Below are 230,686 nucleotides of genomic sequence, written 5' to 3'. Positions count from 1 at the left end.
CTTGCATCGAGTCGCCACTGATGATTTCGAGGTTGAACCGCTTTGCGATTTCAACACCGAGCTTGGATTTCCCGATGGCTGTGGGTCCCACGAGTATAAGCAGTTTCTTCTTTTCAGACATGTCTCATCACCCATTCCAGTAGTCTGTTGTAAACCTGTTCGCGATTCTTTTCAAACAGGACTTCGTGCCGGCTGGTATCATACAGCTGTACGGTCACCGTATCCGCATACTGCCTGTAGCGGCGCGCAAGCTTCCTCACGTCGGCCCCCCTGTTGGAGAACGGGTCTTCCTTGCCGCCGATCAGAAGTATGGGCGCCTGCGGATCCAGCTTCTTCAGGCTCCGGTGCTTCCGGCTGAGCCTGACATGGCGAAGTATTTCGGAAAGTGCCCGGTTGCTCATCAGGAATCCGCAGTATGGATCCTCATTATACTGCCTGACATGCGTCCCGTCCGCTGAAAGCCATCTGTTCTTCTGCATGCCTTCAAAAGATGCATCATATCCGAGGAAAGCCAGCCGGTTGATCGTCTTGGATCGCGCTTTTGGTGTGGCATCAGCCACCTTTCTGAGCAGTTTCGACGCAACCTGGTCGGTGATGGCATCCTTATTGCCGGTGCCGACGATGATGCCGCCATCATATATGCCGTGTTCGAGCAGCCTTCTGGCCACGATGGATCCCATGGAGTGGCCAAGGATGAATTTCGGCAGAGACCGGGGAATCAGCCTGGACACCGCCCGCGCATCATCGATCAGCAGGTTGAAATCGTCAAAATGTCCGGGATCTCCGGTATCCTTCCCATGGCCCCGATGGTCATGCATGACGACCATGCAGTCGTTCATCGCAAGCCATGTCATCATTTCGGTATAGCGCTCCTTGTGTTCGGCCATGCCATGGAGCAGCTGGATGGCGCAGATGGGTCTTTCGGGCGAGAAGATTGTGGTCTGTATTTCCCTGCCCTCGTTGTATACCATGCGTTCGCTGATTTTCATCTTTTGCCTCCCTATTTCATGATGCGGTTGAACATGCGCTCGATTTCGTAAGTGCTCATATGGATGATGACCGGCCGGCCGTGCGGGCAGGTGTAGGGCGACCTGCATGCCCTGAGGGATTCGAGCAGCGCTTCTGTCTGCGGCCTGTCCAGGTAGTGGTTGGCTTTGATTGACTGCTTGCAGCTCATCATGATGGCCATCTCCTCCTTGTACTGGCTGACCGAGAAGTCCTCCTTTGAGGAGACGAAATGGATCAGGTCCTCTATGTCGGCTTCCGGATTCTTCTCATCGATCCAGCTTGGATACCGCGTCACGGCGTACTGTCTGATTCCGGTCTTCTCAATTTCAAAACCGAGGGACTGGAGCCTTTTCAGCCTGTCGTCTATCGCTATTATATCATTCATCGGGAATTCGAATGTATATGGGATGAGCAGCGGGATGCCATCGGTTTCCTCCTGGACGATGTTTTCCGAGTAGTATTCGTACTTGATCCGCTCCTGGGCGGCGTGCTGGTCCATCATATACATGCCGGTGTCGTTCTGCAGGATGATGTAGGTGCCATGCAGCTGGCCGACGATCTCAAGGTAGGGCAGCTTCTCCCGTTCCTCCTCCCCGGAGTGCGTATGTGGGATGTGCGCTGGTGTATCCCGCCGTTTCGGCGGAGTGGACGGTTCCGGTGTCCGTGCCCGCGCCTCCTTCAGCACCGTCCGCTCTGGGGCCACCCTGTAGCCGCCCGGTGTGCTTTCATCATCACGGGCTGCCGGTGTCTTCTGTATGGATGGCTCTGCTTTTGGCGGTACGGACCGCTCTGCAGTGAAATCCAGCGCCTCCTGGGTGGACTTCTCCTGCCGCCGCGGCTTCTCCCGTGATACATCAGGGATGAGCATTTCATTTTTCACATGCGTCCCGATCGCCGATTCAAGCAGCCTGTTCAGCTCGCGCTCCTTTGAGAAGCGGACTTCTATTTTGGACGGATGGACATTGACATCGACCAGTTTCGGATCCATCGTGATGTCGATGACCACGATCGGAGACTTGTCCTTCGGCAGCAGTGTATGGTAGCCGTTCACGATCGACTGCGAAAGCCTGAAGTTCTTGATGAACCTGCGGTTGACGGAGATGTTGAGATAGTTCCTGTTGCTGCGGTTGATCTCCGGGCGGATGGCATAGCCCCGAATTTCAAAGTCCGCATCGTGCGCATCGATTTCGACCGCATGGCGGGCGACGTTCAGACCGTATATGTCGCTGATGACCTCCTTGAGGTTGCCGTTCCCTTTCGTCATGACCTTCTCCTGGCCATCCAGGACGAGGCGGAAGCTGATGTTCGGGTTGGCAAGCGCCATGCGCTGGATGATGTCGATGATCTTGCCGCTTTCCGTCCGCATGGAGCGCATGTACTTCAGCCTGGCCGGGGTGTTGAAGAAGAGGTCGGTGATGGTGATGTCCGTCCCCTGCCGCTCCTTGCCCGGAATCTGCTCGATCAGGCTTCCGCCTTCGAAACGGATGAAGACCGGATTGCCTGCACTGTGCTTCGTCTCCACGGTCACTTTCGCCACGGCACCGATACTTGCCAGCGCCTCCCCGCGGAAACCGAGGGAGCGGATCTGAAAGAGGTCGTAGTCCGTATCGATCTTGCTTGTGGCATGCCGCTGGAAAAGCAGCGGGCCATCCGTATGATGGATGCCGTCCCCGTTGTCGACGATACGGATCTGCTTCATTCCCGATTCCTCGATGAACACTTCGACCTGCGTCGCATGGGCATCGATGGAGTTTTCGACCAGCTCCTTGACCACGGAGCTCGGACGCTCGACCACTTCGCCTGCGGCTATCTTGTTCTGTATCGCACTATCCAATACTTTAATCGGACTCATATCATCACTCGCCTTCAAGCTCGTTTTTTAGTTCCTGCAGCTTCATCATCGCATCAAGCGGCGTCATCCGGTTGAGATCGAGCGATTTCAGCTGATCGATGACGGGATGGACTTCGAATGTCTCCGTATCATCAAGCGGGAGTTCCAGCTGCTGGTTTCCGGTCACCCGTCCGTCCTGTTCGAACGTCTTCAGCAGGTCATTCGCCCGATGGGTGACTTCATCCGGCAGTTCGGCAAGCTTCGCCACATGGATGCCGTAGCTCCGCTCCACCGGCCCCGGCTTCACCTTGTGCAGGAATATCAGTTTGCCGTCGTACTCGGTCGCCTTTACATGGACATTCTTCAGGTGGTCAAGCTCGGTGCTGAGACGCGTCATCTCATGGTAGTGGGTCGAGAACAGCGTCTTCGCCCCGATGTGGTGGTGGATGTATTCAAGCATCGCCTGAGCAAGGGACATGCCGTCATAGGTTGAGGTGCCCCGCCCGATTTCATCGAAGATGAGGAGGCTGTTTTCCGTCGCATTCTGAAGTGCGTCATTCGCCTCCATCATTTCGATCATGAAGGTGGATTTCCCGCTGGCCAGGTCGTCGCTCGCCCCGATGCGTGTGAATATCTGGTCGAAGATCGGCAGGACCGCGGCCTCCGCCGGGACATACATCCCCATCTGGGCCATGATGCTGATGATTGCAACCTGGCGCATATAGGTGCTCTTGCCTGACATGTTCGGCCCTGTGATCAGATAGATGAATGTATCCCGGTCCATGTCGAGGGAGTTCGGCACATAGGTGTTCTCGCCAATCACCTTCTCCACAACAGGGTGGCGCCCTTCCGTAATCGACAGTTCATCCCCGCTGAACTCGGGGCGTACAAGCCGGTAGTCATTTGCCACCGTCGCAAACGATACAAGGCAGTCCAGCGTGCTGATGATATCCGCTGTCGTCTGCAGCCTCGGTATGAACTGCTCCATATGTTCCCTGAGTGCGACGAACAGCTCGTACTCGAGTATGATACTTTCATCCTGCGCACTGAGCAGTTTCGATTCCATCTCCTTGAGTTCCGGTGTGATGAAGCGTTCTGCATTCGTCAGCGTCTGCTTGCGCTGGTAGTCGAACTTTTCGGCATCGAAGTTCACCGCGTTGCCTTTGGAGATTTCGATATAGTAGCCGAACACCTTGTTGAAGCCGACCTTCAAGTTTTTGATGCCGGTCCGCTCCCTTTCCCGCTCGATGTAGTCATTGAGCCACACTCTGCCGTTGTTTGAGATATACCGGTATTCATCGAGCCTGTTGCTGTAGCCCTCCCTGAAGATGCCGCCCTCGCGGATGGTCTTCGGAGGTGAATCATCGAGGCTGTCCGCCAGCAGTTCGTGGACATCATCGAGAATGTCGAAGGACCGGAAGAGCGGCGTGCCGAGCAGCCCGATCCGTTCGAGCATTTCAGCGACGGCAGGAAGCCCCTGGAGGGAATCCCGCATCTGCACGAGGTCCTTTGCATCGATATTGCCGAAGCTCAGCCGGCCGACAAGCCGCTCGATGTCATATACATTGTTGAGTAGGCTGCGCATATCCTCGCGTTCGATGAAGTGGTCGAGGAGGACCGCGACCGCCTCATGGCGCTCTTCGATCGCCGTCTGGCGGAGAAGCGGACGCTCGATCCATTTCCTCAGCTTGCGCTTGCCCATCGGGGTTTCCGTCCGATTCAGATACCAGAACAGGGAGCCCTTCGTCTTTTTCGTCTGCAGGCTCTCAAGCAGCTCCAGATTGGAGAGTGCCGCATAGTTCAGCTGCATCGTCTCCTTGATGCGGTGCTTTTCCACGGTCCTGAAATGTTTCAGGTCCTTCATGTTGTGGGCGCGGATGTAGGCCACGAGCAGATTGAGCGTCTCCCGTTCCCCTTCCGTGATATCTGCCCCGTATTCGAGCGGAAAATGCGTTTGGTTAGAAAACGGTGTATTCACCGGCGGGTCGGAATAGAGTTCGGACAGCAGGCCTTCGATGCCCTCCTCGACCACAATCTCCCTTGGCCGGATGCGGTCTATTTCACTCTTCAATACACCGAGGTCCTCTGTCGAAAATGCAAATATCTCCCCGGTCGAAATATCCGAATAGGCGGCGGTGAAACGGCCGGATTTTTCATCCAATGCAAGGATATAGTTGCTCCTGCCATCGTCCATGCCAAAGTCATCAATCAGTGTCCCCGGCGTGATGATACGCACCACTTCCCGCTTCACCATGCCTTTCGTCTGCTTCGGGTCCTCCATCTGTTCGCAAATGGCAACCTTGTACCCCTGGTCGATCAGCCGTTCGATATAGCCCTTTGCAGAATGATAGGGGACGCCGCACATCGGGATGGGATCCTTCTTCTTGTCCCGTGATGTCAGGGTGATTTCAAGAACCTTGCTCGCTGTAATCGCATCATCGTAGAACAGCTCGTAGAAATCACCCAGTCTATAGAAGAGCAGCACTCCCGGGTGCGCCTCCTTGATATTCAGATATTGTTGCATCATTGGTGTTACAGTAGCCATCTAAACACTTCCATTACTAAAATATAACTGCATTATATCATGCAGCCCTTCAAATGTTGAACTGCTTTAGGATCCCTTTTTCATCCAGCTGCCTGAGCAGAAGCCATGAGACCACCGAACCGATCATCGTGCTGACGAGAAATGCCGGCGCCAGCACCCAGAAGAAATCCCTCTCCAGACCGAGTATCATGATCAGCGGCAGAGTGGCGAGCGAACCGATTACGCCCGTACCCAGTACCTCTCCGATGGCGGAGACGCCGAGCTTTTTGAATTTCCTGTACAGTATGAACGCGACGAGCGCCCCGAGCATGCTGCCTGGATAGGCGAACGGGGACCCCGTCCCCATCATGATCCGTATCGTGGATGACAGGAATGCCTGGACGATGGCCCATGGCCCTGTAAATACGACGGAGAGGACATTGATGAGGTGCTGTACAGGTGCAGCCCTGATCGGTCCTACGGGTATGATGATGAACATGCTGAGTACGACGTTGAGTGCGGTGAGCACACTCGTAATGGTCATTTTTCTGGTCATTCCATCACTCTCCTTTGAAAAAAGGGCCACGCATCCCTATACGGATGCGTAGCCCTTATGAATTTAATGTTTTTTATTTATTTTCCTGGTTCGGCATATTCCTCATTGCCGCTCCGGTCTCGCCCTGGAGCAGATCTCCGCCCGTGGAAGTGATGATGTCATTCGTCACTGTCTGGCTGATGGCATGGGAGACCATCTGAAGCAGTTCGTTGACCTCTCCCTGGGATTCCTTGAACTGGTTGACGATCGGCATTTCGTCGAGTTCCGCCTCGACTTTCTTGATCTTCTCTTCGGTCATCTGATATGCGCGTTCCTTGCCGTAGTTCTGGAAGTTGACCGCCTGCTTCTGCAGACTTTTCAAACTTGCCATCTTTTCCCTGACATCCTTATTTTCATGGATCTTGGCTTCGGCCTTCTTGAAGAAGTCCACCTGTTCCGTCTGGGCGATCATGTTGCCGAGCCCTTTCGCTTCTTTCACAATATCATCTTTCGTATACATTGAACTGCCACCTTTTCCCTATTTTAAAACCATCCATAAGATGATTCATTATACTTTCATCCATTGTCCGCAATCTGATACGGTTGCTGAAATCTCCTATCAGTATATACGTTTTTCTCCCATATTTCAAAACTATTCGACCCCGGAATTCATCTCGCGTCCACAGTGTCAAACGGGCTGAACCATCCCCCGAGGAAAGAGGAGAGGATGACACCGAGAAGGATGAGCAGGATGAAGTGGAAGTCATGGATGGAATAGATGGTGCGGTGGTAATAGGTTCTCGGTCCGTCGTCGAACCCTTTGGATTCCATGGCGACCCCGAGACGCCAGGCCCGCCTGATGCTCTGGCTGAGCAGGGTGACGATCGTCGATATGAACCCCTGCAATCCGCTGATGTACTTGCGGTGGATCAGTGCCCGTCTCACTTTGCGGGCACGCCTCAATGCAAGATATTCACCCGCAATGATCGGCACCATGCGGAGTGCCGCCATGAACGAATAGGCATACTTCGGCTTCAGCCCCCCTTGCTGCATCAGACTGTAGAAGACGTCCGTGATGCGTGTAGTGAAGACGATGAGTGCTCCGAAGAAGGAGAGCGTGATGCCGCGCATCATGATATGCAGGCCGCGTACAGCACTCTCTTCGGTGACATGGATGATTCCAAACTGGAAGACTGTCGTCGTCCCTTCGCCGTAGAGGATCATATACAGGCTTGAAATGAAGCCGAAAAACAGGATGATACCTGTCAGGAGTGCGATATAGACGTACTTCACACCGCTCAATATGAAAAGCAGAATGAACATGATGACCGACAGATGGAAAAGGTGGTTTGGGTCATGGATGAGGATGACGGTCAGAAACAGCCCGACGGCCACAAGGATTTTGACGAGGGGATTGACCCGGTCGGCGAATGTGCTGTAGCGCTTCACCGCTTCAGGCATGTCCATCCCCCCGTTCGACAAGGCGTCCGTCTTCAATCAGCAGGCGTCTCGATGGATAGCGCTTCATGATCTCCGCATCATGGGTGATCATGATGACGCTCGTCCCCCGCTTCACCATGTCGTGAATCATCGTGAGCAGGCCGAAGGCATGACGCTGGTCAAGACCGAATGTCGGTTCATCGAATATGATGACTTCCGGCACCCCGCCTGCCGCCGTCGCGACACTCAGACGCCGCTTCTGCCCGGTGGATATTTCCAGCGGATGCAGATGAGACACATGTCCGAGTCCGAAGCGTTCGAGCAGTGCATCCGTCTCCCGGCGTGCCGTCCTGTCATCATGGTGCATCTCCAGATTGATGAACACTTCGTCGAACACACGGTTCGTAATGAACTGCAGCTCCGGATTCTGGAAGACCGGATAGACTCTGCCCTCGAGATGCCGCGTCCTGCCGACCCGGCTGCCCCCAAAAAATACCTTGCCTCCTGAGGGAATGAGTTTCATCAATGCGAGCAGCAGGCTCGATTTTCCCGTGCCATTGTCCCCTTCGAGTGTAATCCATTCACCCTTTCCGATCCTCAGATCATCTATCGTCAAAAGACGCCTGCCCCCTCTTCTGATGGAGAGGTCCCTTGCTTCCATCAGTGTACCGGACCCCGGTGCAATTTTCGGGAGGACAGGGGCGTCCTGCCACGAACATGGATGCCACACGCCGTATTGGTCGAGCAGCCGGCGATGCTCGTCCAGCATTTTTCCGGGTGTGGCGGAACACACGATTACACCGTCATCATTCATCAGTATCACCCGGTCGACCGTGTGCCATAGTTCTTCGACACGATGTTCGACGATGACGACGGTCAGATCATTCCACATCGCCCTCACGGTATCCCAGAGATGAGCCGCCGATTTGCTGTCCAGCATGCTTGTCGGCTCATCCAAAAACAGCGTGTCTGCCTGCTGGAGCAATGCCGAGGCGATGGCGAGCTTCTGCTTCATGCCTCCTGACAGCGTCTGGATGGCGCTCTCCGGGGCCACATCAAGCCCGACCATGCTGAGCGCTTCCGTGAACAGGGGTTCCATCTCCTCCTCAGCCACCTGCCTGTTCTCGAGGACAAAGGCGAGCTCTTCGGCGACTGTCGGCATCGTGAACTGGGAATCCGGATCCTGGAAGACGTATGCACAGGACGCGGGCATTTTGAGCCGATCCGCCTTCATCGGTATGGTGATCGTATCCGGTATGAGGCCCCCGAGCACATTGAGCAGGGTGCTCTTGCCCGAGCCGCTCGGCCCGACGATGAGCACCTTTTCACCCTCCCCTATTTTCAGGTCGAGATCGGTGAAGAGAGGCGATTCTGATTCCGGGAACCGCAGACGCAATTTTTCCACTTCGATGCACATGATCAAAGCCCTTCTTCAGCAGCATGGCCATTGCCGACGAGTTTCAGCACACCGGTCTCCTTCAGCGCACGGTACAATAGGTGCGCCAGCCAGCCGGCAATGAGTGCACCACTCAGCACCCTGAAACCGAACATCAACAGCAGATTCCATGTCGCCAGCTGGCCGAGGTAGCCGTAGTACCAGTCGAGTGGGAACGTCGCGAGCGCAGCTGAGATGCCGGCGATGACCGCCACCATCAGGGATGTGCTTTTGTACTTCACGATGGCGAATACGATTTCGCATGCAAGCCCCTGGATGAGTCCGTACACGATCAGCATGACATCGAACTGCAGCATGACGATCGTTTCACCGGATGCCGCTGCAAATTCCGCAATCAGTGCCACGCCGGGTTTCCTTATGATGAGATAGGCGACCACCGCTGCGATGAACCACATGCCGTACAGCAGCTGATTGAGGTGCAGTCCGAGCGGTTCGAGCGCCGTATAGACCCCACCCCATATCGAATAGATGAACGAGAATACCAGGGCGACGACGACCGTGATCAACACATCGGTCAGGGTCAGCCCTTTTCTTTTTGCCATGTTACCAACCTCCATAAATTATTTTCCAAATAAAAAAACACACCACTAGCGGAGTGGTGTGCATATTATATGTAAAATATGCCACTTCCCTACGCTAGTATGATCTAGATCAGGTGATAAGGGTAATTCTCAGTCCTTGCGGACACCCCTAGTGGTGGTTATTTATTCGGTTGGTTCCATGATAGTACACTTTCCGAATTTTGTGAAGTCATTTATTGTCGGCGACCATCTGGTAGTAGCGGCCGCGCTGTCTGATGAGCTCCTCTTCAGAACCGCTTTCGACCAGTTCACCGAGCTCCATGACGAAGATCCGGTCCACGGCCTTTATCGTATTCAGCCTGTGGGCGATGATGATGCTCGTCCGATCCTTCATCAGCCGCTCGAGCGCCTCCTGGATTTTGAGCTCCGTCACCGTATCGATGCTGCTCGTCGCTTCGTCCAGGAGCAGTATGGCCGGATCCGTGATCAGGGCCCTGGCAATCGATATCAGCTGCTTCTGTCCCTGGGAGATGAATCCTTCATCTGCTTCCAGCACGGTATCATAGCCCTCCTCGAGTGCAACGATGAATTCGTGTGCGTTGGCAAGTTTCGCCGCCTCCACCACTTCCTCATCCGTCGCATCGAGCTTGCCGTAGCGGATGTTTTCCCTGATCGTCGATTCGAACAGGTAGGGATCCTGCAGCACGAAAGCCGTCTGCGAACGGACTGTCGAACGGCTGTAGTCGAGGATGTTCTGTCCATCAATCCTGACCGCTCCGGAATCCGTTTCATAGAATCTTGCCAGCAGCTGCATGACGGTCGTCTTGCCCGCACCGGTCGCGCCAATCAGGGCAACCGATTCGCCTGCATCTATCCTGAAGCTCAAGTTTCTGATGGTCGGGTTTTTCTGCGTCGGATCGTAGGAGAAGGAGACATCATCAAATTCAATCTCACCCTTTATGGTGCTGTCCACAATCGTCCCCTCGTCCTTTTCGGGCTCCGAATCGATGATGCCGAATACACGCTCTGCACCGGCGATGGCCGAAAGCACCTGATTGAACTGGTTGGAGAGGTCGGCAAGCGGCCGCGTGAACTGCCTGGCGTACTCTGCGAACACGACGATGGTGCCGATGGTGACGAGTCCGTCCGTATAGAAGACGAGCAGGCCGCCAGCGCCGGCCACGATGGTGAAGCTGACGTTGTTCAGCATGTTCATCACCTTCGGGATGAAGCCGGCATACAGGAATGCCCAGAACGTGATGTCCCTGAGATTGCCCGCCTTTTCATTGAAGTTGCGGATCGCCGTCTCCTCCTGGGAGAACACCTTGACGATCTCCTGGCCGGAGACCATCTCCTCGATATAGCCATTCAGCTCCCCGGTCGCCCGCTGCCGCTTCTTGTAGAGCGGTCCGGTACGCCTTGTGATGAAGCCTACAGCAAATATCAGCACCGGAATGATCAGCACGGTGAGGAGGGTGAGCAGCGGACTCAGGTACAACATGACACTGATCGTGCCGATTAGTGTGACGATGCTTGTCGTGAACTGGATGAATGATGTATTGAGCGTCTGTGAAATCGTCTCGATGTCATTGGTCATGCGGCTCATCAGCTCGCCGTGCTGCCGCTTGTCGTAGAAGGAGACCGGCAGCTTCTGCATATGTGAGAACAGCCGGCTTCTCAGCTTGTACACCGTCCGCTGGGACAGGCCCACCATGAAGAAGGCCGCGGTATACTGGGTCGATGACAGCAGGATATAGACGACAAGCAGGAAGAGCAGTATGGTGGACAGTCCGTCCATCTCCCCCGGTATGAAGTAGTTGTCCACGATGTAGCCGACGAGGAAAGGCCCTGTAATGCTCAGCAGGCTGGTCAGGGTCACAAGGAATATGATGCCATACAGGAGGGCCCGCTCTTCTGAGATGAACTGCCACATCCGTTTGAGGGTGCCGCCGATGTCATTGGCCCGCTGGTCCTCCTTATTTTTCCTGCGGCCGATCTCCTTCTTTTTGAGGACCGGTTCATGGCCGAAAGGCCGTCTGATAAAATCAATCATCCAATTGACCCCCTTCCGTTTGCGATTCGACGATGGAACGATAGAGCGCAGACTGCTCCATCAGCTCCTCATGGGAGCCGAGCGCACTGATCTCCCCATTATCAAGGAGCAGGATGCGGTCGGCCATCCTGGCCGTGATGACCTTCTGCGTGACGATGATGCGCGTTGTGTTCTCATCCTTGATGGATTCCCACAATGCCGATTCCGTACGGATGTCGAGCGCGGAGGTGCTGTCATCGAGGATGAGGATACCCGGTTTCCTGACAAGTGCACGTGCAATCGACAGGCGCTGCTTCTGCCCGCCGGAAAGCGTGACGCCCCGCTGTCCGACCCGCGTGTCATAGCGGTGGTCGAACGACTCGATCGAACGGTGGATCTGCGCCTTCTGTGTGGAGGTGAAAATCTCGGACTCTCCGGCTTCCAAATCCCCCCACAGCAGGTTTTCGAAAATGCTGCCTGAGAACAGGACGGCGGATTGCGGTACATAGCCGATGGTCTGCCTCAGATCATCTTCGTTCCAGTCCTTTACATTGGTGCCGTTGACATAGACATCGCCTTCCCTGACATCGTACATCTTCGGTATCAGACTGAGCAGCGTGCTTTTTCCGGACCCCGTACCGCCCATAATTACGAACTTTTCATTTTCCCTGATATCGAAATTGATATCCCGGAGCACATAGCGTGTGGAGCCCGGATATTTGAAGGAGACATTGTCGAACTTCACGGTGCCCGCACGGTCCTCCTTCTTTATTACGTCATTCTCATTCACACTGACCGGTGTCTTCAGGACTTCCTCCATCCGTTCACTGGAAGCCTTCGACCGGCTGAAAGCGATGATGATGAATGCGAACATGGAGAATCCACCCTGCATCCTCAGGGCATAGTTGATGACCGCGACGACTTCCCCGACCTGGACAGTGTTGTTCTGCAGCAGGTCGGAAGCCATCCACAGGACGATGAGCAGGCTCCCGTTGATGACGAGCAGCAGGACGGGCATGATGGATTCCATCAGCCTGAGGGCATAGATTGTATCTTCCCTGAGCCTGCCGGCGACTTTGCTGAACTTGCTGATTTCAAACTGTTCGCGGTCATTCGCCTTGATCAGCCTTACGGCCTCCAGGTTCTGCTGGATGAAGCGGTTGATCTTATCCAGCCGCTTCTGGACGCGCAGGAACACCTGCCCCCCTTTGCGGGCGGTGAAGATGAGGAAAATCAGCAGCAGCGGTGTCAGGAACGACAGATAGAATCCGAGTGTCGGATTGACGACGAACGACATGATGAGCGATCCGACGACGAGCAGCGGCGCCCGGAGGATGATGCGCAGCGACATGTAGAGGAGCATCTCCGTCTGCAGCACATCCTGTGTCATGCGGGTGATCAGGCTGGATGTGGGAAACTTGGACAGGGTGGAAAGTGTGAAGTACTGCACCTTCCTGAACAGGGCCGTCCTTATGTCATAGCTGAAGCTGTTGGCGACATGGCTCGAAAAATAGGAATTGATGATTCCGCTGATGAACGCGGCCATGCTGATGGCGAACATGACGGCCAGGTAGAACCATACGGTATCGATGTCCTGGGCGACGATACCGTCATCAATCACCTTTGAGATGAGGTACGGCTGCAGCAGCTCCACTGCCAGTTCAATAAACATGAAAAACAGTGCCACTGCGATGAACCATTTATATTTGAGCGCGTATTTATAGACTGTTAGCAATTGTTCCCACCCATTTCTTTCGGTTACCGAAGTATTACGTCAATTATGACATAATTCTGTCTTTTTTGACAGACAAAATAAAAAATACACCCGAAGCTTCTGTACTTCAGGTGTACTGCAATGAATCTTATCTGAATTCGGCCATCAGTTCATCGAACGTATCGTTTTCGATCGTCATTTCCTTCTTGACCAGTGGTTGGTCGAGGTAGCCGTCGATGTTCTCCTGGTAGGATTTCGCTTCCTCATCATGGTAGATGATACCCTTCAGCATGCCTTCATGCGCCATGATGTTCTGCATCGCCGACTGGGCATCCGTATGATCATAGTCCGCAATATCCTCGACGGGAATCAGATTTTCCTTGAACCAGTCGTAGGTATTCACCTTGTTGTATGTGACACATGGACTGAATACGTTGATGAAGCTGAAGCCCTTGTGGTCCATCGCCTGCTGGATGATGGCAGTCAGCTGTTTAATGTCGGAACTGACACTCTGGGCGACGAATGTGGCGCCGCTCGCCATCGCCGTCTTGATCGGCTGGATTGGCGTCTCCTTGGAACCGTCAGGCGTCGTCTTCGTAACGAATCCCTTATCGGATGATGGTGATGTCTGGCCTTTTGTCAGGCCGTACACCTGGTTGTCCATGACGATATAGGTGATGTCGATGTTCCTTTTCAGGGCATGGACGGTATGTCCCATGCCGATTGCGAAACCATCGCCATCTCCGCCGGAAGCGATGACCGTCAGGTTGTCATTTGCCATTTTTACCCCTTGTGCGACGGGGAGGCTGCGTCCGTGTGTAGCGTGGAAGCCGTATGACTTGATGTAGCCGCTCAGACGGCCGCTGCAGCCAATGCCGGTGATGACTGCCAGCTCATCCGGTTCGAGTCCATTCGCAGCACAGGCTTTCTGGATGGCTGCCTGGACACTGAAATCTCCACAGCCGGGACACCAGTTCGGTTTGATATTGTTTCTGAAATCTTTGAATGTCGCCATTACATAACTTCCTTTATTTTAAGAATTGAATTGATATGCGCTTCAATTTCATTGGGTTTGAAAGGCGTGCCATCGTATTTGACATGGGAACGGATCCTGTCATGTCCATGGTAGTTCATCTTGAGCACACTCTGCAGCTGGGCGCTGTAGTTCTGCTCGATCACAAGTATTTCCTTTGCACCATCAAGGTATGGTCTCAGTGCATCGATCGGGAACGGATGGATCTGCTTGAGGCTGATCGTCGTGATATCCGCATCGATGCGTTCGGCCGCCTCATTGGCGACGCCGTTGACACTCAGGAAGCTCAGGATGAGCAGTTCGCTTTCCACCCCACCCCTGGCTTTGAATGGCTCTTCCATCGTAAAGTCCTTCAGCTTCCTCATGCGCTTGTCCATCTGGATCTGACGGTTTTCAGGACCTTCATTCGGCGTGCCGGCCGGGCTGTGCTCCACCCCTGTGACGTGGTGGATGCCGCCTTTGATGCCCGGGATCGGACGTGGCGAAATGCCATCTTTTTCATCGCTGTAGCGTTCGAAGTATTCATCGTCCTGCCCTTCGATATCTTCCGTAATCGTCTTGCCACGGTTGATTTCCACCCGGGACATGTCAAACGGCGCGGATGACTGCTTGCCGAGGGACATCTGCAGATCCGACAGCATGATGACCGGCACCTGGTAGTATTCTGCCAGGTTGAATGCCTCTATCGTAGTATAGAAAGCATCCTCGACGTCTGACGGCGCAAGGACGATTTTCGGGATGTCCCCATGCGTACCGTAGATCATTTGCATCAGGTCGGACTGCTCCTGCTTTGTCGGCAGTCCGGTCGACGGGCCGCCCCGCATCGTATCGACGATGACGAGCGGTGTCTCTGTCATCCCTGAAAGTCCAATCGACTCCATCATGAGTGACAGGCCCGGTCCTGCTGAAGAAGTGAAGCTTCTGGCACCGGCATAGTTCGAACCGATCGCCATCGTCACTGCAGCAATCTCATCTTCCGTCTGGATGACCGTACCGCCCACTTTCGGCAGGTGGTTGATCATATATTCCATGATTTCACTTGCCGGTGTTATCGGGTATGCCGCCATGAACCTCACCCCGGCATTCAGTGCGCCGAAACTGATCGCGTCATTGCCGATCAGGAACAGGCGGGGATCACTGTCGGAAGGCAGCATTTCGAAATCGCCCGCAATCGTATCCATTTCATCATCCATCAGCTGATAGCCCTGCAGCAGTGCTTCATGGTTAGAGTCGACGATCTCCTGGCCCTTTTTGATGAACATCGTATAAATCATGTCCTTGAAGGGCTGGAGCTCCAGGTTCATCAGTCTGGCACTTGCTCCGATCGCCACCATGTTCTTCATCAGTTGGCTGCCGAGCTCTTTGGCCGTGGCAGTGAAGGGGATGGATATGAGCTGCACATCCAGGTCCTCATCCTTCTCCGGCTTGAATTTGCTGTCGGCGAGAATGATGCCTCCGGCAACAAGCTCATGGCTGTTGATATCTATCGTCTGCTGGTCGAACGCAACAAGAATATTGATGTTGTCGCTGACCGCCCTGACCTCTTTAGTTGAAATTCTTACATTATTATTAGTATGTCCACCTTTGATACGGCTCGAAAAATGCCGATAGCTGTAAAGGTGGTATCCCATACGGTTCAGTGTTGTTGAAAAGATTTCTCCAGTCGATTCAATGCCTTCACCCTGTTGGCCACCGACTTTCCATGACAATTGTTCATTCATACACATTGCCTCCTTGTCCTTATCTAATATACCAAAATTCGAGGTAATTTTCGATGATCAGTGCACCGATTCACAGAAAATCAGCCTATTGGACGACCGCTATTCCCTGATGCGGATCGTGTCTATTTTATTGGTCTTCGTGTCGATGATTACACCGGAGAGGATGCCCGCCCCCTCCTCCGGCACATTGTGCCTGACAGGCAGCTGGTGGAGGAACCGTTCGATGACCTCCTCTTTCCTGATGCCGAGTATGCCATCCCTGAAGCCGGTCATGCCCACGTCCGTTATATATTTCGTCCCTTCCGGCAGCACCTGTTCATCATTCGTCTGCACATGTGTATGGGTGCCGACGACAGCATCCACCCGGCCATCGAGATAGTGTCCCATCGCCAGGCTCTCGCTTGTCGTCTCACTGTGGAAATCGACAAATATTTCATCGGCGTCGACCGCATCCAGAATCGCGTCAGCCTTCCTGAATGGACAGTCGATCGCATCCATGAAACTGCGTCCCTGCAAGTTCATGATCAGCAGCTTTACGCCGTTCACATTCACTACCCCGTAACCTTTGCCGGGAGCGCCTTCCGGGAAGTTTGCAGGACGGACCATGCGTATGTCCTCATCCAGAAATTCATACACATCGCGCTTTGCAAATGCATGATTGCCGAGCGTGATGAAATCTGCACCTGCAGTCAGCAGCTCCTTGTATATCTTCTCGGTGATGCCTTTGCCATGTGCGGCATTTTCACCATTGACGATCGCCACCTGTGCCCCGTGCTGGCGCTTCAATTCAAGCAGATGCTCCTGCAGCATCCTTCTGCCGATTTTTCCAACGATATCTCCGATAAATAAAATGCGCATTCATTCTCATCCTTTGATTTTCAATTTGATGTTTATTATACATGTTTTGGGGAATCTATATTTTATAAAATATCTAGGAGTGAATAATTTGACACTATCCATCGATCCCAAAGAGTTTGCGAAGCTGACGCTCATGGCCAATCCTTCGACGAGCGAATCCGTTGAGGACAAAGCGAAAGACAGCCTTGAACTCTACCTGAGCGCCTATAAGCTTGCCGAGAAATACGAGAGGTATTCGAACAGCGCCCAGGAGACGAGCGAGGCTTTCAAAAGCATCCGTGACATCGACCTCAACCTCTAGTATATAGGCATGAGAAAAACCAGCAGGATATCCTGCTGGTTTTTCTATTTGGCATATTCCACTGCCCGCATTTCTCGGACGACTGTCACTTTGATATGTCCAGGGTATTGCAGTTCCTCTTCAATCTGTTTCTTGATATCGCGTGCAAGACGGTGGGCCTTCAGATCATCCAGCTCATCCGGCTTGACCATTACGCGTATTTCACGGCCCGCCTGGATGGCGAATGTCTTCTCGACACCATCATATCCTTCGGCGATCGATTCAAGACGTTCAAGACGTTTTACATAGTTCTCAAGCGTCTCCCTGCGTGCGCCCGGTCTTGCTGCACTCAGCGCATCGGCTGCCGCAACGAGTATCGAAATGATACTTGTCGGTTCAACATCACCGTGATGGGAATGGATCGCATTGATCACTGTTCCATGCTCCTTATAGCGCTTTGCGAGTTCGACCCCGATTTCGACATGGCTGCCGTCGACCTCATGGTCGATCGCCTTTCCGATGTCGTGCAGGAGACCTGCCCGCCTTGCCAGCTGGACATCTTCCCCGAGCTCACTTGCAAGCATGCCTGCAAGATAGCCCACTTCAACGGAATGCTTCAGTACATTCTGTCCATAACTGAGTCGATATTTCATTTTACCAAGATGCTTGATGAGTTCAGGGTGCAAGTTGTGGATATCAAGTTCAAATGCCGCTGCTTCCCCTGCATCACGGATGTTCGTTTCCATGTTGCGCTTCGCCTTGTCCACCATTTCCTCTATGCGGCCCGGATGGATTCTTCCATCCTGTACGAGCGCTTCCAGAGCATTTTTGGCGATCGATCGGCGAATCGGATCGAAACCGGAAAGGATGACGGCTTCAGGTGTATCATCGATGATCAGGTCTATGCCCGTCAACGTTTCAAGGGTGCGGATGTTACGGCCTTCCCTGCCGATGATGCGCCCTTTCATCTCATCGTTCGGTAATGTAACGACCGATACTGTCGATTCACTTGTATATTCCGCTGCATAGCGTTGTGCAGTAACAGCAAGCAGTTCTTTCGCTTTCTTGTCCACTTCCAACTTCATCTGATTCTCTTTCTCTTTGACCATTACAGCCATATCGTGTGACAGTTCCCGCTCTACTTCTGCGAAAATTTCCTCCCGCGCCTCTTCGCGCGTAAGTCCGGAGATGCGAGTGAGTTCTTCTTCTTGCCGACTGATAATTTCTTTAATCTTCTGATCCTCGGCATCAACCATTTGCTGTTTTTCTTCAATTTTGGCTTCCTTTTGATCCAGCGCTTCATCTTTCTTGTCGAGAACTTCGCTCTTTCTATCAAGAACTTGTTCCCTGTTCAGCAATCTGGATTCCTGTGCCTTGAGTTCATCTCTTTTCTCATTGGATTCACGTTCGAATGTATCCTTGAGATTTTGATTTTCCTCTTTTGCCTCGAGCAGCTTTTCTTTCTTGAGGCTCTCCGCCTGCTTCTTCGCTTCATTGATAATGTGCTCAGCAGAAGTCCGCGCCTCTTGCTGCCGTTTAGTCAAAGTGTTTCTGACGATAAAATATCCGATAACAACACCTAGAAAAATGCCAAGCAAGATTAAGAAAATGTCTATCATGTCCACAATAAACACCTCCCTAACAGGCTCTAGCTATTGTTTTATATAATATTATTCGAATTCAATATTATATACACCCAATTCTAAAGATAATCATATAAAAACGCAAGCACCAGAACGTCTTAATTGCATTCCGGTGCTTGAAAGGTATGACGCTATTCGGTTAGATTTCGTCCTCGTCAAACAGCTTGTCTCCAGCCGCTTCCTCTTTGGCATCCTCTTCCTTCTTCTCTCCGCCGAAACCGAGGGCGGTACGCAGCTTGCCTTCGATCTCTTCGAGCAGTGCCGGATTATTGGCAAGATGCTCTTTTACGTTCTCCTTGCCCTGTCCAAGCCGTTCGCCTTCATAGGAGTACCAGGCACCGCTCTTTTCAACGATGTCGTACTCTACGCCAAGGTCGACCATCTCTCCTGTCTTGGAGATGCCCTTACCATACATGATGTCGACTTCTGCGACCCGGAATGGCGGTGCGACCTTGTTCTTGACCACTTTGATCTTGGTGCGGTTGCCGACGATCTCCTGTCCGAGTTTCAGCTGTTCGGCACGTCTGACTTCAAGACGTACGGAGCTGTAGAACTTGAGTGCACGGCCGCCGGATGTCGTTTCAGGATTACCGAACATGACACCGACCTTTTCACGGATCTGGTTGATGAACATGGCTGTCGTATTACTTTTGGAAATCGCACCGGAAAGCTTCCTCAATGCCTGGGACATGAGCCTCGCCTGGAGGCCGACGTGGGCGTCGCCCATCTCGCCTTCGATTTCCGCCTTCGGCGTCAGTGCTGCAACCGAGTCGACGACCACGATGTCCACTGCACCACTTCTTACAAATGCCTCGGTGATTTCCAGTGCCTGCTCACCTGTATCCGGTTGGGAAAGATAGAGGTTCTCGATATCTACGCCAAGATTTTTCGCATAGTCGGGATCCAGTGCATGCTCTGCATCGATGAATGCTGCAATGCCGCCATTCCTCTGTGCTTCAGCTATCGCATGCAGTGCCACGGTCGTCTTACCGGAGGATTCCGGGCCGTAGATCTCTATGATCCGTCCTTTCGGATATCCGCCTACACCAAGCGCCTTGTCCAAAGTGATGGAGCCTGAGGATACTGTGGATACTTTGCGCCCAACATCGTCCCCAAGCTTCATGACTGCGCCTTTGCCAAATGACTTCTCCATGTTCTTTATCACTGTATCTATCGCTTTTTGTCTTTCGTCCATAATTACCCTCCATTAATTCGCTTCGTAGTATATTGTAGCATAATCGGCACCAAAAAGCGAATATATGTTCGCTTTTCATGTCTGTTTTCCCACTGCTGTTCGCAGCTATCCGATTGCTGTATGCGCGTGCTGCCAATTACGGAATAAACGCTTGAGACGGAGACAGAAATCATTCCCTGCCCTCCGCCTGGAAGACAGCCCTGCCCTTGTAGAAATACTCTATGCCGGACAGGATCGTAAAGAATACTGCAATGTACATCATGACGATTCCGGGTGAAAAAGGCAGATACTGTGTAAACATGTCACCGAACAGGAGAAGCACCAGTGCAATCATCTGACACACCGTCTTGATTTTTCCGAGCTGTCCTGCAGCACTTACATACCCCTGTTCTATCTGCAATAATCTCAGGCCGGTCACAGCGAATTCGCGGGCGATGATGACGACCGCAATCCATGACGATATCATCTGCAGCTCCACAAGGACGATCAGGCCGGAAGTCACAAGCAGCTTATCTGCCAGCGGATCGAGGAATTTCCCCATATTGGTGATCAGGTTCCATTTCCTTGCCAGGTATCCATCGAGGAAGTCGGTCAATGCTGCCACCACGAAGATGATGGCACCAATCAACTGACTCACGGCAATCGGTTCGCTCCCCAGGAAGGAAGTGGTGCCCCAGCCGAAATCGACAAGTATGAATACGAGGAAGACCGGAATCAGAATCACTCTGAAAACAGTCAGCTGATTTGGTATATTCATGGTCCTACTCCTTTATCAAATTGAATTCGTAATAGACGGTGACGGACTCGCCCTGCCCCGGGTTCTCAAGTGGCTCGCCGTCGATCGACACCTCAAAATCAGTCGCATTGCCCAAGGTCAGATAGACGATATCCGCATCCGGCGAAATTTCATACTCCCCTTCGGTCAGGCTTTCGTATGCGTAGGTATTGTCTGCGTCATCAGTCAGGGCCACCCAGGACGCACTGCTGCCGGCCAACGATATGGTGAGCGGAGCTTCCACGTGGAGGTCATAATAGAATGTGCTGCCATCGGAGCCGCTGAAAGCATAGTCCGTCACCGGCTCTTCCGTCGGCTCCTCTGCCGTCTCCTCCACCGTCGCAGGTTCCTCCGTCTCTTCTTCACTGTCCTCCGGAGGGGAAACCACCTCTTCGTCCACTTCATATATGGGCTTTTCCTCGAAGATGTCCGTCTGGGAACCAATCTGGAGCAGTATCATCCAACCTGCGAAAAGTACGCCCACCAGGACCAGAAAGCTGACCAGCACCCTTTTGAAATACTGGTAGTCCCCATCTTCCGACTGCTGCCTTTTTCTTTCGTTCGGGCTCTCATCAGGTATCTCATCTGAATATCGCTCCGCCAGCCCATCGTAGTCCAGTCCGACCGCCTCTGTATATTGACGCAGCAGGAATGGCGCGTGACGGGGCTCGGGAAGGGCATTCAGATCTCCGTCCTCGATCATCTTGATGATGTCTTTCCGGATACCGGACCTCTCCTGCATTTCCTTAAGCGTAATTCCCGATTGTTCTCTTTTGTTTTTCAAATATGCGCCGAGTTTCATGGGACCTCCCTACATTCCACCGAAGAAATTCATATCTTCGTCTTCGAACCAGTGCTGCTTCCTATGCTTTTCATAAGTGATCTCCTGGTTCTCATCTTCCCTGAGTTCAATGATGTAATCAAAATCTTCAAGTTTGTACTGCATGCCTTCGATGAAAAGATCCGGGTGTTCGATGACCTTGATGGCAGGAAAGCTCATGATTTCACGGATCAGCTGTTTATGCGCCTCATCAGTCGAATTGCTCGTCACCGCACCATCGATGATGAAGACATTATTCTGGTCATACTCCCCTTTAAGCAGGCTGGTACGCTCGGTCTGCTTGATCAGTGTAGAGGACAGGAAGAGCCATTTCTTCTTCGCAGTGACACTGGCGGCGACGATCGATTCCGTCTTTCCTACGCGCGGCATGCCCCGGATGCCTATGAGCTGATGCCCTTTTTCCTGGAATACTTCCGCCAGGAAGTCCACCAGTATGCCGATTTCCTGGCGGGTGAAGCGGAAGAGCTTCTTGTCTTCCTCGTCCCTTTTGATGAACCGGCCATGCCTGACGGCTAGGCGGTCCCGCACCTGGGGCTTACGGATCTTCAGGATATTGATGTCATCGATATACTTGGTCATATACTCGAAACGTTTCAGCTTGTTCAGCTCATCAGTCCTCAGGAGCAGCCCCCGTCTCCTATTCTCTACCCCGTTTATCGTATCGATACTGATGCCGAGGTTGCCGAGAAGTGAGGAAATATCCCCCAGCAGACCGGGACGGTTGTTCAATATTTCATATTCCATATACTGTTCGATGTTCCGCTCGGGATACATCGGCCTTTTATTCTCTGTCGTGCTCATGTATACCATCCCCCATTGATATTCATTATTTCACCTGTAACGGACTGCGCCTCGGGAGCGAGCAGATATTTGACCGCATGCAGAACTTCCTCGGGCCGGATGAATCTCGCCTGGGGCAGCTCTTCGAGCAGGAAAGCCTGCTCCTCCGGAGGAAGCTCCTGTGTCATCTCCCCTTCGACGACGCCCGGGGCAATACCATTGACGGTTACATCGGTGCTTGCAAATTCTTTCGCAAGCGATTTGATGAGTGATTCCTGCGCGCCTTTCATGGATGCATAGACACTTTCATAGCTGGCTCCGTGGCGGCCCCATACGGAAGTGACGATGATGATGCGGCCCTGCCCGCTTCTTTTGAGCTTCGGCAGAAGGACATTGATGAAAGTGATCAGCGAACGTATGGATATGTTATATTGCCGATCAATTCCCTCCATCGGTGTTTCCTGAAGCAGTCCGAAGAGCGTCTCCCCAGGACACCATACCAGTGCATCAGCACTGTCGATGCCACTGAAGAGGCCTGCGACCTGATCCTGGTCCAGAGGCTTAGCCAGATCCAGGAAATGGTGGATGCCATCATGAACCGGAGCCCGGGATCTTGAAAATGAAATGATTTCCGCCCCATCCTTCAGACCCCCATGGATTGCGCTGCCGATATCTCCAGTACTTCCAGCGATGACATACCTAGGCATGGGGTTTCAATATACACTCTACCATGTATCTGCTGTCCATCACATCGATAAAGTGCTTCTCCACATCATTAATTGTGATTTCATCGATCACCTCAGGAAGGCGGTACAGATCATAGCCATCCAGGTAGTATTTGGTATATTGATTGGCGATATATTCCGGCGAATTCAGGCTGGACAGGTAGTCCCCTATGATTTCCCTTTTCTGGACCGTGAGTTTCTCCTGGGTAAAGAAACCACTGTCCTTGACCGCCTCGCTTATGCGCCTGATTTCCTCTGTGAATGCTTCTGTCTCTTCCGTGTTTGCAGCAAACAGTACATGCGAAAATGCGGCCTCTTCGATATGGCTGAAGCTGAACGAATCATCGATCAGTCCTTTTTCCATGAGTTCATAATAGTATTCGGACTGCTCGCCGAACACCATGTCGAGCGCAAACATCATCGACAGGTCCCGTACGAGGCGCGCTGATGCATCCGTCCTATCCTGGTGATGCTTGAATCCGAGCATCACCCGCGTCTCCTCAACATCCATCTCTAGCACGTTGTGGGGTTTTACGATATCCCTTGGTTCCTCGGGCAGGGCCCGCTCTATCTCCGGCCGGGCATCGACATCGCGTCCGCCCTGATGCTGGTCGATATACTGCATCAGGGGCTCGACATCAAAATCCCCGACAAGGATCAGCACCATATTGGATGGGTGGTAGAACGTCCGATGGCACAGGAACAGATGATCGCTTGTAATCTCGCTGATCGAGGATTCCGTACCTGCGATGTCGGTCTTGACGGGCAGGTTGTGGTACATCTGGTTCAGAGTCTCGAAATAGAGCTTGTATCCCGGATTGTCCTGGTACATCTTTATTTCCTCATTAATGATGCCCACTTCCCTGGCCACGGTCTCATCCGTGAAATAGGGCTGCTCCACCATGTTCATCAGTAGGGACAGATTCTTCTCGAAGGATTCCGTCGTGCTGAACAGATAGGATGTCCGGTCGTAGGAGGTGAATGCATTCGCGTTGGCACCATATTTCGAAAACAGGTTGAATACATCCCCATCCTCCTTCTCGAACATCTTATGCTCGAGAAAGTGCGCGATGCCGTCAGGCACATTGAATGCTTCCCCATCAATCCTGAAATGGTCGTCCATCGAACCATATTTCGTCGTGTATGTGACAAACTTCTTGCTGTAGCCGGGTTTTTGGATGACGAAGACATCAAGGCCGTTGTCACACTGGTGCCGATATACGCTTTCGTCTATCTCCGGATAATCAATTCTTTTCATCTTCATCACTCCTTGTAAGGACATATACGGTGTCCAATGCTGTTTTCCGGCTGATCTCCATGATCATTTCCCTGTCCACCGCTTCGAGACGCTCCTCCCAGGAAAGTGGATGCGCCTCCTGAATCATACGGTTGTACTCCAGGGTGATGAGCCCTTTCGGTTTGTCCATCACTTCCTGCCTGTTCACCTTCATCATACGCTTCACTTCTTCGACGAACTCCGTGTCGAATTCCCCTTTTCTCAATACTTCCAGTTCCCCGAGTATTGCATTTTCTGCAGTTTCCACATTGCCGGGATCGACGCCACCCATGACGAACATATAGCCATTCCTCACATCGACCTGGGAATGGATCTGGTATGCCAGGCTCAGCTTCTCCCTGATGTTCATGAAGAGGAGGGATGAGGCGGAGCCGCCATACATCTGGTTCATGACATTGAATGCCATCTGCTCCTGAAGATTCCTGACATCCGTTCGGAATCCCATATTCAGTTTGGCCTGCTCGATCTGCTGCGTATCATTGCTTCTTCTGACATCTTCGACTGCTCTGTATGGATAGGAACGGTGTGCGGCCTCTGTATTTTCATTGCGTGCCGCAATCCTCTTAAGGTCATCCTTGATGCTGTCGTCCACAGCGCCGACGACAAGTATGGCAATGTCGTCATCCGCCATCATCCGCGCATGTTCTTCCTTTATTTCATCAAGCGTGATGTCTTCCACATCTTCCAGCACACCGTGCGGCAGATATTTGTAGTCCTCCCCCTCGAACATCACATCAAGCATCGCCTGGAAACTTGCCTGCGCCCTGTTGTCCTTCATGCTTCTGAGGCGGTTTCTGTAGAGGCGCTTCTCCTTGATGAAGAAATCCTGGTAGGAACTGTCATAATGTGAGGGTGTGTCGAGGACATCATGGAGCAGCCGGCACATTTCACCGATGACATCCAGCGCTTCCCTGATGAAACGGTCATTTACAAATTCCATACTGAAGCTCACGATATGATCCTGCCCCTTGCGGCTGACATTCGATGTCAGATGTGCACCATAATAGTGTGCAAGATATTTGAGAAGATCCGCTTCCTTTGGGAAACCAACCGTCCTTTTGACCATCATTTTCGACAGGATGTTCCGCTTTGTCACACGTTCCCGTTCCATCCTGCTCCTGAATTGGAGCTGGACCGTTATGGTCTTGAATTTGTCTGTCTCTATAATGGCTGTCGGGATATGATTGACTTCACTGTTTTTCACTTTATACATATAGGACTCCTTATTCTTCATTCTGTACAAGTACGTTTCTCGGTTTGCTTCCGCTGCTCGGACCTATGACGCCGTTCGCCTCCAGGTCATCGACCAATCGTGCAGCACGGTTGTATCCGATTCTGAACTGGCGCTGCAGAAGTGAGGCGCTGGCACGCTGCTCTTCGATGACAAACCATTTCGCGTCCGGATAGAGTTCATCTTCCGACTCTTTCTGTTCCTTCTGGACCGGTTTGTTCATGATCGACTTTTCGTAGTTCGCCTTCATCTGACTTGTGATGTGATGAACGACATCACCGACTTCATTATCCGAGAGGAACGCCCCCTGGACACGAATCGGCTTGGATTTGCCGGATGGCAGGAACAGCATGTCCCCCCGGCCCAACAGTTTCTCCGCCCCCTGGCCATCCAGAATGGTTCTGGAGTCCGTCTGGGAACTGACGCTGAATGCGATTCTCGACGGAATGTTCGCCTTGATGATGCCGGTGATGACATCGACGGATGGCCTCTGTGTCGCTATGATCAAGTGTATGCCTGCAGCACGTGCCATCTGGGCGATCCGCGTGATCGATGCCTCGACATCTTTAGACGCCACCATCATCAGGTCGGCGAGCTCATCGATGATCACGACGATATAGGGCAGTTTCTGCACCTTTTCGGGGTCTTCACTTTCACGCTCCAGGTACTGGTTGTATGCCTCTATATTCCGTGTGTTCGAATGGGAGAACAGGTCGTACCTGCGCTCCATCTCACTGACGATCCGGTTCAGTGCATCACTTGCTTTCTGCGGATTGGTGACGACCGGACTCAGAAGGTGCGGAATGCCGTTATAGACATTCAGTTCCACCATCTTCGGATCGATCATCATCAGCTTGACTTCATGAGGCTTTGCCTTCATCAGCAGACTGATGATGATGCCGTTGATGCATACGGACTTTCCGCTTCCTGTGGAACCTGCGACAAGCAGGTGGGGCATCTTGTTGAGCTCTGCCGTGATCGGGCTGCCTGAAATGTCCTTTCCAAGGGCCACTTCGAGCGGATTGTCCGAAGTTTTGCGCTTGAGCACTTCACGCAGGGTCACCATGCTGATCACCGAATTCGGAACTTCGATGCCGACAGCGGATTTGCCCGGTATTGGTGCCTCTATACGTATGTCCTTTGCAGCCAGGCTGAGCGCAATGTCATTCTGCAGGTTGATGATCTTGCTTACTTTCACACCGATGTCCGGCTGGATTTCAAACTGGGTGACGGCAGGACCGATGCGGATTTTTGACACTTTGGCATTCACGCCGAAGTTTTTGAGCGTCTCTTCAAGGATCTTACCCTGTTTAAGCACTTCCTTGTTGCTGACTGATTCGGTCACCTCGGCATCCTTGAGCATCGTGATCGGCGGCAGTTCGTATTGCTTCAGCTGGTCGATCTCTTCATCGTCGAATGTATCCAGTTCGGTCTCTTCATCCGAAGTGCCGACCGGCACATCCGTTTCATTGCCGAATTCATCCGTTTCATATTCTATTTCCTTGACTTCGCCGTTTCCGGTCTCTATTTTGGCTGCGTTGTCCATGCCGCTTTCCTGCTTCGTCACGGTCTCTTTCTCCGTTTCCTTTTCGACCCTGTCATATTCATGCATCGTTTCGATGATGGATTCATCCGCTTCGAAGTCCGCAAGCTGTTTTGGCTTGGGCTGTTCTTCCCCAGTGCTGCTGGCTGGCTTGGCTTGTGCCTTCTTCTCCGGCTTTGCCTTTGCAACTGCTGGCCTGTTGCGGTCCGATACTTTGTTGGACATTAGTGAGGACAGCTTCGCAAGCTGGCTGCCGGTCTCTTTCAAACCCTTCATGAGGGCATTGCCGAGCTGCTTCATCAGTTCCGAAACCTTTATGAGATCATGTGAGATCGACTGCTCGATATCTTTCGATGTAATCAGCAGATAGCTGAAATAAAGGAATATCAGTCCGAGCAGCAGTGTGCCCACCATGGAGATGCCGGTCGAGGAGAAGGAAAACAGGGCCTGGCCGATGATGCCGCCCCCGAAAAATTCCATGATTCCATTCGCCTCTATCGCTTCGACCGTTTCACTGAACGTATAGAAATCCTCGATGCGTCCACGGTTCAATATATAGAGCAGTGTATGGAAGAGGAACAGCATGCCGAACTGCAGCAATATATAGCCGCCCATCCTGCGTGTGAGCGGTATCTTCTGTTCTCCCGCCAGATAGATGCTCATCAGGAACAGCATAAGATATGTAAAGTATCTGCTCGTACCAAAGAGGTAGGCAAAAAATGCATCGATGTACGTTCCGATGACTCCGAGCTGGAAAATGGTGATGAACAGGATGACGATGAGAACGAAGGCGGAAATGGAATAATAGGACCGGTTATCCTTCTTTTTCTTCTTTGTCTTCCTCTGCTTCTTTGCCATCGTATGCTTCCCTCCTATTTACAATGAGACTGCCAGAATTGGCAGTCTCATTGCTGTTTTATATTTCGGATATGATCGGGATAATCATTGGGCGGCGCTTCGTATTATCGTACAGATACTTGCCGAGATCATCACGGATGCTCTGTTTGAGTGTGCTCCACTCGAGCTTTTTCTCATCCATGGATTCAAGCACGATGTTGTACACGCGCTGTTCCGCCTCTTTCAGGAGGTCTTCGCTTTCTTTTACATACACGAAGCCCCTCGACTGGATTTCGGGCCCTGCCATGATCTTGCGTTTTTTCGGATCGATGGTCACCACTGCGATGAAGATTCCATCTTCACTGAGCAGCCTGCGGTCCCTGAGGACGATGTTGCCGACATCTCCGACACCGCTGCCATCTATCAGTACATTGCCGGCAGTCACCTTGTCTGCACTGATCATCTTGTCTCCATCGTAGGAGACGATGTCCCCTTTTTCCAGGAGGAAGATGTTCTCAGGCTCCACACCCGTCTCGGCTGCAAGCTTTGCGTGTGCAATCTGCATCTTGAATTCGCCCTGGACGGGGATGAAGTGCTTCGGCTTCATGACGTTGAGCATCGTCTTGAGCTCTTCGCTCATGCCGTGGCCGGATGCGTGGATATTCTGCTCCGGTGTAGCGACATGTGCCCCTGCTTTGACAAGTTCGTTCATCGTGCTGTAGAGGATGACTTCCATGCTTGAAGATGGTGTCGTCAGTATATAGACGATGTCGCCTTCCTTGATGTTGGTCACCTCATGCTGCCCCCGTGACATCCTGCCGAGTGCTTCGATCGGCTCGCCCTGCGACCCTGTTGCGATGATCACCACTTCGTTATCGGGATAGTCGCCGATTTCGTGGCTCGGCACGAGCAGGCCTTCAGGAATATCAAAATATCCCATGTTGCGGGCCACCTTGAACGAGCTCTCGAGTGTGCGTCCAAGGAACGAAACCTTTCTGCGCGTTTTCGCAGCATTCGTCAGTACTTGCTGGATGCGTACGAAGTTAGATGCATAGCACGATACGATGATTCTGCCGCGTGCCCTGGCAAAGCCGTCCAGGATATGCTCCTCGATGATGTTTTCAGGTGTATTGTAGCCTCTTCTCTCTGCTTCAGTGGAGTCACTGATGAGCGCGAGCACATCCTTCTTGGCAACATCATACATCTTGGCCATGTTGTAGCCGTACTCCCCTGTCAGGCTCTGGTCGAATTTGAACTCACCCGTGTACACGATGGAGCCGTATTTCGTTTCAATGCTGACACCATAGGAATCGGGAATGCTGTGGCTTGTTTCGAAAAATACCATTTCCGCATTTTTGAACTTCATGCGGGACTGGCTGTTGATCGTATAGAACTTTACCTTCTTATTGACGCCTTTCGCCTTGAGGCGGTCTTTGACGAGTGCAAGTGTCAGTTTCGAACCGTAGACCGGTACGTTCAGTGATTCGATGATATAGGGAATCGCACCGATGGAGTCCTCATGCCCATGGGAGAGGAAGATGCCTTTCAGCTTCTGCTTGTTCTCCTGGATATAGGTTATGTCCGGAATGACGATGTCGACACCGAGCATCTCATCTTCCGGGAACATGAGGCCTGCATCAAGGATGAACATCTCATCCTCGACCTCTACAACATACATGTTCTTTGCAATCTCGCCGACGCCACCCAGCGGTATGATTTTTACTTTCGATTCTTTTTTTGCTTCGTTCAAAATATTTCCTCCTAAAGCCTACTTGAAAGTGGCATGGTAGAACTTCCCATCAATCGTGATATGGGATACTTTTACATTCTTCGTATCGTATCTTGTTTCATCGCTGTTCTTGATGACAAGATGTCTGATGGTTTCTTCCTTCGTATTGAGATCCTTGAGGTTGTTTCCAAACATCAGGTCTTCAAAAATGATTTTCACTTCGTCATCTTCCTTGATCCTCAATTGGCCGGTGATGTCATACGTTGTATCATTGAGTTCAACCCTGTTAAAAATCAATTTTATTACTCTCCTTTTTCATCCTCCAGCAACACTTTGCGTGAGGCGTTTACTCTGCCCTGGTTGTCGATGTTCGTCACCTTGACCAGGAATTTGTCCCCGATTTTGACAACGTCTTCAACTTTGCCCACCCTGGATGTGTCCAGCTGGGAGATATGGACGAGGGCGTCCTTGCCAGGGAACAGCTGGACGAATGCACCGAACTTTTCAATGCGTCTGACTTCTGCCATATAGATTTCTCCCACTTCGGCGACGCGTGTCAGATCTTTGATGATCTGCTTCGCCCGCTCTATCATGGATGCGTCACTATGGCCGATGAACACCGTGCCATCCTGCTCGATATCCAGTTTGACACCTGTTTCGTCGATGATCTCATTGATTTTCTTGCCACCGGGGCCGATGACATCGCGGATCTTGTCGGGTTTGATATGCATGACTTCAACCTTCGGTGCATATCTGCTGAGCTCTGCACGGGGTTCGCTGATTGTCGCCAGCATGTTGGCGAGGATTTCCTGACGTCCCTCTTTTGCCTGTCCGAGTGCCTCCCTCAGGATGTCTTCGCTCAGACCCTCGATTTTTATGTCCATCTGTATTGCAGTGATGCCGTTTTCGGTACCGGCAACCTTGAAGTCCATATCACCGAGTGCATCTTCCATACCCTGGATGTCCGAGAGGATCGTGTATTGGTCGCCTTTCATGACGAGACCCATCGCGATTCCAGCCACAGGCGCCTTGATCGGCACTCCTGCGTCCATCAAAGCCAGTGTGGACCCGCAGATTGATGCCTGGGAGCTCGAGCCGTTGGACTCCAGCACTTCCGAGACGAGGCGGATCGTATACGGGAATTCCGTTTCGTTCGGAATGACCTGGTACAGCGCCCGTTCACCGAGTGCACCATGACCGATTTCGCGGCGGCCAGGCCCCCTGATCGGTCCGGTTTCACCCACGGAGAAATTCGGGAAGTTGTAGTGGTGCATGAAGCGTTTGTTCTCATCTACACCCAGGCCATCGATGATCTGGTGTTCACCAAGTGCGCCCAGTGTACAGATCGACAGCGCCTGCGTCTGGCCCCTTGTGAACAGACCGGAACCATGGGCTCTCGGCAGGATGCCCGCCTGCGAGTTCAACGGTCTGATTTCAGCAGGTTCACGCCCGTCGGGACGCACCTTCTCTTCTGTGATGAGACGGCGGACCTCCTCCTTCAGCAGGCCTTCAACGATCGCAGATGCCTCGGAACGGATTTCTTCATGGTTCTCATCCGTCTCGTCAAGCGTCCCAAGGATGCGCTCCTTGGCTTCATTGATTGCATCTTCACGCGACTGCTTGTCCGGATCCTGGATGGCATCGTAAAGACCCATGGACTGCGCCTTCTCCTCCATGTCCTGCTTCAGATCCGCGTCCTTCTCCGGCTGTTCGAAGGGGCGCTTCTCAACGCTCAGTTCGTCGAGGATCTCCTGTTGGAAAGCCACCATTTTCCTGATGCTCTCATGGCCGAACATGATCGCTTTGAGCATCGTCTCCTCCGACACTTCCTTCGCGCCGGCTTCCACCATGTTGACGGCATCCTTTGTACCGGCCACTTGGAGTTCGATTTCGGAGTGGCCGAGTTCATCAGTCGACGGGTTGATGATGAATTCCCCGTCGATGAGTCCCACAGTGACACCTGCAATCGGACCATCGAAAGGAATATCGCTCACGCTGAGTGCCAGGGATGAGCCGAGCATCGCTGCCATCTGCGGTGAAGCGTTCGGATCTACAGAGAGCACGATGGACATGACCTGTACATCATTCCTGTAGCCATCCGGGAACAGGGGGCGGATCGGGCGGTCGATCAGGCGACTTGTAAGTGTTGCTTCCTCACTCGGCCTGCCTTCCCGCTTGTTGAAGCCGCCGGGGATCTTTCCTGCTGCATACAGCTTCTCTTCATAGGCCACTGTAAGTGGGAAGAAAGGCAGATTTCTCGGCTCTTTTGATGCTGTGGCTGTACTCAGCACTACAGTCTCCCCGTAGCGGACGAGTACGGCACCATTCGCCTGTTTCGCCATTTCTCCATATTCGACAGTAAGCTTATGCCTGCCCCATTCTGTTTCGTACACTTTTTTCGCTGATTCTATCATAATTTGTCTACTCTCCTTAGTAAGGCTACTTGATTCAATCATATCACTTTTGTAAAAAAATATACATAAAAAAAGGCATATCCGGAGGATATGCCTTGCCATTTCTTATCGACGGAGACCGAGTCTTTTGATCAGTTCACGGTATCTCTGAATATCTTTGTTACGCAGGTAAGTCAGCAGGTGTTTTCTGCGTCCGACCATTTTGAGAAGACCTCTTCTTGAGTGGTGGTCTTTCTTGTGGATGCGCAGGTGATCGTTGAGTGCTGTGATTTCAGCAGTCAGTACAGCGATCTGCACCTCTGGGGATCCTGTGTCGGATTCATGTGTACGGTATTCCTGAATCAGTTCGTTTTTGCGTTCCTGTGTAATTGCCATGTATAAACGCCTCCTTGTATTATTGTTCACCACTATCCGAGCAGATGTCGGAGATTCGCTCTGCCAAGAGTAGGGCACTTGATTCATTATACTGGATGGATCATATGTTTTCAAGTAGATCGATGGCTTTTTGCTTATCTTTTGCAATCTGCCCGGTCAGTTCCTCGATGCCTGAAAACTTCCGTTCCCTGCGGATGAAATGGTGCCAGTAGACGGTCACATTCTCCCCGTAGATGCTGCGTTCGAAATCGAACAGGTGGACTTCGATCGACACGCGTTCCATATTGTCGTGGAAAGTCGGCTTGACCCCGACATTGCACACACCCTTGTAGAGGGGCTCCTCATTATCGAGGCGCAACGTTACGGCATAGACGCCTTTTCCAGGAAGATGATAGCGGTATTCCGGCTCGATGTTGGCAGTCGGAAAGCCGATCGTACGGCCGCGCTTCTCCCCCTGTACAACGACGCCCTTCACTTCATAGGGGCGCCCAAGGATCAGATTGGCATGCTCCAGATCGTTCTTCGCCAGATCCTCGCGGATGCGCGTCGTCGATATCTTCTCCCCGTCTTCTGTTATCTTGTCGATACCCGTCGTATTGAATGCGTCATACTCCGACAGTGTATGGATGTTCCCCTTCCCATATCTGCCGTATGTAAAGTCGAAACCTGCGACCACTTCCCTGACGTTCATCCGCACGATGTACTGCTGGACGAAAAAGTCGGGCTCAAGGCCCGCCAGGGCGCTTGAAAAATTGATGACGAAGCAGTAGTCAATGCCCTTTTCCTCAAGCATTTCCAGTTTGATGTCAAGCGGCGTCAAATACGTCGTACGCTGCTTCTTTGGACTCAGCACGACCGATGGGTGCGGATCGAAGGTCATCACCGCCTTTTTCAGCCCTTCCGCTTCCGCAATGTCCTCCATCCTGCCGATGACATCCTCGTGTCCCCTGTGAAGGCCATCGAAGAAGCCGACTGCGACTGCAGAAGGTTCCAGATTGAGTTCTTGCTGATCATGTGGGTAGTGAAGTCTGTAAATTTTCATCTCATCGCCTCTTATATATTGAACATTTTGTATGGTTTCATTATACCCGTGTTTTCGGGATGATCATAGTACACGCCGACCGGTGTACCATCCTTTGTGAATGCGACCATATCGGCATCATCTTTCCCTACTTTTTCAATGATATCAGATTTGTCCATCTTCTGCCCATTACGAATTTTGAAAAAGAAGGATTCATCGGTGATTTCGACCATCGGAAGATCCGCGATGAGTTCTGAAATCGGCACGAGGGCATCTTTCGGCTCCCCTGCTTCGAGCGCTTCGATCGTCACTGCCCGGTCAAGCGTCAGGCCGCATGATTCCGTTCTGACAAGTGCGGACATGTGCGCCTCAACGCCCAAATGCTTTCCTATATCCACAGCCAACGTACGGATATAGGTTCCCTTCGAACATACTACATCAAGGCTGAACCGGACGAGGCCCGCTTCCCTCTTGACCTTGCCGGCACGTTCTATCTCATGGATGAAGACTTCCCTCACAGGGCGCTCCACCTCGATGCCCTTTCGGGCATATTCATACAGCTTCCGGCCCTCGACCCTGACTGAGGCATACTTGGGAACCCTCTGGCGATAGCTGCCCCGGAAGGCGTCTATTGCCTGGTCGATCGCCTCATCTGAGATGCCGGCGACACTGTCGCTTCTTCCGGTGACCTCGCCCGTCTGGTCTTCCGTATCCGTCGAAAACCCCAGCGTCACCTCGGCATGATAGCGTTTCTTCTTCGTCTGCAGATATTCGGTCAGTTTCGTCCCCTCCCCGATGCAGATCGGCAGGACACCCGTGACTTCCGGGTCCAGAGTGCCGGTATGGCCCACCTTTTTCATATGTAGTATTCTGCGCATGCGCATGACGACGTCATGGCTTGTCAGCCCTTTTGGTTTATTGACAGGTATTACACCGTGCATATCTGTACGCCTCCATATAAAAATAAAAACCTGGGGGGAGTCCCCTCAGGTTTATTTATCTTTGATTTCATTCAAGAGATTCTCAATCTTATTGCCGTATTCAATAGAAGTATCATACTTGAATTGCAGTTCCGGCGCTTTTCTTATTCTGATTTCCTTTGCCACCTCGGAACGGACCATCCCTTTGGCACGATCCAGCGCCGCTTCCACTTCCTCCCGGTTCTCGTTCAGGGAAGTGAAGTAGATGGTTGCAATCTCCATCTCCTTGGTCAGCTCGACATCCGTCACCGTAATCATCCCGATATCCGGATCCGATACTTTTGTGCGCAGTGTCTCACTCACCACTTTCTTGATTTCTTCGGCAACTCTTTCATGTCTGTTGCTCATAGTCATCACCTTTCAATTTCAACCATGATATAAGGTTCGATCTGGTCTCCCTCTTTAAGGTCGTTGAAGTTCTTGATCGTGAGACCGCATTCGTATCCGGCAGTCACTTCCTTGGCGTCATCTTTGAAACGCTTGAGGGTATCCAGTTCACCTTCATAGATAACTATACCCTCTCTGATGACTCTTACACCTGAATCCCTGGTGATTTTGCCATCCGTCACATAGGCGCCGGCAATCGTGCCGACCTTGGACACTTTGAATGTCTGGCGGACTTCCACGTTACCGATGACCTTCTCTTCGAACTCAGGGTCGAGCATGCCCTTCATCGCAGATTCGATCTCTTCGATGACATTGTAGATGATGCGGTGGAGCCTCATGTCGACCTTCTCACGTTCCGCCGCCTTCTTGGCGTTGACATCCGGACGGACGTTGAAGCCGATGATGATCGCTTCGGAGGCGGAGGCAAGTGTGACATCTGATTCGTTGATGGCGCCGACACCCGTATGGATGATGCGCACGTTGACACCTTCGACATCAATTTTCATGAGGGATGCACTCAGTGCCTCGACGGAACCCTGTACGTCCCCTTTGATGATGATATTGAGGTCTTTCGTTTCGCCCTCCTTCATCTGTTCGAAGAGGTTGTCGAGTGTTACTGCAGATGTCTGCTCACGGTCTTTCATGATCTGTTCTTCACTTCTCGCTTCACCGATGCTGCGTGCTGTCTTGTCGTCCTTGAAGACGACGAAACGGTCGCCTGCATGCGGCACGGCGTTCAGACCGGTTATTTCCACAGGTGTGGATGGCCCCGCCTCCTGAATGCGGCGTCCAAGATCGTCGACCATTGCCCTGACCTTGCCGAAAGTACTTCCGACGACGATGGAATCACCGACCTTCAGTGTACCGTGCTGGACGAGCAGGGATGCTGCCGGACCTCTTGACTTGTCGAGTTCCGCTTCAATGACTGTTCCGACTGCCGGTCTGTCACTCTTCGTCTTAAGTTCTGCAACTTCTCCGACGAGCGTGATCATTTCAAGCAGGTCTTCGATGCCTTCACCGCTCAGTGCCGACAGGGAGACGAAAATCGTATCTCCGCCCCAGTCTTCTGGATAGAGGCCATGTTCGCCAAGTTCCGTCATGACACGCTCGGGGTTCGCCGTCGGCTTGTCCATTTTGTTGACGGCAACGATGATCGGCACTTCCGCAGCTTTTGCGTGGTTGATCGCTTCGATCGTCTGAGGCATTACACCGTCATCAGCAGCGACGACAAGTACTGTAATGTCCGTCACCTGTGCACCGCGTGCACGCATCGTCGTGAATGCGGCGTGCCCCGGTGTGTCGAGGAACGTGATCTTCTTGCCGCCCGACTCGATCTGGTAGGCACCGATATGCTGCGTGATGCCGCCCGCCTCTCCTGCCGTCACTTTCGTGTGGCGGATGGAATCGAGCAATGTCGTCTTGCCATGGTCGACGTGACCCATGATCGTAACGACACTTGGCCTTTCTTCGTTCAGATCATCACCGAGTTCGAAATAATTCTCAAGGTCCGTATCATCAACCACGACTTCGAGTTCGGCAGTGAAACCATGGTCACTGGCAATCAGCTCCACTGAATCATTGTCCAGTGCCTGGTTGATGTTCGCTACGATGCCGACCATGAAGAGATCTTTGATGATTTTTGAGGAATCCACACCGATCTTCTCTGCCAATTCACCGACTGTGATGCCTTCCTGGTAGGTGAAGTTCTTCGGAAGCTCCACCTCTTTTTTGACAGGCTCCGGCTTCTGGTTCTTCTGCTTGTTGCCGGGCTTCTGATTCCGGCTGTTCTTGTTCCTGTTGCCTGCACCGGGCTTGTGGTTCCTGTTGTTCCTCTGCGGACTCTGACCGCCCTTCTGCTGGCCGCCCTTGCCGCCTTTCTGGGTGTTCTGACCGCCCTGACTGCTCTTCTGGGTGTTCTGGCTTTTCGACTGCCTGCTATTACTGGAGCTGCTGTCTGAAGTACCGGATTTCTTGAATTCCTTGTTGAGGAGGTTGACCTCACTGTCTTCGAGTGATTTCATGTGGCTCTTCACTTCGATATCCCTCGCCTGAAGGAACTCGATCACCTTTTTGCTTGGCACTCCGCATTCTTTTGCATATTCGTAGATTCTGATTTTACTCATCGAATCACTTTCCTTTCTCTTTAAGCTGCAGCATCTTCCGGCTGAAACCTGAATCTGTAACTGACAATACAACCCGGTTCGAAGCGCCTGTAGCCGTGCTCAGGGCTTCGTTGGTATAATCATCAATCAATGGTATTTCATAGTAGTTGCATTTATCTCTGACTTTCTTTGCTGTACTGCTGCCTGCATCACTGGCAATGAAGACGATCTTGGCCCTATTGCGCTGGATGGATTCTATCGTCTTCTCTTCCCCGGTCGTCAACATGCCTGCGCGCTTGGCCAGCCCCAAAAGATTCAATATCCTGTCCGTCATCTTTTCGGGATGTCCTCGCGGTAGATCAGACGGATGATCTCATCGTATACCGGGGAGAGCGTATCGCTGTCGAAGCCAAGCCTGCTTTCAAGCTTTCTGCCTTTGCGTGCGGCTTCGACCTTCTCAAGATCTTTGACCACGTAGCTCCCGCGTCCATTCTTCTTGCCCGTCGGATCGACGAAGACCTCTCGCTCTTTCGTCACCACGATACGGAGCAGATCTTTTTTCGGATGCATTTCATTGGTAAGGATACATTTTCTGAGCGGTACTTTCTTCTTCATGCTACATCACCCACAAGTCTTATTCGATGACGCCTTCTTCACGTGCGTCGGATTCGCTTTTGATATCAATCTTCCACCCTGTCAGTTTCGCAGCCAGACGGGCATTCTGCCCTCTTTTGCCGATGGCAAGGGAGAGCTGGTTGTCCGGTACGATCACCATTGTGGACTGGTTGTCCTCGTCCACGATGACATCCACGACCTGGGAAGGGCTGAGGGCATTCTTGACGAATACTCTCGGGTCCTCATTCCACAGGACGATGTCGATCTTCTCGCCTGAAAGCTCATTGACGATCGCCTCTACCCGGGCACCTCTTGCCCCGACGCAGGAACCGACCGCGTCGACATCAGGGTTTTGGGCATGGACGCTGATCTTGGAACGCTCTCCGGCTTCCCTTGCAACGCTCATGACCTCCACAGTCCCATCGAAGATTTCAGGCACTTCCTTTTCGAAAAGGCGCTTCAGCAGATTCGGATGCGTTCTCGACACGAAGATCTGCGGCCCCTTCGTGGTCTGCTCGACCTTGTTGACATAGACCTTGATCCTGTCATTCGGACGGTATACCTCATTCGGCATCCTTTCGGCTTCGCTCAATACGGCGTCCGTCCGTCCCAGCTGGATATGGACGAAACGATGGTCGACACGGTCGATCAGGCCCGTCATGACCTCGTCCTCCTTGTCGATGAACTCATTGTACAGGATGCCCCGCTCTGCATCGCGGAGACGCTGCATCACTGCCTGCTTGGCAGCCTGGGCGCCGACACGGTTGAAGTCCTTCGGTGTGACATCCTCGTCATAAGGATCACCGATTTCATATGCCGGGTTGACCGTACGGGCCGTTTCAAGATCGATTTCCGCAGTAGGGTCCTCGACCTCCTCCACCACATCTTTCCTGGAAACGACACGGTATGAGCCGTTTTCCATATTCAGGTCCACTTTGACATTCTTATGCTGTGAGTAGTTCTTTTTATAGGCTGTAAGAAGTGCCGCCTCTATTGTTTCGACAAGCACCTCGTTGGGAATGCTCTTTTCCTTTTCAAGGTATTCTATTGCATTCAGTAGTTCCTGGTTCACTAATAAGCGCCTCCAATCATAATATTACCGCTTTGCGTATGGTCGCAATCCTATCCCGGCCAATCGTAACCGTCTTTGTGCGTGTTTTTTCCTTGTAGTCGATTGTCACTGTATCAGAGTCATAATCCTGCAGGATGCCTGTCCATTCCTTGTTGCCGTCGATCTGCTGATACGTCTTTACATATATGCCCTGGTTCAATGTCATTTCCAGGTCGTCATCATCTTTGATCGGACGTTCGGCGCCGGGAGAAGAGACATCGAGGAAGTAGCCCCCCCTGATGATATCCCACTCATCGAGTTTTTCACTCAGCACTTCACTTGCCTGAGCACAATCTTCGAGCGTGATACCACCCTTCTTGTCAAGATACAGCCTCAAATAGTAGTCAGGACCCTCTTTCACATATTCCACTTCGATGAGCTTGTACCCCATCTCCTCGATCAGTGGCTGTGCATGGGTCATGACATCCTGTTCTGTACGGTTCACTGTCCATTCCCCTCCTTCAAAACTAAGAGAAGAACGGGCTAGCCCGTTCTTCTCCTTGTGACTGGGTATTTAATATCACAACTATTATATCACAGAGCCATTGTGCCTGCAACTACGCTACATGTCGAAGATCGACAGCTGGGCCTTGTCCGGCAGATGGTTGAGGCTGCCGAGTTCGGTCAGATAGTCCACGATCTTAGGAGAGACGCCGGCACGCTTGTTCAGGTCCTCCTTGGAAATGAAGGGCTCCTCTTCACGCGCCTCGACAATGCGCCTTGCGACACTGGCGCCAAGTCCCGGTACAGCGAGGAATGGCGGGATGAGCGCATCCCCCTCGATCCTGAATTCGGTGCTGTCGGACTTTTCGACATCCACCGGCAGTATCTTGTATCCGCGCTGTGCCATCTCATTCGCAAGCTCCAGTACGACGAGCGTATCCTTCTCCTTTTTGGTCAGCTCCTGGAACCGCTGGTTCATCTCCTTCACCTTGTGTCTGATCGTCGTGCTGTCCTTGACCATCGTCAGAAGGTCGAAGTCGGAGGCACGTACGGTGAAGTAGCTTGCATAGTAGTAGAGCGGGTAATGCACCTTGAAGTATGCAATCCTCACGGCCATCAGTACATAGGCGGCCGCGTGGGCTTTCGGGAACATGTATTTGATCTTCTTGCATGATTCGATGTACCATCCCGGCACACCCTGTTCGCGCATCGCCGATTCATGCTCCTCTGAGAGCCCCTTCCCTTTCCTCACCTTCTCCATGATGTTGAAGGCGAGGGATGGTTCCAGGCCCTGGTACATCAGATAGACCATGATGTCATCACGGCAGCCGATGACGTTCTTGAGGTCGCATGTGCCGCTTCTGATGAGGTCCTGGGCATTGCCGAGCCACACATCCGTCCCGTGGGACAGTCCTGAGATCTGGACGAGCTCACTAAATGTCGACGGCCTTGTATCCTCGAGCATCTGCCGCACAAATCCTGTACCGAATTCAGGTACGCCGAGCGTTCCTGTCCGGCATACGATATCCTCTTCCGTGACCCCGAGCACTTCCGGGGAATTGAAGAGTGACATCGTCTCCTGGTCGTCTACGGGCACGGTCTTCGGATCGATGCCTGAGAGGTCCTGCAGCATGCGGATCATCGTCGGATCATCATGCCCGAGTATGTCCAGCTTGAGCAGATTATCATGGATGGAATGGAAATCGAAGTGCGTCGTCTTCCATTCGGATTCCGTGTCATCCGCCGGATACTGGATCGGGGTGAAATCGAAGATGTCCATATAGTCCGGGACGACGATGATGCCACCCGGGTGCTGTCCGGTCGTCCGCTTGACCCCGCTGCATCCGAGGACGAGGCGGTCGATTTCGGCACCCCGCCTGTGGAGTCCATTGTCATTCAGGAATCCTTTGACATAGCCGAAAGCCGTCTTCTCTGCAACGGTGCCGATCGTACCCGCACGGAAGACCTTATCCTCGCCGAAGAGTTCCTTCGTATAGTTGTGGGCGACCGGCTGATAGTCCCCGCTGAAGTTCAGGTCGATATCCGGCACCTTGTCCCCCTTGAAGCCGAGGAAGGTCTCGAACGGGATGTCCTGACCTTCCTTGATGAGGGCCGAGCCGCATGTGCCGCATTCCTTGTCGGGCAGATCATAGCCCGAGCTGACGCTGCCATCCATGAAGAACTCGCTTGTCCGGCATTCCGGGCATACATAGTGCGGCGGCAGCGGGTTCACTTCGGTGATTTCGGTCATCGTCGCAACGAAGCTGGAACCGACGGAGCCACGCGACCCGACGAGGTACCCGTCTTCGAGGGATTTTTTGACAAGCTTCTGACTGATCAGATAGATGACGGCGAAGCCATTCCCGATGATGCTGTCGAGTTCCTTTTCGAGCCGCTCGACCACGATCTCGGGAAGATCATCCCCGTAAAGTCTGCGGGCATTGCTGTAGCTCATTTCCCGTATCTCATCGTTTGCACCCTCGATGTTCGGCGTATAGAGCTTGTCCTTGATCGGTACGACTTCATCGATGCTATCGGCAATCCGGTTTGGTGCATCGATGACGACTTCTTTTCTGGTCTCTTCATCGAGGAAGGCGAACCCTTCCATCATTTCATCCGTTGTCCTGAAATGTGCATCCGGCAGACGACCCCGGGAAAGCGGGTTCCCCGGATTGCTTTTTACAAGGATGTCCCGGCACAGCTTGTCCGATTCGTCCAGGTAGTGCACATTGCCGGTGGCGACGACCGGCTTGTCCAGTTCCTCGCCGAGTGTGATGATGTTTGTGATGATCTCCTCAAGCGTCCCTTCGTCCCGCACGATTTCGCGGTCGAGCAGACGGCTGTAGAGCGCTTTAGGGAAGATTTCGAGATAGTCATAGAAGCCTGCAACCTTCCTGGCCTGCTCATAGGACTTCTGCATCATGGTCGTAAACACTTCTCCGGAATCGCATGCACTGCCGACCAGAAGGCCTGACCGGTATTTCTCAAGCACCTGCTTCCGTATCCGGGGAGTCTTATAGAAGTGGTCGGTCAGTGATGAGGACACGATTTTGAACAGGTTCTTCAGCCCCTCCTGATTCCTGACGAGCAGCGTGACGTGCGTCGGCATGGCCCGTTTGTAGGAATCGGAATCGGCAAGCTTTTCATTGATATGGCTGTGATTGTCTATGCCGAGCTTCCTGATCTGCGACAGCATTTTGATAAAGATGTAGGCGGTCGCCTCCGCATCATAGATGGCACGGTGGTGCTGGGTCAGTTCCACACTGTATTTCTTAGCCAGTATGTTCAGTCCATGCTTCTTGAAATCCTTGTTGATCGCGCGTGACAGTTCGAGCGTATCGATGACCCCGTTGGTGTAGGAGCCAAGGCCCTCCCTGCTGTAGGCCGCTTCTATGAAGCCCATGTCAAAGCTCGCGTTGTGGGCAACGAATATCGCATCATCCACCCATTCCTTGAAATCTGTGATCACTTCCGAGATCGGCGGTGCATCCACCAGCATGTCATCCGTTATGCCCGTAATCTCCTTGATGGTTTCCGTCAGCGGTTCATTCGGGTTGCTGAAACGTTCGAAGCGGTCGATGATCTCCCCGTCCTTCACCTTGACGCCGGCAAGTTCGATGATCTTGTCGTATTTTGAAGAGAGGCCGGTCGTCTCGACGTCGAACACCACATATTCATGTGTATCAAGAGCGATGTCCTGCGGCCTGTAGGCAATCGGTGCACCATCATCGACCAGCAGCCCTTCCATGCCATAGATCATCTTGATGCCGTTCGACTGGGCGGCATAATAGGCATCCGGATAGGCCTGGGCATTGTTATGATCGGTCACTGCAATTGCCTTGTGGCCGTAGTCCGCCGCCCGTTTGACATATTCCCCGATATTCCTGAGCCCATCCATCTGGCTCATTTCTGAATGCAGGTGCAATTCAACCCGCTTCTCGGGACTCCTGTCCGTCTTCTCGGGCTTGTGGATGACGTTCAGGTTGCGGATCATGAGCACCATGTCCCTTGAGAATTCATCGTATTCCACATTACCTTCGATGATCACCCAGTCGTTCTTCGACAAGGCATCGAAGACTGCATCGTCATTCTTGCCGTGGCGGGAGAACATCTTGGCGGCGATCGAGTCGGTATAGTCGGTGATCTTCAGCTGGAGTATCTTGCGGCCGGTCCGGAGTTCCCTGACTTCGGAATCGAAGATGACCCCTTCCACCTTGACATTGAACTCTTCCTCGACGACCGTTTCAAGCGGCCGGATATCACTCATGTTCATGGACTTGCCGATCTGCTTGACGACCGCTTCCTCCTGCTGCTTCATATCCGCTTCGTTGTCCTTCTGCTGTTCGATGAAGCCCTGGACAAGTTCCGTCTTCTCTTCTTTCAGACGTGCCTCGAGCTTTGTCCGTCGATCTGTATCCAATGCCCTGTCGGCATGGAATTCCACCGCGCTGATCGGCATGCCATACGTGTTGTAGGCAGCAGTCAGATTACCGTTGATGTGCTTGTTGAAATGCGCCACTTCAATTTCATTCTGTACTGAAAACATCAGAATGCCGTCCTTGAACTGCTTGTCACAGTTGAGCAGCTGGAAGCGGATGTTCTCATTGACATTGATGTTGATGAGGGCATACTCCAGATAGTCGATGATATCCTTGTCCGTGTAATGATCTGCAGAAATGATCAATTTCGTATCTGCGATATTCGAAAAGGCATCCTTGACGCTTTTTTCCATCATGCTCCTTAATGAAGCAGGTATCATCTGCTCAAAATGCAGATGGAATTCCCACAGCCTTCTATCGTCATCCGACACGACCCTCTTCAATGTGCCGGTCGACAGATAGTTTTCATTCCCCCTGATACCTGCCTGTTCGAGCAGGATGTTGAACTGATCCTTTCCCTTCACTTGCAACACTCCTATAAAAGCGCGTAAATCCAGGATTTACGCGCCCAACTTCTTTTAATAGTTCACTTCCAGATACTGCATTACGTCATCTATCGGCAGATCCATGGATTCTTCACTGCCTCTTGCCTTCACTTCCACTTTCCCCTCTTTGGCGGCACGGCCGACGACGATTCTGTACGGCAGGCCAATAAGGTCTGAGTCCGCAAATTTTACACCTGCACGCTCTTTCCTATCATCATACAGCACACGATACCTTTTGCCGAGCTCCTCATAGAGGCTCTCCGCAATGCCGGCACCTTCCTCATCCTTCGGATTGGCGGTGATGATATGCACGTCGAAAGGCGTGACGGCCTTCGGCCAGATGATGCCCCGGTCGTCATGGTGGCTTTCAATGATGGCGGACAGTGTCCTCGAAATGCCGACACCGTAGCAGCCCATGAGTACAGGCACGCTCCTGCCGTTCTCATCCAGTACATTCAGATTCATCGCTTCTGAATATTTGGTACCCAGTTTGAATACCTGTCCAACTTCTATGCCCTTCATGAACTTGACCGGTCCGCTGTCATCCTGTGCCATTTCCCCTTCTGTGATGAAGCGGAAATCTCCGAACGCCCTGACCTCGAAGTCGCGTCCATGATTGACATTGATGAAATGATGGCCGCTTTCGTTCGCCCCTGTCGGATAGTCCTGCATATTCCTGACCTGATGGTCCAGATATACCGGCAGACTGGTTCCGACCGGGCCAAGACTGCCTGGTGAAGCATTCAGCAGGTTCTCCATCTCTTCATCCGTCGCGAAGTCGATGTCATCGGTGCCGAAATGGGACTTGACCTTCACGTCGTTCAGCTCGTGGTCTCCCCGAAGCAGGATCATCACGTAGTCGTTGTCGACACGCATGACCATCGTCTTCGTCGTCTCCTCGAGATTGATGTCCAGGAATTCCGCAAGGGAGCTGCATGTGGATACATCCGGTGTTGCCACCTTCTCCATTTCCCTGTCGCTGTGGATCTCCTTCGCTTCCGGTACCGGACAGCCCGCCTTCTCGATGTTCGCTGCATAGTTGCTGCCGTCGGTGTATGCGATCGTATCTTCACCGATATCCGCGAGCGCCATGAATTCATGGGTGTGGCTTCCGCCGATCGCCCCGGAATCCGCTTCGACTGCACGATAGTTCAGTCCGACACGTGAGAAGATGTTCGAATAGGCATTGTACATATCGTGATATGTCTCATCCAGTGAAGCTTCATTGCTATGGAAGGAATAGGCATCCTTCATGATGAACTCGCGGCCGCGCAGCAGCCCAAACCGTGGACGCAGTTCGTCCCGGAATTTCGTCTGGATCTGGAACAGCGTCAACGGGAGCTTCTTGTAGCTCTTCAGCTCGTCGCGCAGCAGGGCCGTCACGATCTCCTCATGTGTCGGTCCGAGGGCGAAATCACGCTCGTGTCGATCCTTCATCCGCATCAGTTCGCTGCCGTACGCCTCCCAGCGACCGGATTCCTGCCAAAGTTCCTTCGGATGCAGAACGGGCATGTGGATTTCCACGCCGTCGATGGCGTTCATCTCTTCCCTGACGATCTGTTCGATGTTGTTCAGCACGAGCTTCGTGATCGGCAGGTAGGTGTAGATGCCGCTCGCCATCTGTTTGATCATGCCCGCCTTCAGCATCAGACGGTGGCTCAGGCTGTCTGCGTCCTGCGGCGTTTCACGCATTGTTGGTATAAACATTCTGGATTGTCTCATTCATTTCACTCCTAAAGGAAAAATGTCTTTATGTCATTCCATGTTACTAGAATCATGACCATCAGCAGGAACAGTACGCCAATCAACTGGATGTTCAGTTCAACCTTCTTGTTCAGCGGTTTTCTGAATATGCCTTCATAGAGGACGAACAGGATGCGTCCCCCGTCCAATGCAGGAATCGGCAGCAGGTTCATGATGCCGAGGTTGACGCTCAGGATGGCCGTAAAATTGACCAGTGTGATCAGCCCCTGTGCCGCCACCTCTTCAGTCACCTTGTATATGCCGACCGGTCCGTTCAGCATGTCGAACGAGAACGTCCCATTGACGATGCTTGCAAACATTTCGACGACAAGACGGAATATCAGCGTGCCCATCTCATATGTCTGTTCAGCGCCCCACAGTATCGGGGTGAATACCCCGCGTTCCATCTCAGCGCCGATGCCGATGATTAGGCGTTCCGCCGTTTCCCCGTCCGGAAGCTCCGTCGTTTCGACAACCGGGGTCATTTCCACCATCCGGGATTCACCATCGTTGGTGACCTCGATATCGAGTGGCTGCTCCCCTTCCTCCTGGATGATGGCCGACATGTCATTCCAGCCATCCACCGTCTCGCCGTTGATGGTCTCGAGCCGGTCCCCTTCCTGGAGCCCCGCTTCCTCTGCCGGTGTATCCTCCGCAACAAAACCGACGACCGCTTCATCTGTCGGTTTTCCATTGACGTAGAACAGCACCGTGAACAGGACGAATGCCAGGACGAAGTTCATCAGCGGTCCGGCAGCAAGCGTCATGAAACGATGTCCAACGGACTTCGATTCGAACCGTGCCTCTTTCGGCGCAATGCGTTCCAGCTGAGAGTTCTCGACAAAATAGGCTTCGTGCGCAAGGTCGTAGGTGACCTCCTCGCCGTCATGGAGACGGCTCGCCCGGATATACATCCCTTTCGTAATATCGGATTCGATGACTTCCACTTCTTCTATCTGTGTAAAGTTGTGCTTGTCATCGAGGATGATATGCGTGATCTCATCCCTATCATCTACCTTGAGCTGCACCCGCATACCAGCATTCAATGGATTGACTTCCATCTCTTCGGAAGCCATACGCACGTAGCCGCCGACGGGCAGCAGCCGTACGGTATAGAGCGTGTCATTATATTTATATGAAAATATCTTCGGTCCCATGCCGATGGCAAACTCGGGACACATGATGCCGGCCCGTTTGGCAAAGATCAGGTGTCCGAGTTCGTGAACCGTCACCAGCACACCGAAAACAACAATAAAAGCTAAAATGCCGGTCATTTCATCACCTCATATCAGACTTGTAGAGCCGGTCGTAGTAGAGGACCGTATCGAGATCCGGGTTCTGGATCGCCTCATGACTGTCCATGCGCGATTCGACGATCTCCTCTATTTCCAGAAAGGAGATTTCCCCCTCGAGGAAGCGGTTCACTGCATATTCATTGGAAGCATTCATGACAGCCGGCATCGTGCCGCCTGTCCGGAGCGCATCATAGGCGAGCGCAAGCATACGGAAACGCTCCATATCCATCGGTTTGAAGTTGAGCTGGCCGAGTGCATCGAAATCCATTGGATTGTTCATCGGCAGCCTTTTTGGATGGCTGAATGCAAACTGGATGGCCGTCTTCATATCCGGTGTCCCCATCTGCGCCATGACGCTGTTGTCGACGAATTCGACCATGGAGTGGATCGTGCTCTCCCGATGCAGTATTGTGGAAATCTGGTCCACCCGGGCATCAAAAAGCCATTTTGCCTCGATGACTTCGAGTCCCTTGTTCATCATCGTTGCGGAGTCGATCGTGATCTTCCGGCCCATCGACCAGTTTGGATGATCGAGCGCACGCTCGAGCGTCACATCCTGGAGTTCATCCCGGGAAAGGTCCCGGAAGGAACCGCCGCTTGCGGTCAGGATGATGCGCCTCATCTCACGCAGGTCCTCACCTCTCAGGCACTGGAATATTGCAGAATGCTCCGAATCGACGGGGATGATGGAGACATCCTTCTCCCTGGCTTTCGCCATTACAATCTCCCCGGCAGCGACAAGCGTCTCCTTGTTGGCAAGCGCAATGTCCTTGCCCGCATCGATTGCAGCCAATGTCGGTTCCAGGCCGACACTGCCCATTATGGCTGTAAGCAGGGTGTCCGAGTCATCCGTCGCAACCGCCATCAGTCCTTCCCGGCCATAAGTGAACTCGATGTCAGGATACCTGTCTTTCAGGCGGAGGCGGTCCGATTCCTTCATGACGCTCACCAGTTTCGGTCTGAATGATTCAAGAATCTTCTCAAGCGCTTTTATATTCGTGCCTATCGAGATGCTGCCGAGTTCGAACTGCTCAGGATTGTTTCCTATGACTGTCAGCGCCTGTGTCCCTATGGAGCCTGTTGCACCTAGTATGGAAATTTTTTTCATATGACTCACCTGTATTCTGGATTAAGTTATTATCGGTAATATGTTCATCAGGGGCAGAACGAAGATGAAGCTGTCGAAACGGTCGAGCACACCGCCGTGTCCCGGCAGCAGCCGCCCTGAATCCTTGACGTCGAAATGGCGTTTCAGTGCGGATTCCACGAGGTCTCCCAGTTGTCCGAACATGCTCAGAATCATTGTCAGGAACAGGAATAGAAGGACATGGACGCCTTCGATCCAGCCCGTCAGATAGAACAGGAGGGCCAGCAGCACGCTGCAGAATATGCCTCCGAGGAAGCCTTCGACGGTCTTGTTCGGACTGATTTGCGGCCACAGTTTCCTGCGGCCCGTTGCACGGCCGAAAAGATAGGCGCCCGTGTCAGTGACCCAGACGATCAGCAAGCCGTACAGTATGTAGATGATGCCCTCTTCCCGCGTTTCGTAGAAATACATGAAGCCGATGCCGACATAGGCCACTGCGAGCACGCAGAATCCCATATCCACAAACGAGAACCTGTTCTTGCTGATGACGGTGAAACTCAGCATGAGCAGTGCCATGACGATGATCAGGTCCACCTGGAACATCGAAATATATGGCATATAGGACTCCTGTGGCATCATGATGATGAAAAGAGCCACCATGGAGAGCATTCCGGGAATGGAGAAGATGTGAATCCGGTTCATCTTGAGTATTTCATAAAGCGCAGTATAGGCCAGAAGGAAGACTGTGATCAGCAGAGGCCATGAACCTAAAACGACAATGGGTACAAAAATTAATAAGGCGATGATTGCAGTTATCGTCCTCGTCTTCATGTCATTCCTCCTCTTTGGTAAGTCCCCCGAACCTTCTCTCACGCTTCCTGTATTGGGAAATCATCTGATCGAGTTCTTCTGTCGAAAATTCAGGCCACAGTGTTTCAGTGAAAAACAGCTCACTGTATGACGACTGCCATAGCAGAAAGTTGCTCAGCCTGTATTCTCCGCTTGTGCGGATGAGCATTTCAGGATCGGGGATTGTACATGTCATGAGATTCTGGTCCACCATTTCAGCCGTGATGTCCTCCGGGTCGAGAGCACCGCTGGAAACTTCATTGGCCATTGTCCGAAATGCCTGGATCAGTTCATCCCGCCCCCCGTAGTTGAGTGCAAAGATAAGATTCAGTCCTGTATTATGGGATGTCTTATCAATCGCCTGCTGTACGGCTTTTTTCGTATGTATCGGCAGGGCGTCAAGGTTTCCGATGGTGCCGACCTTGACATTCTTCTCTATGAGTTCCGGCAGAAACGTTCCGAGGAAATCCCCCGGCAGTTTCATCAGATAGTTTACTTCGCTTTTCGGCCGCGACCAGTTCTCCGTGGAAAAAGCATATAGAGTCAAATACTTGATGCCGAGATCTGAAGCATGCCGTGTAATGCTTTTTACATTCTGCATGCCTTCATAATGACCGTTTACCCGTGGTTTATTTTTCTGTTTGGCATACCTTCCATTTCCATCCATGATGATAGCGATATGTGCAGGCAGCTCTTTTTCGGAATCGGTTCTCTTTTGCTTCTTCCAACCAAACATAACAATCCTCCTGAAGCATTATAATTATTAGTATACATTGATAATATCGTGTCCTCAATCACTTTATTCTACCATATAATATAGAGAACATAAAAAAACAGGCAGGAAAATCCTGCCCTGGAATGATGATTCAGACTTCCATGATGTCGCTTTCTTTGTCGTCGCACACCTTGTCAATCTGATCGATGTAGTCATTCGTCAGCTGCTGTACATCTTCTGTATAGCTTCTGAGATCGTCTTCAGTCAGTTCCCCATCTTTTTGAAGACGTTTCAATTCGTCATTGGCATCACGTCTGATGTTGCGGATTGCTACTTTGGCATTTTCGCCCTCCTTGCGGGCATCCTTGACGAATTCCTTGCGGCGTTCCTCTGTCAGCTGCGGTACGGTGATGCGGATCATCGTGCCGTCACTTGTAGGATTCACGCCAAGATCAGCTTGCTGGATGGCTTTCAGGACATCATCAACCGAACCTTTGTCGTAAGGTGTCACCGTAAGCATCCGCGCTTCAGGCACGGATATGCCTGCGAGCTGGTTGACAGGGGTCGGGGCACCATAGTAGTCCACGGTTACACGATCGAGCATGTTTGAGTTCGCACGGCCTGTGCGGATTGAAGCAAGCTCCCTACTCAAGCTTTCCAGAGACTTCTGCATTTTTGCCTTGGCATCTTTTAAGACTGATTCACTCATGTTCTTTCTCTCCCATTACTTTTTGATTTCTGTACCGATTGTCTCGCCTGATACAGCACGTTTTATATTGCCGTCTTCTGTAATCGAAAATACCACAAGCGGTATATCATTGTCCATACAAAAGGATGAAGCAGTTGCATCCATGACCTGCAGATTCTCCTGCAGCATTTCCATATAGGTGAGTGTATCGTACTTGTGCGCACTGTCATCGAGCTTCGGATCAGCTGAATAGACACCATCCACATTATTCTTGCCCATCAGGATGACATCCGCCTCGACCTCAGCTGCACGAAGTGCCGCGGTCGTATCGGTGGAGAAGTACGGATTGCCTATGCCTGCTGCAAAGATCACAATACGCCCCTTTTCGAGATGCCTGATTGCACGTCTTCTTATATAGGGCTCAGCCACCTGTTTCATTTCTATTGACGTGAGCACACGTGTTTCACAATCGAGCTGTTCCAGGCTGTCCTGAAGTGCAAGTGAATTCATGACGGTGGCGAGCATGCCCATGTAGTCTGCTGTGCCCCTGTCCATGCCGAGGTCACTGCCGACCTTCCCCCGCCATATGTTTCCGCCGCCGACGATGACTGCGATCTCCACACCCAGATCCTTGGCTCCCTTCACCTGCTCGGCGATATTCTTGATTACGACCGGATTGATGCCGAAGCCATCTTCACCAGCCAGGGCCTCACCACTCAATTTCAGTACAATACGTTTGTATTTGGAAGTCTCAGGCATATGTCTCCATCCTTACATAATTTAATATTCTATCCATTCAGTCGGAAATGCTTGTTTGCCACCATGGTGGCATCTGATGACAAGAAGAATAAATTTTTCTTATCTGAAAAAAAGACACCGAAGTGTCTTTTTATTATTTATTCACTTGCCCCATCACTTCATCAGCAAAGTTTTCCTGTCTTTTCTCAAGACCTTCGCCCACTTCGAAGCGGATGAAAGTTTTAAGTGTACCGCCTTTGGATTTCAGGAACTGTTCCACAGTCTGATCGGAATCCTTGACGAACGGCTGGTCGACGATGCAGATCTCTTCGAGATACTTGCGCATTCTGCCTTCCACCATCTTGTCGACGATCTTTTCAGGCTTGCCTTCGTTCAGTGCCTGTTGTTTGAGAACTTCCCTTTCATGCTCGAGCTCTTCCTGGGATACTTCATCTTTGGAGACATATTTAGGGTTCAGTGCCGCTGCGTGCATTGCAACATCTTTCGCTGCAGCGTCGTCAGTGGAACCTTCCACAAGTGTCAGGACACCGATGCGTCCACCCATGTGGAGGTATTCGCCGAATGCATCATTGTCCGTCTTTTCAGCAAGGGCGAACCTTCTCAGAGTGAGTTTCTCACCGATTTTAGCCACTGCTTCATTCATGACGTCTTCGACTTTTTTGCCATTCATTTCGGAAGCATTGAGTGCTTCGATATCAGCAGGTTTAGTGTCAAGGATGTGCTCTGCGACATCTTTGACGAGTTTTTGGAATTCTTCGTTGCGTGCAACGAAGTCGGTTTCGGAATTGATTTCGACAATGACACCATCGTTGCCTTTGGAAGCGACATGCACGATGCCTTCAGCAGCGATGCGGTCCGCTTTCTTGGCAGCTTTGGAGATGCCTTTTTCACGGAGATAGTCTGCCGCTTTGTCGATGTCACCATCAGTTTCCTGGAGTGCTTTCTTGCAGTCCATCATTCCAGCACCAGTTTTTTCACGTAGTTCTTTAACCAATTTTGCAGAAATAGCCATTTTCCATCCTCCTGGAATCATATTTTATAGAGGCTGGGAACATTCCCCAGTCTTTAAAAAAGGTGATAAGAATAAGGAACTTATCACCGTTGTTTAATGCTTTATTTGCTTTCGCCCGCTTCGACAGTCTCCTCTTCGGAGCCTTCTTCCATGTCGATGTTCTGCTCTGCAGCGATTTCCTGATCGGAAACGCCCTGCTGTCCTTCGAGTACCGCATCCGCCATTTTGCTTGTCATCAGTCTGACAGCACGGATTGCGTCGTCGTTCGCAGGGATGACATAGTCGATTTCGTCTGGATCACAGTTTGTATCGACCATCGCAACGATTGGAATGTTGAGTTTCTTGGCTTCCATGATTGCGTTGCGCTCTTTTCTTGGATCGACGATGAAGAGTGCCTTCGGCATTTCCTTCATCTCACGGATACCGCCGAGGAATTTGTTCAGACGGTTATACTCTTTGCGGAGTTCCATGACTTCCTTCTTCGGAAGTACATCGAAGATGCCGTCTGCTTCCATTTTCTCGATTTCAGAGATGCGTCTGATACGCTTTGAAATTGTTTTGTAGTTGGTAAGGATACCACCGAGCCATCTCTGGTTGACGTAAAGTTGACCAGCGCGCTCCGCTTCTTCCTTGATTGCGTCCTGAGCCTGTTTTTTGGTACCGACAAAAAGGACTTTTCCGCCTTCTTCAGAGATGCTTTTTACGAAATCGTATGCCTCTCCTACTTTTTTGACTGTTTTCTGTAGATCGATGATGTAGATGCCGTTTCTTTCCGTGAAGATGTATCTCTTCATTTTCGGGTTCCAACGACGTGTCTGGTGACCGAAGTGTACACCAGCTTCAAGCAGTTGCTTCATTGTAATTACTGCCATGATATTTCCTCCTTTGGTTTTTCCTCCAGTACAGCTGTGGAAACGACCGTGAGGCACCTGTCTCCAATTCACCATACTGTGTGTGATGGGCTGTTTTCAGCCTTGAATAATATACCACATTTCAGCCGTTAAATCAAACCCCTGATTCGGCCTGATCAGCTTTCTTTTCTGAGTTCCGGCAGGAAGTCCTCTTTTTTGACCTTGATGAACGTCCCTTTCATGCCGAGGGAACGCGATTCGATGACGCCGGCACTTTCCAGCTTGCGCAGTGCGTTGACGATGACCGAACGTGTGATGCCCACCCGGTCTGCGACTTTGGAGGCGACGAGAAGTCCTTCGTCCGCATCGAGCTCATCGAAGATATGCTCTATCGCTTCACGTTCGGAATAGGAAAGGGAGCGGATTGCCATGGCGATGCTCGCCTTGTCGCGTGCCTTCTGCTCTATTTCCTCCTGCTTTTCACGGAGAATTTCCATTCCTACAACAGTGCCTGCGTATTCTGCAAGTACCAGGTCATCATCTTCGAACTGTTTGGATACACGGCCGAGCACGAGTGTGCCGAGACGCTCTCCACCGCCGAAGATTGGCAGGATGCAAGTTTCGGAATCCTGGAAGGAATCTTCCGTAGGGAATACAGTCAGTTTGTCTTCGAACGCGATGTTCTCCTGGGTTTCATTGATACTCATGATCTTTTCAACATATTCCTCAGGGAACCTTCTCGCTTCCAGCATTTCAACAATACGTTCGTTCTCAATCTTCTGGTTGATGCCGTATCCCAGCAGCTTCCCTTTGCGGGAAACGATGAATACATTGCACTCCAGTACACCACTCACCTTTTCCGATACTTCCTTGAAGTCCACTTTGACGCCTTGATGACTCTGGATAAGCTTGTTGATCTCTCTTGTTTTCTGTAATAGGTTGCTCATGGTAATTCTCCTTTTAGGTTATAAAATAAATGCACTCAAATTCTTGTCGGACTTGATATTGTTCAGTTTCGATTCCACATATTGCCGGGTTATCTCCACGTGCGCACCCTGCATGCCGCTTGCTTCGAAGAGCAGCTCCTCGAGCAGGGTCTCAAGGATGGTATGGAGACGCCTTGCACCGATATCATCCGTGTCACTGTTCACCTCAAAGGCGATCTTGGCAATCTCCGTGATGGCTTCATCCGTGAAGGAAATGGTCACATCCTCTGTTTTGAGGAGTGCTTCGTACTGCCTGAGCAGCGAACTTTTCGGCTCCTGCAGTATTTTGACGAAGTCCTCCGCCTTGAGCTTGTCGAGTTCGACACGGATCGGGAAGCGCCCCTGGAGTTCCGGAATCAGGTCGCTCGGCTTGGCGACATGGAATGCTCCCGCACCGATGAAGAGAATATGCTCGGTATCTATCGGTCCATACTTCGTCTGGACGGTGCTGCCTTCGACTATCGGCAGGATATCCCTCTGCACACCTTCCCGGGAGACGTCCCCCGTATTCTGGCCGCCCTTGGCGATCTTGTCCATTTCATCAATGAAGATGATGCCCATCGTCTCGGCAAGCGATATCGCCTCGTCATTCACATTGTCGGTATCGACGATCTTCTCAGCCTCTTCACGCTTCAGGTATTCCCTCGCCTTTTTGACCGGCATGGTACGCTTGTGCTTCTTCTTCGGCATGAACTGCTTGAGCATGTCCTGCATGCCGCCCTCATCCATTCCCGGCATCATCATGCCCATCGGATTCTGTTCCTGCTCGACTTCAATGGTGACCTCGTCATCTTCCAGCAGGCCGGAGGCCAACTTCTCCCTCAGATTCATACGCTTCGCCCTGACTTCGGACGTCACTTCCTCATACTCGCCCTCGGATTGCTGGTTCATGAACATTTCGAAAGGATTCGAGTTTGTCTGCCTGCGCTTCTCACCCGGTGCGAGCAGGCCGACAAGACGCTCCTCGGCAAGCTTTCGAGCGTCATCTTCCACCATCTTCATCTTTTCTTCCTTGACCATGCGGACGCTTGCTTCGACCAGGTCGCGGACCATGCTCTCGACGTCCCTGCCGACATATCCAACTTCAGTGAACTTCGTCGCTTCCACTTTTGAAAATGGTGCACCTGTCAGCTTGGCCATTCTTCTGGCGATCTCGGTCTTGCCGACCCCTGTTGGTCCGATCATCAGTATGTTCTTCGGTACGACTTCATCCTTCAATGAAGACTCGAGCTGCATGCGCCGATATCGGTTGCGCATCGCAATCGCCACTTTGCGCTTGGCTTCCTGCTGGCCGATGATATCGTCATCGAGTTTGGCAGTGATCTCCCTCGGAGTAAGATTTTGTCTCAATTCAAACGCTCCTTTTACTCAATCGTTTCTACAATTATATGGTCATTTGTGAAGACGCAGATTTCACTTGCGATGAGCAGGCTGTCCTTCGCTATCGTTTCAGCATCCAGACTGTCGCCATGAAGCTTCATGGCGCGGCCGGCGCTCAGGGCAAAGTTCCCGCCGCTGCCGATGGCAAGGATGCCGTCATCCGGTTCGATGACCTCCCCTGTACCGCTGACCAGCAGCAATGTCTCCTTATCCATGACAATAAGCATGGCTTCAAGCTGCCTGAGGATCTTGTCGCCTCTCCATTCCTTGGCAAGTTCGACAGCCGCCCGCGTCAGGTTGCCATTATAGGCATACAGGTTTGCTTCGAACTTCTCAAACAATGTGAAAGCATCTGCGACGCTGCCGGCAAACCCTGCAACGACCTTATCGTCGAAAAGGCGTCTGACTTTGCGTGCGGAATGCTTCATCACCACCTGGTTGCCAAGCGTCACCTGGCCGTCCCCTGCCATTGCCATCTTGTCTTTATGGCGGATGGCGAATATCGTTGTACCTTTTATTGCCATGATCTCACCTCTTCTGATTAGCTGGATGGTGCTTGAGATAGGTTTTTCTGAGCTGCTCCTTGGACACATGGGTATACTTCTGGGTGGTCGACAGCGATTCATGGCCGAGCAGTTCCTGGACTGCCCTGAGATCAGCACCATTGTTCAGCATATGGGTCGCAAAACTGTGCCTGATCTTGTGCGGATGGAGATGGAAATCACTCGCACTCTTCTTGACCATCATATCGATGACGTACCGGAGCCCCCTGTCCGTCAGAGGGCCGTTCCTCTGATTGATCCATAAAGTTCCATTCGTTTCGATCGCCTGATGGTGCTTGTCGATATAGTCTTTCATGGCTTGGGAAGCGTGGCTGCCGAAAGGCAGCACCCTCTCCTTGTTGCCCTTCCCGCGCACCTTCAGCAGGCCGTGATCGAAATCGATGTGGGACAATGTGAGGCCAAGGAGTTCGGAAGCGCGCATGCCTGTCGCATACAGCAGCTCCAGGATTGCCCTATCCCGTTCATACATTTTCGAATCCTGATCCAGGGAGTCAAAAAGCTTGCGTATTTCGTTCTCGTACAAAAAGCCTGGCAGAGGTTTCTCCTTCTTCGGATTGGGCAGACTCGTAAACGGATTCGAAGTACAGGCCCCCTTGTCGATCAGATAGTTGTAAAAGCTTCTGAGTGCTGATATTTTTCTGGATACTGTAGATTTTTTCAGCTCTTTCTGATAAAGCGTGTTGAGGTAGTTTCTTGCATCCATATACTTGAAAGTTTCAATGTCCAGCCCCTCCTGTCCAAGGAACCGGAGAAACTCATCGATATCCCGCTCATAGTTGCTGACTGTGTGGGATGAAAGGTTGCGTTGATATTTGAGCTGTTCCGTGAAATTTCCAAGGTGATCCATACCACCACCCCCCTTTTATCAGAATCTTATCACAATTCCAAAAAATACATCAACTGATGCCATTGCCATCGGCGTTCCGATATTTTCTTCAGCATCCAATAATATATAATAACCTATTTGGCTGTAATTTACACAGAATAACATGAATATTTATAATATTTTGTTCTCTTCCCAACAAAAATACCCATATCAGGATATGGGTACCTGTACTACTCCGCTTTCTCTTCATAATCGCAATTTGTACATTTCACTTTGGCTTTCTTGCCTTTTTTGGTTTCCACAAGATAGTGTTCACATTTCGGACAGTCCCTGCCGATCGGGCGATCCCAGGAAATGAAGTCACATTCCGGATAGCGGTCGCAGCCGTAGAAGATCCGGTTCTTTTTGGATTTCCTCTCGACGACATCCCCTTCATTGCACTTCGGACATTTTACGCCGATCGTTTTGACGATCGCCTTTGTATTGCGGCAGTCCGGGAAGTTCGAGCAGGCCATGAACTTTCCATAGCGCCCCATCTTGTAGACCATCGGCGAACCGCATTTCTCGCAGTCCTCACCGGCCGGTTCGTCCTTGATTTCGATTTTTTCCATCTCTTCATCGGCACGTTCCACCTGTGGCTCGAAATCCTTGTAGAAATCATCTATGACCGCAACCCATGAAGCTTCGCCCTCGGCGATGTCATCCAGGCTCTTCTCCATCGTCCGTGTGAATTCCACATCTATGATATCCGGGAAGTACTGAGTCACCGACTGGTTGACAATTTCCCCGAGTTCGGTAGGAATGAAACGTTTCTGATCGATTTTGACATAATTTCTTTTCTGGATCGTGTCCAATGTCGGCGCATATGTGGATGGCCGGCCGATCCCCTGCTCTTCCAGGGTCTTTACAAGCCTGGCCTCCGTATATCGCGGCGGCGGCTGGGTGAAGTGCTGTTTCGGATCGATCTTGTCCGACTTGACCGTCTCCCCTTCTGCGATTTCCGGCAGGCGGTTGTTCAGATCTTCCTCTTCGTCGTCCCTGCCTTCGACATAGATCTGCATGAAGCCTTTGAACTTGATCGTCTGTCCATTGCTTCTGAAAATGACACCGTTGTTCGACAGTTCCATCCGGACGGTATCCAGAATGGCCGGTGCCATCATGCTGGCGATGAAACGGTCCCAGATCAGCTTATACAGTCTGTACTGGTCGCGGGAGAGGTACTGCTTCATGTTCGCCGGCGTCCGGTTTGCGCTTGTCGGACGTACTGCCTCGTGCGCATCCTGGCTGCCTTCCGTCTTTTTCCCGGAAGGTTTTGCTCCGACGAAGTTATTGCCGAATTCCTCTTCTATATAGTCGACGGCTTCCTTCTGGGCCACCGGGGAAATCCTCGTGGAATCCGTCCTCATATAGGTGATCAGACCCACTGTGCCGGCCTTCTTGATGTCTATCCCTTCATAAAGCTGCTGGGCGACCATCATCGTCTTGCGCGCCTTGAAGTTCAGCTTCCTTGCAGCTTCCTGCTGGAGGGAGGATGTAGTGAACGGTTTCGATGGATAGCGTTTCTTCTCCTTCTTCTCAACCGAATCCACATTGAACTGGTCGCCTTCAAGCTGTGACAGCACGTGATCGACATCTTCCTTTGCCTTCAGCTTGATCTTTTCCTTGGCGAGCCGGTTGAATTTGCCTTCGAAGCTGCTTTTGCCATATTTGAAAAGGCCTGTAATCGTCCAGTATTCTTCAGGCTTGAACTTTCTGATTTCATTTTCACGGTCGATGACCATCTTCAGTGCTACAGACTGGACACGCCCTGCCGACAGTCCTTTTTTCACTTTTTTCCACAGCACGGGTGAAATGTTGTAGCCAACGAGCCGGTCGAGTATCCGACGCGCCTGCTGGGCATCCACAAGCCTCTGATTGATCGTTCCGGGATGCTTGAAGCTCTCCTTCACTGCATCTTTCGTAATTTCATTGAATACCACCCTGTAGTATTCCTTGTCATCTCCAAGCGCATGGCTCAGGTGCCATGCAATTGCTTCGCCTTCGCGGTCCGGGTCACTTGCCAAGAATATCTTTTTCGCTTTTTTGGCTTCTTTCTTCAAATCCTTGAGAAGAGGCCCCTTTCCACGAATGGTGATGTATTTGGGCTCATAATTGTTGTCGGTGTCTATCCCCGTTTGACTGCGAGGCAAATCGCGTACGTGACCCATCGAAGCAACGACTTTGTATCGTTTGCCGAGGTATTTTTCTATCGTCTTAGCTTTCGCAGGCGATTCTACAATAACCAGATTATCTGCCACAGGCCGATTGCCTCCTTCGTTTGTGTTTTCAAATCCAAATAATACAGTGAAGTAAAATTGTTTGTCAACTATAATATATTTTAAATTTTCTTGTATTCATGAAAATCAGCTTCTGAAATCTTCCATTATATCCGCCCCCGACAGGACCATTTTCGCCCCTTCCCGGAGCCTTTCGTTTGTGCCGGCCGACTGGGGTGCATGGATGTTCCCCGGGATGCAGTACGCATTCCGGTTCTCATTGAGGGCCATATCCAGTGTGATCAGACTGCCGCTCGACGCCTCCGCTTCGGTGACGAGGACGCCGGAAGACAAGCCGGCAATGATTCTGTTGCGTGCGACGAAGCGCCATTTGGCTATCTGTACGTCCGGCGGATACTCACTGATCACGAGTCCTTCCCGTTCCATCCTGTCCCGCGTACCCGCCGTACTCCGCGGATAATGGACGTCATGACCGAAAGCGAGCACCCCCACCGTGCCGAGTCCGTTCGTCATTGCCGCATTGTGTGCCATGTCATCAGCACCGTAGGCAAGCCCCGAGACGACCACCATGCCGCCTAAATCCGGAATGATGTTCTGGAGCACGAGCCGGGTATATCCAGTCGCCTTTCTGCTGCCGACGATGCCGAGCATCGGGTTTTCGAGCAGACTGGTATCTCCGCGATAATATAGAACGAGCGGCGGATCGTAGATCTGTTTCAATAGGGACGGATATGCCGCGTCCTCCATGGTGATATGGCCAATCCCCTTTGCTTTGAGCATTCCTGTTATCCTCTTTCTATCCATTCTTCCGGCCCGGGAAACCTTTTCCCGAATCCTGCGTGTCATCCCCATGTTCCCGTGATGGGCCAGAACCTTGTATTCGTGCGGCGTCACTCCTGCAAAACTCAAACTTAATAGATCCATCCGATCCCTCCTGTTCATTATTATAATTATAGAAGAAATCGGCCACCGCCCTGTTTACCATTCAGTTAAATATAATGGAATAAAATGCAAAAAAACACGGAATCTCATGTGAGATTCCGTGTTTCCCAACCGGTTCCATGAACCATGTAACATTTATTTTACAGTGAGGCATTTCTCGTAGAGACCATCTTCTTTTTTGATGCGGGAAATCAATGTTTCACCGATTTCAGACGGAGTATCTGCAGTTTCAATGCCACATTCGTTCATTGTTTTGATCTTTTCGTCTGCAGTACCCTTGCCGCCGGAGATGATGGCGCCTGCGTGGCCCATGCGTTTTCCAGGAGGGGCCGTCACACCGCCGATGAATCCGACAACAGGTTTGGTCATATTGTCCCTGACCCATTCTGCCGCCTCTTCTTCAGCCGTACCACCAATTTCACCAATCATTACAACCGCTTCGGTTTCAGGGTCTTCATTGAATGCTTTCAGCGCATCGATGAAGTCCGTACCGTTGACAGGGTCGCCGCCGATTCCGACAGCTGTCGTCTGGCCGATGCCGGCTTCAGTCAGCTGATGTACCGCTTCATAGGTCAGTGTGCCTGAACGGCTGACTACACCGACGTGGCCCTTCTTATGAATGTATCCCGGCATGATGCCGATCTTGCATTCGTCTGCAGTGATGACGCCTGGGCAGTTTGGGCCGACAAGGCGTGTCTTCTTGCCTTCCAGATAGCGTTTCACTTTGACCATATCGAGTACAGGGATATGCTCAGTGATGCAGATGGCGAGATCCAGCTCCGCATCTGCACATTCCACGATCGCATCTGCAGCAAATGGTGCAGGGACGTAGATGACGGAGACGGATGCTCCCGTTTTTTCTTTTGCCTCTTCGACCGTATTGAATACAGGCACACCTTCGACGTCCTGGCCGCCTTTGCCTGGTGTGACACCAGCCACGATCTGAGTACCATATTCCAGCATCTGTTTAGTATGGAACAGTGCCGTTGATCCAGTAATACCTTGAACTAGGACTTTCGTATCCTTATCAATAAATACACCCACAGTAGATTCCTCCGTTATTATTTATTTTCGTTGACCGCTTCGATGATCTTCTGGGCACCTTCAGCCATCGTGCTTGCAGGGATGATGTCGAAATCGGATTCAGCAAGGATTTCCTTGCCCCTGTCCACATTCGTACCTTCAAGACGCACAACAAGTGGAATTTCAAGTCCGACATTCCTGACGGCTTCGACTACACCTTCAGCGATGACATCACACTTCATGATACCGCCGAAAATGTTGACGAAGATGCCTTCGACACCCTCATCGCCTAGGATGATCTTGAATGCTTCGGTCACCTTTTCCGTTGTCGCGCCGCCCCCTACGTCGAGGAAGTTCGCCGGTCTGCCGCCGAAGTGGTTGATCGTATCCATCGTTGCCATTGCAAGACCTGCACCGTTTACCATGCAGCCGATGTTTCCGTCCAGTGCAACATATGAAAGATCATATTTGGAGGCCTGGATTTCCTTCGGATCTTCTTCATCCAGGTCACGGAGTTCCACGATATCCTTGTTTCTGAAGAGTGCATTTGCATCGAAGTTGACTTTCGCATCGAGTGCAAGTACACTTCCCTCGCCTGTAGTTACAAGCGGGTTGATTTCCACGATGGAACAATCCTTTTCTGTGAATACATTATAGAGGGAAAGCATGAGTTTGGCTGCTTTGCCCACGGATTCCTTCGGAATGTTGATATTGAACGCCAGTCTTCTCGCCTGGTACGGCATGAGGCCGACTACAGGATCGATGACTTCCTTGAAGATTTTCTCAGGCGTTTCAGCAGCAACTTCCTCGATTTCCGTACCGCCTTCTTCAGAACCCATCAATACCACGCGGTCTGTCGCACGATCGATGACGAAGCCGATGTAGTATTCCTTCTGGATGTCGCAGCCCTCTTCAATCAGGAGACGCTTGACTTCCTTGCCTTCCGGACCAGTCTGGTGTGTGACGAGGACTTTGCCGAGAAGTTCCTTGGCGTATTCCCTCACTTCATCAAGTGATTTGGCGATCTTGACGCCGCCCGCCTTGCCGCGGCCACCGGCGTGGATCTGTGCTTTTACGACATATACATCGGAGTCGAGTGTCTTTGCTGCTTCCACTGCTTCCTCAGGTGTATAGGCCACACTTCCGTTGGGCACAGCTACGCTCATGGAGCGAAAGATTTCTTTCCCTTGATACTCATGGATATTCATGTTCATCCTCCTAAGCTTTTTTAAACCTTACCCTTCAATTATAGAAAAGGTATTCATCAAAGTAAACTGCATTGATTAAATTCATTGCGTGAGGACCATGTTTTTCACCGGTTCGAACGTTTCCCGGTGGATTTCACACGGGCCAAGGGCTTCGAGCGCCTCGAGGTGGTCCTTCGTGCCGTACCCCTTGTGGGCGGCAAACCCATATCCCGGGTACATGGTGTCATATGCCGCCATGCGCCTGTCCCGCTCCGTCTTGGCGATGACGCTCGCCGCTGCGATGGAGACGGAGTGCGCGTCCCCTTTGATGATTGAAGTTTCAGGGATGCCTACATCAATCGTCATCGCATCCACAAGGAGGTGTCCGGGTTTTTCGCCGAGGCTTGCCACCGCGCGTTCCATGGCGAGCCTGCTTGCCTGGTATATATTGAGCGTGTCGATCTCCCCGACACTTGCGATGCCGATGCCATAGTCCGCCTCCTGCATGATGATTTCACGGAACTCAAGCCGTTTTTTGAGGGAAAGCTTCTTGGAATCATCAAGCCCCGGCAGGAGGAAGCCTTCCGGCAGAATGACTGCAGCGGCCACCACTTCCCCGGCGATCGGACCGCGTCCGGCCTCATCCACCCCGGCGACAAAACGGACGGTCTGCTTCACTTCTTTTTCGTACCGGCTCATGGTTTCGAACTTCTCCCTGAGCACCGCCTCCTTCTCAAGGCGCCGCCTGTGCTTGCCGAGCAGTTTCGCCACCCCTTTGCGTCCATCCGCGGCATGCGGGGAGGCGGAGAGCTCATCCAACGCAGTGCAGGCGGAGAGTTCCGCTTCTATTTCCCGCAGCGTCTTCATGACCCTTCCACCACGTCGAATGTGTACCTGCCGATCTTGCCGTTGCGGATGTCATATATCAGACGGTTGGTGACGGCTTCATAGTTGATTTCGTTGCCGCCGGCCTTGAGTCCCCTGGACCTGCCAATGGCATCGAACACCTCCACGATCCCGTCTTCCGGCGACACATCGATGTTGTAGAAGCGGTTGAAACGCTCCAAGTCATTCTCCATCAGAAATTCCATGCCATAGATGGCCACCTCATCCAGAGGGACGACCGTATCCTTGATGGCACCCGTCAGCGACAGCTTCCTGCCCGTCGTTTCATCTTCGAACTTCGGCCATAGGATTCCTGGGGTATCGAGCAGTTCCATGCGCTCCCCGGCCTTGATCCACTGCTGCTGTTTCGTCACACCTGGGGTGTTCCCCGTCTTTGCCCCCTTCTTCCTGGCGATGTTGTTGATTACCGTTGATTTGCCGACATTCGGTATGCCGATGATCATGGCGCGGATGGCCCGCCTGCCGATGCCCTTCTTCTCCATCCGTTCAAAGATGTCTGCAGTGGCCCTGACTGCCAGCGGTTCGATCTTTTTGATGATCTGGTTGTTCCTGCCATCGAGCGCGACGGGATACTTGCCCTCGCTTTTGAACTTTGAGACCCACGCCTCCGTCGCCTTCGGATCGGCCATGTCGACCTTGTTCAGCACGACGACCCTCGGCTTGTGCTGGGTGATTTCATCCATCATCGGGTTGTGGCTCGAGTGCGGTATGCGTGCATCGAGTATCTCGATCACGACGTCCACCTTCTTCAGATTCTCCTCGACTTCCCTTCTTGCTTTTGCCATATGTCCTGGAAACCAGTTGATGCTCATTGTATAGCGCTCCTATTCATTTATAAGTCTTTGCCTGTTTGGGTTCATTATTTTATTTCCATATTATATAATACAATCAATCTTTAATAAAACGACAGGGGGTGGGAAAATGATTTCGATTGTTATTCCTGTATTCAATGAAGCCGGGAACATCGCAGGACTCGTCACTGAAATCGATTCGGTCATGACTGTTCTTGATCGGCAGTATGAAGTCATATTCATCGACGACGGATCGACGGATGGAACGCTCGATGAACTGAAGCGCATTGCCGGAAGCCCCGTCAGATACCTCTCATTCTCCAGAAATTTCGGGAAGGAGGCGGCCATCATCGCCGGCCTTGAAAATGCACAGGGAGAGGCTGTGATCATCATGGATGGTGACATGCAGCACCCCCCATCGCTGATTTCGGAGATGATAGAGCAGTTCGAGGCGGGATTCGACCAGGTGGTCGCAAAAAGGAACCGGGCGGGGGAACCCCTCTCACGCCGCCTGCCATCCAACCTCTTCTACCGGCTGATGAACTTTACGAGCACCGTCCGCCTCGTCGATGGCGAGGGCGACTTCAGGCTGATTTCGAGGAAGGTGGTCGACGCCATACTGCTCCTCAGCGAAAACAACCGGTTTTCAAAAGGGATATTCGAATGGGTCGGCTTCAACAAGACGGTGATTGAATTTGATCACATCAGCCGCGAATCCGGCAGGTCCACATTCAACCCCCTGAAACTTCTGGACTACGCAATCGACGGCATCAGTGCATTCAACCACCGCCCGCTCAGGATCTGCTTCTATCTCGGGTTGGGCGTACTGGTGACATCAATCGCCTATATACTGTACATGTTCGTGAACATCCTCATCAATGGCGTCGAGGTGCCCGGGTATTTCTCCATCATCGCAAGCCTTCTGCTGCTCGGCAGCATCCAGCTGTTCTCACTCGGCATGATCGGCGAATATGTCGGCCGCATCTATGTCGAGACCAAAAACCGGCCCAAGTATATCGTAAGGGAATCATCCGAATCTGAAGCGGAGCAGGGAGGCCAGCATGAGACAAAGCAGTATCACCAGTGAATTCATACGTTTCGTGGCCATCGGCCTATTGAATACGGCAAACTACTACGCAGCCTATACCCTGCTCTTCCTACTCGGCGTCCCCTACATCATCGCGCATCTGGCAGGATTCATCATCGCGTTCGTCATTTCCTACTTCCTGAACTGCTATGTGGTCTACCGGGTCCGGCCGACACTGTCCAAATTCCTGAAATTCCCCCTGACCCAGGTCATCAACATGGGCATGCAGACGCTGCTGCTGTATATTCTGGTGGACCAGTGGGAGTGGAATGAAATACTCGCACCACTGCCCGTACTGGTCATCACCGTACCGATCACATACGGCATCACCAGGTGGGTGCTCAAGGACAAGGAAGGATGATACGATGCAGACATTGAAATCCAGAATATATGCATGCCGCCATCTCATACTCATCGCCTTCCTGTCGATCCTTTCCCACTTTTATGTATTATGGCGCTTCATCATGCCGGAAGACCGGAAGGACAAAGTATTCATGACCGGCGCCAACGACGGTCTGGAGCAGATGCTGCCGATGCAGCTCTACCTGTATGAACAGTTCAGGGAGGGCACATGGTTCTATGATATGGACTTTGGCCTCGGCGGCGATTTCTATACGGATCTCGCCTACTACTATTCGACGAACATCATCTACTATATGAATATCATCTTCGTCAGGACCGGGGAGCTGATCATGGGATTCGACCCGTCCACCATCGATTTCTGGGCGCAGAATGCATTCTTCATATCAATCCTGAAATCATTCCTCATCATCTACTTTACATACCGCTTCCTGGGGAGCATTGGAGTCAGGCCGGTTCCCGCGATACTCGGCGGCTTCATCTTCGCCGCCTCGCCGACCTACTTCAGATTCACGATATTCTGGTCGTTCTTCAGCGATGTATTCATCTGGCTTCCGCTTACACTGTGGGCGCTGGAACTGCTGATTCGAAAAAGAAAGCCCGGCCTCTTCGTATTCGCCGTCGCCGTCACGCTGATCAACAACTTCTATTTTGCCTACTATCAGCTGATCATCGCACTCATCTATCTTGTGGTCCGGCTCATCTTCATCCGCAAAGGCGACCTGCCCCGCACGGAGACGCTGAAGCTCGCCATCCCTTCCGCACTTCTCGGGGCCGGCATTTCAGCCGCTGCATTCTTCCATGCCGTCCGCGGGTTTCTGAACAACGACGACAGGGAGTACGAAGTCGATGTGCCGCTGTTTGAAGATCTCGGCTGGCAGGATAACATCTTCTATGAAAACTATCTCGTCATCATCCTGTTCCTCGCCGTCCAGGCCCTGTTCACGAGACAGCTGTATGACCGCTATTTCTACAGGCTTTTTGCGATACTGACCATCATTTTCATGCTGTTCACACTGTCGCCCTACATCGACATGTTCTTCAACGGCTTCCAGCAGCCGCAGAAACGCTGGCACTACATGCTCGTGTTCTTCCATGCCGTACTCATCGCACAGTACCTGTCGCGCTTCAGGGAAATTGGTGCCAGGCAGTACCTCATGAGCCTGATCCCGGTATATGTCATCATGGCCGTCTCCATCTACCTCAAGGGGGAGATGGTCGTCTGGGTCCCCCTGATCCCCGTAATCCACGTGGTGGGACTCGTGCTGCTGACAGGATCAAAGCGTCAGCTGGCTTCAGGCATATACGCTGCACTGATTGTCATCTTCACTATGATGGTCAGCGCGTCCCATACGAATACTCAGATCTACCATGACGGCATCACCGACCGCAACCACCTGTTCTACATCAACAGCAACCACTACGCGAGCGACCGGCAGGAATACAGCATCGAAGAGATAAAAGGACTCAAGGCACCGGAACAGAAGATCGACTATAAGGTCAGGGAACAGGACAATACACCCATGTACATGGACTTCAGCGGGACGAGCATCTATTCCAGCATCATCGACGGCAACATCATCGACTTCTACTACAATGAGCTGAAGGTGAACATCCGGTACGAGTCAATCAGCCGATATTCGAGCTTCCAGACGAGGAGCAACCTGTTCTCCCTGTTCAATGTGGACTACATGATGCGGCAGGACGAGGCATACGGAATCCCTTCGAAGTTCACTCCAATATTGTCGGACGGCACCTATACGGTATATGAAAATGAAGCGCCGCTCCCCTTCATCAGATATGCTTCCGAGGTGTATGACCCGGATGACCTCGTGCATCCGCTGCACAGGGAGCATGCGATGCTGCAGGGGGCGGTGACGGAGGCGCTCGCACCGACGGCGGCACCCGAACCGCCCGAAAACCGTCTGGATGAAGTGGGTGTCGAAACGGAGAATGCTGCATATACGGACGGCATCCTGGAAGTCGGGGAAGCCGGCGGCGGATTGAACTTCAATTTCGATGCCTTCGCCGGCATGCCTGAAGATACTGATGTCTACATCGAAATGCACGTCGAGCTGATCGAACCCGAAAAGCGGTTCACCATCAATGTCGACGGCTACCCGAATGAAAGGCTGTTCGCCTCGAGCAAATACCGGACATATGCAGATGACCTGCTGTACCGTGTCGAACTGAAGGATAGCGTACCCATCACCTTCCCGGAAGGCAGATATGCAGTCGATATACAGGGCATCTACACCGAGGACTACGAAGTGCTCGAACAGGAAAGCCTGGAGCAGGATCCCGAATATACTGTGGAAGCGCATGCGAATTCATACGAAGTTGAACTTGCCGAACCGCGTGCCGGCATCGCTTCCGTGCCGATCATATATCGCGACGGCATGACGGTCTCGGGGAATGTGTCAGGAGAACTGAAGTCCTTCCGGACGAACTACCTGATGACCGGTTTTGAGACCGTGGAGGAGGACCGCATCATCACGTTCTCCTACTCACCGCCATACTACTGGCTGACACTCGCCATCAGCATCCTCTCCATTCTCGCCAGCCTCATCTACCTGGATGTCTTCAGCCTCAGAAGGCGCCTCGGTCCAAAAAGGAAATAGACAGAAAAAAATCGCCTGACAGTCAAACTGTCAGGCGATTTTCGTGGTTCTATCGGATTTCTCTGATACGTGCAGCTTTACCGCGCAGGTTACGCAGGTAGTAGAGTTTCGCACGACGTACACGACCACGGCGTGTCACTTCGATCTTTTCGATTTTAGGCGTGTGTACCGGGAAGGTACGCTCAACACCTACACCGTAAGAGATCTTACGTACTGTAAACGTTTCGGAAATGCCGCCTCCGCGACGTTTGATTACTACACCTTCGAAGACCTGGATACGCTCGCGTGAGCCCTCGACGATACGTACGTGTACACGTACTGTATCTCCGGCTTTGAAGTCCGGCAGATCAGTTTTAAGCTGTTCTTTTGTCAGCTCATTGATTAATTGCTGTGACATGTTATCTTCTCCTTCTTCCAATTATCTTGCCCATCATAGCAGCGGATGATTGTGTATATGTGTCCTTGACACTCGTATAATATTACCATAATACTCCCGCGCTTTCAACGGGTAAAATGAAACCTGTCTACTCGCCTTCGAGCAGGTCGGGCCTTCTTTCACGGGTCCGCTTCATGCTTTCCTCACGGCGCCACTCTTCAATCAGCTTATGGTTGCCGTTCAGAAGCACTTCAGGCACTTCCATGCCCCGGTATTCCCGGGGCCTCGTATAATGCGGGTGTTCGAGCAGTCCCGTGCTGAAGGAGTCCTCCTGGTGGCTTTCCTCACGGCTGAGCACGCCCGGGATCAGGCGCACGATGGCATCGGTCATCGTCATGCTTGCCAGCTCGCCGCCGGTAAGCACGTAGTCGCCGATCGACACTTCATCCGTCACCAGCGTACGGATGCGTTCATCATATCCCTCGTAGTGGCCGCAGATGAAGACGATGTCCTCCTCTTGGCTCAGCTCCTCGGCCATCTTCTGGTCGAACGGCCGGCCCTGCGGGCACATCAGGATGACCCTGGGATTCTCGAGGTCCATCGCGTCCATCGCATTGAAGACGGGCTCCGGTTTCAGCACCATTCCGGCACCCCCGCCATACGGATAGTCATCCACCTTGTTGTGCTTGTTTCCGGAATAGTCCCGGAAATTCACCGTATGGTAGTCCACGATGCCCTTCTCCTTCGCACGCCCGAGGATGGATGTGCCGAGCACACCTTCATACATTTCAGGGAACAGCGTCAAATAATGAATGTTCACTCCAGCAGCCCCTCCATCGGATGGATGATGACATGACCCTGCTCAAGGTCGACATCCTTCACCACATCTTCTATATATGGGACCATGTACTGCTTTTCGCCTTTGACCACCCAAACATCATTGGCCCCTGTCTCGAATATGTCCTCAATTGTGCCGATCACCTCAAGGCTGTCCTCAAGCTTCACCTCGAGCCCGATGATCTCCCGGTAGTGGTACTCCCCTTCAGCCAGGGGAATCTCCACTGCATCCACTTCCTGGATGATTTCAGCACCCTTCAGGTGCTCCACTTCATTGATGTTTCCAACACCTTCGAACTTCAGCATGTGGAAATTCTTATGGGTGCGATAGCTTTCGATTATATAGTCTGTGCCGTCCACTTCCACAGTGCTGCCGGGTGAGAATCTTGATTCTGCGAAATCGGAGTCACTCATCACTTTGACTTCCCCGCGGACACCATGGAAATTGACAAGACGGCCGATACTGATTTTCATTATATGCCTCCTTACGGTAATGGGATGATACAAAAAAGGCACACCACCCGGTGTGCCTAATCGACATCAACAAACACTTTCTTTGAACTGCCGTGATTCGCATTCGACATGATTGTGCGCACCGCCTTGATCATGCGGCCACGCTTGCCGATCACACGGCCGACATCGTCCTCATGGACCCTGATCTTATAGGAAACGTTGTATTTCGTTTCCTCCACTTCGATCTCAAGCGCCTCGGGATGTTCAAGCATCGGTTCAAGAATTGTTTGAAGCAATTGTTTCATCCGGGATTATTTCCCGTGCTTTGCATTATGATAACGTTCCATAACACCTTTTTGGCTGAGGATGTTACGTACTGTATCACTTGGTTTTGCACCATTCTGCAACCATTCAAGTGCTTTGTCCTCGTCCAGTGTTACGTTGTCATCATTTTTTGTAACCGGGTTGTATGAACCGATCTGTTCGATGATACGACCGTCCCTTGGGCTGCGGGAATCCGCAACGACGATACGGTAGTAAGGTTTCTTATTTGAACCCATGCGTGTCAATCTGAGTTTAACTGCCATGTTATATTAGCTCCTTCCAATTTCTCAATTTCACTTTTACTACTATAACAGATAGAAAAAACTCTGTAAAGACCTTTTCCTTTACAGAGTTTCGATTTTAGAACGGCAAGCCCATGTTTCCGAATGGATTCTTCTTCTTGCCCTTCTGACTGGTCATCTGCTTCATCATCTTCTTCATCTCGTTGAACTGCTTGAGCAGACGGTTGACTTCCTGCAGACTGCGGCCCGAACCTCTCGCTATCCTTTTCTTGCGGCTTGCATTGATGACGGATGGGTTTTCACGCTCCTGCATCGTCATGGAGCGGATGATCGCCTGGACGTGATCGATTTCCTTGCCGCTCATCTGCATCTTGTCGAGCCCCTTGATCTTGTTGGCCCCAGGCATCATCTTCAGCAGTTCATCCAGCGGGCCGAGATCCTTCACCTGGTCCATCTGGGCCAGGAAATCATCCAGTGTGAAGCTCTGGTCCTTGATCTTCTTCTCGAGCTCCTTCTGATCCGTTTCGTCCACATTCGCCTGGGCCTTCTCGATGATGGAGAGCACATCGCCCATGCCGAGTATGCGCTGAGCCATGCGATCCGGGTGGAATGCTTCCAGTCCATCCATCTTCTCCGACATACCGACGAATTTGATCGGCTTCTCAGTGACGGAACGGATGGAGAGCGCTGCCCCACCACGTGTATCCCCGTCGAGTTTCGTCAACGTGACGCCCGTGATGTCGAGCAGTTCATTGAACGATTCTGCAACGTTGACGGCATCCTGCCCGGTCATCGCATCGACGACGAGCATGATTTCATGCGGATCTGCTATCTTCTTGATGTCCTTGAGTTCATTCATGAGGTTCTCATCGATATGCAAACGGCCTGCCGTATCGATGATGACCGTATCCAGATGCTCCGCCTTGGCATGATCCATCGCTTCTGTGACGATCTGCTGCGGCTTGACCTGGTCTCCAAGTGAGAACACCGGTACGTCGATCTGCCTGCCGACAGTCTCCAGCTGATCGATGGCTGCGGGACGATAGATATCGCCGGCCACGAGCATCGGCTTCTTGTTGAAATTCTTGCGCAGATGCAGGGCGAGTTTCCCTGCTGTCGTCGTTTTACCTGCACCCTGCAGGCCCACCATCATGATGACGGTCGGCGGCTTGTTAGCGAGGGTGATCTTCTGGTTCTCTCCACCCATCAGCTCGGTCAGCTCTTCCTTGACGATCTTGATGACCTGCTGGCCGGGAGTCAGCGACTGCATCACGTCCGACCCCAGTGCCCGCTCCTTCACCTGGTTGACGAACTGCTTGACGACCTTGAAGTTGACGTCTGCTTCGAGCAGTGCAAGACGGACTTCACGCATCATCACCTTCACATCGGATTCTGTGACCTTCCCCTTGCTCTTTATGCGGTCCATTGTCGCTTGGAGGCGTTCTCCTAAACCTTCAAAAGCCATAATCTTCTCCTCCTAATCGAGCGCTTCAAGCTCATCTAAAATTATTGCGATTTCTTTATCTCCGTAATGGTCAAGCTTCTCCCTCAGACGTTTCATCAGGGACTGTCTCGACACAAAATTTTTATACATGCCCAGATTCTCCTCATAGTGCTCCAGGAGATCCTTCGACCGCTTTAAATTATCATATACCGCCTGCCTTGTCACTTCAAGTTCTTCGGCGATCTCACTGAAGGCGAAATCCTCCAGATAGTAGAGTTCTATATACTTGCGCTGCTTGTCCGTCAGCAGCGTATGATAGAAGTCATAGAGATAGTTCATGCGCATCGTGCGCTCGAGACCCTCAATCACTCCTGTCACCTTCCTCTTTGGCGTCCGCTTCCTCCGCGGCATTGGAGATCATATCGGCAAACAGTCCGTATACATAGTTCTCGGCACTGAATTCCTGGAGATCATCCAGCTGCTCGCCGAGGCCGACGAACTTCACCGGGATGCCCAGTTCGTTCTTGATCGCAAGGACGATGCCCCCCTTGGCCGTACCGTCGAGCTTGGTCAGGACGATGCCTGAAACGTCCGTGACCTCCTTGAATGCCTTTGCCTGGCTCAGCGCATTCTGCCCGGTCGTCGCATCCAGTACGAGCAGGGATTCATGCGGTGCGCTTGGAACGACTTTCTGGATGACCTTCTTGATTTTTGACAGCTCATTCATCAGGTTGCCCTTATTCTGGAGACGACCGGCGGTATCGCAGATCAGCACATCCGCGTTGCGTTTTTTCGCTGCATTGACGGCATCGAACATCACCGCTGCGGGATCACTGCCCTCCGCTTGGCGGATGACATCGACGCCGACACGGTCACCCCATATCTGCAGCTGGTTGATCGCCCCTGCACGGAATGTGTCCCCGGCGGCCAGCATGACACTTTTGCCTTCCTGCCTGTACTTGTGGGCAAGCTTGCCGATGCTCGTCGTCTTACCGACGCCGTTGACACCGACGACGAGGATGACAGTGAGTTCATCTTCCTGCATATTCACCGTTTCGGGCAGGTCGTCATTGCGCTCATAGATTTCGACCATCTTTTCGACGATCGTCTCCCTGAGATCGGCAGTTTCCGTAATGTTCTTCACCTTCGCCTCGTGACGGAGTTCATCGGTGAGCTCCATCACCGTATTGAAGCCGACGTCGGCCGAAATCAGCACTTCTTCCAAGGCTTCGAAGAAATCTTCATCGACTGTACGGTAGCGCGCCATCAGTTCATTGATTTCATTCTGGAACTTCTCCCGGCTCTTTTCGAGTCCGGCCTTGAATTTATAGCCGATCTGCTCCTGTTCCCATTCCTCGAACTCTTCTATGCTGATCAGCCCGTCATCCAGGGCTTCGCTCTGGGACGCGAGCGATTCCTGTTCTTCAGATTGGGGCTGATCGGTTTTGGGCTGGAATTTATCTTTCAGTCGTTTTAAAAAGCTCACACTGTCTCTTCCTCTCTGATATTATCTTCGTATTCTTTCAGATCCACGCTGATCAGCTGGCTCACGCCGCGTTCCTGCATCGTCACGCCAAACAGCCGGTCGCTCTCCTCCATCGTCCCCTTGCGGTGGGTGATGACGATGAACTGGGTGTCTGAGGCCAGCTGCTTCAGATACCGGGCATAGCGGATGACGTTCGCTTCATCGAGTGCCGCCTCCACTTCATCCAGTATGATGAATGGACTCGCACGCACTTTCAGAAGGCTGAAGAGCAGGCTGATGGCTGTCAATGCACGTTCGCCTCCCGACAGGAGGGAGAGTGTGGACAGCTTCTTGCCCGGTGGCTGTGCATAGATTTCGACCCCCGACTCCAGATAGTTTCCGGGTTCGGTCAACCTGAGTTCCGCCTGACCGCCGCCGAACATTGTGCTGAATACTTCACCGAAATGCTGGTTGATCTGTTCGAATGAGGATTGGAAGCGGATGGCCACGGCCTCGTCCATTTCTTCAATGACTTCGAGCAGTGTGCCCCTGGCCTCGAGCAGATCATTCTCCTGGGATTTCAGGAACTGGTAGCGTTCATTCACCCGGTCGAACTCCTCGATGGCGCCGAGGTTTACAGGCCCAAGCTCTTCGATGCTCTTCCTGTTCAGGGATATCTTCATCCTCTTCTGATCGATATTGGCAAAGTCCCGATATTCCTCTTTGGCCCTATCATACGTCGTTTTGTATGTTTCCGACAGATATTCGATCTTCTGTTCGATCTGCACGTCCAGCTTTTCCTTCCTGCCGGTATGCTGGCGCAGTCCTTCCTGCAGCTCATCCAGCTGTTTCAGATATGCAGCTTTTGTCTCCTGCAGTATATTATACTCCCTTTTCATCTCATGCTGAAGTGTTGCCGCTTCTTCCGTCGCTTCATGGAGGCGCTCGACCCGGACTGAGAGTTCCTCCCTTTCGGCTTCCAGCGCATCCACATCAATGCTGCCGAGATCCTGTTCGACCAGCCGCTGCTGGCTGACGATATCCTCCACCAGCCCGCTTGCCTCCTCGAGTTCCGCGGCCAGCCGCTCCGTTTCGTCTTCGCCATGGGCAAGGCGCTCCCTGACCGTCGCGTATTCCCTTTCCATGGCACGGCTCTCATCCGTCAGCTGACGGAGCGTCTCCTTCTTGTCCTTGTCGGACGCACTCATTCTCCGGATGCGTGCATCGAGCGCTTCAAGGGCTTCATCAGCTCTCCTGATGCGTTCGGCATAATCTTCGTCTCCGCCTGCAGCATCATGGGTCTCGAGCTCCGCTTCGAGCAGCGATATGTTCTCCTGCCTTGCCTCGAGCTGGTATTCGAGACGCCTGCGTTCACTTTCGACTGCATCATTCTGTTCAGACAGTTCCCTGCCCGCAGACTCCAGCCGCTCATATTCCACCATATGGTCAGCCAGCCTTTCGCCAAGGGCCTTGACGGACTTTTCGATTTCAGCCGTACGCTTCCGGTAGGCTTCAAGCTTCTGTTTCGTTTCGAGATGTTCGCGCTGGCTTTCGATGATGGAACTTTTGGAGTTTTTGGAACCGCCCGACATGGCACCGCCGGGCATGATCGTCTCGCCATCCAGTGTGACGATGCGCAGCCTATGGCGGATCTCCCTTGCCAGTACCGCCGCTTCATCCACCGTCGCGGTGACGAGTGTCGTGCCGAGCAGATGGGAGACGATGTTGTCTATATCCGCTTCATATCCGACCACTTCCGACATCACTTCCGCATCGATCGACGAGCGGCTGAGAATCTCCCGGATATCGGAATGGATGTGCTTATGACGGATGATGTCGGCCGGGAGGAAGGTTGCAAAGCCGGCTTTGGCATCCTTCAGGCGCCTTATGGCGCGCTTGGCACTATCCTCATCCTGTGTGACGATGTTCTGGGATTGTGCCCCCAGTGCCGTATCCAGTGCTTTGACATACCGGCTTTCTGCGGAAAGCAGTTCCCCGACGGAGCCGACGATGCCATCCGGATCCTTCCGGTTTTTGAGGATGAAGCGGGCGCCTGGATAGTACCCGCGGTATTCGTTCTGCATGGCGGTCAGCATCTCAAGCTTCGACGACTGCTGTTCTATATACCGTCTGGCCGTATCCAGGTTCTCCTTCTCCCTGTCATACTGTGCCTCGAGCGCCTGCAGGCTTTCCTTCGCTTCCCTGTAGGCTGTCCGTGTGGAAGAGAGTTCCACTTTGAGCTTTTCATGCTTCTCCTGAAGCTGCCTGGAGGTCCTGGTCTCCCCTTCCTGGGACGCCTTCAGCGACCGCAGACGTTCCGACTTCTGGCGGATGCTGTCATCCAGCCGCTCCTTCTCCGTTTCTGCACGTCGATGTTCATTCTCGAGCGTCGTCTTCTCGACCATCAGGTCATAATACTGGTCCTTCAGCTTTTCGATCTCTTCACTCTGGTCCTCGAGCAGCTCCCGGCGTTCATTCTCCGTCTCCTTCAAAGCCTGTCCGAGTCGCTCTGCTGTACGTTTCAGCTGTGTGAGGTTCTCCTCGGCCTCCGCCTGCCGGGCGCGTACGCCATCCCGGCGCTGTTCTGCAGATGCCAGACGCTGGGAGAGGTCTTCGCTCGCCTGCCCCCGGTTGTTCCTGCGTTCATTGTACAGCGCGATGCGGCCATTGGTCTGTTCCAGTTTTTTGGACAGTTCCACAAGTTCACGGTTCAGCTCCCGGTTCCGGCGGTCGTGGGCATCCCTTTTTTCCGCCACTTCGGCCATGCGGCGTTCGGTTTCCGCAAGCTTCCGGCGGTTCTGTTCGATATGCCCCTCCGTTTCCGAAAGCGCCTTCTCCTCCGCTTCAAGCAGACCCATCAGTGCATTCAGGTCATAGACCGTCACTTCGATATCACTATGGCGCATCTCCTCTTTCAGGGCAAGGTATTCCTTGGCATTTGCACTTTCCTTCTCCAGCCTGCCCACCCTCGATTCGAGTTCATGGATGATGTCGTGGACGCGGCTGAGGTTTGCTGCCGTATCTTCAAGCCGTTTCTCGGACTCCTTTTTGCGCAGCTTGTACTTCATCACCCCTGCAGCCTCTTCGATGAGCCCGCGACGCTGGTCGGGCTTCGCCTTCAGCACCTCGTCCACTTCGCCCTGTGAAATGATGTTGTATGCGTTCCTGCCGAGACCGGAATCCAGGAAAAGCTCATTGATCTCCTTGAGGCGGCTCTTCTCATTATTGATGTAGTATTCACTGTCACCATTGCGGTAGAGTTTCCGTGTGATGTGCACTTCTTCCGCATCGAGCTGGAGTGTCTTCGAACGGTTGTCGAGCACCAGCCTGACGAACGCAAAATTCATCGGCTTCCTGCCCGATGTACCGTTGAATATGACATCCTCCATCTTGACGCCGCGGATGGAGCGGGCGGACTGCTCACCCAGCACCCAGCGTATCGCATCGGTGATGTTGCTTTTCCCGCTGCCGTTGGGGCCGACCACTGCAGTGACGCCGGCATCGAATTTGATGTTCACCTTATCCGCAAATGATTTGAAACCGTGTGCTTCTATTGCCTTCAAATATACCATCAGCGCTTCTCCCTATTCTCCATTTCACTCAAGGCATGCTGTGCCGCCTTCTGCTCCGATTCCTTTTTGGACCGGCCGGCGCCTCTGCCGATCATGTCGCCATCCGCAAATACACCTGTGACAAACGTCTTGTCATGGCTCGGCCCGGTGGCTTCAAGCAGCTGATATTCCACACTTTTCCGCTCGGTCTTGTGCATCTTCTCCTGAAGTCCCGTCTTGTAGTCGATGACCGCGTTGTAGTCGCTGTTTTGGACCTCGGGAAAGACATGCCGTTCGAGGAACTGCCGTGCCTCGTCGGTCCCCCGGTCGAGGTAGAGGGCACCGAGGAACGCTTCGAATGTGTCGGAGACGATCGACGGGCGTCCCCTGCCGCCGGTCTTCTCCTCCCCCCTGCCAAGCAGGATCAGCGGCTGCATTTCAAGTTTGGATGCGAATACTACAAGTGAGGGTTCACATACTATATTGGCCCTGAGCTTGGTCAGGTCGCCTTCCGGCAGGCTCTGGAAGCGATTGTATATATAATCTGAAACCATCAATTCTAGTACAGCATCGCCGAGGAATTCCAACCGTTCGTTATTGTATATCTTGTCCATCTGCAGATCATTTATATAGGAACTGTGCATGAACGCCTGGATATACAGCCCCTCGTCATCGATTGTTATGCCGGTCCTTTTGACGAATGACTGGAATGCCCCACGGAATTTTTCAAGTCCGCGCTTTGCATGCCTGTCCTTTCTGATCCGTTGTTCTATTTCATTGAATGTCATCATTTCCGCCTCCCATTCCATTCATTTTATACGATTATCCATGTGAATAAAAGTTTTGACACAAAAATAAAATCCACTCCGAAAAGTGGATTTTATCATTACTTCGCTTCCAGTTTGTCGATGTAATCCAGAGCGTCGCCTACAGTGTTGATCTTTTCAGCTTCCTCATCCGGAATTTCCATTTCGAACTCATCTTCAAGTTCCATGACAAGCTCAGCGATATCTAAAGAGTCCGCACCAAGGTCATCCTTGAAAGATGCTTCTCTCGTCACTTTTTCTTCATCGATTCCAAGTTTGTCCACGATGATGTCTTTTACTTTGTCAAAGTTTTTTGCCATTATTCTTCACCTCCCTCCAATGGTACCATAGGGTCTAGCCCATGTACATACCACCATTTACATGAATCGTCTGGCCGGTGATGTAGCGCGCCGACCCGGATGCAAGGAATGCCACCGTCTCCGCAATATCATCAGTATTGCCGAAATGGTTCAACGGAATCTGTGCAAGCATCTGTGACTTTACATCATCGGACAGGACATCGGTCATGTCGCTTTCGATGAAGCCCGGTGCGACTGAATTCACCGTGATGCCTTTCGGTGCCAGCTCCCTCGCAACGGATTTCGTCATACCGTCGATGCCCGCCTTGGAGGCGACATAGTTCGTCTGTCCCGCATTGCCGAGGGACCCGACGATGCTTGAGATGTTGATGATCCTGCCGCCCTTCTGGCGGATCATCGGACGGGCGACGTTCTGGATGACATTGAATGTCCCCTTGAGGTTGACGTCGACCACCTGGTCCCATTCCGCCTCCTTCATGCGCATCAGCAGGTTGTCCTTCGTGACACCTGCATTATTGACGACAAGATCGATGGAACCGTGCGTATCCGTGATGTGCTTGACCATCGATTTCACTTCATCGAAATTCTGGACCTGGCACTGGAGTGCTTCTGCGCTGCCGCCTGCCGCCTCGATCTCCGACACGACCGCTTCTGCCCTGTCCTTCGAACCGGAATAGTTCACGATGACCGTATATCCCTCTTTGCCAAGCTTCAGTGCGATGCTTCTCCCGATGCCGCGTGAGGCACCTGTAACTAGTGCGATGCTACCCATTTTGAAACTCCTTTACCTGCTCCATCGTATCAATGTTCGTTGTCGTGATGGAGCGGTCTATTTTTCTGACCAAACCGTTCAATACTTTCTTCGGACCCACTTCGACCGCTTCCGTCACACCGGCTTCCGCAGCCGCCTCGATGCATTCGACGAAGCGTACCGGACTGGTCAGCTGCTCGATCAGCTGGCTTTTGATCGTTTCCGGATCCGTTTCTGCCCTGGCTGAAACATTCTGTATGACGGGAATGGCCGGTTCATTGAATGTGATGCCTTCGACGAATTTCCTGAATTCCGCCTTTGCCGGTTCCATCAGATGGGAGTGGAAGGCGCCGGAAACGTTCAGCGGCATGACCCGCCTTGCGCCGTTCTCCTTCGCTTCAGCGGCGAAGGCGTCGACCAGCGTGCGGTCGCCGGATACGACGATCTGATCGGGCGCGTTGATGTTTGCAGGCTGGATCTTCCGCTCCGCATCGGACATCGATTCGCACAGACGGACAAGGGCATCATATTCCATGCCGATGACAGCCGCCATGCCGCCGCCCGTACTCTGGGACATCAGTTCACCGCGCTTTGCAACGATCCTGACGCCATCCTTGACGCTGATGACGCCTGCATGGACCAGTGCCGGCAGCTCGCCGAGGCTGTGGCCAAGGACGATGTCACCCTTCAGGCCCGTGGCGGCGAGTACCGCCAGACTGTGGGCAAACAGTGCCGGCTGTGTATATTCCGTCTGGTTCAGCCGCTCGTCCTCCTCGAACATGATCGACTTGAGGTCGAAGTCCACATTCATGAATACTTCATCGAGGAGCGTCCGCCCTTCCGGTGAGTTTTCATAGATGTCTTTTGCCATCCCACCATATTGGGCACCCTGCCCTGGAAATAGAATCAGTTTCTTCATGCTTCCCCCACTCTTTCTTTTATCTTTGTGATCGCGTCCGATTCCGCCATGCGTTTTGCCTGCCTGATGGCGGAAACGATTGCCACCCTGTCGCTCGACCCATGGGCTTTCAATACATTGCCCTCCAGACCGAGCAGCGGCGCACCGCCATATTGGCGGTAATCCAGAAGATTCCGGATGGACTGCACATCCTTCCTGAGGACCAGGGCCGCCAGCTTGTTCTTCGTATTCTTGAGGAAGGCCTGCTTCACTTCTCCCATCAGTGCCATCGCGGTCCCTTCCAGTGTCTTCAGGATGACGTTTCCTGTGAATCCGTCCGTCACTGCTATGTCCACCTTGCCTGAAAGTATGTCCCGCGTCTCGAAGTTGCCGATGAAGTTCAACCCGCTTTCGTCCAGCAGTTTGAACGTCTCCTTCGTCAGTTCGCTTCCCTTGTTCGCTTCACTGCCGTTGTTTACCAGGCCGATGGTCGGATTGCTCCGTCCCTCATTCTCCCTCATATAGAGGTCGGCCATGACTGCAAACTGGTAGAGATGCTGCGGCTTGTTGTCGGCATTCGCACCCATGTCAAGCAGCATCATGCCCTCTTTGCTTTTGCCTGTAGTCGGCAGCAGTGTGGCGATTGCAGGGCGCTCCACACCTTTGATGCGCCCGACAACGAACAGCCCTGCGCTCATCAGTGCACCGGTGTTGCCGGCGGAAATGCAGGCATCCGCCTCACCGTCCTTCACCGCCCGGCACGCCCGTACGAGTGAGCTGTCCTTCTTCCTTCTCACCGAGCGGACGGGATCGTCCTCCGACTCGATTTTTTCAGTGACTTCTATGAATTCCACTCGCGGATGATCTCCGGAATACGCATCTTTCAGGCCAAATAATAGTACTTCGAGGCTCCCGTCTTCTTCGACTGCCTGGAGTACGCCTTTTTCGATTTCTTCCGGTGCATTGTCCCCACCCATCAGATCGACTGCAATTTTAACCATTCTCTTCACCTTCACCTGTATAATACATTTCAAAACGCCCTTTGAATATGAGGCGCTGTTCTATTTTCGATTCGACCGCAATGACGGCAATCCTGCCGTCCATCTTTTCGACGACCGCCTTTGAAATCACCTTGTCCCCGAGTCTGGCCGGCCTGATGAATTCTATCTGGGCCGACTTCGTCAGTGCCAGCGGCTCATCAATGACCGCAACACACAGGGAGTTGGCCTGGGCGAACAGATAATGCCCCCGGGCGATCCGGTTCTTCTGGAAGACGTGGCCCTCTTCAACAATGAAGAGCGAAAGTGCATGGTGATTGAGCTCCAGATCGATGATTTCCCCGATCACTTCCTGCAGGGAGAGGCTTCTGATCTTATCCGTCTCCTCCCGGGCCACGTGCTTGATGCGCTCCCTCAGCTCGGGGATGTTCAACTCGAGCCGATCCAGCCGAATCGTCTGTATACTGACATCAAACATTTCCGCCAATCGTTCATCAGTCAGGAAAGGGTCTGTCGATACTTTCTCGAGCAGAAGTTCCTGGCGTTCTCTTTTTTTATATTTCGCCATATGTCATCCTCATTTAGTAGTTGGTACTAACATCAGTATATATAACTGCATTGGCGATTTCAAACACTTTATAGCATATCATGGCAAAAAAATGGCGCTGTGCCCAAAGGCCCATGCGCCGGCATGCTATTCAGTTATCGTCGCCTTTACAATCAGACGCTTTTCAAAAAGGAGCGTCTCCGGGTTGTAGTCCTCACATGTGATCAGGGTCAGCTGCTGGGGATGGTCCCTCTTCTGGTCCAGAACATCGACCCGGGAGGGCTCGACTTCGAATATATCCGTAATTTCATAGCTGCGCACTTCATCTGCAGTTTCAAACTCGACGATGTCTCCGATGGCGGCCCGGTCAAGATGGTTGAAGCGGATGCCGGCACCTTCCACACGGTGCCCCGCGATGGGGATGTTCTGCATCCCGGCGTGATCGGTACCGTCGACGAACGACAGCCCGGCCTTCAGCTTTTCTTCGGTCACCGGACCCCGGAAGACGGGCTCCGCTATATCCGCAGATCCGATCCTCAGGACACCGGCGACATCCGCCGTTTCATACGCCGCAGATTCCCCGACCCCCGTGACAAAAGATTCCAGCCTGTTCACCTCGACCGGCCTGCCGTCATCATGGTAGGACTCGATCACCCGCTCATTTACCCTGTCGATGAAGATCTCCCGGATATCCTGCCAGAAGAACAGCAGGAGCCCTGCCACAATCAGCAAGGCTCCGGAGAGTCTCAGGACATGTCTCATCCGTCCGCCTCCATTTTCGCACTGTATTCTATCGCGCTCATCCTGGCATGCTCAAGCACGCGGTAATCCTCGGCCAGGTCCGCCACCTTGAACTGGGGCAGTCCGCTCTGGCGGACGCCGAAATAATCCCCCGGCCCACGCATTTCAAGATCCCGCTCGCTCAGTTCGAAACCATCCGTCGTACTCGTCATGATGTCCATGCGGAGTTTCGCATTCTCGGTCTTCGGATCACTGATCAGCACGCAGTAGCTCTGCTTGTCGCTCCGGCCGACGCGGCCCCTCAGCTGATGGAGCGTGGAAAGGCCGAACCGCTCGGCATTGAATATGACCATGAAGGTGGCATTCGGTACATTGATGCCCACTTCTATGACCGTCGTCGACACGAGCACCGGCTTCTCGTGCGATTCGAAGCGGCGCATGCCGGCATCCTTCTCATCCGGTTTCATCCGCCCGTGCACCAGTTCGACGTTCTCCTCGCCGAAGCGGTCGGTGAACAACTGGAAGATCTCCTGGACATTCTTCAGATCCAGCGTTTCCGACTCCTCTATCAGTGGTGCCACGATATAGGCATTGTGACCTTTCTTTATTTCGGCCGCCAGTGCATTGAGCACTTCATTCGTTTCATCGAAGCGGCGCCAGTATGTCTCTACCGGTTTCCGGCCCTTCGGCATCTCCTTGATGATGGAGATGTCCATATCACCGAATGTGGTGATGGAGAGGGTCCTCGGAATCGGTGTCGCGGTCATGTAGAGCACATTCTTCCGATATGCCCGATCGTTCAGGCGCTTCCTCTGGTTGACGCCGAAACGGTGCTGCTCGTCGGTGATGATGAGGGACAGCCTGTTGAAGACGACGTCCTCTTCTATCAGTGCATGGGTCCCGATGATCAGATCGATTTCGCCCGATTCGAGCGCTGCCAGTATGCCAATCTTTTCTTTCCTCGATGTATTGCCGGTCAGCTTGGCGATATTCAGGAGACCGTCGAAGATTTCAAGGAATGACTGGTAGTGCTGGTTTGCAAGCACTTCAGTCGGCACCATCAGCGCCGTCTGCTCCTGAATCGTCTTCACCGCAAAGCTTGCGATTCCCGCAACAATCGTCTTTCCGCTGCCGACATCCCCCTGCAGCAGGCGGTGCATGGAGACGTTCTGCTTGAGGTCCCGGCATATCTCGTTCACACTTCTCTTCTGGTCGTCCGTCAGTTCAAAAGGCAGTGTGTCGATGAATGTGCGCAGCGCCTCGATATCATAGTCCACAATATACCGTTCATTCCTTACGCGCTCCCGCTTGCGCTTCTCCATCAGCTGGAGCTGGAAGATGAAAAGTTCGTAGAACTTTATCGTCCGGCGCGCCTCATTGATATCATGCGGACTCTGTGGAAAATGAAGTCTCCGGAGCGCCTCCCGGACCGACAGCAGCCGGTATTTCTCCTTCAGGTCCTCGGGCAGGTCATAATTGAAGATGCAGTTTGCGAATACTTCCGCAACAATCTTATGGAACGTCTTCGAGTGCATGACGCCGCCCAGGGAATATTTCACGCGGTAGCCGCCGGAAGTATCGTAGACAAGCCTCTGGGCGTTGATCTCAAGCTTGTGCCGCTGGAACTTTCCTGAAACTTTGACCGTCTCCCCCACCTTCAGTTTGTCCTTCAGGTAGGGCTGGTTGAAGAATACAACCTTGACATACATGCCGTTGATCTCCATGAACACCGTCAGCCGGTTTTTGCCGCCCCTGAAATAGGCAAGCGCCGGTTCCGTCTGGACGGTGCCGGAAACTGTGACCTTGTCATTATGTCCAGCTTCCGTCAGGTCCATGACTGTCAGGTTCTCATGCCCGCTCGGAAGGTTGAATACGACATCATTCACGTCTTTGATATCCAGTTCCAAAAGTTTATCCCGGAGTTTTGGACCGACACCCTTCAGGTCTTCAATCGGTGTCGGGGGTGTGACCACCTGGTACATGACGGGCATTACTGTTCACCGAAAAGCTCGGCCTTGATGCGCTCCCCTGTCGGTGTACCGGCCAATCCGCCGCGGCCGGTCTCCCGGAGCGCAGAAGGCATCGTCAGACCAATCTTGTACATCGCTTCGACCACTTCGTCTGCAGGAATCCTGGATTCGATTCCGGCCAGCGCCATGTCTGCTGCCGTCAATGCATTGCTTGCCCCTGCGGCATTCCTTTTTACACACGGCACTTCCACAAGTCCGGCAACGGGGTCGCAGACCAGTCCGAGCATATTCTTGAGTGCAATCGCAAATCCATGGGCGCTCATCTCCGGCGTCCCCCCGGCCATTTCCACAAGGGCCGCGGCAGCCATCGCACTTGCGCTGCCCACCTCTGCCTGGCATCCGCCGGCCGCACCGGAGATGCTTGCATTATTCGCCACGACAAAGCCGAAGGCACCGGAGGTGAAGAGGAACTTCACCATTTCTTCACGGGAGATATCATGCTTCTCGCGCATCGCGAATAGGACCCCGGGCACGACACCTGCCGATCCGGCGGTCGGTGTGGCACATATCTTGCCCATGGCCGCATTCACTTCGTTCGTGCTGACTGCATGCGCAATCGCATAAAGTGTCAGTTCCCCACTCAGACCTTTGCCGCTGTCGATATACTTCTTCATCTTGACCGCGTCCATGCCGGTCAGGCCGGTGGTGCTCTCCACCCCGCCGATGCCCTCTTCGACAGCAGACTCCATCACTTCGAGGTTCCGCTCCATATCCTTGTAGATATCGAGGTAGGACCTGCCCGTCACTGCCATCTCCTGCTCCATCATCACGTCTGAAATCGCCTTGTTCTCCGATGCTGCCTGATCTATCAATTCCTGAATACTTTTAAACATGATTGACCCCCTAGCTTTCCTTCATTTCGATTACTCTGTCCACACCGGATGCCGCGCGCACCTCTTCTATCACTGCTCCATCGATTGTATCATCGAGCTCGATCGTCATCAGGGCAACATCGCCTTTTTCCTTGCGGGCCACATTCATCTGGCTGACGTTGATCTCGTTGTTTCCCAGTATGGTCGTCACCCGGGCAATCGTTCCGAAAGTGTCCTTATGGAACACCAGCAGTGCCGGATAGTTTCCGGATAGGTTGATCGGATAATCATTGATGCTGACCACTTCGATTTTGCCGCCGCCGATTGAGATGCCTTCGACCGTCAGCTGTTCCTGGCCCTTCACAAGGTGAAGCAGCGCAGTGTTCGGATGGGAACGCTCCTCCTCCATTTCGATGAACTGGTACTGCATGGACGCTTCCTTGGCAAGCGCCTCTGCAGTAATGATCCGGTCATCATCCGTGTCGAATCCGAGCAGTCCCCCGATGAGCGCAACATCTGTACCATGCCCTTTGTATGTATCTTTGAAAGATCCATACAGGTATATGTCTGCATGATCCGGCTGGCCACCGAACAAACTGCGTGCAAGCAGTCCGATCCTTGCTGCGCCCGCCGTATGTGAAGAGGAAGGGCCCACCATTACCGGCCCGATGATATCGAATACACTTTTATACTTCATACAATCGCCTCCAATTTTAAAAAGACCCCACCGGCGCCTTCGACCGATGAGATCCTTATGACTATTCTACAGATAGTAGATAACTATACACCGGCTGCTGTCCGTCATGAACTTCAAATTCAACTTCGTCATGTTCTGGTTCAATCGATGAGATGATGCGCTCCACTTCTTCGGCGTCACCTTCCTCACCAATCAGTACAGTTACAATTTCAGATTCCTCATCAAGCATGGATTCTATCAGTTGCTTCAATGTTGCTTCACGGGAATCGTCCGCTCCAGTTATTTTACCATCTTTAATGCCCATATGCTGGTTTTTCCTTATTTCCATGCCGTCTATCTTCGTATCCCTCACCGCATAGGTGACCTGCCCCGTCTTCACATGCTCGAGGGATGCCTCCATCGCTTCCCTGACCTGCTCAAGATCCTCATCCGGAGAATAGACGAGGAGGCTCGACAGCCCTTCCGGTATGGAACGTGTCGGAATGACCACTGCCGGAATTTCAAGCATATCACGGGCCTGTTCAGCCGCCATGATGATGTTCTTGTTATTCGGCAGGATGATGACCTGCTTCACATCTTCGTCTTCGATGGTCCGGAGAATGTCCTCCGTCGATGGGTTCATCGTCTGGCCGCCATTGATGATGTGCGTTGCACCGATGCTCCTGAAGAGCTCATTGATGCCTTCGCCTGAAGAAACAGTGATGATGGCGGTGTCATAGGCCTGCCCTTCCTGCTTTCTGCCTGCGGATGCATCCTTCTTCTCCTGGATTTCTCTGAACTGTTCACGCATGTTTTCAATCTTCATCTTGATCAGTTCACCATATTTTGCGCCATATGTCATCGCTTCGCCAGGCGTCTCCGTGTGGACATGTACCTTGACGATCTCATCGTCCGAGATGACCAGGAGGGAGTCTCCGAATTCACTCATGTCCTGCCGGAAAGCATCTTCGTCAAACTCCCGCTTGTCCGCTTCGAAGCGGACCATGAATTCCGTACAGAAACCATAATCGATGTCTTCTGCCGACATGAAATCATCGAACTCATGGACATCATTGACGAAAGTATCCTTGCCGGCCGGCTTGCTGCCGGCTTCAACGGCTTCGCCCTTCAGGGCGGAAAGGAATCCTTCATACACATAGACAAGGCCCTGTCCGCCTGAATCGACCACACCGACTTCCTTCAGGACGGGGAGCAGGTCAGGCGTCCTTTTCAGGGAAGCTTCCGCCTCTTCGATGACTGCTTCCATGATGGAGATGATGGAAGATTCTTTCCCGGCGGCCTCTCCGGCCCTGTCTGCGGAATCCTTGGCCACTGTCAGTATCGTCCCTTCAACAGGTTTCATCACTGCTTTGTATGCCGTCTTCACGCCGGCCTCGAAAGCAGCGGAAAATTCTTCCGCACCGATTTCATCCTGATCCTCGATTGCTTTGGAAAAACCTCTGAACAGTTGGGAGAGTATGACGCCAGAATTGCCGCGCGCCCCCATCAGCAGGCCTTTTGAGAAGTGTCTGCCCACCGTACCGATATGTTCATCTTCCCTGTCTTCGATCTCATTTGCACCTGAAGTCATGGAAAGGTTCATATTCGTACCCGTATCACCGTCGGGAACAGGGAAGACGTTCAATGAATCCACATATTCAGCATGCTGCCGAAGATTCTCGGCCCCGCTTAAAATCATATTCCTAAACATTTTTCCATCTATCTTATCCATCGCTTAGTAAATCCTCCCTGATCAGTCCTCGGTATTGATGATTCTGACCCCTTGGACATGTATATTCACAGATTTGATATTGAGTCCAAGTGTCTTTTCAAGTTTGTATTTTACAGTTGATTGCACATTCGTCGCCACTTCTGATATTTTTATTCCATAGCCGACGATGATATACAGGTCGATATCGATATCGCCCTCAGTATTTTCGACGATGACACCCCGCGCATAGTTCTCCTTGCCAAGCAGTTCGGCAAAGCCGTCCCTGACCTGGTGCTTCGAAGCCATGCCGACCACGCCGTAGCTTTCCACTACCGCTCCGCCGGCGATGTTCGCGATGACATCCATGGCGATATCGATGCTTCCCAATTCATTTTTAATTTCAAGAGCCATTATTTTTCCCCCTGACACATCATTTTATTATAAGCAGAAACAACATATAAATACAAGTGAATTCAATTGGGCATAATGCGGCTCCTGCAGAAAATTGCTTGTAAAAATTTTTCTTATCATGTATTATATTATAGTATGCAATTAAACCTACAATCAATGTTTATGGTAATATTTATAAAAGGGAGATGACAACATGGCTAAAGAATGCTTTTTCACTGGTCGCAAGGCGACTTCAGGCAACAATCGTTCACACGCAATGAATGCCAACAAGAGAAAATTCGGTGCGAACCTGCAGAAGGTAAGAGTTATGGTTGACGGCAGACCTAAAAAAGTCTGGGTTTCAGCCCGTGCCCTCAAATCCGGCAAAGTTGAACGCGTCTAACCACCGATAACCGAAAAAAACCATCCGACCCTGTCGGATGGTTTTTTTTTTAGAATATATTGATCAGATAGACCATGATCATTGCTGTGAAGATGGCCGGAATCATATTGCCGACACGCATGTGCGTGACATTCAGCATGTTGAGTCCGATGGCGAGCAGTATGACGCCGCCTGTACTCGTCACCTGTTCAATCATCTCATCCAGTATGAATTCGGGGATCACACGGGCAATCTGCTGGGCAGAGAGAATGATGCCTGATTCATAGAAGAAAGTAGGAATCCCTGAGATGATGACACCGAGACCATATGTAGTGGTCATTACGATTGCAATGAAGAAATCCATGATCGCTTTGGTGAAGAGCACTTCGTTGGACCCTCTGAGTCCGGCATCAAGCCCGCCCACAATCGCCATGGCCCCCACGATGAAAACAAGTGTACCCGAGACGAAACCTTGGGAGAGGTTCCCGGCGTGCTTGTCGCCGAGCTTGAACTCCATCCAGTGGCCGAACCGGTTGAGTGCTTCCTCAAGACGTATGATTTCTCCGATGACCACCCCGACGATCAGGCTGAGCAGGGTGATGATGATGTCCTCCGTCTGCACCACCATCTGGATGCCGAGCGTCACGATGATGAGCCCCTGTATCTTCATGATGGAGTCCTTGATTGCATCCGGTATGAAGGTGAATACCAGCCCGAGCAGGCCGCCGATGATGATGGCCATGCCGTTGACAAATGCACCTGTTAATATCATTCGACCCCCCCTTTTCTATTCATCTCTGGATTGTATCATAATTATCGGTTCATCTGTATGCACAGTGGCCCTTGTGTCAAGAAACTCATTGCTGATCGTAAGTGTTGCACCGAGATTCAGAAGCTGTTTTTCAAGATTGTATTCAAACCCTTCAAGTGTCAGCGAAGTGCCTTCGACAAAGGGGATGAATGATACATATTTGAGCGGTTCGACCTTTTCGACATGGTGTGTGCCGGCATCGAGCCGCCGCATGATGTTCTGGGCGTCGATCAGCGTAATATCGGTATCCCTGAAATCCCCATGCATCAGCAGGAATATGTTGCCGAGGGTGTGGTCCAGCCGGCCTCCGATCGCACCATACACATCTATCGACTGATAGCCCCGCCCTACGAGATCCTTCAGGCACATCTCAAGGTCTGTATCGTCTTTCCTGGAAGGCACGGGCGCCACTTCCATATGTCGCTTTATGAACGCCCACTCCGCTTCGTCCACGGAGTCGAAGTCCCCATATGTAAAATCGGGGACGATGCCTTCCTTGAGCAGGAGGTAGACACCGCGGTCCACCCCTGCCCATCTTTCATTTCTTCTTTCATTTGGGATGCCGGGGCTGTCCTCCCGGATCAGGACATTGATGTGCTTCACTGCTTCATCTCCCTGACCGCTTCCTGCCAATCCTCCGATTTGAACAGATGGGAACCGCTGACGAACAGGTCCGCCCCTGCTTCCCTGCATATTTCTGCAGTCTCCTGGTTGATGCCGCCATCCACTTCAATCTCATATCCATATCCTTTCTCGGCCCTCAGCGCGTCCAGCGTGCGGACCTTGTCCACACAGGTGTCGATGAACTTCTGTCCGCCGAATCCTGGATTGACCGTCATGATCAGTATGAAGTCGATTTCCGCCAGCAGATGCTGGATGTGCGCGACCGGGGTATGCGGGTTCAGTGCAATCCCCGCCTTCATACCGCTCTGCTGGATGCGTTGCATCAGCCTGTGGGGATGGTTGGTCGCTTCAATATGGAAGGACACCATGTCGATGCCGAGTGCAGCGAGGGCATCGATGAACTGCTCCGGATCGAGCGTCATCAGGTGCACATCGAGCGGGATGGAGGCAGTTCGGCTGATGGCTTCGACGACCGGCATGCCATAGGAGATGTTCGGTACGAACTGTCCGTCCATGATATCCAGATGGAAGATGTCCGCGCCTGCCGCCTCCATTTTTTCGATGTCGTGTCCGAGTCTTGTAAAATCACTCGCCAGTAGTGATGGAAGTACTTTTGTCATATCAATACCTCGCCTTTCTGTTTTCGATTTCCTGATAGATGGACAGGTAGCTCTCATGACGGCTGGCCGCAAGCCTGCCATCGGCCACCGCCTGCTTCACGCCGCATTTCGGCTCGTTGATGTGCTGGCACTCCCTGAATTTGCACGCTTCACTGAAATGGTTGAAGTCCGGGAAGCAGAACTTCAGGTTATATTTGTCGAGTTCACTGAATTCTATCGTGCTGAAACCGGGGGTGTCTGCAATCAGACCGCCTGCAATCTCCACAAGCTCGACATGCCGCGTCGTATGCTTGCCCCGGTTCAGTGCATTGGATATTTCGGCAGTATTCAGTTCAAGTTCCGGTACGAGCGTATTCAGCAGCGTGGACTTGCCAACGCCGGACTGCCCTGCCAGGACACTGATCTTGTCCTTGAATATTCCCTGCAGGTCTTCATTGATGTGGTACCGGTCCGTAAAATGGATGTCATATATGGGCCGGTAGACTGCTTCAATCTCTTTCAGAAATGCTTCATCTTCCAGAAGATCCGTCTTCGTGATGACGATGACCGGTTCGATGTCATGTGCTTCGGCATAGGCAAGGAAACGGTCGAGAAGATAGTAGCTGAACTCGGGAGATTTCATGCTCATCGTGATCAGCACCTGATCGATATTGGCGACCGGCGGCCGCATGAGTGCATTTTTACGCTCATGTATCTCCCCGATATATCCCTCATCTTCATTTTCAACCTGGAAAGTGACGATGTCCCCCACCAACGGTGATTCCTTCGTTTTCCTGAACAGCCCGCGGGCTCTTGTTTCATAGAGCGCCCCCTCCGATTCCACATAATAGAAACCGCTGAGCGCTTTTGTAATCCTACCTTTTAGCATATCTCACCCCGAAATAGTTTTTCTCCATTATAACAGTTACCCTCTTTATGATAAAATATGACTAGCACTTTCACTAAGGAGGAATCATTATGGCAGAATCAATTCAGGCAAGCGAAGTACAGAACGTCACGCAGGATGACGGCAATGTACTGATCGATGTAAGGGAGCGCGATGAACTGGAAGAGACGGGATTCGTACCCGGCGCCCAGCACTATCCGATGTCCGCCATCGACAGTGCCTTGCCGAACCTTGACAAGGACAAGAAGTACTATGTCATGTGCCGCTCCGGCAAGAGGAGCGCACAGGTGCAGAACTATCTTCTCGACAACGGCTATGATGCTGTGAATGTCGAAGGCGGCATACTGGACTACGACGGACCGGTCAACCACCTGTAGCATCCGCACCAAAGGCGCCCGCCCGGGCGCCTTTTTTTGTACTTCTATCCCTTCCCGGACTTCATATGCTCCAGGATGATATCCTCCAGTACGGGATCGAAATTGACGGATGGTGCGAAAGTTGTGGAACCCTCCGGCAGAACCGCCAGAATCGCGTCCTTCATCTTTCCGGTCAAAAAACCATCTTCCAGGGCGATTGGAACAATGATGAAATCCTTCTCCTTGTCCAGCCGCTCCGGCAGGCCTTCTGCGGCCAGCTCGCCATAGAGGGTTGCCGGATGAATCGGAATGCCGATATCAAGCTGTGACACAAGCCGCTCCAACTCACGGTCCGCCTGCGGATAGCGGGCGTTACCATGCGCCATCACGATGACTGTGCCACCTTCCACCCCAGTCTCCGCCACCCGCCTTTCCACAAACCGCACCATCAGATGATGGGTGCCCATGGGAGGGGCGACAGTCCAGCGCATATTCCCATATTCCGCTTCCAGATGCTGGAGTGCCTCCGGTATGTCACGGGAATAGTGCGAGGCCGAGAAAAAGAGGACCGGTATGATGTTGAAGTCGCGCTCCCCTTCCCTTGCCAGCCTGCCGACCACCCGGCAGATGCTGCGTTCACCGCTTTCTATGAATGCTACACTGTAATTCCTGCGTGCGCCGAGCAGTGCCTCAAGACGGCCGGCCAGCACCGCGTTGCGCTCCTCTTGCCTTGAACCATGCATGACGATGACATCGTGTGCCATTCCATCCCTCCTCAACTGCATTATAGCAGTTGTCCTTTATTTTTCCATGTGGCAATTCTGTCCTAAAAGGGTATGTGGAGAGGGAGGTGATGCCGAGTGACAATTTCGAATCCCCTGCTCATATTCTTTCTGGGCATGATTGCGTACCTTGGAGCCAAGCTGATCGACTTCTTTATCGCAAAAGTATACGAGTACATGTGGAATGCCCACGTCAAGGACTGGTTCGTCCGGGGACTCAACAGCGGCAGCCGGGTGATCGCCTGGGTCGAGTCGTCCCCGCTCTTCAACTCCATCTTCCGTTCCATATTCATGCAGGACATACAATATGGGGAGTATGAGGGTGAGGAACGCTACTTCAGCATAAGGGACAAGGTGATCACCGAACTGGCGACGATGATGGAGCCGGGACGCTATTACACTTTCAGCGAGCTGTTCGCACTCCTGAAGACGGTCATCCCCGAACTGTTCGATGCATCGGACAAGAAGGACCGGACTGCTGTACTGGAAGGTGCCGTTAAACAGCTGGAACTTGACCCCAAAACGAATTTCAACCAGACCGTCATTGAGAATAAAAGGTATTTCTACATCCCGGGCAGCCAGGAAAGCGGCAATCTGCAGCCGATCGTGGAAAAAGTGAGGCGGAACATTCCGGAAGTGATGGTTCCGGGAGATGAATACACCTTTTCTGCGCTGCTCACTGCACTCGCTGGAGCCGTACCGGAACTGCACGATCCCGATCAGGATCGCTTCCGTGTCGGCGTCCTGCAGAGTGTCATCAACCGGCTGGACCAGACCCCCGTTCCGGGTTTCGAAGTCTCCGTGGCCGCCGACAGCACCAAGCGCTTCAAATATACCCCGCCGGGGGCATGATCTTCATTTCATGCATCAAAAAACCTTCCACAGCCAGGCTGTGGAAGGTTTTCATTCTGATTATGACTATCCGCGGTCGACGTTCTCCTGGACATTCTCGATGACGAATCCGCTCTTGATATATCCCGGGATGCTGTTGAGATCCACTGTAAGATCCTGTTCAGGCACATCATAGGTGATTCTGTCGGCGAAGTATTTCATCGTCTCTTCCATGATGATGATGGTCATCCACTCGCCTGCACAGCGGTGGTTCGTATAATAGTCCCCGCCACCTTGTGGAATGAGGTCGAATGGACTGCCATCCCAGTCGCGGAAGCGTTCCGGATAGAACTCATCTGCATTTTCAAAAACGTCATCCCGGTGCATTGTACCGTAGATGTCCAGAACCAGCATCGTGTCCTTCTCGATTTCATGGCCCTCAAACTGGATATCCGTTTTGGCCTTTCCAGGGAGGAACGGGACGAATGGATAGAAGCGTCTGACTTCCTGGGAGAACATGTAGGCATAGTCCGGTTCATTTTTGATTTTCTCTTTTGAAATTGGATGTTCATGCATGGCAAGCAGACCGAATGACACGAAACGGTTGATTGCGATCAGTGGACGGAATGTATTCATGAGGTCGATTGCACAGAGTCTGGAATCCATCGGATTGCCTTTGTAGTCTTCCCAATGGGCAAACTCGTAGAGTGCAGTCCCTTCCGGAGGGAATATTTTCCCTTTCCGCGTCTGGATGATCTGGTCTTCGAGCCAGTCCTCAACACGGCGGCGTGCAGCTACAGAAGCTTTATAGCCTTTGTAGGCAGTACCCAGTCCTTTGAAGGAGTCGATCATGATGTCCATATCAGTGGCGATTTCTTCGATTTTCTCTTCCGGTGCCTGCACACCTGCCCATTTAGTGCCGACTTTGGTCAATAGGATGATGGATTCCCTGTAGATGTTGATCTGGTCCATCTGTTCCATCCTGTGGGTATTCATATACCAGTGATTGCGCGTCAGTTCCCTGAGATGCTTCAGGTTGCCTTCCGTCATCAGGGACATGAAGAGCGCTTTTCTGTCGACGTGCTTCTTCCCTGTCGTCGTATGGATGGCGCCTTTCCCAAACAGTGTGTTCACCAGACGTTTTGGTAGCGTCCCCGAACGTTCCGTCTTGTCATTGTCATAAAATAATTCGGCAGCTTTTTTGCCGCTGATGATGACAGCGCGTTTTCCGCCAAGCACCCTTGTTTCAAAGATGTTTTCTGATCCAAGGCGCCTTCTTTGGTTCGTTGTATAGAGATAGCCCTCTTTCATGACCTTCAGAGTGTTATCGAGACCCTTGTGCTTCTTGATTGTGCTCATAAATTTTCCTCCAATTTCAGTATTCCTATCTCATTATATATAAATCATTGCATATATGCCAATAATTACTCATATGGAATCTCTTCTTCACGCACGGTTTCCCCGTCGACTTCAATGCGGTAGGAAGCCGTCCCGCCTTCCTGGATGATGAGATTGAGCGTATACTCGGTATCCTCTGTAATCTCCAGAGTATCAAATACCTCATCGATAGAATGGTCCTTGTCATCGACGTAGACTTCCACAGTTTTAGCCTCGGCTTCCTCTTCCTCTTCGCTGCCTTCGTCTTCCGCCCCATCCCCACTTCCTTCCCCGGTCGGCTCCTCTTCGGAATCCGCTTCCGGCTCATAAGGTATGGTGATCTCTTTGGCAAACTGCTTTTCATCCGGTGGCTCTTCACCGAGGGAGACGATCATGCGGATTGTAGACCCCGGTACGAAATTGCCGTAGCTCGGATCCTGGCTGATGACATGGCCGCTCTCCACTTCACTGCTGTAGGACTCCTGTATCACTTCGACATTAAACCCTTGGGCAGTGAGTGCGCTTTCCGCTGTCTCGTAGGGCTGGCCCATGTAGTCCTGTATTTCCACAGTCTCAAGTCCCTGTGAAATCTCGAGCCTCAGGGCTTCCTCCGCCGGATCCACCTCATCTCCAGCCTCGATGGACTGCGATAGGATGGTTCCCGGTTCAGAATCATCATAGATTTCATCAATCTCCACCGAACTGAGCCCGATGGCATCGATCGAGCCCCTCACACTGTTGTACTGTTCACCGGTGAAATCCTCCATCACGTATGGTTCTTCGCCCATGCTGACAACAAAATCCACTGTCGATCCCTTCTCCATCTCGATGCCGGCCTTCGGTGATGTTTCAATGATCCTGTCGGCTTCAAAGGTACTGCTGTATTCCTCGGTGACATCTCCAAGGACCAGTCCGTTCTCCTCGAGCAGCGGCTCCGCCTCCTCCATGGTCATCTCCTGCATGTCCGGCATCATCACCGTATTATTGCCCTGCCACAGCATGAATCCGGCCATCAGAAGGGCAGCCATGATCAGGAACAACGGAACCGTCCACAAAAGTGCACGCCGCTTTTTTCTGCGGGGCTCCGCTTCCACGTCATCGTCCACATCGGAAGCAGCGGGTACGGCCGCGGCGGTCCCGGCCGTCTTCTCCTCATCTTTCCCTTCAGGCACTTTGCCTATAGTCCGCCCCTCCTTGAAATCGTTCAGGTCATGGAGGATCTCATCCACCTGGCGATAGCGGTCATATGGATCCTTCTTTGTACACCTGTAGACGATATGGGCGAGATCCTCGGGAATCTGCCGATGATGCGAGATTTCCGGCAGGGGTTCCGATATGTGCTTCAGGGCGACCGACACAGCCGTCTCTCCATCGAATGGCAGCGTCCCTGTAAGAAGCTCATAGAGGACGATGCCGAATGAGTATATATCCGTCCGCTCGTCCGTCTTCTGTCCCTTGGCCTGTTCCGGGGAGATGTACTGGACGGATCCCATCACCTGGTTGGTTTCCGTCATCTTCGTGTCGCTGAGCGCTTTGGCGATGCCGAAATCGGTGATTTTGATCTGCTGCGCTTCATTCATAAGTATGTTCTGCGGCTTTATGTCCCTGTGGATGATTCCGGCATTGTGTGCATGCCTGATGCCCCTCAGCGTCATTTCACTGATCCTGATGGCTTCCTCGACTGCGACCGGATGATTGTCCCGGATGAACTCCTTGAGCGTCGGTCCATGGACGACTTCCGTCACCAGCAGATGGTATTCCTCGGATTCGTCGACATCCAGTACACTGACGATGTTCGGATGGGCAAGGTGGATGGTGCTTTCCACTTCACGCTGGAAGCGCGCCTTCGACTTTTCACGATTATGATGGTCCACTTTGATCAGCTTTACGACCACTTCCCGATCCAGGATGATGTCCCGGGCCAGATAGACGGAACTCATTCCGCCGCCCAGATACTTCATCACTTCATAGCGATCGGAGACGATCCGGCCGATCAATCCCCTTCACTCACTTTCAGATCGGCCAGAACGAGGCTGATATTGTCGGTGGATCCGCTTTTCAACGCCTGGTCCACCAGCTGCGAAGCCTTCTCTTCAAGTGTCCGCCCGCCCCGGGTGATAATGGCGTGCAGTTCACTGTCCTCGGGGTCGTCCGTCAGCCCATCGGAAGCAAGCAGCAGATAGTCGTACTGCCTGTTCCTCAGCCTGAAGACGTCCGCCTGGATCAGACGGTCGGTGCCCATCGCCTTTGTGATGATATTGCGCTTCGGATGCACCTTGGCCTCGGCTTCGGTGATCTCCCCCGCATCAACCAGCATATTGACGAAGGAGTGGTCCTTCGTCACCTGTTCGATCATGCGGTCATTCATGGCATAGGCCCTTGAATCGCCTACGTTGAGAATGATGATTGTCTCTTCGATCACAGCTGCCAGCACGAGCGTCGTACCCATGCCCTGGTATTCCGGATTTTCCTGTTGGTAGTCGAACATCTTCCTATTGACGTCCATCACCAGATGGCGCAGGAATTCCACACCATCTTCAACATTCAGCAAGTTTTCATTTTTCCATGCCGCCCCTATCTCGTCATGTACAAACCGGCTTGCGACATCCCCGTACCGGTGGCCACCCATGCCATCCGATACGAGCATCAGCGTCTGCCCCGTGCCATTCTGGAAAATACCTGTAACATCTTCGTTGAGATCCCTGTAATCCCCCCGAATACTCTGATCGATGACTTTCAAGACTACTCCCCCGTCTCCTGTTTGGATTCTTTTGCCCTGAGCTGTCCGCAGGCCGCATCGATGTCAGTGCCCTGCTCTCTCCGGAGTGTGGCATTCACACCGCATTCATTCAATGTTTCAAGAAAATCGAATATATCGTCTTTGCTCGTCCGGACATAGTTGCGTTCCGGCACGTGGTTGACCGGAATCAGATTGACATGGCATTTCAGATCGCTGATCAGTTCGCTCAATGCCTTCGCATGTTCCGGCTGGTCGTTGACGCCACCGAACAGGCCGTATTCGAAAGTGACTCTCCGGTTCGTCTGCTGCTGATAGTACTTGAGCGAGTCCATCAGCTTGTCGATGTCATAGGCTTTATTGATCGGCATCAGCCTTGTACGTGTCTCATTGTCCGCTGCATGCAGGCTGACGGCAAAGTTGATCTGGATGTCCTCATCTGCAAAATCGTAGATCCTCGGCACGATGCCGCTTGTGGAGACTGTGATGTGGCGTGCGCCGATGTTCAGCCCCGCGTCGTGGTTGATGATCCTTATGAACTGCATCATCTGGACGTAGTTTTCGAACGGTTCTCCGATGCCCATGATGACAATGCTGCTGACACGTTCGTTCGTTTCGTCCAGTGCCTTCTGTATCTGTACGACCTGCGAGACGATTTCACCCGCCTCCAGGTTACGCTTCAATCCTCCAAGTGTGGAGGCGCAGAAGCTGCAGCCGATCTGGCAGCCGACCTGGGTCGTCACACATACTGAATTGCCGTAGTCATGGCGCATCAGCACCGTTTCAATCGTATAGCCGTCCCGCAGACGGAACAGGAATTTCATTGTGCCGTCCTCGCTCTCCTGTCTGACGACGGTCTCGAGGGGGTCGATGCTGTAGTTTTCAGCCAGTGCCTCCCGCATTGCCTTCGGCAGATTCAACATATCATCGAAATGGTCGGCACGGTGTGTGTAGAGCCATTCGAATATCTGTCCGCCGCGATACTTCTCCTCTCCCCATCCGATGGCGAGATCTTCAAGATCCGAAAGGGATAGCGAGTAGATGGACGGGCGGTCGAAATCGGGCTGTCTGTTGTTCTTTATCGGTTTTTTTGGTGGTCTTTGAATCATTATTTTTCCTTCTTTCTGAACCTGGCTATGAAGAACCCGTCGGTTCCTGCCTCCTGGGGCAGGATCTGCCGGTATGGACCTTCAAAATCAAATGCCTCGAGGGTGAACGGATCAAACTCGATATCTTCATTCTCCTTCATGAATGTGTAGGCGACATTTTCATTTTCCATCTGATGGATGGTGCACGTCGAATAGACGAGTACGCCGCCAGGCTTCAAATAATTTTTTACGTTGGATAGGATTTCCAGCTGGAGGGCGACAAGACTGTCTATATCCTCCGCTTTCCGTTCATATCTTATTTCCGGTTTTCTGCGGATTACACCGAGACCGGAGCACGGCGCATCTACGATGATGCGGTCATATTTTCTTGGGTATGCCTTCTGTGTGGCATCCCCCTGGAATGCTTCATGGTTGGAAAGGCCAAGGCGCCGGGCCTGCTCCTCTATCAATGGGATCTTGTGGTCATGTATATCCGACAGGTCAACATGGCCGGAAGGCGTCTTCTCCAGCGCATGCAGCCCTTTTCCGCCGGGGGCGCTGCATGCATCGAGGATGGTGTCGTCCGCTTGCGGTGCAAGTGCATCATTGACAAGCATGGAACTGACATCCTGGATGCTGAAGAGGCCCTCCTGATAGAACCTCGACTGGATCACCTCGCCACCCACTTCGATGGCATCCGCCTGTATTTCGGAAGGCACCGCGCCGAACCCTTCCTCATGCAGCCTTTCGACGAGTGCCGGCCGGCTGATGCGTGAAGTGTTCGTACGTATATACATCTTCGGCCTGCTGCCGAGCGCCATGGCGATGTCCCGTGCCCCGTCCATGCCGTGATGGGTCTTCCAATGTGAAATGATCCATTCCGGTATGCTCGCTTCAATCGACAGGCGGACGACATCACTCCTGATATCATCGAAGCTCCGGAGCGGTTTCCGCTCAAAATTGCGGAGTATGCCATTGACTGCATTGGCAGCCTGCGGTCCGCCGCGGTTTTTCGCGATTTCCACCGCTTCGTTTATTGCAGCATAGTTCGGCACACGTTCAAGCCACACAATCTGATAGACGGTGATATCCAGCAGATTCTTCTGCCAGCGCTTCAGCTTTGTACGGATGAACGGTCTGATGTAGAAGTGTATGGTCAGCTGCCTGGAAATTGTACCATAGACGACCTCGGTAAGCAGCCCCCGATCGTTGGCCGGCAAGTCTTCCCTGCTGATCATGTCGTTCAGTATGATATTGCTGTAGCTGCCTTCGTCCACCACTCGGCTGTAGGCATCCAGCGCCAGTTCACGTACTGTCATCTACTCCACCTGCCCGAGCACAGTGCCGGCGATGTTCTGCCTGCCTGCTGCGAATTCTGATGCGTCTGTGCGCTTCTTGCCGGCCAGCTGCACTTCTGTAACCTCTATCATGCCACCGTCTCCACATGCGATCTTCATGCCGTCCGGAGTCATCCCGACGATCGTGCCAGGTGCATCTTTTGAGGTACCCTCCGGTGGATTCGCGCCATAGATCTTGAGGCGCTTCCCGTCGATTTCCGTATAGGCGCCCGGCCACGGCGACAGCCCCCGGATATGGTTGAATACAGTGCGGGCGTCCTTCGACCATTCGAGCCGTTCATCTTGTTTTGAAATGTTGGGGCTCACCGTAACGGAAGATTCATCCTGCGGGGTGCGGGCGTTCCTTCCTGCGAGGATGTCCGGCAATGCCTCCATGAGCAGCTCTGCGCCCATCTGAGACAGTCTGTCGTGCAGCATCCCTGTATCATCGGAATCCCTGATCTGTGTAGCCGTGCTGCTGATGATATCTCCGCTGTCCAGGCCTTCGGCCATGTACATGAGGGTCACACCGGTCTCATCGTCCCCTTCCATGATGGCACGATGGATCGGCGCGCCGCCCCTGTGCCTCGGCAGGAGGGAGGCGTGGACATTGACTGCGCCGAGGCGCGGCACCTCGAGCAATGCCTTCGGCAGTATCTGTCCATAGGCCGCCGTAATGATCAGGTCCGGCCCTATGCTTTCAATCTCTCCGATGGCCGCTTCGTCCCGTATGCGGTCCGGCTGGAACAGCGGGATGCCGAGTGCTTTTGCCGCCTTCGCGACAGGCGGGGGCGTCATCACCCGTTTCCTGCCCACCGGCTTGTCCGGCTGGCTGATGACCATTGCGACATTGTACTCGCCGTGGAGCTTTTCCAGTATCGGCACTGAAAAATCCGGTGTCCCCATAAAAATGATTGTATCTGTCATAAATTATTCCTCCTACATGATCACGAGCGGATCTACGTCGATCCGGAGCGAAATGCCTTCGGTCCTGTATGCCTCGTGGTAGTGTTCATCCAGTGAATTGAGCATTTCAAGCAGTTCCGGCTCCCTTTTGTACTTGAGCAGTATCTGGAAGCGGTACTGCCGGTTGATGCGTTCGAGCGGGCTCGGTGATGGACCGACGATGATCGACTGGTCTGAAACTTTCTGGATCAGTGTATCATGGATATGGCTTGTCGCCTTCAGGCACTTTCTGATGTCCTCGCTTGAAACGGTGAACAGGACATGGAAAAAGTATGGTGAATAGCGGGCCAGACGCCTGAATGCCATCTCCTTCTCATAGAAGCGCCGATAGTCGTTTTCCTTCGCCAGCTGTATTGCGTAATGGGTCGGGTTGTATGTCTGGAAAATGACTTCCCCCGTCAGTTCATGACGCCCTGCCCGGCCTGAAACCTGTGTCAGCAGCTGGTATGTCTTCTCATTGGCCCTGAAATCAGGGAGGTTGAGCATCGTATCGGCATTCAGTACGCCGACAAGGGTCACTTTGGGATAATCCAGCCCTTTGGCGATCATCTGTGTACCGAGCAGAATCGGAATCTCCTCCCGTTCAAAATGATCCAGCAGCTTTTCATGCATCCCTTTCCTTCTCGTCGTATCATTATCCATACGGACCACTTCCGCATCGAACATGTCCCGGAGGATCTCCTCGACCTTCTCGGTGCCCGTCCCCCTGAATGTCACATCATCACTCTGACAGTTGTCGCACGTATGGTGGACGGCGCCTTCATATCCACAGTAGTGGCAGAGCAGGCTCCGGTTCGACTTGTGGTAGGTCAGGGAAATGTCGCAGTTTGGGCACATCGGTACGTGTCCGCAGTTCTGACAGATCTGGAAGTTGGAGTAGCCGCGCCTGTTGAGTAGCAGCACCGCCTGCTCCCCTCTTTCGATCCGTATACGGATCGCCGCTTCGAGCGGCTTGGAGATGATTGATGTGTTGCCGGTCCGGTGCTCTTCCGACATGTCCACGACACTGATTTCCGGAAGCACTTTCGTGCCGGCCCGTTCCGTCAGCTCCAGACGTTCATACACACCCTTTTCACTCCGTGCATACGTTTCAAGGCTTGGTGTGGCCGTACCCAGTATCAGTGGACATTTGTGGTATCTGCTTCTGAACTTCGCCACTTCGATTGCATGATACATCGGACGGTCACCCTGTTTGTATGTTGTTTCATGCTCCTCATCGACGATGATGGCACCGACGTTTTCGAACGGGGCAAAAATACTGCTTCTTGCACCGACGGAAACGCGCGCCCGTCCCTCTTTGATCTTGCGCCACTCATCGTATTTTTCACCATGGGAAAGCCCTGAATGCAGCACTGCTACATCATCACCGAACCGCCTCTTGAAGCGGTTGACCATCTGGGGCGTCAGGGCAATTTCGGGCACAAGCATGATTGCCGTACGCCCTTCTTCGAGCACCTTCTGGATGACCTGGAGATAGACTTCCGTCTTGCCGCTTCCCGTAATGCCGTGAAGAAGGAATGTCTTCGCCTGCTGTGCATCCAGCGCCTCCATGATCCTGCCGTAGGCATGCTGCTGCTCGGGGTTCAGCACTTTCGGCGGATCACTTGTGAAGATGCGTCCGCTGTATGGGTCCCGTTCCACTTCCCGTTCAACCTTTTCGATATACCCTTTTTTATGCAGCGCATTGATCAGATGATTGGAGAATCCGTCATTGACGAGATCCCTGACGAAAAGCGGTTCGGACGATCCGTCGATCACATCCAGGAGCTCCTGCTGCTTTTTGGCACGCGACAGGTCGGCGCCCTGCTGCTTCAGTGAATAGACGGCGAGTGCCGTCTTCTTCCGTGTATGCTGCCTGATGACGGTCTCTTCCTGGATATCCCCCGACTTCAGATGGGGGGAGAGCCTCCTCAGCTCCTCAGGGTCCAGCCGTTTCGGCTCGACTTCAGCCCCGCCGGAAATCTCCGCAAGTGCCGCTTCGGCTTCTGTGGTATGGCCTTCCGCGAGCTTGAGCACCTTCCTGTAGTTCGCCTTCAGCGCAGCCGGCAGAATCGTCTCGATCACACTGATGTACTGGTCGACGTAATAGTCCGCCAGATGCTTGGCAATGGTGATCATCTCTTCGGTCAGCACGGGTTCTATATCGAGCGTGCGGGCGATCTCCTTGATTCTTGATGGGTCAAAATCAGTGGTGTCCTGCAATTTCATCACATATCCCTGTATCGTCCGCCGTCCGAAGGGGACGAGCACCCGGTGGCCCACTTTGATCAGATCCTCCATTCCATCCGGAATGCGGTAGTCGAACACCTGATTGACACTTTTGCTGGGTATATCAACAATGACTGAAGCAAACATCATCCGAGCCACCTTTGGACGAGGGTGTCGATGATCTGCTCCGCAAGCGCCCGCTTGTCCATCTTTTCGAATGGCACCGGCTCCCCTTCCCTGAACAGCATGACCACTTCATTGTCGGCGCTGTTCATGCCGATCGATGTGTCCGATACATCGTTCATCACGATGCAGTCGGCGTTCTTGCGCTTCAGCTTGTCCTGTGCATACTGCTCGACATTATCGGTCTCCGCCGCAAATCCGACGACATACATGTTCGTGCTGTTTTCCCCGGCATGCTGGAGGATGTCCGGTGTCTTCTTCAAATCGATGGAGACGGTCTCCTGACCCTTTTCCTTCTTCATTTTGCCTTCCATCCTCGAGATGGGGGTAAAATCGCTGACGGCGGCTGTGAATATGCCGAGGTCCGCATCCATATGCGACTTCACCGCCGTGAACATCTCTTCGGTGGAAACGGCATCGATGACGTCGACCCCCGCCGGCTGTGCCAGATCGACGGGACCGCTGACGAGCACGACTTCCGCACCGCGCTTTTGTGCCGCTTCGGCGATTGCATAGCCCATCCTGCCGCTGGAATGGTTGGTGATGTAGCGGATTGGATCGATCGACTCCTGCGTCGGCCCGGCGGTCACCAGGACCTTCTTCCCTTCCAGGCTGCCACCCTTCAGCAGAAGCTCCTCCACATACTGCTTGATTTCAGGCACGTTGGCCATGCGCCCTTTGGCATTGTATCCGCAGGCAAGAAAGCCCGATTCCGAATCGATGAAATGGTACCCATCATCCATCAGTATCTCCATATTGCGGCGGATGGCCGGCTGGTTGTACATATGCACATTCATCGCAGGCGCCAGGACGACGGGCTTGGTGTTGGCAGCAAGGACATTGAGCAGCATATTGTCATAGATGCCGCATGCCAGCTTGCTGATTGTATTGGCGGTTATGGGTGCAACAACAATGATATCCGCCCATTCCCCGATGCTGATGTGGGAAATTACTGACGGATCCTCTTCCTTGAAAGTGTTCGTATAGACGTGGTTGCGGCTGATGGCCTGGAATGCCAACGGCGTGATGAACTCGAGGGCATTGTCCGTCAGTACCACACGGACTTCGTGTCCCGCCTGGATCAGCTTGCTCGTAAGGTCTACAGCTTTATATGCGGCAATGCCACCGGTGACTCCGATTACAATATTTGCCATGTCTTCACCTCTTAAAAAAAGCTGACAAAAATTTGTCAGCTAGTGTTTTTCTTTAACTTTGTTTTCAGCAATCTCTTCAAGTGCCCGGCTTACCGTCTTCAATGTCTGGTATTCATCCAGCACAAGATCATCCGGGTGGTCCTGCAGATGGCGTGCACGCTTGGCAGCCATTGTGACCACAAGATATTTTGAATCGACGTTCTTTTTCAGTTCATGTATAGGTGGGTATAGCATTATTGATTAACCTCCAACAGCATTTTTCTTAGTTTGGATTCTACACGGGCACGCCTCATATGAGACGCTTCGACGATGCACTGTACCCGTCCGCGTGCCAGATCCACATCATCATTGATTACAACATAGTCATACAGGTTCATCAGTTTCAGCTCGCGTTTCGCCTCATCGATGCGATGTCTGATGATTTCCGGTGAATCCGTGCCACGGTTGACGAGCCGCTCTTCCAGCTGCGTCAGGTTGGGAGGCGCAAGGAAGATGAAAAGCGCCTCGGGGAACTTTTCCCTGACCTGCTTCGCGCCTTCAACTTCAATTTCCAAAAAGACATCATGACCGTCGGCCATCGTCTGCTCCACATAGTCTACCGGCGTACCGTAGTAATTGCCGACATATTGGGCGTACTCGATAAATTTGTCCTGCTCTATCAGCGCCTCGAACTCCTCCTTCGTCTTGAAGAAATAGTCCACGCCATCCACTTCGCCTTCACGCTTTTTCCTCGTCGTCATTGAAATCGAGTATTTGAAATCCGTCTCCGGATGTTCAAAGATCGCCTTTCTGACCGTTCCCTTGCCTACACCGGAAGGGCCGGAGAGGACGATCAGCAGTCCCTTGTCTGAAGTCATAACACGTTACCTTTCTATTTGTAATTATATCTTAATGTACCATATCCGGAAGAAAAATTCATCATTAAATCACTGTCCGTAAACAAACAGGTCGATTTCATGTTAAAATGTTGGGTAGTCTGAAACAGGAGGATGAAACCATGGCATTCGACGGCAACTTTGTCCACGCACTTCTACAGGAACTGGAAGTGCTTAAGCGGGGCAAGATCAATAGAATACAGCAGATAGATGAAACTTCGATGGTTTTCAAGGTGCGTTCCGCCGGCAGCAATCACAATCTGCTGATCAGCGCGCACCCCATGTATGCACGCTTCCATCTGACCGGCCATAAATACGAATTCCCCTTCGAACCTCCGATGTTTCTGCGCGTTGCCAGAAAGCATCTCGAAGGCGGCATCATCCAGGAGATAAGGCAGCTCGGAAACGACCGGAGGGTCGAAATCCATATACAGTCAAGAAATGAAATCGGCGATGAAATCAAGCGCATACTCATCCTTGAGATCATGGGCCGGCATTCGAACATCGTCATCACGGACGCGGACTACAGGATCCTTGACGGCATCAAGCACCTGACACCGAACAACAACAGCCGGACCATCATGCCGGGATTCGACTATACGGCACCGCCGACGGAAAATAAGCTGAATCCGAGGACCGACGCGATTGAAAAACTGCCCGCCATGATCGACTTCAACGCTGGCAAGATCCATAGGCAGATACTGGCCAATGTGGAAGGGTTCAGCCCCTTGTTTGTAAAGGAGGTCGAGCACAACGCCCGCTACTTCACAATAAAGAACATTGTACCCGTAATCCAGGAGACGATGGAGCAGGCTGCGGATGTAAAACCCGTGATGTACACCGGAGGCGACCGGGATATCTTCTATTTCACCCCCCTCTCCCATCTGGGGGAAGATTACGAAACCTTTAGTTCACTCTCCGGACTGATGGACGACTACTACCACGACAGGTACAGGAAGTCGCTCATCAAACAGAAGGCACAGGACTACCTGCACCTGATCGAGCGCGAATATGAAAAGACGGAGAGAAAGGTCGAGAAGCTCAAGGAAGACCTCGCGGAAGCAGCGGAGAAGGACAAATATCAGAAGTACGGGGAACTGCTCACTGCATATATGCATCAGGTGAAGCCCTATGATGAATCGCTCGAAGTGATCGACTACTATACGAACGAGCCGCTCGAGATCCCGCTCGATAAGAACCTCTCCGCCAGCGACAATGCCCAGAAGTACTACAAGCGCTACAACAAGCTCAAGACACGCGAGAACAGCGCCGCTGTGCAGCTCGACCGTGCGGGGGAGGATCTCGAATACTTCTCCAGCCTGCTCCATCAGATGGACAGCATCACGACTGAGGAGGAAGTCGACGAAATACGCGAGGAGCTTGCAGAACAGGGCATCATCAAGAACAACAGGAAACAGTCCAAAAAGAAGAAGAATAAGATCCAGCTCCACGCCTACCGCACCACCAACGGCCTGGATGTCCTAGTCGGAAAGAACAACAAGCAGAATGACTATCTGACAAGCAGGAAGGCACAGAACAATCACCTGTGGTTCCACACGAAGGACATCCCCGGATCCCACGTGGTCATCACGCACCCTGCCTCGGAAATAGAAGATCAGGACATTCTGGAAGCGGCGTTGCTCGCCGCCTACCATTCAAAAGCCCAGGATTCGGAATCGGTCCCCGTCGACTATACGGAGATCAAACATGTGCACAAGGTCAGCGGTGCGAAACCGGGCTTTGTCACCTACACCGACCAGAAGACGGTCCATGTCACTCCCATAAAGTCGAAGGTCGAACAGATGGAAAGCGGCCGGACAAACTAAAAAAGGCACTGCCGAAACCAGCCAGTTGACTGGTTTCGGCAGTGCCTTCTGTTTTCCCTGCTGTCTCAGGCCCCATACAGAGACATATACTGACGGGCTGAATTCGCCCAGCTGTAGTCGGACGCTGTCATATTTTTGCATAGTGCGTCCATATGCGCCTTCTGGTGATAGATGTACAGACTGTATTTCATCGCATTGAGCAGTTCATGGGCATTGTAGTTCTCAAAGGAGAATCCGTTGCCGGAGTGGTCGAATTCATTATATGGAATGACCGTGTCCTTCAATCCGCCCGTCTCCCTGACGATCGGTGCCGTCAGATAGCGGATGGCGATCAGCTGGCCGAGACCGCATGGCTCGAACAGGCTCGGCATGATGAAGAAGTCACTCGCTGCGTATATCTTCCTTGCATAGCCTTCGCTGAATCCGAGCGTCACATGCACCTTGTCCGGGAAGTGGTGCACGAGCGATTTGAAGTAGTCCTCATATAGGGCCTCCCCTGAACCGAGCACCACAAGCTGGACATCCTCTGTGAGGAATTCGTGCATGATGTGTTCGACGAGGTCGAGGCCCTTTTGGGTGACGAGACGGGTGACGATGCCATACATCGGGATGTTCTCATCCACCGTCAGTCCAAGATCCCGCTGCAGGCTGGTCTTGTTCTTCGCCTTCGTCTTGCGTGAAGAACGGTAGCGGTGGTACAGGGCCTCATCCCTGACCGGGTTGTAGTCGTAGGTATCGAGGCCGTTGATGACGCCGTGCAGATCTCCCCGCCTGTACTCCAGTACCGTTTCGAGACCCTCTCCGAAGAACGGAGTCATGATTTCCTCGGCATAGGTTTCGGATACAGTCGTAATCACATCTGCGTGGTGGATGGCCGCCTTCATCATGTTCAGCATGCCCTGCCATTCGAAACCGGCAAAGTGCTCCCGTCCGAGGTTGAACAGCTCACCGAATGCAGACTGTTCGATCCAGCCCTGATACTGGATGTTATGGATCGTATAGACGGTCTTCATGCCGGGGTGCGGCCGCTTGATGCTGCCGATCGCCACTGCAGCGCCCGTCTGCCAGTCATGGCAGTGCAGGATGTCATACGACTCCTCCACCCTGTACATGAATTCGATGATGGCATTCGAGAAATAGACGAAGCGCTCGCCATCATCGATATAGCCATAGAGGCCGTCGCGATTGAAATAGTATTCGTTGTCGACGAAATAGTAGGTTGCGTCCCGGCCGCGATACTTCAGTATGCGCGTATACTGGTTGCGCCATCCGACCGGTGTATTGAAGATCATCACTTCCTCCATGTCCTCGCGGTATTCGGAGTGGATGATCTCCTTGTAGAGGGGCAGGATGACGGAGACCTGTGCCCCTTCCTTGACGAGGGCCTGTGGCAGGCTCCCGATTACATCTGCAAGCCCTCCCGACTTGATGAATGGCGTACATTCACTTGCAGCAAAAAGAACATGTTTCATACTTTCACTTCTTTCCGGTTTCTTATTATATCCGTGAGCGCTTTGGCACTGTATACGGCTTCTCTTCCGACCCTATCAGCTGACGGCCCTCGGTGATGGTCACGTCCTTATCCAGGATGACATTTTCAAGATAGGCACCAGGCTCGATGATGCAGTTTGCGAAAATGATGGAATTTTTAACGGTTGCGCCCTTCCCGACGAACACGTTCCTGGAAACGACCGAGTTCTCCACCGTCCCTTCCACAGTCACCCCATTGGATAGGATGGACCGCTTCACACTGCTCTCCTTCTTGTAGAGGGTCGGCGGGTTCGTGCTGACCTTCGTCTTCACCTTCTTCTGGCCGTAGAAGAAGTCACGGTAGCGGTCCTTGTCGAGCAGCGCCATGCTGTTTTGGAAATAGGACTGGACGGAATAGAAGTAGTGCGTCTTCGCCTTGATATCATAGAATCCGGTATCATATTCCTCAAGCTTCTCCCTGATGCCGTTATGGAACAGGCTGTGCTTATAGTTGTCGATACAGAAACGGACGATGTTCTTCAGGACTTCCTTCTTGATGATGTAGACTCCGGAGTACAGATGCCCGTTATCCTGATCATGCGTGAATCCGGTCACCTGATCCCCTTCGGTCACCATTCTGAGTACGGGACTGTTCGGCGGATTCTGAACCTCTTCACCGACGAACGTTATATCCTTGTCATTCTCCTTGTGGTATCTGACCGCTTCGGTGTAGTCCGTATTCGAAATGAACTGCGTGCCTGAAATGATCACCTGGTCCCCTTTGAATCGCCTGAAGAGGTCGGCATGGTTGTGGAAGTGCTTGAGGTCGCCTTCGGAAATGTCCGACGGATCGTTCCAATCCGGAGGCAGGACGAAGATTTTGGCCTGTCTGCCCTCCAGCCCGAAATCCTCCTTTCGGTTCAGATGGTCGAGCAGGGACCTGAACTTGTGTCCGGCAAATACACCGATGACGCTGACTCCGGAATTCGCCATGTTGGAGATTGTGAAGTCGATCAGTCGATATCGTCCCATGAACGGAACCGATCCGCTGCTTCTGAAATAGGTCAGCTCGTCCAGATAATCCTGCTCCGGCTGTAGGTTGATGAGTCCAAGTACTTCTTTATCCATTTTGACTGCCTCCTTCTGCTATATAATCTTTCAGCGTGTCGGGACTGATGACCACCGGGTCGCCGTTTGAAGCCACAATCTGCGTCCCATCCGGTATCTCCACATCCGACATGAGGATGACGGAGTCAAGCACCACATTTCTGCCGATGACGGCATCAGGCAGGATGATGGAGTCCTTTACACTTGCACCTTCCATCGTTTCCACCCCGACGAACAGTATCGAGTTGTCGATCGTCCCTTCGATGAAGGAGCCCGGAGAAATGAGTGAATTGTTGATTTCTGCAGTCTCCCCGATATATTCCGGCGGCCGATTTTCTTCGTTCGGATAGGTCGGCCATTCCCTTGACATCAGCAAGGTCTGGAAATCCTCCTTCAGAAGGTCCATATTCGCTTCCCAGTAGCTCTTGATTGTTCCGACATCCTTCCAGTAGCCGTCAAAGCGGTAGGCAAACAGCTTCCTGTCGTTCGCCAGCATCTTCGGAATGATGTCCTTCCCGAAGTCATGATCGCTGTCCGAATCCTTTTCATCTTCCAGCAGGTAGGGCTTGATGGTCTTCCAGTTGAAGATATATACACCCATCGATGCCAGGTTGTTTTTCGGATGCTCGGGCTTCTCATCGAACTCATAGATGCTGAAGTCATCATTCGTATTGAGTATGCCGAACCGACTGGCCTCGTCCATCGGCACTTCGATGGCGGAAATCGTCGCATCCGCCCCGTTGCCACGGTGGAATTCGAGCATTTTGGTGTAGTCCATCTGATAGATGTGGTCCCCGCTCAGTACAATCAGTTCATCCGGTTCGTACTGCTCTACAAAATGCAGGTTCTTCACGATGGCGTCTGCAGTACCGCTGAACCACGCACTGCCCTCGCGGCTTGAATAGGGTGACAGCACGCTGACACCGCCATACTGCCTGTCAAGCCCCCAGGGTTTTCCGATACCGATATGCTTGTTCAGCATCAGCGGGGAATACTGTACGAGAAGGCCCACGGTGGAAATGCCCGAATTTGCGAGGTTGCTCATTGTGAAGTCGATGATGCGGTATTTGCCCCCGAAGGGTACCGCCGGCTTGGCAAGGTTCTTGGTCAGTTCGCCAAGACGTGTCCCCTGTCCCCCTGCCAATAGCATTGCTACTGTTTTTGATGTCATGTTACTTCCTCCCTTTTGTCTTATCTTCTAGTTCGAATACTTGGAATGCCAAAGGTGCCACGGTGATCCGGATGAACTGCGATTCCCTGACATAGTGTTCGTCGGCGGTGAAATGACGTCCATCGTTCAGGACACCCGATCCCGAGTAGACGTCCCTGTCACTGTTGAATATCTCCCGGTATACGCCGGGCTCCGGTACAGGAATCTTGAAATCATGATAGACATCCGGACGATAGTTGAATACGCAGACCTTGAAGGAATCCTTGTATTTGCGCACATAGCTCAATATGGAGTGCGTGCTGTCGTCCACAAGCAGCCACCTGAAACCTTCAGGTCTGTAGTCCCATCCATAGAATTCGGGATGTTTCCGATAGAATCGGTTCAGGTCCGATACATAGCGTTTCAGGTCCACATGGAACGGATAGTCCAGCAGATGCCAGTCCACCTGTTCCTTATCCTTCCATTCATGGTACATGCCGAACTCCTGTCCCATGAAGAGCAGCTGCTTGCCCGGTTCAGTGAACTGGTTGCCGTAGAGGAGCCGCGTCTGGGCGAACTGCTGCCACTGGTCTCCCGTCATCTTGTCGACGATGGCCTTCTTGCCGTGCACCACTTCGTCATGGGAGAGCGGGAGCAGATAGTTCTCATTGTACTTGTATGCCATGGAAAAGGTGAGCTTGTTATGGTTGTGGGCCCGGGCATGGAAATCCTGCTCCATGTAATCCAGTCTGTCATGCATCCACCCGAGGTCCCATTTGAAATTGAAACCGAGTCCGCCTGTATGGACGGGATGTGTAATCATCGCCACGTCCGATGAATCTTCAGCCATCATGAGCAGCGTTTCATCATACTCGAAGGCGACGGCATTCAATTTCCTCAACAGTTCAATACCCGCTATGTTCTCTTCCGTACCCTTCTCGTTGTAGATTTTTGAATCCGGTTCGTGATTTTCAAAGTTCAAATCGATCATGCTGTGGACGGCGTCGAGCCGAAGACCGTCGATGTGGAATTCCCTGATCCAGTACATGGCGGACGATATGAGGAAGGACTGCACTTCCGGCCTGCCATAGTCGAATGTCAATGTGCCCCATTCCTTCTTCTCTGCAATCTTAACGTCTGGATGCTCGTATGTGGGCGTACCGTCAAAGAGCCTCAGACCATGGGCATCCTTGCAGAAATGGGCCGGAACGAAATCCATGATGACGCCGATGTCCGCCTCATGGAGCCGGTTGATCAGGTACTTCAGATCCTCCGGCCTCCCGTAGCGGCTTGTTGCAGAAAAGTAGCCGGTCACCTGATAGCCCCATGACAGGTCGAAAGGATGCTCCATCAGGGGAAGGAACTCGACATGTGTGTATCCAAGTTCCTCCAGATAGGGAATCAGATGATCCGCCACTTCCCTGTAGTTGAAATACGATGCATCTGTAATCTCATCAATCGTCCGACCTTCCGTATCCTCGACCGGGTGCTTCATCCATGTCCCGAGATGCAGTTCATAGATGCTGACCGGAGATTCATATACATTGGAGTGGCGACGCTTCGACATCCACTCATCATCCGTGAATTCAAAGCCATCATCATGGACGATGCTCGCGGTTGCCGGGCGCCGTTCATGATAAAAGCCGAACGGATCGGATTTGAGGTGATGGCCGTCTTCGAAATGGATTTTGTACTTGTATGTGTCTCCGACGCCCACATGGGAAGTGGTCAGGATCCACAGTCCCTGGTCGCCAAGCCTCTCGAAATCGAGACCTTCGCCCGAATAGTCATTGTAGTCGCAGGCGAGCTGGACATGCCTGGCGTTCGGTGCCCATGTGATGAATCTGACCCCCTCTTCCGAGACGTGTGCCCCCATGAAATTGTAGGCATTGTAATGGGTACCCTGGTGGAATAGATATTTATCCATTTCCAAGTTTTCTTCACTCAAAATATTTCCCCCTTTGCGTTATACTATAGACATACCCTTATCATCGATTATACAACTAAAAAAAGAAAATGTATAAAATTTTTATAATTATCAGACTATATTCTACAGTATTCATTTTATATACTAACACTATCACATTCAACCGGACGGAGGCTTTTTATGATTGATGCATATCTCGATGCACCAGATCAGATCACGATAGTCAGAAAAAGTGCACAGGGCGAATACGGAAATGACCTGGCGGTCATCCAGGATGACGAAGCACTTTCAATAAGAACAATCGAAAACGCGGGTGCCTACCTCACTGTCTGGCTCACCCAGCCTGTGGACCTCAATCACTTCACACACATCAGATTCGAGGGCAGGATGTTCCCGCTTCTGATGGGACGCTATATACTGTCCATAGAATTCGACATGAAATACTCCACAGACCGGCAGATGGGTGCTACTTATTCAAAGAATCGCACCGTCTTCAGAGTCTTTGCACCGACGGTCGTCCAATGCCGGCTCATACTGGATGGCCAGGCCTACAATATGGACAAGATCGGCGGCTACTTCGAGAAGGTGATCAACCAGGACTGCCATGGTAAATATTACCACTATGAAGCCAGCCATAATCATGTGACGCATAATGTGATCGACCCTTATGTCAAGGCGGTATCGGCAAATGGGAAGGAGGCTATGATCGTCGATTTCGAACGCATCAACCCTGGATTCACCGATCACCATATCCCCGACATCCCGAATGATGCCGCCATCATCTATGAAACACACATAAGGGACCTCACTTCCCATCCCAACAGCGGCGTCAGGGAGGAATGGAAGGGCCGCTATCTCGGCATGACTGAACAGACGACCACCAAGCACCGCCTCTCGAGCGGCCTCAACTACCTGAAGGAGATCGGGGTGACGCACATCCAGCTGATGCCGGTGAACGACTTCATCACTGTGGACGAACTCAACCGGGACAAAAGCTACAATTGGGGGTACGACCCGCACTTCTTCATGGTCCCGGAAGGCAGCTATGCAACGGATCCGAACGACCCGATCAACCGCATCATCGAACTGCAGACGCTGATCCGTACACTGCATGAGAACGGCATGAAGATCATTCTCGATGTCGTGCTCAACCATGTCTACCGGGTGGAGGATTCGAATTTCGACAAACTCGTGCCCGGCTATTATTTCAGGCATAACGAGGATCTGTCTCTGTCCAATGGCACAGGCGTCGGCAATGATTTCGCCTCCGAAAAGATGATGGGAAGGCGTTTCATTGCCGACACGATCCATTTCTGGCTTGAACAGTACCGGATCGATGGCTACCGCTTCGACCTGATGGGCGCACTGGACATAGAAACGATGCAGGGCATCGAGTCCATCGTGCACAGGCAGGACCGTGAAATCTTCCTCCTCGGGGAAGGCTGGGATCTCCCGACTGCCCTCGACCACAGCAAGAAGACGCTTCCCGAACACAGCTATCGTGTGCCCTCGGTCCATTTTTTCAACGACCATTACCGGGATTCGATCAAGGGAAGTAATTTTGAACTCAGTGAAAAAGGGTATGTAAATGGTGATGGACAGGGAATAGATGTCATCCGTGACCTGTTCACCGGCTTCCACAGACCGTTCACCGCCCTGATGAGCGTCAATTATGTAGAGGTTCATGACAACCATACACTGTATGACCGGCTGAGATATTCATCCGGGAAGCGGCAGTATATACTGGAGAGCCAGCACCAGATTGCTACAGCCCTCGTACTCTTGTCCTTCGGTACACCCTTCCTGCATGCGGGGCAGGAATTCTTCAGGACGAAGTATGGCCACGGGAATACCTACAACCTGAGCGACATGCTCAACCGGATGGACTGGAACAGGCGTGCAAAATACCAGGACAACATCGAATTCTTCAAGTCCCTGGTCCAGTTCAGGAAACGGGAGGATATATTCAGGCTGAAAGACAGGGAAAGCATCAGCAGGGCCCTTTCATTCATGTCCTTCAGCAACCTGCCGAACGGCTTCGGAGTGAAGGTCTCGTATCGGAACAGTGAATTCATGATCATCATCAATCCGACTGAAAAATCGATGGAGCTCGGTTTTGATACACAGGACCCCTACGAGATAGAAATCTCCAACCAGCGCCATTACGACAAGGCGGTGTATTCACGCAGCTTCTACATCAAGGGCTACGAGGTGGCGGTCTTAAGGAAAGTGGCGAATATGCATCAACACCAATATACAGACTAATAGGAGTGTGATCTTTGTGGACAGAGCACAATGGGAAGAACATATCGGCAACAGTTTCATTACAGAGGAATCTTATGAGGCGCTTACGGATGAAGAGAAGACGGATGCCTTTTCCGATACGCTTTCATTCGGTACTGCAGGAATCAGGGGGAAGATCGGCCTCGGACCCAACCGTCTGAACCGCTATACAGTTGAAAAGGTGGCCCTCGGCATCGCCCACGAGCTGGAAGGGGCGACGGATCCGCTCGTCGTCATCGGCTATGACACAAGACATTTCTCCCCTGAATTCTCGGAGACGATGACAGGTGTGCTTGTACAGAATGATGTCAACGTCCGACTTTCCGAGAAATACATCTCGACGCCCGAACTCTCTTTCCATGTCAGGGAGCACGGAGCGGACCTCGGCATTATGATCACCGCCAGCCATAATCCGCCGGAATACAACGGCATCAAAGTCTACGGCCCGGACGGTGCGCAGCTGATTGATGCACCTGCGGCCAGCCTGAGCGAAAAGATCAATGCAATAGAGGACATCTTCAATATCGGTAGTGCGTCTTTTGATGAAGCCCTCGAATCAGGGAAGGCACAATATATCTCGGTCGAGATGGAGGATCAGTACAGGGCAAGGATTGCTTCGTTCATTCCTGATATTCCATCCTCCGATTTAAAGGTCGTCTTCTCGAGTCTTCATGGCACGAGTGTACCGGTCGTTCCCGATATCCTCGACTCACTGGATTTTGAAAACTATCAGCTTGTCGAGGACCAATGCCGTCCCAATGGTGACTTCCCTACGGTCAAATCGCCGAATCCGGAAAGCGAGGAAGCATTCGAAGCAGCCCGGGACCTCGGCAATGATACAGGTGCAGACCTGCTGATTGCAACAGACCCGGATGCCGACAGGATCGGTATCGAAATCCTTCACGACGGCCGCTATGTACACTTGAACGGCAACCAGCTCGGCATCCTCCTCCTGAAACATCGCCTGGAGCGCCACGAAGGTTCAAAACCCGTCGTCATCAAGTCGATCGTGACAAGCGATCTTGGCCGCAAGATTACTGAAGACAAGGGCGGAGAAATGATAGAGGTGCTGACAGGATTCAAATATATCGGCGAACAGATCAAGGCAATGGAAGGGGCGTCCGACAGGACGTTCGTCCTCGGCTACGAGGAGAGCTACGGCTATCTTCTGGAGCCTTTCGTCAGGGACAAGGATGCCATCCAGATCGTTCCGTACATCATCGGAATGGCCAGTGAGCTGAAGAACAGCGGACGGACACTCGTTGATGAACTCGAGGCAATCTATGAAGCCTACGGCCGCCGGATGGAAGTCCTGTTCAGCCATACTTTCGAAGGCACGAGCGGCAAGGAGAAGATTAATGAAATCATGAGGCAGTTCCGTACCAACACACCGACTGAACTGGACAGGCGGGAAGTCATCATGACCGAGGATTTCAAGACGCAGAAGCGGACATACCGCAATGGTACGTCAGAAGACATCAAATTGCCCGGGGCCGATGTCATCAAAATCCATTTCGAAGATGGATGGATCGCCCTGAGGCCGTCTGGAACGGAACCGAAGATCAAGCTCTATGTATCCCTCGACAGCGATCACATCGAGCAGGAAGCAAAACTCATCAATGATATGATATTCGGCGTATAGAAAAAAGAGCGAAATGGGTAATTTTCCCATTTCGCTCTTTTTATTTTTCCGACAGCTTCTGGCGGAACTGGAGGATCGTCTCCTTCTGATCTTCATCGATTGCGCCACGGTCCAGGCTGACACCGATCAGTGCATCGAGGGTGCTCAATGTATGATACGGAAGCCCTGTTTCATTGAATGCTTCATCGGCGCGGGGGATGCCGTAAGTGAAAATTGCGATTACCGTAAGCAGGTCCGCCCCGTTCTCCTTCAGCGCTTCTGCAGCTTCGAGGCTCGATCCGCCGGTGGAGATGAGGTCCTCGATGAGCACGACCTTCTTTCCGTCCACTTCGGCACCTTCGATCTGGTTGCCCTTGCCATGCTTCTTTTTGCTTCCGCGCACATAGCACATCGGCAGTCCGAGCCGTTCACTGATGAAGGCGGCATGCGGGATGCCGGCAGTCGATGTGCCCGCGATGACTTCTGCGTCCGGTGCATGCACTTTTATCATTTCCGCAAATGCATCGGCGATTTCACTCCGCGCATCGACATTGCCAATGACCTTCCTGTTATCACAGTAGATCGGGGAGATGATCCCGCTCGACCATGTGAATGGTGCCTCCGGACTGAGTTCCACTGCATTGATGTCCAATAGGATTTCTGCTACACGTGTTTCCAATGCTCTTCCCCGCTTTCCCATTCTTCTTTTATTTGTGTGTATCGTGCTGCCGGATCCGCCGCCTGTGTGATGGGCCGGCCGACGACGATATAGTCGCTGCCCAGGTGATGGGCCTTCGACGGCGTGACGACGCGCGACTGGTCATCCGTTGAATCATCAGCGAGCCGAATGCCCGGTGTCACCGTGAGGAAGTCACTGCCGCACGCTTCATGGATGAGTGCCGACTCGAGCGGAGAGGACACCACCCCGTCAAGCCCCGCCTGCCTGGCCAGCTGTGCATAGTGGATGACGCTTTCATCCAGGGTCAGTGACGATTTCTGTTCGGCCTGCATCATTTCCTCGCTTGTGGAAGTCAGCTGCGTCACTGCGATCAGTATGCCATCGGGGTTATGGTCCCTGAAGGACTCCGCCGCACGCTTCATCATCGGAGTCCCACCCTGGGCATGGACATTGGTCATCTGCACATCGAGCCTCCCGAGTCCTTCCATTGCCTTTCCCACAGTATTCGGAATGTCATGCAGCTTCAGGTCGAGGAATATGTCATGGCCCATGGTCCTGATCTCCCTGATTATGTCCGGGCCATTCTGCAAGTAGAGCTCCATTCCCACCTTAACGAAAAGCGGTTCTTCAAAGTTTTCAAGAAACTGCTGCACTTCTGCCATCGTACCGAAGTCGAGGGCAATGATCGGTCTATTCATAAGTTTCCTCCTCAGCTTATTTGTAGGCGCGTCCTTTCAAGTCATGCAGGTGGCCGACTCCCATTTCCCCTAGCTTCTCATCCAATGCTTCAATCAGTGCCGGGCAGATCATCGGATCGGTGAAGTTCATCGTTCCGATGGCCACCGCATCCGCGCCGACGGAGATATAGTCCAGAATGTCATCGGCTGTGGCGATTCCGCCCATGCCGATGATCGGAATATGCGGCAGATGCTGGCGTACCTGGTATATCATGTTCAGGCTGACCGGTTTGATGGCCGGTCCGCTGAGCCCGCCCGTCACATTGGAGAGGATCGGCTGTCCATTGCCATCCAGCCTCATGCCGACGAGCGTATTGATCATCGTCAGACCATCGGCGATGTCTCCGACGCTTAGGGCCATGTCGACGATGCTGGTCACATTCGGTGAAAGTTTTACATAGACCGGTACATCCGATACTTCCTTGACACGGGATGTCAGGCGGCGTGCCGTCTCGGGGTCGGTTCCGAACTGGATGCCGCCCTCTTTGACATTCGGACAGGAAATGTTGAGCTCGATAGCTTTTACGTTCGGCGCCTTGGAGATCTTGTCCGCAACGATTGTATAGTCGTCGATTTCACTGCCTGCAACATTGGCGATGATCGGCACATCATACTGCTCGAGGAACTTGAGTTCATGGTCCAGGATATGGTCCACACCCGGATTCTGAAGCCCGATGGCATTCAGCATCCCGCTTGAAGTTTCGGCGACACGCGGTGTCCTGTTGCCGATCCTCGGCTCATGCGTCGCTGCCTTGACCATGATGGCACCAAGTTCCGACAGGTCATACAGTTTCGAGAATTCTTCGCCGAAACTGAAGCAGCCGGATGCGGGCATCACGGGGTTCTTCAGCTCAAGGCCGGGGAGGCTGATTTTCAGCGCTTCTCTGTTCATAGTATGATCTCCCCTTTCCTGAAGACGGGACCTTCCGTGCACAGCTTGATCCAGTCCCCTTCGGCCGTCTCGCAGACGCATGCATAGCATACGCCGAAACCGCAGCCCATGCGTTCCTCAAGGGAAATGTAGCCCTCCAGGTCCATCGTTTCACTCAACACCTTCAGCATCATCTTGGGGCCGCATGCGTAGAAGCAGTCGAAATCGGCATCGAGTGTCCGGATCACATCCGTGACATAGCCTTCCATACCATGGGAACCATCTGCAGTGGCGATGTGCGTGTCACCGAGTGCCCCGAACTTGTCCTCATAGAATACATCCTTCTTCGAATTGAAACCGAGCACATGGGTGGTCCTGACGCCCATTATGTTCAGCTGCTTGGACAGTTCATATAATGGCGGTACGCCGATTCCGCCGCCGACGATCAGTACATGTGCATTCTGTTCGAGTGGATAACCCCGGCCGAGGGGGGAGAGGATATCGAGTGTATCCCCGGGGCCGAGCTTCGACAGCTTTTTCGTCCCCTCCCCTTCAGCACGGTACACAATGGTGAACCGGGAGTTCTCCTGATCGATATCCGCGATGGAGATCGGGCGCCTCAGGACATGTTCCGTCGTATCGTTGATGCGGACATGGACGAACTGGCCCGGTGTCTTCATGCTTCCAGTGATTTCACCTTCAAGCACCATTTCGTGGATCTTATCGGCAATGCGGTTCTGGGCGACGACTGTCATGATATTCTTCATATCCTCACCTACATCTTTTCCATATTGAACGTCATGCTTTCTATCACTTCGACAAGCGTACGTGCAGTGTCGAGTGAAGTCAGACAAGGGATACCGTTCTCAACAGACTCCCTCCTGATTCTGAAACCGTCCCTTTCAACCTGCTTTCCTTTAGTCATCGTATTGACGACGAGCTGCACGCTGCCGTTCTGGATCCATTTGAGAAGGCTGTCCTGGCCTTCGCTGACCTTGTTTACAGTGATATAGGGAATCTGGCGTTCTGCCAGCGCCTCGCCGGTCCCTTCCGTCGCCATGATGCGGTAGCCGCACTGGGACAGTCGGCGGGCCAGCTCGACCGCTTCCTCCTTGTCCTTGTCTGCGACGGTCATGAGCACCGTGCCATGATCCTTGACTTCCAGCCCGCTGGCCACAAGTCCCTTGTAGAGTGCCTTGTTGAGGCTCAGGTCCTTGCCCATGACTTCACCGGTCGACTTCATCTCGGGCCCGAGTGTAATATCCACATTTTTGAGCTTGCTGAAGCTGAATACCGGCGCTTTTACATGGTAGCCCTGCTTGAACGGTGCCAGGCCGAGCGGATAGTCCGTCTCTTTGAGGTCTGTACCGAGGATCGCCTTCATTGCGAGATTCGCCATCGGGATTTCAGTGATCTTGCTCATGAACGGCACTGTACGGCTGGCACGTGGATTGACTTCAAGTACAAAGACCTCTCCATCCGACAGGACGAACTGTATGTTGATCAGCCCCACCGTCTTCAGGCCGAGCGCAAGCTTCTCGGTATATTCCTTAAGTGTATTGATTTCATTGTTGGTCAATGTCACCGGCGGATACACGGCAATGGAGTCCCCGGAGTGTACGCCCGCACGTTCTATATGCTCCATGATGCCGGGGATGATGACATTCTCCCCGTCACTGATGGCGTCCACCTCTATCTCTTTTCCGGTCAGGTAGCGGTCGATCAGCACCGGATGCTCCGGTGATGCCTTGACTGCATCCCTCATATAGTTCTTGAGTTCATCTTCGTTGTAGACGATCTCCATCGCACGGCCGCCGAGGACGTAGCTTGGACGGACGAGGACCGGATAGCCGATATGCTCCGCATTGTCCAGCGCCTCACCTTCGTTCGTCGCCGTCTTGCCGAGCGGCTGTGGCACATCGATCTTGCGCAGCAGCGCTTCAAAGCGCTTCCTGTCCTCTGCACGATCCAGATCATCAAGGGACGTGCCGAGTATCTTCACGCCATCACGTTCCAGCCTGTCCGCCAGGTTGATCGCCGTCTGTCCGCCGAATTGGACGACAACCCCTTTCGGCTGCTCCAGTTCGATGATATTCATGACATCTTCGTGCGTCAGCGGTTCAAAATAGAGCTTGTCGGAAATCGAGAAGTCGGTGGAGACGGTTTCCGGGTTGTTGTTGATGATGATCGCCTCATAGCCCGCCTCCTGGATGGCCCACACCGCATGGACGGTCGCATAGTCGAATTCGACCCCCTGGCCGATGCGGATCGGTCCGCTGCCGAGGACGATGATCTTTTCCCTGTCGCTGACGACCGACTCATTTTCGAACTCGTATGTGCCATAGAAGTAAGGCGTCTCGGACTCGAATTCCGCCGCACACGTGTCCACCATCTTGTACACCGGCATGATGCCGTTGGATTTTCGGAGCTGGAACACATCCTCCTCGTCCATGTCCCAGCGATGGCCGATGACCCTGTCGCTGAAGCCGTAGGTCTTCGCCCACTTCAGATGGTCCATGGAACCTTGATTCCCTTTCAGTTCATGTTCGATTTCGATGATGTGCTCGAACTTCCTCAGGAAGAACATGTCGATCTTCGTCCACTCGTGTATGGTTTCCTTGGAAACGCCGCGCCTCAGTGCCTCACCGATGTAGAAGAGCCTTTCATCGCTCTGCTTCTGGATCATCTCATTGATGTAGTCAAGCTCGAAATCATCCCCATTCGGCAGCCCGAGGTGATGGACTCCGTACTCAAGTGAACGGATCGCCTTGAGAAGGGATTCCTCATACGTACGGCCGATCGCCATGACTTCGCCTGTCGCCTTCATCTGCGTCCCCAGCTTGCGTTCCCCCTTTTCGAACTTGTCGAATGGGAATCGTGGAATTTTGGAGACGACATAGTCGAGCGCCGGCTCGAAGGCCGCATAGCTTGTTCCCGTGATCGGATTGATCATTTCATCGAGCGTCATGCCGATGGCGATTTTGGCTGCAAGCTTTGCGATGGGATATCCCGTCGCCTTCGATGCGAGGGCTGAAGAGCGGGATACCCTCGGATTGACTTCGATGATATAGTAGTCGAAGGAATTCGGATCAAGCGCAAGCTGTACGTTGCATCCGCCTTCGATGCCGAGCTCGCGGATGACACCGAGGGAGACATCACGGAGCATCTGGTGTTCCTTGTCTGTCAGTGTCTGTGTGGGTGCAACGACGATGGAGTCCCCTGTATGGATGCCGACGGGATCGATGTTCTCCATGTTGCAGACGACAATCGCATTGTCGTTGGAATCGCGCATCACTTCGTATTCGATCTCCTTGAATCCGGCAATCGACTTTTCGACGAGGCACTGGCTTACAGGTGAATACTTGAGGCCGTTCGCCACAATTTCCGCAAGGTCCGCATCATTGTAGCAGATGCCGCCGCCTGTACCGCCCATGGTGAATGCAGGGCGTACGATGAATGGGTAGCCGACGCGGTCCCTGAATGTATGGGCCTCTTCCATCGTCGTGATGATGTCGGAGTCCGGAACGGGCACTTCCATCTGGTTCATCAGCTGCCTGAAGAGGTCGCGGTCCTCGGCCTGCTTGATGGAGTCGAGCTTCGTACCGAGCAGTTCCACTCCATTCTCTTCGAGGATGCCGAGACGGTCGAGTTCCACTGCCATGTTCAGGCCGACCTGGCCGCCGAGTGTCGGCAGCAGCGCATCCGGGTGTTCCTTGCGGATGATCCTTGCGATGAAGTCCGGCGTCAATGGCTCGATGTAGACGACATCCGCAATCTCCTTGTCCGTCATGATCGTTGCAGGATTGGAATTCACAAGTATGACGCGGTACCCCTCTTCCTTCAATGCGAGGCAGGCCTGCGTCCCTGCATAGTCGAACTCTGCTGCCTGGCCGATGATGATCGGTCCGCTTCCTATGACCAGAATGGTTTTGATGTCTTCACGTTTAGGCATGGTTGGCCTCCTTTTGGTTCATCAGTTCTATGAATTCATTGAAAAGGTATCCGGGATCGTGGGGTCCGGCGCCCGCTTCCGGGTGGTACTGTACTGAAAATGCCGGATATTCAGTGTGGCGCAGCCCTTCCACTGTGCCATCGTTCAATGCGAGGTGCGTCACTTCAAGACCTGTGCCTTCGAGTGTGTCCGGATCGATCGAGAAGCCATGGTTCTGTGAAGTGATCTCTATTTTTCCATTCGAGAGGTTCTTTACCGGGTGGTTGCTGCCGCGGTGGCCGAATTTCATCTTGTATGTCCTTGCGCCGCATGCCAGTCCGAACAGCTGATGGCCCATGCAGATGCCGAACAGCGGTATGCCGAGCAGTGCCTTCACCGTCCTGATCTGATCCGGGATGTTTGCAGGGTCTCCAGGGCCATTCGACAGCATCACACCGTCGGGGCGCATCTGTCTGATCTCTTCTGCAGTCGTATCATGGGGCACCACTGTCACGTCACACCCGTATGAATTCAACTGGCGGACGATGTTCTCCTTCTTGCCGTAGTCGATCAGGACGACGCGAGGCCCCGGTCCTGTCGAAATGTATGGTGTCCTGGTGGATGCACGTTTGACCTGATCCGTGCGGAATGTCGAGTTCTGCAGCAGTTCGAGGAGGTCCTCGTGATATGATTCGTCCGTGATGATCGCCTTCATTACACCGCCGCTCCTAAGCTTTCGTGTAATGCTGCGGGTATCGATGCCGCTGATTCCCGGAATGTCATGGCGTTTCAGGAATGCATCGAGCGTCTCCGTCGTACGGAAGTTCGAAGGGTCCGTACATGCTTCCCTGACGACGACACCGCGCGCCTGTGCATTGAGTGATTCGTTGTCCTCTATGTTCATGCCAGTATTGCCGAGCAGCGGGTAGGTGAACGTGATGATCTGATCCGTATAGGACAGGTCGGTAATGACTTCCTGAGCCCCTGTCATCGATGTGTTGAAGACGAGCTCCCCTTCGGACGCCCTGTTCGCTCCGAACGGATAGCCCTCGTACACGGTGCCATCTTCCAATACCAGATATCTTTTTTCCTTCAGCATTATTCTTCCTCCTTGTAGGCGATTTTCCCGTCCACAATCGTCATGTGGATGTCGGATTCGAGCGCGGTTCCATGAAATGGGGTATTGCGTGCCTTCGAATGGAACTTTTCCTTGTCGAGTACATATTTCTTCTCCAGGTTGATGATGGTGATGTCGGCTGGCCGGTCTTCGGCCAGCACACCCATGCCCATGCCGAATGTTTCGGATGGCCTGACCGTCAGCCAGTCCACGAGCTGCTGCAGTGTGAACACACCATTTTTGACCAGTTTCGTATAAAGCAGCTGGAAGGCATTTTCACTGCCGGTGATGCCGAATGGCGCCGTCTCGATGCCGACCGCCTTGTCGGCTTCTGAATGCGGAGCGTGGTCCGTCGCAATCATGTCGATGGTGCCATCGAGCAGCCCTTCTATCAGTGCCTCACGGTCTTCTGCACCCCTGAGCGGCGGATTCATCTTGAAATTCGGATCCTTTTCCACAATATCATTTTCGTCCAGCACAAGGTGGTGGGGAGTGACTTCTGCAGTCACCCGGATGCCCGCCCGCTTTGCGTCCCGGATGATGCGGACGCTCTCTTTCGTACTTACGTGGCATACGTGGTAGTGGCATCCTGCTGCTTCCGCAAGCAGCACGTCCCGTGCGATATGTACCGATTCAGTCACCGATGGGATGCCCGGTATGCCGAGTTTTTCACTCGTCCTGCCCTCATGGATTGCGCCACCATGGATCAGCGTGTTCTCCTCGGTATGGGCGACGATGGGCATATCCACCCGGCTGGCTTCCTTCATGCCCTGGAGCATCATATCGGCGTTCTGTATACCGACGCCGTCATCGGTGAATGCGAATGCGCCGCCTGACTTGAGTGCTTCGAAATCCACGAGTTCACGTCCCAGCTGGCGTGTAGTGATGGATGCGTATGGAATGACTTTGACATGTGCCGTCTCACGTATCCTTTTTTGGATATCCGCCATCGTTCCGGCATTGTCCGGTACGGGCCTTGTGTTCGGCATCGGGCAGATGGCGGTGAAACCGCCCCGGGCTGCTGCGCGCGTCCCCGTTTCGATCGTTTCCTTGTGTTCGCCGCCCGGCTCCCTCAGATGGACGTGCACGTCCACAAATCCCGGAGTGATGAGCATGCCGGTACAGTCCACCGTTTCATCGGCTTCCGTAGTGATATCATCCGCAATCTCTTCAATCCTGTCACCATCGACAAGGATATCCTTCCTGACCTGCCTGTTGTCTTCAAGTATCGTTCCATTTTTCAAAAGCATTTTCATTATTGTTCACTCCCAAGGATTTCTTGTAGTACACTCATGCGCATGAATACGCCGTTGTTCATCTGTTCAAAGATGACCGAGCGCGGCGCCTCGATCAGCCGGCCGTCTATCTCGACATCGCGGTTGACCGGTGCCGGGTGCATGATGATGGCATCCGCCTTCATGCGCTGATACCGTTTCAGTGTCATGCCATAGCCGTTATGGTATGCCGTTTTCGTAAAGTCCATCTCATTTCCATGCCGTTCATGCTGGACCCTAAGGAGCATGATGACGTCGGCATCTTCAACCACATCGTCGAGGCTGACGTATGGCACTTCAATGCTTTCATCCTGCCATGCCTCCGGTGCACTGAAGCGGACATCGGCACCGAGCTTCGCCAGTGCCTGCTGGTTGCTCCTCGCCACCCGGCTGTGTGAAATGTCCCCGGCGATGACCACCTTCAGCCCTTCGAACCGGCCGAACCGGTCATAGATGGTCATCAGGTCGAGCAGGGACTGTGTAGGATGCGAGCCGCTCCCGTCCCCGCCGTTGATGATCGGTATGCCGAGCCCTTCCATTTCATCATAGTAGGCGGTCACACCATGGCGGATGACGAGTGCATCGCAGCCGATGGCTTCCATCGTGCGGCATGTGTCATAGAGCGACTCGCCTTTGGTGACGGAGCTATGGTCGACGTCGAATGGAAGCGAGGTGATGCCAAGGTGCTTTTCGGCCATTTCGAAACTCGCCTTTGTCCGCGTCGAGGGTTCAAAGAAGAGATTGGCCACATATTTCCTTTCAGCAAGCGGTCTATAGTTTCCCGCCTTCATCTCGAGTGCGCGGCGGATGAGCCGGATGATGTCATCCTTTGACAGGTCGTTCATTGATAGCAGACTATTCATCACGTACAGGTGCCTCCTTCGGAAGAATTGCGTTCAAGAGAATGCCGGCGACTGCCGCGAGTGCCATCCCTTCAAGGTTGAACGGGATGTCGCCGATGGTGAAGTCGAGGTGCGCCTTGCCGATGCCGATGACGAGGATGACCGAGGCGATGACCAGGTTCCTTTTCGAATCCAGGTTCACCTGCTCATCGATGAGCATCCGGAGTCCGCTTGCGGCGATGATTCCGAAAAGGAGGATCGATACGCCGCCCATGACAGGTGTCGGAATGCTCTGCACGACTGCCGTGAACTTGCCGATGAAGCCGAGGATGATGGCGAGTACCCCGGCACCGCCGATTACCCAGACGCTGAAGATGCGTGTGATGGCCAGTACACCGATGTTTTCACCATATGTAGTCGTCGGCGGGCCTCCGATGATGCTCGAGAACATCGTGGATACGCCGTCGCCGATCAGCGAGCGGTGGAGCCCGGGCTTCTTGAAGAAGTTCCGTCCGACGATCTTGTTGATGACCATCTGGTGGCCGATATGCTCACTCACCGTAACGAATACGATCGGCAGCATGACGATCATCAGCCCGACATTCCATGTCGGATCGTAGGAGACGAAGGGCAGGTGGACATCCGGTGTGACGAACCAGCCCGTTTCGATGATGCCTGTGAAGTCTACGATGCCCACCAGTATGGCGGTGATGTATCCGCCGACGATACCGATGAGGACCGGTATGAGCGACAGGACTCCCCGCAGGAAGATGGAGGCGCAGATGGTGATGGTGAGCGTCATTGCAGCGACGAATATGTATAGCATGCTGTAGCCTTCCTGATTGCCCGAATCCGTGTACATCGCCATGTCGACCGCGACCGGGGCAAGCCCAAGCCCGATGACCATGATGACCGGACCGACGACCACCGGCGGCAGCAGGTTCATCAGCCAGTCGGTACCGAACAGCCGGATGATGAGCCCGATGAGGACATAGAGCACACCGCTGAAGAACAGTGCGGTGAGCACCTCCCCCAGACTGTTCGCACCCAGGGCGATGGTGATCGGAAGAATGAACGCGAAGCTCGAACCGAGATATGCAGGAATCTGCCCTTTTGTAATGAGTATATAGAGCAGGGTCCCCACCCCGCTTGCTATGAGGGCGGCTGATATCGGCAGCCCCGTAAGGAAGGGGACGAGCACCGTCGCACCGAACATCGCGAACAGGTGCTGTGAACTGAGCAGCAGCCATTGGGCGGGTTTGGGCTTTTCGTGGACATCCAGTACCGGCTCCACACTTTTTGTAAAAATTTCTTCTGTCGACTCTTTATCCTGCATGTTCCAATTCCTCCTGCTATTTGCTTAGTGTCACTTCATTCGCGTGATCGTGCTCTTCGAGATAAACATTGATCTTCTCACCCCGTGCGGTGGGGATGTTCTTGCCGACGAAATCCGCCCGTATCGGCAGTTCCCGGTGACCCCTGTCGACCAGTACTGCGAGGGTGATCTTCGATGGCCGGACCTGGTTCAATATCGCATCCATCGCTGCACGGACCGTCCGTCCCGTATACAGTACATCGTCCACGACGATGACATGGCGGTCATCGAGCGGGACATCGATTGCGATGGCCTTCTCCGCCTCTCTGCTGTCCATGGGCCGGTCATCCCTGAACGCAGTGATGTCGATTGTGCCGGTAGGAATCCTGACACCGTCGATCTCCTCTATCTTCTTCTGGAGCCTGTGCGCGAGATACTCCCCGCGCGTCCTGACTCCAAGGAAGACGATGCCCTCCGCACCTTTGTTGCGTTCAAGAATTTCATGCGACATCCGTGTCAATGAACGGCTGATCTGTGCTGCATCAAGAATGACTCTTGGTTCCATATGATTGGCTCCTTTTTAAAGATGGTATAAAAAAATACTCATGTCTCTAAAGACATGAGTATACACGTATCCTAATAAATATACATCCCGCCCAATACGGGTGCAACCGTTTATACCATGTCTTTGAAGCCTCACGGGACTTCCCTTAAAGACATTCCATATTCACTTTTCCTTAATATTCTAGACTTAAATATTTTTAAAGTCAAGCATTATTCCGAAAGTGGCGTCAATGTTTCCAGGACATCCTCGAACAGGTCCGGCAGCGGCACTGTAAATTCAAGGTATTCGCCGCTCTTCGGGTGGATGAACCCAAGCGTGCCTGCATGCAGCATCTGCCCTTCTGTTTCAAGCGTCTTCCTCGGCCCGTATTTCGGATCGCCCGCAAGCGGGTATCCGATATATTTCATATGCACACGGATCTGGTGGGTACGTCCTGTATCCAGTATGCATTCCACCAGGGTGAAGTCCTTGTACCTTTCCAGCACATTGAAGTGGGTCACCGCTTCTTTGCCATCATCGACGACAGCCATCTCCTGACGTTCTTTTGGATTTCGGCCGATCGGCGCTTCAATCGTTCCCTTGTCATGCGGTATCGTACCATGCACCAGGGCTGTATATTTTCTCGTCACGCTTTTTTCCACCAGCTGTTCCACGAGGTGCCTGTGTGCAACATCATCCTTGGCCACCATCAGCAGCCCACTCGTATCCTTGTCGATACGGTGCACGATGCCCGGGCGGAGTTCCCCATTGATGCCGGAAAGGTTGTCCAGCTGATGCATCAGCCCATTCACCAGAGTTCCGGATGGATGGCCTGCGGCCGGATGGACCACCATGCCCTTCGGTTTGTTGACCACCGCCACTTCGTCATCCTCATGGACGATATCCAGATCGAGGTCCTCGGGTACGATATCCGCTTCGACAAGTTCCCGGACTTCCACAGTGACCACATCATCCTTCTTGACCTTGTAGTTGGGCTTGACCGTTCCGCCGTTCACTTTCACCAGCCCATCCCTGATGCGTCCCTGCATATCACTGCGGGATGTATCATCAAGCTGTTCTGCAAGCAGTCTGTCGATCCTCTGACCACTGTCCATATCACTTACTGTAATTTCCTGCATCCTTGTCACCTTTTCCTATAAAGAAGAATTCCAAAAGCATTAGTATGACACCAACCGTCAAAGCGCTGTCCGCGACGTTAAAAATCGGAAAATCATAAAACACGATCAGCACGTCGATGAAATCGACGACTTCCTGAAATAAAATTCGATCTATAAAATTGCCGAGCGAACCTGCAATCAGCATGACGATTGCCAGCTGAAGGAGGAAATTGCCTTTCGCTTCCTTGATATACACATAGACCAGTATGGCCAGCACGATCAGCGTCACCACATAGAAGAAGATCATCTGTCCCTGGAACATCCCCCAGGCAGCTCCGCTGTTGCGGTGGGAAGTCAGTTCCAGGTACTCGCCGAGTACCGGAATCGACTCCCCTTCTTCCATGAAGCGGACGACCAGGTACTTCGTGAACTGGTCGAGGCCCAGTATGAACAGGCCGATCAGGGCCATAGGGATGAATCTGTACGATTTCATGGCAGCCTCCTACATCTGGTCGACAACTTCACGACATCTTGGACAGATGTCATCATCGCCACCATGGATGGATTCAGCTGTAGAATAGTTCCAGCAGCGCTCGCAGCGTGTGCCCTCGGCATGTTCAACCTTCACGCTGATGTGATCATACCGCTTCCCGTCCGGCAGTGAATCGACGACTTCAACCTGGGAGACGATGAAGAGCTGTGTCAATGCACCATTGATCTCGCCATAGCCCATACCTTCAGGCTCGGTCACATATACTTTGGCCTCGAGCGACTTGCCGATGACCTTTTCATTCCGCGCTTCTTCAAGCGCCTTCAGTACGTCATCCCGGACAGCCATGAACTGCTTCCATTTTTCCACCAGTGCAGTGTCGACTTCGGCGTCTTCCGGAAGATATTCGAGATGGACGCTTTCCTTTTCCACATAAGGTGTATGCTGGTGGATCTCTTCGGCCGTGTGCACGAGCACAGGTGCCAGAAGGCGGTTGAGCTCGGTCAGGATCCTGTAGAGTACGGTCTGCATGCTGCGTCTGATATGTGCATCCGCGTTCTCGATGTAGAGGATGTCCTTGCCGTAGTCCAGATAGAAGTTGGAAAGGTCCACATTGATGAAGTTCTGGAGCGACTGGTACATGGATACATAATCGTAGCGGTCGTAGCAGTCTCGCATCAGGTTGACCATCTCATTGAAGCGCTGCATCATGAACTGGTCCACTTCCTTCATGTCTTCATATGCCACAGCATCTTCGTCCGGATTGAAATCCGCCACGTTGCCGAGCAGGAAGCGGAATGTGTTCCTGACCTTGCGGTATACTTCTGATACCTGTTTCAGTATATCGTCCGAGATCCTTACATCCTCTTCAAAGTCGGAGGACATGACCCATAGACGGATGATGTCCGCCCCCATCTGCTTCATCACCTTCTCAGGCAGGATGACGTTGCCGAGGGATTTCGACATCTTCTTCCCTTCCCCATCCATGACGAAGCCATGGCTGAGCAGTTCCTTGTAGGGGGCGATGCCTTTTGTCGCCACACTTGTGATGATGGAGGAGTTGAACCACCCGCGATACTGGTCGGAACCTTCGAAATAGAGGTCCGCCGGATATGTCAGGTAGTCCCGTGTCGCCAGCACACCGCGGTGCGTGGAACCGGAGTCGAACCATACGTCCATGATATCCATCTCTTTTGTGAATTCACCGTTCGGCGAGCCGTCATGCACATAGCCTTCAGGCAGCAGATCTTTGGCATCCCATTCGAACCAGATGTTGGAACCGTGCGTCTCGAAAAGCTGTGCCACATGTTCGATGACATCGATATCGACGATCTCCTCGCCATTTTCAGCATAGAAGAATGGCAGTGGCACGCCCCATACACGCTGGCGGGAGATGACCCAGTCGCCACGGTTCTTGATCATGTTGTACATCCGCTTCTGGTTCCACGGCACCTGGAACTTAGTATCCATGACCGCCTGCAGGATGTCTTCCCTGACATTTTTGATTGATGCGAACCACTGTGGTGTCGCACGGAAGATGACCGGTGTCTTGGAGCGCCAGTCATGTGGATATGAGTGTGTATAGAAATTCAGCTTCAGCAGCGTGCCGTTTGCCTCGAGGTCTTCTGTAATGACCTTGTTCGCCTCATCATAGAAGAGGCCGGAGTATTTGCCCGCTTCATCGGTGAAGACACCTTTGTCATCCACCGGGCTCAGCACTTCCAGGTCATACTGCTGGCCGAGGACGAAGTCGTCGTCCCCGTGTCCCGGCGCCGTGTGGACACAGCCGGTACCGGCGTCCGTCGTTACATGGTCGCCGAGCACGACGAGGCTCGTGCGGTCGAACAGCGGATGGCGTGCAGTCACATATTCGAGTGACTCCCCTTTGAATTCGTTCGTACGCGTCACCTTGTCCTTGTCGAAATCGACCTCTTCAAGGAAATGGTCGAGCAGATCTTCTGCCACGATGTATTCTTTTCCTTCGTAGCCGAACTGCACGTAGTTCAGTTCAGGATGGACGGCAACCGCCTGATTGGCAGGGATCGTCCAAGGTGTCGTCGTCCATATTACAAGCTGGACTCCTTTGTCCACGGTACCTTTTCCATCTTCGACTTCAAAACCGACATAGATGGACGGAGAGCGCTTGTCCTTGTATTCGAGTTCCGCCTCGGCCAGTGAGGATTCATTGACCGGAGACCAGTAGATCGGCTTCTTGCCCTTGTAGATCAGTCCTTTTTCCACCATGTCCTTCAGCACGCGCACCTGCGCCGCCTCGAACTCGGGCTTGTATGTGAGGTATGGGTTGTCCCATTCCCCGTCGATCCCCATGCGCTTGAAGCCTTCACGCTGATGGTCAATCTGCGTGTTGGCGAATTCGATGCATTTGTTCCTGAACTCTTCCGTCGTCATGCTCTTGCGGTCAACACCCTTGTTCGTCAGTGCCTGTTCGATCGGCAGGCCGTGCGTATCCCAGCCCGGCACATAAGGTGCATAGTATCCGCGCATCTGCTTGTTGCGGATGATGATGTCCTTGATGATCTTGTTCAGCGCATGCCCCATGTGGAGCGCGCCGTTGGCATATGGCGGTCCATCATGCAGTACATACGGCGTGTTGCCTTCGTTCAGTTTCAATTTTTTTTCATAAAGCTTGTCTTCCTGCCACTTCTTCTGCATTTCCGGCTCCTTGTTGATCAGCCCTCCACGCATTTTGAATTTGGTCTTCGGCATGAGCAGTGTATCTTTGTAATCCATTTTTCCTAGCTCCTTCTCCTATAATTGGTTGTTGGAATAAAAAACTCCGGAGCGTCGTCAACAGGGGCGAAAAAATCCGCGGTACCACCCTAATTGACTCCGGTCCAGAGTCCACTCGATTCAGATATGAAGATAAATCATTAGTGATATCAAGGCCGCCACTGTGTGCCGGAGCTTCCACCCTCCTCCGGTCGCTTGATCTGTAATGACGTCTGCATGTCTAACAATACTATTATTATGCTAAATATCCGCTGATCCGTCAACATGTCATTCGTCCTGTTTCTTCTCCACCGCTTCCAGATCATCCACACGATGTTCCTGATTCGTCTCGAAGTCCAGCAGATAGTCCCAGTCATCCGACTTCAGCAGGTCCAGCTGTGCCTCGACAAGCATCTTGAAGCGTGCGCGGAATATTTTCGACTGCCGTTTCATATCCTCCGTCTGGTTGGCGATATGGCGCGCACGCGCAAGGCCTTCATCCACGACCCGCTCGCGCTCCGCTTCAGCCGCCCGGAGGATCTCCTCGGCCCGCGCCTGGGCGGTGCGTTTCGCTTCGTCCCCCGCACGCTGGGCGGTAAGGATCGCCTCGTTGATGCTAGTTTCGACATTCCTGAAGCTGTTCAGGTTCTCTTCCTTCTCATCAAGCATGCCTTCCAGCTGCCTGATCTTTTCATCCCGCCTGTCGATCTCCGACTGCAGGTTTCTAAGATGTGTCCGGACCTCCTGTTCATCCAGACCCCGGTATACTGTCGGAAACTTGCGGTTCACCGCTTCTTCTCTATCCATAATTTTCACCTCAGTTGTGTATTATCCATCCCTGTAGACTCTAACCTCAAGCCGGTACTTGCCCTTCTTCGTCTCCGCGATCAGCTGCGTGACCTTGAAGCGCCCGAAATGGCGGATGGATACCGTATCACCAGTTTCCATTATAAATGATGGATTCACAACAATCGAATGATTGACTTTGACCTTGCCCTTTTCCACACGTGCCTTCGATTTGGCCCGGCCTTCCCTGACCACTTCCGAAATGATGGCATCCAGCCGGAATGAGGCGACGAGTATCGACAGGGGCCTGCCGTCATCCTCCGGCTCGATGAATGATTCATGCGGCACTTCCGTCAGCACGACAGGCGCATTCCTGATGCGTGTCAATGTCTGGTGGAACAGAGGGGCATATGGCGCTGCTACAGCAAACTGGATACGGTCCGCCACCACGATGTCCCCGATGAGGGAGCGGTCGACACCGACATTCATTACAGCACCCAGTATGTTGCGGTGCGTCAGTTTAACGAACTTTTCAGGGTACTCGAGTTCGAAGACGGTAATCTCAAAATCCGTCTCCGACACCTCCAGCATTTCCGGAATGATCATCGCACGCTGCCTTTCCCGGGCGCCGGGCCCACCGTAGAACTCCACCCTGAGCTCCGGATGGAATCCAGACAGGCTTGTGACGATCATCTGTTCCCTCGGGTCCAGGAAATCGAGGAGGATGGGATAATAGTCCCGCGCCGCAAGTTCAAACTTTCCATTGAGCATGGTTATCTTTTCATGCTCCTCTTTTCTAAAATGCTGATAGACCTCTTTCAAAACCAGACCTCCTGTAGATGGCAATCAGGGCGCCCATCCGAGCAATCGTCGGCAGACAATTGTCCAAAGGAGCGCCCCTGTTCTTCAATATTCAATACAATGCAGTGATGATGGTGTTGAAAATCGCGTTCAGACCGCTCAGGAACAACTGCATGACGATGATCGCAATGATCGGGGAGAGGTCAAGCACGCCACCGAGCGGGGGAATGATTTTCCTGAATGGTTCGAGTATCGGTTCATAGATTTTTCCCAGTATCTGTCCGAATGCCGACTCCCTCAGCCCCGGCAGCCAGGAGCTCAGAATATAGATGATCAGGCCCCAGAAGAATATGGGAAACACGGTATTGATGAAACTTTGGATGAAACGCAGTACTTCTATAATTAATTGAGTGTCCAAAATCATTCTCCTTACATTTCTTCAGTTTGGTTTTTATCTTCGCTGATTTCTCCTTCAACACCCACGCTGTTGGGCGTGCACAGGAAGATATCGGCGCCCACCTTCTGGATATCTCCATCCAGTGCATAGACCGTACCACTCAGAAAGTCGACGATGCGCTTTTTCGGTCCATGGTCGACCTTCGACAGGTTGACCAGGGTCGCCCGTTCATTTTTCAGTTCATCAGCAATATCCTGAGTTTCGGAAAAAACTCTGGGTTCAAACAGACATACTTTCGTATTGCTTGCTTCAGCACTCATCAATGTCGTCTCCTTTTCTTTCTGAATGGCCTTTTTGTCCTTCTCCTGGCGCTGTCTGGTGGACTGCCTGCGCTCCGTCTGCCGGAAGGATGGCGAAACGGAGTCCTTTTTCTGAGGCTTGGGTTGCGGTTTGGATTTGGGCTGTGCTGCTTCCGCAGATGGCCCCTGGCTCCCTGACCGCCCTTTTTTGGACTGCTCCAGACTCGTCACCTTTGCATTGCTGCCGACCGCTTTCGACTCCTTCTGTTCCTTTGCCGGTGCATCCTCTTCATACTCTACGATGAAGATATCTTTGAAAAACTTTTTGATGGCCATGGTTTTCACCTGCTTCCCATTAATTTGCTGCCAATACGGACATATGAGGCACCGTGTCGGATAGCAATGCCATAGTCGTTGCTCATCCCCATGCTCAGCTCTTCCACCTGGATGTTATCATGGTTTTCCGTCCTGAGTGAATCCCTCAGAGCTGCGAGACGTCCGAATACTGCACTGATTTCGGATTCATCTTCCGTATGCGGCGCCATGGTCATCAGTCCGATGACCTGGACTTTACTGTAGGATGCCATAGTCTCCAGAAAGCCGGGGACTTCCTCCGGTGACAGCCCATGCTTCGATGCTTCGCCTGAGACGTTGACCTGTACAAAGCATTTTACAGCATGTTCACTGTATTGTTCAATTTTTTTGGCAACACTTTCACGATCCAGCGAGTGCAGATAGTGCAGGTGATCGGCGATATCCTTCACTTTACGTGACTGCAGGGTACCGATGAAATGGACTTCCGCATCCTCGGGGAGCGCCTTCCGCTTTTCAAGGAAGCCTTCCACACGGTTCTCGCCAAAATGCCGGACTCCCGCATCATATGCTTCACGCGCCTCGTCTACGGAGTGGTATTTCGTCACCGCAATCAATGTCACGGCATCACCGATCTCCTTTTTCAGCTGTTCATAGTTTTCCTTTATCATTATCTTTCTTCCTCCCGATAAATGCAAGTGCACGACCGGTCTCACCCTTCTCCAGACGGTAGGAGAAGAAGCGGTCCAAATCCTCTGTGCCAAGCTCTGAAACGTGGACGTGATTCCCGTCCACACCCGCCTTCAGTGCCTGGTATCGGTTTACGGCCTTCAGGTCGAGGTCGAATCCTGCAGCGTGTGCCCGCACCGCCCCGTCCGGCAGGCCGGCATCCTCGAGCGCCCGGATGACACGCATGTCCACAGTATAGCATGGGCCGTTTATGGCCACTCCGATCACGACCGTGAGATCCGCCGGATCGTGTGCATACTGTTCAATCATCCGGCCGACGATTCCATGGGCGGTGCCCCGCCATCCGGCATGGACAAGCGCAGTGAAATCATTCTTCCTGCTCCATATATGGATTGGTACGCAGTCTGCGTAGTTCATGGCAAGCATGATCCCCGGTTCATATGTATACAGGCCGTCCACATCATAAAGCCGGCTGGACAGCTTTCTGACATTCGTACCTGCATCCGCAAGCGTCACTTCTTCTATGTTGCCCCCATGCTTCTGGATCGGCATCACCCAGCGTTGCGGCTGGAACCCGACCGCCTCGCCCAGACAATCCTGGTGGTGCCGGACATTCGATGCATCATCGCCGATATAGAGGGCCATGTTGAAGCTTCCGGATGGATAGCTGCTCCTTCCACCGGTTCTTTTGGTGTAGCCGAACAGGACATCTTCTGCCTGATTGCCTACATGATGCTTGTGGTCTATAAACTTCATTGGTTACACCTCAAAAAATAAGTCAGAAAGGCGTGCCCTTCTGACTTATATCTTATTTCTATCGTCTGCGTCTTGAACGGTTCCTCAGGAACGTAGGCACTTCATAGTCATCATCCTGTGAACTGCTCTCCCTCGGTTCCGCTTCGCGTTCCGGCGCGCTTTCCCTTGAAGAGGTCGGGTAAGTGAATGATTCTTTCTTCTCTTCCCTTTCAGGTGTACGGTTCACGGATTTCTCATTGAAGCCGGTAGCGATGACTGTAACGACGATTTCATCTTCCAGTTCCGGATTGATGACCGTACCGAAGATCATGTTGACATCTTCATCCGCTGCGTCCTGAACTACATCCGCGGCTTCCTGCGCTTCGAACAGCGACAGTGACTCGCTGCCTGTAATATTCATCAGGACACCTTGGGCGCCCACGATGGACGTTTCGAGGAGCGGACTGGATATTGCCTTTTTGGCTGCTTCGATGGCACGGTTTTCACCACTGGAAACACCGATGCCCATGAGTGCAGATCCCTGATTGGTCATGATCGTCTTGACGTCTGCAAAGTCGAGGTTCACTTCACCGCTGACGGCGATGAGGTCGGAAATGCCCTGGACCCCTTGTCTCAATACGTTGTCCGCTTCCTTGAATGCTTCCATCATCGGCGTGGATTTATCCACGATATCCAGGAGACGGTCATTCGGGATGACGATGAGTGTATCGACCGCGGCTTTCATTGCGTCGACTCCTGCAGAAGCCTGCGTCTGGCGTTTTCTGCCTTCGAAGGAGAATGGACGTGTAACGACACCTACAGTCAGTGCCCCCATCTCTTTGGCAATCTTGGCTACTATCGGTGCTGCGCCTGTACCTGTACCGCCGCCCATTCCTGCAGTGACGAAGACCATGTCTGCGCCCTGGATGGCGTCTTCAATCTGCTCTCTGGATTCTTCGGCGGCCTTTTTACCGATATCCGGATTGGCCCCTGCACCCAGACCGCGTGTCAGTTTCTCACCGACCTGGATTTTGGATTCTGCTTTTGACAGGTTCAAAGCCTGTCCGTCCGTATTGATTGCGATGAACTCGACGTTCTGCATGCCGTCGTCAATCATCCGATTGACTGCGTTGTTGCCGCCGCCACCGACGCCGACAACTTTTAAAGTTGCCATATGGTTAAACCCTTGCTCGAATTCCAACATTTTCATTTCCTCCCAGTCATTCATCTTACTCAAACAAATTTTTAAAGAGCTTCTTCATATATCCACGGTAGTCTTTCTGTTCGCCTTGACGTGTCTCTTCAGAGCGTCGGGTGACTGTTTCATCCGAGCGCTCTTCATCATATGCGTAGTCGGAATACTCTTCTTCACCCGGGTTCCCCTCGCGGGATTCTTCAGGCGGATACTTGTATGTCTCCCCTGATTCCAGCTGGCGGGTATTCTGCTCTTTGCGTTTGTTGAAAAGACCTGTGAAGAAGCTTCCTGAGGCCTCTCCATCGCTTGTATCTACAGTATTTTTCGACTCCGTATCATAATTATCAATTGTAACATACTCAAGGAGTTCATCAAACATAATTCCACTGGATACTGTGGAAATGACACTTGAGAATTCTGGCTTGCGTGCACCCATCTGGTTTGGGATATGCACTCTGATCTTTTCGGAGACGAGATCCTGGAGGAGTTCTTTCACCCCGAGGAGGTTTGCTGTGCCCCCCGTGACGACAAACCCGCCATTGACCTTCGTGATGCGCTGCTCCTGCAACGCCTCGAAGACGGTCATGAACATTTCTTCCAGTCTCATTTCGATGATGTCCGCAAGGTCCTTCGGGGTCACTTCGATATCCGGTTCCCCATCCCGCTGCGGCAGCCTGACGACATCCTCCGATGATGCGAGGTCATAGAAGGCATGGCCGTACTGCTGCTTCGCTTTTTCTGCTGCTTCGAAAGTCGTGTTGAATGCTTCCGACAGGTCATTTGTAATATGGTTGCCGCCGACCGGGATGCTGCTTGCATACTTCAGTGTGCCGCGTTCATAATGGCCGAACTGTGTCAGGTCTGCACCGATGTCGATGACCACGCCGCCAAGCTCTACTTCGGACTCGCTCAGTACATGCTGATAGTTGACCGCGTCGGAATAGACGTCGAGTACGGTCAGGCCTGCATCTTCGACACATTTGACTGCGTTCATCAGTATCGTCCTGTTCATCAGGATGATGCCCGCCCGGACGAACAGCGACTGTGTTGCCATCATTTCCTTCGGATCCATCACTTCATGGAGGTCATCCACCTTGAAGTGGACGGGATAGACTGTGATGACTTCCCTGTCGCTGTGGACTTCCCGCTCTCTGAGCGTTTCAAGAAGGTCTTCGATGTGCGTACCATTGATTTCAGTGGAATTGCCGCCGAAGCGCAGTTCCTCTTCTCCGAACTTGAATTCAGTTTCAGTAATAGGCATTTTTAAAAAGACTTCATCGATGTCCACACCGGATGAGATCTTTGCTTTTTTAACCGTATCTATAATTGCATTTCTCGCCAGATCAAAATCTTTTATCTTCCCTTTGGATATCGCATCCGTGAAGGTCTGGCCCGTGCCAATGATGTTGACACCATCATGGAATTTCTCACCAACGACCGCCTTTACACTCGCGGAACCGATATCCAGGGCGACATAATAATGTTCCTTCAACTCATTTGCCTCCTAGCAAGCCTGTTTCAGCTGTCTCTATCATATAGTTTACATTATACTTTTTATATTGTGAACTATTTACGCTGAATAGTCCAGTATAAAAATAGACGGGGAATCATTCTTCCCCGTCTCCCTCCTCCCCGATATTTGAAAGGTTGTCCTTCACATTGGCAAGTGCCTGATTCACATCTTCGATGTATTGCGCCTGCACGGGGGCCTCATAGATGCCTGCCTTCACTTCTACAGCTTCCTCGCTGCCATAGGGCAGGAAACTGCTGCCGATCTCAAGGTCGATGATGCCGGCGTTCGGATCCCCTATCTCTTCACGCATGCTCAGATAATAATTCATCTTCTCGTTGATGGTCCTGTAGTCGGCTACAATCTCCTGGCCGTCATTCATGAACATATGGATGCGTGTGGATGAATTCTCCGATGGCCGGTAGTAGATTTCTGAAATGCTCTCCCGTATTTCTGCCTCTATCTCGTTCAGGCTTTCCACCATCTGGTCGAATTCCCGGCCTTCAAAATAGTGCAGGATGGGTGCCGAACCGGGTGGAGACGGGTAGCCGCGGAGCACCTGGGCATTTTCCAGCACCGGATAGTAGTCGGTGTCGTTGGCCACATAGCCGACCGCGCGGTATTCGGTCACGGAGACATTGATGGTGTTCCACCATTCACGGTCTATCTCCACGTCTTCGACAGCAGGCAGCAGGGCGATGTTCTCCGTTGCCCGGGACAGGTTTGCACTGAACATTTTATCACCCGTACCGAACTGCAGCCGCTCCTCCAGTTCCTCATCACTGATCAGTTCATTGCCGTTGATGTTTATGTTTTTTACGTCACTGGCACTGCTGAAGACATACCAGATCAGCATTCCGACGGAAAGGAGCAGCATCATCAGCAGCAGCAGGTAGAAGTGTGCCCGGGTGAACTTTGGCCGGGGGCGCTTCTTTTTCTGGTTCCTGGGCTTTTCTTTGTCCCTCTCCTTCGGGGAGAACGTTTCTATCTCCTCTTCATCGATGTCGTGATGCGGAGCGTAAAGGTGCCGGTCTGCATCCGCCTTTTTCTGATGGAAGGTGGAGGCTTCCTCCTCTTCATCCACTGTCCGGCCTTCGCTGGATTCTTCTTCTGTTCCTTCCGGAGGAGAGCTGTCGCCAAGTCGGGTGTCCAACCGCCCATGGGCCGTCTCCTTCGAACGCTTCAGCTTCTGCTTCATCTCTTCTACATCCGGTCGCTCAGTCATCGGCCCATCCCCTTCCTTCATTTTTCGAGTGTACTGAATCCTTCTTTGAAATGGTCGCCCCTGGCTTCATAATCCTTGTACTGGTCCCAGCTGGCACAGGCCGGCGAGAACAGGACCACATCCCCCGGATTCGCGTGCTGTGCGGCCTTGATCACCGCGTCATGGGGATGCTCGGCCAGCACCGCCGCCTTCCCGGTCTTCTCCGCGAGATTCTGGAACTTGTCCTTCGTCTCACCGAACGTGATGATCATGGTGACACTGTCCATGAAAGGGATGAGCCCGTCCAGGGACTGGCCACGGTCCAGGCCGCCTGCAATCCAGATTACAGGAGACTGGAAGCTTTCCAGCGCAAATGTCGTCGCCAGGTTGTTTGTCGCCTTCGAGTCGTTGTAGTATGCTGCGCCTTCATGCTCTCCGAGGTATTCCATGCGGTGGGGGATGCTGCCGAAATGCAGCAGGGTCTCCCTGATGGCTTCATCACTTGCACCATGGTTCTTGGCTGCGAGGATGGCTGCCAGTATATTTTCATGGTTGTGGGCACCCTGCAGCTTCACTTCATCCAGATGGATCAGCGGGGTGCCCTTATGGACGATCATGCCATCCTTGATGCATGCCTCATAATCACCTTCCGCCGCAAAATATTCCACGGAGAGCCCGGAGTAACCTGCCAGCATTTCACGCTGTCTGCCATTGAAGATGACGGTCTGCGATGCGTCCATATTGGATACGAGGTTCATTTTTGCCTGGACATAGGCTTCCCTCGATCCGTGATAGTCGATATGTGCTTCATAGATATTCGTGAACACTGCAGTATCCGGACAGAAATCCTTTACTCCCATCAGCTGGAACGACGAGAGTTCCATGACCAGGATGTCCTGTGCCGTCGCCTCCCTCACCGCCTCCGAAGCAGGGTAGCCGATGTTCCCGCAAAGTATGGGAGAGCGTCCGGAGCGTTCGAGCATTTCGCCGATCAGATGCGTCACCGTCGTTTTTCCATTCGTCCCGGTGATTCCGATGATCGGGGCGGGAGACATATGATACGCAAGCTCCACATCGGTGATGATCGGGATGTCCCGCTCGACTGCTGTTTCAAGGAATGGAATGGTATAGGGGATGCCTGGGTTTTTGACGATCAGCCCGGCATCATTCAGGAGACTCGTCGGATGGTGGCCGTCCACAATTTCGACGCCCCATCCTTTGAGCGTCTGCCTGATTTTTTCATCGGCGATGACTTCATTTGTCGTCAGTGTGATGTTGGCCCCGAGTGATGCAAGGGCCGATACTGCACTCCGTCCGCTCCGGCCATAGCCCAGAACAATCACATTCTTATTTTCAAAGCTGGCTGTTTCCATCTATAACGCCCCCAATAGTACACCGATGGCGCCTGCAATGGCACCCACCGTCCAGAATACGATGACGATTTTCCATTCACTCCAGCCGCTGAGTTCAAAATGGTGGTGGATCGGTGTCATCCTGAATATTCTTTTGCCCGTCAGCTTGTATGAGGCCACCTGTATCATCACAGAAGCCGTCTCTATGACGAAGACGATTCCGATCAGGAGGAGCAGCAGGCTTTCATTGAGCATGATGGAGACGGTTGCGATGATGCCTCCCAGTGCAAGCGAGCCTGTATCGCCCATGAACAGCTTTGCCGGATATTTGTTGTAGACCAGAAATCCTGCCAGCGTACCGATCAGAATCATCAGGAAAAGGACGATCTCCATTTCCCCGCGCATCCATGCGATGATGAGAAAGCTTGAAAATGCAATGATGGATAGACCGGTAGCCAGGCCGTCAAGGCCATCCGTCAGGTTCACCGCATTCGAAAAGCCGACCTGCCAGAAGACGATCCACAGGACAAACAGCACACCGAGCGGAATATCGAAATCCGTTCCGGGTATATGGATGCCCGTTGCGATATCCGGGATCGCCCGGGTCATGATGAAATAGACGATGACCGAAACCACGATCTGGGCCAGGAACTTCTGTTTGGAAGAGAGTCCCTTATTGTCCTTTTTCACAACGATAATATAGTCGTCTATGAAGCCGATCAGTCCAAACCCCAAAGTGACGATCACCATGACCAGCATCTTGTAGGCATCATCGACCAGCGGCAGGGTGATGATCGACAGCACGATCGCCGGGATGAGGTAGGTCAGGCCACCCATCGTCGGTGTACCCGTCTTCACCTGGTGGCTCTGTGGTCCTTCGGCCCTGATGGACTGTCCAAACTTCATCCGCTTCAACAGGGGAATTGTCAACGGCACCAGAATAGCCGTGATGATAAATGCGATAAATAGAAATAAGTAGTTCATTGTGTCCTCCTCTAGTCTGCTGGATCATTGGATGATAGGGTGAATTCGATTGCTTCTTCATCACCCAGTACGGTACCCGGCGCGATGGACTGTGATTTCACATATCCTTCGCCATCTGTGGATACCTCCATATCCATGAATGCTCCAAACATGATTGCCTCCCGCTTGGATAGCCCTGTAAGGTCAGGCATTCTTGCTTCTCCCTCGGTTTTTACGAAGAAGGTTTCATATGGTAATAGTCTATCATTTTTTGGATGGTGGTCGATAATCTCTTCCCCATCTCCAATTACGATGGTCTGTATCGTGTCTGCAGCTGCAGGAGTGGCTTCTGACATCGTTTTTCCGGTGTAGTCACCGACTTCGGTGATTTCAGCCTCCTGCCCCTCATCGGACTCTCCGACAGTCAGATACTTCAGTGTCCGTTCCATCAGCGGATTGAAGCCCGGCATGACTCCGATGTCCCATGTATCCTTCTTGTTCTTCGAAGCGAGCTTCACACCATAGTAGACGATGACCTCGGGGTCATCTTCCGGCGCATAGCCAATGAAGGATGTCAGGAATTCATATGGCCCGTCCATGTAGCCGCCGCCCTCAGGATCGATCACCTGTGCAGTCCCCGATTTCCCGGCAACCTCGTAATCGTCCAGCTGGTATTGCGGGTTCCTTTCCATCGAACCGCCGACGAACGTATTGATCTCCTCCTGTGTCTTCCGGGCGGCTTCTTCCGATATCACCTGGCGCACGACGGATTCCTCGCCCTTATGGAGCACTTCCCCCGTCTCGCTGTCCGTGATGGATTCGACCACATACGGCTTTTTCATCTTTCCGTCATTCAGAATCGCAGTCATGCCCTGGATCATCTGGATCGGGGTCACCGTCGATGTCTGTCCGAACGAAGTCGTCTTGCGCTGCAGCGCGTCATCCCAGGCAATGGTGCCGGACTGCTCATTCGGAAATTCGGAACCGGTCGGTTCCCCGAAACCGAATTTCTGATAGTAGTCGAGCATCGCATCTTCGCCCACTTTATCCTGCAGTATCATCATCAGGGCGTTCGAGGAATACTGCATGCCTTCGTTATAGGTGATCTCCCCCCAGCCTTCCTGTTCCCAGTCATAGATCGTATGCCCATTGACATCGAATGATCCGGATTCATAGGTTGCGTTCGGGTCATAGACACCTGCATCAATCGCTGCGGCCAGACCGAATACCTTGAATGTAGAGCCCGGTTCGAATGAATGCTGGTACAGCATGTTGAGCCAGCTGTTGCCGAATCCTTCCCGTGTCCTCGGATTGAATGAAGGGCGCTGGCCGCTCGCCAGTATCTCACCGGTTTCAGCATCCGCAACGACAGCGAAAAGCTCCTCCGGCTCAAAATGCTCCTGCATCGTATCGAGGGAATCCTCGAGGTAGAGCTGGATATTGGAATCGATGGTCAGCTTCATATCCGCCCCGTCCTTCGGCGGCTCGACGGTGTCAGTACCCGGCACTATGTAGCCCCACAAGTCTTTCGTGTAGTCCGTTGTACCGTCCTCACCCTGCAGCAGATCATCATAAGCCCGCTCAAGGCCAAGCTGGCCACCCAATCCATCCGACTCTTCACCCTTTTCAGCATAACCGATGAGGTGGGAGGCAAAGTCGCCATTCGGATAGAAGCGCTTCGTCTCTGCAACAAAGACGAGGCCTGGAACTTCAGCATCCTCCAAAGTATTCTTCTGGTTGTAGGACAGATCCCGTCCTTCCTTGCCGAGTTCCACCTGGAACCTTTCCTCTTCGATGCCTTCCTCAATCCGCTTCTGGATTTCGGAGGCTTCCATGTCGATGACGGCAGAAAGCGCTTCGGCAGTCTTTTCCGGGTCGGTCACATGGTTCGGATAGTCGGAGTCCGTAATCAGTGCCAACCGGTACGCTTCCATATCGCTCGCCAGAACGTTACCTTTCCTGTCCAGTATCTCCCCCCGTTCACCTTCGTTCACCGCGGTCCGGCTGAACTTGTCATGACCATGGGCCACCAGGTCCTCATCATCCAGCGTCTTGTTTATCATGAGATAGCTGAACTGCCAAAATATGCAAACAAAAAGCACTCCTATACCAAGGTAGATTAGGAGCGCACCAACAGATAGCGTTTTAGTTTTCTCACCAAGCCTGATTCTAATCCTTGCCATACTTCTCAGCAACCTTTACATTTCCATTGTCCAGATCCAGTCCGAGTTCATTGGCTTTTTCGTAGATCCTGTCATAGGAGGCAAGATCGGTCACTTCCGTCTTCAGCTCGCTGATTTCGCCTTCCTTGACCGCTATTTCACTTTCGATCTGCGTCTTCTCCGTCTGCAGGGAATAGGCTTCCATCTTCAGTGACAGCACATAGATCGCCACTGTGGCGATCATTGCAAACAGTATTAAGTATACAACCGTTTCAAATTTCTTGAGTCCAACAACGCGACTGGCCTTCCTGGTCCCCTGGGCCGGGTCCTGTTCTGTCCGTGGACGCGGCAGGGTCTGATGATAGCGTTCTACTGCCATAATAACACTCCCTATTTTTGTTTCTCTGCGATTCTCAATTTTGCACTGCGCGCACGCGGATTGCCTTCTATTGCCGCATCGTCTGCAACGATCGGCTTCTTGTTGACCCGCTTCAGGATGGGCTCGTAGGCTTCGGGAATGATAGGCATATTACGCGGAAGTTCAGGTCCGGATTCATATTCCACAAACATCTGCTTGCAGATCCTGTCTTCCAGGGAATGGAATGTGATTACAGATACTCTGCCCTTCCTGTTCAGAAGGTCGATGGCCTGCTCGAGGGATCGTTCGAACACCCCCAGCTCATCATTCACTGCAATTCTCAGTGCCTGGAAAACACGCTTGGCAGGGTGCCCCCCCGTTCTTCTGAATTTATGCGGAATCTGAGATTTTATGATTTCTGTCAGCTCAGTTGTCGTTTCTATCGGCTTTTCTCTACGGACACGCTCGATTTCCCTTGCGATCTTTTTCGAGAACTTCTCTTCACCATACCTGAAGAAGATGCCCACCAGCTGCTCATAAGTGTATGTATTGACGATCTCATGGGCATCAAGCGACTGGCTCTGATCCATCCGCATATCGAGTCTCGCTTCCTTGGAATGGCTGAATCCCCTTTCGGTCATATCCAGCTGTGGACTGGAGACGCCCAGATCGTATAGTATGCCATCCACTCCCGTGATCCCCCGGCTGGAGAGTTCTTCCTTCAAATGCTCAAAGTTGGAATGTATGAGCGTGAGGGTGTCAATGCCTTCAAATCTTTCCTGTGCGTTCTGAATCGCCCAGCTATCCTGATCAAATGCGTACAGGTGTCCTGTTGTCAGTTGTTCAAGGATATAGGCGCTATGCCCTCCGCCACCGAGTGTGGCATCGACATAGATGCCGTCTGGACGGATATTCAGCCCGTCCACTGTTTCTTCCAATAGAACGGTGTCGTGCCTGAACATATCCTCACATCCTATAAGTCAAAGTCAATTAGTTCTTCTGCTATATCTTCATAATGGGATTCCGATTCTTCATAGAAACTCTCCCACTTTTCTGTACTCCATATTTCAATTCTGTGCGAGACGCCGATGACCGTACATTCCTTCGTCAGGTCGGCGTACTCCCTCAAATTCGTTGGTATATTGATTCTCCCCTGCTTGTCCACTTCAACTTCGGTTGCACCTGAAAAGAACATCCTCATGAACTTTCTGGCATCCTTTTTCGTCAGTGGCAGGGAACTCATCCTATTCTCTATCTGTGCCCATTCTTCCAATGTATAGCCAAACAGGCACTGATCAAGGCCCCGGGTGATGATGAACTGTCCATTCAGGGCATCCCTGAACTTGCTTGGTACGATCAAGCGCCCTTTTGCATCGAGCTGATGCTTGAATTCTCCCATGAACATCCAATCACCTCGCCTATACAAATAATTTACCACATCTCCCCACTCTGTACCACAAATTATATGCTATCCAGTGAATTTAATTATCCAGACCCAAAAAAAAGACAGCTTTCATATTCAATGAAAGCTGTCTTCCGGCTAGACGCCCTTGACGATGGTGAGCTGTGTTGTGTAGGACAGGGTGGAAGACTCGATTCCAGGAAACATCCATGGATGGTAGACGCGCTCCTGGAGGCTGCCGCCCGGCAGGATCCGTTCTGCCACCTCTTCCAGATCATTCAGCTGGTGCCGGAGTGTCCGCCTGACTTCCAGCTGATACCTCCGCTTCAGATAGTCGAACTGCTTCTGATGCGCTTTCAGGTTGGCATCGATCAGGTGCCGGTGGTTCTTGCGGCCGGGCACTTCCGCCACTCCCGCATAGTCGCTTTCAAGCCTTCCTTGTATCTCATCCACTTCCTTCAGGAACGACGCGTCCGTCGCATCATCGACCAGGCTCTTCTTCCTATGCTCCACATCCTCATGAAGCCTTGCAGAGACTTCAAGATCGTATTTGTCCATGAGTTTGCGCAGTCTCATGTCCTCATGGATGATTTCCATCCGCTTCACTATAATCGGCATGGGTACATCCATATCCCGGAAGGCTGCATGGAGTTCCCCCCAATACTTCACTTCTGCACCGCCTCCGGCAAAGATGAGTGTATTGAAGAGCATCTCCTGCATGAGCGGACGTGTAACGACATTATTGCTGAATGTTTCCGGCGTTTCCTCCAGCCGTCCAAGCAGCTCCTTTTTGGAAACAGCCCCCTTGTCAGTGGCGAATCTGCCGTCTTCATGCATCAGCAATGTCCTGTTCTCCTCCGAACCCGTAAACAGATGGACATTCGTATCCGTCTCGATCATCGGTGGGAGATTGCATGCGGTACCGAATGCCTCCTGACCGCTCCTGAACGCCTGGTCGATCTCCTCATGGCGTTCTATCATGGTCTTGAACATCGGCACTTCGAGCGCGCGCACTGCACTGCTGTGGGCATTGAATATGAGCAGTCCCTCTTCCTTGAATACATCATGGACAAGCGCATGGAAGAGTTCGGTCCAGTACTCATGCGTGTCGATCATCTCGACGATGCGTGTCTTCTTGTTGTTCAGGAATCCTGAATCTCCACATTCCTGGATGACCGCATCCAGGGTCGCCTTCATGTCCTCCCGGTCATATTTATAGAACCCCAGGCTCATCGGCACAGTCAGATTCGGCTTGTAGGCAATCTTCCTCCGTCTCCTGTGTGTCTTGTCATAGACATGGGTATGGTTCACTTCGTCGAAATCATGGTCCTCTCCCGCTACCCAGAACACGGGGACCGCCTCATATCCGTGGTTCTCCCTGACTTCTTCTACCAGTACGAGAAGCGTGATGATCTTGTGTACGATGTAGCTTGGGCTCATGAACAGGCCGGCCTGCTGTCCGCCGATGACCACCCGGTTGCCCTGCCTGAACCTTTCAAGATTCTCGCGCTGCTCCCCGCTCAGGCCGTAGCGCGACATTTCATCCTCGATGATATCGGCAAGTTCCTCCGTGTGGGCATGTGCAGGTCTTTCCCATACCTTCTTCAGACTCTCCTCGTCATAGGAGAGATGTTCATAGAATGTAAGCGTCTCCTGGTCTCTATCTGTAAAGCGTTGTGTAAATTCATCCTGTCCGAAATTCAAACATTCAATTTCCATAATTCGTCTCCTTCTTCGGGGGTATTAATCAAATTATAAATATTATAAACATATAAAACAATTGAACGGTTTTGAAGATGTATACTATAATGAAATCAAAGGAGAGAGTAAAATGTCAGAAGTGAAACATTTAGCAATCAATTACAAGACAGCAGAAGATTTCAAGAAGTTCCGTGAATATGGTGCACAGGAACTCCAGATGGTCAAGGAGCTCGAGGGCAACATGATCGACGCCGATATCGACTCCCCCTTCTATGGCATCTATGTCGGGGACACGCTGGCCGCACGCATGTGCCTGTACCGCAAGGAGGATGAGCAGGCGCCGATCTTCGATCCGCCGCATGACTATATGGTCATCTGGAAGCTCGAAGTGCTTGAAAAATATCGGGGCCGCGGATTCGGAAGCAAGATGATCGAATATGCCAAAAGCTATGGCATACCGATCAAGGCAGTCAGTCGTCAGAACTCACGTGGATTTTTCGAGAGGCATGGCTTCGAGCCGCTGAAATATGATATCGAGCGCGATATGTCCGAAGATCCGTTGATCTGGTATCCGGAAGGCTATGTACTCAACTAGGCCCATGCACCATAAAACAAAAAAGTCGCTGGTGGAATGATTCCACCAGCGACTTTTCTTATCGCATCAATTAATTTGCTGCGACATCTTCACCTTTATAGCTGCCGCATTCTTTACATACACGGTGGGAAAGCTTCATTTCTCCACAGTTTGGGCATTCCACCATACCAGGCACTGAAAGCTTCAGATGCGTACGGCGTTTTCTTTTGCGTGTAATTGAGGTTCTTCTTTTTGGTACTGCCATTTCTATTCCTCCTTATTCTCACTGTCGTCTAGCAGCGATTTCAACTTTGCCAGTCTCGGATCCACGTCCTCTTCCTCCTGTGACAACTCCTCTTCGCTGATGACGGACCATTCCTTGCCGCCGGTCAGCACTTCATCACTCTTCGTGATGACGAATGGAATGTTGACAACAATCAGTTCACGGACCACGGGTTCCAGATCCAAAGTGTGGGTCACTGGATGAACATTCTCAGCCAGTTCGTCGTCTTCGCCCGCCTCTTCATCGAATATTTCATTCGATTCGATGTGAAGGGGTACTTCTATGTCTTCGGAAGTACGGCTATCGAGCATATTAACCACTGTATCTATCATAAGATCGACCGAAATCTGGCGATTCCGGACATGGATTTCTCCCTCTACAGAAGTTTCCTCGATGGAGGTTACATCCTTGCGGTCTGTGATCTCTCCGAACTGGACCTTTTCATTTACAGCGATTGATTCCTGATTAAACTTTTTAAGCTGTGTTAATGACCATCTCATATAGTTTCACCTCTTATGAGCACAAAAAACATTGTACCTTCAACAAGGTTTTCTGTCAAGTTTTTTTCTTAACACCATGCATTATTCCGCAGGCGATTTCTGTTACAATATCATTGAAGAGAAAGGAGCCCTTAATGATGATTATCACATCTTTGATTACCGAATACAATCCCTTCCATAACGGGCATATCCATCACATCGAAGCGTCACGACGGCTGACGGGTGCTGATGTCGTCATCGCCATCATGTCCGGCAGCTTCACCCAGCGCGGAGAGATTGCCGTCACCGACAAGTTCACCCGTGCTGAAGCCGCCATCCGCCATGTGGATCTTGTAGTGGAGCTGCCCTTCCTGAACGCCATCAGCTTCGCCGATGATTTCGCAATGGGCGGCGTGTACATTGCCGAACTGCTCGGCAGCGACCACATCGTCTTCGGCAGCGAATCCGGTGACATCGAGGCGCTCAAGGCTGTCCATTCGAAACTGAAGAACAGGGATATCCAATCCCGGATGGAGGAGTACATGAAAAAGGGATACAGCTATCCCCGCGCCATCAATGCATCCATCCGCTCGGACGTCTTCGGTGGAGCGAACAATACGCTCGGCCTCGCCTATATCCGGGCGATCGAGGCACTCGGGTCGGAAATCATCCCGCTGACCATTCCACGGCTCGGAAACCGGTACAGCGAAACGACGCTGTCACAGTCCCGCTTCTCCAGTGCCACCAGTCTGCGTGAAGCTCTGGGCGAAGGCCGGACGGAAGCTGCTGCACAATACATGCCACGGGAACTCGCCGAAGTCATAAACGCAGCGGGCCCCCTTTCCAATGAAGATCTGTTCGCCACGCTGAAGCTCCTGATCCAGCGCAGTTCGGCTGAAGACCTTCGCCGGATCTATATGATGACTGAGGGCATCGAGCACAGGCTGCTGGCAAAGATAAGGGGCCATCATTCCTACAGTGCGTTCATCGGGAGCGTCAAGACCAAGCGATACACCTGGACCCGGCTGAACCGCCTGATGATCTATATACTGCTGAATATCACCAAGTCCCGCATGGACGGCTACGTCATGAAGGATGCTGTCAGGGTGCTGGCGATGAACGCTACGGGACAGTCGTTCCTGAAGACACTGCCGGAAGACCTGCCGGTCATCACCAATGTCAACAGTACGAACCGGCATCACGTTGAGGATGAAGTCATGGCAACGGACATCCATAACATCTTCAGCCGCTCCCAAAGGAATGACTATAACACTCCAGTCATCATTGCAGATTGAACTTCCGCTTCAGCGCATCTTCAACAAGCGGCGGTACAACATCCTCTATTTTGCCGCCGTACTTTGCAACCTCTTTTACAATCGAGGAAGAGATGAATGAATAGTTGTTGTTCGTCATCATATATATCGTCTCTATGGAACTGTTCAGTTTACGGTTCATGGATGTGAGCTGCATTTCATATTCAAAGTCACTTACAGCACGCAGGCCTCTGACAATGGCTTCTGCACCCACCTCTTCACAGAAGTCGATCAGAAGGCCATTGAAGCTCCTCACCTCCACGTTCGGGTAGCGCTCTGTCACCTGCCTGATCAGTTCCACCCTCTCTTCCGGGGTGAAGAGCCCCTCTTTCGAAGAGTTTTTCAGAACAGAGACATAGACTGTTTCGAATATTTTGCTTGTACGTTCAATGATATCAAGATGTCCATATGTGATGGGATCGAAACTTCCCGGACATACTGCAATCCTACCCATTATATCCCTCCTCCTTTCGTCAGTATATTCACACGGATGGTGCCATACGTCACATCTTTTATGCTCACGTGACTATGTATCGGGTACTTCTCATCCTTGTGGGTCTCCACGACAATCCGTCCGCCGTCCTCGAGTATGTCGAGATCTTCGATCATCCCCAGAGCCTTCCCCACCATGCCCTTGTGATAGGGCGGATCCAGAAAGATCAGGCTGAACCTTTTTTCACGTTTTGCCATGGCTTTCAGTGCACGCCGGTAGTCATTGCGGAAGATCTCCACGGGCTCGTCGATACCTTCGGTATTCTCCCTGATTATGGCGATGGCGTCTTTTGCGCCATCTATAAACATAGCATGAGTCGCACCCCGACTCAATGCTTCGATGCCAAGTCCCCCACTTCCTGCAAAAAGGTCGAGGACGCCCCCCTCCACATCGCCCAGAATATTGAATATGTTCTCCCTGACCTTGTCGGTCGTGGGACGGGTGTCGTTCGACTTCAATGCTGCGAGTTTCTTCGATTTGTATTTTCCACTGATTATTCTCATGGCGAGCCCACTTTCTTTCCTTTCGCGGTTAGTTTAAAATGATGGATGGGAGTTGATAAGCATGCAAAAATTCATCACGCTCGGAGAGGGCCACGGCGACCTGTTCGAACTGGAGGCACTGATCGGACACAATGGTGCCAGAATCGACAAGGGGATATTCCTGCATACAGCCGACGGTCCATCCACTTTTCTTCTGATCATGTCGCCTGTACGCGGCAATTTCCAGGCCATATATACTATACACCATGGCATCGCCTACAAGGAAGGTGAGGGTCGGAAATACACTCTGATCCATGAATGGTGCAGGGCCGCTGATCTACCTGTAGTCGAGTTCTCCACGCGCAATCCGGAGGATTTCTATGAACGGGAGCAGTTCTACCAGTACATAACAGGCGTATTGCGCCTGAACAACCTGATACCCCCGATGACCTGAAATCAGATGACGCGGTAGTCCTTCGATTCGAAATTCTCGGTGCCGTATTCCCTCTTGATATTCGGATATTCCGAAACCAGGACATCGCTGACATACTTCAGGCCATTCAGCGCTTCCATGGTTTGAGGGAGGTCCGATTCGTATATATATAGTAATAAGTACTTCTTTTCCTTATTGACGTATATGAGGTGGCCGTAGCGTTTCAATTGTCGTATGAATTTATTTTGTTTAAAATAAATGTATATGCCAATGCGTTTCTCAAGCATATTAACCCACCTTATAAAATTTTATAGAGTTATGATACCATGGAAATGGGAAGTTTTAAATGAAACTATAATTGGAGGCAGACTAACTATGAAAAAGTGTACTAAAAGCCTTTTGACCGCAATTGGTGTCACAGGTGGACTGGTCGGCGGACTATGGATCGGCACGAAAGTCACGTCCGACCCCGCAATCAGGGACATCAAACCGTACTTCAGACACCGCTCCCCCTACATCTTCGCCCATCGCGGAGGACTGGGGCTTGCACCCGAGCATACGGTAGCCGCCTTTGACAAGGCAAGCAAGTTTGATGTGGACGGGTTCGAAATCGATATCCGCATGACAAAGGATGAGGAAATCGTGGTCTTTCATGATGCATATGTCGACCGCACTTCCAACGGCGCCGGCCGCGTCAGCAGCCTGACACTCGCTGAGCTCAGGGAACTCGACTTCGGCTACCATTTCAGGGACGCAGAAGGCAGCCATCCCTACCGGGGTTCTGAAGATGCGAAAATCGTCACGCTCAGGGAACTGATCGAGAAATATCCCGACAAGCTCATCAACATCGATATCAAGGACGACCCGAATTCATATGAGGGCAGCCTCATTCCAAGTCTCCTCTATCGTCTGATTGATGAACTCGGTGTGGAAGACCGTGTTCTTGTGACAAGCTTCTATGATTCACAGATCGACCGTTTCCACCTCTACTCCGGCGACGACATCGCACTTGGGGCGGGCGAAGACCAGGTCAGGAACGCCTACGTTGCATATGCATCCGGCTTCAAGCACCTGTTCAGCCCGAAAGCCGATACTTTCCAGATTCCACCAAGACACAACAATGTCCCACTCGATAAGGAAGGCTTCATCGACTATCTGCAGAGCCTGAATGTCGCAGTCGGATACTGGGTGATCAACGAGATGGATAAGATGGACGAACTGATTCAGAAAGGTGCACACACAATTGTGACCGACTATCCGGACATCAGCCATCACCTGATGAAAGAACGCTATTAGAAGTGCAAAAAGGTTCCCGCTCCAAATCATGATTTGGAGCGGGAACCTTTTTCATTATTCAGCCTGCCGTCTGACAGCCGCAGCTGCCGCCTGTAGCACAGCCGCCGGAATCCGAAGATACCGAGAAGAACGGATTGCTGCTGACCACATTGACATGGCTGCTGACACTGGTACTGACATGGTAGAGCACCTCGTCCAGCATCTCCTGCAGCTGGTATTCGGCCCTCCTGTATTCCATGATGATGGGATGCATGTCCAGCTTCTTCTTGAACTGGTTGATTTCCCGCCGTTTGGTACTGAAGTCGGGATGATATTTCCCAAACCTCTGCACCTCTTCAAAATCCGACTTCAGCCGGGTGAAATGATCTATGAGTCCTGCCACTTCCTCGTCTTTCTCAAGAAGTGTCCGGTATTTGCAATAATGCCTGTAGGCTTCAGTCTGCCTTATCTTTTCATTTAAGGCATCGATCTGATCGAGAATTTCCAATTCTGCTTCTGTAACCATATACAACACCTCTCATCTCATAGTATCACATACATGCCGATTTCATCCACCAGCATTTTCGGTTCTCAAATACTATTTGCAACTGTGCAAGGAATAGATTAAAATTAAAGTAATGGAAAAATGCTTAGGGAGGAAATTTCATGGTTTTCGAAAACTCTACTCTTGAGACGATGCTCGTTTCTCAGGATATACTGCAAGATGTAATGAACAAGAACGGACTGGTCCTTGGTGGTTCATGGGACTATGAACGGATGACCTTCGACTATAAATACGAAGTCCCTGAAGGCATCTACTACCTGCGTGTACCAGGATATGCTGTCGAAGGCGATGTGGGCGCGAAAAATGCCATCATCCAGCTGATGGACCCCTACATGGGCAAGCACTACTATCCGACAGGCATCGAGTATGGAAGCGATGAACACTTCCCTGAACGTATTGTCGATCACGCGGTACAGAAGATCAGGGCGGTTGCCCAGGATCTGAAGGCACTGACCAGCTAATCGACCAATCAAAAAGAGCGGCTCACAAATTGTGAGCCGCTCTTTTTTGTATTTCTATCCCTGCAGAATCGCTTTGATCAATGATGTGGTTTCGCCACCCGGATAAAGGATGTACAGCAGGACATAGACCATCACACCTGTGATCGCCGTACCAAACCATATCGTCGATGCCCAGGGTGCTATCCTTCTGTGTCTGACGAGCTTCTCCTTCTGTCCGAGGTATACCTGGACACCTCCGAGAATGCCACCAGTCGTCGCCAGTATGATATGGAATATCAGGAATACCGTATAGTACGGCACCAGGGCGTCCGGGCCCCCGAAAGCCGTGTTTCCGATGAACACCGTCCTGGATGCATAGATGACGAAGAATATCAGGGCGCTGAGCGCCGCCAGCGTCATCATTTTGCGGTGTGTTTCAACCTGTCCATTCTTCACTTTGGCAATGCCGATTGCCATGAATATTGCACTGATCACGATGAACAATGTACTGAGAGTCGGTAAAATATGCACAGTGGAATTCTCCTAACTTCTTTATCTGTATTGGTTGAAAAGTTCTTTCTGCAGACGTGCTTCCTCAATGGAGCGGCGTGTGACCTCGTCTTCATCCTTCCGCTCATTTCTATACCAGTTGAAGAAGATATAGCCGAGCATGAAGCCAAAGAAGACTTCCTGGAGCACTTTCATGATGATGCCGCCCGTCTGCTGGTCCATGATCGGGGACGTATTCGTAAAGTATTCAGGACCCGAGATGAGGCCCTGTCCCTTCAGTCCATCCAGCACACCGGAAGGCACGCACAGTTCCATGGCTGCAAGCCACGCATCGCCATCCGTATATGTCCGATACAATGGATCTCCTGCAAAGATGATCAGTCCGCATGCCGGTGTCAGCAGTGCACCGATACCGAATATATACAGCAGCTTGAAGAGTCCGCCCATATGGCGCTCTTCCGGCTCCACCCTGTTGAAGATCGGGTAGAACATCAGCAGGGCCAGCGCAAACAGCAGGATGTTGAATGCCGAATGCAGCATACCGCTCTGCTTCAGAAAATCCAGTACGACCGGCAGATGATAGATCGAGAAGATGCCGTTGAACAGAATCAGTGGAATCAGAGGTTTTTTTGCGATTGCAAAAAACTGCTTCACAACAGGCAATCCGACAAAATACTTCCACAGATATTCCGGTATGGCGAAATACATGAGCGGTGCGATCAGCAGAAATACGACAGCCATCTGCAGCATATGGAAGCTGAACAGTATATGGCTCAGAATATCGACTGGAGATCCGTACATTGCATAAAGCAGTACCATGCTCGCCAGGAAGACCATGGCCTCCTTATACCGCAATGGCCGGCCGCCTTCAAAGTCCGCATACCATTTCTTTGTTATAAGGAAATAGGCGACGGTCAGGAAGACGACGAAGGCCAGAAAGAAGGGACTCCAGTTTGCAATGAATCCGAATATCGATATAGATGACAAGTTTTCCATTTAGAATCATCCCTTTATAAAATCACTTACTTCAAGTATAGAATCCGGTGGGACATCAGGCAAGTGCTGACCTTGACAATATGATGACAAAACAAAGACCGGCACAGAATGTGCCGGTCTTCATACTGGCTTAGATCGGAGAGCCGATCCAGACAATATAGATGAATGTTACAACAAACGCCAGGGCGAAGAACATGCCCGTCAGCATGAACAGCTTTGCGAATTCATGTCCCTTATCCTTCATGTGCATGAAGTAGAAGAACTGAAGTATGACCTGGATGAATGCCATTCCGATGACAATCGGAATGACGAACTGTGCATCCAGGTCCATCGCTACCAGTCCGAAAGCAGTGAATGTAAGGAAAATCATGAGCGCAAAAGAGATGACCTGCTGGCGCATTTCCCTCGTACGCTCACGGCGTACATACTCAAGTTTCTTCTTTGATATTGGTTCCTGTTTGATTTCTGCCATATTACAACACTCCCAGCAAGTAAACTATTGTGAAGATGAAGACCCACACAACGTCGATGAAGTGCCAGTACAGAGATGCAGTGTTTACTTTCGCAGCAGTGTACACGGATAGTCCACGCTTGGCATTACGGATGATAAGCAGTGTTATCCATACAAGGCCGATTGCGACGTGGGCACCATGGGTACCAAGCAGGAAGTAGAATGCACTTCCGAATGCGCTCGACCTGAATGTATGTCCAAGGTGGACATACTCGATGAACTCATATATCTCAAGAGCCAGGAAGCCAAGGCCGAGGAGGACTGTAATACCCAGCCAGAGCTGCATTTTTGCAAAGTTGTTGTTCCTCATATGATAGACTGCATAGACGCTTGTAAGGGACGATGTCAAAAGGAACATCGTCATGACGAATGCAAGCGGCAGGGCGAAAAGGTCAGCTGCCAGGAGATGGTCATCTGACGGTACTGAATCCTTCAGAGCAAGATATGTTGCAAAGAGAGAGGCGAAGAGCGCAGTCTCACCTGCAAGGAAGATCCAGAAGCCGACAAACTTGTTTTTTCCTTCCATCGTCGCTGTTTCCGGATGTGTTGGCCATCTTTCACTGGGTACATTATATTCCATGTGAGCCATTATTTCGCCCTCCTTTCTTCTTCTTCTTCAAGGTCTCTTAACACTTCTTCTTTTGTTACATAGTACCCGAGGTCATCTTTGAGGGAACGTGTGATCATTGAACCGAATGTGATTGCCAGTCCAAGGATGAGTACCCATGGCGCCCATGGATGCTGCGGCAGATCGGATACTGCATCGATTGCCCATTCTTTGCCGGATGCGAAGTACAGCGCACCGAAGGCTGCCACGAACAGGCCGAAAGACAGGACGAATGGAATGAACGAGTTGTTCGGCATATGGAAATCTTCCAGGGATTCTGCCGGCATCATTTTTCCATTGTTTGCCTTCTTCTCGATCCAGTATGCATCAAGACCACGCACAAGCGGTGTCTGGGCGAAGTTGTAGTATGGTACCGGAAGTGGCAGAGACCATTCGAGCGTACGTCCGTCGCCCCATGGATCACGGCCCACTCTCTGGTTCTTCGCAAGTGTCATGACGATGTTTACGACAAGGATGATTACGGCAATGGCCATCAGCAGTGCCCCGATGGACGAAACAATGTTTGCGGTGTTATATCCCTGCCCGTCCATATACGTGAATACACGTCTTGGCATTCCCCATAGACCAAGGAAGTGCTGGATCAGGAATGTCGTATGGAAGCCAATGACGAAGATGACGAATGTGATCTTGCCGAGCTTCTCGCTGAGCATGTTACCGAACATCAGCGGCCAGTAGTAGTGCAGTCCTGCCAGAAGGCCGAACACTACCCCACCCACGATGACATAGTGGAAGTGCGCAACGATGAAGTATGAATCATGGAACTGGTAGTCGGCTGGCGCAGCTGCCTGCATAACACCTGTCACCCCACCCATCGTAAACGAAGGGATGAATGCGAGTGCGTAGAGCATCGGCGTCGTGAACTCGATGCTTCCACCCCACACGGTGGCGACCCAGTTGAATATCTTGATACCCGTCGGTACGGCGATTGCCATTGTGGCCACCGCAAAGATTGCGTTCGCCGTCGGTCCAAGACCTACTGTGAACATGTGGTGTGCCCATACCATGAATCCGAAGAATCCAATCAGTACAGTCGCAAACACCATTGCCGAGTAACCGAACAGACGTTTACGGGAGAACGTTGCAAAAATTTCTGAGAAGATACCGAATGCCGGAAGAATCAGAATGTATACTTCCGGATGACCGAAGATCCAGAACAGGTGCTCCCAGATGATCGTGTTCCCTCCAGTTTCTACAAGGAAGAAGCTGGAGCCGAACATGCGGTCGAACATCAGCAGGAAGATGCCGATTGTAAGCGGCGGGAATGCAAATACGATAAGTACTGAAGCCACGAGCGTCGTCCATGTCATCAGCGGCATTCTCATGTATGTCATGCCCGGTGCCCTCATGTTGATGATTGTCGTTACAAAGTTGATACCTGAAATTAATGTACCTGCACCGGTGATCTGAAGACCGAGTGCGTAAAAGTCGATGCCGTGTCCGGCGGATGCGATTGATAATGAAGCATAGCTTGTCCAGCCTGCATCAGGGGCGCCTCCGAGGAACCATGAAAGGTTCAGGAAGATACCACCGAAGATGAACAGCCAGACACCAAGTGCATTCAGGAATGGAAAGGCAACGTCACGCGCCCCGATCTGGAGGGGGACTGTCGCGTTCATGAATGCAAACAGCAGCGGCATGGCTGCCAGGAATATCATCGTCGTACCATGCATCGTGATTACTTCGTTGAACAGTCCTGCAGAGAGGAAGTCATTGTTTGGTACAGCGAGCTGGATTCTGATCAGCATCGCTTCAATACCACCCACTACGAAGAAGAAACCACCAGCAATCAAGTACAGTATTGCTATTTTCTTATGGTCTACTGTAGTCAGGTATTCCCAGATTACAGAACCGACACCTTGCTTTTTAGCTGTGGATGCCATTACTAGTTACCTCCTTCTTCAGATTCTGAGGATTCTTCTTCAGAACCTTCAGCGCCTTCTTCAGCGCTTTCCCTTAACGTTTCTACATCGCCTGCGCCTTCCTCGACCTTAAGTTCCATCAGGTAGGCAGCGACAGCGTCGATTTCCTCGTCTGTCAGGTCGTATTGACCTGTCATGTTGTTATCCGGTTTGTAGGATTCAGGATCCTTGATCCAGTTGACCAGGTTCTCCTCATTATGTTCCATATAGCCCGCAATCAGGTCACGGTCTCCGAAGTTCGTGAGGTTGGGACCTTGTGCACCTGCACCGTTTGGAGTGACTGCGTGACAGCCGATACATGAATTGTTGAAGATTTCCTGACCTTCTGCTGCATCTTCTGCAGATGCCTGTACAGGCTCTTCGATGTTCTTCATGTCTGCAAGCCACTGGTCATATTCCTCTTCAGGCAATGCTTTGACCTTGAAGTCCATCAGTGCGTGTGACGGGCCGCAGAGCTCCGCACATTTACCATAGAACAGACGGTTGGAATCCTGTGCATCTTCGTCATTGAATTCAAGGTAGAAACTGTTGATTCCATCGACGTTGGTATCCAGCTTGCCGCCGGCTGCAGGCACCCAGAATGAGTGTTTCACATCTGCGCCTTTGAGATTGAAGTATACTTTCTTGTCGGTAGGAACGACGAGTTCCTGTGAAGTGACGACTTCTTCATTCGGATATTCGAATTCCCACCAGTATTGGTTGGCCGTCACATTGATGACTGTCTCTTCGTTGTTCACTCCACCTTCTTCATTTTCCATCGCCTGGGTATCCGCCTGTTTGAATGTCAGGTAGATGGTTGGTACGGCGAGGATGATAAGTAAAAGAATCGGAATCGCAGTCCAGATTATTTCTAATGTATGGTTTCCGGCAACGTCCTTGGGCTCAAAATCTTCACCCAAGTTCTTTCTGCGACTTTTGACTACTGCTACAGTAAAGATGATGGAGACAACTATCACCACAAACACCATTATGATAATGGAAAGCAGCATCAGATTGAACTGTTCCTGTCCAACTTCACCAGCTGGCTTCAAAGTGCTGAGATGATTCTTGCCACAGCCTGAAGCAAATACAGCCAGGAGGGTGATGAGTCCAAGCCATTTGGCATTCATCCAACGATTTTTCATTTAAATAGACCTCTCTTTCATTCTTAAGCTTTAGAAATTCCCTAATAGACCAGCAACGATAATCATTACAAAGAATATAATAATGTAATTTAACGAGAAGACGAACACCTTGCCGGCATGACGGTTATCATCTTCGACCGGACGGAACTTGTTGAAAGAAATGACAAGCCATAGTATGTTCAATGCTGTTGCCAGAATCACGAACCATGTTCCAAGTTCCGTCATTATGATCGGGGTAAAGAGAAGCAGTGCCACCCAGAAGACAATTGATATTCTCGTGCGGTGATTCCCTTTCACGGAAGGAAGCATAGGCACTCCTGCCTCGCTGTATTCATCACTCCGCCTGATTGCCAATGCGTAGAAGTGTGGTGGTTGCCACAAGAACATTACGATGAACATCGCCCAGGCGAGAATATGAAGATTCGGGTCAATCACGGCCCAGCCGATAAGCGGCGGCATAGCTCCGGGAATTGCACCGATGATCGTATTCGACAGCAGATGGCGTTTCGCGAATATCGAGTAGACCACTGCATAGCCGAAAGCGGCAATCAGTCCCAATGTGCCGGCTGTCGGGTTGATTGAAAACAGCAGCATCTCTCCGATGATCAGAAAGCTGTAGCCGATCAGCAGGATATCCCGCCCGGAGAAAGTACCATCCACACTCGGCCTCGCCTGTTTCGACGCCATCACGGAATCGATATCGCGATCATAGTAGTTGTTCAGTGCTGCAACGCCGCCTATGACAAGCCCGGTTGCCACAACCATCATCAGCAGAAGTGGAACATTGGAGAAGAAAGATTGGTTGTGGTACATTACAGCAAGAAAACCTGCGGCAAAAGCCGGAATCAGGTTTGACTTGATGATACCATCCTTGACCAGTGTCTTCACTGCCTTGAAGGTGATTCCCTTACTGTCATGATGCACATCATTCCCATATACATCACTTTGCATCCATACGCCTCCTTTCACCACAAACACATTTACAAATAATAATAAATTAAAAATGACACATTTACTATACATTTCTGAAATAAAATCGTTACATTTTATATTGTTCAAAAATTGTTCATTAATGTGCCACAATCTCAATCCCCATGTGATTTATACTGGGAATAGTTGTTTGTTGTACATTTAGATTCTACCATATATTCAGGAATTGTTAAGGGTAATCCAGCATATTGATGATTGCCGGGACCCGTCCTTTCATATATATTGGTATTCTATGACTACATACAGTATAAGAACTATTGAGGTGTTACCATTGTATAAAAATTTAAAGATATTGGCCGTCATCACGACACTCATGATGATTTTCGTACAGATCGGTGGCGCCCTGGTAACCAAGACAGGTTCGGCGGATGGCTGCGGACAATCATGGCCCCTGTGCCATGGACAAGTCATCCCCAGTTCGTGGCCGATAGAAACCATAATCGAACTCGCCCACCGGGGCGTCTCGGGTCTGGCCATCATACTCGTCGGCGTGGTGAGCTGGCTTTCACTGAAGCTGCTCTCCCATAAGAAGGAAACGCGCTTTCTTGTCGCAATGAGCATCGGCTTCATACTCGCACAGGCGCTGATTGGTGCAGGGGCCGTCATGTGGGGACAGAATGATTTCATACTCGCTGCGCATTTCGGCATCTCACTGATCAGTTTTGCTGCTGTCTTCCTGCTTACACTGCTCGTATTCGAAGTCGACCAGAAGTTTGAAGCACAGGAGCTCATCATCAGACCCTATCTGAGGTATCACACGATATTTCTGACCATCTACATCTATCTCGTGGTCTACAGTGGCGCCCTTGTCAGACATACAGACTCCTCACTGGCCTGCCTGGACTGGCCGCATTGCGGCCCGGGCCAGTTGTGGGCAGGGAACTTCTACCAGTGGGTACAGATGAGCCACCGGGTGCTCGCAGGCCTCATCGTAATCTGGATCTTCATCATTCTGATCCATGTCCTTAAAAATTACAGCCAGTACAGGATACTGAGGTATGGCTGGATGATTGCATTCGTGCTCGTACTGCTGCAGGCGCTGACAGGCATGCTGAGTGTTCTTACACTCGTCAACATCTTCATTGCCCTGCTCCATGCACTGTTCATCACCCTGCTGTTCGGGCTGCTGTGCTACTTCATCCTCCTGCTGTCGAGAGCCAAATAAATAAACCCACACCAAGTGTGGGTTTATTTTTTATGCCTTTTCCACGGTCATCATGAGATCCATCGATTGGACCTTGTCGCCGGCATCCACAAATACTTCGGATACCTTTCCATCGAATGGCGCCTTGACCGAGTTCTCCATTTTCATGGCTTCGGTAATGATGATGACTTCGCCCTTCTTGAATGTGTCGCCCGCTTTGTACTTTATAGTACTCACCGTACCCGGCATCTGCGCGCCGATATCGCCGATTGCTGTCGGGTCCGCCTTTCTTAATCTTGCTGTTGCGGATTCGACACTTTCATCATTGATGTAGACTTTCCTAGGGAAGCCGTTCAGTTCGAAGTACATCCAACGGAAACCATCATCATGGACGTGTCCGATGGAAAGCAGATTGACGATCAGGGTCTTGCCCTTGTCAATCTCGATTTCAAGCACTTCGTTCTTTCTCATGCCGAAAAGGAATGTCGGTGTATCCAGCACTTCGACGTTGCCGAATTTGTTGTTCGTAGCGATGAATTCCTTGAACACTTTTGGATAGAGTGCATAGGACAGCACATCCTTGTCAGTGATCTTGTGTTCGCAGAATACCGACATCTCCTCTTTGAGTGCATCGAAATCGATCGGCTCGAGCACTTTTCCAGCACGCTCGGTCAATGGCTCACTGCCCTTCAGAACCACTTTCTGCAATTCTGTATTGAATCCTGTGACCGGTTTGCCGATTTCTCCCTTGAAGAAGCTCACAACGGAATCCGGGAAGTCCAGATGCTCGCCGCGTTCGATGACACTCTCTTCATCGAGGTCATTCTGCACCATGAACAGGGCCATGTCACCGACGACCTTGGAGGAAGGTGTCACTTTGACGATGTCGCCGAACAGCATGTTCACTTTCTGGTACATCTTCTTCACTTCACCATAGCGGTCTCCAAGACCGAGGGACTTCGCCTGGCTGAACAGATTGGAATACTGGCCACCCGGCATTTCATGCTTGTAGATTTCAGTATTCGGACTCTTGATGTCACTTTCGAAGTCCACATAGTACTTTCTGACATCCTCCCAATACTCGCTGAGGCGCTCCAGGCCGTCTATGTCGGCACGCACCTGGCGCTTCTGCCCACTCTGTGCATAGTAGAGGCTGTTGGCACTCGGCTGCGATGTCAGGCCGCTCAGTGCCCCAAGGGCGGTATCCACGACGTCCACCCCTGCTTCGATGGCCTTATGGTACATCAGCACACCATTTCCGCTTGTATCATGCGTATGGAGGTGGATCGGAATGTCCACCGTCGCCTTCAGCTCACCAATCAGTTCATATGCTGCCTGAGGTTTCAGGAGACCGGCCATATCCTTGATCGCCAGGATGTGAACACCTTCCGCCTCGAGTGCTTTCGCCATCTTCTTGTAGTATTCGATCGTATAGACATCGGAACGTTTCGGGTCAAGGATGTCCCCCGTATAGCAGATCGCACCTTCTGCCACCTTGCCCGTCTTCAGCACCGCTTCAATCGGCTGCTTCATCGCTTCCATCCAGTTGAGGGAATCGAATATCCTGAATACGTCGATGCCGGCATCAGCACTCTCCTGGACAAATTTTTCGACGACATTGTCCGGATAGTTCTTATAGCCGACCGCGTTGGATGCCCGAAGCAGCATCTGGAAGAGCACGTTCGGAATCTCCTTGCGGAGCACTTCGAGCCTTCTCCAAGGGTCCTCCTTCAGGAAGTTGTAGGCCACATCGAATGTCGCCCCGCCCCACATCTCAAGCGAGAAGGCATCTTTGAGGTCATGGGCCGTATAAGGTGCAATCTTCTTCATGTCATAGGTACGGATACGTGTAGTCAGAAGGGACTGGTGCGCGTCACGCATCGTCGTATCTGTAATCAGTGCATCATCCTGTGCCTTCAGCCATTTCGACAGGCCTTCCGGACCTTCGCGTTCGAGTATCTGCTTCGTCCCGTCTTCGATGACCGGTTCATAGTCCGGCATTCTTGGCGGATCGAAATGCGGCTTCTGACGCTTCTCGACACCCGGGAAGCCGTTTACTGTAATTGTGGAAATGTATTCCAGCGTCTTCGTTCCCCGGTCCTTCGGCTTCTCGAATTCGAACAGGGAAGGTGTCGTATCGATGAACTTCGTCGAATAGTCGCCTTTTTGGAAATCCTTGTCACTGATGACATTGGTCAGGAACTGGAGGTTTGTCTTGATGCCGCGGATACGCATCTCCTTCAGGCTCCGGATCATCTTTTCATTCGCATCCTTGTATGTCAGGCCATGGGTCGACAGTTTTACAAGCAGGGAATCATAGTACGGGGAGATGACCGCGCCCTGGAAGCCGTCTCCGGCATCCAGGCGGACGCCGAAGCCGCCGCTTGAACGGTAGGCCATGATTTCACCCGTGTCCGGCATGAAGTCGTTCAAAGGATCTTCCGTCGTGATACGGCACTGTACCGCATAGCCCATCAGAGGGACATTCTCCTGCTGCGGCAGATTGATGACTTCACCGAACAGCGTATTGCCGTCGGCAATCTGGATCTGCGTCTTTACAATGTCGATGCCAGTGACCATCTCGGTGATCGTGTGCTCGACCTGTACACGCGGATTGACTTCGATGAAGAAGAATTCATCATTCGCCACCAGGAACTCGACCGTGCCTGCATTGACATATCCGACCTGCTGGGCCATGTCCTTGGCCGCTTCGCAGATTTCCAGGCGCAGTTCATCGGAGAGTCCCACGGAAGGTGCAACCTCAACCACTTTCTGATGACGTCTCTGCACTGAACAGTCACGCTCATAGAGGTGAAGGATGTTCCCTTCGGTATCTCCGAGGATCTGGACTTCTATATGCTTAGGCCTGTCGATGAACTTCTCGAGATACACCTCACTGTTGCCGAATGATTTGGATGCCTCACTTTTCGCACGATCGTAGCTGTCCCTGAGGTCGTCCTCCTCATCGACGATGCGCATGCCCTTGCCGCCACCGCCGGAAATGGCTTTGATGATGATCGGAAATCCATGCTTTTCAATGAATGCCTCCACTTCCTCGAATGACTGGACCGCCCCATCCGTGCCGGGAATGACGGGCAGACCTGTAGAAACTGCCGTCTCACGGGCCTTCACCTTGTCTCCGAACATGTCCAGATGGCGCAGTTCAGGACCGATGAAGATGATGCCCTCCTCTTCGCAGCGTCTTGCGAATTCCATATTTTCACTCAGGAAACCGTAACCTGGATGGATTGCGTCCACTCCTGCGTTCTTCGCGACCTTGATGATCGCTTCTATATTCAAGTAGCTTTCCGTCGGTGAAAGGTCTTCGCCGACAAGGTAAGCTTCATCTGCTTTATATCTATGTAAAGCACCTTTGTCTTCATTACTATAGATCGCCACAGTCGTAATATCGAGCTCTGTACACGCCCGGAAAATGCGGATTGCGATTTCTCCCCTGTTGGCGACGAGCAACTTATTGATCTTATTCATAGTGTTCCTCCTTTGCTATAATTATCAATTATAATAAATATTCAAAAAATATACAATAATATTAATAATTAAAATGCTTATTCATACTTTATGAAGGAATCTGAAAATGATTTCCGTATGTTCTGAGGGATGCAAAATGGAGGGGCTCGGACATTGAAAAAACCGGGTATCAGAGATACCCGGTTCACGTACGGCCCAATGCTTTTGATTTTTTGACATGTTTGGCTGCGATGATCAGCAGACCGACAGCAATCGAGATGCTCAGGAATGACGAGCCGCCATAGCTGAGCAGTGGCAATGGCACCCCTGTAAGCGGAATGAGTTTCGAAATGCCACCCAGGTTTATGAAGAGCTGGAAGGAGATGTATATGGCCACACCGATGCAGATCAGCCGATAGAACATGTCCTGTGAAACTGCTGCATACCTGAGTGCCTTGATGACGATGATGAGGTACAGGCACAGTATGAAGACCACACCGATCAGTCCCAGTTCTTCGGCGATGACGGCAAATATGAAATCGGTGTGCGGCTCCGGCAGATAGCCGAGCTTCATCACCCCGTTGCCAAGGCCGTTACCGAATACGCCGCCATGGGAAATGGAGACCAGCGCATTGGTCAGCTGGTAGCCGGTTCCCGTCGGGTCATTGAAGGGATGCAGGAACGTATCGATACGGGCCTGCTGGTGCGGGGAAAGGATGCTTCCTTTGATCAGGTAGATGATGATCCCCACTGCACCGGCAGCGACTGCCAGAGCGCCCCCGACTTTGGCGAGGAACCGGATCGAAATGCCGGAATAGATGAATATGCCGGCAATGATGCCTGTGATGACAAGACCTGTGCCAAAGTCATTGGAAATGACGATCATTGTACAGAATCCGATGAAGGCAAGGGGTACGAGATGCCCCCCTTCCAGCTGCTTCAGTCGGTCCTTTTTGCGGTCGTATATATAGGACAGGTAAAGGATCGTCACAATCTTGAAGAACTCGGAAGTCTGGAAGTTGAACCCCGCCAGGCGGATCCAGTTCCGCTCACCGTTCACCTCGGTGCCGAAGAATGCCGTGAAGACGAGAAGGATGAAGATCCCTCCCGTCGCGGCAATCTGGAAGTACTTGTTCCTCAGGAATTCACCCGACATGAAGTACGCCATGATGAACACGACGGTGAAGCCGAGGAATATGGAGACCAGCTGCCGTATGTAGAAATGTTCCGGATTTCCTCCGGTGATGCCCGTGCTTCTTGACGCCATCACCATGCTGGCACTGTAGATCATGACAAGTCCGATCAGACTGAGCAGTACATATGTAATCACAATGGTGAAATCGACATATCTCGAATATGTCCTTACGTAATTAAAGAAATCTTTTATAAATGACAAAGAACCGCCTCATTTAAAAAAAGTCTAAAGATCACATTTCTTTAGACTCGAATTTTTCATCTTCCATATATGCATCGTGTACTTTGGATACTTCCTTTTCCAGTTTCTCCAGAAGCGCACGCCCATCTTCCGGGTCGATCAGGCCAAGCCTGGCAGCAAAATGAACTTCTTTAGAAAGCCCAAACATCTGTGTGTCCAATACTTCTTCATAGACTGGGCATTGGGGCATCGTCAAATTGTCCATCTGCACTTTGATCAGCTGGACTATCTTTTCTGCATCTTTCTCCAGCTGCTCATAAGCCTGTTTACTCAATTCATCTAATGTGGACACGAAATAACCCCTTTCTATAAACTCTCTATAAAATTTTATATCACCGACCGTAAAAAAGCAAGCAAAGACAAGCGTATGAAAACAGCAAAGAGGATTTATTTATCATATATAAGTCTGTTATAATTACGGGGTAAGGAGAGAATAAATATGATTATACAGATTATGGGTAACGTGCGTTTTCAAATCACACTCGATCCATCCACCTGGATCTTCGATGACCGTAAAGAGGAACTTGACAAGGTACTGGCCAACGACGGCGATGAAGAACAGATTGAGTTTTCCGACTCCAGGGAGTGGAGCAGGCAGATCATAGAGGGCACGACAAAGCCGCCTACACTGAAGTCGGAAAAGAAATTCAAGAAGCAGGAACTGCTTGATGGCACTTTCGTCATCTGCCTGAAGCCATTCCTTGAATATACGGAGCCCGAGCGTGGCGAAGACGCCATGATCACCTTCACACATGATGGGAACACAACGATCCTTCCATACAACCAGCGGCATAAGTTCTATGCGCATTTCAGCCAGGACGGCAAGCGGCTGTATGATGACGGATTCATTGACGTACTCGTCATCGGCGACGGGGAAATCGAAGAACGGCTCGAACATGTCAGCGGCATCGCATTTGAATAGTCGTCCCGCACAAAAATAAGCTGCTCATCCGGAGGATGAGCAGCTTATTTTCTATTTTTCGGAAGTTTTGATGTTTCCAGCCTTGCGTTCCTGATGGAGTCTGAATCGATACAGCGCCAGAAAGATGGCTGCGACGACCAGGCTTTCCGCCACTGGCAGAAATGCACCGAAGAATGTCAGCATCACACAGCCGAAAAACATGACGATGTAAATGATCACGTTCTGCCACAGCTTGATTTTGCGGGCAAAGCCAAGGTTATAGACGATGATGGAAAGGACGAATATGGTCAGGAACAGATACCACATCCCCGCCTGGGGATTGGTATCCAGACCGAATATCCTGCCAAAGAACGTCAGGCGTTCCGTAACATTTACACTCATCAGATCAGGGAGAAACAATTAGACTCACTCCGCTTCAAGTTTAAACTTTTCTTTCTTCTGTGATTTTTCTCTTTCGCTCTTGCCGAGGATCTTCTTTCTGAGACGGACGGTTTCAGGCGTCACTTCCACCAGCTCATCCTCATTGATGAATTCAAGCGCCTCTTCAAGTGTCAAAGAGCGCGGTTTTTTCATCGTAGTGGTCTGTTCCTTCGTTGCAGAACGGATGTTGTTTGCCGCCTTCACCTTGGTGATGTTGACTGTAAGGTCATTGTCCCTGGAGTTTTCTCCGACGATCATGCCTTCGTAGACTTCTGTCCCCGGTTCCATGAAGTTCGTGCCACGCCCCTCAAGCTGCAGGATCGAATAGGTCGATGCCGCCCCCTTGTCGATGGAGACGAGCACACCATTGCGTCTGCCGCCGATGCGCTCCCGGATGACAGGCCTGTAGTCCTCGAATGTATGGTTCAGTATACCATATCCCCTTGTCATGGACATGAACTCGGTACGGTAACCGATCAGGCCGCGTGCAGGTACATGGAAGATGATGCGTGTCTGGCCATTGCCCGTATTGGACATGTCGACCATTTCACCTTTGCGCTGCCCAAGGGACTCAATGACGCTGCCGGTATTCTCTTCAGGCACATCAATCTGGACACGTTCGAAAGGCTCGCACTTCACACCATCGACTTCCTTGATGATGACCTCAGGCTTGGACACCTGCAGCTCAAATCCTTCACGTCTCAGGTTTTCGATCAGTATGGACAGGTGGAGTTCGCCCCTGCCTGAGACTTTCCATGCATCCGGCTGATCCGTCGGATCCACTTTCAACGAAACGTCCGTTTCAAGCTGCTGTTCGAGTCTCTCTTCAATCTTGCGTGCAGTGACATATTTACCTTCCTTGCCCGCAAACGGTGAATTGTTCACAGAGAAGGTCATCTGCAGCGTCGGTTCATCGATGTGGAGGACCGGCAGGGCTTCCGGCGTATCCACCGGCGTGACCGTCTCTCCCACGTTGATGTCCTCCATGCCGCTCAGTGCGATGAGGTCGCCCGCTTTGGCATAGTCGATGTCGACGCGGTTCAGACCGAAGTAACCGAACATTTTGGTTACCCTGAAATTCTTGACTGTACCGTCGATCTTGATCAGTGAAACCTGATCGCCGACTTTCATCTCACCCCTGAAGACACGGCCGATGCCGATTCTTCCGACATAGTCATTGTAGTCGAGGAGTGCTACCTGGAACTGGAGTGGCTCACTGCTGTTGTCAACAGGTGCCGGGACATGTTCGATGATCATTTCGAAGATCGACTCCATGTTCTCATCCTGCTGATCCATCTCGAGGCTCGCTGTACCATTGATGGCAGAAGCATAGGCAACCGGGAATTCCAGCTGTTCATCATTGGCATCAAGCTCGATGAAGAGCTCCAGCACTTCGTCGATGACCGATTCCGGACGGGCAGTGTCCTTGTCAATCTTATTGACGACAACGAGTGGTTTCAAGTCCTGTTCCAGTGCCTTTTTCAGTACGAAGCGCGTCTGCGGCATCGTCCCTTCATAGGCATCCACGACGAGGATGACACCATCCACCATTTTCATGATACGCTCGACTTCACCACCGAAGTCGGCATGTCCTGGTGTATCCAGGATATTGATTCTTGTATCTTTATAGGCAAGTGCTGTATTTTTTGCGAGGATCGTAATCCCGCGTTCACGTTCAATATCGTTTGAATCCATTGCACGTTCTGCGACATGCTCATTTTCCCTGAACATGCCAGATTGCTTGAGCAGTTCATCCACCAATGTCGTTTTTCCGTGGTCAACGTGCGCAATGATTGCGATATTACGGATATCATTTCTTAAATTCATCAAGACTTTCCCTTCGTTTTTAGAATCGCTATTTCACAACCTGTTTATTATAACATGAAACCCGTGTGTTTTTCCACTATGTATTCCACAGCCCGGGTGTAATATGGCGCCGTTTATGGTATAATGGCGCAAACATGACTTTCGAAAGGATCGTAGCCCATGGAACCAAAAAGATCTAAAGCCATATTTGGTGTACTTGCTGTGCTTGCAGTCCTGATGATGATCGCATTTTCCGTCTTCATCGCTGAAGCGATGCCGCTTATGGCAGTCGTCTCCGTCCTCGTATTCATTGCGATATTTGGCACAGGCTTCACCCTGAAGAAGAAATATCGGGAAAACGGCTGGCTATAGGACTGCAGATTTCAGATAGTTGCGCAATCGAAGCAGGATAAATGGGGAACAATATTCCAATTCTCCGTTTTATCCTGTTTTTTCATGTCATTTTTCCGATTTCGGTACTTTGACCTGCAGCTTCCGATGTTCGACAATGAAGGCATCAAACCAAAGGAGATGCGCCATGAGAGAGAAGCCCGACCGATTGAAAGTCTACGAATTCCTATATAACAGACTGCCGTTTTCGGACGATGAAACAAACGAATATGAAGCGATGCAGAGGACGGAGAAACTGGAAGCGCAGTTCGAACACCACCTGATGAAAATAAAGACGACAAACATGCGTATCCACTGGCACGCCGAGGTGCTCGTCGACAGGAAGGCCGAAATAGTGAACGTCCTGATCGTGACCGACTACTGCTACTATCTGTTCATACTTCATGATCTTGAAGGCGAGCATTACATCAATCCGTTCAACATCCTGTGCAGCAGCAACCACGAAGCAGTCCTCGATCTTAACCGCAGCAGGCAGATATTTGAAATGTTCCGTGACCAGCTGATTGATGCCGGCACATATCAGCGTCCCATCATATTAAAGTATGTCATGATGAACGATGGGTTCCAGTTGAAGGGGAAACGGTCGGACCTTTTTCTTGAAGAACGTAATCTGCCCTACTATCTGAAAGCCATCGAACATTCCGCCGTAATCAGAAAAAAGAACCATCGCCCCGCCTCGACATGATGCTCAAGGTGCGGGTGCCCCTTTCCATCAATGCCGGAAACTTCCGCCGGGGCATAAAATGCAGACGGTGCCATGCCTTCGGTTGGCAGACCATCGGAGGCAGTATAGGAAAATGCGATGTCTGTGGGCAGGTCGAAGCGGTCCAGATCATCGCCAGGGACTATTTCACACAGTTCGACCGACTGTTCCCGGGAGAGAACTACAAGCGCCGGGACATCATCGACCATCTGCGGATTTCCGTTTCGGAGTATACTCTGCAAAAAATAATACGGTCCAACTTCAAGAAGCTGGACCATAAAGAGAGAATCTATTATTTTTCACCATGCGCGCGCCTGTGAGCTGCAATGAACGATTCATCGGAATCGAAATATTCCACAAGCTCTCCATGCAGCGCCCGGTTTCCTGCCAATATGCTATCCTTTTTCAATATATCGATCTCTTCACCCAGCAGATTCGTCGTTCTGCCCCCGACTTCCGAAATGATGATCATTCCCGCAGCATAGTCCCATGGGTGCAGGCGATAGAAGAGTGTCGCACTTACTATCCCTGTTGCGGTGAATGCCAAATCGAGTGCCGCAGATCCGTATGAGCGTGTACTGCGTGCTTCTTTGACTACTTTTGTGAAGGCCGGTCCGATTTCATCCTTGATCACCCAATTTGAATTCAGGCTGACGAGGGAATGGGCAAGGTCGGTATCCTCGAGCGGTGCCAGCCGGATGTCATCCTTGAATGCCCCCTCCCCTGCCTTCGCGTGATAGAGATGGTCATTCATTACATCGAGTATCATTCCGCAATGCGGTCTGCCATCTATATAGACGCCGATTGAAACTGCAAAGTTCTGAAGCTGATGCACAAAATTCAATGTCCCGTCAATCGGATCCACGATCCAGAGAACCCCTTCGGTATCTTCGATATCCGTGCCATGCCCTTCCTCACCGATGATATGGTGATCAGGGTATTTTTCCAGTATACGGTCGTATATATATGTTTCAGTCTCGCGGTCCACGTCCGTCACAAGATCATTCGGATTCAATTTTGCATCTATACGGAAATCCTTTTTCATGCGCAGCCGGACGAAATCTCCAGCCTCCCTTATCAAACGTTGTCCAAACTCGTATATTTCCATTGCATCCACCCCAAATAATTGATTGACATCATTACTTATTCTATCATAGAAGTAGTGATTTGAAAGGAGTAGTAAAATGCCCAAGTACCATTTTACCAAAGACGATTTTAAAGTATTCGATATCGAAGGCCTCGAACCGAGAATGGACGCACTCAAGACAACCATCCGGCCGAAGCTCGAGAACCTCGGGGAATACTTCAGCGAGTACCTGACAGAGATCACCGGCGATGAGCATTTCGCACACGTTGCCAAGCATGCAAGGCGCAAGGTCAATCCACCGGACGATACGTGGGTGAGCTTCAGCACCAATCCGAAAGGATACAAGATGATGCCCCATTTCCAGATCGGCCTTTTTGGCGACCATGCATTCTGCATGTATGGCATCATCTATGAATCTCCCGAGAAGGCCGCAGTCGCGGAAAGATGGCTCGACCAGATCGAAGAGATCCGTTCCATACCCGAGGATTATGTCGTCTCCCTCAACCATATGAGGCCGGAGAAGACACCACTCAGGGAGATGAGCGAGGAAGATCTTGAATCAGCGCTCATAAGATTGCGGGACGTCAAAAAGGGCGAGTTCCTCGTCGGCAAGAAATACCTGCCTTCAAACAGTGTGCTCACCCGTGACGACATTTTCATCAAAGAGCTCGAAACTGTCCTCCAGGAGCTCGTCCGTCTATATTAGAGTGTAGCAGAACAGTATATCGGCATAAAACAACCCGTCATCTCTCCAGATGACGGGTTTAACTCAATCATTCCCAAAAACACTGCAGATTCCAATTACAATACCAGGGTCTTGTTGGACTTTTCGGGTTTCAACTGATTTGCGAGCGACTGGACATGGGCAATCTTGCCGATGTCGAAATTGCCGCCGCTGACGATTACTCCACAATGTCTGGAATCTATCTGATCATTATGTGACAATAATCCCGCCAATGCAGCTGCACCAGCACCTTCGACCAATGTCTTGCCACGTTCGAGCATAGTGACCATGGCGTTTGCAATTTCTGCTTCGCTCACTGTAACCACATCATCGACATAATGCTGGATGATCGGGAGTGTCTTTTCGCCCGGCTGCTTTACGGCTATGCCTTCTGCAATGGTGGAGACCTTGTCCAGCTTTTCCACGACGCCCTGGTGATATGCAGTGTGCATCGCCGCAGCAGATGCTGCCTGTACACCGATCACCTTGATATCCGGATCCAGGGATTTCGCTGCGACTGCGATGCCACTGATGAGTCCGCCGCCGCCGATCGGTACGATGATCGTATCGATCCTGCTTTCCTGCTCCAGCATTTCGAGGGCCATCGTTCCCTGTCCGGCCATGATGTCATAATCGTCGAAAGGATGGACAAAAGTTGCACCGCATTTTTTCTGATGTTCAAGTGATGCTTCGTAGGCCTCCTGGAAACTTTCTCCTGTAAGTACGACATTGGCGCCATACCCTCTCGTTGCCTGGACTTTCGCTTCAGGTGTCGACTCAGCCATGTAGATCGTCGCTTTTACTCCGAGCTTATGGGCTGCCAAAGCCAGTCCCTGTGCATGATTGCCCGCAGAGGCGGTGATTACCCCGCATGCCAGCTGTTCCTGCGTCAGACGCATGAGTTTGTAGCTTGCTCCCCTGAATTTGAAGGCACCGGTCTTCTGCTGGTTCTCCATTTTGAAATAGACATTTTTCTTTGTGCGCTGGTCCAATGTAGCTGACGTACGTAACGGTGTGTGATGGACAATATGATCCAAACGCTTCCAGGCGTCATGGACTAATCCACCAGTTAGGAAATCCCCATGTGGTCACACTCCTTGAATGATTTATTTGGATGTAATCTATGTTTTTGATTAATCCCTGTTCTGATGAGGATTCAGGCTCTCGCAGCCTGCTTCTCCTCGTATTCCCTGATCTTGTCGTCGAGCAGCAGTGTCAGTGCGATGTCGTCCCATCCGTTCAGGAGCTTCTCCTTATGGTAGGACGGAATATCGAATGGGACACGCTTTCCATCATCTGAAATCGTCTGGTTTTCAAGGTCGACATGCAGGTGGAATGTACCATCCTTCGCCTGCTCCATCCATTCTTCAATCTGTCCTTCATCCGCCTTGATCAGGATGATGCCGTTCTTGAATGCATTGTTGTAGAATATATCGGCAAAACTTGGTGCAATAATGACCTTGAAGCCGAAATCGAGCAGCGCCCAGGGTGCATGCTCCCTGGAGGAGCCGCACCCAAAGTTTTCTCCGGCGATAAGAATGGATGCATCATTGTAGCGTGGGCTGTCCAGTTCGAAATCCGGCTTTGGATTTCCATCGTCATCAAAGCGCCAGTTGTGGAAGACGAACTGGCCGAAACCCGTCCGTTCCACACGCTTCAGAAATTGCTTGGGGATGATCTGGTCCGTATCCACATTGCTGCGGTCAAGCGGGAAGACCTTCCCAGTATGTTCTTTGATCGCTTCCATCTGCTCTCCTCCTAACTCGGCACTCCGGCCTGGAATTTTCTGACGTCTGTAAAATTGCCTTCTATTGCAGCCACTGCTGCCATTTCCGGACTGACAAGGTGGGTGCGTGCACCGCTTCCCTGCCGTCCCTCGAAGTTCCGGTTGGAAGTGGAGGCGCAACGTCCTCCGGCCGGCACGACATCATCATTCATCGCAAGGCACATGCTGCATCCGGATTCCCGCCATTCGAAACCGGCATCCTTGAATATTTCATCAATGCCAAGCTCTTCCGCCTGAAGTTTGACGCTGAATGAACCCGGAACGACGATTGCCCGCACGCCATCCTTCACCTTGTGTCCTTTGACGATGTTCGCGGCATTCACCAGATCGGGGAGCCTTGAATTCGTACAGGAACCGATGAATACGTGATCGACTTCGATTGAAGTGATCGGCTGGTTCTCCTCGAGCCCCATGTACTGGAGGGCCCGGCTGACTTCATCCTTGTTGTCGACTGAATCGACAGAAGGTGTCATGCCACTGATCGGGACGACCATGCTCGGGTTCGTTCCCCATGATACCTGCGGTTCAACTTCCTCTGCGTCGATTTCAAGCGTCATATCGTATTCGGCATCTTCGTCCGAAGCCAGTTCGAGCCACTCGGCTGCCTTACGGTCGAAGGCTTCACCTTCCGGTACATATTCCCGGCCGCGTAAAAATTCTACGGTCGTTTCATCGGGGCTGATCAGCCCTGCACGTGCACCGCCTTCGATCGACATGTTGCAGACGGTCATCCGTCCTTCCATCGACAGGTTCCGGATCGCTTCTCCGGTATACTCGATGACATGGCCGGTCCCGAATTTGACGCCGAATTTTGCGATGATGGCAAGGATAAGATCCTTTGCCGTCACTCCGGCAGGCAGATTGCCGTTGACCTTGACGTTCATCGTCTTAGGGCGGCTCTGCATCAATGTCTGTGTCGCCAGTACATGCTCGACTTCACTTGTGCCGATGCCGAAAGCGAGTGCTCCAAAAGCACCATGTGTAGAGGTATGGCTGTCTCCGCACACGATCGTCTTGCCCGGCTGGGTCAGACCGAGCTGAGGCCCGATGACGTGTACGATGCCCTGGTCCGGGTGGTGCATGTCAGCAAGTGTGATGCCGAACTCCTCACAGTTCCTCCTCAATGTCTCCATCTGAGTTTTGGAGATTTCATCCTTGATGACTTCCCTGTTCCTCGTCGGAACATTGTGGTCCATAGTGGCATATGTCAGATCCGGACGCCGCACTTTGCGGTTTTTGAGCCTGAGTCCTTCAAATGCCTGGGGAGAAGTCACTTCGTGCACAAGATGCTGATCGATATAGATCAGGTCCGGCTTCTCTTCCTGGCTATGGACAACGTGAGTTTCCCAGATTTTTTCAATTACTGTTTTTCCTTTTCCCATATCCGACACACCTTTTCCTTACATATAAGAGCTGCAGATTGCATTTGAAATACTTTTCGTGGACAGATTGTCAATGATCCGTTTGACCATCTCATCCGTCCCGACGACCTTGCCGCCTTTTACGTCAAGATCGCGTGTATGATACCCATCTTCGAGACATTCTGTGACGGCCCGTTCAATCTCGGCCGCCTCCTCTTCCATTCCGAATGAATACTTGAGCATCATCGCGGTGGAGAGAATCATGCCGAGCGGATTGACTATGCCTTCCCCGGCAATATCCGGCGCCGATCCATGGACCGGTTCGTAGAGGCCGACACCATCTGTACGCAGGCTTGCTGAGGGCAGCATTCCGAGCGAACCGGTGAGTACGGAGGCCTCATCACTGAGAATGTCGCCAAACAGGTTTTCAGTGACGATGACATCGAACTGCTTCGGGTTTGTGATCAGTTTCATTGCTGCCGAATCGACGAGCTGGTGTTCCACCGTCACATCCGGATAGTCCTTCGCCTTTTCATCGACGACTTCCCTCCACATGCGGCTCGATTCAAGGACATTCGCCTTATCGACGGATGTCAGCTTGCCACTCCTCATCCGGGCAGCTTCGAAACCTTTCTCCACGATCCGTTCGATTTCGCTCCGGGTATAGCGCAGCGTATCGACGACTTCTTCACCATCGGCACTCCGTCCGCTCGGCTTCCCGAAATAAAGGCCTCCGGTCAGTTCACGGACAATGAGGATGTCGCAGCCATCGACAAGCTCGGTTTTGAGTGGAGAGGCATGGACAAGTGGGCCGAACCCCTGCACCGGCCGCAGGTTCGCGAAAAGGCCAAGCGACTTGCGGATGCCGAGCAGCCCTTTTTCAGGCCTTTTGCCAGCAGGCATACCGTCCCATTTCGGACCGCCTACAGCTCCGAGGAGTATCGCATCCGCGTTCTTGCACGCTTTGACCGTATCCTCCGGCAATGGTGTGTCATATCGGTCGATGGCGTCGCCGCCTATCGCATGTTCATGGACGATGAATTCATGATTGTATTCACTTGCTATGGCGTTCAGTACTGCTTTTGCGCCTTCCATGATCTCCCGACCAACCCCGTCACCGGGTAACAGGATCACTTGCTTTCTCATTTTGAACCCCTCCATCTCACTTTATCTATTAACTACCTCTTCTTTTTCTGCCTGGGTTTTCAGGATGTACCTGTTGACCGCATTGATATATGCATTTGCCGAAGCTTCGATGACATCCTGTGCCGTGCCCCGTCCATTGACCGTCTCGCCTTCAACAGAGAGCTGTACATGGGATTCTGCAAGTGCATCCTTTCCGCCGCCGACCGAATTGATCTGATAGTCTAGCAGTTTCTGGTCGTAGTTGATCAGTTCGGAAATGGTACGGTACAGTGCTTCGACACTGCCATTTCCCGTAGCGGCCGTCTGGACAGTCTCACCGTCCGGAGTGTTGAGTGCCACTGTGGCAGTTGTGATATTCTGTGTTCCATAATTGACCTGGAATGTCTCAAGCGTATATTTGTTCATGGCGGACTGATCCGTCTTGACCTCCATGATCAGTGTATAGATGTCGTCATCCGTCACTTCCCGCTTATGGTCGGTGAGCGTCTTGAAATTCTTGAACGCCGACTTGACTTCATCATCCGTCATTTCCACACCGAAGGCCTTGACCTTGTCCTTGAATGCATGACGGCCAGAGTGCTTGCCCATGAACAGTGTGTTGGATGACACGCCCACAAGCTCTGGTGTGATGATTTCATATGTCTCGGCATTCTTCAGCACGCCATCCTGATGGATTCCGGATTCGTGTGCATATGCATTTCGGCCGACAATCGCCTTGTTCGCCTGCACATACATGCCGGTAAGTTTCGCTACGAGGTCACTGGAGCGTTTGATTTCATTGAGCTTCAGGCCTGTTTCGTAATTGTAGCGGTCGCTGCGTATTTTCAGCGCAATCGCAACTTCCTCAAGTGCCACATTCCCTGCACGCTCGCCGATGCCATTGATGGTACCTTCGACCTGGGTCGCGCCATTCTCAATGGCGGCAATCGTATTGGCTGCAGCCATCCCAAGGTCGTTATGGCAGTGGCATGACAGGTCGACGCGATTGATGTTCGGAATGTTTTCCTTCATATACTTGAACATCTTTCCGTATTCATCGGGCGTCGTGTAGCCTACCGTATCCGGAAGGTTGACGACCGTCGCCCCTGCATCGATGACCTGCTCGATCACCTGTGCCAAAAACGGCCACTCCGACCGGGTCGCGTCTTCTGCGGACCATTCCACTTCCTCGAACTTCTCCTTTGCATACTTCACCATGTCCACCGACTGCTGGATCACCTGTTCCGGTGTCATCTTCAGCTTGTATGTCATATGGATCGGGGACGTTGCCAGGAAAATATGGATTCTTGGGTGGGGTGTATTTTTCAAAGCCTCATAGGCACGATCGATATCCTCTACTCTCGTCCGGGCAAGTGCTGTTACTGAAACATTACTGATAGTATCCGCAATCAGCTTGACTGCTTGGAAGTCACCTTCGGAGGCGGCTGGAAAGCCGGCCTCCATGACATCCACGCCAAGGCGCTCAAGCTGCTTTGCGATTTCAAGTTTCTCCATCTTATTCAGATTCACGCCTGGGGATTGCTCCCCATCCCGAAGGGTCGTATCAAATATCCTAATTCGTGACATGGACTTTCCCTTCTTTCTTTTTGTCATTGACAGGCTGCTTGACGAATGGCATCAGATCACGCAGGTCCTGTCCGACTTTTGTAATCGGATGGTTGTATTCGTTATTGTTGATTGCATTGAACTGTGGACGTCCCGCCTGGTTTTCAAGGATCCAGCCTTTGGCGAACTTGCCGTTCTGGATCTCTGTCAGAACGTCTTTCATGCGTGCCTTCGTTTCATCATTCACGACGCGTGGTCCGGATACGAAGTCACCCCACTGTGCAGTGTCGGAGATGGAATATCTCATGTTCTCCATGCCGCCTTCATACATGAGGTCGACGATGAGCTTCATTTCATGCAGACACTCGAAGTACGCCACTTCAGGCTGGTATCCGGCTTCCGTCAATGTTTCGAATCCTGCTTTTACGAGGCTTGTCAGACCACCGCATAATACAGCCTGTTCTCCGAAGAGATCCGTTTCAGTCTCTTCCTGGAATGAAGTCTCAAGCACCCCTGCTCTTGCAGCACCGATGCCCGCAGCGTATGCCATAGCAACATCGGTCGCTTTGCCGGAGACATCCTGGAAGATGCCGTATAGTGCTGGCACGCCGGCTTCCTCTTCATACGTTCTTCTTACGAGGTGGCCAGGTCCTTTTGGAGCGACAAGGAATACGTCGACATCTTCTCTTGGCACCACCTGGTTGAAGTGGATGTTGAACCCATGTGCGAAAGCGAGGGCACTGTTCGGTTTCATGTTGTCCTTGATGCTTTCTTCATATACCTTCGGCTGATTTTCATCCGGCAGCAGCACCATTGTGACATCCGCTTCAGCGACTGCATCAGCAACTGCCTTCACTTCGAAACCATCCTCTTTGGCCTTGTCATGGGATTTCCCTGGTCTGAGTCCGACTACGACCTCGTATCCGCTGTCACGCAAGTTCTGGGCGTGTGCATGTCCTTGGGAGCCGTAGCCGACGATTGCGATTTTCTTTCCTTGGAGCGCCTCTTTGTTGATGTCTTTGTCATAGAATACTTTAGTCATTATAATCTTCCTCTCATTTGTGTGAATTTATTTTTTGTTTTAATGCTATACGCTTAGTGTGAACTCCTGGACCTGCCTGGGCTGCTTTCCTCGAGGGAAAGCCGTCACCCCTGTCCGTGTCATGTCCTTGATGCCGTACGGATGGAGCAGATCGATGAGTGCCTCGATCTTATCCGGTTTGCCTGTCACTTCTATCACCAGGCTGTCCCTCGATACATCCAGGACGCGTGCCCTGAACGGTTCGATGACTCCTTGGATCTCTGCCCGGGAGGCACTTGTACTGCCCACCTTGATCAGTGCAAGTTCCCTTTGGACAATGGCCTTTTCGGTGATGTCATTTACTTTCAATACATCGATCTGCTTATTCAGCTGCTTTGTGAGCTGTTCGATCTTGTTTGCATCCGGTATTTCCACTACGAAGGTCATCTTGGATATTCCTTCTATTTCGGTTGTGCCGACTGTGATGCTTTCTATATTGAAAGCCCGCTTCGACAGCATGCCGGTAATCCTGTTCAGCACGCCACTCGAGTTCTGGACGGTGGCTGTAATTATTCTTCGCATTGTTTCACCCCTATCATTTCATGGTTTCCCTTGCCCGGAGCGACCATCGGGAATACTTTGTCGAGCTTCTGCACTCTGGCATCCACAAGCACCGGGCCGTCATGCTGGAAGACCTCCTTGATGACGGACGGTACATCGGTTTCCTTTGAAACCCGGATGCCCTTGACCCCGAAGCCTTCAGCAAGTTTGATGAAATCCGGATTCTCGGTCATCAGTGAAGCGGAGTAGCGTTCCTCATAAAACTTCTCCTGCCACTGCCTCACCATGCCAAGTGCTTCATTGTTGACGATGATGACCTTGATCGGCAGGTTATGCTGCTTGACGACCGCCATCTCCTGCATGGTCATCTGGAAGCCGCCATCTCCGACAATGGCTACCACCGTCTCTTCCGGGCGGCCAAGCTGTGCGCCGATTGCCGCCGGAAGGCCGAAGCCCATCGTGCCGAGCCCGCCGGACGTCACCCATTTGTGCGGCGAATTGAACTGGTAGAACTGTGCCGCCCACATCTGGTGCTGACCGACATCCGTTGTGACGATCGCATGCCCGTCCGTTTCGCGGTGGACCGATTCGATCAGCCATTGGGGTGAAATCAGATCATCGGACCGTTCGAACCAGAATGGGTACTCCTTCTTATTGTTCATCGTTTCCTCACTCCAGCTGGAATGGTCTGTGCATTCGATATCGATATCGAGCAATGCCGTCAATGCTTCCTTGGCATCACCGACTACCGGGATCTTCGTCTCGATGTTCTTGCCGATTTCAGCAGGATCTATATCGATATGTGCGACTGCCGCTTCCGGTGCAAAGTGCTGTATGGCACCTGTCAGCCGGTCATCAAACCTTGCACCGATGTTGATCAGCAGGTCGGCTTCATAGATGGCCATGTTCGCACTGTAGGAGCCGTGCATTCCGGCCATGCCGAGCGCCTGTTCGTGCCCTCCCGGGAAGCTGCCAAGTCCGAGCAGTGTCGTCGTGACCGGCAGTTCGAACTTTTCGGCGAAAGCCTTGAGTTCCTCAGAAGCATCTGCAAAATGGACACCTGCACCGGCAAGAAGTACCGGTTTCTTCGCTTTCGCAAGCGCTTCGGCGAGTCTTCTGATCTGCAGCGGATTCGGCTTGACCGTCGGCTGGTATCCCGGAAGATGGAATGAAGTATCGAATGTCTTGTCCGTGATCTCCTGGGCGATGTTCTTCGGAATATCGACGACAACCGGTCCCGGCCGGCCTGTCGTAGCGATGTGGAACGCTTCTCTGGTTATCCGCGGCAGGTCCTTGATATCCGTCACCTGATAATTATGCTTCGTTATCGGAGTTGTCAGGCCGATTACATCCGCTTCCTGGAAAGCATCGGAGCCGATGACTGCAGTTGACACCTGTCCGGTGAATACGACGACCGGCAGTGAATCCATCATTGCGTCCGTGATGCCTGTAATCAGGTTGGTTGCCCCCGGTCCTGAAGTGGCAATGACGACACCAGGTTTGCCTGTTACCCTTGCGTAGCCTTCAGCAGCATGGATGAGGCCCTGTTCGTGCCTGCATAGAATATGCTGAAACGGAGCATCCGCCCGATATAGTGCATCATAGATCGGCAGCACTGCCCCACCAGGATAGCCGAATACTGTGTCCACCTTCTCTTCAACAAGTGACTGGACGAAAAGGTCAGCCCCGGTCCTCAGTTTCTGTTCAACTGGTTGTGTGTGCGTTTCAGTTTGTGTTTTCATTACCACTTACCTCCTTGTAAATCTTGAGCAAGATCATCTGTATTTGCTTCTGTTATAAAAAAATAGCCCTTTTCCCCCACGTTCTACTCCCAGTCGGACTGCGAGCATGTCATGGGGCGAAAAGAGCTATTTCACGGTACCACCCAGTTTTGCATGCTTCTTGCGAAGCATGCCTTATGGACTTATAAAAAAGTCCGTTTTGGTAACGGGTGTCATCCACCCGGCCGAGCCTACTCAATCTTTCAGTCCGGCACTCAGGGTCGAGATAGAAGAAAGCGTCAATCCCGGTTTCCAGCATCCCGGGTCTCTGGTAATCGACTTGTCTTTCATCTACGTTCCCCTCGTCGTTTTTCTGTGATTTATATTTATCTGACATTTCTGATATGTGATATTGAAAGTAATCTTATAACGTTTGAAGAAAGAAATCAACCACCTGTTTCTAAATAATTTTAAATTATCTAATATTTCTGAAAATGTAAACGGTTACATTACTGTCATGTCAAGGTTTCTAAAAATAAAATATTTTTTCTGATTTATTTCTAATTGCCCCATATATGCCTCAAAATAAAAAATGCACGGCATGATTATGCCGTGCATGCATGTTCTATTTGGTGAGGTAATCCGTCACTGCACCTTCTGAGGAACAGGTTACATTGTGCGCATATTTGCCGAGCACACCTTTTTTGTAGAGGGGCGGCGCTTCCCACTCGCCACGGCGCCTGTCCATCTCTTCTTCGGATACATCACAGGATATCTCCTTCTTCGTGGAGTCGATCGTCACCATATCCCCTTCCTTGAGGAAAGCGATCGGTCCCCCACTTTGCGCTTCAGGTGAAATGTGGCCGACGACGAGCCCGTGCGTGCCTCCGGAGAAGCGGCCGTCTGTGAGCAGTGCGACCTTCTCGCCGAGACCTTTGCCGACGAGGAGGCTGGAAATGGAGAGCATCTCCGGCATGCCCGGCCCGCCCTTCGGTCCGACATAGCGGATTACGAGGACGTCCCCTTCATTGATTTCATTGGCCAATACGGCATCGGACGCCTCCTTCTCATTGTCGAACACCCTGGCCGGGCCTTCATGACGGGCAACTTTCACACCGGAGACCTTCGCCACTGCACCTGTCGGTGACAGGTTTCCTTTCAGGACGATGAGCGGGCCATCGGCACGTTTGGGATTGTCGAACGGCATGATGACATCCTGACCATCCACAAGATCCTCCACTTCTTCAAGATTTTCAGCCACTGTCTTGCCGGTCACCGTGATGCAGTCCCCATGGAGATAACCTTCCCTATGCAGCATCTTCATGACGCCCTGCACGCCGCCAGCCTTGTAGAGGTCCTGCATGACATAGCGGCCGCTCGGTTTCAGGTCTGCCAGGTGCGGCACCTTCTCCTGGATGCGGTTGAAATCGTCGATTGTCAGATCCACTTCCGCCGCATGCGCGATGGCGAGGAGGTGCAGAATCGCATTCGTCGATCCGCCCAGTGCCATGACGACTGTGATGGCATTCTCAAATGCCTTCTCGGTCATGATGTCCTTCGGATAGATGCCTTCCTCGAGCAGCTTGTAGACCGCTTCACCCGCAGCTTTGACATCTTCAGCTTTCGCCTGTGATTCGGCCGGATTTGATGCACTGCCGGGCAGGCTCAGACCGAGCGCCTCCATTGCCGATGCCATGGTGTTGGCAGTATACATTCCGCCACATGCTCCAGCTCCTGGGCATGCATTGCATTCGATCTGGTTCAGTTCCTTTTCATCGATTTCACCAGCGTTCAGCTTGCCGACGCCTTCAAAAACGCTGACCAGGTCGATGTCGCGGCCTCTATGCTGGCCCGGTGCAATTGTGCCACCATAGACGAATACCGCCGGCACTTCCGCATTGGCGATCGCAATCGCACAGCCCGGGATGTTCTTGTCGCATGCACCGATGGCCACAAGTCCATCCAGATTCTCGGCCCCTACGACCGTTTCGATGGAGTCGGCGATCAGGTCGCGTGATGGCAGGGAATAGCGCATGCCCTGCGTCCCCATGGAAATCCCATCTGACACGGTGATCGTGTTGAACTGGAGCGGCACGCCGCCCGCTTCTGCCGCGCCCGCCTTCGCCTCTTTTGCGAGGTCGTTCAGATGGAGGTTGCATGGTGTCACCTCGGCCCATGTGCTGGCGATGCCGATCTGCGGCTTTGTGAAGCTTTCATCTGTCAGTCCGACAGCACGGAGCATTGCCCTGTTCGGTGCCTTTACGTCACTTTCCGTATACACTTTGCTTTTGATGCGAAGATCCTTTTTAGTCTTTCCTTCTGTTGACATTCAAAAACCACCTTTCATGATTATGACTCATTATACATGTACTTCTTCATTTTTGACTGATTCTGCTCCTGTCTCATCTTCACGATATTTGCTCATCCACGTTGCGACCATGGAGCCGGAAATATTGTGCCATACGCTGAACAATGCAGCCGGCACGGCGGAGAGCGGTGAGAAGTGTGCTGCGGACAATGCCGCTGCGAGCCCTGAATTCTGCATGCCGACTTCAATCGATACCGCCTTCTGGTCGGCAAGATCGAAACGCAGCACTTTGGCCAGGCCGAATCCCACGAGGTAGCCAAGCACATTGTGCAGTATGACCACGCCGAAGATCAGGAGTCCGGACTGCATGATTGCCTCCGTATTGTTCGATACGACCGCTGCGACGACACCGACGATGCCGACCACGGAGATGAGCGGCAGAATGGAAATGCCCTTTTCAACACGATCGCCGAGCAGCATCCTCACCGCCAGGCCGAGTGCAATCGGAACCAGTACAATCTGGATGATCGAGATAAAGAGATCCATGAATGACACCGGAAGCCACGCACTTGCGAGCAGCAGTGTAAGCGCAGGTGTCAGGACCGGTGCAAGGACCGTAGATACCGCAGTTGCTGTCACCGACAGTGCCGTATTCCCTTTTGCCAGGAAAGTCATGACATTCGATGACGTTCCTCCAGGTGTACACCCGACCAGGATGACACCGACCGCAATTTCAGGCGGCAACTGGAAGAGTACGACCAGCCCGAGTGCCAACAGTGGCATGATCGTGTACTGTGACAGTACGACGATGAAGACCAGTTTCGGTGCTTTCAGCACCCTTTTGAAGTCCGTAAGCCTGAGTGTCAGACCCATGCCGAACATGATGATGCCGAGCAGCAGGTTTATGTATGGTGCTATCCATGTAAATCCTCCTGGCAGAACAAATGACAGGATCGCAAAAATGATGACCCAGATGCCAAACGTACTCCCTATGAATTGACTCAGTCTTGCCAAACCATTCATTCACTTTCCCTCCTCATTGGATAATGCTTGAAACTATAGAAAGTATCTTAACAGATAAAGTGGGAATAGCCTAGAGATTTTATTAAAATTTTTAGAATCTTTGAAATTATATTTTTACAATTGCATGGCTGGAGCCATTGGCATATTTGAATGAAACCGGTTACAAATGAAGGGAGTTCAGAATAAAAATTAAAGCCCCGGCTCGTGGAGCCGGGGCTGAAGCCATATCATTCAATTACAGAGTGTCATTGTTGCGGCGGTTGACATTATCCCGTCGCTCTCTCGTTGCACCGTAGTCGTAATCCTCTCCACGGCGATTCACTGATTCATCATCCGATGTGATTTCGCTGCCATCATCCCTTTCAGCACCGATACCACCCCGGCGTGCATACTCTTCTTCTATGACCGGTTCCGTCGTCTCCTGTGAATCGATGTTGCGGTCGACATAGCGGTCTTGGTCTTCACCACGTGAACCATATTCACCTTCCCTGTCCGACTGTGCATCGCGGGCGACGACACCTGAACGGTCGCCTCTGTCACTATCGTCCAGGCTACGGAATGTCCGTGTCTTTTCCAGGTCATCGTCCCTTCCGGTACGCTGCCTCTCATCAATTTCATCCGCATGCCGCTGTTTTTCACGGTCCTCTTCATACCTTCTGACAGGATCGTCTCCACGGCGGTTCACCTGATTGTCTTCCAGGTCCCTTTCCATATCACGGCGACGATCGTATGCTGCATCATCAACTGGTGCGCCACGTCTGTCATTCTGGATGCCATCTCCACGGCGTTCGGTGGCATCTCTTCTGTCGTCAAGCGGCTCCATGTCGTCATCATGGGTGATGACACGATCTTTTCTGACGAACAGAAGAATCGCTGCAATGACGAAGAATAGCGGAATCAGTCCAGTGATGACGAATGCAATCAGTGGTGCAGTCAGAATCCCTGCAATAAGGAGCAGGAATCCGGCAAGTATTCTGCGGCGCATCGTCAATAGTCCGAAAAGCCCGAGAATCAACGGTATCGCAAGATAAAGGGCAATCATCCAGACGTTATTCAGCCAGCCGACTGCCATGTTGGCAATCTCCCCCGGAGCTGCCCCCAGATCCTGACCCTGCTGTGCCAAGTTCTGGAATTCCGTCTCAAGCTGCTGTCTCAGATTATCAACGAATGCAGGATCGTTCATGGTGACCAGTGAAAAGAATAGAAGCAAAGCGGTAATCGCAAGCAGGCCGAGCCAGGCCAGCCACCCAAAAATCTTTTCAGCAATCCGGCTGACAGGTTCTACTGTTTGTGTGTAATTTTTTCTAGCCATGTTAACCTCCCAGATATTATGTCCTCATTTTGAATAATACCCTACCGTCGATATTTTAATCAACTCTGAGCGGTATATGTGGCTGGATTGATTATGCCGACCGAACCATCCCAGGCACACCCGGAACACTCAGTGACATCTGCAATGTCTGATATTTTCATTACTTCAGAAAAAACCTGCCCCCGGCTGGGAACAGGCTTGGTGTACAGGTCTATATTCTGATGACATCGTTATCATCGGCATCCTTGAGCAGTTTGACCGCCGGGTAGGACTCGAGGCCACTGTTTGATTTGAATTCCCTGAAAATGGTCTTCTCCTCGGCCTTTCCGGGAACAACCGTCTTGAAATTGTGGTACTTCCCTTTCAGTTCCGACGCGACGATGCCCTCGTCGTAAGCTTTTTCAATGGCCTCGAAGAATGCGACGACATCGATGATTTCATCTGTTGTCCAGTCGACATCTATCGGATAGCTGTATTCTTCCATACTCAGACTCCTATCTGTCAAAAATAAAGAAAGGGCGCCCATCCGGGCGCCCATGGTCAGTCCTATTACATAGTGTGGATCGGTTTGCCGAGCACAACGTCTGCCGCTTCCATTGGAATCTCTCCAAGTGTCGGGTGGGCATGGATTGTGAGGGCGATGTCCTCCGCCGTCATGCCGGTCTCTACTGCAAGACCGAGTTCAGCGATGATGTCGGAAGCACCTGTACCTGCCACCTGGGCACCAAGAAGCAAGCCGTCTTCTTTGCGTGAAACCAGTTTGACGAAACCGTCGGTTTCATTGAGACCCAGTGCACGGCCGTTCGCCGCGAATGGGAATTTGCCAGTCTTCACTTCGAATCCAGCTTCTTTGGCATCCGCCTCGTTGTAGCCTACAGTTGCAAGTTCAGGCTCGGTGAAGCAGACAGCCGGCATGCCGAGGTAGTCGACTTCGGATTTTTCTCCGGCAATCGCTTCTGCCGCCACTTTGCCTTCGTAGCTTGCTTTGTGGGCAAGTGGAAGACCTGGGACGATGTCGCCGATTGCAAAGATGTTCTTCACGGAAGTCCTGGACTGCTTGTCGACTTCGACAATGCCTTTGTCCGTCATTTTTACGCCGATTTCTTCGAGACCAAGTTCGTCCGTATTCGGGCGGCGGCCGACTGTGACGAGCACATAGTCCGCTTCGATCTCTTTCGTTTCGCCTTTGACTTCATAAGTCACCTTGACGCCGTCTTCCGTCTCTTCGGCTTCTTTGGCCATCGCCTCTGTTTCGATGGTCACGCCTTTTTTCTTGAGTTTCTTTTTGACAAGCTGCGTCATCTGTTTTTCGAATCCGCCAAGAATATCTTTCGCGCCTTCAAGAATCGTTACTTCAGTGCCGAAGTTTGCATAGGCTGTACCCAGCTCGGAACCGATGTAGCCGCCACCGATGACGACGAGTTTTTCCGGCTTTTCTTCAAGTGCAAGTGCACCTGTGGAATCCAGAACACGTTCACCGAATTTGAAGCCAGGAATCTCGATCGGACGGGAACCTGTAGCGATGATTGCATTTTTGAATTCATAAGTCTGGGACTGCTTCTCATCCATGACTTTCATTTTGTTCTCGTCAACGAAGTACGCTTCGCCTTTGACGATTTCAACCTTGTTTCCTTTGAGCAGGCTTTCCACACCGCCAGTGAGCTTTTTGACTACGCTCTCCTTGAAGGATTGCACTTTTGAAAAATCAAGTTTGACACCTTCGGTGATGACCCCCATGTCTTCAGAGTCCTGGGCCTGGTGGAAACGGTGGGAAGAAGAGATCATGGCCTTGGAAGGAATACATCCGACATTCAGACATACACCGCCAAGAACATCCTTCTCTACGATCGTCACTTTCTGGCCGAGCTGTGCTGCACGGATTGCTGCAACATAGCCTCCTGGGCCGGCGCCAACTACAATTGTATCGGTTTCAATAGGAAAATCTCCAACTACCATCTGTAATTATCCCTCCATTAATAGTAATTCTGGATTGTTAAGCAAACGTTTAACATGGTTCAGGGCGTTCTGTGCTGTCATTCCATCAATCTGTCTGTGGTCATAGCTGAGTGACAGGGCAAGCACAGGTGCTGCAACGATTTCCCCATCTCTGACAATGGCCTTCTGTTCGATACGGCCGATGCCGAGAATCGCAACTTCCGGCTGGTTGATGACAGGAGTGAACCATTGTCCACCTGCAGAACCAAGATTTGAAATCGTCATGGATCCGCCTTTCATCTCTTCGCCTGACAGCTTGCCATCACGTGCTTTTACAGCAAGATTGTTGATTTCATCGGAGATTTCAAACATGGATTTCTTGTCGGCATGCTTCACGACAGGCACGACAAGTCCGCGTTCTGTATCCGCAGCAATACCCACATTATAATAATGTTTCTGGATAACTTCAAATGTTTCATTATCGATTGATGTGTTGAACTCAGGATATTTCTTGAGCATTGACACAAGGGCCTTCACAACGTAAGGGAGGAATGTGAGCTTAATGCCCTGCTCTTCTGCAACACCCTTGAATTTCTTCCTGTGGTCCCATAGGGCCTGAACTTCGACTTCATCAAGATGCGTCACGTGAGGGGATGTCTGCTTGGAGTTCACCATTGCCTTCGCAATCGCTTTTCTCATGCCGCTCATCTTTTCGCGTGTTTCAGGGAAGTCGCCTTCAGGTGCAACCTGTTTCTCCTGCTTGCCTTCATCCTGCTCTTCGGATGCTTCCGCTTCCTCTTCAGAATCCGTGGAAGTCTGTTCACCGTTCATGAATGCTTCGATATCTTCTTTAAGCACACGGCCGTTCTTGCCACTGCCGGATACTTCGTTGATGTCGACATCATTATCGCGTGCAAACTTGCGTACAGATGGCATCGCGATGATACGTTCATCTGATTTGCCCTTGCCGGAATCCTTGGAGTCCTCTTCCTCTTCGGAAGCTTCCTCTTTTGGCTTTTCTTCCGTTTCATCTTCTGCTTCTTTTTCTTCCTTCTGCTCGGAAGATTCTTCTTTCTTCTCTTCCTTGTCCTCTTTTGCCGGTTCTTCTTCACCGGAATCTTCGGAGCCATCGTCGATCGTAACGATCGTCTCCCCTACAGTTGTCACTGTACCTTCTTCAACATGCAGTTTCTTGATCGTACCATCCACTGGGGATGGGATTTCAACAACCGCCTTGTCATTCTGCACTTCTGCAAGTACGTCGTCCTCTTTGATTTCATCGCCTTCACCTATGAACCACTTGACGATTTCACCTTCATGGATACCTTCACCGATATCCGGCAGTTTGAATTCAAATGCCACAGTATTTCCTCCTTTGCTGATTAAAAGTCCAATACTTGTTTCGCACGTTCGATGATATCATCCTTGTTCGGAAGCCATATGCCTTCTGCCTGTGTGAACGGATAGACAGTATCCGGCGCCGTCACACGCATGATTGGTGATTCAAGGCTCAGTATCGCACGCTCTGAAAGTTCAGCGGCAACATTCGCGGAAACACCCGCCTGGCGCTGAGCTTCCTGAATCACCACAGCCCGGTTCGTCTTCTCCACGGACTCAACGAGCGTGTCATAATCAATCGGAGACACTGTCCTCAAGTCGATGACTTCTGCAGAGATATCCTCTTCTGCCAATGCATCTGCTGCCTTGATTGCTTCCTGCACCATCGCACCATAGGCGATCAGGGTAATGTCTTCCCCTTCACGTTTGACGTTCGCCTTGCCGATTTCCACAGTGTAATCCTCTTCCGGCACATCTTCACGGAATGAGCGGTAAAGTTTCATATGCTCGAGGAATACGACCGGATCGTTGGAGCGAATCGCTTCGATGAGCAGGCCTTTCGCATCTGTCGGAGTGGAAGGGATGACCACTTTAAGTCCCGGTGTCTGTGCCATGAGGCCTTCAAGGGAGTCTGCGTGGAGTTCCGGCGTGTGTACCCCGCCACCGAATGGCGCACGGATTACGATCGGTGTCTCCTTGCTCGCCCCTGAACGGTGCCTATGGCGTGCTATCTGACCGGCGATGCCATCCATCGCTTCGAATACGAAGCCGAAGAATTGGATTTCGACAACAGGACGGAAGCCTTCAAGTGTGAGGCCAAGCCCCATTGAAGCGAGTCCACTCTCAGCAAGGGGCGTGTCGAAGACGCGCTCTTCGCCAAATTCCTTCTGAAGACCTTCAGTCGCACGGAATACACCGCCGTTTACACCGACGTCTTCACCGAAGACGAGGACATTCTCGTCATTTTTCAATTCCGTGGCCATCGCATCAGTGATTGCCTGGATCATTGTCATCTCTGCCATTGCTTATTTCGACTCCTTTTCTTTGTAGACTTCATACTGCTCTTCAAGGTTGGAAGGCATTTCGTCATACATATTTTCCATCAGCTGGGTAACAGTCTGTTTTTCAGTTGCATCTGCTTCCTTGACAGCTTTCTTGATGTCCTCTTTCGCCTGTTCCATCACTTCATTCTCTCTTTCTTCGCTCCAGAGTTCTTTCGACTCGAGGAAGGCACGGAAACGGACGAGCGGATCTTTCTTCTCCCAATCGGAATCTTCGTCGGAAGTCCTGTAACGTGTCGGGTCGTCCCCTGCCATCGTATGCGGTCCGTAGCGGTAGCACAGCATTTCTATTACAGTCGGACCGTCTCCTGCGACTGCACGGTCACGTGCATCCTTGGTCACCTTATAGACTGCAAGCGGGTCCATGCCATCCACGAGTACACCCGGCACACCTGAGGCCACACCTTTTTGTGCAAGTGTTTTTGCGGCCGTCTGCATCTCCCATGGTGTGGAGATGGCGTAATGGTTATTCTGGATGACGAAGATTGCAGGCGCCTTGTAGGCACTCGCAAAGTTGATGCCTTCGTAGAAGTCGCCCTGTGAAGTACCGCCGTCACCTGTGTATGTGATCGCTACAGCGTCTTTTTCACGCTTTTTGATACCCAATGCAACACCGGCGGTCTGCACATACTGTGCCCCGATGATGATTTGCGGGCTGATTGCATTGACGCCCTCAGGGAACTGGTTCCCTTTGAAGTGTCCTCTTGAGAACAGGAATGCCTGGGTCAGCGGCAGGCCGTGCCAGATCAGCTGGGGTACATCACGGTATCCTGGCAGGATATAGTCTTCTCCTTCAAGTGCATATTGACTCGCAAGCTGGGAAGCTTCCTGGCCGGCTGTCGGTGCATAGAAGCCGAGGCGTCCCTGTCTGCTCAGGGAAATTGAACGCTGGTCGAGCACGCGTGTCCAGACCATGCGCTCCATCAGTTCTACAAGATCATCATCCGACAGGTCCGGCATATAGTCTTCATTCACTACCTTGCCATCCTGGTCCAAAATCTGAAACATTTCAAATTTGCTTTCGATCTCTTCAAGTGTCTTGACCGGATCGAAGCTCTTTTTCTTCGGTGCCATAAACAGTTCACCATACCTTTCAAATTTTCATTTATCATCAGTTATCTTACCATATGCTGTTATAATAGTAAATAAAACCGAACTGTAACAGGGTCTTCAAAACCCTTTAAAATCAACGTTTTCTGTATCAAAACAGTATTATCTGTTATATAATACAGCGCTTCCATCACTTATGATTCAATGAGTGATTCTATCTCCTGTTTGATCTGGTTCACATTCTCGGTCTGCTCGCTGAAAGTCTGTGCGTCCTCCTGCACCTGCTGGTACTCTTCATCCAGATTGTTCAGCCGCTCATCTACCTCGTCCTGGGAGATGTCCTCTTCCCCGAGGTATTCGAAAATGCTCTTTTCACTTTCGAGGACGGTCTTATAGCTGCCGATCATGTCTCCATGTGCAAGATATCTCTCATCCATCGCATCCACCAGTGACTGGGCCTTCTCACGGTTGGATTCATTCGATATTTCGCTGATGTACTGTTTTGACGTTTCCATACGGCTTCTGCTTTCGCCCATGATGGCTACTTCCTCGTCGAGTTTGGCAATTCTGGCGTCTGCATTTTCCACCAGCTGGCCACTGATTTCAGTCAGCTCTTCCCTTGTGGCGGATTCGAGGGATTGCTGGAGTTCCGCTTTTTCAGTTTCCAGCTCGTCAAATTCTGCTGTTACATTCTCTATCTCCTTTTCCACCTCAACAGTCTCTTGAAACGCATTATAGAAATCCAGCAGTTCGTCCTCATCCGAGGAGCACCCCGCAAGCACTACTGAAAAAATCAGCAGGCTCCCTAACAGCTTCTTCATTTCCCTACCTCCGATAATCATTTTTTTAAGTATAATATATTTGAGAATCTCACGTTCCCCTGAGTATTATAGTATAATAAATAATAGTATAGATAAAACAGGAGGGTTTATTTTGTTGACAATGAAAGATATCGTACGCGACCCGGATCCGATGCTCCGGACAAAAGTCGCGGAAGTGGAAGACATAGATGAGGAGACGGTCTCGCAGCTCAAGGAGATGAGGGAGTATCTCGTCAATTCACAGAACGCGGAAATGGCTGAGAAATACGATCTGCGCCCCGGTGTCGGACTCGCTGCGCCCCAGGTCGGGCTCGACAAACGCATGCTCGCCGTCTACATCGAAGGTGAAGAGGGCGAGGTCGTCCACGACTACATGCTGATCAATCCGAAAGTGAAAAGCCACTCTGTGACCGAAACCTATCTCCCAAGCGGTGAAGGCTGCCTCAGCGTCGATGAGGAGATACCGGGACTGGTGCACCGGTATCAGAGAATCAGGGTCACGGCGACCGACATCCACGGCGAGCCGGTCGAGGTGAAGGCCAAAGGTATGCTTGCGGTCGTGCTGCAGCATGAACTCGATCATCTCGATGGCATCATGTTCTATGACCGCATCGACAAGGAGATGCCGATGGAACCCAAGACCGGGGCTGCCCCGGTGGAATAGACATGAAGCGGCTCGATCGAGCCGCTTCTTTTTTTTCTGCGGGGATAAGTTCAGATGAAAGCATCCCGCCTCTCTTTAAATGGCACATTGTTTTCGTACAGCTTTTCCTTCAGTGCCTCGAATGTTTCATGGTCCATGATTTCCGGGTCATGGTCATGGCGCTTCTTGTGCACGTCCCCTCCGGCATCGTGACCGTCATAAACATAGTTCATGACCACCATGTCCGGACGAATATTGAATTCCAGCATGACCATATTGCGATCCTGGCGCTCCCTCTCCAGAAGCACCCCTTCCAGTATACGCTTCTCCTTCATCTCTATCCCTCCATTCCCCACCATTATAAAGTCTTTGCATGTCCCCCGTCTATAATGTAAAATAAACTTAAGCTGATAAAGGGATGTGGTCTTCTTGCTCAAACGGTTGAGAAAAAGGCTGAAGCAGAGGCTTGGACGCATTCTCGGTAGGAAAGGGTTGCTGAACAACGAATTTATAAAGAGGGACTGACCCACCCTCTTTCCTGTGCCGCTTCTTACAGCGCACATCTTTAACGAACCGTAAGTCATGCAGATAACTAGCAAAAGGAGAATATACAAAATGGCAGTATTCAAAGTTTTTTTCCAGGAAGCACTGGATAGCCGCATCATCCGTGAGGACACCCTCACACGCTATTTCGAAGCGGAATCCGAAACGGAAGTCCGCAAGATTCTAAGCGACGCACCCTACAATATCGAATTCGTACAGGAACTGAGTCCCTCACACCTGGAATACGAAAAAGAGCATAACGATGATTTCAAGGTTGAAAACGTCTGATGGGACTTGAAAAAGGAGAAGTAGGCGTTTTTGCCCTCGGGGGACTCGGGGAAATCGGCAAGAACACCTACTGTATCGAATATAAAGACGAAATCATAATGATTGACGCAGGCATCAAGTTTCCGGATGATGAACAGCTCGGAATCGACTATGTCATTCCCGACTACACATATCTCAAGGAAAACAAGGAACGCATCAGTGCACTGATCATCACCCATGGCCACGAAGACCACATCGGCGGCATTCCTTTCCTGCTGAAGGAGATCAATGTGCCCATCTATTCCGGACCGCTTGCACTCGGACTCATCCGCAACAAGCTTGAGGAACACCACCTTCTGCGCACTGCAGAGCTCAATCCGATCAAGGAGGACACTGTGCTCAAATTCAAGCACATGTCCATCGAATTCTACCTGACGACGCACTCCATCCCTGAGGCGTATGGTGTAATCGTCCGGACACCGGAAGGCAACATCGTCCATACGGGTGACTTCAAATTCGACTTCACACCAGTCGGGGAACCTGCAAACATCGCCAAGATGGCGAGTCTCGGCGAAGAAGGCGTTCTCTGCCTCCTGTCGGATTCGACGAATGCGACAGTACCCAACTTCACAATCAGCGAAAAGGAAGTCGGCCAGAATGTCGAGGACATATTCAGGAAGTGTACCGGGCGGATCATTTTCGCCACCTTCGCTTCCAACATCTACCGTGTCCAGCAGGCAATCGATGCCGCGATAAAGCTCGACCGCAAAATCTGCATATTCGGCCGCAGTATGGAAAACAACATCAAAATCGGTCTTGAACTCGGCTATATCAAAGCGCCGCCTGAAACATTCATCGAGCCGAAGATGATCAACAGCATCGAGAAGCACAAGGTCATGATGCTGTGTACCGGATCACAGGGTGAGCCGATGGCTGCACTCTCAAGGATCGCCAACGGCACCCACCGTCAGATCAGCATCATCCCGGATGATACCGTCGTCTTCAGCTCCTCGCCGATTCCGGGCAATACGCTCAGCATCAACCGGACAATCAATGCACTGTACAAAGCCGGTGCAGATGTAATCCACGGCAAGCTGTCCAACATCCACACATCCGGACACGGATCCCAGGAGGAGCAGAAACTGATGCTCCGCCTGATGCGTCCGAAATACTTCATGCCGATCCACGGCGAGTACCGCATGCTGCATCTCCATAAGGAACTCGCAGTGAACACGGGAATGGATCCGGACGACATCTTCCTCATGGAGATCGGTGATGTCCTGGCACTCAAGCGTGACAGTGCAAGACACAGCCACCGGGTTCCTGCCGGCACCGTCTTCGTCGACGGCATCGGCATCGGGGACATCGGCAACATCGTCCTCCGCGACAGGAAAGATCTTTCGGAAGAAGGCCTGGCGATCGTCGTCGTATCCATCGACTTCGAGACGAAGACCCTGCTCAGCGGACCGGACATCATCTCACGCGGCTTCGTATACATGCGTGAATCCTACGGCCTCATCCGCAGTGCGGAGAAGAAGATCAAGGGCGATGTCATCAACCTTCTGAATACAAAGGAAAATGTCGAGTGGTATCACGTAAAACAGCTCATCATCGAAGAGCTGAGCAATCATCTCTACCGCAAGACCCATAGGAAACCGATGATCCTACCGACGATCATGAGAGTCGATCAGCAGAAATAAAAAAGTACATCCGGCGCTGCCGGATGTACTTTTTTTATCGGGTCAATGATTTTTCGAATCGGGTCAGGTCATCATCGTTGCCAATCATGATGAGGATATCCTCTTTCTGGATGTTGACTGTCGGGTCGGGACTGACGATGATGTCCTCCCCGCGCTTGATCGCAATGACACTGACGCCGTATTCTGCCCGTATGTCGAGATCGAGCAGCGACTGGTCTGCAAGCTTCTCCTCTGCCATGATTTCGACGATCGAATGCTCATCGGACAGTTCAAGGTAATCGAGCACCGAACTGGATGCAAGCTTATGAGCAATCCTCCGCCCCATATCCCGCTCCGGATGGATGACGAGATCGGCACCGATCTTTTCAAGCACCCGCGCGTGGTAGTCGTTCTGCGCCTTTACGCTGACCTTCTTGACCCCAAGGTCCTTGAGCAGCAGTGTCGTCAGAATGCTCGACTGGATGTTGTCGCCGATCGCCACGATGACATTGTCGAAGTTGCCGAGGCCGAGGTCCTTCAGCACCGTTTCATCGGTCGTATCCCCGATGACCGCCTGCGTTGCGATATCTATGAATTCATTGACGCGGTTTTCATCCACATCCACCGCCAGAACATCCATTTCCAGCACCCTGAGTTCACGGACGATGCTCCCCCCGAACCGTCCGAGCCCGATGACTGCATAATCTTTATTCATCTTATCACCTGTCCATCCTCAATGTTAGTACTTGCTGTTGCCCTTCCCCCTTACATAATCCTTGTCGAACAGGAACAGTCTCATGAGAAGGACGAGACTTGGAACCAATAATAGTAAACCTAAAATGAAGACGACTGTCAAACTGAAAGCCATACTTTCGTTCACAACCGACGTGTTGACCTCCACATACGGATATAGAATGTAAGGCAGTTTGCTGATGCCGTATCCATAGAATGCAAAGGCGAACTGCATCATGATCATGATGAATGCAAAGCCGAAGTAGCGCCTCCGCCAGATTAGGAACACCGCGATGCCCATGGAGAGGAGGCTCAGTCCGAACAGATACCAGTAGTCCTGGGCACGCAGGAAGTGTTCATAGTTGTGCTCCCGGAGACCCAGGAAGACGAACTGCGAAATGAACAGCATCGGCAGCGTCCAGATGAGGAACCATCTGCGCACAAGGGCGAGTGCCTGCGTATCCTGTGCACGCGCCGCATAGAAGGTCAGGAAGCCGCTGGATACATAGAGGACGGTGATGATGGCCAGAAATACGACCGACCAGCCATATGTGCTGAACAGCAGTTCTTCCAGCTGCAGCTGTATGCCGCCCCCTTCCTCGGTGATGTAGCCGCCTTCCGATATGACGAGTGCCATGGACAGGGAAGCCGGTATGAGAAGGCCCGTCACTCCGTATAGGAAAGTCCAGGACAGTTTCGGTTCCTTGTTGTAGGAGTTGAAGGCATAGTAGCTTCCGCGTATGGCGAGCAGTATCAGCGCGATGCTTGCCGGAATCAGAAGGGCTGTTCCATAATAGTAGGCCGTATCCGGATAGAATCCGACGATCCCGACGAAGAAGAAGACGAAGAAGACATTCGTCACTTCCCATACCGGATTCAGATAGCGTTGGATGATCGGGCTGATGACATTGTCGTCTCCGGTCAGCTTCGAATAGAAGTTGAAGAAGCCCGCACCGAAGTCGATCGATGCCACGATGATATAGCCGTAGAGGAATGTCCACAGTACGGTCACTCCGATGATTTCATAATTCATGGCAACCGACCTCCTTTATAGTCTTCCCCATACATTTCAAGGCGTTCCGTATCGGCACTCTTGCCCTGGAACATCTTGAGCAGTACATAGATGCATGTCACACCAAGCACGGCATAGAGCATGACGAATGCGATGAGTGTGATTCCGAGTCCGTCTGCGTTCGTCACAGCCTCCGATACTCTCATGTATCCGCGGAGGATCCATGGCTGACGGCCCATTTCCGCCAGGAACCAGCCGGATTCTATCGCTGCCATGGACAATGGCCCGGTCAGTACATAGGCGTACAGGAGTGCCGGGTGGTATTCATCGAACTTCGAAAACTTCGCAATGAAGTAGATGATGGCCACCGTGAGGGCATACATGCCGAAGAACACCATCATGTCGAAGAAGTAGTGGATGATCAATGGCGGCTGTTCATCTTCCGGTATGTCATTCAGTCCGGTCACCTCTTCATCAAAGGAATAGGCCGCCAGGAAGCTCAGGGCACTCGGTATCCTGATTTCATAGCTCACTTCCTGCGTCTCTTCGTCCAGAACACCGAACAGGATCAGATCCGCATTCTCTTCCGTTTCAAAATGCCATTCCAATGCCGCCAGTTTTTCCGGCTGGTTCTCATGCAGGAATTTTGCAGAGAAGTCACCGGCGAGTACTGTCAGGAAAGCCATGAGAAGACCGAGTGCCATCATTACTTTAAGACCCTTCTTGTGGTATTCCCTGTCCTCCTCGAATTTGGAGCGGAGCAGCTTGAACGCCCCGATGGAAGCAATGATGAATACTGCCGTCATATAGGCCGTCGCCACGACGTGGAAGATCCTGACCCAGCTGGATGGATTGAACATTGCTGCAAGAGGGTCCACATTGACCAGTGCACCATCCACCAGGTCGAATCCTGCCGGTGTGTTCATGAACGAGTTCACCGTCGTGATGAACACGGCGGATAAGGTCGATCCGATGACGATTGGTATGTTGAGCAGCCAGTGGTGCCATGGGTTCTTGAAGCGGTCCCATGTATACAGGAATATGCCGAGGAATATCGCCTCAAAGAAAAATGCGAAAGTTTCCATGAACAGCGGCAGTGCGATGATCTGGCCGCCGAGCCTCATGAACTCCGGCCATATTAATGACAACTGGAGACCGATGATGGTCCCGGTCACAACACCGACGGCAACCGTCACCGTATATCCCTTCGCTACCCTTCTTGCCATGGTCAGGTACATGTCATCCTTCTTCCGTATTCCCAGAAATTCCAGTACCATGAAAACAATCGGGATACCGACACCGATCGTCGCAAAAATTATATGGAATCCGAGAGTGGATGCAGTCAGTACACGACCAATGATTACATCATCCATTCGATCACCTCTTAGTTAATGTATCCTGAATCATAAAACGGTCATCTCGCATATGATATTCAGAATCATGATATTTCATGACAATTTTGTGAAATAATTATCATTCTCAATTTATTATTCTATCGTATCATGCCCTGAATTACAATAATTTAAACCGCTGATTCATCCTCTTTGACCTTGAGGTGGAACAGGAGCCCGATCACGATCATGACGATGAGGCTGGTGATCGCCATGCGCGAGGCCACCACGCCATAATCCGCCAGCATCAATGTGATCGAACCGTAGATGAAAGGACCCACGACTGCACTCATTTTTGCACTGAAGGCGAACAGTCCGAAGAACTGCCCCTCTTTTCCTGCGGGAGAAAGTTCGATGATCATCGTCCGGCTCACCACCCATGTCGATCCCATCGCAATGCCGAAGAGGGAAGCGGCAATCCAGAAGGTCCACATCGGCAGCGGGATGGCGGCGATTGCGACTGCGACCGCCAGCAGCATGGCGATGATCAGAAAAGTCCGTTTCGACCCGAACGCCCTATTGATGAAACTGAAGACGATCGCCCCGATGATACTGAACAGTGTGGCCACCATGAATACAATGAGGAAAGTACCCGGTTCGAAGCCGACTACCGTTGTCGCATAGGGCTGCATCATGGCAATGGCTGTTGCCAGTGCATCATTGACGAAAAAGTAGGCGATCATGAAATAGAATATGGATGGATATTCCCTCGCCTGGATGAAGGTCCCGTAGACGTCCCTGTATCCTTTCAGAAAGGGTTGTTTCGGTTTCTGCTCTGCAGGCGGATCCCTGTTGATGAAGAACAGCGGCAGTGCAAAGATCAGGAACAGTACCCCGGACAGCCAGAATGTGTGGTGCACCGCCCCGTCCCCGATGATCAGGAGGACTGAGAATATACCAAATAGAGTGCCCAGATAGCCGAGTGCCACCCCATAGCCGGAAATCAGCGGAATCTCCTTTTTGTTGCCCAAGCCCGACAGCATCGCATCATAGAATACATTGCCTGAATTGAATGCAAATTTTGCGATGACAAAAAACAGGATGGTAAGCACAAAACCGTTGGGCAATCCGAACCATTCGCCCGTATCCATGCCGCCAAAAATCCCCATTCCGACAGCAGCGGTGATGCACAGCAGTGTAAACAGGATGACATACCTCTTGCGTCTGCCCGTCCGGTCCATCGTCACACCATACAGCGGGGCGAAGGCAATCAGCAGGATGGCTGCCACGGCATTCGCATAGGCGATGACCGTGGAGGCGATCTGTTCCAGACGCGGGTTCGTCCCCACCGTTTCAGTGACATACTGCGGAAAGAACAGCGTAACGATATTGGCACTGAATATGGTATTGGCAAAATCATAGAGGGCAAAAGCGAAAATCGGCAGCGTGAGATAAAGTTCCAACGGACGACGCACTGTTTCCTTCATCGGTGATCCTCCCGAGCTCTTTTCTGCCATTATAACAGCAAAAAACACGCATGGATTAATCCATGCGTGTGAAATTTCTATATTCTGTCTGTATATTCCTCAACCAGTGCAAGCACTTCTTCCGAGTCCTTGCATTCGATTGCTGCTGCAGCCAGACGTTCCATATCCGTCTTCTTAAGCTGGGAGATCTGCTTGCGCGCCTTCAGTACTGAAGATGCACTCATGGAGAACTCATCGAGTCCAAGTCCAAGAAGGAGTGGCACGGCCTGCTCGTCGCCGGCCATCTCTCCGCACATGCCTGCCCATTTGCCTTCCTTATGCGCTGCATCGATCACCATCTTGATGAGTCTCAGAAGCGCAGGGTGGTGCGGCTGATACAGGTAGCTCACGGATTCGTTCATCCGATCGGCAGCCATCGTGTACTGGATCAGATCATTTGTTCCGATGGAGAAGAAGTCGACGACTTTCGCAAACTGGTCTGCAATGACCGCTGCCGAAGGAATTTCGACCATGATACCCACTTCGATATCCTCTTTGATCTTCTCCCCTTCGTCGACAAGCTTGTCCTTCTCTTCAATCAGCAGTGCTTTCGCACGGTTGAATTCATCTATGGTCGCAATCATCGGGAACATGATTTTCAAGTTGCCGTGCTGGCTCGCACGGAGCAGTGCACGCAACTGTGTCCTGAAGAGTTCCGGGTTATCGAGCGTCATGCGCACGGCACGGTGCCCGAGGAACGGATTCATCTCCTTGGGAAGGTCCAGATAAGGCAGTTCCTTGTCCCCGCCGACATCCAGTGTACGTACGACGACCGGCTTGCCCTCCATGTCCTTGAGCACCTTCTTGTAGGCTTCGTACTGCTCATCCTCCGTAGGCAGTTCATTCCTGCCCATATAGAGGAACTCCGTACGGTAGAGTCCGATGCCTTCGGCGCCGTTCGATTTCACACCTTCCAGATCGTCCGGTGTCCCGATATTCGCAGCCAGTTCGACTGTAATGCCGTCCATCGATTCAGATGGCTCATCGACAAGTTTCTGGAGCTCCGCCTTCTCTTCCTGAACGCGCGCCTCCTTGTCCTTGTAGACGAGTACTTCGTCTTCGGTCGGATTGACGATGACTTCCCCTGCACTGCCGTCCACGATGATATCATCGCCGACTTTCGCAATAGCCGTTATATCCTTCGTACCGACGACTGCCGGGATTTCCAGGGAACGGGACATGATGGCCGAGTGGGAGGTCCGCCCGCCCACATTCGTCACGAACCCTTTGACAAAATTCTTATCCAGCTGCGCTGTATCGGAAGGTGTCAGGTCCTCTGCAACGATGACTACCGGTGTATCGATCTTGCTTGGGTCGGGAAGTTCCTTTCCGAGCATATGGGCGAGGACACGCTTCGATACATCCTTGATGTCTGCAGCACGTTCCTTCATGTATTCGTTCTCCATATTTTCAAACACGGCGACGAACTGGTCCCTTGTTTCCAGAAGTGCCTGAGGCGCACTCTTCTGGTCATTGCGGATATGGGCTTCGATAGGTCCAAGGAACTCCGGATCATCCAGCACAAGCAGGTGTGCATCGAATATCGCAGCATGCTCCGGCCCTACCGACTCCTCCGCGTGGTTCCTGATTCTGGTGATTTCTACTTTGGACTGGTTGAAAGCAGCCTTGAAGCGTTCAACCTCGGCATCTTCACCACCGGGTTCAATCTGCTTGCTGTCAAATGACAGGTCAGGCTCTTCCAGGGAGTATACCGGTGCAATTGCTACACCGTCACTCGCACCAATTCCTTTTAGGATGTTTGACATCAGTCGGTCAGTCCTTCTTTTGAAAGGGTCTCAGTAATCGCTTCAATTGCCTCAGTTTCATCTTTACCTTCCGCGTAGACTGCCACTTCCGAATCTTTGCCGACACCGAGTGACATGACACCCATGATGGATTTCAGGTTCACTTTCTTGCTGTTGTATTCCAGTTGGATATCGGAATCGAATTTGGATGCTGTCTGCACCAGAATTGTAGCTGGTCTTGCGTGGATTCCTGTTTCGTCTGTGATCAGATAAGATTTTTGTTCCATTGCGTTAGTCTCCTTTAGAATGCGTTATAAGTTTACATGATAGACATACATGGTTAGCTTCATTGTACCACGTATGATAGGGATATTCTAATATACCACGATCGATATAAGCGTAAACTTTTCACTTTTTGTCCCACATGGGTCATAAATAAAAGTCATTCTTGGAAAATGTGGCGAAAAATAAAAACCCTCCTTTAAAAAGATGCTTTAAAGGAGGGTTTTCCGGTCATCAGGCCGTCTGGTTCCTGGCAATTTCCACGCATTTGTCCACATAGTCGTTACCGAGCTTCTGCATCACTTTGTAGCTGATGGCGGCCCCAAGGACTTTGCTGAGGATCGGTATGAGCCCGAATCTCGTAATCTTGGAATTTTTAGTGACCCGCTTCAACAGGATCTTGGTCGTCTGGCTGCCTATGAATTCACTTCCTATGCTTGTCGCCATTACGGCAGCACGGTTCATCAGGTCATCTGAAAGTTCGTTCACCTCATTGTGGTCGAACCCGAAAATCTCCTCGGCCTCCTGCCTGATATCCTTCATCAGTTTCATATCCGTACCGACATCGAGCAATGGAATCGGGAGGGCGGCCGCGAGGGAGGAATAGAGCGATTTCTGGTGGACCATTTCACGGGCTTCCTGTTCTTTCTCTTCTATCTGCTGTTCAGTGAGCGGTTGGGCACTCATATTCAAAACTCCTTTGCACATTATTTTGATCGTTGTCGTTTTGAATATACCCATTTCAGTCCGCTGGTAACCAATTCATTCCACGGATTATGCTACTTGTTGATTTCCACCGTGACCACTTTGAGATACTTGCCGTGCTTATATCCCTTCACTGTGGGGAAATCCTTTGGCAATCCCTTGACGTCCACAAGCGTGTAGGAGTACCCCGCCTGCGTCAGCGTCCGGTCTATCTGCCGCTTGAACTGGTTCAATGTGAAGGACTCGAGGTTCTGGCTGAGTATCAGATGGCCTCCGGTTTTCAGCACTTTGAGCGCCTCCTGGATGAGTTTCGGGAAATCACGCTCCACCTTGAACACTTTCTTGCCGAAGCGTGAGAAGCTCGGCGGATCGATCAGTATCGCATCGAACCTCTGACGGTTTCTCGCTGCGTATTTCAAGTATTCGAAAGCTTCCATTATATAGATGCTCTGTCCGTCAAGCGACAGATTGTTGGCATTGAAGTTTTCTGTGATCAGCTCCCGGCTCCGCTTCGCCAGGTCGACACTTGTCGTCATCATTCCGCCTTCCCTGGCTGCGATTGAAAATGTGCCGCTGTAGCTGAACAGATTGAGGAAGGATTTCGCGTTGGAGGAATTCTGCATCAGTGTCTTGCGTGTCTCGCGCTGATCCAGGAAGAGTCTCGTCATCGGACCTTCATCGAGATGCACGCTATATATCAGCCCCGACTCGAGCACCGTAATGGGGAATTCCACATTTCCCATTATCCGCCGGTTGTTTATCGTCATCTTCCCCTGGTCGCTGAATCGTGTCTGTTCCGTAATGGAGTCCGGTTTCAGCTCCACCATCAATGTCTTGATGATCAGGTCGCGGATCTTATAGATGCCGCGGGAATAGAACGTGATGAGCAGATGGTTGTCATAATTGTCGACGGTGAAGCCGCCGATGCCATCCCCTATCTCATTGAACAGGCGGAATGCCGTCGTATCCTCCTGATTGTAGAGGGGTGTGCGCTTTTCCAGTGCCTCCCTGATCCTTGTTTCGATGAAGGCATCATCTATCACTTCGCGCTCATCACGCGTGAGTACCCAGCCCTGCGCCTTCTGTTCGAAGCTGATCATGGCGATGCCCATCAGTCTGCCGTAAGTATCTTCGAGCCTGACGATTTCGCCATCCTTCAGGAATGTATCATCGCTCAGGTCCTCCCTGGCTATATTCAGCTGCCCATTGAAATAGGCCCGTTCATGTCCTTTTTTCAGCTGTATCGTATTCATCAAAATGTCTCCCTTTCTATCATGAAGCTGTGGAATAGGCTTGCGGCCAGACTGCTCGTCCGGTCATCGACATCAAGGGGCGGAGCCACTTCGCTGATGTCGAAGCTTACAAGATTGGAAAGCTTGGCAAGTTGTGCTACCATACCATGAATCTCCTGAGCCGTATAGCCGTTCTGCGCGGGCATGCTCGTGCCTGGCGCCACACTCTGCTGCACGGAGTCCATGCAGAGGGTGCCGAACACCACATCATACGCTTCCAGCTTGGACAGTGTGCGCGCGTAGACATCCGTCCTTCTCACGTCGTCCATCAACGCGTAGTGCACCCCGAAGTCATCTGCCGTATCGAAAAGGGTCTTCGTGTTGCCGGATGGCTGGATTCCCAGCACATGATAGTCGATGCTCCGGTCCTCGGAGAGAATCTGATGGAACATCGTACCGGAAGACGGTCGTTCATTCCTCAGATCGAAATGGGCATCGAAATTCACCACCGCAATCCGCTTGTCCGGATAGGCCCTCCGGATGCCGAGATAGTGTCCATAAAGTGTTTCATGACCACCGCCGATGATGAGCGGAAACTGTTCCCGGGCGAGCACTTCACCGACACATTCACCCAGAGCTTCCTGTGACGCTTCGAGTTCCTCGTCCCCGACAACGCTGCCATAGTCGTATACCGGTTCCGTATAGGACAGGGAAGCGAGTTTCTGACGTACTTTCACCGGTCCGTCGAATGCACCAGCGCGCCCTTTGTTGCGCCGCACCCCTTCATCGGAGCGGAAGCCGATGAACACCGGTACGCCAGCAGGCGTCTCCTCACTCCACTGGCCGATGACCTGATGCATGCGTTCCCGGACATCCGGGTTGTCTGTTCTTCCTGTAAAAGTGTGGTGTTCAATATGCTTCATCTCTTATCTCCCCCTATTATGGAATTCTTTGAATACGCTTATGATCAACAGCGGCGTCGTCAGCAGGACGAGCAGAATGTTGAATGGCAGTATGAAAAGGGACAGTTCCACGTCCCTGAACAGGGTGATGAACAGGCTTACAGTCACTTTCAGCCATAGAGCCGTGATGACGATCATCTGACGGTGATAGTACTTGCCCTGTGTCATGTTGAAGAACGTCGTAAACAGGTAGGCCACTGCCAATGCCAGGGCGATGAACAGATTGACCCATTCATATATATACTGCATATCGGATATTCTGAAATATCCTTCTGTGAATACACCATGACGATTGTTGAATTCGATCAGGACGAAGATCAGCACAAGTGCCCCGAGCAGCAGCTCGATATAGTTCGGCTTCAGCCAGTATGGGAATTCGATTTCCATGAACGTCTTCACTCTGCGGAGCAGACCGTTGCGCATGTCGTACAGCTGTTTTGAAAATCCGAGGTACTCGTCAGGATGCAGCCTGCGCCTTTTATTTTTGCGGGAGAGTGTCGCCCGGTCGCCCTGCTTCGGCTTTTTGAGCAGATTTTTCGACTTCGAAAGGAAGACACCGACCCACAGGGCCATGAGCGACAGTACCCAGAGGATACCGAAGAACATGTTGATCGATAGAACATCCGTCGGAGACAGCGTCACATCGATATTCGAATAGACGGCAGTCTGTGTAAAGAAATAGGCCAGTCCATAGAAGAACAGGATGACCATATAGTGTTCCTTGCGGTGCCGCGGATCCAGATACTCGTTGAAGATGTTGTAGAGCATATGGATGATGAATGCGAGCAGGAACAGGAGTGCAAACCAGCCGTACACCTGGAACATCAGCAGTGTCGTCAGCAGGAAAAGGAGGAACGAGAGCCCAATGAAGAAGAATGACAGCTCCGTATCATATTCCGTCGTCCTGCGGATGAGCTGGGCGATTTTGAACATGCCAAGTCCGAACAGGATGGACAGTATGCCCGCAATGATCGGAAATCCGCCGATGACCATGCCCAATATGTTGAGGACCTCTACAAAAAACGCATTGAAAAGGTCAAAAAATGTATCTATTTGGGGAGTGCCGGCAGCTTCGCCATTGCCTCTGATCCTGCCCGTATTGAACAGTATGAACAGGCCCAGAACGACAAAGAACACTCCCAGAAGGATGCTTATGATCACTTCGCTTTGTTGCTTCAACCACTTCATTTCATTTCACCTCAATATCCCTTCCCATTATAGAGGAATTCCTCTCCGAATGCATGGAATGAACCATCTGTCTGAAAAGAAATGTCCAAAGTTTTGTTTAAGGGTCCAAAAGCATGGGTATACTCCAACTAACAGCAGATAAGTAATAAATATATATGATATCAAACCAGTAATATTAGGAGTGATTTCAAATGGACTTTAAAGATAAAGATAAGAAATCCGAAATCGAAGATGCAGCACAGGAAGCACGCACCAAGGAAAACCCATCAGAAGAGATGGATACCGAGGCGGACAGGAAAGTCGATAAGGGGAAAGACCTTGAAAGGGACGAATCCGGTACCGACAGGACTGAAGATGAGATTCAGGATTCATTCGAATAGCAAAAAGGCGTTGCCATTACACGGACGGTGTTCTGGCGACGCCTTTTTTATGTGGATTTCTACTGTTTTGGACCCGATTGCCGCTCGTGACGCACAACCAGACAAATTTCATGCTTCCGGTCTACCCTGGTTCAGTGCCCTGCGGGCGATATCCCGCCTCAGGAACAATGCCTCCCCATCAAAGGACACCCTATCGACATTGGCGTATGCTGCGTCGACCGCCGCTTCAATCGTCGCTCCTTCACCGGTGACGAGCAGTACCCGGCCGCCGTTTGTGCACCATCTCCCATCCTCCTGCTTCAGACCGCTGACATAGCACGCGTCCCGCACATCATCAAAATCGATGGTGTGCCCTTTTTCATAGGCCAGGGGATAGCCGGCACTTGCGAGCATGACGCCCACCTGATGCCCGGGCGCAAAGGTCAGTTCAAAGGATTCCTTCCGCTCCACCTTCTCAAGCACGTCAATGAAGTCATCCTTCATCAGGGAGAGCAGGATCTGTGCTTCCGGATCGCCGAAGCGGGCATTGAATTCGATGACTTTGACGCCTTCTTCCGTCACGATGGCACCGAGGTAGAGGACGCCGAAATAGTCGAGGCCTTCTGCCACCATGGCGTGTGCCATCGGTTCGACAATCTGCTCCACCGCCGCCTTCCTTACGGATTCCGAGATATGTTCGACCGGTGCGTATACGCCCATGCCGCCGGTGTTCGGCCCTTCGTCCCCATCAAATGCGCGCTTATGGTCCTGGGCGATGATCTCGAAGGAATGTGTGTACTCCCCATTGACGAGCACCATCAGGGAGAACTCCTCCCCTTCCAGAAATTCCTCGATGACGACCGGGGCATCGGCCCCTTCCATCAGCGCATCAAGGCCGGCGAGCGCCTCGTCCATGTCCGTGGCAACGACGACACCCTTGCCGGCAGCAAGACCGTCCTTTTTAAGGACGATTGGTGCCCCCACTGATTCTATGTATTGATAGGCAGCGTCATAATCCGTAAAGGATTGGTATTTCGCTGTCGGGATGCCGTACCGCTCCATGATGTCCTTTGCGAATGCCTTGGAGGATTCGATCTTCGATTCTGCCTTTCTCGGCCCGAACACTTTGATGCCCTTCCCCTCCAGAAAATCGGCTACACCTTCGTTAAGCGGTGCTTCCGGACCGACGATGACCCATTCCACCGCGTTTTCTATGCACAGGTCCGCCAACGCCTCAAAATCGGTCTCCCCGATCTCCGGACGCACTTCCGCCACATCCCGCATGCCGTCATTCCCCGGCACGGCAAAGATCTTCTCCACGCGCCTGGATGAGGCAAGCTTCCTTGCCAATGCATGTTCCCTTCCACCGCCACCGATTACAGCAACATTCATAAAACTGCTCCTTTCGATAATAAAATAGCCGGACGCATCCGGCTGGTATCCATTGATCAATGCTTGAAATGCCTCATGCCCGTAAAGACCATCGCCATGCCATTTGCGTTGCAGAAATCGATGGATTCCTGATCGCGCTTGGAGCCGCCCGGCTGGATGACCGACCGGATGCCATGCGTGTGCGCGAGTTCGACAGTATCCGGCATCGGGAAGAAGCCGTCACTTGCCATCACGACATTGTCACCGAGTTCAAGCGCACGGTCGATGGCAATCTTGAGCGCACCGACGCGGTTCATCTGTCCGGCGCCGATGCCGACGGTCTGCTTCTCATTCGCAAGGACGATCGCATTGCTCTTGACATGCTTGGAAACTTCCCAGGCCAGTGCCATGGCAGTCATCTGTTCACGCGTCGGTTTATTATCCGTAACCACCTTGATGTCCTTCTCCTCGAGCGCTCCCGTATCCTGGGACTGGACGAGATAGCCGCCGGACACGCTGACGAACTCCTCTGCGTGTTCGTCCTCACGGAAGTCGGCCTCGAGCAGTCTGACATTCTTCTTCTGTGTGAGCACTTCAAGCGCTGCTTCATCGAAGTTCGGCGCAATGATGACCTCGAGGAAGATGGAATGGAGCTGATCCGCCGTTTCGCGGTCTACCGTCTTGTTGAGCGCGACGATGCCGCCGAAGATGGACTGGCTGTCCGCTTCATGGGCATTCCTGAATGCTTCTGCAATCGTTTCGCCCGTGCCTACACCACAAGGGTTCATGTGCTTGACCGCGACCGCCACCGGCATCGTGAACTTCTTGGCCAGCTGGAACGCGGCATCGGCATCACGCAGGTTGTTGTAGGACAGTGCCTTGCCATGGAGCACATCGGCATTGAGGATCGTATTGCGGTCCTCCGTCGTCCTGACAAGGCGGGCCGACTGGTGCGGGTTCTCGCCATAGCGCAGTGTTTCTTCCGCCTGGCTGAAATGGTTGACGATCGCCTGGTCGTAGTCGTTCGTATGACGGAACACTTTGATCATCAGGGAGCGGCGGTATGTTTCATCGAGCGTGTCCGATTCGATGCGCTGGACGACTTCCCCGTAGTCTTCGGGGGATACGACCGTTGTGACGTGCTTGAAGTTCTTTGCAGCAGCACGCAGCATGGTCGGCCCACCGATGTCGATGTTCTCGACCGCATCGTGCTCCGTCACATCCGCCTGTGCCACCGTCTCCTTGAACGGATAAAGGTTCACCGCCACTAGATCGATCGGTGCAATGCCCTCCGATTCGAGTGCCGCCATGTGTGACTTGTTGTCACGATCTGCCAGGATGCCCCCATGGACAGCCGGATGGAGCGTCTTCACGCGCCCGTCCAATATTTCTTCAAAACCTGTCAGCGTGCTGACATTCTCGACCGGGACCCCGAAGGATTCTATTGCCTTCAATGTGCCCCCTGTGGAATAGATTTCATAGTCATTGCGCGCAAGACCACGCACGAATGGCTCCAATCCTCTCTTATCAGAAACGCTAATGAGTGCTTTCTTCATCGTCTCTCTCCTTTAGAACTTTTTTGATGGCTTTTGGATAGAGTGCATACTCCGTCTCATGGATTTTTCGGGTGACCGCTTCAAGCGTGTCACCGGCTTCGATCATCACCGGCATCTGGTCGATGATCTCTCCCGTGTCGATGCCGGCATCGACGAAGTGGATGGTCACACCGGTCACCTTCACACCGTATTCATAGGCATCGCGGATACCGTCCCTGCCCTTGAAGCTTGGCAGCAGTGAGGGGTGCAGATTGATGATGCGGCGTTCGAAACTTTCAATGAAGCGGGCCGACAGGATCCGCATGTATCCGGCGAGCAGTACATATGAAATGTCGTATGCCCCGAGCGTTTCGATGATCGCCGATTCATGTGCCTCTTTCGATGGGTATTCCGTCCGCGCATGTACAGCATATGGAATGCCGAGCTGTTCCGCACGGGTTATGGCAAACGCATCCTGATTGTCGGTGATCAGCACGGTGATTTCCATGCCGATGTCCTCCGCACGATGTGCAAGATTTTCAAAATTCGTGCCCCCGCCGGAAGCAAGGACCGCAACCCTAGTAGCCATGGATCGTCAGGCCGCTTCCTTCGGTCACTTCACCGATCACCAGCGGTGACTCCCCGGCGGATTCGAGGATGCCGAGCGTACGGTCGACATCGTCCCGGTCGACACAGAGTATGAATCCAATACCCATGTTAAACACATTATACGCTTCTTCCCTGTCCATTTCCCCCAGGGAGATGAGCCAGTCGATGACTTTCGGCACTGTAATTTTCGAGGCGTCGATGTCGATCCCGGCATCTTCACGGAATGCACGAGGGATATTCTCGATGAAGCCGCCGCCCGTAATATGGCTCATCGCCTTCACTTCGATCTGTTCCAGCACGGCAAGCACGCTTTTCACATAGATGCGCGTCGGTTCAAGCAAAAGGTCGATGATCGGTGTGCCGTCCAGTGTGTCGTCGACATCCACCGAATAGTCGTGCAGCCATTTTCTGACAAGGCTGTAGCCATTGGAATGGATTCCGCTTGAAGGAAGACCGATGATTCTGTCCCCCGGTTTCGCGGCTGATCCATCGATGTATTTCGTCTTCTCCACCGCACCGACGCTGAAGCCTGCGATATCATATTCCCCTTCACCATACATATCGCCCATCTCGGCAGTCTCCCCGCCGATGAGCGCACAGCCCGCCGTCTGGCATCCCGTTGAGACGCCTTCGACAATCTGTTCTATATGCGTCGGCACCACCTTGTTGACGGCGATATAGTCGAGGAAGTAGAGCGGCTCTGCACCCGTCGTCAAAATGTCATTGACGCACATCGCCACGGCGTCCACACCGATGGTGTTGTGGCGGTCATGATCGATCGCAAGCTTGAGCTTCGTGCCGACACCGTCCGTTCCGGAAACGAGGACGGGGGATTTCATGTTCAGTCTGGACAGGTCGAATGCGGCGCCGAATCCGCCGAGACCGCCGATGACCTCCTTCCGCATCGTCCGTTTGACATGGGATTTGATCTGGTTGACTGCCTGGTATCCGGCCGTGATATCCACGCCGGCATCTCTATACTGTTCTGACATGTCAGACCCCTTTCGTCTTCAGATCCTTCTCCTGAGGCAGGAGACGGTCGATAATATCAATAGGATAGTTGCCTGTGAAACAGGCATCACACTGGCCTTTCGAGCCATAGGAATAGTATACATCATGCATCGCATCGACCGACAGGTATGTCAGAGAATCGGCACCGATCTCCTCACGGATCTCCTCTGTCGATTTCTGTGAGGCAATGATCTCTGCATGCGTCGACACATCGATGCCGTAGAAGCATGGGTTTTTAAGCGGCGGAGAGGATACACCCATGTGCACTTCCTTCGCCCCAGCCTTCTTCAGTGCCTTGACGATGAAGCGGCTTGTCGTCCCCCGCACGATGGAGTCGTCTATGACGATGACGCTTTTGCCCTCCACGACGTCCCGTACTGGAGAGAGTTTCATGCGCACTGCGCGTTCACGCGCTTCCTGCCCTTTTGAAATGAATGTCCGCCCGATGTAGCGGTTCTTGAGGAGCCCCTGCTCCTGCGGAATGCCGGAGGCTTCCGAAAATCCTTTTGCCGCGGCCAGGCTCGAATCGGGTACACCGATGACGATATCCGCGCTGACATCCATCTCGCGGGCGAGCTCACGCCCGAGGGACTTTCTTATGGTATACGTTGAAGTGCTCCGGAATTCGGAATCTGCACGTGCAAAATAGATGTATTCCATCGAGCACATGTTGGGATGGCGTGTATCCGTGTAGTAGTCAAAATCGATGCCCTCATCACTCAGGGTGATCAGTTCACCCGGTTCGATATCCCGGATGTATTCTGCACCGATGGCCGTGAACGCACATGTTTCACTCGCCACACAGTATGCCCCGTCCACCATGCCGAGCATGAGCGGACGTACACCATGGTCATCGAGCGCGATCGTCAGCGAATCCTCATCCAGGATGACGAATGCAAACGCGCCCTTCAGCTGGCGCAGCGCCGTCTTGATGCGCTGCTTCCTGTCCGGACTTTTATTTTTACGAATCAGGTGCGCCAGCACTTCGGAATCGGAAGATGTCTGGAAGATCGCCCCGTCATCCTCGAGTGCTTCACGCACGCTGATGGCATTGACGAGGTTACCGTTGTGGGCAAGGCCGAGGTCGCCATTGTGGCTTTTGAACAGGAACGGCTGGACGTTCGATATTTCACTGCCGCCCGTCGTGGCATAGCGGACGTGGCCGATTGCATGCGGAAAAGTTTCAAGCGACATCAGCTGCTCCTGCGACAGTGCTTCCGTCAGAAGCCCCATGCCGCGTGCGCCGAAAAGGTATTCCCCATTGGAGCAGACGATGCCTGCACCCTCCTGGCCCCGGTGCTGCAGGCTGTGGAGTGCCATATACGTCAGTTCGCTCGCTTCCGGGTGGTTGAATATTCCGAACACACCGCATTCTTCATTTAGTCCGTGGATGTCATACATTGCGGGATTGCCCCCTCCCAAGTATTTGAAATCGCGTCAATGCTCCGGTCGATGGTCAGGTCGTGCGTACCGATATGGAATCCTTCGTCCGTCAGTCTGCCGATTTCTGTGCCGTCCTTGAGGTCCAGGCCGGCGGGTGCAATCACAATGTAGCGGGAAGCATTCTCCGCAAAGAGATCTTCCCCGTCAAGGTTGATTTCCACATCCATGCCGAGGTGGTGGAATGCTGAGAGCTGGGCCAATTTGATGGCGATGCCGCCGCGGCCGACCGGTGCTATTTTTTTCACTTCACCGTCGATGAGGCGTCCACGGAGGTCCATGCCGCGTGCATACTCAAGTTTCAGGTCGATGTGGCGCGCCTGTTTCCTGATATCATTGTCGATCAGCTTTTCGATCTGGCTGCCGGCGAACGATTTCGTCGTCTCACCGACAAGGTAGAGTGCGTCACCGGCTGAGATTTCTACGCCGGCCATGAAGTTGACATCTTCGATCAGTCCGACCATGCCGATGACCGGCGTCGGGAGAATGGTGCCCTTCGATTCATTATATAGGCTGACGTTGCCGGATACGACCGGCGTCGACAGCACTTCACACGCTTCCGCCATGCCGCGCGTAGATGCTTCCAGCTGATGGTAGATCTCCGGCTTTTCCGGGCTGCCGTAGTTCAGGCAGTCCGTCATCGCAAGCGGCAGTGCACCGGTCGAGATGATGCTGCGGAAGGTCTGCGCAACCGCTTCCTTCCCGCCGTTCAATGGATCGGCATAAACATAGCGGCTCTTGCCGTCGATTGCCATCGCGATCGCCTTGTCTGTGCCTTCGACCCTGACGACGCCTGCACCAAAGCCGGACTTCTGGACGGTGTTCGCCCCGACCTGGTTGTCGTACTGTTCGTATATATAGCTTTTCGAACCATGGGTCGGATGCCCGATGAGTGCATCGAACACTGCGTTCAAATTCTGGTCACCGTAGCTGTACGGCGTCGCGTCCTGCTCCGGTGCCTCGCCTTCAAGGATGTAGACCGGTGCTTCATCGGACAGCGGCTGGACCGGGATGTCCGCATATTTTTCACCATGGAAGAAAAGCTCCAGGCGGTCGGTATCCGTCACTTCGCCGATGACTGCAGAATCGAGTTCGTAGCCTTCGAACATGTCGAGGAACTTGTCCTCGGAACCGTCTTCGACGACGAGCAGCATGCGCTCCTGTGTTTCCGACAGCATCATTTCATATGGTGTGATGCCGTCCTCCCTGACCGGCACCTGGTCGAGATGGAGCGCAATGCCGGATTCGCCCTTCGCTGCCATCTCGGCACTCGAGGAGGTGAGGCCTGCCGCCCCCATGTCCTGGATGCCGACGAGTTCAGGCTGTCTAATGGCGTCGAGTGTCGCCTCCATCAGCTTTTTGCCGGTGAACGGGTCCCCGATCTGCACCGATGGACGCTTCGATTCGGACGCCTCCGTCAGTTCCTCGGAGGCGAAGGTCGCCCCATGGATGCCGTCGCGGCCCGTCTTGAGACCGACGTAGATGACTTTATTGCCGATGCCTCTGGCAGTCCCCTTCTGGATCTTGTCATGGTCGATCGTGCCGACACACATCGCATTGACGAGCGGATTGCCGTCATAGGAAGGATCGAATTCCACTTCGCCCGATACCGTCGGGATGCCGATGCAGTTGCCGTAGCCGCCGATGCCTGCAACGACGCCGCGCAGAAGGCGGCGGTTGTTCGGCTCAGAAAGTTCGCCGAAGCGCAGGGAATTCAGGAGGCCGACTGGACGCGCACCGATGGAGACGATGTCACGGATGATGCCCCCGACACCCGTAGCCGCACCCTGGTAGGGTTCCACAGCGGAAGGATGGTTATGGGATTCCACTTTGAACACGACCGCCTGGTTATCGCCGATATCGACGACGCCCGCACCTTCGCCGGGCCCCATCAGTACACGGTCACCCGTTGTCGGGAACTGCTTCAGGAGGGGTTTCGAATGCTTGTATGAGCAGTGCTCACTCCACATGACGGAGAATATGCCTGTTTCCGTGTAGTTCGGCTCCCTGCCGAGGATTCCGATGACCTTATCATATTCCCCGTCGGTGAGTCCCATATCGGCATACAGTTTTTCATTCCGGATATCCTGTTCGGTCGGTTCAGTGAATGTGATCATGGTTAGCCTCCCAATCGTTCATTTTTTCAAAAAGTCTCATGCCGTCGTCACTGCCGAGCAGTGTCTCGAGCGCGCGTTCCGGGTGCGGCATCAGGCCGAAGACGTTGCCCGCTTCATTGACGATGCCGGCGATGTCCGCCCTCGAACCATTCGGATTGTCATTGTATGTGAGTACGATCCTGTTATTTTCAACAAGTGTTTCGTGTGTTTCGTCGTCACAGTAGTAGTGTCCTTCGCCGTGTGCAACCGGGAAGATGACGGATTCGCCCTTTTCATATCCGCTGGTGAACGCCGTTTCATTGTTCGTGATCGTCAGCACTTCATTGCGGGAGATGAATGTATGCGTGTCATTGAAGATGAGTGCACCCGGAAGGAGGCCGATTTCGGTCAGTATCTGGAAGCCATTGCAGACGCCGAGCACCGGTTTGCCTGATGCCGCCGCTTCCTTGATGGCACGGGTGATCGGCGCCACACTCGCCATCGCACCGCTCCTCAAGTAGTCGCCGAATGAGAAGCCGCCGGGAACTAGTACGCCATCATATGCTTCGAGGGAAGTTTCGCGGTAGTCGACATACTCCGCCTCGCCACCCGCTTTGACGGCGGCGTTCAGCATGTCCCTGTCACAGTTGGAGCCTGGGAATTTCACGACTGCAAACTTCATTATTGGGACACCTCGTCGAGGATTCTGTAGGAGTATGTTTCGATGACGGTATTGGTGAACAGCTTCTCGGACAGCTGGCGCACACTGTCGTCGATCTTTGCATCCTCCGTCTCGTCGATGTCGAAATAAAGGACCTTGCCGACGCGGATGTTGTTGATTTCATCATGGTCGAGCTCATGCACCGCGCGGTTCAGTGCCTCCCCTTGCGTATCCAGTACCTGTGGTTTCAGTGTAACGATCAGTTCTACCTTCTTCATTATTTAATGGCCTCCATCTTGTTATAGAATGCAGTGTACGTATCGAGCAGCGAGCCGGTGCTGTTGCGGTACACATCCTTATCGAAATTCTCTTTCGTCTCCATGTCGACGATGCGGCATGTATCCGGCGAAATCTCATCCGCAAGGACGATGTTTCCATCCTGACCCTTGCCGAACTCTATCTTGAAGTCGATGAGGGAGAGTTCCATCTCTGCCATCATCCGGCTGAGCACGCTGTTTATTTTCAGTGCTGCTGCCTTCAGTGCCTTGATCTCTTCCGTTGTGGCGAGTCCGAGCATCAATACATGATCATCTGTCAGGATCGGGTCGCCGAGGTCGTCGTTCTTGTAGAAGAACTCGACGAGCGGCGGATCGAGCGGCTGGTGGGAAGCGAGCCCGAGGCGTTTGACGATGCTGCCTGCAGCAAAGTTCCTGACCACCACTTCGAGTGGAATGATGTCGACTGCACGGACAAGCTGCTCCGTCTCACTGATGCGCTCCACGAAATGGGAGTCGATGCCGTGAGCTGCCATGTATTCGAAGATGTCGGCGGAAATCAGGTTGTTGAGCCTTCCCTTTCCTGTAAGGAAGTCATGCTTTTCCCCGTTCCCTGCCGTCACCTCATCCTTGTATTCGATGCGGTAGACGCCATCCGTCTCCGTATTGAAGACCCGTTTCGCTTTTCCTTCATATAACAGCATTACGCTTCGACTCCCTTGATAAATTTTTGTTCCAGATGACCCAGTGTCGCCTCGACATCATCCGTAAGCAGCGTCACATGCCCCATCTTGCGGGCGGGCTTGCGTCCCGTCTTGCCATAGACATGCACGTGCCAGTCCGGCTGGCTGAACAGTGTGTCTTCCAGACGGTCGAGATCATCGCCGAGCAGGTTCATCATGATGGCCTGCTGGTGCTGGCGGACTTCCGGCATCGGATGATCGAGCAGCGCAAGGATATGGGCATCGAACTGACTGATGCTGCAGGACTCGATCGTATGGTGGGCCGAATTGTGCGGCCTTGGCGCAATCTCATTGACATACAGCCGGCCGTCCTGGTCGATGAAGAATTCCACTGTGAATACTCCGACGAAATGCATCGCTTCCATAATCTTCCCGACAGCCTGTTTCGCCTCTTCTTCGTAATCGATGCGTGAGGGTGCAATCGTGCGGTAGAGTATCTGATTCTTATGCAGGTTCTCCTGCAGAGGAAAATGGATGACCTGCCCGCTCGTGCTGCGCGCTGTTGTCAGGGAGACTTCGCGCTCCAGGTGGAGATATTTCTCGACCACCCATTCCGCTTCATCGAACGGGATGTTCATTTCTGCGAGCTCCGCTTCGCTTTCAATCACCATCTGGCCCTTGCCGTCATAGCCGCCCGTCGTCGTCTTGACGATGACCGGCAGACCGTGCTCCCGGACGAATCCTTTGAGCGCGTCCCCATCTTCGATTTTTCCATAGGGGACGATGTCCGCACCCGACTCAGCGATTGCCGTCTTCTCGAGGTCGCGGTTCTGGAGTGTCAGCACCGTTTCGGCACCCTGCGGCACATTGTAGTCATGGACGAGTGTCCGCAGAATATGTGCGTCGATGTTCTCGAATTCATAAGTGACGATGTCCGAGATTTCACACAGATGCTTCAGTGCATCGAAATCGCTGAACGGTGCATGGATGAATGTGTGACAAGTGGCTTTTGCCGGCGCATCTCCCGAAGGATCCAGGATGGCGACCCTGTACCCCATCCGGAGTGCACTCTGGGCGAGCATCTTCCCAAGCTGTCCGCCTCCGATGATTCCGATTGTGCCACCCAGCCTAATTGAGTTCATCCTGCATCGCCTCCACTTTCTCCTCCAATGATTTCGTGTATTCCTCGAGCATGCCATAGAGCTCCGGTTCGCCCACTGCGAGCATCCTTGCCGCGAGTATCCCGGCATTTTTGCTGCCGGCATTGCCGATTGCCGTCGTCGCCACCGGGATGCCGCCCGGCATCTGGACGATGGACAGCAGGGAATCCAGCCCCTGCAGCGCCTTCGATTCGATCGGTACGCCGATGACCGGAATATTTGTCATCGAAGCCACCATGCCCGGGAGGTGTGCAGCCCCTCCGGCGCCGGCAATGATCACCTTGATGCCGCGTGATTTCGCCGTTTTTGCATAGTCCATCATCATTTCAGGTGTACGATGGGCACTTACCACTTTCTTTTCGTACGGTATTGAAAAAGTATCCAGCATGTCGCCTGCATGCTTCATCGTCGGCCAGTCCGAAGAACTGCCCATAATTATTCCAACTGTCATGAATAAATACCCTCTCTGTATTCAGATGTTTTTTTCTCAAGTTCAGCTTAACAATACGGATGCGGATAATCAACCTAAAAACGAACATTTATTAATATTTATATCCTATTGTTTGTATTTGGTTAAATAATACCTTGTATGTACATATAAATATACGTCATTGTTCACATATTAAACAATATTCTGAAAATATGATAAATAAGCAATTTCATGAAATGGATATGGAAATCTTCAATAAACTCATGGATAATGGAGGAGGAAAATCTATTAGGAGGCGTTTTAAGATGACAGCAGAACTTTTGAACGGCAGGGAAATCGCGAAGGAATACCGCGCCGGCCTTGCCAAAGAAGTTGAGAAGTTGAAAAGCAAAGGCATCACTCCGAACCTGACAGTCGTAATCGTCGGCAATGATGGTGCCTCTCTGAGCTATGTCCGCTCAAAAAATAAAGCCGCCGAAAAAATCGGCATGACATCGGAGATCGTCCATCTCGATGAAGACACCTCCGAAGCGGAAGTGCTCAGCACAATCGAACGCCTGAACAATGACGATGCAGTCAGCGGCATTCTCGTCCAGGTCCCCCTGCCCGAACAGGTCAGCGAGGAGAAGGTGCTCGAAGCGATTGCACCGCATAAGGACGTCGACGGCTTCCATCCGGTGAATATCGGCAGACTCTATACAGGCCAGCGCACTTTCGTACCATGCACGCCGCTTGGCATCATGGAACTGCTCAAGCATACCGGCTCCCTCGAAGGGAAGGACGCTGCAGTGATCGGTCGTTCCCACATCGTCGGCCAGCCTGTCGCCAAACTGCTCACCAACGAGAACGCAACTGTCACTCTCATGCATTCCCGGACAAAGGATCTGACAGCCAAGCTGAAGGACTATGACGTCATCGTCAGTGCCGTCGGTGCACCCGGCCTTGTGACAGGCGCACACCTTAAAGAAGGCGCCATCGTCATCGATGTCGGCAACACCGTCGTCGATGAAAAACTCGTCGGTGATGTCGATTTCGACTCCGCCAAGGAAGTCGCGAGCTACATCACCCCAGTACCAGGCGGTGTCGGCCCATTGACGATTACAATGGTGCTCAATAATACACTGCTCGCTGCCAAATGGCACAACGGCATCGAATAATATCATTTTATGTATGAATAAAGCCCGGACGGCATCTGCTGTCCGGGCTATTGTGCGTGGGAAGCGTGCCAATTGCCATTGACCGGGATCACGAATGGCCATTACACCTTTTCACTTAATTTCCTGATCCCTATACCTGAACTCCCCCGGATAACGAGTACTCCCTCACCTGGGACCATCCCCGGTTCTGCCATGACCATCAGCCACTGCTGTTATTTCGTTCGTCTTCTTTTATCCATAATAAAAACCTCCTTCCCTATATATGGAGGAAAGGAGGTGGTTTGATTTTTTTCGACTGCAAATAAATTCATTCAGGTTAATGAATTGACCCAGGTCTCCGGCCCTAGTTCCTTATGATGATGTACACCAGATACGCCAGATAGGCGGCGAGCATGACTGCCCCTTCTTTGCGCCCGATCTTGAAATGGGTCCGGGAGAAGATCAGCAGCAGTACGGTCAGGGCCACCATCACCCAGCCGTCGAAGAACAGTTTGGACTCTATGGTCAGTGGCGCGATCACGGATGAGGCGCCGGCAACGAAGAGGATGTTGAAGATGTTGCTTCCGACGATATTGCCAAAAGCGATATCCCCCTGCTTCTTCATCGCTGCCGTAATGGAAGTGATGATTTCAGGCAGGGAGGTCCCGACCGCAACAATCGTCAGACCCACCAGCGTCTCGCTCATGCCGAGGGCCAGGGCGATTTCTATTGCACCATCGACGACCATGCTGCCGCCGAGTACGATGGCAATGAGGCCCGCGGCAGTCAGCATTATATTCTTCGTCCACGACTCGCCGACACCGGCATCCGCCTCAGGTTCCGCTTCCGTACGGTTTTTCATTGCGATTTCGAATACATAGTATAAAAATATGGAAAAGATCAGCAGGATGACCAGCCCATCGCCCAGACCCAGTATATTTTCCGTGGCATTCTGGAGTGCCACATCCGCCATCAGTATCATCAGTATGATGGTGGCCAACAGGGCGAATGGTATCTCCTTGCGCACTGTTTCACTCTTTACGGCAATTGGGGCGATGAGTGCAGTGATGCCGAGCACAAGCGTAATATTGACGACATTGCTGCCGATGACGTTGCCGAGCACAACGCCTGCGCTTCCTTCAAGCGCACCTGCGATGGACACGGTCGCTTCCGGGGCACTTGTCCCGAATGCGACGATGGTCAAGCCGATCAGAAGCGGGGAGACATTCAGCCTGAACGCAATGTTCGAGGCACCTTCAACGAAGTAGTCCGCCCCTTTGATCAGCAGGATGAAACCTATGATGAGCAGAATATAAACCAATGCCTTCATCTCTCTTTCCTATGATATGGATCGTCTTCTCCACTCCATTCCCTATTCATTATAAAATAAAAAACTCCTTCTCATCATTGAGAAGGAGGAAATCCGTAAATTTAATTTATGATATGAACAGTAAGCACTAGTTCCTCATGATGATGTACACCAGATATATGATGTAGGCGATGAGCAGGACCGCCCCTTCCTTACGTCCGATTTTGAAGTGGGTCCGGGAGAAGATCAGCAGCAGCACGGTCAGGGCCACCATCACCCAGCCGTCGAAGAACAGCTTGGATTCTGCAGCAATCGGCGCCACAGTGGAGGCCGTGCCGGTGACGAAGAATATGTTGAAGATGTTGCTGCCGACGACGTTGCCGATGGCCATGTCGCCTTTCCCCTTGAGGGCTGCGGTGACCGAGGTCATGATCTCAGGCAGTGATGTACCGATCGCAACGATCGTCAGACCGACGAGTGCCTCGCTCATGCCGAGTGCCAGGGCGATTTCCGTTGCACTGCTGACAACCATTTCACCCCCGATGATGATCGCAATGAGGCCACCAATGGTGAAGAGTATATTCTTCAGCCAGGACTCTCCGGCATCCGCATCGACTTTCTCCACTGCACTGGAACGGTTTTTCCGTGCCATTTCAAATACATAATACAGAAACACCGAGAAGAACAGCAGGATGATGATACCATCACCACGGTTGATGATGTTCGCTCCCGCCCCCTGCAGCGCCACGTCCGCCATCAGTATCATCAGTACGACGGCCGCCAGCATCGCAAATGGAATCTCCTTGCGGACGGTTTCACTCTGCACTGTGAGCGGGGCAATCATCGCCGTCAGACCGACAACGACCGTGATGTTTACGATGTTGCTGCCGATGACGTTACCGAGTACGACGCCCGGACTGCCATCCAGTGCGGCCAGAATCGCCACTGTCGCTTCAGGCGAACTGGTGCCGAGTGCGACGATGGTCAGGCCGACCAGCAACGGAGATACATTGAGCTTGACTGCGATGTTCGAGGCACCTTCTACGAAGTAGTCCGCACCCTTGATCAGCAGGACAAAGCCGATTACCAGAAGAATATATTCCAAAGACTCCATCTCGCTTTCTCTCTATGGTTTTATTTACTACTTTCCCTTTAAAATAAAATGAAACACAAAAACTCTCCTTTTTGAAGAGGAGAATCTAGCCGTCCTGTCCATCCTTTTCCACAAGGAATGTAATGACGAGGAAGAGCAGGAAGGCGATGAGCAGGACGCTGCCGCCTACTATGAAATAGATCATAGTGAATGTTTCATTGAAACCGAACGGGTTGAGCATATAGAAGTACATCCCGCTTGTCAGCATCACTGCCCCCAGCATGCCCGTGATGCCGTGGATATGGACGAGCAGTTTATTTCTGATGCGGTAGACGCTGTAGAATATGCCCCATGCGAACATGGACAGCCATCCCACAAGCAGTACGTGCGTGTGGATCGGACGGATGCTGTAGTCCATCTCCCCCGCCATCTGTGAACCGATGAATACGCCGAGCAGTCCGAATACTGATGCCACCCGGATGAAGTTGATACCCCATTTTCTTTCCATTATGAAGCCTCCTGATTTTTATACTGATCTGGAAAATGATTCGTTTTCCCATCCATCATTATAATATAAACCATTCCACAACAAAAAAATACACCCATCCGATTAGGGACGGATGGGTGTATCGTCTATATTTGAAATATCTTCTGGACGCTTATTATACTTTCTGAAGGCTCATTTTCGGACCGAACGGCTCGAAGTGGATGCGGGAATCATCGATGCCCATGGCATTGAGTTCGGCGATCATCGTATTCATGAACGGCATGGAACCACAGATGTAGATTTCACGGTCCTCACTGCCTGTAAAGTCTTCACGGTTCAGGTAGCCGTCGGTGTCACTATACTTCACGCTGATGTCTGCTCCATCCGCTTCCAGTTTTTCAAACTGGTCCTTGAATGGCAGGTATTGTTCGTTGATTGCACTGTAGACGAATTTGACATCCTTGCCTTTTGAAATCGCCTCTTCAGCCATTGCCATGACCGGGGTCGCACCGACACCACCGGCGATGAAGAGCAGCCTGTCGTGTTCCGCTTCGACTTTGAAGTCGCCCGCCGGTGCAGAAAGGAAGAGTGCATCGCCTTCTTCAATGCCACTATGCAGATAGTTCGAAACGACGCCCTTCTTGTCATCCAGCCCTTCACGTTTCACCGCAAATGTGATGCCGTCCTCCGCATCGTTCGAGCAGATGGAATAGTGGCGGAGTGCTTCATAGGGATAGTCTGCAGGCTTCACCTTCACCGTAATATACTGTCCGGCTGTGAAGGCCTTGTCCACATTATCGGAACCCACCGTGAACCTGACGATTTCAGGTGTCATGACTTCCTTCTTCCTGACGATGAATGGCTTGAACCCATCCCATGCTGCGGCCTGGTACATGTCCTGCTCAACATCGATGAACACCTGGGCGATCTGGTTGTAGTATTCACACCATGCATCGATGATTTCAGGTGTCGCCTGGTCGCCAAGCACTTCCTGGATGCCTTCGAGCAGATATTTGCCGACAATCGGATAATGTTCCGGTTTGATCTCGAGTGCACGGTGCTTGTGCGCAATGCCGACAACGTGCGGAACAATCGCATCGAGGTTATCGATATGCTTCGCTGCTGCCAGTACCGTCATTGCGAGGGCCTTCGGCTGGTCGCCGACCGTCTGGTTCGTCTGGTTGAAAATGTTCAGAAGTTCGGGATGTGCCTTGAACATATTTTGATAGAATGTGGATGTAATTTCGGTTCCATGTGCTTCCAGTACAGGAATCGTCGCTTTGATGACCTCTTTTTTCTCTTCAGTAATCATATGGTTAAAACCCCTTTTGTCAAAAGATATATTTTCAATACATCTTTATGGTAATTTAATATGAAACGGTTTTCAAGTTTTTGTGCTAAATTTCACATTTCGTTCACAGAATAATTGCGTTTCGAGGCACTTTATTTATATCAGCAATGAATGCGTGTATAATTATATGAAGGAGATGATTCCAGTGAAACTGACATTATATACGGACTACTCTTTGCGGGTGCTGATGTACCTCAGCATGCGTGAAGAAGAGAAAGTCCAGATAGATGAAATCGCAGGCTACTATAATATTTCGAGAAACCACCTGACAAAAGTGGTGCACCATCTGTCGAAGCTCGGCTATGTCAAAACTGTACGTGGTCGCGGCGGAGGGATTATGCTAAACTATAAACCAGAAGCGCTCAATATCGGCGAAGTCGTCCGCCAGACGGAAGACAACTTCCATATGGCCGAATGCTTCTCGGAAGGCAATGAATGCGTTCTGACACCCGTATGCGGACTGCGTTTCGTGCTGAATGATGCCCTCAAGGCATACCTTGAAGTGCTCGATAAATATACATTGCAGGACATTACCCCTAAAGCAATACCGAGGTGACCATAATGAATACAAGTACAATAATAAAATTCATGGCCGGACTGCTGCCGGCAGCGCCGATCACAGGAGAGCTGCTGGATGAAGAGCTGCAGCAGGCGGAAACGTCCGAAGCAGAAGCAGAATCCGAAACCGGGACTGATTCCAAGTATGCCGATTACAACGGACCAACGATGGAAGAGGAAATCGCGTCACATAGTGGCAATGTGCCGGCCATCAAAGGCACCGACGCCTACAATGTGCAGGTCGGGGACGATTTCGATCCGCTTGCCGGCGTCTACGCCATCGACAATCGCGACGGGGACATCACCGGCAACATCGAGGTGACCTCCAACAACGTCAACACCAACCGGGCAGGCAGCTACAATGTGTCATACCGTGTCGAAAACAGCCGCGGTGGATTCTATGAATACACACGTGTAATCGAAGTGTCGAATGCTGCAAGCGACCCGATACCGATGATTCCACCGACTGAAGAAGAACTTGCTGCCGCCTCCGGAGAATCCGAAGAGGCTGAGGAGAATGCTGCCAGCAGTTCTGCCATCACATTCCTTGGACTTGAGGACATAACCATTTCCCAAGGTTCAGAGTTCAATCCCAAGGAGGATGTCGCAATCATCGATGTGGACGGCAGTGATATCACCCACCGCACCTATATTTCGGGCGAAGTCGATACCGAAACACCGGGTGAATACACGATTGCCTACGCTGTATTCGATCATTTCGGCGATCCCCATGCCAAAGCACGCACGATTACAGTCGAATAGACGGAATCGGACCGCCCTCTAGTTCAGGGGGCGGTTTTTTGGTGTTCTTACTCTCACCTGTCATTCGTAATTCCAACGAATGTCAATTGGAGCCTCCCGCCCCCTCTTCATCCAAAAAAAGATCCAACCCTATTTGGGTTGGACCTGCTGTTGATTCCTTAAATTTAAACCTCTTTACATATCACAATTGGTTAGGCAAGCTGTGCCTTGATTTCACGGTTGAAGTCTTCCAGGTCATCCGGCTTGCGGCTGGATACGAGGTTGCTGCAGACCACAACGGATTTGTCATGCACTTTTGCACCTGCGTTCTCCAGGTCTTTTCTTACGGAGATGAAGGAAGTAATGTTGCGTTCCTTCAACAGGTCGGTATCGATGAGTACCTGTGGTCCATGACAGATTGCGAATGTCGGCTTGTCCTCCTGGAGGAAGTGTTTTGCGAATTTGCCGAAACGGCCTTCCTGGTCGGCACGCAACAAGTCTGGGGAGAATCCGCCAGGTACCAGGATTGCGTCATAGTCTTGCGGGCTTGCATCAGCAATGCTTTTATCCGCCTGGAACTTGCCGCCCTGCTTACCTTCTATTTCTCCGGCTTCGGGTGCGATGACTTCCACCTCGTGCCCTTCATTCTGAAGTGCCTCGACCGGGCTTGTATATTCGACATCTTCTACCATGTTGGTCATGATTACTGCGACTTTCTTAGCCAAAATCAATCACTCCTTATAGAATATCGTTACATTATATAGTGTTCCACATCATAGAGGTCTTTAAACATAAATCCCTGGCATTTACATCTAAATAAATATCATTGACAAATAGAACAGACGTTCTTATACTATTCTGGCAGGAGTGATCATATGCAGTATTCATACGATAGAAATCTGGAATATAATATACTATATAATGTAAAGCACGAACTGTTCGACTATCCGAACACGAGCATGGCGGAATATGATATCCGCACTGTGGACTTTCATATGAAACTGATGGAGCAGAAAGGCCTCATTATATTGATACCGTTCGACTACGACTTCTACTACAGCAATATCGAGCTGACGGATGAAGGCGAGGCGCTGCTTGAACAGAAAGTCCGGTAGACCATAATAACCCTCCCGACCTGGAGAGGGTTATTTTCATATGGAAAGGTCGAATGCCCTGAAGACTTCCGCTTCCGTTTTATCATCAAGCACTATGACCGGGTCATCAGAGTCGAATCCGCCGATCAGTTCCCCCTCCTCCACCGTATCCACGATGGCGAGCCATTCCACGCGCAGTACATACTCCTCTTTGCCGAAATGGGGGTTGATGCGCTGGATCTCCTTGAAAGGATACGCATCCTGGTCGATCAGCCGGCCGCCCTGATGCATCCTGAAATCCCGGAAGGGTACGGCCGGTTCCACCACCCTCCCGACGCCAAGCCAACCCTGGCGTGTGCTGTACAGCGCAAACAGATCCCCCGGTCCCGGGCCCATGACGCTTTCCTTGAAGCGGGTCGTCGTCACGCTCACAATGCCGAGCCGCCGATATATCCCGAAATCCCGGAATGTCTGATTGAATTTGCCATTTATTGCATACATGTCATCACCTCACCCCACTTTACCCGAAAGGGTAATGTTTCACTCCGTTTCGCGACGGGTACTGAAATAAAAAGGAAGGGAGAGGTTGCCACATGTTCAAAAAGGATAAGACGGAGAAAATGTTCGAAGAATCATCCGACGAAAAACTTGGACAACGCAATTCCGAAGACGACTCCATGGAGGACGTCCTTTCCGATATAAATAAGAAGCGCAAGGAATTCTATGTGGACGAAGAGACGGACAAGAGCGTCTTCCACGACAATCGATACGATTCCGGAAACCGTTAGAAGTTTAACCTTCCCACGAACTGGGAATCGACCTATGGAAAGCAAAACTACAATTCATAAGAAGAGGTGTTTACTGATGGCTGATGATACAAGCAAAAAAGACAAATTCATGGGCAAGGCGAAAAAAGCTGCCGGCGACATGATGAATGATGACAAGACGAAAGAAGAAGGCAAGCGTCAGGAGACGGAAGGCAAAGTCAAGGACGCTGCGAACGACGTAAAAGACAAGGCAACAGACGCATTCAACGACAAAAAATAGCATCCCCCGGCACCGTCCATCGGACGGTGCTTTTTCAATGGGTTTGACGATCCATGTTTAGAACCTTGTATATATAGGTAAACATATAGTATAAGAATTAACGCAAAGGAGATGTTGATTATGGCTGAAGAGAAAAAAGGATTATTTGATAAAGCAAAAGATGCTGTAAATAATATTAAAGACGGCAACGGCGATGGCGGTGTCAAAGATAAATGGGACAACGTCAAGGAGAAAGGCGACCAGGTCGTCGATCGCTTCGGTGGCGGTGAAGACAGCGCCGACCCGAACACTGAAGAAAGCAACACGGGCCGTGAGATGACAGACAAAGATACGACTACACGTGCCGGTGACGACCAGAATGACAAGGGCAATGACGGCGATCGTCAGAATCAATAATGCAAAAAAGGTGGATTCCAAAAATGGAATCCACCTTTTTTATCGGCTATTCATCAGCTACGATCAGTTCATCACCGTTTTTTCCGGCGCTCGCTTCCAGATTTTCCAGCTGACTGAGTGACTGGGAAGCACTCGAGAGGTACTTGCTGCTGTTCTGCAGATGGATGTCGAGCATCGCTTCATTCATCGCATAGTCTTCATTCTGATTCATCAGTTTGAACTCGATCAGTGCCAGTGTACGGTTTGAAATGGCCAAATACAGGTCTGCTTTCACCTGTTCAAGCACCACTTCATGCTCCGGTGCCAGGAATGCCGGCGTTTTCAGACTGTCGACTTGCATTTCCAGTTCCCCGTAGGACTCATGCATCGCTTCCAGGTTGGCTGCCAGCGTGTCGCTGTCGAGTCCGTGCCATAGGAACTGGTTATACATGGGCGTAAAAGTCTCTGCCCACACCCCGGAAACTTCCTGCTGGATGCCTTCCGCCTTGCGGGTCACATCCTCTATCTGTACCGACTCCTCTTCGGAGTAGTCCACGTTGACCGCGTTCATTTCTTCCCGGCTCGTGGTTCCCGTAGCATGTTCCGGGTAGTCATCTGCATCCAAAGTGGTTATTCGGTCCGTGTATTTGATAGAGGAATCCAATTGGATGCTCTTATGTGTAATCATGTTCACCATCGGTCTTTCAGTATTGAAATCCTCGAAGTCGACATTTTGCTTCGCACCGGCGCCACAGGCTGTCAGCATCCCAACTGCGAATAATAGGAATATCGGTTTCAATTTGGTCGTCTCCCTCATCTTTCGGATGATCTCCCGTAATATAACGAACCTATTGTAACACAACTGTAATATTTACAAAAGCCCAACCTTCTTCCCTGCTTTTCCGGCAAATACAAACTCCCGGCCATGAAGCCGGAAGTTCATGGGAACCTCCATATTTTCTCTGTCCAGCAGCACTACTGATGGAGCCGACTCATCGTTACATGGATGGATGCGCAGTTTGCACTATTGTTTACGAAACTGGTTCCTTTCCTCCGGACCGATATGGATGACATCCTCCTCCACCACTTCGATATCCTCGCCATCGACCGGAAATTGCCCTTCCCCCTGGATGAGATGAAAATATAGTTCATGACCGGGATGGTTGTGTTCAGGCAACTTCTGTCCCGGCAGAAAGTTCAGGACGAACATCGTGCTGTCGGCTTTTTTGAATACATTCACCTTTGTGAACCTCTCTTCTGCACCGCATCGTACGTCACATGTCCTGGAAACAGAGGTATCGGACCGGAAAATCGCATCAGAAAAGGTGGAAAGACAACTCCCATTGGAGCGCCTTTCCACCTGTCATCCACTTCAGGAATGGGTCATTCATGGATAAAGAATTTTACTCATCCTTATTGAGGATCAGATAATCCAGTTCCTCTTTTGTCAGGGCCCTGAGCTTCTTCAACTGGAAAAGGAAGAAGATGGCACCGAGCACCACCCATGCACCGAGTGCGATGTATGATGGTGCACTGAGTGACGCGGGTGACCCCGGATACAGCAGCAGCACGAGAAATGCCAGTGAAATCAGTGCACCCAGCACCCCGAAGATGATATACAGGATGTTATAGTTCTCTTTCCTGCTGAAGAATTTGACCGCCACGAGGCTCGTGATCAGAAATGCGACGGAGACGCCGGTCGATGACATGTCGACAATCCAGCTGAGCGCCGTACGTCCGAGCCACGGTGCCGCCAGGCACACCGTCATGATGAACAGCACGGCGACATAAGGCGTTTTATTTTTACCGAGTTTCATGAAGACCGGCGGAATGAACCGTGCACGCCCGAGGGCGAACAGCAGCCGGGATGACGACAGATAGAAGCCGTTCAGCCCCGTGAATACGCCGAATGAAATTGCCAGTGCCAGCAGTGTCATGCCGAGTGCGCCCATGGAGGACTGGACGACGGATCCAGTCACCCACAATGCACCATCGATCGACTGCTCATCCGGGTATACCCAGGAAGTGATCAGGATCATCAGTACATATGTGATGATGGAGGCGATGATGCCGAAGACGATCAGTTTGAAAGTCTTATCCGGACTGAATTTGAATTCTTCGGCCGCCTGCGGGATGTTGTCGAATCCGACATACATCCACGGCGCAATCGCGACGATCAGGATGATCGACGTCCATATGCCGTTCTCATTGTTGAACAGTGGCTCGGCATTGGACAGCGCGAACTCGCCCGAGAAGAACGACCATCCGAAGAGCACCGTCACCACAAGCGCCATGAATAGGCAGAATAGGAACTGCAGGTTCCCGGACAGGCCGCTCCCCTTGATTGATATGAATGCAAAGAGAATCAATACGAGGGAAGACAGGATCACTTCCATTATATAGACATCCCAGCCTGCAATCGTATATAGATAGCCGATTTCGAGAAATTCAGGTAGAATGAACTTGAACAGCAGGCTGAAGGCACTGGCATTCAGGGCGACGACACATATGTATCCAAGTGCCAGAAACCATGATGCGATGAAGCTGACATATTTTCCGAATCCGGCATAACTGAATGCGAATTCGCCGCCTGAGACGGGAAACCGTGTGGTCAGTCCACCATATGCCACGGCGATGATCAGCATCAGGATGCCGCCGATGGTGATGCCGAGTGTCGATCCGAGTGTGCCCGAGGAGACCAGCCAGTCTCCCGGGAGGATGAAGGCGCCCCATCCGATGCTTGAACCATAGGCAATGGCCCAGATGAAACGCTTGGACATGGTATTGTCCAGTTCCGTACGTTCTACGTTGGATAAATTGGTTTCCATATATTTTTTTAGCTCCTCTTTTTGTTTTCTAGAATATAGCCTACCAGAGTATCCCTTAAACGTAAAAGGGATTTATTGCACAATAAAATGTTGGGAGGAAAAAATATGACACTGTTACGTACGATGAAATACTCGATATTATCAGGCATACTCCTGCTTGCCGCGTGTGGAGGAACGGAAGATGCGTCCCCTGAAGGAACGGCGGAAGAAACCTCTGAAGAAGCAACAGGTGAAGAAGCAACAGGCGAAGTAGTGGAAGAAACTTCTGAAGAGATTGAAAGCATGGAGACATTCGGTGCGGAGGAATGGACCCAGTACCGCTTCAACCCTGAAAAGAATGCGGTAATCGATTCGGGTCATGAGCCGCTCAAAAATATGAAGTTCAAAACTGAAGACGAAGTACGCGCGACCCCTGTCGTCGCTGATGGCAAACTGTTCATCGGCAACCACAGCTCCGGCCACATCCTTGCATTCGACCTCGAATCCGGCGACAGGATCTGGGAGGAGACGGCACCGAACTGGATCCACTCCGAAACCATCTATCATGAAGGCACGGTATATGTCGGCTACGGCAACCGCCATTTCCAGGATAATGGCATACGCGGCACTGGGGAAAGCGGTGTGATGGCGCTTGATGCAGAAGAAGGGGAAATCCTCTGGGAATTCGAAACCGAAGGGGAAGTCATGCCGACCCCTGCCATATATGAAGACCACCTATACATTGCCACCGGCGACCGTCACCTGTATAAGCTGACACTCGATGCAGGTGAACTCGCGTACAGACACGCACTCGGCTCCACCGTCAGCATGTCCTCGCCCAACATACATGAAGATACGCTCTATGTCGGCGGAAGCGGTCCTCTGCCCTACACTTTCTATGCATATGACCTCGAGCAGGATGAGGTGAAATGGCAGACCGAATTCGACGAAGTCGTCATGGGCCTCGATGATGTCCCGCCAGCCGTAAGTGAAGGCACCGTCGTCACCACTGCACTCGTCGAAAATGAAGATGGAGAAACCGAGCATGAAATCTATGCGATGGACACCGAATCCGGCGAAATCCTCTGGGAGGACAACTGGGGAACAGGGGAACCTGTCCAGAACAACAAGTCCGGAGCCCCCATGATATATGAGGGTTCGGTATACGTCGCCAGCCCAAAAACACAGACATACTATGCCTATGACCTCGAGAGCGGCGAACAGCTGTGGG

General features: G+C 51.9%; 225 protein-coding genes and 1 riboswitch (2 of these 226 running past the window's edge). Of the genes, 34 read left to right on the top strand and 191 right to left on the bottom strand.

The annotated features are described in order from the left end of the window. The 14 genes from miaA to RQP18_RS05330 form a co-directional block, all read right to left on the bottom strand. A protein-coding gene (gene miaA, locus RQP18_RS05395; RefSeq protein ID WP_342389134.1) for a tRNA (adenosine(37)-N6)-dimethylallyltransferase MiaA crosses the window boundary here: on the bottom strand, positions 1 to 121 show its 5' portion. 821 nt of this gene lie to the left of the window's left edge; the window shows 121 of its 942 coding nt (coding positions 1-121); its start codon is at positions 119 to 121; the stop codon falls past the left edge of the window. After that, on the bottom strand, positions 114 to 989 hold the full coding sequence (locus tag RQP18_RS05390) for an alpha/beta hydrolase (protein WP_342389133.1): 876 nt from the start codon (positions 987 to 989) through the stop codon (positions 114 to 116). Before RQP18_RS05390 ends, miaA begins: the two co-directional genes overlap by 8 nt. 11 nt (positions 990 to 1,000) lie before the next feature. Further along, entirely contained in the window at positions 1,001 to 2,860 is a 1,860-nt protein-coding gene (gene mutL, locus RQP18_RS05385) for a DNA mismatch repair endonuclease MutL (protein ID WP_342389132.1), read from the bottom strand. 4 nt (positions 2,861 to 2,864) lie between these two features. Further along, complete coding sequence (mutS, locus tag RQP18_RS05380) at positions 2,865 to 5,384, bottom strand: DNA mismatch repair protein MutS (RefSeq protein ID WP_342389131.1); 2,520 nt, start codon at positions 5,382 to 5,384, stop codon at positions 2,865 to 2,867. Positions 5,385 to 5,433: 49 nt separating this feature from the next. Beyond that, the gene (gene thiW / locus RQP18_RS05375) at positions 5,434 to 5,919 is read right to left on the bottom strand and encodes an energy coupling factor transporter S component ThiW (protein WP_342389130.1); all 486 of its coding nucleotides are present in this window, start codon (positions 5,917 to 5,919) and stop codon (positions 5,434 to 5,436) included. A gap of 73 nt (positions 5,920 to 5,992) precedes the next feature. Continuing rightward, entirely contained in the window at positions 5,993 to 6,418 is a 426-nt protein-coding gene (locus RQP18_RS05370; RefSeq protein ID WP_342389129.1) for a RicAFT regulatory complex protein RicA family protein, read from the bottom strand. 149 nt (positions 6,419 to 6,567) lie between these two features. Continuing rightward, the gene (locus tag RQP18_RS05365; protein ID WP_342389128.1) at positions 6,568 to 7,359 is read right to left on the bottom strand and encodes an energy-coupling factor transporter transmembrane component T family protein; all 792 of its coding nucleotides are present in this window, start codon (positions 7,357 to 7,359) and stop codon (positions 6,568 to 6,570) included. Next, positions 7,352 to 8,755 carry an ABC transporter ATP-binding protein gene (locus RQP18_RS05360; RefSeq protein ID WP_342389127.1) on the bottom strand — a complete coding sequence of 468 codons (1,404 nt, stop codon included), beginning with the start codon at positions 8,753 to 8,755 and terminating at the stop codon, positions 7,352 to 7,354. The genes RQP18_RS05365 and RQP18_RS05360 overlap by 8 nt, the downstream gene beginning before the upstream one ends. Before the next feature lie 2 nt (positions 8,756 to 8,757). Then, positions 8,758 to 9,336: an ECF transporter S component gene (locus tag RQP18_RS05355; RefSeq protein ID WP_342389126.1), complete on the bottom strand. Its 579-nt coding sequence runs from the start codon at positions 9,334 to 9,336 to the stop codon at positions 8,758 to 8,760. Between the two features lie 69 nt (positions 9,337 to 9,405). Continuing rightward, positions 9,406 to 9,496, bottom strand: a riboswitch (TPP riboswitch). 48 nt (positions 9,497 to 9,544) lie between these two features. Then, positions 9,545 to 11,368, bottom strand: a complete 1,824-nt coding sequence (locus tag RQP18_RS05350) for an ABC transporter ATP-binding protein (RefSeq protein ID WP_342389125.1) — start codon at positions 11,366 to 11,368, stop codon at positions 9,545 to 9,547. Then, positions 11,361 to 13,082 (bottom strand): ABC transporter ATP-binding protein, encoded by a 1,722-nt coding sequence (locus RQP18_RS05345; protein WP_342389124.1) that lies wholly within the window; start codon positions 13,080 to 13,082, stop codon positions 11,361 to 11,363. The genes RQP18_RS05350 and RQP18_RS05345 overlap by 8 nt, the downstream gene beginning before the upstream one ends. A 127-nt stretch (positions 13,083 to 13,209) precedes the next feature. Further along, on the bottom strand, positions 13,210 to 14,076 hold the full coding sequence (locus RQP18_RS05340; protein ID WP_342389123.1) for a 2-oxoacid:ferredoxin oxidoreductase subunit beta: 867 nt from the start codon (positions 14,074 to 14,076) through the stop codon (positions 13,210 to 13,212). Continuing rightward, positions 14,076 to 15,815, bottom strand: coding sequence for a 2-oxoacid:acceptor oxidoreductase subunit alpha (locus RQP18_RS05335; protein WP_342389122.1), 1,740 nt, complete (start codon positions 15,813 to 15,815; stop codon positions 14,076 to 14,078). Before RQP18_RS05335 ends, RQP18_RS05340 begins: the two co-directional genes overlap by 1 nt. A 99-nt stretch (positions 15,816 to 15,914) precedes the next feature. Beyond that, positions 15,915 to 16,673: a TIGR00282 family metallophosphoesterase gene (locus RQP18_RS05330; RefSeq protein ID WP_342389121.1), complete on the bottom strand. Its 759-nt coding sequence runs from the start codon at positions 16,671 to 16,673 to the stop codon at positions 15,915 to 15,917. 88 nt (positions 16,674 to 16,761) lie between these two features. Here RQP18_RS05330 and RQP18_RS05325 point away from each other — a divergent pair, with 88 nt between their 5' ends. Next, positions 16,762 to 16,974, top strand: coding sequence for a hypothetical protein (locus RQP18_RS05325; protein WP_342389120.1), 213 nt, complete (start codon positions 16,762 to 16,764; stop codon positions 16,972 to 16,974). A 44-nt stretch (positions 16,975 to 17,018) separates the two neighbouring features. Here RQP18_RS05325 and rny read toward each other — a convergent pair whose 3' ends face one another. The 41 genes from rny to ylqF form a co-directional block, all read right to left on the bottom strand. After that, entirely contained in the window at positions 17,019 to 18,572 is a 1,554-nt protein-coding gene (gene rny, locus RQP18_RS05320) for a ribonuclease Y (RefSeq protein WP_373446161.1), read from the bottom strand. 163 nt (positions 18,573 to 18,735) lie between these two features. Then, positions 18,736 to 19,791 carry a recombinase RecA gene (gene recA, locus RQP18_RS05315; RefSeq protein WP_342389118.1) on the bottom strand — a complete coding sequence of 352 codons (1,056 nt, stop codon included), beginning with the start codon at positions 19,789 to 19,791 and terminating at the stop codon, positions 18,736 to 18,738. A 169-nt stretch (positions 19,792 to 19,960) separates the two neighbouring features. Continuing rightward, on the bottom strand, positions 19,961 to 20,548 hold the full coding sequence (pgsA, locus tag RQP18_RS05310; protein ID WP_342389117.1) for a CDP-diacylglycerol--glycerol-3-phosphate 3-phosphatidyltransferase: 588 nt from the start codon (positions 20,546 to 20,548) through the stop codon (positions 19,961 to 19,963). Positions 20,549 to 20,552: 4 nt separating this feature from the next. Continuing rightward, on the bottom strand, positions 20,553 to 21,368 hold the full coding sequence (locus RQP18_RS05305; RefSeq protein WP_342389116.1) for a helix-turn-helix domain-containing protein: 816 nt from the start codon (positions 21,366 to 21,368) through the stop codon (positions 20,553 to 20,555). Between the two features lie 9 nt (positions 21,369 to 21,377). After that, positions 21,378 to 22,181, bottom strand: a complete 804-nt coding sequence (locus tag RQP18_RS05300) for a DUF3388 domain-containing protein (protein ID WP_031548640.1) — start codon at positions 22,179 to 22,181, stop codon at positions 21,378 to 21,380. Positions 22,182 to 22,204: 23 nt separating this feature from the next. Next, complete coding sequence (locus RQP18_RS05295; protein WP_342389115.1) at positions 22,205 to 22,894, bottom strand: SDR family NAD(P)-dependent oxidoreductase; 690 nt, start codon at positions 22,892 to 22,894, stop codon at positions 22,205 to 22,207. Further along, positions 22,887 to 24,170, bottom strand: coding sequence for an EF-P 5-aminopentanol modification-associated protein YfmH (yfmH, locus tag RQP18_RS05290; RefSeq protein ID WP_342389114.1), 1,284 nt, complete (start codon positions 24,168 to 24,170; stop codon positions 22,887 to 22,889). The genes RQP18_RS05295 and yfmH overlap by 8 nt, the downstream gene beginning before the upstream one ends. Then, positions 24,157 to 25,422 carry an EF-P 5-aminopentanol modification-associated protein YfmF gene (gene yfmF / locus RQP18_RS05285; protein WP_342389113.1) on the bottom strand — a complete coding sequence of 422 codons (1,266 nt, stop codon included), beginning with the start codon at positions 25,420 to 25,422 and terminating at the stop codon, positions 24,157 to 24,159. Before yfmF ends, yfmH begins: the two co-directional genes overlap by 14 nt. A 10-nt stretch (positions 25,423 to 25,432) precedes the next feature. Beyond that, on the bottom strand, positions 25,433 to 27,841 hold the full coding sequence (locus RQP18_RS05280) for an FtsK/SpoIIIE family DNA translocase (RefSeq protein WP_342389112.1): 2,409 nt from the start codon (positions 27,839 to 27,841) through the stop codon (positions 25,433 to 25,435). A gap of 58 nt (positions 27,842 to 27,899) precedes the next feature. Then, positions 27,900 to 29,570: a ribonuclease J gene (locus RQP18_RS05275; protein ID WP_342389111.1), complete on the bottom strand. Its 1,671-nt coding sequence runs from the start codon at positions 29,568 to 29,570 to the stop codon at positions 27,900 to 27,902. A gap of 18 nt (positions 29,571 to 29,588) precedes the next feature. Then, entirely contained in the window at positions 29,589 to 29,846 is a 258-nt protein-coding gene (locus tag RQP18_RS05270; RefSeq protein ID WP_342389110.1) for a hypothetical protein, read from the bottom strand. A 5-nt stretch (positions 29,847 to 29,851) separates the two neighbouring features. Continuing rightward, positions 29,852 to 31,960: a polyribonucleotide nucleotidyltransferase gene (pnp, locus tag RQP18_RS05265; RefSeq protein WP_342389373.1), complete on the bottom strand. Its 2,109-nt coding sequence runs from the start codon at positions 31,958 to 31,960 to the stop codon at positions 29,852 to 29,854. Between the two features lie 108 nt (positions 31,961 to 32,068). Next, positions 32,069 to 32,338, bottom strand: coding sequence for a 30S ribosomal protein S15 (gene rpsO, locus RQP18_RS05260; RefSeq protein ID WP_040105620.1), 270 nt, complete (start codon positions 32,336 to 32,338; stop codon positions 32,069 to 32,071). Positions 32,339 to 32,438: 100 nt separating this feature from the next. Beyond that, positions 32,439 to 33,380, bottom strand: coding sequence for a bifunctional riboflavin kinase/FAD synthetase (locus tag RQP18_RS05255; protein WP_342389109.1), 942 nt, complete (start codon positions 33,378 to 33,380; stop codon positions 32,439 to 32,441). 11 nt (positions 33,381 to 33,391) lie between these two features. Continuing rightward, positions 33,392 to 34,300, bottom strand: coding sequence for a tRNA pseudouridine(55) synthase TruB (truB, locus tag RQP18_RS05250; RefSeq protein ID WP_342389108.1), 909 nt, complete (start codon positions 34,298 to 34,300; stop codon positions 33,392 to 33,394). A 51-nt stretch (positions 34,301 to 34,351) separates the two neighbouring features. Further along, complete coding sequence (gene rbfA / locus RQP18_RS05245; protein WP_342389107.1) at positions 34,352 to 34,687, bottom strand: 30S ribosome-binding factor RbfA; 336 nt, start codon at positions 34,685 to 34,687, stop codon at positions 34,352 to 34,354. Between the two features lie 5 nt (positions 34,688 to 34,692). Beyond that, positions 34,693 to 36,849 (bottom strand): translation initiation factor IF-2, encoded by a 2,157-nt coding sequence (gene infB / locus RQP18_RS05240; RefSeq protein ID WP_342389106.1) that lies wholly within the window; start codon positions 36,847 to 36,849, stop codon positions 34,693 to 34,695. Positions 36,850 to 36,853: 4 nt separating this feature from the next. Then, the gene (locus RQP18_RS05235; protein WP_342389105.1) at positions 36,854 to 37,162 is read right to left on the bottom strand and encodes a L7Ae/L30e/S12e/Gadd45 family ribosomal protein; all 309 of its coding nucleotides are present in this window, start codon (positions 37,160 to 37,162) and stop codon (positions 36,854 to 36,856) included. Further along, entirely contained in the window at positions 37,159 to 37,443 is a 285-nt protein-coding gene (gene rnpM, locus RQP18_RS05230; protein ID WP_342389104.1) for an RNase P modulator RnpM, read from the bottom strand. Before rnpM ends, RQP18_RS05235 begins: the two co-directional genes overlap by 4 nt. A 19-nt stretch (positions 37,444 to 37,462) precedes the next feature. Beyond that, positions 37,463 to 38,515 (bottom strand): transcription termination factor NusA, encoded by a 1,053-nt coding sequence (nusA, locus tag RQP18_RS05225; protein WP_342389103.1) that lies wholly within the window; start codon positions 38,513 to 38,515, stop codon positions 37,463 to 37,465. 16 nt (positions 38,516 to 38,531) lie between these two features. After that, the gene (gene rimP / locus RQP18_RS05220; RefSeq protein WP_342389102.1) at positions 38,532 to 38,999 is read right to left on the bottom strand and encodes a ribosome maturation factor RimP; all 468 of its coding nucleotides are present in this window, start codon (positions 38,997 to 38,999) and stop codon (positions 38,532 to 38,534) included. 117 nt (positions 39,000 to 39,116) lie between these two features. Next, positions 39,117 to 43,400, bottom strand: a complete 4,284-nt coding sequence (locus tag RQP18_RS05215) for a PolC-type DNA polymerase III (protein WP_373446139.1) — start codon at positions 43,398 to 43,400, stop codon at positions 39,117 to 39,119. Between the two features lie 54 nt (positions 43,401 to 43,454). After that, the gene (locus tag RQP18_RS05210) at positions 43,455 to 45,143 is read right to left on the bottom strand and encodes a proline--tRNA ligase (protein ID WP_342389101.1); all 1,689 of its coding nucleotides are present in this window, start codon (positions 45,141 to 45,143) and stop codon (positions 43,455 to 43,457) included. A gap of 11 nt (positions 45,144 to 45,154) precedes the next feature. After that, positions 45,155 to 46,438, bottom strand: a complete 1,284-nt coding sequence (gene rseP / locus RQP18_RS05205; protein ID WP_342389100.1) for an RIP metalloprotease RseP — start codon at positions 46,436 to 46,438, stop codon at positions 45,155 to 45,157. A 4-nt stretch (positions 46,439 to 46,442) separates the two neighbouring features. Continuing rightward, positions 46,443 to 47,567 (bottom strand): 1-deoxy-D-xylulose-5-phosphate reductoisomerase, encoded by a 1,125-nt coding sequence (locus RQP18_RS05200; RefSeq protein ID WP_342389098.1) that lies wholly within the window; start codon positions 47,565 to 47,567, stop codon positions 46,443 to 46,445. A 21-nt stretch (positions 47,568 to 47,588) separates the two neighbouring features. Then, positions 47,589 to 48,377 carry a phosphatidate cytidylyltransferase gene (locus RQP18_RS05195; protein ID WP_342389097.1) on the bottom strand — a complete coding sequence of 263 codons (789 nt, stop codon included), beginning with the start codon at positions 48,375 to 48,377 and terminating at the stop codon, positions 47,589 to 47,591. Position 48,378: 1 nt separating this feature from the next. Further along, positions 48,379 to 49,131: an isoprenyl transferase gene (locus tag RQP18_RS05190; RefSeq protein ID WP_342389096.1), complete on the bottom strand. Its 753-nt coding sequence runs from the start codon at positions 49,129 to 49,131 to the stop codon at positions 48,379 to 48,381. Positions 49,132 to 49,261: 130 nt separating this feature from the next. Continuing rightward, on the bottom strand, positions 49,262 to 49,819 hold the full coding sequence (gene frr, locus RQP18_RS05185) for a ribosome recycling factor (protein WP_342389095.1): 558 nt from the start codon (positions 49,817 to 49,819) through the stop codon (positions 49,262 to 49,264). Positions 49,820 to 49,834: 15 nt separating this feature from the next. Then, positions 49,835 to 50,557, bottom strand: coding sequence for a UMP kinase (pyrH, locus tag RQP18_RS05180; RefSeq protein ID WP_342389094.1), 723 nt, complete (start codon positions 50,555 to 50,557; stop codon positions 49,835 to 49,837). Positions 50,558 to 50,690: 133 nt separating this feature from the next. Further along, a complete protein-coding gene (tsf, locus tag RQP18_RS05175) occupies positions 50,691 to 51,569 on the bottom strand; it encodes a translation elongation factor Ts (protein ID WP_342389093.1) in 879 nt (292 codons plus the stop codon). Positions 51,570 to 51,670: 101 nt separating this feature from the next. Beyond that, positions 51,671 to 52,441, bottom strand: coding sequence for a 30S ribosomal protein S2 (rpsB, locus tag RQP18_RS05170; protein ID WP_342389092.1), 771 nt, complete (start codon positions 52,439 to 52,441; stop codon positions 51,671 to 51,673). A 155-nt stretch (positions 52,442 to 52,596) separates the two neighbouring features. After that, entirely contained in the window at positions 52,597 to 53,367 is a 771-nt protein-coding gene (gene codY, locus RQP18_RS05165; RefSeq protein ID WP_342389091.1) for a GTP-sensing pleiotropic transcriptional regulator CodY, read from the bottom strand. Between the two features lie 18 nt (positions 53,368 to 53,385). Beyond that, a complete protein-coding gene (hslU, locus tag RQP18_RS05160; RefSeq protein ID WP_342389090.1) occupies positions 53,386 to 54,756 on the bottom strand; it encodes an ATP-dependent protease ATPase subunit HslU in 1,371 nt (456 codons plus the stop codon). A gap of 14 nt (positions 54,757 to 54,770) precedes the next feature. Further along, positions 54,771 to 55,310 carry an ATP-dependent protease subunit HslV gene (hslV, locus tag RQP18_RS05155; protein WP_342389089.1) on the bottom strand — a complete coding sequence of 180 codons (540 nt, stop codon included), beginning with the start codon at positions 55,308 to 55,310 and terminating at the stop codon, positions 54,771 to 54,773. Positions 55,311 to 55,314: 4 nt separating this feature from the next. Then, positions 55,315 to 56,196, bottom strand: coding sequence for a tyrosine recombinase XerC (xerC, locus tag RQP18_RS05150; protein WP_342389088.1), 882 nt, complete (start codon positions 56,194 to 56,196; stop codon positions 55,315 to 55,317). A 209-nt stretch (positions 56,197 to 56,405) separates the two neighbouring features. Continuing rightward, on the bottom strand, positions 56,406 to 58,472 hold the full coding sequence (gene topA / locus RQP18_RS05145) for a type I DNA topoisomerase (RefSeq protein WP_342389087.1): 2,067 nt from the start codon (positions 58,470 to 58,472) through the stop codon (positions 56,406 to 56,408). 105 nt (positions 58,473 to 58,577) lie between these two features. Further along, positions 58,578 to 59,375 (bottom strand): DNA-processing protein DprA, encoded by a 798-nt coding sequence (gene dprA / locus RQP18_RS05140; protein WP_342389086.1) that lies wholly within the window; start codon positions 59,373 to 59,375, stop codon positions 58,578 to 58,580. Between the two features lie 153 nt (positions 59,376 to 59,528). Then, positions 59,529 to 60,437 (bottom strand): succinate--CoA ligase subunit alpha, encoded by a 909-nt coding sequence (gene sucD / locus RQP18_RS05135; RefSeq protein WP_342389085.1) that lies wholly within the window; start codon positions 60,435 to 60,437, stop codon positions 59,529 to 59,531. A gap of 17 nt (positions 60,438 to 60,454) precedes the next feature. Further along, complete coding sequence (gene sucC / locus RQP18_RS05130; protein WP_342389084.1) at positions 60,455 to 61,624, bottom strand: ADP-forming succinate--CoA ligase subunit beta; 1,170 nt, start codon at positions 61,622 to 61,624, stop codon at positions 60,455 to 60,457. An 81-nt stretch (positions 61,625 to 61,705) separates the two neighbouring features. Further along, complete coding sequence (locus RQP18_RS05125) at positions 61,706 to 62,470, bottom strand: ribonuclease HII (RefSeq protein WP_342389083.1); 765 nt, start codon at positions 62,468 to 62,470, stop codon at positions 61,706 to 61,708. Next, positions 62,467 to 63,321, bottom strand: coding sequence for a ribosome biogenesis GTPase YlqF (gene ylqF / locus RQP18_RS05120; RefSeq protein WP_342389082.1), 855 nt, complete (start codon positions 63,319 to 63,321; stop codon positions 62,467 to 62,469). Before ylqF ends, RQP18_RS05125 begins: the two co-directional genes overlap by 4 nt. A 109-nt stretch (positions 63,322 to 63,430) precedes the next feature. On the opposite strand from ylqF, the gene RQP18_RS05115 reads away from it, so the two are divergent. From RQP18_RS05115 to RQP18_RS05105, 3 genes are read left to right on the top strand one after another with little or no spacing between them, the layout of a single operon-like run. Beyond that, a complete protein-coding gene (locus RQP18_RS05115; protein WP_342389081.1) occupies positions 63,431 to 64,387 on the top strand; it encodes a glycosyltransferase family 2 protein in 957 nt (318 codons plus the stop codon). Continuing rightward, positions 64,362 to 64,748: a GtrA family protein gene (locus tag RQP18_RS05110; protein WP_342389080.1), complete on the top strand. Its 387-nt coding sequence runs from the start codon at positions 64,362 to 64,364 to the stop codon at positions 64,746 to 64,748. Before RQP18_RS05115 ends, RQP18_RS05110 begins: the two co-directional genes overlap by 26 nt. A 4-nt stretch (positions 64,749 to 64,752) precedes the next feature. After that, the gene (locus RQP18_RS05105) at positions 64,753 to 67,368 is read left to right on the top strand and encodes a YfhO family protein (RefSeq protein ID WP_342389079.1); all 2,616 of its coding nucleotides are present in this window, start codon (positions 64,753 to 64,755) and stop codon (positions 67,366 to 67,368) included. Between the two features lie 49 nt (positions 67,369 to 67,417). Here the strand turns inward: RQP18_RS05105 and rplS are convergent, their stop codons facing one another. The 21 genes from rplS to RQP18_RS05000 all read right to left on the bottom strand — a co-directional run bounded on the left by rplS (position 67,418) and on the right by RQP18_RS05000 (position 86,761). Continuing rightward, positions 67,418 to 67,765 (bottom strand): 50S ribosomal protein L19, encoded by a 348-nt coding sequence (gene rplS, locus RQP18_RS05100; RefSeq protein ID WP_031548565.1) that lies wholly within the window; start codon positions 67,763 to 67,765, stop codon positions 67,418 to 67,420. Positions 67,766 to 67,892: 127 nt separating this feature from the next. Further along, on the bottom strand, positions 67,893 to 68,564 hold the full coding sequence (trmD, locus tag RQP18_RS05095) for a tRNA (guanosine(37)-N1)-methyltransferase TrmD (RefSeq protein ID WP_342389078.1): 672 nt from the start codon (positions 68,562 to 68,564) through the stop codon (positions 67,893 to 67,895). Further along, entirely contained in the window at positions 68,561 to 69,055 is a 495-nt protein-coding gene (gene rimM / locus RQP18_RS05090; protein WP_342389077.1) for a ribosome maturation factor RimM, read from the bottom strand. The genes trmD and rimM overlap by 4 nt, the downstream gene beginning before the upstream one ends. A gap of 56 nt (positions 69,056 to 69,111) precedes the next feature. Beyond that, complete coding sequence (locus RQP18_RS05085; RefSeq protein ID WP_031548560.1) at positions 69,112 to 69,339, bottom strand: KH domain-containing protein; 228 nt, start codon at positions 69,337 to 69,339, stop codon at positions 69,112 to 69,114. 6 nt (positions 69,340 to 69,345) lie between these two features. Further along, complete coding sequence (gene rpsP, locus RQP18_RS05080) at positions 69,346 to 69,621, bottom strand: 30S ribosomal protein S16 (protein WP_031548558.1); 276 nt, start codon at positions 69,619 to 69,621, stop codon at positions 69,346 to 69,348. Positions 69,622 to 69,718: 97 nt separating this feature from the next. Further along, on the bottom strand, positions 69,719 to 71,065 hold the full coding sequence (gene ffh / locus RQP18_RS05075; RefSeq protein WP_342389076.1) for a signal recognition particle protein: 1,347 nt from the start codon (positions 71,063 to 71,065) through the stop codon (positions 69,719 to 69,721). A gap of 12 nt (positions 71,066 to 71,077) precedes the next feature. After that, positions 71,078 to 71,455, bottom strand: coding sequence for a putative DNA-binding protein (locus RQP18_RS05070; RefSeq protein ID WP_342389075.1), 378 nt, complete (start codon positions 71,453 to 71,455; stop codon positions 71,078 to 71,080). Further along, entirely contained in the window at positions 71,406 to 72,530 is a 1,125-nt protein-coding gene (gene ftsY / locus RQP18_RS05065; protein WP_342389074.1) for a signal recognition particle-docking protein FtsY, read from the bottom strand. Before ftsY ends, RQP18_RS05070 begins: the two co-directional genes overlap by 50 nt. After that, positions 72,527 to 76,081 (bottom strand): chromosome segregation protein SMC, encoded by a 3,555-nt coding sequence (smc, locus tag RQP18_RS05060; RefSeq protein WP_342389073.1) that lies wholly within the window; start codon positions 76,079 to 76,081, stop codon positions 72,527 to 72,529. The genes ftsY and smc overlap by 4 nt, the downstream gene beginning before the upstream one ends. Next, on the bottom strand, positions 76,081 to 76,848 hold the full coding sequence (gene rnc, locus RQP18_RS05055) for a ribonuclease III (RefSeq protein WP_373446160.1): 768 nt from the start codon (positions 76,846 to 76,848) through the stop codon (positions 76,081 to 76,083). The genes smc and rnc overlap by 1 nt, the downstream gene beginning before the upstream one ends. 98 nt (positions 76,849 to 76,946) lie before the next feature. Next, a complete protein-coding gene (locus RQP18_RS05050; protein ID WP_031548546.1) occupies positions 76,947 to 77,186 on the bottom strand; it encodes an acyl carrier protein in 240 nt (79 codons plus the stop codon). A 34-nt stretch (positions 77,187 to 77,220) separates the two neighbouring features. Continuing rightward, positions 77,221 to 77,958, bottom strand: coding sequence for a 3-oxoacyl-[acyl-carrier-protein] reductase (gene fabG, locus RQP18_RS05045; RefSeq protein WP_342389071.1), 738 nt, complete (start codon positions 77,956 to 77,958; stop codon positions 77,221 to 77,223). Continuing rightward, positions 77,951 to 78,856, bottom strand: a complete 906-nt coding sequence (gene fabD / locus RQP18_RS05040) for an ACP S-malonyltransferase (RefSeq protein ID WP_342389070.1) — start codon at positions 78,854 to 78,856, stop codon at positions 77,951 to 77,953. The genes fabG and fabD overlap by 8 nt, the downstream gene beginning before the upstream one ends. After that, positions 78,853 to 79,836: a phosphate acyltransferase PlsX gene (gene plsX / locus RQP18_RS05035; protein ID WP_342389069.1), complete on the bottom strand. Its 984-nt coding sequence runs from the start codon at positions 79,834 to 79,836 to the stop codon at positions 78,853 to 78,855. The genes fabD and plsX overlap by 4 nt, the downstream gene beginning before the upstream one ends. Next, entirely contained in the window at positions 79,829 to 80,401 is a 573-nt protein-coding gene (gene fapR / locus RQP18_RS05030; RefSeq protein ID WP_342389068.1) for a transcription factor FapR, read from the bottom strand. Before fapR ends, plsX begins: the two co-directional genes overlap by 8 nt. Before the next feature lie 126 nt (positions 80,402 to 80,527). Beyond that, positions 80,528 to 81,142, bottom strand: coding sequence for a sortase (locus tag RQP18_RS05025; protein WP_342389067.1), 615 nt, complete (start codon positions 81,140 to 81,142; stop codon positions 80,528 to 80,530). Next, on the bottom strand, positions 81,139 to 83,112 hold the full coding sequence (gene recG, locus RQP18_RS05020; RefSeq protein ID WP_342389066.1) for an ATP-dependent DNA helicase RecG: 1,974 nt from the start codon (positions 83,110 to 83,112) through the stop codon (positions 81,139 to 81,141). Before recG ends, RQP18_RS05025 begins: the two co-directional genes overlap by 4 nt. Then, complete coding sequence (sdaAA, locus tag RQP18_RS05015) at positions 83,112 to 83,984, bottom strand: L-serine ammonia-lyase, iron-sulfur-dependent, subunit alpha (RefSeq protein WP_342389065.1); 873 nt, start codon at positions 83,982 to 83,984, stop codon at positions 83,112 to 83,114. The genes recG and sdaAA overlap by 1 nt, the downstream gene beginning before the upstream one ends. A gap of 10 nt (positions 83,985 to 83,994) precedes the next feature. Further along, positions 83,995 to 84,660 (bottom strand): L-serine ammonia-lyase, iron-sulfur-dependent subunit beta, encoded by a 666-nt coding sequence (gene sdaAB, locus RQP18_RS05010; protein ID WP_342389064.1) that lies wholly within the window; start codon positions 84,658 to 84,660, stop codon positions 83,995 to 83,997. A 61-nt stretch (positions 84,661 to 84,721) separates the two neighbouring features. Further along, complete coding sequence (locus tag RQP18_RS05005) at positions 84,722 to 86,371, bottom strand: DAK2 domain-containing protein (RefSeq protein ID WP_342389063.1); 1,650 nt, start codon at positions 86,369 to 86,371, stop codon at positions 84,722 to 84,724. Between the two features lie 21 nt (positions 86,372 to 86,392). Continuing rightward, entirely contained in the window at positions 86,393 to 86,761 is a 369-nt protein-coding gene (locus RQP18_RS05000; RefSeq protein ID WP_342389062.1) for an Asp23/Gls24 family envelope stress response protein, read from the bottom strand. A 193-nt stretch (positions 86,762 to 86,954) separates the two neighbouring features. Between RQP18_RS05000 and rpmB the strand changes: the two genes are divergently transcribed. Beyond that, positions 86,955 to 87,143: a 50S ribosomal protein L28 gene (gene rpmB / locus RQP18_RS04995; protein WP_342389061.1), complete on the top strand. Its 189-nt coding sequence runs from the start codon at positions 86,955 to 86,957 to the stop codon at positions 87,141 to 87,143. Positions 87,144 to 87,192: 49 nt separating this feature from the next. Here the strand turns inward: rpmB and RQP18_RS04990 are convergent, their stop codons facing one another. The 4 genes from RQP18_RS04990 to rsgA are packed head-to-tail and all read right to left on the bottom strand — an operon-like array spanning position 87,193 to position 90,045. Next, a complete protein-coding gene (locus RQP18_RS04990; protein WP_342389060.1) occupies positions 87,193 to 87,894 on the bottom strand; it encodes a DUF554 domain-containing protein in 702 nt (233 codons plus the stop codon). 15 nt (positions 87,895 to 87,909) lie between these two features. Then, positions 87,910 to 88,536 carry a thiamine diphosphokinase gene (locus RQP18_RS04985; RefSeq protein WP_342389059.1) on the bottom strand — a complete coding sequence of 209 codons (627 nt, stop codon included), beginning with the start codon at positions 88,534 to 88,536 and terminating at the stop codon, positions 87,910 to 87,912. Continuing rightward, positions 88,533 to 89,177, bottom strand: coding sequence for a ribulose-phosphate 3-epimerase (gene rpe, locus RQP18_RS04980; protein WP_342389058.1), 645 nt, complete (start codon positions 89,175 to 89,177; stop codon positions 88,533 to 88,535). The genes RQP18_RS04985 and rpe overlap by 4 nt, the downstream gene beginning before the upstream one ends. Position 89,178: 1 nt before the next feature. After that, positions 89,179 to 90,045 (bottom strand): ribosome small subunit-dependent GTPase A, encoded by an 867-nt coding sequence (rsgA, locus tag RQP18_RS04975; RefSeq protein ID WP_342389057.1) that lies wholly within the window; start codon positions 90,043 to 90,045, stop codon positions 89,179 to 89,181. 89 nt (positions 90,046 to 90,134) lie between these two features. Between rsgA and RQP18_RS04970 the strand changes: the two genes are divergently transcribed. Continuing rightward, the gene (locus tag RQP18_RS04970; RefSeq protein WP_342389056.1) at positions 90,135 to 90,440 is read left to right on the top strand and encodes a rhodanese-like domain-containing protein; all 306 of its coding nucleotides are present in this window, start codon (positions 90,135 to 90,137) and stop codon (positions 90,438 to 90,440) included. Between the two features lie 44 nt (positions 90,441 to 90,484). On the opposite strand, the gene RQP18_RS04965 is transcribed toward RQP18_RS04970, so the two are convergent. Beyond that, positions 90,485 to 91,183 (bottom strand): sirohydrochlorin chelatase, encoded by a 699-nt coding sequence (locus RQP18_RS04965; protein ID WP_342389055.1) that lies wholly within the window; start codon positions 91,181 to 91,183, stop codon positions 90,485 to 90,487. A 96-nt stretch (positions 91,184 to 91,279) separates the two neighbouring features. On the opposite strand from RQP18_RS04965, the gene RQP18_RS04960 reads away from it, so the two are divergent. Beyond that, positions 91,280 to 92,053, top strand: a complete 774-nt coding sequence (locus tag RQP18_RS04960; RefSeq protein WP_342389054.1) for a hypothetical protein — start codon at positions 91,280 to 91,282, stop codon at positions 92,051 to 92,053. Positions 92,054 to 92,119: 66 nt separating this feature from the next. On the opposite strand, the gene RQP18_RS04955 is transcribed toward RQP18_RS04960, so the two are convergent. The 10 genes from RQP18_RS04955 to gmk all read right to left on the bottom strand — a co-directional run bounded on the left by RQP18_RS04955 (position 92,120) and on the right by gmk (position 103,939). Continuing rightward, positions 92,120 to 93,391: a cytochrome P450 gene (locus RQP18_RS04955; RefSeq protein ID WP_342389053.1), complete on the bottom strand. Its 1,272-nt coding sequence runs from the start codon at positions 93,389 to 93,391 to the stop codon at positions 92,120 to 92,122. 65 nt (positions 93,392 to 93,456) lie between these two features. Beyond that, entirely contained in the window at positions 93,457 to 95,406 is a 1,950-nt protein-coding gene (pknB, locus tag RQP18_RS04950) for a Stk1 family PASTA domain-containing Ser/Thr kinase (RefSeq protein WP_342389052.1), read from the bottom strand. Continuing rightward, positions 95,403 to 96,149 carry a Stp1/IreP family PP2C-type Ser/Thr phosphatase gene (locus tag RQP18_RS04945; RefSeq protein WP_342389051.1) on the bottom strand — a complete coding sequence of 249 codons (747 nt, stop codon included), beginning with the start codon at positions 96,147 to 96,149 and terminating at the stop codon, positions 95,403 to 95,405. Before RQP18_RS04945 ends, pknB begins: the two co-directional genes overlap by 4 nt. 2 nt (positions 96,150 to 96,151) lie before the next feature. Continuing rightward, a complete protein-coding gene (rlmN, locus tag RQP18_RS04940; protein ID WP_342389050.1) occupies positions 96,152 to 97,255 on the bottom strand; it encodes a 23S rRNA (adenine(2503)-C(2))-methyltransferase RlmN in 1,104 nt (367 codons plus the stop codon). Next, positions 97,255 to 98,553 (bottom strand): 16S rRNA (cytosine(967)-C(5))-methyltransferase RsmB, encoded by a 1,299-nt coding sequence (gene rsmB, locus RQP18_RS04935; protein WP_342389049.1) that lies wholly within the window; start codon positions 98,551 to 98,553, stop codon positions 97,255 to 97,257. The genes rlmN and rsmB overlap by 1 nt, the downstream gene beginning before the upstream one ends. Next, positions 98,554 to 99,498: a methionyl-tRNA formyltransferase gene (gene fmt / locus RQP18_RS04930; protein WP_342389048.1), complete on the bottom strand. Its 945-nt coding sequence runs from the start codon at positions 99,496 to 99,498 to the stop codon at positions 98,554 to 98,556. A gap of 12 nt (positions 99,499 to 99,510) precedes the next feature. Next, positions 99,511 to 101,892: a primosomal protein N' gene (gene priA, locus RQP18_RS04925; protein WP_342389371.1), complete on the bottom strand. Its 2,382-nt coding sequence runs from the start codon at positions 101,890 to 101,892 to the stop codon at positions 99,511 to 99,513. Continuing rightward, positions 101,892 to 103,082, bottom strand: coding sequence for a bifunctional phosphopantothenoylcysteine decarboxylase/phosphopantothenate--cysteine ligase CoaBC (gene coaBC, locus RQP18_RS04920; RefSeq protein WP_342389047.1), 1,191 nt, complete (start codon positions 103,080 to 103,082; stop codon positions 101,892 to 101,894). The genes priA and coaBC overlap by 1 nt, the downstream gene beginning before the upstream one ends. Positions 103,083 to 103,121: 39 nt before the next feature. Further along, entirely contained in the window at positions 103,122 to 103,316 is a 195-nt protein-coding gene (gene rpoZ / locus RQP18_RS04915) for a DNA-directed RNA polymerase subunit omega (protein ID WP_342389046.1), read from the bottom strand. Beyond that, positions 103,316 to 103,939 carry a guanylate kinase gene (gene gmk / locus RQP18_RS04910; protein ID WP_342389045.1) on the bottom strand — a complete coding sequence of 208 codons (624 nt, stop codon included), beginning with the start codon at positions 103,937 to 103,939 and terminating at the stop codon, positions 103,316 to 103,318. Before gmk ends, rpoZ begins: the two co-directional genes overlap by 1 nt. Before the next feature lie 140 nt (positions 103,940 to 104,079). On the opposite strand from gmk, the gene RQP18_RS04905 reads away from it, so the two are divergent. Next, positions 104,080 to 105,783, top strand: coding sequence for an Rqc2 family fibronectin-binding protein (locus RQP18_RS04905; protein WP_342389044.1), 1,704 nt, complete (start codon positions 104,080 to 104,082; stop codon positions 105,781 to 105,783). A gap of 65 nt (positions 105,784 to 105,848) precedes the next feature. Here RQP18_RS04905 and glgA read toward each other — a convergent pair whose 3' ends face one another. From glgA to glgB, 4 genes are read right to left on the bottom strand one after another with little or no spacing between them, the layout of a single operon-like run. Beyond that, positions 105,849 to 107,255, bottom strand: coding sequence for a glycogen synthase GlgA (gene glgA, locus RQP18_RS04900; RefSeq protein WP_342389043.1), 1,407 nt, complete (start codon positions 107,253 to 107,255; stop codon positions 105,849 to 105,851). Positions 107,256 to 107,280: 25 nt separating this feature from the next. Further along, positions 107,281 to 108,381 (bottom strand): glucose-1-phosphate adenylyltransferase subunit GlgD, encoded by a 1,101-nt coding sequence (glgD, locus tag RQP18_RS04895; protein WP_342389042.1) that lies wholly within the window; start codon positions 108,379 to 108,381, stop codon positions 107,281 to 107,283. Beyond that, entirely contained in the window at positions 108,374 to 109,531 is a 1,158-nt protein-coding gene (locus RQP18_RS04890) for a glucose-1-phosphate adenylyltransferase (RefSeq protein ID WP_342389041.1), read from the bottom strand. Before RQP18_RS04890 ends, glgD begins: the two co-directional genes overlap by 8 nt. 1 nt (position 109,532) lies before the next feature. Then, complete coding sequence (gene glgB / locus RQP18_RS04885; protein ID WP_342389039.1) at positions 109,533 to 111,458, bottom strand: 1,4-alpha-glucan branching protein GlgB; 1,926 nt, start codon at positions 111,456 to 111,458, stop codon at positions 109,533 to 109,535. A 159-nt stretch (positions 111,459 to 111,617) separates the two neighbouring features. Between glgB and pulA the strand changes: the two genes are divergently transcribed. Then, entirely contained in the window at positions 111,618 to 113,702 is a 2,085-nt protein-coding gene (pulA, locus tag RQP18_RS04880; RefSeq protein WP_342389038.1) for a type I pullulanase, read from the top strand. Between the two features lie 16 nt (positions 113,703 to 113,718). Beyond that, positions 113,719 to 115,362 (top strand): phospho-sugar mutase, encoded by a 1,644-nt coding sequence (locus tag RQP18_RS04875; RefSeq protein ID WP_342389037.1) that lies wholly within the window; start codon positions 113,719 to 113,721, stop codon positions 115,360 to 115,362. 40 nt (positions 115,363 to 115,402) lie between these two features. Here RQP18_RS04875 and pyrE read toward each other — a convergent pair whose 3' ends face one another. The 29 genes from pyrE to bshC form a co-directional block, all read right to left on the bottom strand. Beyond that, on the bottom strand, positions 115,403 to 116,020 hold the full coding sequence (gene pyrE, locus RQP18_RS04870) for an orotate phosphoribosyltransferase (RefSeq protein WP_342389036.1): 618 nt from the start codon (positions 116,018 to 116,020) through the stop codon (positions 115,403 to 115,405). Continuing rightward, complete coding sequence (gene pyrF, locus RQP18_RS04865; RefSeq protein WP_342389035.1) at positions 116,005 to 116,718, bottom strand: orotidine-5'-phosphate decarboxylase; 714 nt, start codon at positions 116,716 to 116,718, stop codon at positions 116,005 to 116,007. Before pyrF ends, pyrE begins: the two co-directional genes overlap by 16 nt. 16 nt (positions 116,719 to 116,734) lie before the next feature. After that, positions 116,735 to 117,649 (bottom strand): dihydroorotate dehydrogenase, encoded by a 915-nt coding sequence (locus RQP18_RS04860; protein WP_342389034.1) that lies wholly within the window; start codon positions 117,647 to 117,649, stop codon positions 116,735 to 116,737. Next, positions 117,646 to 118,395 (bottom strand): dihydroorotate dehydrogenase electron transfer subunit, encoded by a 750-nt coding sequence (locus RQP18_RS04855; protein WP_342389033.1) that lies wholly within the window; start codon positions 118,393 to 118,395, stop codon positions 117,646 to 117,648. The genes RQP18_RS04860 and RQP18_RS04855 overlap by 4 nt, the downstream gene beginning before the upstream one ends. 8 nt (positions 118,396 to 118,403) lie before the next feature. Then, positions 118,404 to 121,580, bottom strand: coding sequence for a carbamoyl-phosphate synthase large subunit (gene carB, locus RQP18_RS04850; RefSeq protein ID WP_342389032.1), 3,177 nt, complete (start codon positions 121,578 to 121,580; stop codon positions 118,404 to 118,406). Continuing rightward, positions 121,573 to 122,658: a glutamine-hydrolyzing carbamoyl-phosphate synthase small subunit gene (gene carA / locus RQP18_RS04845; protein WP_373446138.1), complete on the bottom strand. Its 1,086-nt coding sequence runs from the start codon at positions 122,656 to 122,658 to the stop codon at positions 121,573 to 121,575. Before carA ends, carB begins: the two co-directional genes overlap by 8 nt. Continuing rightward, positions 122,658 to 123,932: a dihydroorotase gene (locus RQP18_RS04840; RefSeq protein WP_342389031.1), complete on the bottom strand. Its 1,275-nt coding sequence runs from the start codon at positions 123,930 to 123,932 to the stop codon at positions 122,658 to 122,660. The genes carA and RQP18_RS04840 overlap by 1 nt, the downstream gene beginning before the upstream one ends. Next, positions 123,932 to 124,813, bottom strand: a complete 882-nt coding sequence (locus RQP18_RS04835) for an aspartate carbamoyltransferase catalytic subunit (protein ID WP_342389030.1) — start codon at positions 124,811 to 124,813, stop codon at positions 123,932 to 123,934. Before RQP18_RS04835 ends, RQP18_RS04840 begins: the two co-directional genes overlap by 1 nt. Beyond that, a complete protein-coding gene (locus tag RQP18_RS04830) occupies positions 124,806 to 126,128 on the bottom strand; it encodes a uracil-xanthine permease family protein (RefSeq protein ID WP_342389028.1) in 1,323 nt (440 codons plus the stop codon). Before RQP18_RS04830 ends, RQP18_RS04835 begins: the two co-directional genes overlap by 8 nt. Before the next feature lie 16 nt (positions 126,129 to 126,144). Next, positions 126,145 to 126,672, bottom strand: a complete 528-nt coding sequence (gene pyrR, locus RQP18_RS04825) for a bifunctional pyr operon transcriptional regulator/uracil phosphoribosyltransferase PyrR (protein ID WP_342389027.1) — start codon at positions 126,670 to 126,672, stop codon at positions 126,145 to 126,147. 209 nt (positions 126,673 to 126,881) lie between these two features. Then, complete coding sequence (locus RQP18_RS04820) at positions 126,882 to 127,790, bottom strand: RluA family pseudouridine synthase (RefSeq protein WP_342389026.1); 909 nt, start codon at positions 127,788 to 127,790, stop codon at positions 126,882 to 126,884. Continuing rightward, on the bottom strand, positions 127,768 to 128,262 hold the full coding sequence (lspA, locus tag RQP18_RS04815) for a signal peptidase II (RefSeq protein ID WP_342389025.1): 495 nt from the start codon (positions 128,260 to 128,262) through the stop codon (positions 127,768 to 127,770). Before lspA ends, RQP18_RS04820 begins: the two co-directional genes overlap by 23 nt. A 9-nt stretch (positions 128,263 to 128,271) precedes the next feature. Then, positions 128,272 to 131,010, bottom strand: a complete 2,739-nt coding sequence (ileS, locus tag RQP18_RS04810) for an isoleucine--tRNA ligase (protein WP_342389024.1) — start codon at positions 131,008 to 131,010, stop codon at positions 128,272 to 128,274. A 267-nt stretch (positions 131,011 to 131,277) separates the two neighbouring features. Then, entirely contained in the window at positions 131,278 to 131,796 is a 519-nt protein-coding gene (locus RQP18_RS04805; protein ID WP_342389023.1) for a DivIVA domain-containing protein, read from the bottom strand. 21 nt (positions 131,797 to 131,817) lie between these two features. Next, positions 131,818 to 132,597, bottom strand: coding sequence for an RNA-binding protein (locus RQP18_RS04800; protein WP_342389022.1), 780 nt, complete (start codon positions 132,595 to 132,597; stop codon positions 131,818 to 131,820). A 91-nt stretch (positions 132,598 to 132,688) separates the two neighbouring features. Beyond that, the gene (locus RQP18_RS04795) at positions 132,689 to 133,000 is read right to left on the bottom strand and encodes a YggT family protein (RefSeq protein ID WP_373446137.1); all 312 of its coding nucleotides are present in this window, start codon (positions 132,998 to 133,000) and stop codon (positions 132,689 to 132,691) included. A 5-nt stretch (positions 133,001 to 133,005) separates the two neighbouring features. Further along, a complete protein-coding gene (locus RQP18_RS04790) occupies positions 133,006 to 133,608 on the bottom strand; it encodes a cell division protein SepF (RefSeq protein WP_342389021.1) in 603 nt (200 codons plus the stop codon). A gap of 5 nt (positions 133,609 to 133,613) precedes the next feature. After that, the gene (locus RQP18_RS04785) at positions 133,614 to 134,255 is read right to left on the bottom strand and encodes a YggS family pyridoxal phosphate-dependent enzyme (RefSeq protein WP_373446136.1); all 642 of its coding nucleotides are present in this window, start codon (positions 134,253 to 134,255) and stop codon (positions 133,614 to 133,616) included. Then, a complete protein-coding gene (locus RQP18_RS04780; protein WP_342389020.1) occupies positions 134,236 to 135,030 on the bottom strand; it encodes a polyphenol oxidase family protein in 795 nt (264 codons plus the stop codon). Before RQP18_RS04780 ends, RQP18_RS04785 begins: the two co-directional genes overlap by 20 nt. 58 nt (positions 135,031 to 135,088) lie before the next feature. After that, positions 135,089 to 136,213 (bottom strand): cell division protein FtsZ, encoded by a 1,125-nt coding sequence (ftsZ, locus tag RQP18_RS04775; RefSeq protein ID WP_342389019.1) that lies wholly within the window; start codon positions 136,211 to 136,213, stop codon positions 135,089 to 135,091. Between the two features lie 25 nt (positions 136,214 to 136,238). Continuing rightward, positions 136,239 to 137,696 carry a cell division protein FtsA gene (gene ftsA, locus RQP18_RS04770; protein WP_342389018.1) on the bottom strand — a complete coding sequence of 486 codons (1,458 nt, stop codon included), beginning with the start codon at positions 137,694 to 137,696 and terminating at the stop codon, positions 136,239 to 136,241. A 115-nt stretch (positions 137,697 to 137,811) separates the two neighbouring features. Then, a complete protein-coding gene (locus RQP18_RS04765; protein WP_342389017.1) occupies positions 137,812 to 138,939 on the bottom strand; it encodes a cell division protein FtsQ/DivIB in 1,128 nt (375 codons plus the stop codon). 17 nt (positions 138,940 to 138,956) lie between these two features. After that, positions 138,957 to 140,291, bottom strand: coding sequence for a UDP-N-acetylmuramoyl-L-alanine--D-glutamate ligase (gene murD / locus RQP18_RS04760; RefSeq protein ID WP_342389016.1), 1,335 nt, complete (start codon positions 140,289 to 140,291; stop codon positions 138,957 to 138,959). Next, positions 140,292 to 141,254: a phospho-N-acetylmuramoyl-pentapeptide-transferase gene (mraY, locus tag RQP18_RS04755; protein WP_342389015.1), complete on the bottom strand. Its 963-nt coding sequence runs from the start codon at positions 141,252 to 141,254 to the stop codon at positions 140,292 to 140,294. Positions 141,255 to 141,265: 11 nt separating this feature from the next. After that, positions 141,266 to 143,296 (bottom strand): penicillin-binding transpeptidase domain-containing protein, encoded by a 2,031-nt coding sequence (locus tag RQP18_RS04750; protein WP_373446135.1) that lies wholly within the window; start codon positions 143,294 to 143,296, stop codon positions 141,266 to 141,268. A 106-nt stretch (positions 143,297 to 143,402) separates the two neighbouring features. Further along, a complete protein-coding gene (gene ftsL / locus RQP18_RS04745; protein ID WP_342389013.1) occupies positions 143,403 to 143,774 on the bottom strand; it encodes a cell division protein FtsL in 372 nt (123 codons plus the stop codon). Positions 143,775 to 143,785: 11 nt separating this feature from the next. Next, a complete protein-coding gene (rsmH, locus tag RQP18_RS04740) occupies positions 143,786 to 144,715 on the bottom strand; it encodes a 16S rRNA (cytosine(1402)-N(4))-methyltransferase RsmH (RefSeq protein ID WP_342389012.1) in 930 nt (309 codons plus the stop codon). An 11-nt stretch (positions 144,716 to 144,726) separates the two neighbouring features. After that, a complete protein-coding gene (mraZ, locus tag RQP18_RS04735) occupies positions 144,727 to 145,158 on the bottom strand; it encodes a division/cell wall cluster transcriptional repressor MraZ (RefSeq protein WP_342389011.1) in 432 nt (143 codons plus the stop codon). Positions 145,159 to 145,293: 135 nt separating this feature from the next. After that, complete coding sequence (bshC, locus tag RQP18_RS04730; protein WP_342389010.1) at positions 145,294 to 146,874, bottom strand: bacillithiol biosynthesis cysteine-adding enzyme BshC; 1,581 nt, start codon at positions 146,872 to 146,874, stop codon at positions 145,294 to 145,296. Between the two features lie 112 nt (positions 146,875 to 146,986). Between bshC and RQP18_RS04725 the strand changes: the two genes are divergently transcribed. After that, positions 146,987 to 147,451 (top strand): N-acetyltransferase, encoded by a 465-nt coding sequence (locus RQP18_RS04725; protein WP_342389009.1) that lies wholly within the window; start codon positions 146,987 to 146,989, stop codon positions 147,449 to 147,451. Positions 147,452 to 147,521: 70 nt separating this feature from the next. Here the strand turns inward: RQP18_RS04725 and rpmF are convergent, their stop codons facing one another. Next, positions 147,522 to 147,695 (bottom strand): 50S ribosomal protein L32, encoded by a 174-nt coding sequence (rpmF, locus tag RQP18_RS04720; protein WP_031548420.1) that lies wholly within the window; start codon positions 147,693 to 147,695, stop codon positions 147,522 to 147,524. 2 nt (positions 147,696 to 147,697) lie between these two features. Beyond that, a complete protein-coding gene (locus tag RQP18_RS04715; RefSeq protein WP_342389008.1) occupies positions 147,698 to 148,213 on the bottom strand; it encodes a YceD family protein in 516 nt (171 codons plus the stop codon). Positions 148,214 to 148,347: 134 nt separating this feature from the next. On the opposite strand from RQP18_RS04715, the gene RQP18_RS04710 reads away from it, so the two are divergent. Then, a complete protein-coding gene (locus RQP18_RS04710) occupies positions 148,348 to 149,487 on the top strand; it encodes a nucleotidyltransferase (protein ID WP_373446134.1) in 1,140 nt (379 codons plus the stop codon). Here the strand turns inward: RQP18_RS04710 and coaD are convergent. Both coaD and rsmD read right to left on the bottom strand, forming a co-directional pair. Next, positions 149,474 to 149,959, bottom strand: a complete 486-nt coding sequence (gene coaD, locus RQP18_RS04705) for a pantetheine-phosphate adenylyltransferase (RefSeq protein ID WP_342389006.1) — start codon at positions 149,957 to 149,959, stop codon at positions 149,474 to 149,476. The two genes, RQP18_RS04710 and coaD, sit on opposite strands and share 14 nt — an antisense overlap. Next, positions 149,959 to 150,501: a 16S rRNA (guanine(966)-N(2))-methyltransferase RsmD gene (rsmD, locus tag RQP18_RS04700; protein ID WP_342389005.1), complete on the bottom strand. Its 543-nt coding sequence runs from the start codon at positions 150,499 to 150,501 to the stop codon at positions 149,959 to 149,961. The genes coaD and rsmD overlap by 1 nt, the downstream gene beginning before the upstream one ends. A 61-nt stretch (positions 150,502 to 150,562) precedes the next feature. On the opposite strand from rsmD, the gene RQP18_RS04695 reads away from it, so the two are divergent. After that, entirely contained in the window at positions 150,563 to 150,934 is a 372-nt protein-coding gene (locus RQP18_RS04695; protein ID WP_342389004.1) for a DUF7147 family protein, read from the top strand. 2 nt (positions 150,935 to 150,936) lie between these two features. Here the strand turns inward: RQP18_RS04695 and RQP18_RS04690 are convergent, their stop codons facing one another. Next, the gene (locus tag RQP18_RS04690) at positions 150,937 to 151,200 is read right to left on the bottom strand and encodes a YlbG family protein (protein WP_031548413.1); all 264 of its coding nucleotides are present in this window, start codon (positions 151,198 to 151,200) and stop codon (positions 150,937 to 150,939) included. A gap of 88 nt (positions 151,201 to 151,288) precedes the next feature. Here RQP18_RS04690 and RQP18_RS04685 point away from each other — a divergent pair, with 88 nt between their 5' ends. After that, entirely contained in the window at positions 151,289 to 152,209 is a 921-nt protein-coding gene (locus tag RQP18_RS04685) for a glycerophosphodiester phosphodiesterase (protein WP_342389003.1), read from the top strand. A 58-nt stretch (positions 152,210 to 152,267) separates the two neighbouring features. Here RQP18_RS04685 and RQP18_RS04680 read toward each other — a convergent pair whose 3' ends face one another. Then, complete coding sequence (locus RQP18_RS04680) at positions 152,268 to 152,714, bottom strand: YlbF family regulator (RefSeq protein WP_342389002.1); 447 nt, start codon at positions 152,712 to 152,714, stop codon at positions 152,268 to 152,270. 140 nt (positions 152,715 to 152,854) lie between these two features. On the opposite strand from RQP18_RS04680, the gene RQP18_RS04675 reads away from it, so the two are divergent. Further along, complete coding sequence (locus tag RQP18_RS04675; RefSeq protein ID WP_031548407.1) at positions 152,855 to 153,214, top strand: YugN family protein; 360 nt, start codon at positions 152,855 to 152,857, stop codon at positions 153,212 to 153,214. A 54-nt stretch (positions 153,215 to 153,268) separates the two neighbouring features. Here RQP18_RS04675 and RQP18_RS04670 read toward each other — a convergent pair whose 3' ends face one another. The 7 genes from RQP18_RS04670 to cyoE all read right to left on the bottom strand — a co-directional run bounded on the left by RQP18_RS04670 (position 153,269) and on the right by cyoE (position 159,832). After that, positions 153,269 to 153,724 carry a DUF420 domain-containing protein gene (locus RQP18_RS04670; protein WP_342389001.1) on the bottom strand — a complete coding sequence of 152 codons (456 nt, stop codon included), beginning with the start codon at positions 153,722 to 153,724 and terminating at the stop codon, positions 153,269 to 153,271. Positions 153,725 to 153,745: 21 nt separating this feature from the next. Further along, a complete protein-coding gene (ctaG, locus tag RQP18_RS04665) occupies positions 153,746 to 154,699 on the bottom strand; it encodes a cytochrome c oxidase assembly factor CtaG (protein ID WP_342389000.1) in 954 nt (317 codons plus the stop codon). Between the two features lie 130 nt (positions 154,700 to 154,829). Next, entirely contained in the window at positions 154,830 to 155,171 is a 342-nt protein-coding gene (locus tag RQP18_RS04660) for a cytochrome C oxidase subunit IV family protein (RefSeq protein WP_342388999.1), read from the bottom strand. A 1-nt stretch (position 155,172) separates the two neighbouring features. Further along, a complete protein-coding gene (locus RQP18_RS04655; protein ID WP_342388998.1) occupies positions 155,173 to 155,799 on the bottom strand; it encodes a cytochrome (ubi)quinol oxidase subunit III in 627 nt (208 codons plus the stop codon). Then, the gene (locus RQP18_RS04650) at positions 155,799 to 157,718 is read right to left on the bottom strand and encodes a cytochrome c oxidase subunit I (protein WP_342388997.1); all 1,920 of its coding nucleotides are present in this window, start codon (positions 157,716 to 157,718) and stop codon (positions 155,799 to 155,801) included. The genes RQP18_RS04655 and RQP18_RS04650 overlap by 1 nt, the downstream gene beginning before the upstream one ends. 2 nt (positions 157,719 to 157,720) lie before the next feature. Further along, entirely contained in the window at positions 157,721 to 158,881 is a 1,161-nt protein-coding gene (gene coxB / locus RQP18_RS04645; RefSeq protein ID WP_342388996.1) for a cytochrome c oxidase subunit II, read from the bottom strand. A 30-nt stretch (positions 158,882 to 158,911) separates the two neighbouring features. Next, positions 158,912 to 159,832 (bottom strand): heme o synthase, encoded by a 921-nt coding sequence (gene cyoE, locus RQP18_RS04640; RefSeq protein WP_342388995.1) that lies wholly within the window; start codon positions 159,830 to 159,832, stop codon positions 158,912 to 158,914. 310 nt (positions 159,833 to 160,142) lie between these two features. Between cyoE and RQP18_RS04635 the strand changes: the two genes are divergently transcribed. Then, the gene (locus tag RQP18_RS04635; RefSeq protein WP_342388994.1) at positions 160,143 to 161,036 is read left to right on the top strand and encodes a COX15/CtaA family protein; all 894 of its coding nucleotides are present in this window, start codon (positions 160,143 to 160,145) and stop codon (positions 161,034 to 161,036) included. Between the two features lie 30 nt (positions 161,037 to 161,066). Here RQP18_RS04635 and RQP18_RS04630 read toward each other — a convergent pair whose 3' ends face one another. The 3 genes from RQP18_RS04630 to RQP18_RS04620 form a co-directional block, all read right to left on the bottom strand. Beyond that, positions 161,067 to 164,504: a pyruvate carboxylase gene (locus tag RQP18_RS04630; protein ID WP_342388993.1), complete on the bottom strand. Its 3,438-nt coding sequence runs from the start codon at positions 164,502 to 164,504 to the stop codon at positions 161,067 to 161,069. Between the two features lie 184 nt (positions 164,505 to 164,688). Beyond that, positions 164,689 to 165,879: an FtsW/RodA/SpoVE family cell cycle protein gene (locus RQP18_RS04625; protein WP_342388992.1), complete on the bottom strand. Its 1,191-nt coding sequence runs from the start codon at positions 165,877 to 165,879 to the stop codon at positions 164,689 to 164,691. A gap of 31 nt (positions 165,880 to 165,910) precedes the next feature. Beyond that, positions 165,911 to 166,210 carry a YlaN family protein gene (locus RQP18_RS04620; protein ID WP_031548385.1) on the bottom strand — a complete coding sequence of 100 codons (300 nt, stop codon included), beginning with the start codon at positions 166,208 to 166,210 and terminating at the stop codon, positions 165,911 to 165,913. A gap of 147 nt (positions 166,211 to 166,357) precedes the next feature. Here RQP18_RS04620 and RQP18_RS04615 point away from each other — a divergent pair, with 147 nt between their 5' ends. After that, positions 166,358 to 166,840 (top strand): hypothetical protein, encoded by a 483-nt coding sequence (locus RQP18_RS04615; protein WP_342388991.1) that lies wholly within the window; start codon positions 166,358 to 166,360, stop codon positions 166,838 to 166,840. Positions 166,841 to 166,891: 51 nt separating this feature from the next. Here the strand turns inward: RQP18_RS04615 and RQP18_RS04610 are convergent, their stop codons facing one another. Next, positions 166,892 to 167,221 (bottom strand): YlaH-like family protein, encoded by a 330-nt coding sequence (locus tag RQP18_RS04610; RefSeq protein ID WP_342389367.1) that lies wholly within the window; start codon positions 167,219 to 167,221, stop codon positions 166,892 to 166,894. A 24-nt stretch (positions 167,222 to 167,245) separates the two neighbouring features. After that, on the bottom strand, positions 167,246 to 169,090 hold the full coding sequence (gene typA / locus RQP18_RS04605; protein ID WP_342388990.1) for a translational GTPase TypA: 1,845 nt from the start codon (positions 169,088 to 169,090) through the stop codon (positions 167,246 to 167,248). A gap of 156 nt (positions 169,091 to 169,246) precedes the next feature. Here typA and RQP18_RS04600 point away from each other — a divergent pair, with 156 nt between their 5' ends. The 3 genes from RQP18_RS04600 to RQP18_RS04590 all read left to right on the top strand — a co-directional run bounded on the left by RQP18_RS04600 (position 169,247) and on the right by RQP18_RS04590 (position 170,500). Further along, the gene (locus tag RQP18_RS04600; RefSeq protein WP_342388989.1) at positions 169,247 to 169,438 is read left to right on the top strand and encodes a DUF5325 family protein; all 192 of its coding nucleotides are present in this window, start codon (positions 169,247 to 169,249) and stop codon (positions 169,436 to 169,438) included. Positions 169,439 to 169,604: 166 nt separating this feature from the next. Continuing rightward, positions 169,605 to 170,162 (top strand): hypothetical protein, encoded by a 558-nt coding sequence (locus RQP18_RS04595; protein WP_342388988.1) that lies wholly within the window; start codon positions 169,605 to 169,607, stop codon positions 170,160 to 170,162. Then, entirely contained in the window at positions 170,159 to 170,500 is a 342-nt protein-coding gene (locus RQP18_RS04590) for a hypothetical protein (RefSeq protein WP_373446133.1), read from the top strand. The genes RQP18_RS04595 and RQP18_RS04590 overlap by 4 nt, the downstream gene beginning before the upstream one ends. Here the strand turns inward: RQP18_RS04590 and RQP18_RS04585 are convergent. Further along, a complete protein-coding gene (locus RQP18_RS04585; RefSeq protein WP_342388986.1) occupies positions 170,473 to 171,288 on the bottom strand; it encodes an inositol monophosphatase family protein in 816 nt (271 codons plus the stop codon). The genes RQP18_RS04590 and RQP18_RS04585 overlap by 28 nt on opposite strands. 76 nt (positions 171,289 to 171,364) lie before the next feature. On the opposite strand from RQP18_RS04585, the gene RQP18_RS04580 reads away from it, so the two are divergent. Next, entirely contained in the window at positions 171,365 to 171,973 is a 609-nt protein-coding gene (locus tag RQP18_RS04580) for a YktB family protein (RefSeq protein ID WP_342388984.1), read from the top strand. Positions 171,974 to 172,068: 95 nt separating this feature from the next. Here RQP18_RS04580 and ilvA read toward each other — a convergent pair whose 3' ends face one another. The 8 genes from ilvA to ilvB all read right to left on the bottom strand — a co-directional run bounded on the left by ilvA (position 172,069) and on the right by ilvB (position 181,153). After that, positions 172,069 to 173,028, bottom strand: a complete 960-nt coding sequence (gene ilvA / locus RQP18_RS04575; protein WP_373446132.1) for a threonine ammonia-lyase — start codon at positions 173,026 to 173,028, stop codon at positions 172,069 to 172,071. Between the two features lie 119 nt (positions 173,029 to 173,147). Beyond that, the gene (gene leuD, locus RQP18_RS04570) at positions 173,148 to 173,738 is read right to left on the bottom strand and encodes a 3-isopropylmalate dehydratase small subunit (protein WP_342388982.1); all 591 of its coding nucleotides are present in this window, start codon (positions 173,736 to 173,738) and stop codon (positions 173,148 to 173,150) included. A gap of 11 nt (positions 173,739 to 173,749) precedes the next feature. Next, entirely contained in the window at positions 173,750 to 175,159 is a 1,410-nt protein-coding gene (gene leuC / locus RQP18_RS04565; protein WP_342388981.1) for a 3-isopropylmalate dehydratase large subunit, read from the bottom strand. Between the two features lie 18 nt (positions 175,160 to 175,177). Next, positions 175,178 to 176,284 carry a 3-isopropylmalate dehydrogenase gene (gene leuB / locus RQP18_RS04560; protein ID WP_342388980.1) on the bottom strand — a complete coding sequence of 369 codons (1,107 nt, stop codon included), beginning with the start codon at positions 176,282 to 176,284 and terminating at the stop codon, positions 175,178 to 175,180. Positions 176,285 to 176,305: 21 nt separating this feature from the next. Further along, positions 176,306 to 177,850: a 2-isopropylmalate synthase gene (locus RQP18_RS04555; RefSeq protein WP_342388979.1), complete on the bottom strand. Its 1,545-nt coding sequence runs from the start codon at positions 177,848 to 177,850 to the stop codon at positions 176,306 to 176,308. Next, positions 177,837 to 178,871: a ketol-acid reductoisomerase gene (gene ilvC / locus RQP18_RS04550; RefSeq protein WP_342388978.1), complete on the bottom strand. Its 1,035-nt coding sequence runs from the start codon at positions 178,869 to 178,871 to the stop codon at positions 177,837 to 177,839. The genes RQP18_RS04555 and ilvC overlap by 14 nt, the downstream gene beginning before the upstream one ends. 45 nt (positions 178,872 to 178,916) lie before the next feature. Beyond that, positions 178,917 to 179,432, bottom strand: coding sequence for an acetolactate synthase small subunit (ilvN, locus tag RQP18_RS04545; RefSeq protein WP_342388977.1), 516 nt, complete (start codon positions 179,430 to 179,432; stop codon positions 178,917 to 178,919). Then, positions 179,420 to 181,153 carry a biosynthetic-type acetolactate synthase large subunit gene (gene ilvB, locus RQP18_RS04540; protein WP_342388976.1) on the bottom strand — a complete coding sequence of 578 codons (1,734 nt, stop codon included), beginning with the start codon at positions 181,151 to 181,153 and terminating at the stop codon, positions 179,420 to 179,422. The genes ilvN and ilvB overlap by 13 nt, the downstream gene beginning before the upstream one ends. 169 nt (positions 181,154 to 181,322) lie before the next feature. On the opposite strand from ilvB, the gene RQP18_RS04535 reads away from it, so the two are divergent. Continuing rightward, positions 181,323 to 181,511: a hypothetical protein gene (locus RQP18_RS04535; protein ID WP_373446131.1), complete on the top strand. Its 189-nt coding sequence runs from the start codon at positions 181,323 to 181,325 to the stop codon at positions 181,509 to 181,511. Positions 181,512 to 181,757: 246 nt separating this feature from the next. On the opposite strand, the gene ilvD is transcribed toward RQP18_RS04535, so the two are convergent. From ilvD to RQP18_RS04490, 9 genes are all read right to left on the bottom strand, one after another. Further along, entirely contained in the window at positions 181,758 to 183,461 is a 1,704-nt protein-coding gene (ilvD, locus tag RQP18_RS04530; protein ID WP_342388975.1) for a dihydroxy-acid dehydratase, read from the bottom strand. A 30-nt stretch (positions 183,462 to 183,491) separates the two neighbouring features. Continuing rightward, complete coding sequence (locus tag RQP18_RS04525) at positions 183,492 to 184,463, bottom strand: bile acid:sodium symporter family protein (protein ID WP_342388974.1); 972 nt, start codon at positions 184,461 to 184,463, stop codon at positions 183,492 to 183,494. A 235-nt stretch (positions 184,464 to 184,698) separates the two neighbouring features. Beyond that, on the bottom strand, positions 184,699 to 185,775 hold the full coding sequence (locus RQP18_RS04520; protein ID WP_342388973.1) for a DUF4064 domain-containing protein: 1,077 nt from the start codon (positions 185,773 to 185,775) through the stop codon (positions 184,699 to 184,701). Between the two features lie 211 nt (positions 185,776 to 185,986). Next, complete coding sequence (locus RQP18_RS04515; protein ID WP_342388972.1) at positions 185,987 to 186,259, bottom strand: UPF0223 family protein; 273 nt, start codon at positions 186,257 to 186,259, stop codon at positions 185,987 to 185,989. 65 nt (positions 186,260 to 186,324) lie between these two features. Beyond that, the gene (gene lpdA, locus RQP18_RS04510) at positions 186,325 to 187,731 is read right to left on the bottom strand and encodes a dihydrolipoyl dehydrogenase (protein ID WP_342388971.1); all 1,407 of its coding nucleotides are present in this window, start codon (positions 187,729 to 187,731) and stop codon (positions 186,325 to 186,327) included. A 6-nt stretch (positions 187,732 to 187,737) separates the two neighbouring features. Continuing rightward, complete coding sequence (locus RQP18_RS04505; protein WP_342388970.1) at positions 187,738 to 189,072, bottom strand: dihydrolipoamide acetyltransferase family protein; 1,335 nt, start codon at positions 189,070 to 189,072, stop codon at positions 187,738 to 187,740. A 20-nt stretch (positions 189,073 to 189,092) separates the two neighbouring features. Next, positions 189,093 to 190,070 (bottom strand): alpha-ketoacid dehydrogenase subunit beta, encoded by a 978-nt coding sequence (locus RQP18_RS04500; RefSeq protein ID WP_342388969.1) that lies wholly within the window; start codon positions 190,068 to 190,070, stop codon positions 189,093 to 189,095. Between the two features lie 3 nt (positions 190,071 to 190,073). Continuing rightward, a complete protein-coding gene (gene pdhA, locus RQP18_RS04495; protein WP_342388968.1) occupies positions 190,074 to 191,183 on the bottom strand; it encodes a pyruvate dehydrogenase (acetyl-transferring) E1 component subunit alpha in 1,110 nt (369 codons plus the stop codon). A 170-nt stretch (positions 191,184 to 191,353) separates the two neighbouring features. Next, on the bottom strand, positions 191,354 to 191,980 hold the full coding sequence (locus tag RQP18_RS04490) for a YkyA family protein (RefSeq protein ID WP_342388967.1): 627 nt from the start codon (positions 191,978 to 191,980) through the stop codon (positions 191,354 to 191,356). Positions 191,981 to 192,092: 112 nt separating this feature from the next. On the opposite strand from RQP18_RS04490, the gene def reads away from it, so the two are divergent. Next, entirely contained in the window at positions 192,093 to 192,644 is a 552-nt protein-coding gene (gene def / locus RQP18_RS04485) for a peptide deformylase (RefSeq protein WP_342388966.1), read from the top strand. Positions 192,645 to 192,694: 50 nt separating this feature from the next. On the opposite strand, the gene RQP18_RS04480 is transcribed toward def, so the two are convergent. Beyond that, complete coding sequence (locus tag RQP18_RS04480) at positions 192,695 to 192,958, bottom strand: hypothetical protein (RefSeq protein ID WP_342388965.1); 264 nt, start codon at positions 192,956 to 192,958, stop codon at positions 192,695 to 192,697. 280 nt (positions 192,959 to 193,238) lie between these two features. Between RQP18_RS04480 and RQP18_RS04475 the strand changes: the two genes are divergently transcribed. Together RQP18_RS04475 and rnjA are read left to right on the top strand one after the other, a co-directional pair. Continuing rightward, positions 193,239 to 193,454, top strand: a complete 216-nt coding sequence (locus tag RQP18_RS04475) for a DNA-dependent RNA polymerase subunit epsilon (protein ID WP_342388964.1) — start codon at positions 193,239 to 193,241, stop codon at positions 193,452 to 193,454. Beyond that, positions 193,454 to 195,133 (top strand): ribonuclease J1, encoded by a 1,680-nt coding sequence (gene rnjA / locus RQP18_RS04470; RefSeq protein WP_342388963.1) that lies wholly within the window; start codon positions 193,454 to 193,456, stop codon positions 195,131 to 195,133. Before RQP18_RS04475 ends, rnjA begins: the two co-directional genes overlap by 1 nt. Before the next feature lie 34 nt (positions 195,134 to 195,167). Here the strand turns inward: rnjA and RQP18_RS04465 are convergent, their stop codons facing one another. From RQP18_RS04465 to auxA, 10 genes are all read right to left on the bottom strand, one after another. Next, positions 195,168 to 195,827: a potassium channel family protein gene (locus tag RQP18_RS04465; RefSeq protein WP_342388962.1), complete on the bottom strand. Its 660-nt coding sequence runs from the start codon at positions 195,825 to 195,827 to the stop codon at positions 195,168 to 195,170. A 24-nt stretch (positions 195,828 to 195,851) separates the two neighbouring features. Next, the gene (locus RQP18_RS04460) at positions 195,852 to 196,877 is read right to left on the bottom strand and encodes a cytochrome d ubiquinol oxidase subunit II (protein ID WP_342388961.1); all 1,026 of its coding nucleotides are present in this window, start codon (positions 196,875 to 196,877) and stop codon (positions 195,852 to 195,854) included. Continuing rightward, a complete protein-coding gene (locus tag RQP18_RS04455; RefSeq protein WP_342388960.1) occupies positions 196,874 to 198,229 on the bottom strand; it encodes a cytochrome ubiquinol oxidase subunit I in 1,356 nt (451 codons plus the stop codon). The genes RQP18_RS04460 and RQP18_RS04455 overlap by 4 nt, the downstream gene beginning before the upstream one ends. Before the next feature lie 149 nt (positions 198,230 to 198,378). Further along, positions 198,379 to 199,674, bottom strand: coding sequence for an MFS transporter (locus RQP18_RS04450; RefSeq protein WP_342388959.1), 1,296 nt, complete (start codon positions 199,672 to 199,674; stop codon positions 198,379 to 198,381). A gap of 77 nt (positions 199,675 to 199,751) precedes the next feature. Beyond that, positions 199,752 to 201,479, bottom strand: coding sequence for a phosphoenolpyruvate--protein phosphotransferase (ptsP, locus tag RQP18_RS04445; RefSeq protein WP_342388958.1), 1,728 nt, complete (start codon positions 201,477 to 201,479; stop codon positions 199,752 to 199,754). Further along, positions 201,479 to 201,745, bottom strand: a complete 267-nt coding sequence (locus tag RQP18_RS04440) for a phosphocarrier protein HPr (RefSeq protein WP_342388957.1) — start codon at positions 201,743 to 201,745, stop codon at positions 201,479 to 201,481. Before RQP18_RS04440 ends, ptsP begins: the two co-directional genes overlap by 1 nt. A gap of 229 nt (positions 201,746 to 201,974) precedes the next feature. Then, positions 201,975 to 202,427 carry a hypothetical protein gene (locus tag RQP18_RS04435; RefSeq protein WP_342388956.1) on the bottom strand — a complete coding sequence of 151 codons (453 nt, stop codon included), beginning with the start codon at positions 202,425 to 202,427 and terminating at the stop codon, positions 201,975 to 201,977. Positions 202,428 to 202,519: 92 nt separating this feature from the next. Further along, on the bottom strand, positions 202,520 to 203,698 hold the full coding sequence (locus RQP18_RS04430; protein ID WP_342388955.1) for a class I SAM-dependent rRNA methyltransferase: 1,179 nt from the start codon (positions 203,696 to 203,698) through the stop codon (positions 202,520 to 202,522). Continuing rightward, positions 203,698 to 204,600 (bottom strand): formimidoylglutamase, encoded by a 903-nt coding sequence (gene hutG / locus RQP18_RS04425; protein ID WP_342388954.1) that lies wholly within the window; start codon positions 204,598 to 204,600, stop codon positions 203,698 to 203,700. Before hutG ends, RQP18_RS04430 begins: the two co-directional genes overlap by 1 nt. A gap of 3 nt (positions 204,601 to 204,603) precedes the next feature. Further along, the gene (gene auxA / locus RQP18_RS04420) at positions 204,604 to 205,827 is read right to left on the bottom strand and encodes a lipoteichoic acid stability factor AuxA (RefSeq protein ID WP_342388953.1); all 1,224 of its coding nucleotides are present in this window, start codon (positions 205,825 to 205,827) and stop codon (positions 204,604 to 204,606) included. 191 nt (positions 205,828 to 206,018) lie between these two features. Here auxA and RQP18_RS04415 point away from each other — a divergent pair, with 191 nt between their 5' ends. Further along, positions 206,019 to 206,207: a hypothetical protein gene (locus RQP18_RS04415; protein ID WP_342388952.1), complete on the top strand. Its 189-nt coding sequence runs from the start codon at positions 206,019 to 206,021 to the stop codon at positions 206,205 to 206,207. Between the two features lie 108 nt (positions 206,208 to 206,315). Here the strand turns inward: RQP18_RS04415 and purD are convergent, their stop codons facing one another. Genes purD through purE form a run of 11 tightly spaced genes read right to left on the bottom strand, consistent with a single transcriptional unit; the run spans position 206,316 to position 217,478 of the window. After that, positions 206,316 to 207,578: a phosphoribosylamine--glycine ligase gene (gene purD / locus RQP18_RS04410; RefSeq protein WP_342388951.1), complete on the bottom strand. Its 1,263-nt coding sequence runs from the start codon at positions 207,576 to 207,578 to the stop codon at positions 206,316 to 206,318. Between the two features lie 56 nt (positions 207,579 to 207,634). After that, entirely contained in the window at positions 207,635 to 209,113 is a 1,479-nt protein-coding gene (purH, locus tag RQP18_RS04405; protein ID WP_342388950.1) for a bifunctional phosphoribosylaminoimidazolecarboxamide formyltransferase/IMP cyclohydrolase, read from the bottom strand. Continuing rightward, on the bottom strand, positions 209,094 to 209,681 hold the full coding sequence (gene purN, locus RQP18_RS04400; RefSeq protein WP_342388949.1) for a phosphoribosylglycinamide formyltransferase: 588 nt from the start codon (positions 209,679 to 209,681) through the stop codon (positions 209,094 to 209,096). The genes purH and purN overlap by 20 nt, the downstream gene beginning before the upstream one ends. After that, entirely contained in the window at positions 209,671 to 210,693 is a 1,023-nt protein-coding gene (gene purM / locus RQP18_RS04395) for a phosphoribosylformylglycinamidine cyclo-ligase (RefSeq protein WP_342388948.1), read from the bottom strand. Before purM ends, purN begins: the two co-directional genes overlap by 11 nt. 1 nt (position 210,694) lies before the next feature. Next, positions 210,695 to 212,113, bottom strand: a complete 1,419-nt coding sequence (gene purF, locus RQP18_RS04390) for an amidophosphoribosyltransferase (RefSeq protein WP_342388947.1) — start codon at positions 212,111 to 212,113, stop codon at positions 210,695 to 210,697. Beyond that, a complete protein-coding gene (purL, locus tag RQP18_RS04385; RefSeq protein WP_342388946.1) occupies positions 212,092 to 214,269 on the bottom strand; it encodes a phosphoribosylformylglycinamidine synthase subunit PurL in 2,178 nt (725 codons plus the stop codon). The genes purF and purL overlap by 22 nt, the downstream gene beginning before the upstream one ends. Next, positions 214,253 to 214,930, bottom strand: a complete 678-nt coding sequence (gene purQ, locus RQP18_RS04380) for a phosphoribosylformylglycinamidine synthase subunit PurQ (protein ID WP_342388945.1) — start codon at positions 214,928 to 214,930, stop codon at positions 214,253 to 214,255. The genes purL and purQ overlap by 17 nt, the downstream gene beginning before the upstream one ends. Further along, entirely contained in the window at positions 214,930 to 215,187 is a 258-nt protein-coding gene (gene purS, locus RQP18_RS04375; protein ID WP_342388944.1) for a phosphoribosylformylglycinamidine synthase subunit PurS, read from the bottom strand. Before purS ends, purQ begins: the two co-directional genes overlap by 1 nt. Further along, positions 215,187 to 215,888 (bottom strand): phosphoribosylaminoimidazolesuccinocarboxamide synthase, encoded by a 702-nt coding sequence (gene purC / locus RQP18_RS04370; RefSeq protein WP_342388943.1) that lies wholly within the window; start codon positions 215,886 to 215,888, stop codon positions 215,187 to 215,189. The genes purS and purC overlap by 1 nt, the downstream gene beginning before the upstream one ends. Further along, positions 215,888 to 217,009, bottom strand: coding sequence for a 5-(carboxyamino)imidazole ribonucleotide synthase (gene purK / locus RQP18_RS04365; protein WP_342388942.1), 1,122 nt, complete (start codon positions 217,007 to 217,009; stop codon positions 215,888 to 215,890). The genes purC and purK overlap by 1 nt, the downstream gene beginning before the upstream one ends. After that, on the bottom strand, positions 216,996 to 217,478 hold the full coding sequence (gene purE / locus RQP18_RS04360; RefSeq protein ID WP_342388941.1) for a 5-(carboxyamino)imidazole ribonucleotide mutase: 483 nt from the start codon (positions 217,476 to 217,478) through the stop codon (positions 216,996 to 216,998). The genes purK and purE overlap by 14 nt, the downstream gene beginning before the upstream one ends. A gap of 284 nt (positions 217,479 to 217,762) precedes the next feature. Here purE and folD point away from each other — a divergent pair, with 284 nt between their 5' ends. Then, entirely contained in the window at positions 217,763 to 218,614 is an 852-nt protein-coding gene (gene folD, locus RQP18_RS04355; RefSeq protein ID WP_342388940.1) for a bifunctional methylenetetrahydrofolate dehydrogenase/methenyltetrahydrofolate cyclohydrolase FolD, read from the top strand. A 343-nt stretch (positions 218,615 to 218,957) separates the two neighbouring features. Here folD and RQP18_RS04350 read toward each other — a convergent pair whose 3' ends face one another. The 4 genes from RQP18_RS04350 to RQP18_RS04335 all read right to left on the bottom strand — a co-directional run bounded on the left by RQP18_RS04350 (position 218,958) and on the right by RQP18_RS04335 (position 222,794). Further along, on the bottom strand, positions 218,958 to 219,914 hold the full coding sequence (locus RQP18_RS04350; protein ID WP_342389366.1) for a calcium/sodium antiporter: 957 nt from the start codon (positions 219,912 to 219,914) through the stop codon (positions 218,958 to 218,960). Between the two features lie 136 nt (positions 219,915 to 220,050). Then, positions 220,051 to 221,007 (bottom strand): calcium/sodium antiporter, encoded by a 957-nt coding sequence (locus RQP18_RS04345; protein WP_342389365.1) that lies wholly within the window; start codon positions 221,005 to 221,007, stop codon positions 220,051 to 220,053. Between the two features lie 94 nt (positions 221,008 to 221,101). Then, entirely contained in the window at positions 221,102 to 221,503 is a 402-nt protein-coding gene (locus tag RQP18_RS04340; protein ID WP_342388939.1) for a hypothetical protein, read from the bottom strand. A gap of 154 nt (positions 221,504 to 221,657) precedes the next feature. Further along, positions 221,658 to 222,794, bottom strand: a complete 1,137-nt coding sequence (locus tag RQP18_RS04335; RefSeq protein ID WP_342388938.1) for a globin domain-containing protein — start codon at positions 222,792 to 222,794, stop codon at positions 221,658 to 221,660. A gap of 184 nt (positions 222,795 to 222,978) precedes the next feature. Between RQP18_RS04335 and RQP18_RS04330 the strand changes: the two genes are divergently transcribed. Both RQP18_RS04330 and RQP18_RS04325 read left to right on the top strand, forming a co-directional pair. After that, positions 222,979 to 223,389 (top strand): RrF2 family transcriptional regulator, encoded by a 411-nt coding sequence (locus RQP18_RS04330; RefSeq protein WP_342388937.1) that lies wholly within the window; start codon positions 222,979 to 222,981, stop codon positions 223,387 to 223,389. A 5-nt stretch (positions 223,390 to 223,394) separates the two neighbouring features. Then, positions 223,395 to 224,153, top strand: coding sequence for an immunoglobulin-like domain-containing protein (locus RQP18_RS04325; protein ID WP_342388936.1), 759 nt, complete (start codon positions 223,395 to 223,397; stop codon positions 224,151 to 224,153). A gap of 191 nt (positions 224,154 to 224,344) precedes the next feature. Here the strand turns inward: RQP18_RS04325 and RQP18_RS04320 are convergent, their stop codons facing one another. Then, positions 224,345 to 224,857 (bottom strand): type 1 glutamine amidotransferase domain-containing protein, encoded by a 513-nt coding sequence (locus RQP18_RS04320; RefSeq protein ID WP_342388935.1) that lies wholly within the window; start codon positions 224,855 to 224,857, stop codon positions 224,345 to 224,347. A gap of 150 nt (positions 224,858 to 225,007) precedes the next feature. Between RQP18_RS04320 and RQP18_RS04315 the strand changes: the two genes are divergently transcribed. Next, positions 225,008 to 225,247, top strand: a complete 240-nt coding sequence (locus RQP18_RS04315) for a hypothetical protein (protein WP_342388934.1) — start codon at positions 225,008 to 225,010, stop codon at positions 225,245 to 225,247. A 36-nt stretch (positions 225,248 to 225,283) separates the two neighbouring features. Here RQP18_RS04315 and RQP18_RS04310 read toward each other — a convergent pair whose 3' ends face one another. Beyond that, positions 225,284 to 225,727, bottom strand: coding sequence for a hypothetical protein (locus RQP18_RS04310; protein WP_342388933.1), 444 nt, complete (start codon positions 225,725 to 225,727; stop codon positions 225,284 to 225,286). Between the two features lie 92 nt (positions 225,728 to 225,819). On the opposite strand from RQP18_RS04310, the gene RQP18_RS04305 reads away from it, so the two are divergent. The 3 genes from RQP18_RS04305 to RQP18_RS04295 all read left to right on the top strand — a co-directional run bounded on the left by RQP18_RS04305 (position 225,820) and on the right by RQP18_RS04295 (position 226,669). Further along, a complete protein-coding gene (locus RQP18_RS04305; RefSeq protein WP_342388932.1) occupies positions 225,820 to 226,014 on the top strand; it encodes a hypothetical protein in 195 nt (64 codons plus the stop codon). A 76-nt stretch (positions 226,015 to 226,090) separates the two neighbouring features. Beyond that, the gene (locus RQP18_RS04300) at positions 226,091 to 226,273 is read left to right on the top strand and encodes a CsbD family protein (RefSeq protein WP_342388931.1); all 183 of its coding nucleotides are present in this window, start codon (positions 226,091 to 226,093) and stop codon (positions 226,271 to 226,273) included. Between the two features lie 111 nt (positions 226,274 to 226,384). Beyond that, positions 226,385 to 226,669 carry a hypothetical protein gene (locus tag RQP18_RS04295; protein ID WP_373446130.1) on the top strand — a complete coding sequence of 95 codons (285 nt, stop codon included), beginning with the start codon at positions 226,385 to 226,387 and terminating at the stop codon, positions 226,667 to 226,669. A 46-nt stretch (positions 226,670 to 226,715) separates the two neighbouring features. Here the strand turns inward: RQP18_RS04295 and RQP18_RS04290 are convergent, their stop codons facing one another. The 3 genes from RQP18_RS04290 to RQP18_RS04280 all read right to left on the bottom strand — a co-directional run bounded on the left by RQP18_RS04290 (position 226,716) and on the right by RQP18_RS04280 (position 229,476). Further along, complete coding sequence (locus RQP18_RS04290; protein WP_342388929.1) at positions 226,716 to 227,447, bottom strand: hypothetical protein; 732 nt, start codon at positions 227,445 to 227,447, stop codon at positions 226,716 to 226,718. A 225-nt stretch (positions 227,448 to 227,672) separates the two neighbouring features. Then, positions 227,673 to 227,888 carry a cupin domain-containing protein gene (locus RQP18_RS04285; protein WP_342388928.1) on the bottom strand — a complete coding sequence of 72 codons (216 nt, stop codon included), beginning with the start codon at positions 227,886 to 227,888 and terminating at the stop codon, positions 227,673 to 227,675. Between the two features lie 163 nt (positions 227,889 to 228,051). Next, positions 228,052 to 229,476, bottom strand: coding sequence for an APC family permease (locus RQP18_RS04280; protein WP_342388927.1), 1,425 nt, complete (start codon positions 229,474 to 229,476; stop codon positions 228,052 to 228,054). Positions 229,477 to 229,581: 105 nt separating this feature from the next. Here RQP18_RS04280 and RQP18_RS04275 point away from each other — a divergent pair, with 105 nt between their 5' ends. Then, on the top strand, positions 229,582 to 230,686 hold the 5' portion of the coding sequence (locus RQP18_RS04275) for a PQQ-binding-like beta-propeller repeat protein (RefSeq protein WP_342388926.1). Its footprint extends 245 nt past the window's final position; only the first 1,105 of its 1,350 coding nucleotides appear in the window; its start codon is at positions 229,582 to 229,584; the stop codon falls past the right edge of the window.

It is taken from the genome of Salinicoccus sp. Bachu38, from assembly GCF_038561955.2.
Lineage (GTDB): Bacteria > Bacillota > Bacilli > Staphylococcales > Salinicoccaceae > Salinicoccus > Salinicoccus bachuensis.
The sequence above is the reverse complement of the archived record's forward strand: the minus strand, read 5'-3'. Positions and strand labels throughout refer to the sequence as shown.

Bases quoted from the DNA above. Each gene is read 5' to 3' on its own strand.
- RQP18_RS05390 (WP_342389133.1), bottom strand. From the start codon at position 989: ATGAAAATCAGCGAACGCATGGTATACAACGAGGGCAGGGAAATACAG.
- mutL (WP_342389132.1), bottom strand. From the start codon at position 2,860: ATGAGTCCGATTAAAGTATTGGATAGTGCGATACAGAACAAGATAGCC.
- mutS (WP_342389131.1), bottom strand. From the start codon at position 5,384: ATGGCTACTGTAACACCAATGATGCAACAATATCTGAATATCAAGGAG.
- thiW (WP_342389130.1), bottom strand. From the start codon at position 5,919: ATGACCAGAAAAATGACCATTACGAGTGTGCTCACCGCACTCAACGTC.
- RQP18_RS05370 (WP_342389129.1), bottom strand. From the start codon at position 6,418: ATGTATACGAAAGATGATATTGTGAAAGAAGCGAAAGGGCTCGGCAAC.
- RQP18_RS05365 (WP_342389128.1), bottom strand. From the start codon at position 7,359: ATGCCTGAAGCGGTGAAGCGCTACAGCACATTCGCCGACCGGGTCAAT.
- RQP18_RS05360 (WP_342389127.1), bottom strand. From the start codon at position 8,755: ATGTGCATCGAAGTGGAAAAATTGCGTCTGCGGTTCCCGGAATCAGAA.
- RQP18_RS05355 (WP_342389126.1), bottom strand. From the start codon at position 9,336: ATGGCAAAAAGAAAAGGGCTGACCCTGACCGATGTGTTGATCACGGTC.
- RQP18_RS05350 (WP_342389125.1), bottom strand. From the start codon at position 11,368: ATGATTGATTTTATCAGACGGCCTTTCGGCCATGAACCGGTCCTCAAA.
- RQP18_RS05340 (WP_342389123.1), bottom strand. From the start codon at position 14,076: ATGGCGACATTCAAAGATTTCAGAAACAATATCAAACCGAACTGGTGT.
- RQP18_RS05335 (WP_342389122.1), bottom strand. From the start codon at position 15,815: ATGAATGAACAATTGTCATGGAAAGTCGGTGGCCAACAGGGTGAAGGC.
- RQP18_RS05330 (WP_342389121.1), bottom strand. From the start codon at position 16,673: ATGCGCATTTTATTTATCGGAGATATCGTTGGAAAAATCGGCAGAAGG.
- rny (WP_373446161.1), bottom strand. From the start codon at position 18,572: ATGATAGACATTTTCTTAATCTTGCTTGGCATTTTTCTAGGTGTTGTT.
- recA (WP_342389118.1), bottom strand. From the start codon at position 19,791: ATGGACGAAAGACAAAAAGCGATAGATACAGTGATAAAGAACATGGAG.
- pgsA (WP_342389117.1), bottom strand. From the start codon at position 20,548: ATGAATATACCAAATCAGCTGACTGTTTTCAGAGTGATTCTGATTCCG.
- RQP18_RS05305 (WP_342389116.1), bottom strand. From the start codon at position 21,368: ATGAAACTCGGCGCATATTTGAAAAACAAAAGAGAACAATCGGGAATT.
- RQP18_RS05300 (WP_031548640.1), bottom strand. From the start codon at position 22,181: ATGTATCCCGAGCGGAACATCGAACAGTATATGGAATATGAAATATTG.
- RQP18_RS05295 (WP_342389115.1), bottom strand. From the start codon at position 22,894: ATGCCTAGGTATGTCATCGCTGGAAGTACTGGAGATATCGGCAGCGCA.
- yfmH (WP_342389114.1), bottom strand. From the start codon at position 24,170: ATGAAAAGAATTGATTATCCGGAGATAGACGAAAGCGTATATCGGCAC.
- yfmF (WP_342389113.1), bottom strand. From the start codon at position 25,422: ATGTATAAAGTGAAAAACAGTGAAGTCAATCATATCCCGACAGCCATT.
- RQP18_RS05280 (WP_342389112.1), bottom strand. From the start codon at position 27,841: ATGGCAAAGAAGCAGAGGAAGACAAAGAAGAAAAAGAAGGATAACCGG.
- rpsO (WP_040105620.1), bottom strand. From the start codon at position 32,338: ATGGCAATTACACAGGAACGCAAAAACGAACTGATTCAGGAATACCGT.
- RQP18_RS05255 (WP_342389109.1), bottom strand. From the start codon at position 33,380: ATGAAAATTTACAGACTTCACTACCCACATGATCAGCAAGAACTCAAT.
- truB (WP_342389108.1), bottom strand. From the start codon at position 34,300: ATGCACGGTGTAATACCTGTCAATAAACCAAAAGGGCTGACAAGCCAT.
- rbfA (WP_342389107.1), bottom strand. From the start codon at position 34,687: ATGAGCAACAGACATGAAAGAGTTGCCGAAGAAATCAAGAAAGTGGTG.
- infB (WP_342389106.1), bottom strand. From the start codon at position 36,849: ATGAGTAAAATCAGAATCTACGAATATGCAAAAGAATGCGGAGTGCCA.
- RQP18_RS05235 (WP_342389105.1), bottom strand. From the start codon at position 37,162: ATGACGGACAGGATATTGAATCTTTTGGGGCTGGCCAAGCGCGCAGGC.
- rnpM (WP_342389104.1), bottom strand. From the start codon at position 37,443: ATGAAGAAGAAAGTACCGCTCAGAAAATGTATCCTTACCAATGAAATG.
- RQP18_RS05210 (WP_342389101.1), bottom strand. From the start codon at position 45,143: ATGAGACAATCCAGAATGTTTATACCAACAATGCGTGAAACGCCGCAG.
- rseP (WP_342389100.1), bottom strand. From the start codon at position 46,438: ATGACCGGCATTTTAGCTTTTATTGTTGTTTTCGGTGTGCTGGTGACG.
- RQP18_RS05200 (WP_342389098.1), bottom strand. From the start codon at position 47,567: ATGAAAAAAATTTCCATACTAGGTGCAACAGGCTCCATAGGGACACAG.
- RQP18_RS05195 (WP_342389097.1), bottom strand. From the start codon at position 48,377: ATGAAGACGAGGACGATAACTGCAATCATCGCCTTATTAATTTTTGTA.
- RQP18_RS05190 (WP_342389096.1), bottom strand. From the start codon at position 49,131: ATGTTTGGTTGGAAGAAGCAAAAGAGAACCGATTCCGAAAAAGAGCTG.
- frr (WP_342389095.1), bottom strand. From the start codon at position 49,819: ATGAGTGAATCAGTCTTAAAAGATGCCAAGGCAAAAATGCAGAAGTCT.
- pyrH (WP_342389094.1), bottom strand. From the start codon at position 50,557: ATGCCTGAGACTTCCAAATACAAACGTATTGTACTGAAATTGAGTGGT.
- tsf (WP_342389093.1), bottom strand. From the start codon at position 51,569: ATGGCTATTTCTGCAAAATTGGTTAAAGAACTACGTGAAAAAACTGGT.
- rpsB (WP_342389092.1), bottom strand. From the start codon at position 52,441: ATGGCAGTAATTACAATGAAGCAACTGCTTGAAGCTGGTGTACACTTC.
- codY (WP_342389091.1), bottom strand. From the start codon at position 53,367: ATGAGCAACCTATTACAGAAAACAAGAGAGATCAACAAGCTTATCCAG.
- hslV (WP_342389089.1), bottom strand. From the start codon at position 55,310: ATGGCAATAAAAGGTACAACGATATTCGCCATCCGCCATAAAGACAAG.
- xerC (WP_342389088.1), bottom strand. From the start codon at position 56,196: ATGGATCACCTTGGAAATTTCACGGAACAGCTCAAATATCAACGCAAC.
- dprA (WP_342389086.1), bottom strand. From the start codon at position 59,375: ATGGATCTATTAAGTTTGAGTTTTGCAGGAGTGACGCCGCACGAATAC.
- sucC (WP_342389084.1), bottom strand. From the start codon at position 61,624: ATGAATATCCATGAGTATCAAGGGAAAGAAATCTTTCGCTCCATGAGC.
- RQP18_RS05125 (WP_342389083.1), bottom strand. From the start codon at position 62,470: ATGAAGACGCTGCGGGAAATAGAAGCGGAACTCTCCGCCTGCACTGCG.
- ylqF (WP_342389082.1), bottom strand. From the start codon at position 63,321: ATGAGCATCAACTGGTTTCCAGGACATATGGCAAAAGCAAGAAGGGAA.
- RQP18_RS05115 (WP_342389081.1), top strand. From the start codon at position 63,431: ATGATTTCGATTGTTATTCCTGTATTCAATGAAGCCGGGAACATCGCA.
- RQP18_RS05110 (WP_342389080.1), top strand. From the start codon at position 64,362: ATGAGACAAAGCAGTATCACCAGTGAATTCATACGTTTCGTGGCCATC.
- RQP18_RS05105 (WP_342389079.1), top strand. From the start codon at position 64,753: ATGCAGACATTGAAATCCAGAATATATGCATGCCGCCATCTCATACTC.
- rplS (WP_031548565.1), bottom strand. From the start codon at position 67,765: ATGTCACAGCAATTAATCAATGAGCTGACAAAAGAACAGCTTAAAACT.
- rimM (WP_342389077.1), bottom strand. From the start codon at position 69,055: ATGAAAATCAGTATCGGCCGTCTTGTCAATTTCCATGGTGTCCGCGGG.
- RQP18_RS05085 (WP_031548560.1), bottom strand. From the start codon at position 69,339: ATGAAACAATTGCTTCAAACAATTCTTGAACCGATGCTTGAACATCCC.
- rpsP (WP_031548558.1), bottom strand. From the start codon at position 69,621: ATGGCAGTTAAACTCAGATTGACACGCATGGGTTCAAATAAGAAACCT.
- ffh (WP_342389076.1), bottom strand. From the start codon at position 71,065: ATGGCTTTTGAAGGTTTAGGAGAACGCCTCCAAGCGACAATGGACCGC.
- RQP18_RS05070 (WP_342389075.1), bottom strand. From the start codon at position 71,455: ATGCCGCGGAGGAAGCGGACGCCAAAGAGGAAGGTGACAGGAGTGATT.
- smc (WP_342389073.1), bottom strand. From the start codon at position 76,081: ATGGTATATTTGAAGGCAATAGAAGCACACGGTTTCAAATCATTTGCG.
- rnc (WP_373446160.1), bottom strand. From the start codon at position 76,848: ATGACATTCAATGAAATAGAACAACGGATCAGAAAGGACAGGCATGCA.
- RQP18_RS05050 (WP_031548546.1), bottom strand. From the start codon at position 77,186: ATGGCAAAAAACTTTGACAAAGTAAAAGACATCATCGTGGACAAACTT.
- fabG (WP_342389071.1), bottom strand. From the start codon at position 77,958: ATGGGTAGCATCGCACTAGTTACAGGTGCCTCACGCGGCATCGGGAGA.
- fabD (WP_342389070.1), bottom strand. From the start codon at position 78,856: ATGAAGAAACTGATTCTATTTCCAGGGCAGGGTGCCCAATATGGTGGG.
- plsX (WP_342389069.1), bottom strand. From the start codon at position 79,836: ATGGTTAAAATTGCAGTCGATCTGATGGGTGGGGACAATGCACCGGAA.
- fapR (WP_342389068.1), bottom strand. From the start codon at position 80,401: ATGGCGAAATATAAAAAAAGAGAACGCCAGGAACTTCTGCTCGAGAAA.
- RQP18_RS05025 (WP_342389067.1), bottom strand. From the start codon at position 81,142: ATGAGACATGTCCTGAGACTCTCCGGAGCCTTGCTGATTGTGGCAGGG.
- recG (WP_342389066.1), bottom strand. From the start codon at position 83,112: ATGCCCGTCATGTACCAGGTGGTCACACCCCCGACACCGATTGAAGAC.
- sdaAA (WP_342389065.1), bottom strand. From the start codon at position 83,984: ATGTTTAAAAGTATTCAGGAATTGATAGATCAGGCAGCATCGGAGAAC.
- sdaAB (WP_342389064.1), bottom strand. From the start codon at position 84,660: ATGAAGTATAAAAGTGTATTCGATATCATCGGGCCGGTAATGGTGGGC.
- RQP18_RS05005 (WP_342389063.1), bottom strand. From the start codon at position 86,371: ATGGATAAGATAGATGGAAAAATGTTTAGGAATATGATTTTAAGCGGG.
- RQP18_RS05000 (WP_342389062.1), bottom strand. From the start codon at position 86,761: ATGGCTCTTGAAATTAAAAATGAATTGGGAAGCATCGATATCGCCATG.
- rpmB (WP_342389061.1), top strand. From the start codon at position 86,955: ATGGCTAAAGAATGCTTTTTCACTGGTCGCAAGGCGACTTCAGGCAAC.
- RQP18_RS04990 (WP_342389060.1), bottom strand. From the start codon at position 87,894: ATGATATTAACAGGTGCATTTGTCAACGGCATGGCCATCATCATCGGC.
- rpe (WP_342389058.1), bottom strand. From the start codon at position 89,177: ATGACAAAAGTACTTCCATCACTACTGGCGAGTGATTTTACAAGACTC.
- rsgA (WP_342389057.1), bottom strand. From the start codon at position 90,045: ATGCTAAAAGGTAGGATTACAAAAGCGCTCAGCGGTTTCTATTATGTG.
- RQP18_RS04970 (WP_342389056.1), top strand. From the start codon at position 90,135: ATGGCAGAATCAATTCAGGCAAGCGAAGTACAGAACGTCACGCAGGAT.
- RQP18_RS04965 (WP_342389055.1), bottom strand. From the start codon at position 91,183: ATGGCACACGATGTCATCGTCATGCATGGTTCAAGGCAAGAGGAGCGC.
- RQP18_RS04955 (WP_342389053.1), bottom strand. From the start codon at position 93,391: ATGAGCACAATCAAGAAGCACAAGGGTCTCGATAACACTCTGAAGGTC.
- rlmN (WP_342389050.1), bottom strand. From the start codon at position 97,255: ATGATTCAAAGACCACCAAAAAAACCGATAAAGAACAACAGACAGCCC.
- rsmB (WP_342389049.1), bottom strand. From the start codon at position 98,553: ATGACAGTACGTGAACTGGCGCTGGATGCCTACAGCCGAGTGGTGGAC.
- fmt (WP_342389048.1), bottom strand. From the start codon at position 99,498: ATGACAGATACAATCATTTTTATGGGGACACCGGATTTTTCAGTGCCG.
- priA (WP_342389371.1), bottom strand. From the start codon at position 101,892: ATGTTTGCTTCAGTCATTGTTGATATACCCAGCAAAAGTGTCAATCAG.
- coaBC (WP_342389047.1), bottom strand. From the start codon at position 103,082: ATGGCAAATATTGTAATCGGAGTCACCGGTGGCATTGCCGCATATAAA.
- rpoZ (WP_342389046.1), bottom strand. From the start codon at position 103,316: ATGCTATACCCACCTATACATGAACTGAAAAAGAACGTCGATTCAAAA.
- gmk (WP_342389045.1), bottom strand. From the start codon at position 103,939: ATGACTTCAGACAAGGGACTGCTGATCGTCCTCTCCGGCCCTTCCGGT.
- RQP18_RS04905 (WP_342389044.1), top strand. From the start codon at position 104,080: ATGGCATTCGACGGCAACTTTGTCCACGCACTTCTACAGGAACTGGAA.
- glgA (WP_342389043.1), bottom strand. From the start codon at position 107,255: ATGAAACATGTTCTTTTTGCTGCAAGTGAATGTACGCCATTCATCAAG.
- glgD (WP_342389042.1), bottom strand. From the start codon at position 108,381: ATGGATAAAGAAGTACTTGGACTCATCAACCTACAGCCGGAGCAGGAT.
- RQP18_RS04890 (WP_342389041.1), bottom strand. From the start codon at position 109,531: ATGACATCAAAAACAGTAGCAATGCTATTGGCAGGGGGACAGGGGACA.
- pulA (WP_342389038.1), top strand. From the start codon at position 111,618: ATGATTGATGCATATCTCGATGCACCAGATCAGATCACGATAGTCAGA.
- pyrF (WP_342389035.1), bottom strand. From the start codon at position 116,718: ATGAATAGACCGATCATTGCCCTCGACTTCGGTACGATGGCAGAAGTG.
- RQP18_RS04860 (WP_342389034.1), bottom strand. From the start codon at position 117,649: ATGAACAGAGAAGCGCTGAAAATCAGCCTCCCCGGCCTTGAGCTGAAG.
- RQP18_RS04855 (WP_342389033.1), bottom strand. From the start codon at position 118,395: ATGAAGAATATCATGACAGTCGTCGCCCAGAACCGCATTGCCGATAAG.
- carB (WP_342389032.1), bottom strand. From the start codon at position 121,580: ATGCCTAAACGTGAAGACATCAAAACCATTCTGGTCATAGGAAGCGGA.
- carA (WP_373446138.1), bottom strand. From the start codon at position 122,658: ATGCTGAAGGAAAAAAGATATCTGGTATTGGAAGATGGCACCGTGTAC.
- RQP18_RS04840 (WP_342389031.1), bottom strand. From the start codon at position 123,932: ATGAAAATGCTTTTGAAAAATGGAACGATACTTGAAGACAACAGGCAG.
- RQP18_RS04835 (WP_342389030.1), bottom strand. From the start codon at position 124,813: ATGAATAGTCTGCTATCAATGAACGACCTGTCAAAGGATGACATCATC.
- RQP18_RS04830 (WP_342389028.1), bottom strand. From the start codon at position 126,128: ATGCAGGATAAAGAGTCGACAGAAGAAATTTTTACAAAAAGTGTGGAG.
- pyrR (WP_342389027.1), bottom strand. From the start codon at position 126,672: ATGGAACCAAGAGTCATTCTTGATGCAGCACAGATCAGCCGTTCATTG.
- RQP18_RS04820 (WP_342389026.1), bottom strand. From the start codon at position 127,790: ATGCAGGAAATTACAGTAAGTGATATGGACAGTGGTCAGAGGATCGAC.
- lspA (WP_342389025.1), bottom strand. From the start codon at position 128,262: ATGAAATCGTACAGATTCATCCCTATGGCCCTGATCGGCCTGTTCATA.
- ileS (WP_342389024.1), bottom strand. From the start codon at position 131,010: ATGGATTACAAAGATACACTGCTCATGCCGAAGACCAAATTCAAAATG.
- RQP18_RS04805 (WP_342389023.1), bottom strand. From the start codon at position 131,796: ATGGATAGAGAAGAAGCGGTGAACCGCAAGTTTCCGACAGTATACCGG.
- RQP18_RS04795 (WP_373446137.1), bottom strand. From the start codon at position 133,000: ATGATTTTGGACACTCAATTAATTATAGAAGTACTGCGTTTCATCCAA.
- RQP18_RS04790 (WP_342389021.1), bottom strand. From the start codon at position 133,608: ATGGCCATCAAAAAGTTTTTCAAAGATATCTTCATCGTAGAGTATGAA.
- RQP18_RS04785 (WP_373446136.1), bottom strand. From the start codon at position 134,255: ATGATAAAGGAAAACTATGAACAGCTGAAAAAGGAGATCGGTGATGCC.
- RQP18_RS04780 (WP_342389020.1), bottom strand. From the start codon at position 135,030: ATGAAGTTTATAGACCACAAGCATCATGTAGGCAATCAGGCAGAAGAT.
- ftsZ (WP_342389019.1), bottom strand. From the start codon at position 136,213: ATGTTGGAATTCGAGCAAGGGTTTAACCATATGGCAACTTTAAAAGTT.
- RQP18_RS04765 (WP_342389017.1), bottom strand. From the start codon at position 138,939: ATGACTGAGCGACCGGATGTAGAAGAGATGAAGCAGAAGCTGAAGCGT.
- murD (WP_342389016.1), bottom strand. From the start codon at position 140,291: ATGGAAACAGCCAGCTTTGAAAATAAGAATGTGATTGTTCTGGGCTAT.
- mraY (WP_342389015.1), bottom strand. From the start codon at position 141,254: ATGAACTACTTATTTCTATTTATCGCATTTATCATCACGGCTATTCTG.
- RQP18_RS04750 (WP_373446135.1), bottom strand. From the start codon at position 143,296: ATGATAAACAAGACGCTGGATGATGAGGACCTGGTGGCCCATGGTCAT.
- ftsL (WP_342389013.1), bottom strand. From the start codon at position 143,774: ATGGCAGTAGAACGCTATCATCAGACCCTGCCGCGTCCACGGACAGAA.
- rsmH (WP_342389012.1), bottom strand. From the start codon at position 144,715: ATGTTCAGGCACGACACCGTTCTATTGGAAGAAACAGTGGACGGGCTG.
- mraZ (WP_342389011.1), bottom strand. From the start codon at position 145,158: ATGTTCATGGGAGAATTCAAGCATCAGCTCGATGCAAAAGGGCGCTTG.
- bshC (WP_342389010.1), bottom strand. From the start codon at position 146,874: ATGGAAATTGAATGTTTGAATTTCGGACAGGATGAATTTACACAACGC.
- RQP18_RS04725 (WP_342389009.1), top strand. From the start codon at position 146,987: ATGTCAGAAGTGAAACATTTAGCAATCAATTACAAGACAGCAGAAGAT.
- rpmF (WP_031548420.1), bottom strand. From the start codon at position 147,695: ATGGCAGTACCAAAAAGAAGAACCTCAATTACACGCAAAAGAAAACGC.
- RQP18_RS04715 (WP_342389008.1), bottom strand. From the start codon at position 148,213: ATGAGATGGTCATTAACACAGCTTAAAAAGTTTAATCAGGAATCAATC.
- RQP18_RS04710 (WP_373446134.1), top strand. From the start codon at position 148,348: ATGATGATTATCACATCTTTGATTACCGAATACAATCCCTTCCATAAC.
- coaD (WP_342389006.1), bottom strand. From the start codon at position 149,959: ATGGGTAGGATTGCAGTATGTCCGGGAAGTTTCGATCCCATCACATAT.
- rsmD (WP_342389005.1), bottom strand. From the start codon at position 150,501: ATGAGAATAATCAGTGGAAAATACAAATCGAAGAAACTCGCAGCATTG.
- RQP18_RS04695 (WP_342389004.1), top strand. From the start codon at position 150,563: ATGCAAAAATTCATCACGCTCGGAGAGGGCCACGGCGACCTGTTCGAA.
- RQP18_RS04690 (WP_031548413.1), bottom strand. From the start codon at position 151,200: ATGCTTGAGAAACGCATTGGCATATACATTTATTTTAAACAAAATAAA.
- RQP18_RS04685 (WP_342389003.1), top strand. From the start codon at position 151,289: ATGAAAAAGTGTACTAAAAGCCTTTTGACCGCAATTGGTGTCACAGGT.
- RQP18_RS04680 (WP_342389002.1), bottom strand. From the start codon at position 152,714: ATGGTTACAGAAGCAGAATTGGAAATTCTCGATCAGATCGATGCCTTA.
- RQP18_RS04675 (WP_031548407.1), top strand. From the start codon at position 152,855: ATGGTTTTCGAAAACTCTACTCTTGAGACGATGCTCGTTTCTCAGGAT.
- ctaG (WP_342389000.1), bottom strand. From the start codon at position 154,699: ATGGAAAACTTGTCATCTATATCGATATTCGGATTCATTGCAAACTGG.
- RQP18_RS04660 (WP_342388999.1), bottom strand. From the start codon at position 155,171: ATGGCAGAAATCAAACAGGAACCAATATCAAAGAAGAAACTTGAGTAT.
- RQP18_RS04655 (WP_342388998.1), bottom strand. From the start codon at position 155,799: ATGGCTCACATGGAATATAATGTACCCAGTGAAAGATGGCCAACACAT.
- RQP18_RS04650 (WP_342388997.1), bottom strand. From the start codon at position 157,718: ATGGCATCCACAGCTAAAAAGCAAGGTGTCGGTTCTGTAATCTGGGAA.
- coxB (WP_342388996.1), bottom strand. From the start codon at position 158,881: ATGAAAAATCGTTGGATGAATGCCAAATGGCTTGGACTCATCACCCTC.
- cyoE (WP_342388995.1), bottom strand. From the start codon at position 159,832: ATGCAAAGTGATGTATATGGGAATGATGTGCATCATGACAGTAAGGGA.
- RQP18_RS04630 (WP_342388993.1), bottom strand. From the start codon at position 164,504: ATGAATAAGATCAATAAGTTGCTCGTCGCCAACAGGGGAGAAATCGCA.
- RQP18_RS04615 (WP_342388991.1), top strand. From the start codon at position 166,358: ATGATTATACAGATTATGGGTAACGTGCGTTTTCAAATCACACTCGAT.
- RQP18_RS04610 (WP_342389367.1), bottom strand. From the start codon at position 167,221: ATGAGTGTAAATGTTACGGAACGCCTGACGTTCTTTGGCAGGATATTC.
- RQP18_RS04600 (WP_342388989.1), top strand. From the start codon at position 169,247: ATGGAACCAAAAAGATCTAAAGCCATATTTGGTGTACTTGCTGTGCTT.
- RQP18_RS04595 (WP_342388988.1), top strand. From the start codon at position 169,605: ATGAGAGAGAAGCCCGACCGATTGAAAGTCTACGAATTCCTATATAAC.
- RQP18_RS04590 (WP_373446133.1), top strand. From the start codon at position 170,159: ATGATGCTCAAGGTGCGGGTGCCCCTTTCCATCAATGCCGGAAACTTC.
- RQP18_RS04585 (WP_342388986.1), bottom strand. From the start codon at position 171,288: ATGGAAATATACGAGTTTGGACAACGTTTGATAAGGGAGGCTGGAGAT.
- RQP18_RS04580 (WP_342388984.1), top strand. From the start codon at position 171,365: ATGCCCAAGTACCATTTTACCAAAGACGATTTTAAAGTATTCGATATC.
- leuD (WP_342388982.1), bottom strand. From the start codon at position 173,738: ATGGAAGCGATCAAAGAACATACTGGGAAGGTCTTCCCGCTTGACCGC.
- leuC (WP_342388981.1), bottom strand. From the start codon at position 175,159: ATGGGAAAAGGAAAAACAGTAATTGAAAAAATCTGGGAAACTCACGTT.
- leuB (WP_342388980.1), bottom strand. From the start codon at position 176,284: ATGAGAAAGCAAGTGATCCTGTTACCCGGTGACGGGGTTGGTCGGGAG.
- RQP18_RS04555 (WP_342388979.1), bottom strand. From the start codon at position 177,850: ATGTCACGAATTAGGATATTTGATACGACCCTTCGGGATGGGGAGCAA.
- ilvC (WP_342388978.1), bottom strand. From the start codon at position 178,871: ATGACTAAAGTATTCTATGACAAAGACATCAACAAAGAGGCGCTCCAA.
- ilvN (WP_342388977.1), bottom strand. From the start codon at position 179,432: ATGCGAAGAATAATTACAGCCACCGTCCAGAACTCGAGTGGCGTGCTG.
- ilvB (WP_342388976.1), bottom strand. From the start codon at position 181,153: ATGAAAACACAAACTGAAACGCACACACAACCAGTTGAACAGAAACTG.
- RQP18_RS04535 (WP_373446131.1), top strand. From the start codon at position 181,323: ATGCCTTATGGACTTATAAAAAAGTCCGTTTTGGTAACGGGTGTCATC.
- ilvD (WP_342388975.1), bottom strand. From the start codon at position 183,461: ATGTCAACAGAAGGAAAGACTAAAAAGGATCTTCGCATCAAAAGCAAA.
- RQP18_RS04525 (WP_342388974.1), bottom strand. From the start codon at position 184,463: ATGAATGGTTTGGCAAGACTGAGTCAATTCATAGGGAGTACGTTTGGC.
- RQP18_RS04520 (WP_342388973.1), bottom strand. From the start codon at position 185,775: ATGGCTAGAAAAAATTACACACAAACAGTAGAACCTGTCAGCCGGATT.
- RQP18_RS04515 (WP_342388972.1), bottom strand. From the start codon at position 186,259: ATGGAAGAATACAGCTATCCGATAGATGTCGACTGGACAACAGATGAA.
- lpdA (WP_342388971.1), bottom strand. From the start codon at position 187,731: ATGGTAGTTGGAGATTTTCCTATTGAAACCGATACAATTGTAGTTGGC.
- RQP18_RS04500 (WP_342388969.1), bottom strand. From the start codon at position 190,070: ATGGCAGAGATGACAATGATCCAGGCAATCACTGATGCGATGGCCACG.
- pdhA (WP_342388968.1), bottom strand. From the start codon at position 191,183: ATGGCACCGAAGAAAAAGAGCTTCGATCCGGTCAAGACACTTGAAGAG.
- RQP18_RS04490 (WP_342388967.1), bottom strand. From the start codon at position 191,980: ATGAAGAAGCTGTTAGGGAGCCTGCTGATTTTTTCAGTAGTGCTTGCG.
- RQP18_RS04480 (WP_342388965.1), bottom strand. From the start codon at position 192,958: ATGAAGGAGAAGCGTATACTGGAAGGGGTGCTTCTGGAGAGGGAGCGC.
- RQP18_RS04475 (WP_342388964.1), top strand. From the start codon at position 193,239: ATGGCAGTATTCAAAGTTTTTTTCCAGGAAGCACTGGATAGCCGCATC.
- rnjA (WP_342388963.1), top strand. From the start codon at position 193,454: ATGGGACTTGAAAAAGGAGAAGTAGGCGTTTTTGCCCTCGGGGGACTC.
- RQP18_RS04465 (WP_342388962.1), bottom strand. From the start codon at position 195,827: ATGAATAAAGATTATGCAGTCATCGGGCTCGGACGGTTCGGGGGGAGC.
- RQP18_RS04460 (WP_342388961.1), bottom strand. From the start codon at position 196,877: ATGAATTATGAAATCATCGGAGTGACCGTACTGTGGACATTCCTCTAC.
- RQP18_RS04455 (WP_342388960.1), bottom strand. From the start codon at position 198,229: ATGGATGATGTAATCATTGGTCGTGTACTGACTGCATCCACTCTCGGA.
- RQP18_RS04450 (WP_342388959.1), bottom strand. From the start codon at position 199,674: ATGAAGGAAACAGTGCGTCGTCCGTTGGAACTTTATCTCACGCTGCCG.
- ptsP (WP_342388958.1), bottom strand. From the start codon at position 201,479: ATGTCAAACATCCTAAAAGGAATTGGTGCGAGTGACGGTGTAGCAATT.
- RQP18_RS04440 (WP_342388957.1), bottom strand. From the start codon at position 201,745: ATGGAACAAAAATCTTATCTGATCACAGACGAAACAGGAATCCACGCA.
- RQP18_RS04435 (WP_342388956.1), bottom strand. From the start codon at position 202,427: ATGAGTGCCCAACCGCTCACTGAACAGCAGATAGAAGAGAAAGAACAG.
- RQP18_RS04430 (WP_342388955.1), bottom strand. From the start codon at position 203,698: ATGAATACGATACAGCTGAAAAAAGGACATGAACGGGCCTATTTCAAT.
- hutG (WP_342388954.1), bottom strand. From the start codon at position 204,600: ATGAAGCATATTGAACACCACACTTTTACAGGAAGAACAGACAACCCG.
- auxA (WP_342388953.1), bottom strand. From the start codon at position 205,827: ATGAAGTGGTTGAAGCAACAAAGCGAAGTGATCATAAGCATCCTTCTG.
- RQP18_RS04415 (WP_342388952.1), top strand. From the start codon at position 206,019: ATGGACTTTAAAGATAAAGATAAGAAATCCGAAATCGAAGATGCAGCA.
- purD (WP_342388951.1), bottom strand. From the start codon at position 207,578: ATGAATGTTGCTGTAATCGGTGGCGGTGGAAGGGAACATGCATTGGCA.
- purH (WP_342388950.1), bottom strand. From the start codon at position 209,113: ATGAAGAAAGCACTCATTAGCGTTTCTGATAAGAGAGGATTGGAGCCA.
- purN (WP_342388949.1), bottom strand. From the start codon at position 209,681: ATGGCTACTAGGGTTGCGGTCCTTGCTTCCGGCGGGGGCACGAATTTT.
- purM (WP_342388948.1), bottom strand. From the start codon at position 210,693: ATGTCAGAACAGTATAGAGATGCCGGCGTGGATATCACGGCCGGATAC.
- purF (WP_342388947.1), bottom strand. From the start codon at position 212,113: ATGTATGACATCCACGGACTAAATGAAGAATGCGGTGTGTTCGGAATA.
- purL (WP_342388946.1), bottom strand. From the start codon at position 214,269: ATGATCACATTCACTGAACCGACCGAACAGGATATCCGGAATGAAAAA.
- purQ (WP_342388945.1), bottom strand. From the start codon at position 214,930: ATGAAGTTTGCAGTCGTGAAATTCCCAGGCTCCAACTGTGACAGGGAC.
- purS (WP_342388944.1), bottom strand. From the start codon at position 215,187: ATGAAGAAGGTAGAACTGATCGTTACACTGAAACCACAGGTACTGGAT.
- purC (WP_342388943.1), bottom strand. From the start codon at position 215,888: ATGCTGTTATATGAAGGAAAAGCGAAACGGGTCTTCAATACGGAGACG.
- purK (WP_342388942.1), bottom strand. From the start codon at position 217,009: ATGAACTCAATTAGGCTGGGTGGCACAATCGGAATCATCGGAGGCGGA.
- purE (WP_342388941.1), bottom strand. From the start codon at position 217,478: ATGACAGTTGGAATAATTATGGGCAGTTCTTCGGACTGGCCGACGATG.
- folD (WP_342388940.1), top strand. From the start codon at position 217,763: ATGACAGCAGAACTTTTGAACGGCAGGGAAATCGCGAAGGAATACCGC.
- RQP18_RS04340 (WP_342388939.1), bottom strand. From the start codon at position 221,503: ATGGAAAGAAAATGGGGTATCAACTTCATCCGGGTGGCATCAGTATTC.
- RQP18_RS04335 (WP_342388938.1), bottom strand. From the start codon at position 222,794: ATGATTACTGAAGAGAAAAAAGAGGTCATCAAAGCGACGATTCCTGTA.
- RQP18_RS04325 (WP_342388936.1), top strand. From the start codon at position 223,395: ATGAATACAAGTACAATAATAAAATTCATGGCCGGACTGCTGCCGGCA.
- RQP18_RS04315 (WP_342388934.1), top strand. From the start codon at position 225,008: ATGCAGTATTCATACGATAGAAATCTGGAATATAATATACTATATAAT.
- RQP18_RS04310 (WP_342388933.1), bottom strand. From the start codon at position 225,727: ATGTATGCAATAAATGGCAAATTCAATCAGACATTCCGGGATTTCGGG.
- RQP18_RS04305 (WP_342388932.1), top strand. From the start codon at position 225,820: ATGTTCAAAAAGGATAAGACGGAGAAAATGTTCGAAGAATCATCCGAC.
- RQP18_RS04300 (WP_342388931.1), top strand. From the start codon at position 226,091: ATGGCTGATGATACAAGCAAAAAAGACAAATTCATGGGCAAGGCGAAA.
- RQP18_RS04295 (WP_373446130.1), top strand. From the start codon at position 226,385: ATGTTGATTATGGCTGAAGAGAAAAAAGGATTATTTGATAAAGCAAAA.
- RQP18_RS04280 (WP_342388927.1), bottom strand. From the start codon at position 229,476: ATGGAAACCAATTTATCCAACGTAGAACGTACGGAACTGGACAATACC.